Annotated in this window: 195 protein-coding genes, 3 tRNA genes, 4 pseudogenes and 1 riboswitch (1 of these 203 only partly in view); of the genes and pseudogenes, 82 read left to right on the forward strand and 120 right to left on the reverse strand. The window is 71.6% G+C overall.

Annotated features, from left to right (window positions below; all coding sequences use genetic code 11):
- Nucleotides 1-110: pseudogene (locus PUR53_RS23885) on the reverse strand (GntR family transcriptional regulator); the annotation flags it as partial.
- A gap of 111 nt (nucleotides 111-221) precedes the next feature.
- Nucleotides 222-1,166: an EamA family transporter gene (locus PUR53_RS23890; protein ID WP_329909604.1), complete on the reverse strand. Its 945-nt coding sequence runs from the start codon at nucleotides 1,164-1,166 to the stop codon at nucleotides 222-224.
- Nucleotides 1,167-1,234: 68 nt separating this feature from the next.
- Here PUR53_RS23890 and PUR53_RS23895 point away from each other — a divergent pair, with 68 nt between their 5' ends.
- The gene (locus PUR53_RS23895) at nucleotides 1,235-2,134 is read left to right on the forward strand and encodes a LysR family transcriptional regulator (RefSeq protein WP_329896245.1); all 900 of its coding nucleotides are present in this window, start codon (nucleotides 1,235-1,237) and stop codon (nucleotides 2,132-2,134) included.
- Here PUR53_RS23895 and PUR53_RS23900 read toward each other — a convergent pair.
- From PUR53_RS23900 to PUR53_RS23930, 7 genes are all read right to left on the reverse strand, one after another.
- Nucleotides 2,119-3,762: a hypothetical protein gene (locus PUR53_RS23900; protein ID WP_329909605.1), complete on the reverse strand. Its 1,644-nt coding sequence runs from the start codon at nucleotides 3,760-3,762 to the stop codon at nucleotides 2,119-2,121. The two genes, PUR53_RS23895 and PUR53_RS23900, sit on opposite strands and share 16 nt — an antisense overlap.
- Nucleotides 3,763-3,788: 26 nt before the next feature.
- The gene (locus tag PUR53_RS23905) at nucleotides 3,789-5,621 is read right to left on the reverse strand and encodes a flavin-containing monooxygenase (protein ID WP_329909606.1); all 1,833 of its coding nucleotides are present in this window, start codon (nucleotides 5,619-5,621) and stop codon (nucleotides 3,789-3,791) included.
- Between the two features lie 67 nt (nucleotides 5,622-5,688).
- Nucleotides 5,689-6,528 (reverse strand): SDR family oxidoreductase, encoded by an 840-nt coding sequence (locus PUR53_RS23910; protein WP_329909607.1) that lies wholly within the window; start codon nucleotides 6,526-6,528, stop codon nucleotides 5,689-5,691.
- Nucleotides 6,497-7,726, reverse strand: coding sequence for an NAD(P)/FAD-dependent oxidoreductase (locus tag PUR53_RS23915; protein WP_329896249.1), 1,230 nt, complete (start codon nucleotides 7,724-7,726; stop codon nucleotides 6,497-6,499). Before PUR53_RS23915 ends, PUR53_RS23910 begins: the two co-directional genes overlap by 32 nt.
- Complete coding sequence (locus PUR53_RS23920) at nucleotides 7,723-7,920, reverse strand: ferredoxin (RefSeq protein ID WP_037698895.1); 198 nt, start codon at nucleotides 7,918-7,920, stop codon at nucleotides 7,723-7,725. Before PUR53_RS23920 ends, PUR53_RS23915 begins: the two co-directional genes overlap by 4 nt.
- A gap of 34 nt (nucleotides 7,921-7,954) precedes the next feature.
- On the reverse strand, nucleotides 7,955-9,196 hold the full coding sequence (locus tag PUR53_RS23925; RefSeq protein ID WP_329909608.1) for a cytochrome P450: 1,242 nt from the start codon (nucleotides 9,194-9,196) through the stop codon (nucleotides 7,955-7,957).
- A gap of 415 nt (nucleotides 9,197-9,611) precedes the next feature.
- Nucleotides 9,612-10,343, reverse strand: a complete 732-nt coding sequence (locus PUR53_RS23930) for a response regulator transcription factor (RefSeq protein WP_329909609.1) — start codon at nucleotides 10,341-10,343, stop codon at nucleotides 9,612-9,614.
- A gap of 179 nt (nucleotides 10,344-10,522) precedes the next feature.
- Here PUR53_RS23930 and PUR53_RS23935 point away from each other — a divergent pair, with 179 nt between their 5' ends.
- The 3 genes from PUR53_RS23935 (at nucleotide 10,523) to PUR53_RS23945 (ending at nucleotide 14,156) form a co-directional block, all read left to right on the forward strand.
- Complete coding sequence (locus PUR53_RS23935; RefSeq protein WP_329909610.1) at nucleotides 10,523-11,290, forward strand: SDR family NAD(P)-dependent oxidoreductase; 768 nt, start codon at nucleotides 10,523-10,525, stop codon at nucleotides 11,288-11,290.
- Nucleotides 11,291-11,390: 100 nt separating this feature from the next.
- Nucleotides 11,391-12,434: a zinc-dependent alcohol dehydrogenase gene (locus tag PUR53_RS23940; RefSeq protein WP_329909611.1), complete on the forward strand. Its 1,044-nt coding sequence runs from the start codon at nucleotides 11,391-11,393 to the stop codon at nucleotides 12,432-12,434.
- A 249-nt stretch (nucleotides 12,435-12,683) separates the two neighbouring features.
- Nucleotides 12,684-14,156: a DUF1996 domain-containing protein gene (locus PUR53_RS23945; RefSeq protein ID WP_329896323.1), complete on the forward strand. Its 1,473-nt coding sequence runs from the start codon at nucleotides 12,684-12,686 to the stop codon at nucleotides 14,154-14,156.
- 43 nt (nucleotides 14,157-14,199) lie between these two features.
- Here PUR53_RS23945 and PUR53_RS23950 read toward each other — a convergent pair whose 3' ends face one another.
- The 4 genes from PUR53_RS23950 to PUR53_RS23965 all read right to left on the reverse strand — a co-directional run bounded on the left by PUR53_RS23950 (nucleotide 14,200) and on the right by PUR53_RS23965 (nucleotide 18,348).
- Nucleotides 14,200-14,844, reverse strand: coding sequence for a response regulator transcription factor (locus PUR53_RS23950; protein WP_329909612.1), 645 nt, complete (start codon nucleotides 14,842-14,844; stop codon nucleotides 14,200-14,202).
- A 70-nt stretch (nucleotides 14,845-14,914) separates the two neighbouring features.
- Complete coding sequence (locus PUR53_RS23955) at nucleotides 14,915-16,135, reverse strand: sensor histidine kinase (protein ID WP_329909613.1); 1,221 nt, start codon at nucleotides 16,133-16,135, stop codon at nucleotides 14,915-14,917.
- Between the two features lie 75 nt (nucleotides 16,136-16,210).
- Entirely contained in the window at nucleotides 16,211-17,662 is a 1,452-nt protein-coding gene (locus PUR53_RS23960) for a sensor histidine kinase (protein ID WP_329896256.1), read from the reverse strand.
- Entirely contained in the window at nucleotides 17,659-18,348 is a 690-nt protein-coding gene (locus PUR53_RS23965; protein WP_239759086.1) for a response regulator transcription factor, read from the reverse strand. The genes PUR53_RS23960 and PUR53_RS23965 overlap by 4 nt, the downstream gene beginning before the upstream one ends.
- Nucleotides 18,349-18,497: 149 nt before the next feature.
- Here PUR53_RS23965 and PUR53_RS23970 point away from each other — a divergent pair, with 149 nt between their 5' ends.
- From PUR53_RS23970 to PUR53_RS23995, 6 genes are all read left to right on the forward strand, one after another.
- Nucleotides 18,498-19,841, forward strand: coding sequence for a ferredoxin reductase family protein (locus PUR53_RS23970; RefSeq protein WP_329896257.1), 1,344 nt, complete (start codon nucleotides 18,498-18,500; stop codon nucleotides 19,839-19,841).
- A 26-nt stretch (nucleotides 19,842-19,867) separates the two neighbouring features.
- Entirely contained in the window at nucleotides 19,868-20,581 is a 714-nt protein-coding gene (locus PUR53_RS23975; protein WP_329909614.1) for an FMN-binding protein, read from the forward strand.
- A gap of 4 nt (nucleotides 20,582-20,585) precedes the next feature.
- Nucleotides 20,586-21,308, forward strand: a complete 723-nt coding sequence (locus tag PUR53_RS23980; protein WP_329896259.1) for an FAD:protein FMN transferase — start codon at nucleotides 20,586-20,588, stop codon at nucleotides 21,306-21,308.
- A gap of 383 nt (nucleotides 21,309-21,691) precedes the next feature.
- Entirely contained in the window at nucleotides 21,692-22,651 is a 960-nt protein-coding gene (locus PUR53_RS23985) for a GNAT family N-acetyltransferase (RefSeq protein WP_329909615.1), read from the forward strand.
- A gap of 248 nt (nucleotides 22,652-22,899) precedes the next feature.
- On the forward strand, nucleotides 22,900-28,098 hold the full coding sequence (locus PUR53_RS23990; protein WP_329909616.1) for a family 43 glycosylhydrolase: 5,199 nt from the start codon (nucleotides 22,900-22,902) through the stop codon (nucleotides 28,096-28,098).
- A gap of 323 nt (nucleotides 28,099-28,421) precedes the next feature.
- Nucleotides 28,422-29,402 carry an LLM class flavin-dependent oxidoreductase gene (locus tag PUR53_RS23995; protein WP_329909617.1) on the forward strand — a complete coding sequence of 327 codons (981 nt, stop codon included), beginning with the start codon at nucleotides 28,422-28,424 and terminating at the stop codon, nucleotides 29,400-29,402.
- On the opposite strand, the gene PUR53_RS24000 is transcribed toward PUR53_RS23995, so the two are convergent.
- The gene (locus PUR53_RS24000; RefSeq protein WP_329909618.1) at nucleotides 29,366-30,229 is read right to left on the reverse strand and encodes a lysophospholipid acyltransferase family protein; all 864 of its coding nucleotides are present in this window, start codon (nucleotides 30,227-30,229) and stop codon (nucleotides 29,366-29,368) included. The two genes, PUR53_RS23995 and PUR53_RS24000, sit on opposite strands and share 37 nt — an antisense overlap.
- 4 nt (nucleotides 30,230-30,233) lie before the next feature.
- Complete coding sequence (locus tag PUR53_RS24005; RefSeq protein WP_329896264.1) at nucleotides 30,234-31,004, reverse strand: GNAT family N-acetyltransferase; 771 nt, start codon at nucleotides 31,002-31,004, stop codon at nucleotides 30,234-30,236.
- A gap of 259 nt (nucleotides 31,005-31,263) precedes the next feature.
- On the opposite strand from PUR53_RS24005, the gene PUR53_RS24010 reads away from it, so the two are divergent.
- Nucleotides 31,264-33,330, forward strand: coding sequence for a hypothetical protein (locus PUR53_RS24010; RefSeq protein WP_329909619.1), 2,067 nt, complete (start codon nucleotides 31,264-31,266; stop codon nucleotides 33,328-33,330).
- Between the two features lie 93 nt (nucleotides 33,331-33,423).
- On the opposite strand, the gene PUR53_RS24015 is transcribed toward PUR53_RS24010, so the two are convergent.
- The 3 genes from PUR53_RS24015 to PUR53_RS24025 are packed head-to-tail and all read right to left on the reverse strand — an operon-like array spanning nucleotide 33,424 to nucleotide 36,811.
- Nucleotides 33,424-34,173 (reverse strand): succinate dehydrogenase/fumarate reductase iron-sulfur subunit, encoded by a 750-nt coding sequence (locus PUR53_RS24015; RefSeq protein ID WP_329909620.1) that lies wholly within the window; start codon nucleotides 34,171-34,173, stop codon nucleotides 33,424-33,426.
- Nucleotides 34,170-36,137: a fumarate reductase/succinate dehydrogenase flavoprotein subunit gene (locus PUR53_RS24020; RefSeq protein ID WP_329896267.1), complete on the reverse strand. Its 1,968-nt coding sequence runs from the start codon at nucleotides 36,135-36,137 to the stop codon at nucleotides 34,170-34,172. Before PUR53_RS24020 ends, PUR53_RS24015 begins: the two co-directional genes overlap by 4 nt.
- 2 nt (nucleotides 36,138-36,139) lie before the next feature.
- Complete coding sequence (locus PUR53_RS24025) at nucleotides 36,140-36,811, reverse strand: succinate dehydrogenase (RefSeq protein ID WP_329896324.1); 672 nt, start codon at nucleotides 36,809-36,811, stop codon at nucleotides 36,140-36,142.
- A 156-nt stretch (nucleotides 36,812-36,967) separates the two neighbouring features.
- On the opposite strand from PUR53_RS24025, the gene PUR53_RS24030 reads away from it, so the two are divergent.
- Nucleotides 36,968-37,852, forward strand: coding sequence for a LysR family transcriptional regulator (locus tag PUR53_RS24030; protein ID WP_329909621.1), 885 nt, complete (start codon nucleotides 36,968-36,970; stop codon nucleotides 37,850-37,852).
- A 145-nt stretch (nucleotides 37,853-37,997) separates the two neighbouring features.
- On the opposite strand, the gene PUR53_RS24035 is transcribed toward PUR53_RS24030, so the two are convergent.
- The 3 genes from PUR53_RS24035 to PUR53_RS24045 form a co-directional block, all read right to left on the reverse strand.
- Complete coding sequence (locus tag PUR53_RS24035) at nucleotides 37,998-40,142, reverse strand: putative bifunctional diguanylate cyclase/phosphodiesterase (RefSeq protein ID WP_329896269.1); 2,145 nt, start codon at nucleotides 40,140-40,142, stop codon at nucleotides 37,998-38,000.
- Nucleotides 40,139-40,951, reverse strand: a complete 813-nt coding sequence (locus PUR53_RS24040; protein ID WP_329896270.1) for an SAM-dependent methyltransferase — start codon at nucleotides 40,949-40,951, stop codon at nucleotides 40,139-40,141. Before PUR53_RS24040 ends, PUR53_RS24035 begins: the two co-directional genes overlap by 4 nt.
- 258 nt (nucleotides 40,952-41,209) lie before the next feature.
- Nucleotides 41,210-42,208: an SCO0930 family lipoprotein gene (locus PUR53_RS24045; RefSeq protein ID WP_329896271.1), complete on the reverse strand. Its 999-nt coding sequence runs from the start codon at nucleotides 42,206-42,208 to the stop codon at nucleotides 41,210-41,212.
- 273 nt (nucleotides 42,209-42,481) lie between these two features.
- Here PUR53_RS24045 and PUR53_RS24050 point away from each other — a divergent pair, with 273 nt between their 5' ends.
- The 3 genes from PUR53_RS24050 to PUR53_RS24060 all read left to right on the forward strand — a co-directional run bounded on the left by PUR53_RS24050 (nucleotide 42,482) and on the right by PUR53_RS24060 (nucleotide 44,636).
- Nucleotides 42,482-43,111, forward strand: coding sequence for a hypothetical protein (locus PUR53_RS24050; protein WP_329909622.1), 630 nt, complete (start codon nucleotides 42,482-42,484; stop codon nucleotides 43,109-43,111).
- Nucleotides 43,112-43,127: 16 nt separating this feature from the next.
- On the forward strand, nucleotides 43,128-43,892 hold the full coding sequence (locus tag PUR53_RS24055; protein ID WP_329896273.1) for a bestrophin-like domain: 765 nt from the start codon (nucleotides 43,128-43,130) through the stop codon (nucleotides 43,890-43,892).
- Nucleotides 43,893-44,117: 225 nt separating this feature from the next.
- Nucleotides 44,118-44,636 (forward strand): hypothetical protein, encoded by a 519-nt coding sequence (locus PUR53_RS24060; RefSeq protein ID WP_329896274.1) that lies wholly within the window; start codon nucleotides 44,118-44,120, stop codon nucleotides 44,634-44,636.
- A gap of 44 nt (nucleotides 44,637-44,680) precedes the next feature.
- On the opposite strand, the gene PUR53_RS24065 is transcribed toward PUR53_RS24060, so the two are convergent.
- Complete coding sequence (locus PUR53_RS24065; RefSeq protein WP_329896275.1) at nucleotides 44,681-45,172, reverse strand: hypothetical protein; 492 nt, start codon at nucleotides 45,170-45,172, stop codon at nucleotides 44,681-44,683.
- Between the two features lie 346 nt (nucleotides 45,173-45,518).
- On the opposite strand from PUR53_RS24065, the gene PUR53_RS24070 reads away from it, so the two are divergent.
- The gene (locus PUR53_RS24070) at nucleotides 45,519-46,190 is read left to right on the forward strand and encodes a class F sortase (RefSeq protein WP_329909623.1); all 672 of its coding nucleotides are present in this window, start codon (nucleotides 45,519-45,521) and stop codon (nucleotides 46,188-46,190) included.
- Between the two features lie 65 nt (nucleotides 46,191-46,255).
- Here PUR53_RS24070 and PUR53_RS24075 read toward each other — a convergent pair whose 3' ends face one another.
- Nucleotides 46,256-47,131, reverse strand: coding sequence for a polysaccharide deacetylase family protein (locus PUR53_RS24075; RefSeq protein WP_329909624.1), 876 nt, complete (start codon nucleotides 47,129-47,131; stop codon nucleotides 46,256-46,258).
- Nucleotides 47,132-47,277: 146 nt separating this feature from the next.
- Here PUR53_RS24075 and PUR53_RS24080 point away from each other — a divergent pair, with 146 nt between their 5' ends.
- From PUR53_RS24080 to PUR53_RS24095, 4 genes are all read left to right on the forward strand, one after another.
- On the forward strand, nucleotides 47,278-47,739 hold the full coding sequence (locus PUR53_RS24080; protein WP_184902326.1) for a universal stress protein: 462 nt from the start codon (nucleotides 47,278-47,280) through the stop codon (nucleotides 47,737-47,739).
- Nucleotides 47,740-47,889: 150 nt separating this feature from the next.
- Nucleotides 47,890-48,435, forward strand: coding sequence for a sigma-70 family RNA polymerase sigma factor (locus tag PUR53_RS24085; protein ID WP_329896278.1), 546 nt, complete (start codon nucleotides 47,890-47,892; stop codon nucleotides 48,433-48,435).
- A gap of 155 nt (nucleotides 48,436-48,590) precedes the next feature.
- Entirely contained in the window at nucleotides 48,591-49,106 is a 516-nt protein-coding gene (locus tag PUR53_RS24090) for a hypothetical protein (protein ID WP_319245168.1), read from the forward strand.
- A 205-nt stretch (nucleotides 49,107-49,311) separates the two neighbouring features.
- Nucleotides 49,312-49,983 carry a hypothetical protein gene (locus PUR53_RS24095; RefSeq protein WP_329896279.1) on the forward strand — a complete coding sequence of 224 codons (672 nt, stop codon included), beginning with the start codon at nucleotides 49,312-49,314 and terminating at the stop codon, nucleotides 49,981-49,983.
- 86 nt (nucleotides 49,984-50,069) lie between these two features.
- Here the strand turns inward: PUR53_RS24095 and PUR53_RS24100 are convergent, their stop codons facing one another.
- Together PUR53_RS24100 and PUR53_RS24105 are read right to left on the reverse strand one after the other, a co-directional pair.
- The gene (locus tag PUR53_RS24100) at nucleotides 50,070-50,939 is read right to left on the reverse strand and encodes an Fpg/Nei family DNA glycosylase (RefSeq protein WP_329896280.1); all 870 of its coding nucleotides are present in this window, start codon (nucleotides 50,937-50,939) and stop codon (nucleotides 50,070-50,072) included.
- A gap of 247 nt (nucleotides 50,940-51,186) precedes the next feature.
- Complete coding sequence (locus PUR53_RS24105) at nucleotides 51,187-53,271, reverse strand: SpoIIE family protein phosphatase (protein ID WP_329896281.1); 2,085 nt, start codon at nucleotides 53,269-53,271, stop codon at nucleotides 51,187-51,189.
- Between the two features lie 108 nt (nucleotides 53,272-53,379).
- Here PUR53_RS24105 and PUR53_RS24110 point away from each other — a divergent pair, with 108 nt between their 5' ends.
- Together PUR53_RS24110 and PUR53_RS24115 are read left to right on the forward strand one after the other, a co-directional pair.
- Entirely contained in the window at nucleotides 53,380-54,804 is a 1,425-nt protein-coding gene (locus PUR53_RS24110) for a lipase maturation factor family protein (protein ID WP_329909625.1), read from the forward strand.
- Between the two features lie 221 nt (nucleotides 54,805-55,025).
- Nucleotides 55,026-55,631 (forward strand): lytic polysaccharide monooxygenase auxiliary activity family 9 protein, encoded by a 606-nt coding sequence (locus tag PUR53_RS24115; RefSeq protein ID WP_329896325.1) that lies wholly within the window; start codon nucleotides 55,026-55,028, stop codon nucleotides 55,629-55,631.
- A 90-nt stretch (nucleotides 55,632-55,721) separates the two neighbouring features.
- On the opposite strand, the gene PUR53_RS24120 is transcribed toward PUR53_RS24115, so the two are convergent.
- Together PUR53_RS24120 and PUR53_RS24125 are read right to left on the reverse strand one after the other, a co-directional pair.
- A complete protein-coding gene (locus PUR53_RS24120) occupies nucleotides 55,722-56,204 on the reverse strand; it encodes a GNAT family N-acetyltransferase (RefSeq protein ID WP_329896283.1) in 483 nt (160 codons plus the stop codon).
- A gap of 48 nt (nucleotides 56,205-56,252) precedes the next feature.
- Nucleotides 56,253-56,426, reverse strand: coding sequence for a hypothetical protein (locus PUR53_RS24125; RefSeq protein ID WP_177261694.1), 174 nt, complete (start codon nucleotides 56,424-56,426; stop codon nucleotides 56,253-56,255).
- A 495-nt stretch (nucleotides 56,427-56,921) separates the two neighbouring features.
- Here PUR53_RS24125 and PUR53_RS24130 point away from each other — a divergent pair, with 495 nt between their 5' ends.
- Entirely contained in the window at nucleotides 56,922-57,419 is a 498-nt protein-coding gene (locus PUR53_RS24130; protein WP_329896284.1) for a hypothetical protein, read from the forward strand.
- On the opposite strand, the gene PUR53_RS24135 is transcribed toward PUR53_RS24130, so the two are convergent.
- The 5 genes from PUR53_RS24135 to PUR53_RS24155 all read right to left on the reverse strand — a co-directional run bounded on the left by PUR53_RS24135 (nucleotide 57,398) and on the right by PUR53_RS24155 (nucleotide 63,975).
- Nucleotides 57,398-58,891 carry an SDR family NAD(P)-dependent oxidoreductase gene (locus PUR53_RS24135; protein ID WP_329896285.1) on the reverse strand — a complete coding sequence of 498 codons (1,494 nt, stop codon included), beginning with the start codon at nucleotides 58,889-58,891 and terminating at the stop codon, nucleotides 57,398-57,400. The genes PUR53_RS24130 and PUR53_RS24135 overlap by 22 nt on opposite strands.
- Nucleotides 58,892-59,127: 236 nt before the next feature.
- On the reverse strand, nucleotides 59,128-60,474 hold the full coding sequence (locus PUR53_RS24140; RefSeq protein ID WP_329896286.1) for a wax ester/triacylglycerol synthase family O-acyltransferase: 1,347 nt from the start codon (nucleotides 60,472-60,474) through the stop codon (nucleotides 59,128-59,130).
- A gap of 178 nt (nucleotides 60,475-60,652) precedes the next feature.
- A complete protein-coding gene (glgC, locus tag PUR53_RS24145; protein WP_329896287.1) occupies nucleotides 60,653-61,873 on the reverse strand; it encodes a glucose-1-phosphate adenylyltransferase in 1,221 nt (406 codons plus the stop codon).
- A 66-nt stretch (nucleotides 61,874-61,939) separates the two neighbouring features.
- Entirely contained in the window at nucleotides 61,940-63,091 is a 1,152-nt protein-coding gene (glgA, locus tag PUR53_RS24150) for a glycogen synthase (RefSeq protein WP_329909626.1), read from the reverse strand.
- A 143-nt stretch (nucleotides 63,092-63,234) separates the two neighbouring features.
- Nucleotides 63,235-63,975: a (2Fe-2S)-binding protein gene (locus PUR53_RS24155; protein WP_329896289.1), complete on the reverse strand. Its 741-nt coding sequence runs from the start codon at nucleotides 63,973-63,975 to the stop codon at nucleotides 63,235-63,237.
- A 228-nt stretch (nucleotides 63,976-64,203) separates the two neighbouring features.
- Between PUR53_RS24155 and PUR53_RS24160 the strand changes: the two genes are divergently transcribed.
- Entirely contained in the window at nucleotides 64,204-65,331 is a 1,128-nt protein-coding gene (locus PUR53_RS24160; protein WP_329909627.1) for a DMT family transporter, read from the forward strand.
- A gap of 46 nt (nucleotides 65,332-65,377) precedes the next feature.
- On the opposite strand, the gene PUR53_RS24165 is transcribed toward PUR53_RS24160, so the two are convergent.
- A complete protein-coding gene (locus tag PUR53_RS24165) occupies nucleotides 65,378-66,505 on the reverse strand; it encodes a transglycosylase family protein (RefSeq protein WP_329909628.1) in 1,128 nt (375 codons plus the stop codon).
- A 335-nt stretch (nucleotides 66,506-66,840) separates the two neighbouring features.
- On the opposite strand from PUR53_RS24165, the gene gndA reads away from it, so the two are divergent.
- Complete coding sequence (gene gndA / locus PUR53_RS24170) at nucleotides 66,841-68,280, forward strand: NADP-dependent phosphogluconate dehydrogenase (protein ID WP_329896292.1); 1,440 nt, start codon at nucleotides 66,841-66,843, stop codon at nucleotides 68,278-68,280.
- Between the two features lie 463 nt (nucleotides 68,281-68,743).
- Here gndA and PUR53_RS24175 read toward each other — a convergent pair whose 3' ends face one another.
- A complete protein-coding gene (locus PUR53_RS24175) occupies nucleotides 68,744-69,088 on the reverse strand; it encodes a GNAT family N-acetyltransferase (RefSeq protein WP_329896293.1) in 345 nt (114 codons plus the stop codon).
- A gap of 47 nt (nucleotides 69,089-69,135) precedes the next feature.
- Nucleotides 69,136-69,555, reverse strand: coding sequence for an aspartate 1-decarboxylase (gene panD, locus PUR53_RS24180; protein ID WP_239759048.1), 420 nt, complete (start codon nucleotides 69,553-69,555; stop codon nucleotides 69,136-69,138).
- Nucleotides 69,556-70,001: 446 nt separating this feature from the next.
- On the opposite strand from panD, the gene PUR53_RS24185 reads away from it, so the two are divergent.
- On the forward strand, nucleotides 70,002-70,925 hold the full coding sequence (locus tag PUR53_RS24185; protein ID WP_329896294.1) for an LLM class F420-dependent oxidoreductase: 924 nt from the start codon (nucleotides 70,002-70,004) through the stop codon (nucleotides 70,923-70,925).
- 147 nt (nucleotides 70,926-71,072) lie between these two features.
- Entirely contained in the window at nucleotides 71,073-71,897 is an 825-nt protein-coding gene (locus PUR53_RS24190; RefSeq protein WP_329896295.1) for a DUF1684 domain-containing protein, read from the forward strand.
- A 204-nt stretch (nucleotides 71,898-72,101) separates the two neighbouring features.
- On the opposite strand, the gene PUR53_RS24195 is transcribed toward PUR53_RS24190, so the two are convergent.
- Complete coding sequence (locus PUR53_RS24195; RefSeq protein ID WP_329909629.1) at nucleotides 72,102-75,422, reverse strand: BTAD domain-containing putative transcriptional regulator; 3,321 nt, start codon at nucleotides 75,420-75,422, stop codon at nucleotides 72,102-72,104.
- Between the two features lie 197 nt (nucleotides 75,423-75,619).
- Here PUR53_RS24195 and PUR53_RS24200 point away from each other — a divergent pair, with 197 nt between their 5' ends.
- The 9 genes and pseudogenes from PUR53_RS24200 to PUR53_RS24240 all read left to right on the forward strand — a co-directional run bounded on the left by PUR53_RS24200 (nucleotide 75,620) and on the right by PUR53_RS24240 (nucleotide 82,651).
- Nucleotides 75,620-76,162 (forward strand): SDR family NAD(P)-dependent oxidoreductase, encoded by a 543-nt coding sequence (locus PUR53_RS24200; RefSeq protein WP_329896297.1) that lies wholly within the window; start codon nucleotides 75,620-75,622, stop codon nucleotides 76,160-76,162.
- Nucleotides 76,163-76,344: 182 nt separating this feature from the next.
- A complete protein-coding gene (locus tag PUR53_RS24205) occupies nucleotides 76,345-77,589 on the forward strand; it encodes an MFS transporter (RefSeq protein ID WP_329896298.1) in 1,245 nt (414 codons plus the stop codon).
- A gap of 13 nt (nucleotides 77,590-77,602) precedes the next feature.
- Nucleotides 77,603-77,850 (forward strand): annotated as a pseudogene (locus PUR53_RS24210) (hypothetical protein); the annotation flags it as partial.
- Nucleotides 77,851-78,721: 871 nt separating this feature from the next.
- Nucleotides 78,722-79,483 carry a hypothetical protein gene (locus tag PUR53_RS24215; RefSeq protein WP_329909630.1) on the forward strand — a complete coding sequence of 254 codons (762 nt, stop codon included), beginning with the start codon at nucleotides 78,722-78,724 and terminating at the stop codon, nucleotides 79,481-79,483.
- A 144-nt stretch (nucleotides 79,484-79,627) separates the two neighbouring features.
- Nucleotides 79,628-80,245, forward strand: coding sequence for a nucleotidyltransferase family protein (locus tag PUR53_RS24220; protein WP_329896315.1), 618 nt, complete (start codon nucleotides 79,628-79,630; stop codon nucleotides 80,243-80,245).
- On the forward strand, nucleotides 80,229-80,570 hold the full coding sequence (locus tag PUR53_RS24225) for a BON domain-containing protein (RefSeq protein ID WP_329896316.1): 342 nt from the start codon (nucleotides 80,229-80,231) through the stop codon (nucleotides 80,568-80,570). Before PUR53_RS24220 ends, PUR53_RS24225 begins: the two co-directional genes overlap by 17 nt.
- The gene (locus PUR53_RS24230) at nucleotides 80,567-81,322 is read left to right on the forward strand and encodes a metallophosphoesterase family protein (RefSeq protein ID WP_329896317.1); all 756 of its coding nucleotides are present in this window, start codon (nucleotides 80,567-80,569) and stop codon (nucleotides 81,320-81,322) included. The genes PUR53_RS24225 and PUR53_RS24230 overlap by 4 nt, the downstream gene beginning before the upstream one ends.
- A gap of 135 nt (nucleotides 81,323-81,457) precedes the next feature.
- A complete protein-coding gene (locus PUR53_RS24235; RefSeq protein ID WP_329909631.1) occupies nucleotides 81,458-81,877 on the forward strand; it encodes a hypothetical protein in 420 nt (139 codons plus the stop codon).
- A gap of 87 nt (nucleotides 81,878-81,964) precedes the next feature.
- Entirely contained in the window at nucleotides 81,965-82,651 is a 687-nt protein-coding gene (locus PUR53_RS24240) for a DUF6766 family protein (protein ID WP_329896319.1), read from the forward strand.
- A 22-nt stretch (nucleotides 82,652-82,673) separates the two neighbouring features.
- On the opposite strand, the gene PUR53_RS24245 is transcribed toward PUR53_RS24240, so the two are convergent.
- Nucleotides 82,674-84,572, reverse strand: a complete 1,899-nt coding sequence (locus PUR53_RS24245; RefSeq protein WP_329896326.1) for an ABC transporter ATP-binding protein — start codon at nucleotides 84,570-84,572, stop codon at nucleotides 82,674-82,676.
- A 149-nt stretch (nucleotides 84,573-84,721) separates the two neighbouring features.
- Here PUR53_RS24245 and PUR53_RS24250 point away from each other — a divergent pair, with 149 nt between their 5' ends.
- The 3 genes from PUR53_RS24250 (at nucleotide 84,722) to PUR53_RS24260 (ending at nucleotide 89,644) form a co-directional block, all read left to right on the forward strand.
- Entirely contained in the window at nucleotides 84,722-85,684 is a 963-nt protein-coding gene (locus PUR53_RS24250; RefSeq protein ID WP_329896320.1) for a lysylphosphatidylglycerol synthase transmembrane domain-containing protein, read from the forward strand.
- A gap of 268 nt (nucleotides 85,685-85,952) precedes the next feature.
- Entirely contained in the window at nucleotides 85,953-87,035 is a 1,083-nt protein-coding gene (locus PUR53_RS24255) for a mechanosensitive ion channel family protein (RefSeq protein ID WP_329896321.1), read from the forward strand.
- A gap of 389 nt (nucleotides 87,036-87,424) precedes the next feature.
- Complete coding sequence (locus PUR53_RS24260) at nucleotides 87,425-89,644, forward strand: NADP-dependent isocitrate dehydrogenase (protein ID WP_329902229.1); 2,220 nt, start codon at nucleotides 87,425-87,427, stop codon at nucleotides 89,642-89,644.
- A gap of 79 nt (nucleotides 89,645-89,723) precedes the next feature.
- Here the strand turns inward: PUR53_RS24260 and PUR53_RS24265 are convergent.
- Nucleotides 89,724-90,693: pseudogene (locus tag PUR53_RS24265) on the reverse strand (alpha/beta hydrolase).
- Nucleotides 90,694-90,968: 275 nt separating this feature from the next.
- Between PUR53_RS24265 and PUR53_RS24270 the strand changes: the two are divergent.
- Nucleotides 90,969-91,388, forward strand: a complete 420-nt coding sequence (locus PUR53_RS24270; protein ID WP_329902381.1) for a MarR family winged helix-turn-helix transcriptional regulator — start codon at nucleotides 90,969-90,971, stop codon at nucleotides 91,386-91,388.
- 21 nt (nucleotides 91,389-91,409) lie between these two features.
- On the opposite strand, the gene PUR53_RS24275 is transcribed toward PUR53_RS24270, so the two are convergent.
- Nucleotides 91,410-92,393 (reverse strand): aldo/keto reductase, encoded by a 984-nt coding sequence (locus tag PUR53_RS24275; RefSeq protein ID WP_329909632.1) that lies wholly within the window; start codon nucleotides 92,391-92,393, stop codon nucleotides 91,410-91,412.
- 149 nt (nucleotides 92,394-92,542) lie between these two features.
- Here PUR53_RS24275 and PUR53_RS24280 point away from each other — a divergent pair, with 149 nt between their 5' ends.
- Nucleotides 92,543-93,529 carry a glycoside hydrolase family 43 protein gene (locus PUR53_RS24280; RefSeq protein ID WP_329909714.1) on the forward strand — a complete coding sequence of 329 codons (987 nt, stop codon included), beginning with the start codon at nucleotides 92,543-92,545 and terminating at the stop codon, nucleotides 93,527-93,529.
- 474 nt (nucleotides 93,530-94,003) lie between these two features.
- Nucleotides 94,004-95,302 (forward strand): helix-turn-helix domain-containing protein, encoded by a 1,299-nt coding sequence (locus PUR53_RS24285; RefSeq protein ID WP_329909633.1) that lies wholly within the window; start codon nucleotides 94,004-94,006, stop codon nucleotides 95,300-95,302.
- Nucleotides 95,303-95,359: 57 nt separating this feature from the next.
- Here the strand turns inward: PUR53_RS24285 and PUR53_RS24290 are convergent.
- The 8 genes from PUR53_RS24290 to PUR53_RS24325 form a co-directional block, all read right to left on the reverse strand.
- A tRNA-Pro gene (locus PUR53_RS24290) sits at nucleotides 95,360-95,433 on the reverse strand.
- A 46-nt stretch (nucleotides 95,434-95,479) separates the two neighbouring features.
- Nucleotides 95,480-96,730, reverse strand: coding sequence for an FxsB family cyclophane-forming radical SAM/SPASM peptide maturase (locus PUR53_RS24295; RefSeq protein WP_329902233.1), 1,251 nt, complete (start codon nucleotides 96,728-96,730; stop codon nucleotides 95,480-95,482).
- Nucleotides 96,727-96,885 (reverse strand): hypothetical protein, encoded by a 159-nt coding sequence (locus PUR53_RS24300; RefSeq protein WP_329902234.1) that lies wholly within the window; start codon nucleotides 96,883-96,885, stop codon nucleotides 96,727-96,729. The genes PUR53_RS24295 and PUR53_RS24300 overlap by 4 nt, the downstream gene beginning before the upstream one ends.
- A gap of 129 nt (nucleotides 96,886-97,014) precedes the next feature.
- Nucleotides 97,015-97,182 carry an FXSXX-COOH protein gene (locus PUR53_RS24305; protein ID WP_329909634.1) on the reverse strand — a complete coding sequence of 56 codons (168 nt, stop codon included), beginning with the start codon at nucleotides 97,180-97,182 and terminating at the stop codon, nucleotides 97,015-97,017.
- Nucleotides 97,183-97,422: 240 nt separating this feature from the next.
- The gene (locus PUR53_RS24310; RefSeq protein WP_329902239.1) at nucleotides 97,423-98,334 is read right to left on the reverse strand and encodes a YceI family protein; all 912 of its coding nucleotides are present in this window, start codon (nucleotides 98,332-98,334) and stop codon (nucleotides 97,423-97,425) included.
- A 43-nt stretch (nucleotides 98,335-98,377) separates the two neighbouring features.
- Nucleotides 98,378-99,445 (reverse strand): maleylacetate reductase, encoded by a 1,068-nt coding sequence (locus tag PUR53_RS24315; RefSeq protein ID WP_329909715.1) that lies wholly within the window; start codon nucleotides 99,443-99,445, stop codon nucleotides 98,378-98,380.
- Nucleotides 99,446-99,450: 5 nt separating this feature from the next.
- The gene (locus PUR53_RS24320; RefSeq protein WP_329909635.1) at nucleotides 99,451-100,374 is read right to left on the reverse strand and encodes an intradiol ring-cleavage dioxygenase; all 924 of its coding nucleotides are present in this window, start codon (nucleotides 100,372-100,374) and stop codon (nucleotides 99,451-99,453) included.
- Between the two features lie 68 nt (nucleotides 100,375-100,442).
- Nucleotides 100,443-102,209 carry an FAD-dependent oxidoreductase gene (locus PUR53_RS24325; protein ID WP_329909636.1) on the reverse strand — a complete coding sequence of 589 codons (1,767 nt, stop codon included), beginning with the start codon at nucleotides 102,207-102,209 and terminating at the stop codon, nucleotides 100,443-100,445.
- A 153-nt stretch (nucleotides 102,210-102,362) separates the two neighbouring features.
- Between PUR53_RS24325 and PUR53_RS24330 the strand changes: the two genes are divergently transcribed.
- On the forward strand, nucleotides 102,363-104,288 hold the full coding sequence (locus PUR53_RS24330) for a helix-turn-helix domain-containing protein (protein WP_329909637.1): 1,926 nt from the start codon (nucleotides 102,363-102,365) through the stop codon (nucleotides 104,286-104,288).
- Between the two features lie 173 nt (nucleotides 104,289-104,461).
- Entirely contained in the window at nucleotides 104,462-105,313 is an 852-nt protein-coding gene (locus PUR53_RS24335) for a class II glutamine amidotransferase (RefSeq protein WP_329902243.1), read from the forward strand.
- 46 nt (nucleotides 105,314-105,359) lie between these two features.
- Here PUR53_RS24335 and PUR53_RS24340 read toward each other — a convergent pair whose 3' ends face one another.
- The 3 genes from PUR53_RS24340 to PUR53_RS24350 form a co-directional block, all read right to left on the reverse strand.
- Nucleotides 105,360-106,469 (reverse strand): hypothetical protein, encoded by a 1,110-nt coding sequence (locus PUR53_RS24340; RefSeq protein ID WP_329909638.1) that lies wholly within the window; start codon nucleotides 106,467-106,469, stop codon nucleotides 105,360-105,362.
- 2 nt (nucleotides 106,470-106,471) lie between these two features.
- Nucleotides 106,472-107,569 (reverse strand): hypothetical protein, encoded by a 1,098-nt coding sequence (locus PUR53_RS24345; RefSeq protein ID WP_329909639.1) that lies wholly within the window; start codon nucleotides 107,567-107,569, stop codon nucleotides 106,472-106,474.
- A gap of 142 nt (nucleotides 107,570-107,711) precedes the next feature.
- Nucleotides 107,712-108,374, reverse strand: a complete 663-nt coding sequence (locus PUR53_RS24350) for a class I SAM-dependent methyltransferase (RefSeq protein WP_329909640.1) — start codon at nucleotides 108,372-108,374, stop codon at nucleotides 107,712-107,714.
- Nucleotides 108,375-108,600: 226 nt separating this feature from the next.
- Here PUR53_RS24350 and PUR53_RS24355 point away from each other — a divergent pair, with 226 nt between their 5' ends.
- Nucleotides 108,601-109,467, forward strand: coding sequence for an oxygenase MpaB family protein (locus PUR53_RS24355; protein ID WP_329909641.1), 867 nt, complete (start codon nucleotides 108,601-108,603; stop codon nucleotides 109,465-109,467).
- 7 nt (nucleotides 109,468-109,474) lie between these two features.
- Nucleotides 109,475-110,335 carry a ribonuclease BN gene (locus tag PUR53_RS24360; RefSeq protein WP_329909642.1) on the forward strand — a complete coding sequence of 287 codons (861 nt, stop codon included), beginning with the start codon at nucleotides 109,475-109,477 and terminating at the stop codon, nucleotides 110,333-110,335.
- A 71-nt stretch (nucleotides 110,336-110,406) separates the two neighbouring features.
- Here the strand turns inward: PUR53_RS24360 and PUR53_RS24365 are convergent, their stop codons facing one another.
- Nucleotides 110,407-111,786, reverse strand: a complete 1,380-nt coding sequence (locus PUR53_RS24365; RefSeq protein WP_329902249.1) for a DUF5685 family protein — start codon at nucleotides 111,784-111,786, stop codon at nucleotides 110,407-110,409.
- Nucleotides 111,787-111,921: 135 nt separating this feature from the next.
- A tRNA-Pro gene (locus PUR53_RS24370) sits at nucleotides 111,922-111,995 on the reverse strand.
- Between the two features lie 99 nt (nucleotides 111,996-112,094).
- Here PUR53_RS24370 and PUR53_RS24375 point away from each other — a divergent pair.
- Nucleotides 112,095-112,613 carry a DUF309 domain-containing protein gene (locus PUR53_RS24375; protein ID WP_329902250.1) on the forward strand — a complete coding sequence of 173 codons (519 nt, stop codon included), beginning with the start codon at nucleotides 112,095-112,097 and terminating at the stop codon, nucleotides 112,611-112,613.
- A 106-nt stretch (nucleotides 112,614-112,719) separates the two neighbouring features.
- Here the strand turns inward: PUR53_RS24375 and PUR53_RS24380 are convergent, their stop codons facing one another.
- Nucleotides 112,720-113,493, reverse strand: a complete 774-nt coding sequence (locus tag PUR53_RS24380; RefSeq protein WP_329902251.1) for a sulfite exporter TauE/SafE family protein — start codon at nucleotides 113,491-113,493, stop codon at nucleotides 112,720-112,722.
- Between the two features lie 185 nt (nucleotides 113,494-113,678).
- Here PUR53_RS24380 and PUR53_RS24385 point away from each other — a divergent pair, with 185 nt between their 5' ends.
- Genes PUR53_RS24385 through PUR53_RS24395 form a run of 3 tightly spaced genes read left to right on the forward strand, consistent with a single transcriptional unit; the run spans nucleotide 113,679 to nucleotide 115,302 of the window.
- The gene (locus PUR53_RS24385) at nucleotides 113,679-114,488 is read left to right on the forward strand and encodes an alpha/beta hydrolase (RefSeq protein WP_329902252.1); all 810 of its coding nucleotides are present in this window, start codon (nucleotides 113,679-113,681) and stop codon (nucleotides 114,486-114,488) included.
- A 41-nt stretch (nucleotides 114,489-114,529) separates the two neighbouring features.
- Nucleotides 114,530-114,805, forward strand: coding sequence for a WhiB family transcriptional regulator (locus PUR53_RS24390; protein WP_319241575.1), 276 nt, complete (start codon nucleotides 114,530-114,532; stop codon nucleotides 114,803-114,805).
- A gap of 14 nt (nucleotides 114,806-114,819) precedes the next feature.
- Nucleotides 114,820-115,302, forward strand: a complete 483-nt coding sequence (locus PUR53_RS24395; RefSeq protein ID WP_329902253.1) for a Dps family protein — start codon at nucleotides 114,820-114,822, stop codon at nucleotides 115,300-115,302.
- A 145-nt stretch (nucleotides 115,303-115,447) separates the two neighbouring features.
- On the opposite strand, the gene PUR53_RS24400 is transcribed toward PUR53_RS24395, so the two are convergent.
- The 9 genes from PUR53_RS24400 to PUR53_RS24440 all read right to left on the reverse strand — a co-directional run bounded on the left by PUR53_RS24400 (nucleotide 115,448) and on the right by PUR53_RS24440 (nucleotide 126,897).
- Nucleotides 115,448-116,809 carry an amidohydrolase family protein gene (locus tag PUR53_RS24400; protein WP_329902254.1) on the reverse strand — a complete coding sequence of 454 codons (1,362 nt, stop codon included), beginning with the start codon at nucleotides 116,807-116,809 and terminating at the stop codon, nucleotides 115,448-115,450.
- Nucleotides 116,810-116,927: 118 nt separating this feature from the next.
- Nucleotides 116,928-118,307, reverse strand: a complete 1,380-nt coding sequence (locus PUR53_RS24405) for an NtaA/DmoA family FMN-dependent monooxygenase (protein WP_329909643.1) — start codon at nucleotides 118,305-118,307, stop codon at nucleotides 116,928-116,930.
- Nucleotides 118,308-118,327: 20 nt separating this feature from the next.
- Entirely contained in the window at nucleotides 118,328-119,572 is a 1,245-nt protein-coding gene (locus tag PUR53_RS24410; protein ID WP_329909644.1) for an LLM class flavin-dependent oxidoreductase, read from the reverse strand.
- A 14-nt stretch (nucleotides 119,573-119,586) separates the two neighbouring features.
- On the reverse strand, nucleotides 119,587-120,339 hold the full coding sequence (locus PUR53_RS24415; protein ID WP_329909645.1) for a GNAT family N-acetyltransferase: 753 nt from the start codon (nucleotides 120,337-120,339) through the stop codon (nucleotides 119,587-119,589).
- A 56-nt stretch (nucleotides 120,340-120,395) separates the two neighbouring features.
- Nucleotides 120,396-121,424, reverse strand: a complete 1,029-nt coding sequence (locus PUR53_RS24420) for an ABC transporter substrate-binding protein (protein ID WP_329902258.1) — start codon at nucleotides 121,422-121,424, stop codon at nucleotides 120,396-120,398.
- 100 nt (nucleotides 121,425-121,524) lie between these two features.
- A complete protein-coding gene (locus PUR53_RS24425; RefSeq protein ID WP_329902259.1) occupies nucleotides 121,525-122,331 on the reverse strand; it encodes an amino acid ABC transporter ATP-binding protein in 807 nt (268 codons plus the stop codon).
- Nucleotides 122,328-123,314, reverse strand: a complete 987-nt coding sequence (locus PUR53_RS24430; RefSeq protein ID WP_329902260.1) for an amino acid ABC transporter permease — start codon at nucleotides 123,312-123,314, stop codon at nucleotides 122,328-122,330. The genes PUR53_RS24425 and PUR53_RS24430 overlap by 4 nt, the downstream gene beginning before the upstream one ends.
- A gap of 482 nt (nucleotides 123,315-123,796) precedes the next feature.
- Nucleotides 123,797-124,711, reverse strand: coding sequence for a glutathione S-transferase C-terminal domain-containing protein (locus tag PUR53_RS24435; protein WP_329909646.1), 915 nt, complete (start codon nucleotides 124,709-124,711; stop codon nucleotides 123,797-123,799).
- A gap of 320 nt (nucleotides 124,712-125,031) precedes the next feature.
- Nucleotides 125,032-126,897: a glycoside hydrolase family 15 protein gene (locus PUR53_RS24440; protein WP_329909647.1), complete on the reverse strand. Its 1,866-nt coding sequence runs from the start codon at nucleotides 126,895-126,897 to the stop codon at nucleotides 125,032-125,034.
- A 376-nt stretch (nucleotides 126,898-127,273) separates the two neighbouring features.
- Here PUR53_RS24440 and PUR53_RS24445 point away from each other — a divergent pair, with 376 nt between their 5' ends.
- Nucleotides 127,274-127,603: a hypothetical protein gene (locus PUR53_RS24445; RefSeq protein WP_329902263.1), complete on the forward strand. Its 330-nt coding sequence runs from the start codon at nucleotides 127,274-127,276 to the stop codon at nucleotides 127,601-127,603.
- A 29-nt stretch (nucleotides 127,604-127,632) separates the two neighbouring features.
- On the forward strand, nucleotides 127,633-128,499 hold the full coding sequence (locus tag PUR53_RS24450) for an SDR family oxidoreductase (RefSeq protein ID WP_329909648.1): 867 nt from the start codon (nucleotides 127,633-127,635) through the stop codon (nucleotides 128,497-128,499).
- A 13-nt stretch (nucleotides 128,500-128,512) separates the two neighbouring features.
- Here the strand turns inward: PUR53_RS24450 and PUR53_RS24455 are convergent, their stop codons facing one another.
- The 4 genes from PUR53_RS24455 to PUR53_RS24470 form a co-directional block, all read right to left on the reverse strand.
- Nucleotides 128,513-129,463: a formylglycine-generating enzyme family protein gene (locus PUR53_RS24455; protein WP_329909649.1), complete on the reverse strand. Its 951-nt coding sequence runs from the start codon at nucleotides 129,461-129,463 to the stop codon at nucleotides 128,513-128,515.
- Nucleotides 129,464-129,651: 188 nt separating this feature from the next.
- Nucleotides 129,652-129,912: a hypothetical protein gene (locus PUR53_RS24460; protein WP_329909650.1), complete on the reverse strand. Its 261-nt coding sequence runs from the start codon at nucleotides 129,910-129,912 to the stop codon at nucleotides 129,652-129,654.
- Nucleotides 129,913-129,947: 35 nt separating this feature from the next.
- Complete coding sequence (locus PUR53_RS24465) at nucleotides 129,948-130,787, reverse strand: helix-turn-helix domain-containing protein (protein ID WP_329909716.1); 840 nt, start codon at nucleotides 130,785-130,787, stop codon at nucleotides 129,948-129,950.
- An 8-nt stretch (nucleotides 130,788-130,795) separates the two neighbouring features.
- Nucleotides 130,796-131,290: an SRPBCC family protein gene (locus PUR53_RS24470; protein ID WP_329902267.1), complete on the reverse strand. Its 495-nt coding sequence runs from the start codon at nucleotides 131,288-131,290 to the stop codon at nucleotides 130,796-130,798.
- Nucleotides 131,291-131,651: 361 nt separating this feature from the next.
- Here PUR53_RS24470 and PUR53_RS24475 point away from each other — a divergent pair, with 361 nt between their 5' ends.
- The 7 genes from PUR53_RS24475 to PUR53_RS24505 all read left to right on the forward strand — a co-directional run bounded on the left by PUR53_RS24475 (nucleotide 131,652) and on the right by PUR53_RS24505 (nucleotide 137,876).
- Complete coding sequence (locus PUR53_RS24475; RefSeq protein ID WP_329909651.1) at nucleotides 131,652-132,818, forward strand: NAD(P)/FAD-dependent oxidoreductase; 1,167 nt, start codon at nucleotides 131,652-131,654, stop codon at nucleotides 132,816-132,818.
- Nucleotides 132,815-133,114, forward strand: coding sequence for a (2Fe-2S)-binding protein (locus tag PUR53_RS24480; RefSeq protein WP_329909652.1), 300 nt, complete (start codon nucleotides 132,815-132,817; stop codon nucleotides 133,112-133,114). Before PUR53_RS24475 ends, PUR53_RS24480 begins: the two co-directional genes overlap by 4 nt.
- The gene (locus PUR53_RS24485; RefSeq protein ID WP_329909653.1) at nucleotides 133,104-134,546 is read left to right on the forward strand and encodes an FAD/NAD(P)-dependent oxidoreductase; all 1,443 of its coding nucleotides are present in this window, start codon (nucleotides 133,104-133,106) and stop codon (nucleotides 134,544-134,546) included. The genes PUR53_RS24480 and PUR53_RS24485 overlap by 11 nt, the downstream gene beginning before the upstream one ends.
- A gap of 74 nt (nucleotides 134,547-134,620) precedes the next feature.
- Complete coding sequence (locus tag PUR53_RS24490) at nucleotides 134,621-135,517, forward strand: dihydrodipicolinate synthase family protein (RefSeq protein ID WP_329902270.1); 897 nt, start codon at nucleotides 134,621-134,623, stop codon at nucleotides 135,515-135,517.
- A gap of 26 nt (nucleotides 135,518-135,543) precedes the next feature.
- Nucleotides 135,544-136,545: a proline racemase family protein gene (locus PUR53_RS24495; RefSeq protein ID WP_329909654.1), complete on the forward strand. Its 1,002-nt coding sequence runs from the start codon at nucleotides 135,544-135,546 to the stop codon at nucleotides 136,543-136,545.
- A 10-nt stretch (nucleotides 136,546-136,555) separates the two neighbouring features.
- A complete protein-coding gene (locus PUR53_RS24500) occupies nucleotides 136,556-137,239 on the forward strand; it encodes a GntR family transcriptional regulator (RefSeq protein WP_329902272.1) in 684 nt (227 codons plus the stop codon).
- 109 nt (nucleotides 137,240-137,348) lie between these two features.
- Nucleotides 137,349-137,876 (forward strand): NUDIX hydrolase family protein, encoded by a 528-nt coding sequence (locus PUR53_RS24505; protein WP_239760663.1) that lies wholly within the window; start codon nucleotides 137,349-137,351, stop codon nucleotides 137,874-137,876.
- Between the two features lie 25 nt (nucleotides 137,877-137,901).
- Here PUR53_RS24505 and PUR53_RS24510 read toward each other — a convergent pair whose 3' ends face one another.
- Nucleotides 137,902-139,362: a tetratricopeptide repeat protein gene (locus tag PUR53_RS24510; protein WP_329902273.1), complete on the reverse strand. Its 1,461-nt coding sequence runs from the start codon at nucleotides 139,360-139,362 to the stop codon at nucleotides 137,902-137,904.
- On the opposite strand from PUR53_RS24510, the gene PUR53_RS24515 reads away from it, so the two are divergent.
- Nucleotides 139,361-139,615 (forward strand): hypothetical protein, encoded by a 255-nt coding sequence (locus PUR53_RS24515; protein ID WP_329909655.1) that lies wholly within the window; start codon nucleotides 139,361-139,363, stop codon nucleotides 139,613-139,615. The genes PUR53_RS24510 and PUR53_RS24515 overlap by 2 nt on opposite strands.
- 43 nt (nucleotides 139,616-139,658) lie before the next feature.
- Nucleotides 139,659-140,498, forward strand: coding sequence for a peptidoglycan recognition protein family protein (locus tag PUR53_RS24520; protein ID WP_329909656.1), 840 nt, complete (start codon nucleotides 139,659-139,661; stop codon nucleotides 140,496-140,498).
- A 127-nt stretch (nucleotides 140,499-140,625) separates the two neighbouring features.
- Here the strand turns inward: PUR53_RS24520 and PUR53_RS24525 are convergent, their stop codons facing one another.
- Nucleotides 140,626-141,615, reverse strand: a complete 990-nt coding sequence (locus PUR53_RS24525; RefSeq protein WP_329902276.1) for an NAD(P)-dependent alcohol dehydrogenase — start codon at nucleotides 141,613-141,615, stop codon at nucleotides 140,626-140,628.
- Between the two features lie 118 nt (nucleotides 141,616-141,733).
- Nucleotides 141,734-142,384, reverse strand: coding sequence for a TetR/AcrR family transcriptional regulator C-terminal domain-containing protein (locus PUR53_RS24530; protein WP_329902277.1), 651 nt, complete (start codon nucleotides 142,382-142,384; stop codon nucleotides 141,734-141,736).
- Between the two features lie 601 nt (nucleotides 142,385-142,985).
- Between PUR53_RS24530 and PUR53_RS24535 the strand changes: the two genes are divergently transcribed.
- The 4 genes from PUR53_RS24535 to PUR53_RS24550 all read left to right on the forward strand — a co-directional run bounded on the left by PUR53_RS24535 (nucleotide 142,986) and on the right by PUR53_RS24550 (nucleotide 156,580).
- Nucleotides 142,986-152,594, forward strand: coding sequence for a non-ribosomal peptide synthetase/type I polyketide synthase (locus PUR53_RS24535; protein WP_329909657.1), 9,609 nt, complete (start codon nucleotides 142,986-142,988; stop codon nucleotides 152,592-152,594).
- Nucleotides 152,584-153,771 (forward strand): cytochrome P450, encoded by a 1,188-nt coding sequence (locus tag PUR53_RS24540; protein WP_329909658.1) that lies wholly within the window; start codon nucleotides 152,584-152,586, stop codon nucleotides 153,769-153,771. The genes PUR53_RS24535 and PUR53_RS24540 overlap by 11 nt, the downstream gene beginning before the upstream one ends.
- An 86-nt stretch (nucleotides 153,772-153,857) precedes the next feature.
- Nucleotides 153,858-155,525 carry a phytoene desaturase family protein gene (locus tag PUR53_RS24545; RefSeq protein WP_329902385.1) on the forward strand — a complete coding sequence of 556 codons (1,668 nt, stop codon included), beginning with the start codon at nucleotides 153,858-153,860 and terminating at the stop codon, nucleotides 155,523-155,525.
- Nucleotides 155,522-156,580 carry an MDR family NADP-dependent oxidoreductase gene (locus PUR53_RS24550; protein WP_329902280.1) on the forward strand — a complete coding sequence of 353 codons (1,059 nt, stop codon included), beginning with the start codon at nucleotides 155,522-155,524 and terminating at the stop codon, nucleotides 156,578-156,580. Before PUR53_RS24545 ends, PUR53_RS24550 begins: the two co-directional genes overlap by 4 nt.
- On the opposite strand, the gene PUR53_RS24555 is transcribed toward PUR53_RS24550, so the two are convergent.
- Entirely contained in the window at nucleotides 156,532-157,674 is a 1,143-nt protein-coding gene (locus PUR53_RS24555; protein ID WP_329909717.1) for a sensor histidine kinase, read from the reverse strand. The two genes, PUR53_RS24550 and PUR53_RS24555, sit on opposite strands and share 49 nt — an antisense overlap.
- A gap of 10 nt (nucleotides 157,675-157,684) precedes the next feature.
- The gene (locus PUR53_RS24560; protein WP_329902281.1) at nucleotides 157,685-158,380 is read right to left on the reverse strand and encodes a response regulator transcription factor; all 696 of its coding nucleotides are present in this window, start codon (nucleotides 158,378-158,380) and stop codon (nucleotides 157,685-157,687) included.
- Nucleotides 158,381-158,517: 137 nt separating this feature from the next.
- Here PUR53_RS24560 and PUR53_RS24565 point away from each other — a divergent pair, with 137 nt between their 5' ends.
- Entirely contained in the window at nucleotides 158,518-159,633 is a 1,116-nt protein-coding gene (locus PUR53_RS24565) for an endonuclease/exonuclease/phosphatase family protein (protein ID WP_329909659.1), read from the forward strand.
- Between the two features lie 74 nt (nucleotides 159,634-159,707).
- Here PUR53_RS24565 and PUR53_RS24570 read toward each other — a convergent pair whose 3' ends face one another.
- Both PUR53_RS24570 and PUR53_RS24575 read right to left on the reverse strand, forming a co-directional pair.
- The gene (locus tag PUR53_RS24570) at nucleotides 159,708-160,364 is read right to left on the reverse strand and encodes a hypothetical protein (protein WP_329909660.1); all 657 of its coding nucleotides are present in this window, start codon (nucleotides 160,362-160,364) and stop codon (nucleotides 159,708-159,710) included.
- Nucleotides 160,365-160,585: 221 nt separating this feature from the next.
- A tRNA-Pro gene (locus tag PUR53_RS24575) sits at nucleotides 160,586-160,659 on the reverse strand.
- A gap of 195 nt (nucleotides 160,660-160,854) precedes the next feature.
- Here PUR53_RS24575 and PUR53_RS24580 point away from each other — a divergent pair.
- A complete protein-coding gene (locus PUR53_RS24580; protein ID WP_329909661.1) occupies nucleotides 160,855-161,547 on the forward strand; it encodes a transketolase in 693 nt (230 codons plus the stop codon).
- A 48-nt stretch (nucleotides 161,548-161,595) separates the two neighbouring features.
- On the forward strand, nucleotides 161,596-162,501 hold the full coding sequence (locus PUR53_RS24585) for a transketolase family protein (RefSeq protein WP_329909662.1): 906 nt from the start codon (nucleotides 161,596-161,598) through the stop codon (nucleotides 162,499-162,501).
- A gap of 20 nt (nucleotides 162,502-162,521) precedes the next feature.
- Here PUR53_RS24585 and PUR53_RS24590 read toward each other — a convergent pair whose 3' ends face one another.
- From PUR53_RS24590 to PUR53_RS24635, 10 genes are all read right to left on the reverse strand, one after another.
- Nucleotides 162,522-162,881, reverse strand: a complete 360-nt coding sequence (locus PUR53_RS24590; protein ID WP_239758955.1) for an MmcQ/YjbR family DNA-binding protein — start codon at nucleotides 162,879-162,881, stop codon at nucleotides 162,522-162,524.
- 193 nt (nucleotides 162,882-163,074) lie between these two features.
- Complete coding sequence (locus PUR53_RS24595) at nucleotides 163,075-163,974, reverse strand: LysR family transcriptional regulator (RefSeq protein ID WP_329909663.1); 900 nt, start codon at nucleotides 163,972-163,974, stop codon at nucleotides 163,075-163,077.
- 71 nt (nucleotides 163,975-164,045) lie between these two features.
- Nucleotides 164,046-165,245: a glycine C-acetyltransferase gene (locus PUR53_RS24600; protein ID WP_329909664.1), complete on the reverse strand. Its 1,200-nt coding sequence runs from the start codon at nucleotides 165,243-165,245 to the stop codon at nucleotides 164,046-164,048.
- A 27-nt stretch (nucleotides 165,246-165,272) separates the two neighbouring features.
- A complete protein-coding gene (gene tdh, locus PUR53_RS24605; RefSeq protein WP_329902288.1) occupies nucleotides 165,273-166,301 on the reverse strand; it encodes an L-threonine 3-dehydrogenase in 1,029 nt (342 codons plus the stop codon).
- A 268-nt stretch (nucleotides 166,302-166,569) separates the two neighbouring features.
- Nucleotides 166,570-167,127, reverse strand: coding sequence for a GAF domain-containing protein (locus PUR53_RS24610; RefSeq protein ID WP_329902289.1), 558 nt, complete (start codon nucleotides 167,125-167,127; stop codon nucleotides 166,570-166,572).
- On the reverse strand, nucleotides 167,124-167,723 hold the full coding sequence (locus tag PUR53_RS24615) for a GTP-binding protein (RefSeq protein WP_329909665.1): 600 nt from the start codon (nucleotides 167,721-167,723) through the stop codon (nucleotides 167,124-167,126). Before PUR53_RS24615 ends, PUR53_RS24610 begins: the two co-directional genes overlap by 4 nt.
- Complete coding sequence (locus tag PUR53_RS24620; protein WP_239760658.1) at nucleotides 167,701-168,072, reverse strand: DUF742 domain-containing protein; 372 nt, start codon at nucleotides 168,070-168,072, stop codon at nucleotides 167,701-167,703. Before PUR53_RS24620 ends, PUR53_RS24615 begins: the two co-directional genes overlap by 23 nt.
- Nucleotides 168,073-168,074: 2 nt before the next feature.
- Nucleotides 168,075-168,506, reverse strand: coding sequence for a roadblock/LC7 domain-containing protein (locus PUR53_RS24625; RefSeq protein ID WP_329902291.1), 432 nt, complete (start codon nucleotides 168,504-168,506; stop codon nucleotides 168,075-168,077).
- 80 nt (nucleotides 168,507-168,586) lie between these two features.
- Complete coding sequence (locus PUR53_RS24630; protein WP_329909666.1) at nucleotides 168,587-170,884, reverse strand: sensor histidine kinase; 2,298 nt, start codon at nucleotides 170,882-170,884, stop codon at nucleotides 168,587-168,589.
- A 387-nt stretch (nucleotides 170,885-171,271) separates the two neighbouring features.
- A complete protein-coding gene (locus tag PUR53_RS24635; protein WP_329909667.1) occupies nucleotides 171,272-172,450 on the reverse strand; it encodes an MBL fold metallo-hydrolase in 1,179 nt (392 codons plus the stop codon).
- 132 nt (nucleotides 172,451-172,582) lie between these two features.
- On the opposite strand from PUR53_RS24635, the gene PUR53_RS24640 reads away from it, so the two are divergent.
- Nucleotides 172,583-173,764 (forward strand): Glu/Leu/Phe/Val dehydrogenase dimerization domain-containing protein, encoded by a 1,182-nt coding sequence (locus PUR53_RS24640; RefSeq protein WP_329909668.1) that lies wholly within the window; start codon nucleotides 172,583-172,585, stop codon nucleotides 173,762-173,764.
- Between the two features lie 68 nt (nucleotides 173,765-173,832).
- Nucleotides 173,833-174,453, forward strand: coding sequence for a TetR/AcrR family transcriptional regulator (locus PUR53_RS24645; protein ID WP_329902295.1), 621 nt, complete (start codon nucleotides 173,833-173,835; stop codon nucleotides 174,451-174,453).
- A gap of 117 nt (nucleotides 174,454-174,570) precedes the next feature.
- On the opposite strand, the gene PUR53_RS24650 is transcribed toward PUR53_RS24645, so the two are convergent.
- The 5 genes and pseudogenes from PUR53_RS24650 to PUR53_RS24670 all read right to left on the reverse strand — a co-directional run bounded on the left by PUR53_RS24650 (nucleotide 174,571) and on the right by PUR53_RS24670 (nucleotide 181,999).
- Nucleotides 174,571-175,356, reverse strand: a complete 786-nt coding sequence (locus PUR53_RS24650) for an SGNH/GDSL hydrolase family protein (protein ID WP_329902296.1) — start codon at nucleotides 175,354-175,356, stop codon at nucleotides 174,571-174,573.
- 144 nt (nucleotides 175,357-175,500) lie between these two features.
- Nucleotides 175,501-176,293: pseudogene (locus tag PUR53_RS24655) on the reverse strand (DUF6250 domain-containing protein).
- Nucleotides 176,294-176,340: 47 nt separating this feature from the next.
- A complete protein-coding gene (locus PUR53_RS24660; RefSeq protein WP_329909669.1) occupies nucleotides 176,341-178,212 on the reverse strand; it encodes a rhamnogalacturonan lyase family protein in 1,872 nt (623 codons plus the stop codon).
- A gap of 232 nt (nucleotides 178,213-178,444) precedes the next feature.
- Entirely contained in the window at nucleotides 178,445-179,461 is a 1,017-nt protein-coding gene (locus PUR53_RS24665) for a M23 family metallopeptidase (protein ID WP_329909670.1), read from the reverse strand.
- Between the two features lie 4 nt (nucleotides 179,462-179,465).
- A riboswitch (cyclic di-AMP (ydaO/yuaA leader) is annotated at nucleotides 179,466-179,624 on the reverse strand.
- Nucleotides 179,625-179,926: 302 nt separating this feature from the next.
- Nucleotides 179,927-181,999 (reverse strand): alpha-galactosidase, encoded by a 2,073-nt coding sequence (locus PUR53_RS24670; RefSeq protein ID WP_329909671.1) that lies wholly within the window; start codon nucleotides 181,997-181,999, stop codon nucleotides 179,927-179,929.
- 256 nt (nucleotides 182,000-182,255) lie between these two features.
- On the opposite strand from PUR53_RS24670, the gene PUR53_RS24675 reads away from it, so the two are divergent.
- Complete coding sequence (locus tag PUR53_RS24675; RefSeq protein ID WP_329902301.1) at nucleotides 182,256-183,053, forward strand: tyrosine-protein phosphatase; 798 nt, start codon at nucleotides 182,256-182,258, stop codon at nucleotides 183,051-183,053.
- 27 nt (nucleotides 183,054-183,080) lie between these two features.
- Here the strand turns inward: PUR53_RS24675 and PUR53_RS24680 are convergent, their stop codons facing one another.
- From PUR53_RS24680 to PUR53_RS24770, 20 genes are all read right to left on the reverse strand, one after another.
- Complete coding sequence (locus PUR53_RS24680) at nucleotides 183,081-183,203, reverse strand: DUF6126 family protein (protein WP_319109354.1); 123 nt, start codon at nucleotides 183,201-183,203, stop codon at nucleotides 183,081-183,083.
- Nucleotides 183,200-183,832, reverse strand: coding sequence for a helix-turn-helix domain-containing protein (locus PUR53_RS24685; RefSeq protein WP_329909672.1), 633 nt, complete (start codon nucleotides 183,830-183,832; stop codon nucleotides 183,200-183,202). Before PUR53_RS24685 ends, PUR53_RS24680 begins: the two co-directional genes overlap by 4 nt.
- A gap of 96 nt (nucleotides 183,833-183,928) precedes the next feature.
- Entirely contained in the window at nucleotides 183,929-185,338 is a 1,410-nt protein-coding gene (locus tag PUR53_RS24690) for an aspartate aminotransferase family protein (RefSeq protein WP_329902303.1), read from the reverse strand.
- Nucleotides 185,335-187,287 carry a 1-deoxy-D-xylulose-5-phosphate synthase gene (dxs, locus tag PUR53_RS24695; RefSeq protein WP_329902304.1) on the reverse strand — a complete coding sequence of 651 codons (1,953 nt, stop codon included), beginning with the start codon at nucleotides 187,285-187,287 and terminating at the stop codon, nucleotides 185,335-185,337. The genes PUR53_RS24690 and dxs overlap by 4 nt, the downstream gene beginning before the upstream one ends.
- Before the next feature lie 40 nt (nucleotides 187,288-187,327).
- Nucleotides 187,328-188,485: a flavodoxin-dependent (E)-4-hydroxy-3-methylbut-2-enyl-diphosphate synthase gene (gene ispG, locus PUR53_RS24700; protein WP_329902305.1), complete on the reverse strand. Its 1,158-nt coding sequence runs from the start codon at nucleotides 188,483-188,485 to the stop codon at nucleotides 187,328-187,330.
- Between the two features lie 4 nt (nucleotides 188,486-188,489).
- The gene (gene hpnH, locus PUR53_RS24705) at nucleotides 188,490-189,530 is read right to left on the reverse strand and encodes an adenosyl-hopene transferase HpnH (protein WP_329902306.1); all 1,041 of its coding nucleotides are present in this window, start codon (nucleotides 189,528-189,530) and stop codon (nucleotides 188,490-188,492) included.
- Nucleotides 189,531-189,535: 5 nt separating this feature from the next.
- Nucleotides 189,536-190,180, reverse strand: coding sequence for a phosphorylase family protein (locus PUR53_RS24710; protein ID WP_329902307.1), 645 nt, complete (start codon nucleotides 190,178-190,180; stop codon nucleotides 189,536-189,538).
- Nucleotides 190,180-192,174 carry a squalene--hopene cyclase gene (gene shc, locus PUR53_RS24715; protein ID WP_329909673.1) on the reverse strand — a complete coding sequence of 665 codons (1,995 nt, stop codon included), beginning with the start codon at nucleotides 192,172-192,174 and terminating at the stop codon, nucleotides 190,180-190,182. Before shc ends, PUR53_RS24710 begins: the two co-directional genes overlap by 1 nt.
- Before the next feature lie 137 nt (nucleotides 192,175-192,311).
- Nucleotides 192,312-193,364 carry a polyprenyl synthetase family protein gene (locus tag PUR53_RS24720; protein ID WP_329902387.1) on the reverse strand — a complete coding sequence of 351 codons (1,053 nt, stop codon included), beginning with the start codon at nucleotides 193,362-193,364 and terminating at the stop codon, nucleotides 192,312-192,314.
- 89 nt (nucleotides 193,365-193,453) lie between these two features.
- Nucleotides 193,454-194,881, reverse strand: coding sequence for a hydroxysqualene dehydroxylase HpnE (hpnE, locus tag PUR53_RS24725; protein WP_329909674.1), 1,428 nt, complete (start codon nucleotides 194,879-194,881; stop codon nucleotides 193,454-193,456).
- On the reverse strand, nucleotides 194,878-195,021 hold the full coding sequence (locus tag PUR53_RS48270) for a DUF6380 family protein (RefSeq protein ID WP_443080352.1): 144 nt from the start codon (nucleotides 195,019-195,021) through the stop codon (nucleotides 194,878-194,880). The genes hpnE and PUR53_RS48270 overlap by 4 nt, the downstream gene beginning before the upstream one ends.
- The gene (hpnD, locus tag PUR53_RS24730; RefSeq protein WP_329902310.1) at nucleotides 195,018-195,968 is read right to left on the reverse strand and encodes a presqualene diphosphate synthase HpnD; all 951 of its coding nucleotides are present in this window, start codon (nucleotides 195,966-195,968) and stop codon (nucleotides 195,018-195,020) included. Before hpnD ends, PUR53_RS48270 begins: the two co-directional genes overlap by 4 nt.
- On the reverse strand, nucleotides 195,965-196,867 hold the full coding sequence (gene hpnC / locus PUR53_RS24735; protein ID WP_329909675.1) for a squalene synthase HpnC: 903 nt from the start codon (nucleotides 196,865-196,867) through the stop codon (nucleotides 195,965-195,967). The genes hpnD and hpnC overlap by 4 nt, the downstream gene beginning before the upstream one ends.
- Nucleotides 196,868-197,297: 430 nt before the next feature.
- Nucleotides 197,298-198,065 (reverse strand): ABC transporter ATP-binding protein, encoded by a 768-nt coding sequence (locus PUR53_RS24740; RefSeq protein WP_329909676.1) that lies wholly within the window; start codon nucleotides 198,063-198,065, stop codon nucleotides 197,298-197,300.
- A complete protein-coding gene (locus PUR53_RS24745) occupies nucleotides 198,058-198,987 on the reverse strand; it encodes an ABC transporter permease (RefSeq protein WP_329902313.1) in 930 nt (309 codons plus the stop codon). The genes PUR53_RS24740 and PUR53_RS24745 overlap by 8 nt, the downstream gene beginning before the upstream one ends.
- 95 nt (nucleotides 198,988-199,082) lie before the next feature.
- The gene (locus tag PUR53_RS24750; protein ID WP_443078353.1) at nucleotides 199,083-199,955 is read right to left on the reverse strand and encodes a glycosyltransferase family 2 protein; all 873 of its coding nucleotides are present in this window, start codon (nucleotides 199,953-199,955) and stop codon (nucleotides 199,083-199,085) included.
- 8 nt (nucleotides 199,956-199,963) lie between these two features.
- Entirely contained in the window at nucleotides 199,964-200,692 is a 729-nt protein-coding gene (locus tag PUR53_RS24755) for a CDP-alcohol phosphatidyltransferase family protein (protein WP_413471419.1), read from the reverse strand.
- Nucleotides 200,693-200,720: 28 nt separating this feature from the next.
- The gene (locus PUR53_RS24760) at nucleotides 200,721-201,785 is read right to left on the reverse strand and encodes an iron-containing alcohol dehydrogenase family protein (RefSeq protein WP_329902315.1); all 1,065 of its coding nucleotides are present in this window, start codon (nucleotides 201,783-201,785) and stop codon (nucleotides 200,721-200,723) included.
- Nucleotides 201,773-202,525 (reverse strand): phosphocholine cytidylyltransferase family protein, encoded by a 753-nt coding sequence (locus tag PUR53_RS24765; protein ID WP_060882629.1) that lies wholly within the window; start codon nucleotides 202,523-202,525, stop codon nucleotides 201,773-201,775. Before PUR53_RS24765 ends, PUR53_RS24760 begins: the two co-directional genes overlap by 13 nt.
- A complete protein-coding gene (locus PUR53_RS24770; RefSeq protein ID WP_329902388.1) occupies nucleotides 202,522-204,327 on the reverse strand; it encodes a DUF5941 domain-containing protein in 1,806 nt (601 codons plus the stop codon). The genes PUR53_RS24765 and PUR53_RS24770 overlap by 4 nt, the downstream gene beginning before the upstream one ends.
- 401 nt (nucleotides 204,328-204,728) lie before the next feature.
- Between PUR53_RS24770 and galE the strand changes: the two genes are divergently transcribed.
- The 4 genes from galE to idi all read left to right on the forward strand — a co-directional run bounded on the left by galE (nucleotide 204,729) and on the right by idi (nucleotide 208,045).
- A complete protein-coding gene (galE, locus tag PUR53_RS24775; RefSeq protein ID WP_329902316.1) occupies nucleotides 204,729-205,700 on the forward strand; it encodes a UDP-glucose 4-epimerase GalE in 972 nt (323 codons plus the stop codon).
- A gap of 179 nt (nucleotides 205,701-205,879) precedes the next feature.
- On the forward strand, nucleotides 205,880-206,818 hold the full coding sequence (locus PUR53_RS24780) for a cation diffusion facilitator family transporter (protein WP_329909677.1): 939 nt from the start codon (nucleotides 205,880-205,882) through the stop codon (nucleotides 206,816-206,818).
- The gene (locus PUR53_RS24785) at nucleotides 206,809-207,327 is read left to right on the forward strand and encodes a GNAT family N-acetyltransferase (RefSeq protein ID WP_329902318.1); all 519 of its coding nucleotides are present in this window, start codon (nucleotides 206,809-206,811) and stop codon (nucleotides 207,325-207,327) included. The genes PUR53_RS24780 and PUR53_RS24785 overlap by 10 nt, the downstream gene beginning before the upstream one ends.
- A gap of 124 nt (nucleotides 207,328-207,451) precedes the next feature.
- Nucleotides 207,452-208,045, forward strand: a complete 594-nt coding sequence (gene idi, locus PUR53_RS24790) for an isopentenyl-diphosphate Delta-isomerase (protein ID WP_329902319.1) — start codon at nucleotides 207,452-207,454, stop codon at nucleotides 208,043-208,045.
- Between the two features lie 30 nt (nucleotides 208,046-208,075).
- On the opposite strand, the gene PUR53_RS24795 is transcribed toward idi, so the two are convergent.
- Complete coding sequence (locus tag PUR53_RS24795; protein WP_329902389.1) at nucleotides 208,076-208,591, reverse strand: ATP-binding protein; 516 nt, start codon at nucleotides 208,589-208,591, stop codon at nucleotides 208,076-208,078.
- 275 nt (nucleotides 208,592-208,866) lie between these two features.
- Between PUR53_RS24795 and PUR53_RS24800 the strand changes: the two genes are divergently transcribed.
- A complete protein-coding gene (locus PUR53_RS24800) occupies nucleotides 208,867-209,610 on the forward strand; it encodes an enoyl-CoA hydratase/isomerase family protein (RefSeq protein WP_329909678.1) in 744 nt (247 codons plus the stop codon).
- 18 nt (nucleotides 209,611-209,628) lie between these two features.
- Here PUR53_RS24800 and PUR53_RS24805 read toward each other — a convergent pair whose 3' ends face one another.
- Both PUR53_RS24805 and PUR53_RS24810 read right to left on the reverse strand, forming a co-directional pair.
- On the reverse strand, nucleotides 209,629-210,264 hold the full coding sequence (locus PUR53_RS24805) for a DJ-1/PfpI family protein (protein WP_329909679.1): 636 nt from the start codon (nucleotides 210,262-210,264) through the stop codon (nucleotides 209,629-209,631).
- 10 nt (nucleotides 210,265-210,274) lie between these two features.
- Entirely contained in the window at nucleotides 210,275-211,234 is a 960-nt protein-coding gene (locus PUR53_RS24810) for a GlxA family transcriptional regulator (RefSeq protein WP_329909680.1), read from the reverse strand.
- Nucleotides 211,235-211,357: 123 nt separating this feature from the next.
- On the opposite strand from PUR53_RS24810, the gene PUR53_RS24815 reads away from it, so the two are divergent.
- The 3 genes from PUR53_RS24815 (at nucleotide 211,358) to PUR53_RS24825 (ending at nucleotide 215,016) form a co-directional block, all read left to right on the forward strand.
- Complete coding sequence (locus PUR53_RS24815) at nucleotides 211,358-212,224, forward strand: SCO6745 family protein (protein WP_329909681.1); 867 nt, start codon at nucleotides 211,358-211,360, stop codon at nucleotides 212,222-212,224.
- An 87-nt stretch (nucleotides 212,225-212,311) separates the two neighbouring features.
- A complete protein-coding gene (locus PUR53_RS24820) occupies nucleotides 212,312-212,455 on the forward strand; it encodes an LPFR motif small protein (protein WP_169797823.1) in 144 nt (47 codons plus the stop codon).
- Nucleotides 212,456-212,625: 170 nt separating this feature from the next.
- Complete coding sequence (locus PUR53_RS24825; RefSeq protein ID WP_329909682.1) at nucleotides 212,626-215,016, forward strand: Tex family protein; 2,391 nt, start codon at nucleotides 212,626-212,628, stop codon at nucleotides 215,014-215,016.
- Between the two features lie 255 nt (nucleotides 215,017-215,271).
- Here the strand turns inward: PUR53_RS24825 and PUR53_RS24830 are convergent, their stop codons facing one another.
- Together PUR53_RS24830 and PUR53_RS24835 are read right to left on the reverse strand one after the other, a co-directional pair.
- A complete protein-coding gene (locus tag PUR53_RS24830) occupies nucleotides 215,272-216,912 on the reverse strand; it encodes an ABC-F family ATP-binding cassette domain-containing protein (RefSeq protein ID WP_329909683.1) in 1,641 nt (546 codons plus the stop codon).
- 75 nt (nucleotides 216,913-216,987) lie between these two features.
- Nucleotides 216,988-218,016, reverse strand: a complete 1,029-nt coding sequence (locus PUR53_RS24835; protein WP_329902326.1) for an oxidoreductase — start codon at nucleotides 218,014-218,016, stop codon at nucleotides 216,988-216,990.
- A 90-nt stretch (nucleotides 218,017-218,106) separates the two neighbouring features.
- Between PUR53_RS24835 and PUR53_RS24840 the strand changes: the two genes are divergently transcribed.
- Nucleotides 218,107-219,042, forward strand: a complete 936-nt coding sequence (locus PUR53_RS24840) for an FAD-dependent oxidoreductase (protein ID WP_329909718.1) — start codon at nucleotides 218,107-218,109, stop codon at nucleotides 219,040-219,042.
- Nucleotides 219,043-219,174: 132 nt separating this feature from the next.
- On the opposite strand, the gene PUR53_RS24845 is transcribed toward PUR53_RS24840, so the two are convergent.
- The 3 genes from PUR53_RS24845 to PUR53_RS24855 form a co-directional block, all read right to left on the reverse strand.
- Complete coding sequence (locus tag PUR53_RS24845) at nucleotides 219,175-220,899, reverse strand: BCCT family transporter (RefSeq protein ID WP_329902327.1); 1,725 nt, start codon at nucleotides 220,897-220,899, stop codon at nucleotides 219,175-219,177.
- A gap of 84 nt (nucleotides 220,900-220,983) precedes the next feature.
- Nucleotides 220,984-222,267, reverse strand: a complete 1,284-nt coding sequence (locus PUR53_RS24850) for a M14 family metallopeptidase (protein WP_329909684.1) — start codon at nucleotides 222,265-222,267, stop codon at nucleotides 220,984-220,986.
- Nucleotides 222,264-224,231, reverse strand: a complete 1,968-nt coding sequence (locus tag PUR53_RS24855; RefSeq protein WP_329909685.1) for a Xaa-Pro dipeptidyl-peptidase — start codon at nucleotides 224,229-224,231, stop codon at nucleotides 222,264-222,266. The genes PUR53_RS24850 and PUR53_RS24855 overlap by 4 nt, the downstream gene beginning before the upstream one ends.
- A 248-nt stretch (nucleotides 224,232-224,479) precedes the next feature.
- Between PUR53_RS24855 and PUR53_RS24860 the strand changes: the two genes are divergently transcribed.
- Entirely contained in the window at nucleotides 224,480-226,009 is a 1,530-nt protein-coding gene (locus PUR53_RS24860; protein WP_329909686.1) for a M1 family metallopeptidase, read from the forward strand.
- 96 nt (nucleotides 226,010-226,105) lie between these two features.
- On the opposite strand, the gene PUR53_RS24865 is transcribed toward PUR53_RS24860, so the two are convergent.
- Both PUR53_RS24865 and PUR53_RS24870 read right to left on the reverse strand, forming a co-directional pair.
- Nucleotides 226,106-226,582, reverse strand: coding sequence for a F0F1 ATP synthase subunit B family protein (locus PUR53_RS24865; RefSeq protein WP_329902331.1), 477 nt, complete (start codon nucleotides 226,580-226,582; stop codon nucleotides 226,106-226,108).
- A 90-nt stretch (nucleotides 226,583-226,672) separates the two neighbouring features.
- Complete coding sequence (locus tag PUR53_RS24870; RefSeq protein WP_329909687.1) at nucleotides 226,673-226,816, reverse strand: hypothetical protein; 144 nt, start codon at nucleotides 226,814-226,816, stop codon at nucleotides 226,673-226,675.
- Between the two features lie 34 nt (nucleotides 226,817-226,850).
- Between PUR53_RS24870 and PUR53_RS24875 the strand changes: the two genes are divergently transcribed.
- Nucleotides 226,851-227,480 (forward strand): MerR family transcriptional regulator, encoded by a 630-nt coding sequence (locus tag PUR53_RS24875; protein WP_443080353.1) that lies wholly within the window; start codon nucleotides 226,851-226,853, stop codon nucleotides 227,478-227,480.
- Between the two features lie 10 nt (nucleotides 227,481-227,490).
- On the opposite strand, the gene PUR53_RS24880 is transcribed toward PUR53_RS24875, so the two are convergent.
- Both PUR53_RS24880 and PUR53_RS24885 read right to left on the reverse strand, forming a co-directional pair.
- The gene (locus tag PUR53_RS24880; protein WP_329909689.1) at nucleotides 227,491-228,252 is read right to left on the reverse strand and encodes a DUF5995 family protein; all 762 of its coding nucleotides are present in this window, start codon (nucleotides 228,250-228,252) and stop codon (nucleotides 227,491-227,493) included.
- Between the two features lie 231 nt (nucleotides 228,253-228,483).
- A protein-coding gene (locus PUR53_RS24885) for a 3-hydroxyacyl-CoA dehydrogenase NAD-binding domain-containing protein (protein WP_329909690.1) crosses the window boundary here: on the reverse strand, nucleotides 228,484-228,501 show its 3' portion. The gene runs 2,157 nt beyond the window's last position; the window shows 18 of its 2,175 coding nt (coding positions 2,158-2,175); its start codon lies off the right edge, out of view — the gene reads right to left on this strand; it ends in the stop codon at nucleotides 228,484-228,486.

Genomic DNA, 228,501 nt, shown 5'->3' on the forward strand with positions numbered 1-228,501 from the left:
ACCAGCCGTTGGGCCGGTGCCATCTCGCCGTGCAGGATCGCCTGCCGCAGCTTCGCCAGCGCGAGCTGTTTGGCCTGCTCCCCGGTGCCCGGACGGGCTTCCTCCTGCATCGTGCCCTCCCTGAGTGAGTGCCTGTCGAACGTAAATCTAGGCCAACAGGATTGTCAACAATTTTGTTTTCACAGGGTTCGCCCGACTACACGGTCCGCACGGCGGGGCGCTCAGCGGCGCGGCACCAGCATGCTGAGCGCGTTCGCCGCGACGACCGCGCCGATCGCCGCCCACTCGATCCCGCCCAGGTGCTCCCCGAGCACGATCCAGCCCGCGAGCGCGGCCAGGACCGGGTTGACGCTCATGAAGAGCCCGAACACCTGGGCGGGTACACGGCGCAGGGTGAACACGTCCGCCAGGTACGGCACCGCCGAGGCCAGAACCCCTGCGGCGATCGCGTACCCGACGGCCCCGGCGGTGGGCGGGTTCCGTACGACCACGACGGCCCCGACCGGCAGGAAGGCCAGCGCGGAGAGGCCCGCGGCGGCCGCGGAGCCCTGCGCGCCGGGGATACGGCGGCCCACGGTGCGGTTGAGGAGGATGTACGACGCCCAGCAGACGGCGGCCAGGAGACCGAGACCCATGCCGAGGTAGTCGGCGGAGGGTTGCGGTCGCATCAGGGTGATGACGCCCAGGCCGGCGATCAGCGCACAGCACGCGTCCACCCGGCGGCGCGAGCCGGCCAGCGCGATGGCGAGCGGACCGAGGAACTCCAGGGTCACCGCCAGCCCCAGGCCGATGCGGTCGATGGCCGTGTAGAGCGACAGGTTCATCGTCCCGAACACCAGCGCCAGCAACACCACCGGCCACCACTGCCGCGCGGTGAAGGACCTCAACCGTGGCCGGCCGACGGCCACCAGCACGATCGCGGCGACGTACTGCCGGATCGCGACGACCCCGGCGGGCCCGAGCACCGGGAAGGCCAGCGACCCGAGCGCCGCCCCGACCTGGTTGGAGACACCGCAGCCGACCATGGTGAGGACACCGGCCCACCGCGAGCCGCCCGGCTCGGGAGGAGCGCCGGGCGCGGGAGCCGGGGCCGGGGCGGCAGGCACGGGGAGCGGGCCGGAGGGGGCGGGCGCGGAGCCGGCGGCGGAGCGTGCGGCGGTGTCCATGGGCCGATCGTGCGCCCGGCCCTCCCTTGCGCAAAATGCATCCGCTTCGGGATCCATACGCTGGAGTCATGGATGGCAGAGCAGAGAACGGTGATGACTCGGCGTCCGGCGCCGGGAAGGTGGAGCTGCGGCAGCTGCGCTGTCTCGTGGCGATCGTCGACGAGGGGACCTTCACCGACGCGGCGATCGCGCTCGACGTCTCCCAGGCGGCGGTCTCCCGCACCCTGGCGTCACTCGAACGGGCCCTGGGCGTACGGCTGTTGCGGCGGACCTCACGCGAGGTGACGCCCACGCCGACCGGGCTGCGGGTGGTGTCGCACGCGCGGCGGGTGCTCGGCGAGGTGGACGACCTGGTGCGGGAGGCGACCTCGGGGCAGGAGCGGCTGCGGATCGGGTACGCCTGGTCGGCGCTCGGCCGGCACACGCTGACGTTCCAGCGTCGCTGGCGTGCCGCGCACCCGGAGACGGACCTGCAGTTCGTACGGGCCAACTCCCCCACGGCCGGGCTGGCGGAGGGCTCGTGCGACCTCGCGGTGGTCCGGCGGGCGGTCGACGACCGCCGGTTCGACTCGGCGATCGTGGGGCTGGAGCGGCGGCTGTGCGCGATGGCGAGCGACGATCCGCTGGCCCGCCGCCGCTCGGTACGGCTCGCCGATCTCAGCGGGTACACCCTGCTGGTCGACCGCCGCACCGGCACGACCACCACCGAGCTGTGGCCGCCCGGCTCCCGTCCCGCGACCGAGCGGACGCACGACGTCGACGAATGGCTGACCACGATCGCGACGGGCCGCGCCGTCGGGGTGACCGCGGAGTCCACCGCGAACCAGTACCGGCGGCCCGGCGTCGTCTACCGGCCGGTGCGCGACGCCGAGCCGATCGCCGTCCGGCTGGCCTGGTGGCGGGACGACCCGCATCCCGCCACCCCGGCCGCCATCGAACTGCTCACCGCGCTCTACCGCACCGGCTGAGCCGCCGTCCCCTCCCCCGCCCTCGGCGTCAGCCGCAGCACGGTGCCCTCACCGTTGGCGGACAGCAGGAGGGTCCCGTCCGGGGCGGCCGCGAGGCCCGCGAAACGCCGGGCCATCCCGGGCATGACGTCCGCGAAGAGCGCCGGTTCGGTGCGGGGAACAACGCCCGGGGGCGGACCCACCGGCAGATCCTCCGCGTCGATCCGCCGCGCCCCCGTGGTGAGGGAGACCACGCTCAGCCTGCGGGGCCCCGTCTCCACCACGAAGAGGTCGTCGCCGAGGACTGCCAGACCCTGGGGTGCGCCCAGCCCGTCCATGACGACACCGGTCCCGCCGTCCGCCTCGATCCGGAGGACGGTGCCGAGCCGCTCCTCGCTGACGTAGAGACGGCCCTGCGCGTCGAAGGCCACGTCCGTGGGTTGGTCGAGGCCCTCCGCGAGCACGGTCACGGTGCCTTCTCCGTCCTCGCCGTCGCCTGGGGCCACGATCCGGCCCACGCCCGTCTCGGCGACCACGAGCCCGCCGTCCGGTGCGACCGCGATGCCGATGGGCCGGTTCAGCCCGCGCGCCCGCTCCCGGAGCGCCCCGCTCTTCGGGTCGTAGGTCTGCACCATGCCGAACTGCGAGGTGTAGTGCAGCAGTTCACCGTCGGCGGTGATGCCGTGGGCGAAGGGCAACAGAAGCGGCGTCGTCACCTCCTCGGGAGCCGGGCTCGCCAGCCGGTAGTGGTCGGCGGCGTAGACCGTGCCGCCGAGGTCGACGGTCACGCCGTAGGGGCCGTCGAGGCCACGGCGCACGATCTCGCGGGTGCGGCCGTCGGGGTGCATCTCCGTGACGCCGCCGCTGGCGTAGCTGGAGACGAACATGCGGTTCTCGGCGTCGAACGCCGCGTTGTCCAGGCCCGTCAGCCCGCTGGTGACGAGCGTGCGGCTGCCGCCGCCGTGCAGGTCGACGCGGGTGACGATGCCCTCGACGCCCCGGGAGAGGACGTGCAGGACACCGCCCCGGTCGAAGCGGACCGCGACCGGCTCGTGCACGTTCTCGGCGACCACCTCGGGCGTCCCGCCGTCCGGGGGGATCCGCCAGACCTGACCGGTGATCATGTGCGGGTAGTAGAGGTGCCCGTCGGGGCCGAGCTGCATCGCATTGCCGAGGGCGAGCCCCTCCGTGAGCACGACCGGGTCGCCGCCGTCCGGGAACAGCTCCATCAGCCTGCCGTCGGGCTTCATCTCGTTGACGAAGAGCCGGTCGCCGACACAGGTGATGCCGTTGGGGTTGGTGACGTCGTCGGAGACGAGGCGGTACTCCCCCGCCGGGCTCCGCCGCCACACCCGGCCCGGCACCAGGTCGGCTATGTACATCGAGCCGTCGGCGCCGAAGGCGAGATCGTCCGGCGACTGCACCGGACCGTCCATCGGGACGACGACCTCCACGTCCCCGGTCGCCGGGTCGACGGCGCTGATCTGTCCCGCGAGGAACTGCGCCACGTACAGCCGCCCGTCGGGGCCGAACGCGACCCCGTTGGAACCCCACAGCGGATTGGGCGGGTTGAGCCGACGCATCTGCCAACGCGCGCTGGTGGTACGGAGATCACCGGACTCGTCGTACCGGTTGGGTCGGGTGCTCATGTCGTCCACCGTCGTCTCCCCCGGCCTCACTCGGCGCCCACGAGGACATCGTCCATACCGCCGTCCACGCGCCAGCGGCACAGCAGTTCGTGGAAGGCGACCGGTCCGTCGCCGTACGACTCGCTGCGCTCCCTCGGCCGGCCCTCGTTGTTGTAGTAGCCGGGGGTGCACTCCGCCTGGAACGTGTACAGGTCGGCGGCCTTCTCTCGGATGGTGGCGACCCAGGCGTCCTGCGCCTCGGCGCTCGGCTCGACGTAGCGGGCGCGGCGCCTGCGGGCCTCGGCGACGATCTCGCCCACATGGATCGACTGCTGGTCGAGGATGTGGACGTAGTTGACGGCGCTGGCGTTCTGCATCGGGCCGAGCTGGAAGAGGTTGGGGAAGCCGTGGCTGTAGAAGCCGTGGAGGGTCTTCGGGCCGGCCGTCATCCAGGTCTCCAGCAGGCCGACGCCGTCGCGGCCGTACGCCGGGAGGCGGCCGGAGAGCAGCCCCGAGACGCCGACCTCGAAGCCGGTGGCGAAGATGACGCAGTCCACCTCGTACTCGACCCCGCCGACCACCACGGCCTTCTCGGTGATCCGCTCGACGCCATGGGTGTCGGCCGTGTCGACGAGGGTGACGTTGGGCCGGTTGAACGTCTGGAGGTACTGGTCGCTGAAGGTGGGCCGCTTGCACATGTAGCGGTACCAGGGCTTCAGCTTCTCGGCGGTCTCCGGGTCCTCGACGATCGTCGCCACGCGGTCGCGCAGCTCGTTCATCTTCTGGAAGTCGGCGATCTCGTAGGCCCGTTCACGCTCGTCCGCCGGGACGTCCGCGTACGCCTCGGTCGGGATCAGCTTCTCCTGGAGGCGGGCGCTGCTGGTCCAGGCGTCGTTCACCAGGTCCGTCCCGGCCCGGACCCCGGTGACGGTCTTCAGGAAGTTGTCCATGCGCTCGGCCTGCCAGCCGGGGGTGAGCGTCTTGGCCCACTCCGGGTCGGTGGGCCCGTTGCCGCGTACGTCGACCGTCGAGGGGGTGCGCTGGAAGACGTACAGATGGGCCGCGTCGGCCCCCAGGTGGGGGACGACCTGGATGGCGGTGGCGCCGGTGCCGATCACGGCCACCCGCTTGTCGGCAAGGCCGGTGAGGCCGCCGTTCGCGTCGCCGCCGGTGTAGTCGTAGTCCCAGCGGCTGGTGTGGAAGGTGTGGCCCTTGAAGGTCTCGATGCCGGGGATGCCCGGGAGTTTGGGCTGGCTGAGCGTGCCACTGGAGACGACCACGTACCGGGCGCGCATGCGGTCGCCCCGGTCGGTAGCGACGATCCACTCCAACTCGGTCTCGTCCCAGCGCAGTTCGGTGGCGACCGTCTGGAAGGCGGCATCCCGGTAGAGGTCGAAGTGACGGCCGATCGCCCGGGTGTGCTGCCGGATCTCCTCGCCGGGCGCGTACTTCCACTTCGGGACGTAGCCCAGTTCTTCGAGCAGCGGCAGATAGATGTACGACTCGATGTCGCAGTGGATGCCGGGGTAGCGGTTCCAGTACCAGGTGCCGCCGAAGTCGCTGCCCTTCTCGATCACCCGGATCGACTCGACGCCCGCCTGGCGCAGCCGGGCCCCGGCGAGCAGCCCGCCGAAGCCGCCGCCCACGACGATGGCCTCGACCCGGTCGGTGAGCGGCTCCCGGGTGAACTCCCCGTCGGCGTACGGATCGTCGTCGTAGTGCTCGAACTCGCCGGCGATCCGCTGGTACTGGCGGCCGCCGTCCGGACGGATCCGGCGTTCGCGTTCGGCGCGGTACCGGGCGCGGAGGGCGTCCGGGTCGAAGCCCAGCTCCTCGGGGTCGAGGGACGGGGGGCCGGACGGAGTGTGGGGGGTGGACATCGGTGTCCTCTCTGCGGTCCTCGGACATCTGTGGTTGTGCGGTGGGGCCCCCGGTGGGGCCGGGGTGTCAGGCCGTTCGGTGGTGGCGCAGCCAGGCGGCCTGGCCGCCGTCGACGAGCAGGTCCGTGCCGGTGATGTAACGCGCTTCGGGGCCGGTGAGGAATGCCACGGCGTCGGCGATCTCCGCCGGGGTGCCGGTGCGGCCCGCGCCGCTCGCCTCCAGCATCGCCAGCATGCGCGCGCCACTCGGGCCGTCGGCCTCGGCCTTCGCCATGGCGGTGGCGACGACCCCCGGGCTGACGCTGTTGATCCGGGCGCCGCGCCGACTCCAGGCGAGCGCGGCGGCCTCGACGCGCAGCTGGTTGGCCCGTTTGGACACGATGTACGCCCGCGTCGCGCTGTCCCCGACGGCTTTCACGGCACCGATGTCGAGGAGTTCCGCGGCCGGGGCCGTGGCGAGGGCGGCCTCGTCCTCGCGGCCGAGGGAGGCGACATGGCCGGCCATGCTGGAGACGCAGACCATGGCCGTGCCCGGCTCCGCCACGCCCTCGAAGGCGTCGATGACGTGGGCGGTGCCCAGCAGATTGACCCTGAGGATGGTCTCGGCGGTCGCCTGCGCGGCGGAGACTCCGGCGGTGTGCACGACGGCGGACACCCGGCCCGCACCGGCGGCCTCCGCCGCGAGCGCGTCGACGGACCCGCGGTCGGACACATCGGTCAGGACGCCCCGCGCCGCGTATCCCTCATCGCTCAACGCACCCACCACACGGTCGAGTTGACCGCGTGAGGCGTCGGCGAGCAAGACCGTGCGTCCGCTGCCGATCCGGCGTGCGACCGCCACGCCCATGCCACCCGCGCCGGTGACGACGACCACCTCACGCGACGGGCCGGACCGCTGTTCCGCCATATTCGATCTCCTCCCTTGCCGCCGGCCTCTCCGGCGGGAACGTCTCGTGCCATCCGGCGCCGGACGCGATGGCCTGTCGCCACTGCCGGATCGCCTTGGGCGGCATGCCGACCGCGAGCGCGCCGGTGACCCGGTCGTCGGCGCGGTAGACGGCGACGAAGCGGCGCTCGGCCAGGTCGCCCTCGACGACCGACACCTCGTCGTGGCCGCGCAGCCAGCCGTAGGCCTGCACCTTCATGTCGTACTGGTCGGACCAGAAGTACGGCACCGGGGCGAAGGCCCTGCGGGCGTCCGGATCTGCGGCGAGCAGATTGCGGGCGACGGCCATGCCCTGCTCGGCGGCGTTCGTACGGTGCTCGACGCGCATCGAGGTGCCGAACAGCGGGTTGTACCAGCGGGCCACGTCCCCGGCCGCGTACACGTTCTTCGCGGCCTCGCAGTACGCGTCGCAGAGCACGCCGTCACCGACGCCCAGGCCGCTGTCCGCGAGCCACTCGGTGTTGGGCAGCGAGCCGATGGCGACCAGGACCTCGTCGGCCTGGATCACCTCGCCGTCCGCGAGCCGCACCCCGTCCTCGGTCACCTCCGTGACGGTGACGCCGGTGCGCAGGTCCACCCCGTGGTCGAGATGGGCCCGGGACAGCACCGCGCCGACCTGCCCGCCGACCGCGTGCGCCAGCGGCACCGGCGCCGGTTCGAGGAGGGTGACCTCGGCGCCGAGCCGCCAGGCGACGGCGGCGGCCTCGGCGCCGAGGAACCCTGCGCCGACCACGACCAGCCGCGTCCCCGGTGTCAGCCGCTCCCGCAGGGCCAGCGCGTCGTCCAGGGTGCGCAGCACGTGCGCGCCCTCACCGGGCAGCCTGCGCGGGCGTACCCCGGTGGCGACGACCAGCGCGTCGTACGGCACGGTGTCGCCGTCGGCGAGCCGTACTCGGCGTTCCCGCAGGTCGAGGCCGGTCGCGGCGGTGCCGAGCCGCAGGTCCAGGTCGAGGCCGTCGAGGTGGTCGGGGGTGCGCAGGGTGAGCCGGTCGGGGTCCCACTCCGCCGAGAGGAGCTGCTTGGACAGCGGGGGCCGGTCGTACGGGGCGTGGGGTTCGTCGCCGACGAGGGTGAGCGTGCCGTCGTAGCCGTCGCGGCGCAGTGTCTCGGCCGCCGCCAGTCCGGCGGCCGAGGCACCCACGACCACGATCCGCCTCACCGGTCCACCAGTCGGATCGCGGCGGCGGGGCAGATCGCGACGGCCTCCCGCACCCCGTCCATCAGGTCGTCGGCGGGGTGCTCCTCCAGCAGGATCGCGACGCCGTCGTCATCACGCTGGTCGAACACCTCGGGGGAGGCCATCACGCACTGGCCGGAGGCCACGCACTTGGGTTCGTCGAGTTCCACACGCATGGGGTGCTCCTTGGTTCGCGTACTCGTGGGGGTGTCACCAGGCGACCGGCAGGCACTTCACGCCGTACGTGGTGCCGGTGTGGTTGAAGGCCAGCTGGTCGATGGGGGCGGCCGGGCGGAGGGTGGGGACGCGGCGGTAGAGCGTGCCGTAGACGACCTGGAGTTCGAGGCGGGCGAGGTTCTGGCCGAGGCACTGGTGGGGGCCGTAGCCGAAGGCGTTGTGCTGGCGGGCGGGGCGGCTCAGGTCCAGGCGCTCGGCCTCCGGGAAGGCGCTCGGGTCCCAGTTGGCCGTCTGTAGGTCGAAGACGAGGCCGTCACCCTTGCGGATGACCTGGCCGCCGATCTCGATGTCGTCCTTGGCGACCCGGCGCAGGCCCGAGTGCACGATGGAGAGGTAGCGCAGCAGCTCGTCGACGGCGCCCGCGACGACCTTCGGGTCCTCGGTGTCGCGCAGCACGGCCAGCTGGTCGGGGTGCTCGAACAGTGCGAGCGTGCCGAGGCTGATCATCGTGGCGGTGGTCTCGTGCCCGGCGATCAGCATGGCGACGCCCATGCTGACGGCCTCCTCGTGGGCCATCTCGCCGCTCTTGACCCGGCCGGCCATCTCCGACAGCACGTCGTCGCCCGGCTCGACGAGCTTCTCCCGGAACAGGGCGTCCAGGTATCCGCCCAGGTTGCGGGCGGCGGCGGACGCCTCCTCCGCCGTCAGGGCGCTGTCGAGGGCCCGGTTGCTGTTCTCCTGGAAGAACTCGTGGTCCTTGTACGGCACGCCGAGCAGGTCGGCGATGACCAACGAGGGCACCGGCAGGGCCAGCGCGGTGAGCAGGTCGGCCGGGTTGGGGCCGGCCAGCATGTCGTCGATCAGGTCGTCGACGATCTTCTGCACCGCCGGGCGCATGCCCTCGATCCGCTTCACCAGGAACGGAGCGTTGACCGAGCGCCGCAGCCGGGTGTGCTCGGGGGCGTCGGTGTTGGTGATCAGTTTGGGGGTGTGCGGGGCGATGGCCGCGCGGTGGGCGTTGACGTGGGGGAAGGCGGGCTCGTGGTCGTCGTTGCTGACCCGCGGGTCGGTGAGCAGGGTGCGCTGGTCGGCGTGGCGGGTGATCAGCCACGGGGTGCTGCCGTTCCAGATCCGCACCTTGGTGATCGGGCGGTCGCCGCGGAGTTCGGCGGCGGCCAGGGGCGGGGCGAGCGGGCAGCCCGTGGCCCTGGGCATCGGATACTCGGGGCACTGTCCGCTGGTGTCGGACGCGGCGTCGGTCAGGGTGTCGGCCATGGTCTCTCCTCGGTGGTGGGGGTTCCGGTGGGGCGGAGCGCCGGGGGATGCGTCGAGGCCTCGATGAACACATGCAAACAGAGCGGCCTGACGGCTCCCGGCCAGTTGCCTGACAGAAAGCTGACGTGATCTGGATCACATGACGGGGGAGGGTGGGGCCGTCGACCGAGGGGCCGGGGTGGGCCAGGCGGCGACCGTGGGCGGGTTTCGGCCAACCAATACGCCTTCCCTGTCGGCCTGTTGACGACCATGGGCACGTCCGGTGCGGAATCACCACGGGCACGAGGAAGGGCGGCACCGGAGGGGTCCGGCGCCGCCCTTTCGGTGGCGAGGCGGGTGTCAGGCACTGCCGCGCGGCAGGGATGTGTTTGCTTCCCTGAGTGTGCGCCGGGGTCCGCGCGCCCGGAAGGGGGGTTCAGCCGTCCTCGGAGGTGGTGCCGAGCCAGTAGCCGAAGCCGCGGCGGGTGTGGATGAGCGGCGGGGCCTCGCGGTCCACCTTGCGGCGGAGCCGGGAGACCAGCTGCTCGATGGCGTTGTCGCCGTGGAAGTCGCCCCAGACGTAGCGGCCGATCTGCTCCTTCGACAGCACCTTGTGCGCGTTGACGAGGAGGTAGCGCAGGAGGCGGTACTCCGCCGGGGTGAGGTGCAACGCCCGGCCCGCGCGCAGGGCCTGGCAGGCGGGGTCGTCCAGAACCAGGTCGCGGTAGGACAGTTCGCTGTCCCGGCGCACGGGCTTTCGGCCACGGAGCAGTACTTGGGCGCGGGCCAGGACCTCGGCGATGCGGAAGGGTTTGGTGACGTAGTCCTGTTCCCCGAGGCCGACTTCCGGCAGGAGCTTGCCCAGGGAGTCGTACTGGGTCAGGAACAGGACGGGCGGGCGGTGGGTCAGGGGGCGGCGCTCCCGGCCGAGTCCCTCCAGGTCCGGCAGCCCGAGGTCGAGCACGACCAGGTCGAACCGCTGCTCGGTGAGCCGCGCGACGGCCGCCGTGCCCGACTCCGCCGTATGGATCCGGTATCCCGCCAACTCCAGCGTGGTGGAGAGGAGTTCGGCGACGTCCGAGTCGTCGACGACGATCAGGACGTGCTGGCCCGCTCCCCTGGGGAGCGACGGTTTCTCGCCGGCACTGCCGTACCTGGTTAACGCCATTCGCGTCGGCTCTTTCCTCACGGTGCGGGTAGGACGTCGGTCGACATGGACAGCACCCTACTACTCTCGTTGCTTGACTCAAGTAAGTCTCCTGTGCTTGCCTCACTCAAGCAGGACGACGAAGCAGGCGGGCGCTCGACCCGGCGAGCGGCCCACCCCCAAGGGAAGAAGGACATCTCATGAGCAGCAACGGTCTCGACGGCCGCGGTGTCGTCGTCACGGGAGCCGGTTCCGGCATCGGCCGGGCCGCGGCCCTGAAGTTCGCCGCCGCGGGGGCGCGGGTGCTGGTGGCAGACATCGACGAGAAGGCCGCCGAGGAGGCCGTCGAGGCGATCACGGCGACCGGCGGGACCGCGCTCGCGGTCGTCGGTGACCTCAGTGACCAGGCGGTCGTGGACGAGGTCGTCGCCCGTGCCGTGGAGACCTTCGGCGGGCTGGACGTCCTGGTGAACAACGCCGGGATCATGGACCGGATGTCCGCCCTCGCCGACGTCGACGACAGCGAGTGGGAGCGGGTCATCCGGGTCAACCTGACCGCGCCGTTCCTGCTCACCCGCGCCGCCCTGCCGCACATGCTGGAGGCGGAGCGCGGTGCGATCGTCTTCACCGCGTCCGAGGCGGGGTTGCGCGGCAGCGCCGCCGGTGCCGCGTACACCGCGTCGAAGCACGGTGTGGTCGGCCTGGTGAAGAGCCTGTCGGTGATGTACCGCAAGCAGGGCATCCGGGCCAACGCGATAGCCCCCGGCCCCACGATGACCAACATCAAGGTCGACGCCGACCAGCAGGCGCACGGTCCGGCGGTCATCGGCGAGCTGATCGGCGCCACCATCGGCCGGCTCGGCACCGCCGAGGAGCAGGCCGACGCGATCGTCTTCCTCGCCTCCGACGCGGCCGCCTTCGTCAACGGCGTGGTGCTGCCGGTCGACGACGCCTGGGCCGCCGTCTGACCTCCCGGGGCCGGGCCCGACCGGCGCCGCCTCCCTCCGCACGCCCACTCGGCGGCACCCCTTCTCCACCCTGTTCTCCACCCTGAAAGTGAGTCTCCCCATGGCGACTATGAAGTCCGTCCGAACCGCCGGTGTCGGCAAGGTCGAGGTCGTCGACGTCGAGCGTCCCGTGCCCGGCCCCGCCGACGTGCTCGTACGCGTCCGCGCCTGCGGCATCTGCGGCACCGACGTCACCTTCCTGCACATGGGAGGCGTGCCGTCCCGCGCCCACCTGGGCGGCGAGCTGGTCCCGGTGGCGCTCGGGCACGAACCGGCCGGTGAGATCGTCGAGGTCGGCGCCGAGGTCACCGGTCTCGCGGTCGGCGACCGGGTGGTGGTCAACCCGCAGGACGCGCCGACCGGCATCATCGGCTGCGGCGGCGCGTACGGCGGGATGAGCGAGTACCTGCTGATCGAGAACGCCGAGGTCGGCAGGAGTGTGGCGGTCTTCCCGGACTCCGTGCCCTTCGACGTGGCCTCCCTCAACGAGCCCATGGCCGTGGCCCGGCACTGCGTCAACCGCTCGGAGGCGGGACCCGACGACAAGGTCGTGGTCTTCGGGGCCGGACCCATCGGCCTCGGCGCCGCGATCTGGCTGAAACTGCGCGGGGTGAAGCACGTGGTCGTGGCCGACGTCATCCCCTCCCGGCTGGAGAAGGCACTGGCGGTGGGCGCGGACGCCGTCGTCGACTCGGCGCGGGAGGACGTGGCCGCGCGGCTGACCGAGCTGCACGGGCAGGCCGCCAACGCGCTCGGGCAGCCCCGGCCCGGCACCGACATCTACATCGACGCGGCCGGGGTGCCTGCCGTGTTCAACACCGTGGTGGGCTCCGCCAAGTGGGGCGCGAAGCTGGTCATGGTCGCCGTGCAGAAGAAGGGCTCGGAGATCGACCTCGGCGGCATGCTCCGCAGCGAGCTGACCCTGATCGCCTCCCAGGGCTACCCCACCGAGATCTTCGAGGTCACCCCCGAGATCGTCGAGCACCACGAGCGTTTCGCCCGGCTCATCAGCCACCGGGTGCCCGCCGACGACGTCGACCGGGCCTTCGAGCTGGCGCTGACGCCGGGGGCGGCGGAGAAGGTGGTCGTGACGTTCGACGAGTAGAGCTCCACGGTCCCGGGTGATCACGGGGGCCTGTCGCCGGCTGTCGCCGGGGCAGTCCCCCGCTGCCGTCTCCGAATCCTACGGACGGCCAACTGGGTCCGGATTGGGGCCACTTGCGCGGTTCGCGCATGGAGGATGCTACGAATCTGAGGATCCGGTGAGCATTCGGTGTGCCCCGTACGTAGACGAGGACGCGCTTGACCCGTGCCGGATGTCCCGCCGGTGCCGGAGCTGTCCTTGAGAGGCATGATGAGACGCAACACGCGAAAGAGATCGAACACCGCCCGCCGACTGGTGGGCGCGGCAGCCGCAGTGGCCGTCGGTGCCGGCGGACTGGTCGCGGTCAACATCTACGCCTCGGCCGGCGAGACCGGCGCCTCGAACGGCACCGCGCAGAACCAGGTGCTCGCGGCCGGAACGTCCACCATCGACTGCCCCGACGTGGGCCAGAAGTTGACGTCGGTGCCGGCCCAGGCCAAGGCTCAGGTCGACAGGGAACTCGCCCTTCTCGACAAGCAGATCTCCGAGGCGTACCAGCGCCTCTCCACCTCGCAGAGGGCGATCCAGCAGGACCCGGGCTTCGCGCAGAACGCGATCGTGGGTCCGCTGAAGGACAAGCGGAAGGCGACGATCGACCGGATCGCCACCGCCATCGGCCGGGTGGCTGCCAAGCCGCAGGGCCTCGACGCGCTGGCGGCCTGCACGCTGCGCGCCACCGGCAACCAGCCCGCCCCCGCGCCGAGCGGCGGCAACAACCAGGGCGGTGCCAACCAGGGCGGCAACAACACCAATGCCGGAGTGGCCGGCAACGGTCCCGTCGCCGCCGACTTCGTGGACATCACCAAGGTGCGGCCCAACGTGCGCACGCCTGCCAGGTCGGCGCAGGCGTCGAAGGGCACCTTCGTCACCAAGTGCGGTGTCAACGCCAACAAGCTGTACAACAGCGACAACGTCATCGTCGCGCCCGGTGTCACCAACGGCGCCCACCACATGCACGACTACGTCGGCAACCAGGACAACGACGCCTTCTCCAGCGACCAGGACCTCGCCAAGGCGGGGACCAGCTGCCGGAACAAGGGTGACAGGTCGTCGTACTTCTGGCCGGTGCTGCGGCTCCAGGACGGCACCAAGGAGTTCGACGCCGCCCAGCAGGGCGGCGGCGCCGAGGGCAACACGGGCCGGATCCTGACGGCGAAGCAGGCCACCCTGAACTTCGTGGGCAGCCCCCGCGGCAAGGTGGTGGCGATGCCCAGGCTGCTGCGCATCATCACCGGTGACGCCAAGGCGTTCGTCAACGGCCCCGGCAACGCCAACGCCTCCTGGAGCTGCACCGGCTTCGAGAACAAGGTGCAGTTGAAGGACAAGTACCCGCTCTGCCCCGCGGGCAGCGACGTGGTGCGCACCTTCAAGTTCCAGAGCTGCTGGGACGGCAAGAACATCGACAGCGCCAACCACCGTACGCACGTGGCCTTCGCCGACGCGAACGGCAACTGCGCGGCCGGGTTCAAGGCCATCCCGCAGCTGGTGCAGCGGCTGGTGTACGACGTGGACGCGCCCAGCGTGAAGGACAACGGCAAGACCCGTCCGTTCTACTCGCTGGACAGCTTCCCCGAGCAGCAGCACAAGCCGGTCACCGACCACGGCGACTTCATCAACGTCTTCGACCAGAAGCTGATGAACAAGGCGGTGCAGTGCATCAACACCGGACGTAAGTGCAGCTGAGTCCGGTCAGCCGGGTGGGGGCGTCGTCGTTCTGACGGCGCCCCTACTTGTTGTTCAGATACGCCAGCACGGCCAGCACCCTGCGGTGTCCGGTGTCGCTGGTCGGCAGGCCGAGCTTCAGGAAGACATTGCCGATGTGCTTGCTGACGGCGCGTTCGGTGACGACGAGGGTCCGGGCGATGGTGGCGTTGTCGTGTCCCTCGGCCATCAGTGCCAGCACCTCGCGTTCGCGCGGGGTGAGCGCGTCCAGCGGTGAGTCCCTGCGGCGGGTGAGCAGTTCGGTCACCACCTCCGGGTCGAGCGCGGTGCCGCCGGCCACGACCCGGTCGAGGGCGTCCAGGAACTCGTCCACCCGGCCGACCCGGTCCTTGAGCAGATAGCCGACCCCGCCCGCTCCCCCGCCGAGCAGTTCGGCGGCGTACGACTCCTCCACGTACTGCGAGAGGACCAGCACCGGGAGGCCGGGGAGCCGCCCGCGGGCCTCCAGGGCCGCGCGCAGTCCCTCGTCGCGGAAGCCGGGCGGCATCCGGACGTCCAGGACGGCGACGTCCGGGCGGTGTTCCAGCAGGGCGGGGAGGATCTCGGGGCCGCTGCCCGCGACCGCGGCCACCTCGTGTCCGGCCGAGGTCAGCAGCAGGACGAGGCCCTCTCTGAGCAGGGCGTTGTCCTCGGCGATCACCACACGCACGGCAGTCCCACCTCAGTCGCCGACCGCCGTGTGCGCGATGTCCCCGGATCGGTCGTGGATTCCGTTTCGCTCACCATACGCAGGGCAGCTCCACCGTGATCACGGTGGGCCCGCCGACGGGGCTGGTCACGGTCATGTTCCCGTCGAGCGCGGCGACCCGCCGCCGCATCCCGAGAATCCCGGATCCGTCTGTCGTGAGGGGCGGGGCGGGCGTGGCGGGTCGGGGTGACGTGGCGGGCGGGGCGGCTGAGCCGGACGTCTCCGCTCCGCCCCGGCCGTCGTCGCGCACCCGTACGTCCACGCCCCGGACCGTACGGGTGAGGTGGACCTCGGCGTGGTCGCATCCGCTGTGCTTGGCGGCGTTGGTGAGGGCTTCGGCGACGACGAAGTACGCGGCGGCCTCCACCGCGGCGGGCGGGCGCGGACCGTCGGCGTCCTCCAACCCGCTCACCTCGACGCTCACCTCCAGTCCACTGGCGGCGGCGAGGGCCCGTACGGCGCCGGCCAGGCCCCGGTCGGTGAGGATCGGGGGGTGGATGCCGCGGACGACATGGCGGAGTTCGGTCAGCGCGGCCTCGGCCTGCTCCTGGGCGTCGAGCAGCAGTCTGCGTGCGGCCTCCGGGTCACGGTCGTACGCGCGTCGGGCGAGCCCGATCCGCATGGAGAGCGCGACGAGGCGGGCCTGGGCGCCGTCGTGCAGGTCGCGTTCGATACGGCGGAGTTCGGCTCCGTGGGCGGCGATCGCGTCGGCCCGGGTCGCCGTCAGTTCCTCCACCCGTTCGGCGAGGCGGGCCCTGGGGGACGGCCGGAGGAGGGCCTCGGACCAGTCGGCGTCCAGGTCGGCCAGACGGCTGATCAGCGGCAATACGACGGCGCTGCGGCGCAGCAGTCCGCACCACACGCCGTCGACGACCAGGCCCAGCGGCCACAGCGGCACGGCGAGGAAGAAGAGGGCGCCGTAGACGTAGTACGCGAGCATCCAGCGGGCGTCGGTACGGGTGCCGGGGTCGCGGACGGCGATCCGCAGGCGTTCGCGCAGGGTGCCCTCGATGGGCTGGTAGGCCTCGGGGATCGTCCGGCCCGTCCAGGCGGCCACCTGGTGACGTTTCGCGCCCGCGATGCGGCGGATCAGGATCACGGTCTCGGGCAGCATCCAGGCACCGACCACGGCGAGGGTGGCGACGGCGGTGATCAACAACACCGTGATGAACAGGTACATCCCGAACGCCATCGCGGCGGCGACGCCCAGTTGGACCGTCCCTCGCGCGGCCCTCCGCACCGTCGTACCCATGCGGGCCAGATTAGGCGACCTGGTGCGGTGGGGGCGGTGGGGGCGGATGTGGTGGGTGGCGGCTCCCGGGTGTCCCTAGGCTCCGGGGCCGGAGCCCGTCAGGGGCAGGTGGACCGTGAAGGTCGTGGTGCCCGGCCTGCTGGTCAGGGTGATGGTGCCGCCGTGGGCGCGGACCAGGGAGTGGGCCACGGCCAGGCCCAGGCCGCTGCCGCCCCGGTCGCGGCTGCGGGCCTTGTCGACGCGGTAGAAGCGGTCGAAGACCCGTTCCTGGTCGTCGGCCGGGATCCCGGGCCCCGAGTCGGTGATCCGCACCTCGGCCGTGCCGGACTCCACGACAACGTCCAGGGCGACCTTCGTACCGGGCGGGGTGTGCACGGCCGCGTTGGTGAGGAGGTTGTCGAGGACCTGTCGGAGGCGCAAGGGGTCCAGGCGCAGCCGGACCGGGCCGGAGCCGGTCGCCACGGTCAGCGGACGGTCGGGATGGCCGGCCCGGAAGCCGTCCGCCGCCTGGCGGGCCAGCTCCACCAGGTCGGCCTCCTCCAGCCGCAGCGGTGTGTCCACGTCCGCCGCGTCGAGGCGCGCCAGCATCAGCAGGTCGTCGAGGAGGACGCCCATCCGGGCCGCCTCGGCGCGCAGCCGGGCCAGGTGCTTGTCGCGTTCCTCGGGGCTGTGCGCGGCGGCGTACTGGAAGAGGTCGGCGTAGCCGCGTACGGACATCAGCGGGGTGCGCAGTTCGTGGGAGGCGTCGGCGACGAAGCGGCGCAGGCGCTGCTCCGCCTCGGTGCGGACGGCGAGCGCGTCGTCGATGTGCTCCAGCATCGTGTTGAAGGCGGTGCGCAGCTCCTCGACCTCGAACCCGCCGTCGCGGTTGTCGTGACGCACCGGCAGCCGCGCCGAGTCCGTCAGATCGTGCGAGGTGATGGCTCGGGCGGTGTGCGCCATGTCGCTCAGCGGTTTCAGGCCGCGCCGCAGCATGCCCCGGCCGAAGACGACGAGCGCCATCAGGGCGAGGACGAAGGTGACGACCTGGATCGTGATCAGCTGGCCGACCGTGTCCTCGATGTCGTCCATCGGCGCGGCGCTGACCAGGATCACCCCGGGCTCCACCTCGCAGGCCCGCAGCCGGTACTGGCCCTGCCCCTTGAGGTGCTCGGTGCGGGTGACCTCCGTGCCCTCGACGGTCAGCGCCTTGGCCACGAGGGTGAAGTCGTCGATGTCCTTGGGCAGGTCACCGGGGTCCTCGGGCTTGCGCAGGACCGGGGTGCCGGCCGAGGTGTCGTACACCGCGTAGTACCAGCGGTAGTACTTCTTCCCCTGGAGCGTGCCGTAGTCCGCGATGCTCTTGGACTGGGCGATCTGGGCGATCTTGAGCTGTTCGTTGAGCTGCGCGGACAGATAGTCGCGCATGTACATAGTCAGCGCGCTGCCGACGACGGCGAACACGACGAGCGCCAGGGCACCGAGGCCGAGGGCCAGCCGGGTGCCGAGGCGCATACCGCGATAGCTCTGCTTGAGGCGGGCGATCACTCGGTGGCCTGCCGCAGGACGTAGCCGAATCCGCGGACGGTGTGGATGAGTGGTTCACCGGTGTCGTCGAGCTTGCGGCGCAGCCGGCTGACGACCAGTTCGACGACGTTGGAGCGGCCGCCGAAGCCGTACTCCCAGACGTGGTCGAGGATCTGCGCCTTGGTGAGGACGGTCGGGGACTTGCGCATGAGGTAGCGCAGGACCTCGTACTCGGTGGGCGTGAGGGTGAGCAGCTTGTCGCCGCGGCGGACCTCGCGGGTGTCCTCGTCCATCGACAGGTCGGCGACCTGGAGGACGGAGCGCTGGAAGGCGGGCCCGGCGCTGCGGCGCAGCACGGTGCGCAGGCGGGCCATCAGCTCCTCCACGGCGAACGGTTTGACCAGGTAGTCGTCGCCGCCCCGGGTGAGGCCGGCGACCCGGTCGGCGACGCCGTCGCGGGCGGTCAGGAACACCACGGGGACCATCGTGCCGGACCGGCGGAGCCGGTCGAGCACGCCGAAGCCGTCCAGGCCGGGCAGCATCAGGTCCAGCACCACGATGTCGGGGCGGAACTCGGCCGCCTGCCGCAGCGCCTCCTCACCGGAGTGCGCCGTGACGGCGTCCCAGCCCTCGTAGCGGGCGACGGTCGCCACCAGGTCCGCGATCGGCGGGTCGTCGTCCACCACGAGCAGTCGCACTTTTTCCACGTGCTCATACTGCGCCACCGATCGCCGTGCGCCATAGCCGCTCACAGTCCGGCGGCCCGATCGATAAATACTTGAAAGTTGTCCGACAGCAAAACGACAGCAGTCACCGGAGAAGCTCGTATCCCCCACCCGATCAAGGAGCCCTCCCCGTGACCACTGTCCAACAACCCCCCGCGGCCGTCAGCCGCTCGGGAGCGCGTCCCAAAGTGGTCGCCCGCACCGGTCTGTACGCGGTGCTGGCGGCGAACGTCGCCGTGGTGACCTTCTTCTTCGTGCAGGCCGGCTTCGCCTCGAACGCCCTCATCGTGCTGGGCCGCCTGACCGGTCTGTACGGCGCGCTGCTGATGGCGTTCCAGTTGGTGCTGGTGGCCCGGCTGCCGTGGTTCGACCGGCGCATCGGTATGGACCGGCTGACCTCGTGGCACCGCTGGACCGGCTTCTCGGTGCTGTGGATGCTGGTCGCGCACGGGGTGTTCATCACCTTCGGCTACGCGCAGTCCTCGGACCTGGACCCGCTCAGCCAGCTCGTCGACCTCGCCGAGACCGTCGAGGGCGTGCTGCGCTCGATCGTCGCGCTCGGCATCATCGCGGTGATCGGCGTGGTCTCGGCCCGCTTCGCCCGCCGCCGGCTGGCCTACGAGACCTGGCACTTCATCCACCTGTACACGTACGTCGCGGTGGTGCTGGCCTTCACGCACCAGGTCGCGGCGGGTACGTCGTTCGCCTCGTCGGAGACCGCGACGGCGTACTGGTACGTGCTGTGGGGCGTGGCCCTGGCCTCCGTGTTCATGGGCCGGCTGGTGCTCCCGCTGTGGCGCAACTGGCGTCACCAGCTCCGCGTCACCGCGGTCGTCCCCGAGGCCGACAACGTCGTCTCCATCTACATGACCGGCCGTGACCTGGACCGGATGCCCGCGCGGGCCGGCCAGTTCTTCCTGTGGCGGTTCCTGACCAGGGACCGCTGGTGGCAGGCCAACCCGTTCTCGCTGTCGGCCGCGCCCGACGGCAGCCAGCTGCGGCTGACCGCGAAGGCGGCCGGCGAGGGCTCGGCCGCCCTGCGCCACGTCAAGGTCGGCACCCGGGTCTTCGCCGAGGGCCCGTACGGCGCCTTCACCGCGATGCACCGCACCCGGCCGGAGTCCGTGCTCATCGCCGGTGGCGTCGGTGTCACCCCGATCCGGGCGCTGCTGGAGGAGATCGAGGGGCACGCGGTGGTCATCTACCGGGTCGCCACGAAGCAGGACGCGGTCCTCTACGACGAGCTGCAGCGCCTCGCCTTCGACAAGGGCGCCGAGCTGCACCTGGTCTCCGGCCCCGTCAGCCCCGATCTGCTGGCGCCGGGCGAGCTGCTGCGGATGGTGCCGGACATCGCCGACCGGGACGTGTTCCTGTGCGGGCCGCCGCCGATGATGAAGGCGGTCCTGGGCAGCCTGCGCGAGCTGGACGTGCCCAAGCCGCAGATCCACTTCGAACGCTTCAGCCTGGCCGGCTGAGGACACAGGGACACGAGGACAACACTGTGAAGCGAGCCATACCCGCCCTGGTCCTGAGCGCCGCCGCGCTGGTGCCCGTCTGGCGCTACGCCCCCTCGACCGACACGACGTCCACGACGACGACCGCCGAGCCCGCCCCGTCGGCCTCCGCGTCCACGTCGTCGGGCGCCACCGTGGTCACGGGGCCGACGATCGACACCGAGAAGGGCCCCGTCCAGGTCCAGGCGACCTTCCAGGGCGAGAAGATCACCGCCGTGAAGTTCCTCCAGCAGCCGGACCATCCGCAGACCGAGGCGGCGGTGCCGGTGCTGATCGAGGAGACCCTGACGGCACAGAGCGCCGACATCGACACCGTCTCCGGCGCCACCATCACCAGCGACGCGTACCGGGAGTCCCTCCAGGCCGCGATCGACGAGAACGAGAAGTCGGAGGCGTCGTCGGACTCGGCTTCGGGTGACTCGGAGGCCACGAAGGAGAACGCGAGCCGGACCGTCGCGGGCCCGACCGTCGGCACCTCCAAGGGCGACGTCCAGGTCCAGGTGACCTTCGAGGGCGACGAGATCACGGCCGTGGAGATGCTGAAGCAGCCGAACCACCCGCAGACCGAGGCCGCCGTCCCGGTGCTGATCAAGGAGACCCTGACGGCACAGAGCGCCGACATCGACACCGTCTCCGGCGCCACCATCACCAGCGACGGCTACCGGGAGTCCCTCCAGGCCGCGATCGACGCGAAGGCCTGATCCGATGCGCCGCGTCGAACACATCATGGGGTTCCCGATCTCGCTGCTGATCGAGGACGAGGAGGCCACCGCCGAGGCCGCGGAGCCGGCGTTCGCGTGGCTGCGCGAGGTCGACGCGCGGTTCAGCCCGTTCCGCGCCGACAGCGAGGTGTCGCGGCTGGACCGGGGCGAGCTGGCACCGGAGGAGATCAGCCGGGACCTCGCCGAGGTGCTGGCTCTCTGCGAGGAGTACCGGGTGGCGTCGGGCGGCGCGTTCGACGTACGGCTGCCGGGGCGTGGGCTCGACCCCTGCGCCATGGTGAAGGGGTGGGCCGTGCAGCGCGCGGCGGAGCTGCTGACGGGGCTGGGCGCGAAGCGGCTGTGCCTCAACGCGGGTGGTGACGTGGCGGCGACGGGCGGGCCGTGGCGGGTGGGGGTGCGGCATCCGGAGCGGGCCGACCGGCTCTGCGCGGTTCTGTCGGTCACGGACGGCGCGGTCGCCACGTCCGCCCGTTACGAGCGCGGCGACCACATCCTCGACGGCCGCACCGGCCGACCGGCGACGGGTCTGCTCAGCCTCACGGTGGTGGCCCCGTCCCTCACCGAGGCCGACGCGACGGCGACGGCCGCGTTCGCGATGGGTGCGGAGGGTGTGGAGTGGGCCGCGTCGCGGGAGGGCTGCGAGGTCTTCGCGGTCGACGCCCGCGAACGGGTCTTCCGCACGCCGGGGTTGCCGGTGGCGGCGTAGGGGTGCGGCGTGAGGGCGCCGCATGGCTCGGGGGTGCGGTGTGAGGGCGCCTCATGGCTCGGGGGTGCGGGTCGTTCGGCGACTGCGGGTGGTACGTGGCTGATCGCGCAGTTCCCCGCGCCCCTGAAGGGGCCTGCGGCCCCCATCACCCGCCGCACCACCCCCACCGCCCCCACCACTTGCGGGCAATCGTGCCGCTGGGGCGATGGGGGCACCTCCCGCTCGAGCGAAGCCGAGAGTGGGGGAGGGTGGGCGCAGGCGGCACCCTGTCAGCGCCGGTAAGCGCCCCCACCCCCGCCCGAGCAAGGCCACCGGGCGCCCCGCTACTCCCGGCCCACCGAAATCCCGTTGCGGCCCCCGCCCCCGCCCCCGACAGTGACCCCATGACCACGACGCACCCCACCCCCCTCCCACCGGGCCTGACCGTGCGCCCGGCGACGCTCGACGACGCGGAGGCGGTGTGCGCGCTGCTCAACGAGATCGACCTGCTGGAGATCGGCCGCGCCGAGACCGAACTCGTCGAGGTGCAGGCCGATCTGAAGCATCCGGAGGCGGACCTGGAGCGCGACTCCTGGCTGCTCTTCGACGGGGACCGCCTCGTGGCGTACGGCCTGCAGTGGGACGAGTCCGGCGGCGAACGCATCGACATGGACCACTACACGCTGCCGGACCAACCGCTGGGGGCGCTGCACCTGTTCGACCTGATGGAGGCACGGGCGGCGGAGCGCGCGGCGGCCAACGGTGCCGACCGGGCCGTGGTGCACATGCACCTCAACATCACGCCCACGATGGACCTGGACGCGTTGCGCGGACGCGGCTGGCGCACGGTCCGCCGCTACAACGTCATGACCCGCCCCCTGTCCCCCGCCGAGCCCCTGCCGGCGCTCCCGCCCGGTGTCACCCTGCGTGCCTGTGCCACCGAGGAGGACCGCAGGAAGGCCTACGCCCTGCTGCAGACGGCCTTCGCCGACCACTTCGACTTCCAGCCGCGTACCTACGAGCAGTGGCTGGACGACATCGACGCCGAGAACGTCGACTGGTCGCTGGTCTGGATCGCGCACGTCGACGGCCTCGGTGACGTGGCGGCCCTGCGGTCCCGCAACGACCGTTCCGCCGCGGCCTGGATCAGCAGCATCGGTGTCCTGCGCGAGGCCCGCGGCCGCGGCCTCGGCAGCCTGCTGCTCCGCCACACCTTCGGTCACTACGCGGCCCTGGGCCGCGACCGCGTCAGCCTCGGCGTCGACACCGACAACAGCACCGGCGCCCTCGCCCTCTACGAACGGCACGGTATGAAGCGGGACTTCGCGGTCGACACGTGGGAATTGATACGCCCCGTCCGGTAGGCACCGGTACCCGAGCCCCCGTTCTCCTTCGAGGACGGGGGCTCTTCGTTCGACCTGTCGGACATTGTTCGAAACCTCTTGACGCCTCACCACACGTCGATTGACACTCTCGCAACACGACGTCACATGGCCGAAACAGCGGGACACCCGGGGCGAGGGTTCCCGCCCTTTCTCGACCCCGTTCCCCTTGTCTTCCCGTCACTCCTCGCCCCCCTTCCTCTGTCGTGCTCTCAGCAGGGATACTCCACATGACGTACATCGCACGTCTGCGCGGCCGCGCGAGACGCTGGGCGGGTCCGCTCGCCGGGCTCACCGCCGCGTCGCTGCTCCTGGGCCTCGCCGGGCCCGCCGCGCCGGCCGCCGCGGACGACGCCGACCTCACCGACGGCCTGGCCCTCTGGTACAAGCTCGACGCAGCCTCCGGCACCACGGTCACCGACGCCTCCGGCAACGGCCGCGACGGCACGGTGAACGGCACCGCCGGCTGGACGGGCAACGGCCAGGGCCTCGCCTTCAACGGTTCGGACACCTACGTCAAGGTGCCGAACGACGTCATGAAGGGCATGGACTCGATCAGCGTCTCCATGGACGTGCTGATGGACGAGTCGCAGACCGGGCCGTACTTCATCTACGGCTTCGGCAACACCACCAACGGCGCGGGCAACGGCTACCTCTTCGCCACCGGCAACTCCCTGCGCACGGCCATCGCGTCGGGCAACTGGTCGACCGAGCAGAACACCCGGCCCTCCGACTCGCACAACCTGACCCGTTCGGTGTGGAAGCAGCTCACCTACACCCAGACCGGCACCACGGGCGTGCTGTACGAGGACGGCGTGGAGGTCGGCCGCAACACCTCGGTCACCACCACCCCGGGGTCCATCGGCTCGGGCACCACGACCGCCAACTACATAGGCAAGTCGGTCTACACCAGCGACAAGCTCTTCAAGGGCAAGATCCGTGACTTCCGGGTCTACAACCGTGCCCTCGCGGGCTCCGAGGTCGAGCAGCTCTCGCTCCCCATCGCCGCGGAGGGCGTCGCCGCCGACAAGGCCGCCCTCACCCTGGGCGACACCAGCGCGGTGACCGCCGACCTGGACCTGCCGAAGACCGGCACGGCCGGCGGCTCGACCATCACCTGGGCGAGCGACAACACGGACGTGGTCTCGAACTCCGGCGCGGTGACCCGCCCCGCCGCCGGTCAGCCGGACGGCCACGCCACGCTGACGGCGACCCTGAAGAAGGGCCCCGCGAGCGCCACCAAGACCTTCGAGGTCACGGTCCTCCCCGCCTTCGACGACACGACCGCCGTCACACAGGCCGCCGAGGCACTGACCGTGCACAACCTCGACGACGCACGCGGCAACCTGACGCTCCCGACGTCCGGCGACTTCGCCACGAAGGTGTCCTGGTCCTCCGCGAACACGGCCGTCGTCACCGACGACGGGGTGGTCCACCGTCCCGCGCACGGCGACGGCGCCACCACCGTGGAGCTGACCGCGACCGTCACCAAGGGCGACGCGAAGAAGACCCGCGTCTTCACCGCGAAGGTGCCGGAACTGCCGAAGAAGGAAGCCCTCAAGGGCTATATGTTCAGCTACTTCACCGGCGAGGGCACCTCGGACGGCGAGCAGCTCTACGCGGCCCTCAGCAAGGGCAACGACCCGTTGAAGTGGCGTGAGTTGAACGACGGCAAGCCCGTCCTGACGTCCACGCTCGGTGAGAAGGGTCTGCGCGACCCGTTCATCATCCGCTCCCCCGAGGGCGACAAGTTCTACCAGATCGCCACGGACCTTCGGATCTACGGCAACGGCGACTGGGACGCCTCCCAGCGCACCGGCAGCAAGTCCATCATGGTCTGGGAGTCGACCGACCTGGTGAACTGGACGAACCAGCGCCTGGTGAAGGTCTCCCCCGACTCGGCCGGCAACACCTGGGCCCCGGAGGCGTACTACGACGAGGAGCTCGGCGAGTACGTGGTGTTCTGGGCGTCGAAGCTGTACGACAACGAGGCCCACTCCGGCGACACGTACAACCGCATGATGTACGCGACGACCCGTGACTTCTACACCTTCAGCGAGCCCAAGGTCTGGATCGACCGCGGCTACTCGGTCATCGACTCCACGGTCATCCGGCACGACGGCGAGTACTTCCGCCTCTCCAAGGACGAGCGGAACAACAGCTCCTCCACCCCCAACAGCAAGTTCATCTTCGAGGAGAAGAGCGACACGCTGCGCAACCTCTCCTGGACCGCCGTCGCCGAGGGCATCGGCAAGGGTGAGATGAGCGCGGCGGAGGGCCCGTTGGTGTTCAAGTCGAACACCGAGGAGAAGTGGTACGCGTTCCTCGACGAGTTCGGCGGGCGCGGCTACATCCCCTTCGAGACGACCGACCTGGCCTCCGGCGTGTGGACCCCGTCCACCGGCTACGACCTGCCGTCCAAGCCCCGCCACGGCACAGTGCTCCCGGTCACCCAGGCCGAGTACGACCGGCTGCTGCAGACCTACCAGCCGGACCAGATCATCACCGACGTCGAGGACGTCAAGGTCGAGACGCGCATCGGTGACGCCCCGGTCCTGCCGGCCACCGTCATCGCCGAGTCGGCGGACGGCGTGAAGCGGCCCGTCGCGGTCACCTGGGAGGCCGTGGACGCGTCGCAGTACGCGCAGGCCGGCACCTTCACGGTGAAGGGCGACATCGCCAGCGACTCGGCGATCGAGGTCACGGCGGAGGTCACGGTCTCCGCCGAGGGCCCGGACGTCCCCGCCGACCTGCTCCTGCACTACGACTTCGACGAGACCGGCGGCAGCATCGCCCGCGACTCCAGCGGCCACGGCTACCACGGCACCTACGTCCGTACGCCCGACTTCGGGACCGGCGTGGACGGCGGCTCGTTCAAGATGTCCGGCGGCAACAGCGGCTCCAGCTCGCCGTACGTCAAGATCCCGAACGGGGTCCTGAAGGACACGAACAGCGTCACCGTCTCCACGTACGTGAAGTGGAAGGGCGGCGACAACTTCCAGTGGCTGTTCGGGCTCGGCCCGGACAGCAACAAGTACCTGTTCGCCACTCCGTCCAACGGCGGCGGCAAGCTGTTCTCCGCGATCACCAAGGCCACCTGGTCCGGTGAGAAGCAGATGCTCGGCGGCTCCCAGCTCACCCCGGGCGAGTGGAAGCACCTCACCGTCACGGTGAACGGCGCGACCGAGACGGCGGTCCTCTACCTGGACGGCGCCGAGGTCGCCCGCGTCGGCGGGGTCACCGTCAAGCCGTCCGACCTGTACGACTCGGCGAAGGACCACTCCGGCTACATCGGCAAGTCGCTCTACTCCCCCGACCCGTACTTCGGCGGCGAGGTCGACGACTTCCGGATCTACAACCGGGCCCTGACGCCCGCCGAGGTCCTGGAGCTGGGCGGCAACACCACCGGGATCGCCGCGGCGACCCACCCGGCGCTCAAGACCGACGCGATCATCACCGACAAGGACAGCAAGGTCGTCCTGCCGCTGGCCCCGGGCAGTGATGTCACCGCCCTGGCACCGGAGTTCACCCTCGCCCACGGCGCGACCATCAGCCCCGCCTCCGGCACCCTGCGCGACTTCAGCAAGCCGGTCACGTACGAGGTCACGGGCTCGGACGGGGAGAAGCGCACCTGGACCGTCTCGGCGGTGGTCATGAAGAGCCCGGTCCTCCCCGGTCTCAACGCCGACCCGAACGTCGTCCGCTTCGGTGACACCTTCTACATCTACCCGACCACCGACGGCTTCGAGGGCTGGAGCGGTACGCAGTTCAAGGCGTACTCCTCCAAGGACCTGGTCAACTGGACCGACCACGGCGTCATCCTGGACCTCGGTCCGGACGTCTCCTGGGCGGACAGCAGGGCCTGGGCGCCGGCGATGGAGGAGCGGAACGGCAAGTACTACTTCTACTTCTGCGCCGACGCGAACATCGGTGTCGCGGTCTCCGACTCGCCCACCGGTCCGTTCAAGGACGCGCTCGGCAAGCCGCTGCTGAAGGCCGGCGACCACCGGGGGCAGATGATCGACCCGGCGGTCTTCACCGACGACGACGGCACCTCGTACCTCTACTGGGGCAACGGCCGGGCGTACGTGGTCCCGCTCAACGACGACATGGTCTCCTTCGACGCCTCGAAGGTCACCGACATCACCCCGAGCGGCTACAACGAGGGCACCTTCGTCATCAAGCGCAAGGGCACCTACTACTTCATGTGGTCGGAGAACGACACACGTGACGAGAACTACCGGGTCGCCTACGCCACCGGCTCCTCGCCCACCGGTCCCTGGACCAAGCAGGGCGTGATCCTGGAGAAGGACCTCTCGCTCGGTGTGAAGGGCCCCGGCCACCACTCGGTGGTCCACGTCCCGAACACCGACGACTGGTACATCGTCTACCACCGCTTCGCCATCCCCGGCGGTGACGGCACGCACCGCGAAACCACCATCGACAAGCTGGAGTTCGACGCCGACGGCCTGCTGAAGAAGGTCGTCCCGACCCTGGAGAGCATCGACCCGGTCACCATCGCCCGGGCCGGCGCGGACGCCTCCGGCAAGGAAGGCGCCAAGATCCAGCTGAACGGCACGGTCTCCGGCGCGGGCACCGCCCAGTGGACGATCGGCAACGACGTGCCCTGCGTGTTCGCCGACGCCAAGTCCGCGAAGACCACGGTCACCTGCGCCGACAACGGCACGTACACGCTCACCCTGACCGGCGGCCGCAGCTCCGACACGGCGACCGTGACCGTCACCAACGCGGCCCCGAAGATCACCTCCGCGACCGGCCCGAAGTCTCCGGTGGCGGTGGGCAAGGTCACCTCGGTCACGGCGAAGTTCACCGACCCGGGCACCCGCGACACCCACACCTGCAAGGTCGACTGGAAGGACGGCACCCAGCCCACCGCCGGCAAGATCGGCGCCGGCGTCTGCAAGGCCGAGCACACCTACCGCAAGGCCGGCATCTTCCGCCCGGTGATCACCGTCACCGACGACGACGGCGCCTCGGCGAGCAGCACGCTGCCCGAGCTGATCGTCTACGACCGGGCGGCCGGTTCCGCGACCGGAAAGGGCAGCTTCACCTCGCCGGCCGGTGCGTTCCCGGCGAGCCCGAAGCTGACCGGCACGGCGGCCTTCTCCTTCAGCGCCAAGTACGGCAAGGGTGACACCCGGCCGACCGGCAAGGCCGCGCTCGACTTCGCCAAGGCCAAGCTGAAGTTCCGCTCCACCGGCTCCGACTGGCTGGTGGTCACCGGCTCGAAGTCGGTCTACCAGGGCTCCGGCACGGTGGGCGGCAAGACCGGCTACGCGTTCCGCATCACGGCCACGGACGGACCGGACACCTTCAAGATCAAGATCTGGAAGAAGTCCTCGGGCGCGGTGGTCTACGAGAACAAGTCGGCCGCGAAGACGAAGGGGGTCGTGGTCGGCCGTAAGTAGCCCCCGAGCAACGCCGACACCTTGACCGAGCCGCGTCCGGATTTTCCGGGCGCGGCTCGGTTTTTTTGGGGGGGCTATCGGTGGATGGTCTCGCGCGGGCCGGTGGGGCTTCTCGCGCAGTTCCCCGCGCCCCTAAAAGACCAGACCCCTGCGGGCCTGAAAAACCACGGCCCCGCAGGTCTGAAAGGCGAGGGTGGCGGGCTTGAAAAGCACGGGGCGCAGCCCCTGCTTTTCAGGGGCGCGGGGAACTGCGCGAGAAGCCCCACGCACCCGCGGCCCGCGACGTACGGGAATCCCCCCACCCCCAGAACGTTGAACCCCATATGCGCCTCTCCGTCCTCGACCGCTCCCGCACCCGCGAACACCACTCCGCCCCCGAGGCCCTACGGGACACCGTCCACCTCGCCCAGGACATGGAACGGCTCGGATTCCACCGCTTCTGGGTGTCGGAACACCACGGCGTGCCGGGCGTGGCCGGCTCCGCCCCCACCGTCCTGGCCGCCGCCGTCGCCGCCGCCACCCGCACCATCCGCGTGGGCACCGGAGGGGTCATGCTCCCCAACCACCGCCCCCTGATCGTCGCGGAGCAGTTCGGCGTCCTGGAGTCCCTGTTCCCGGGCCGGATCGACATGGGCCTCGGCCGCTCCGTCGGCTTCACGGACGGCGTACGGCGGGCGCTGGGCCGGGACAAGGACGATGCCGACGACTTCGCGGGCCAGTTGGACGAGCTGCTCTCCTGGTTCCGGGGCACCTCCCCGACCGGCGTGCACGCCCGCCCGCCGGAGGGCCTGACCGTCCCCCCGTTCGTGCTCGCGATGGGCGAGGGCGCCGAGATCGCCGCGCGGGCGGGCCTGCCGATGGTGATCGGCGACCTCCGCGACCGCGAGCGGATGCGGCACGGCATCGACCGCTACCGCGCGGCCTTCCGGCCGTCCGTGTGGGCCGAGGAGCCGTACGTCGTCGTCTCCGGCACGATCGCCGTCGCCGGCACCCCGGAGGAGGCGCGCCGGATCCTGCTCCCCGAGGCATGGGCCATGGCCCACTCCCGCACGCACGGCACGTTCCCGCCGCTCGCCCCGGCGGAGGAGGTCGAGAGGCGGACGATGACGGCCAGGGAGCGCGGCTTCTACGAGGCCGGGCTGGCCGGCCAGGTGTACGGCACCGAGGAGCAGGTGGCGTACGAACTGGAGTCGCTGATCAAGGAGACGGGCGCCCAGGAGGTCCTGGTCACGACGAGCACGTACGACCGTGCGGCGCTGCTGGACTCCTACACGAGGCTCGCCCGGATCGCGGGGCTCGGCTGAGCCGACCGGCACCCGTCCAACGCTTCGGGCGCGTGTTCGACCATGGCCGCCACGTCGATCACCGCCGTCTGCGCGGCCCTCGCCAGCGCCCGTCGGTCGACGTGACCGGCCGGGCCGATGACGGGCCGTACGTCCACCTCGGCGACGACGCCGCGTGCCGTCACCACCCGCCACACGGAGGCGAGCAGCGAGTCGTCCCCGACGTAGGCGGGCGTGGTGCTCGCCCCGCCCTCGGTGAACCGGTAGCGGACGCGGACCGGCTGCACGGGCACGTCGGCGTCCAGCGCGGCCTGGAACACGGCCCGCCGGAAGCGGCCCTGGGCCCGGCCGCACCAGGTGCTCCCCTCGGGGAAGGCGACGACGGCCGCACCGCCGCGCAGGGAATCGGCGATGCGGGTGACCGTGTCCGGCAATGCCCGGATCCGGTCGCGCTCGATGAACAGCACTCCGCTCCGCGCCACGAGAGCGCCCGCCACGGGCCACCGCCGTATGTCCGCCTTGGCGAGCATCCGCGCCGGACGCACCGCGCCGAGCAGCGGTATGTCCAGCCAGGAGACGTGGTTGGCGACGAGCAGCAGCCCGCCGTCGGGCGGGGCGCTGCCGGAGATCCGTACCCGGACACCGGACGCCCGTACGACCGCCCGGCACCACAGACGTACGACCCCGGCCTGAACCCGCAGTCCGACGGTGCTCACCAGCACTCCGACGAGGACCAGGGCCACGACCGCCGCGAACCGGGCGACGGCCCGGGGCGCGGCGGCGATCGACGCCCCGGTCTCCACACAGGCCTGCGGGCTGCAGGGCGCGCTCGGCAGCCAGACGCTCATCGGGTCACGCCGCCGGTACGAGGGAGAGGAAGTGGCGCAGGTAGCGGGTGTTGATCCGGCGCATCGACAGCAGCACGTACATGTCCGCGACGCCGAAGTCCGGGTCGTGCGCGGGCTCGCCGCAGACCCAGGCGCCGAGCCGCAGATATCCGCGCAGCAGCGGCGGCAGTTCCGTACGGCCGGCCGGGGCCTCGGTCTTGGGGACCCAGGGCAGCAGCGGCCGTACCCGGAACTCCTCCGGCGCCAGGTTCCTGGCCCGCACCCGGTCCCAGGTGCCCGCGGCGAGGGCCCCGCCGTCGGCGAGCGGGATGGAGCAGCAGCCGGCCAGCCACTCGTGGCCGCCCTGGACCATGTAGCGGGCGATCCCGGCCCAGATCAGGCTGATGACCGCGCCGTCGCGGTGGTCGGGGTGCACGCAGGACCGGCCGACCTCCACCAGCGAGGGGCGGATCGCGTCGAGCGGGCCGAGGTCGAACTCGCCCTCCGAGTACAGCCGCCCGGCGACCGCGGCCCGCTCGGGCGGCAGCAGCCGGTAGGTGCCGACGACCTGTCCGGTCAGGGTGTCCCGGACGAGCAGGTGGTCGCAGTAGGCGTCGAAGGGGTCGACGTCCAGCCCCGGCTGCGGCGACGCCAGCAGGGCGCCCATCTCCCCGGCGAACACTTCGTGGCGCAGCCGCTGGGCGGCGCGGACGTCCTCCTCGCTGCGGGCCAGGGTGACGGTGTAGCGGGTGGGGGCCGTCGACTGGGGCGGGCTGTCGAGGGTGGAGGCGGTCATGTCATCTCCTGGTCACGGGCCGACTCGGCGGCGTCAGGGGCGGACCTGGGGACGTGCGGTCCGCCGCCCTAGTTCTTCCGACGCCGACTGACACCCGCGTGACCGGTTGCGAGAGCCCGGATGTGCGGAGGTTGAACGGCTCGGACCAGGTGTCCGGGGCGTCCGACTCCGTCGACGAGCGGGTGTCGCGGCGATGACCGGCGAACGGCGGTGACCGGCCCGTGACCGGGGGCAACCTTCCGGCCCGGACGACCGTCTCATGGAAGTACTGATCGACGAACGGGGTGTACGGGTGGCGGAGCTGTCGGCGGAGGCACTGGACGCGGTGCCGTGGGACCGGCTGGAGTCGGTCGATCCGAAGGTCTCGCCCGAGGAAGTGCGCCGGGTGTTGTGCCGGTTGTTCCACAAGGGGCCGGAGTCGACGGAGGACGACTGCCGGCCGCTGTTCGACAACCTGGGGTCAGAGGTGCACGGCGTCTCCTCGACCGCCACGGCCGCCCTGCCGTTCGTCGTCGCGCTCGCCGCCGATCCCCGGACGGGCGCCCGCGCGACCCTCGTGGAACTGCTCGTGGTCCTGTCCCAGGCGCCGGAGAGGACCCCGCCCGAGATGGTCGACCCGGAGTGGCCCGAGGCCTGGCGCCACGCCCACCGGGCGGTACAGCCCCTGCTCGCCGACCCCGATCCTGCGGTACGCCGGGAGGCCATCCCGCTGGCGGACGGTCCCGGTCGGCTCCTGGAGCGCTGGCGCGCCGAGCGGGACCTCTCGGTCCGGCTGACGGTGCTGTTCGAGCTGGGCCGTCTCGCGGCGGCCCCCGGTGCCGGGGCCACGACGGTCACCGAGACCCGTGCCGTCCTGGACGCGTCGTTGGAGGACCCCGACCCCGTTCTTCGGGTCGCGGCCGTGATGACCTACGCGGACCTGGACACCGAGGTGCCGGTCCGCGAACTGGATCTGCTGGTGGAGGCGCTCACCGACCGGACCGCGCGTGCGCGCTGGGGGACCGTCTGGTACGAGCGGGACTACGAGTATCCCTTCGATCGTGAGACTGTCGCGTACCGGACGGCCGATCTGTTCGACGACACCCCCGCCCAGGAGTTGAGGTTCCTGACCGGGCTGTCCTCGGCGGCGGCCCCGGGCGAGGACGCGGATCTGCTGCGGGCCGTGCTGGACCGCTGCCTCCTGCTGCTGGTCTCCCGCCGGTCCGTGGAACCCGCGGCGCTACCGCTCGCGGGCGGCGCGCTGCGTCACCCGGACCCCTCGGTACGCCTCAGGGCGGCCCACCTCCTCGGCGTCCTTGGCCCCCGGGCCATGGCGTACGCCGATCAACTGGCCGCTCTGCTCGACGACTCGGGCGTGGAGGAGTACAACGAAGGCACCGTCGGCGATCACGCCTGCTGGGCGCTGACCCGGATGGACGACCCACGGGCGCTGCCCGGCCTGGTCGACCGGCTCTGCGCGCCGTTCCACGAACTCGACGGCGGCAGCTACTCCAGTGGCCAACCCCGCCGACCCGAGATCGCGGACGTCCTGACCCCGCTCCGCGCCCACGCGGACACCCTGCTGCCGTCGATACGCGAGGAACTCCGCCGCAACCTGACCGACCCCGGCGCACCCGACGTCCTGACGACCGACTTCCTGGAGACCCTCAAAGCCTGGGAGACGGACGCGCTGCCCGCCCTGGCGGAGATCACGGCCTACGTCACCCACCCCTTCCGCTCGTACGCAGCCACCGAGGCCCTGGCAGCCATGGGTTCGGCCGCCGCCTCCGCCGCGCCCGCCCTGCGCGAACTCATGTCCCTCGAACCTCCGGACAATCACCCGTCGCTGCACTGGGTCCTCTGGCGTATCGGCGGCACCGACCCGGCCGCGGCATTGCGGGCCGTCGGCGAAACCCTGTCGGCCGAAGGCGAGGAGCACCGCAGCGGCATGGTCGGCCACCTCACCGCCTTCGGCGCCGAGGCCGTGCCGTACACAGACCGGGTGCGTCACGCCCTGACCGCCCCCCAGGGCTGGATCAGGACGGAGGCGGCGATCGCCCTGTGGTCGATCACAGGCGACCCCGGGTCCGCCCTGCCGACCCTGGAGGAGGAGATCCTGGCGTTCGCGGCCGGTGGCCAGTGGTACGGCCCGTTCGGCAATGCACTGCGCACGCTCATCCGCTTCCGCGCACTCACCCCCGCCATCGCAGCGGCCCTGCGCCTCCTCCGGGACCAGGACCACCGCCTCTCGCCGCGTGCCGACTACCGGGCGGTCCTCCAGGACGAGGAACTCCGCGCCCTGATCGACGAGGCACTGACCGTGGAACCTTGGCGGGACCGGGAATGAGCACCACCCCCGGCCCCGCCCGTCCGCACGGGTCGGCGAACGTCTAACTGGTGACCAGCGCCCGCTCCAGCGCGCCCCAGGCCACCTACGGCGCTACCGCTTCCCGGCCTTACGAGCAGCCCGCAGCCACTCCTTGTTCATCCCGGTGATGGACACCAACGGAATCCCCTTGGGACACGCGGTCGCACACTCCCCCGCCAACGTGCACCCACCGAACCCTTCCGCATCCATCTGTTCCACCATGTCCAGCACCCGCGTCTCCCGCTCGGGCGCCCCCTGCGGCAGCACGTTCAGATGGTTGATCTTGGCCGAGGTGAACAGCATCGCCGCCCCGTTGGGACAGGCGGCCACACACGCCCCGCACCCGATGCACTCCGCGTGCTCGAACGCGAAGTCCGCGTCCGGCTTGGGGACGGCCGTGGCGTGCGCCTCCGGCGCGGCCCCGGTCGGCGCGGTGATGTACCCGCCGGCCTGGATGATCCGGTCGAACGCCGACCGGTCGACGACCAGGTCCTTGATCACCGGAAACGCCGACGCCCGCCACGGCTCCACGTCGATCGTGTCGCCGTCGGAGAAGGACCGCATGTGCAGCTGGCAGGTCGTCGTCCGCTCCGGCCCGTGCGCGTCCCCGTTGATGACGAGCGAGCAGGCCCCGCAGATGCCCTCGCGGCAGTCGTGGTCGAAGGCGACCGGGTCCTCACCGCGCAGGATGAGGTCCTCGTTGAGCGTGTCGAGCATCTCCAGGAAGGACATGTCGGGCGAGATGTCGTCCACCTCGTACGTGGACATGGCGCCGTCGGCGTCGGCGGCCCGCTGCCGCCATACGCGCAGGGTGAGCTTCATGCGTAGCTCCGCTGGGTGGGGTGGACGTACTCGAAGACCAGGTCTTCCTTGTGCAGGACGGGGGCCGTGCCGGTCCCCGTGAACTCCCAGGCGGCGGCGTACGAGAACTCCTCGTCGCGGCGCTCCGCCTCGCCGTCGGCCGTCTGGGACTCCTCGCGGAAGTGACCGCCGCAGGACTCGCTCCGGTGCAGCGCGTCGAGGCACATCAGCTCGGCGAGTTCGAGGTAGTCGACGATCCGGTTGGCCTTCTCCAAGGACTGGTTGAACTCCTCGCCCGTCCCCGGGACCTTGATCCGCCGCCAGAACTCCTCACGGATCTGCGGGATGCGCTCCAGCGCTTTCCGCAGTCCGCTGTCGGTGCGGGCCATGCCGCAGAACTCCCACATCAGCTCACCGAGTTCACGGTGGAAGGAGTCGGGGGTACGGTCGCCGTCGACGGCGAGCAGCAGGTTCAGCCGGTCCTCGGTCTCGGCCAGCACCTCCTGGACGGCGGGGTGTTCGGGGCCGATGCCGTCCTGCTTCGGATGCCGGGCGAGATAGTCGTTGATGGTGGCCGGGAGCACGAAGTACCCGTCGGCGAGGCCCTGCATCAGCGCGGACGCGCCGAGCCGGTTGGCCCCGTGGTCGGAGAAGTTGGCCTCCCCGATCGCGAACAGTCCGGGGACGGTGGTCTGCAGGTCGTAGTCGACCCAGAGGCCGCCCATCGTGTAGTGCACGGCCGGGTAGATCCGCATCGGGACCTCGTACGGATCCTCGTCGGTGATCCGCTGGTACATGTCGAAGAGGTTGCCGTACTTGGCCTCGACGGCCTTGCGCCCCATCCGGGCGATGGCGTCGGCGAAGTCCAGGTAGACGCCCTGCCCGCCGGGCCCGACGCCCCGCCCCTCGTCGCAGACGTTCTTCGCGGCGCGGGAGGCGATGTCACGGGGGACGAGGTTGCCGAAGGAGGGGTAGATCCGCTCCAGGTAGTAGTCGCGCTCGTCCTCGGGGATCTGGTTCGCCGGCCGCTGGTCACCCCGCGCCTTGGGCACCCAGATGCGGCCGTCGTTGCGCAGCGACTCGCTCATCAGCGTCAGCTTGGACTGGTGGTCGCCGGTGCGCGGGATGCACGTCGGATGGATCTGGGTGAAGCACGGGTTGGCGAACAGCGCGCCCCTCCGGTGCGCCCGCCACACGGCGGTGGCGTTGGAGTTCATGGCGTTGGTCGACAGGTAGAAGACGTTCCCGTACCCGCCGCTCGCCAGCACCACGGCATCGGCGAAGTACGTGTCGATCTTCCCCGTGATCAGATCCCGGGCGACGATCCCGCGCGCCCGCCCGTCGACGACGATCACGTCGAGCATCTCGGTGCGCGGGTGCATCTCCACGTTGCCGGCCGCGATCTGCCGGCTCAGGGCCTGGTAGGCACCGAGCAGCAGCTGCTGGCCCGTCTGCCCCCGGGCGTAGAACGTCCGGGACACCTGGACGCCGCCGAAGGAGCGTGTGTCGAGCAGTCCGCCGTACTCGCGTGCGAACGGCACGCCCTGCGCCACGCACTGGTCGATGATCTCGACGGAGATCTGCGCGAGGCGATGGACGTTCGACTCGCGGGCCCGGAAGTCGCCGCCCTTGACGGTGTCGTAGAACAGCCGGTGGACCGAGTCGCCGTCGTTGCGGTAGTTCTTCGCGGCGTTGATGCCGCCCTGCGCGGCGATGGAGTGGGCGCGGCGCGGCGAGTCCTGGTAGCAGAACTGGACGACGTGGTAGCCCTGTTCGGCGAGCGTGGCGCCGGCCGAGCCGCCGGCCAGGCCGGTACCGACGACGATCACCGTGTGCTTGCGGCGGTTGGCGGGGTTGACCAGCTTGGCCTCGAAGCGGCGCTTGTCCCAGCGCTCGGCGATCGGGCCCTCGGGGGCCTTGCCGTCGACGACCGGGGCACCGGTCGCGTAGTCCACGTACGCGGAGTACTCGGAGGACGTAGTCATGGTCAGCTCACCACTCCGGTCATGACGGCGACGGGTACGGAGACGAAGCCCAGGGTCAGTACCAGGGCCAGGACGTTCGCGGTGGTCTTCAGCGCGCGGTCGCGGGTGCGGCTGCCGGCGCCGAGGGTCTGGGCGGCGCTCCAGAAGCCGTGCCGGATGTGCAGGCCGAGCGCGAGCACCGCGACGATGTAGACGACATTGCCGTACCAGGTGGAGAAGGTGTCGATCACGTTCTGGTACGGGTGTCCGGCCTGGAAGCCGTTCGGGTGGACCGTGCCGGTCGTCAGGTCGAGGATGTGCCAGACGATGAACAGGCCGAGGATGACGCCGCCCCAGCGCATGGTGCGGGTCGCGTAGCTCGCCCGGCGCTTCTTGTGGACGTACTTGGCCGGGCGGGCCTTGATGTCGCGGCGGCTGAGCTGGTAGGCGGCCGTGGCGTGGGCGACCACCGCGGCGACGAGCACCACGCGGACGATCCACAGGGCCCACTCATAGTGCAGGAAGGGCTCGCCGAGGGTGCGCAGCCAGTGCGCGTAGCCGTTGAACTCGTCCGAGCCGAAGAAGATCTTGAGGTTGCCGAGCATATGGACGACCAGGTACGCCAGCATGATCAGTCCGCTGACGGCCATCACCGTCTTCTTGCCGAGGGAGCTGTCCCACACCGAGCGCGCCAGGGACGGTTTTCGTGCCGACCGTGCCGCCCGCTCCGCCCGTTCCGTCCGCGTTGCCAGAGCCATGCCCATGACGCTAGAGCGGCCGCACCCCATCGGTCCAAGACATGAAACAGCTCGTTTCGATAGCGGGAAACTATCGTCCCGTATCGTGGAGGGATGCAGTTCCAGCAGCTCCAGTACTTCGTGGCGGTGGCCGAGACCCGGCATTTCACCCGGGCCGCGGAGCTGGTCCATGTGGCGCAGCCGTCGCTGTCGCAGCAGATCAAGGCGCTGGAGCGAGAGTTGGGGGCGGACCTCTTCCGGCGGGCGCGCGGCAACATCACGCTGACCGACGCCGGTGAGGCGCTGCTGCCGCTGGCCCGGCGCATCCTCGCCGACACGGACACCGCCCGGCACGAGGTTCAGGAGCTGGTGCAGCTGCGGCGGGGCCGGGTCCGGCTCGGCGCGACCCCGAGCCTGTGCACCGGTCTGCTGCCGGACGTGCTGCGCGCCTTCCACGACCGCTACCCGGGCATCCGCCTGCTGATCGAGGAGGGCGGCTCGCACGACCTCGTACGCCAGCTCGCGCGCGGCGCGCTGGACCTGGCCCTGGTGGTCCTCCCGCTCCCCACGCCCTCCCCCTCGCTCACCACGGTGGAACTGCTGCGCGAGGACCTGGTGGTGGTCTCCTCCCCCGACGCGCCGAAGCCCGGCAACGGCCGCCGCACCGTCCGGGTCCCCGATCTGGAGGGCGAGCGGCTCGTGATGTTCCGCCACGGCTACGACCTGCGGGAGCTCACCGTCGCCGCGTGTCGCTCCGCGGGGTTCGAGCCGGATTTCGCGGTGGAGGGCGGTGAGATGGACGCGGTCCTGGGGTTCGTGCGGGCGGGACTGGGCGTAGCCGTCGTCCCGCGTATGGTCGCCACGCGCTCCGGGCGGGGCCTGCGGGTGACCCCGCTGGCCCGGCCCGGGCTGCATCGGACGATCGCGCTGGCCCACCGCAGCGATGTGGCTCCGCCTCGGGCCGCGCGGGAGTTGCAGCGGATGTTGGTCGAGCGGTGAGCCGGGGCCTTGGCGTGGGTCCCGGTCTCGCCGTGGGTGGTGCGCGCCGGTTCGGGTCTGCGGGTGCGTCGTGGCTGGTCGCGCAGTTCCCCGCGCCCCTGACGGGCGCGCTGCACGCCCCCGGCGGTGATAAGAAACCCTTCCCTTAGCCCGTCGCGTCCACCAATGCCAGTTGATGCAGGCGGTCCGGGGGGCCCGGGCGGGCGTAGTACCAGCCCTGGGCGGTGTCGCAGCCGAGTATGCGGAGCTGTTCGGCCTGGGCGCCGGTCTCCACGCCCTCCACGGTGACCGCGAGGTCGAGGCTGTGGGCGAGGGAGACGATTCCCTCGACGATCTTCAGATCGACGGGGTCGGCCGGGAACTGCTGCATGCTCTGGGTGAAGGACCGGTCCAACTTCAGGACGCGGACGGGCAGTCGGCGCAGGTTGGCGAGGTTGGAGTAGCCGGTGCCGAAGTCGTCGAGGGCGATGTCGACGCCCATCTCCGAGAGCCTGCGCAGCGGTTTGAGCAGGTCGTCGTCGGCGCCGATCAGGGCGGACTCGGTGACTTCCAGGCAGAGGGCGTCGGGGTCGAGGCCCGCGCGCTCCAGGATGTCGACGGTGTCCTGGACCAGTCCGGGGTGGGTCAACTGGCACGGCGACAGATTGACGTTGACGCGCAGCGGCCCGGTGGCCCCCGTGCCCCCCTGGCGCTCCTGCCACTCCCTGGCCTGGCGCACCGACTGCTCCAGGACCCAGCGGCCGAGCGGCACGATCAGTCCGGTGCGCTCGGCGAGCGGGATGAACCGGTCGGGGCCGAGGACGCCGTGCTGCGGGTGCAGCCAGCGGACCAGGGCCTCCGCGCCGCGTACCGTGCCGTCGCCGAGGTGGACCAGCGGCTGGTACTCGATGAAGAACTCGCCCCGGTCCAGGGCGGCTGGCAGCGCGGTGGTGAGACCGTGCCGGGTGATGGCGCGGGCGTCGGCCTCGGCGTCGGCCATCTCGTAGCGGTTGCCGCCCGCCGACTTGGCCCGGTACATCGTGATGTCGGCGCTGCGCAGCACCTCCGCCGGGCCGCGCTCCCCCGCAGGGCCCTCGACGATGCCGATGCTGCCGCGCACGAGCAGTTCCCGGCCGTCGATGCGGACGGGGGTGACCAGCGCGTTCATGATGCGGTCGGCGAGTTCGTCGACCTCGCGCTCGGTGTCGGTGCCGGTGGTCAGCGCCACGAACTCGTCGCCGCCGAGCCGGGCGACCATCTCGCCGGGCGCGGTCGCGCAGGACTGCAGCCGGTCGGCGACCTCGACGAGCAGCCGGTCGCCGGCCGCGTGCCCGAGGCTGTCGTTGATGGTCTTGAAGCCGTCGAGGTCGAGGTAGCAGAGGCCGAAGCGCTGGCCGTCGCCCGCCGCGAGGGCCTTCTCCAGGCGCTCGAAGAACAGGGTGCGGTTGGGCAGTCCGGTGAGCGCGTCGTGGGTGGCCTCGTAACGGAGGCGGAGGTTCAGCAGCCGGCGCTCGGTGGTGTCCTCCATCAGGGCCAGCTGGTACTGGGGCCGGCCGTCGGCGTCCCGCAGCAGGGAGACCGTGAGATTGGTCCACAGGACCGTTCCGTCGGGTCGGGAGAACGCCTTTTCGGTGTGGTAGTGCTCGCGCTCTCCGCGGACCAGCTCGTCGTAGAGGCGCCAGACCTGGGGCGCGTCGTCGGGGTGTCTCCAGTCGGGGACGGGCCGCCCGCGCATGGACTGCTCGGTGACGCCGAACATCCGCAGCAGCGCGCCGTTGACCTGGAGGACGTTGCCGTCGAGATCGGCGATGCCGATGCCTATGGCGGCGCCCTCGAAGACGGCGCGGAAGCGGGCCTCGGTGGCGTGCAGCGCCCGGGCGACCGCGCCCTGGGCCTCCAGCGCCGCGCGGGCGATCGCCTCCTGCTCGGCGAGGGTGCGCTGCCGCAGTGCCTCGGCGTATCCGGCGGCCATCGCGGACTGCAGCCGGGCGGCACGGGCCCGCAGGTCGTCCTGGGGTCCGTCGCCGCCGCAGTAGAGCACCAGATAGGCGTCGACGCAGTCCAGGGTCCGGCTGAGCGCCTCGGGTTCGGTGCAGTGCGCCGCCACGAGATCGGCGCCGACGGCCCTGCCCTCCTCGGCGTCGTACGTCCTGGCGCGCAGCGCCTCGCTGAGCCTGCGGGCCAGCGGCAGGAGTTGTTCCTCGAACTCGGGCCGGGTCAGCGAGGTGGAGGTGGCGGGGAAGACCGCCCGGCTCCAGATCGTCGCGAACCTGCGGAGTCTGTCCTCCGGCCCGTCCGGCTCCGCCCTCACGCTTTGGTCCCCACGCCGGCGAACTGTGCGTAGGCGTACGGATCGTCGTCCTCGGAAGCCGTGTCGGGCCGCCACTGCGCCATCGGCACCACTCCGGGTTCCACCATGTCGTACCCCTCGAAGAACCGCGCGACCTGGTCGGACGAGCGCATGGTCAGCGGATTGCGAATGTTCCTGTACACGTCCACCACGCCCGCCGCCCGCTCCTCGGGCAGCGGGATTCCCTCGCGGCAGGCGTGCGAGACGACGAGCAGGCTGCCCGGCGCGAGCGCGTCACGCAGCTCGGCCACCGCTCCGTACGGGTCGTCCGTGTCCTCCACGAAGTGCAGTATGGCAACCAGAAGCAGTGCGACCGGCCGGTTCAGGTCGATCAGTTGCCGGACTCGGGGGCTCTCGAGGATCTCGCGGGGCTTGCGGAGGTCGGCCGCGACCACATCCGTGGCGTCGTTCCCCTCGAGAACGGCCTGGCTGTGTGCTACGGCGACGGGGTCGTGGTCGACGTACACGACCCGTGCGCCGGGGCTGGCCTCCTGGGCGACCTCGTGCACGTTTCCGAAGGTGGGGATCCCGGATCCGATGTCCAGGAACTGGGTGACGCCCGTGTCGACGGCGTACCGCACCGCACGGCGCATGAAGGCGCGGTTCGCCTGCATGATCTTGGGCAGGCCGGGCACGAATTCCATGGCCCGGCGGGCCGCCTCGCGGTCGACCTCGAAGTTGTGCGAACCGCCCAGGTAGTAGTCGTACATGCGGGCCACGGACGGCATCGAGATGTCGATGCTCCGCGGCGCCCAGGCGGGACGCTCCATCAGTGTTCTCCAACGCGTCGGGGGTGGCGTAGGCGATCCGGTGTTCGAGCTGAGGCTACTGATCGTCCGCCGACGGAGCGAGCGAAAACGGAAATTGACCGTCCGTTCAAAGCCGCTGCCGATGGCACATGCCCAACCACCGCCCCGACCATGCCTGTTCGACCCCGGGCATGCCAAGCGGTCCGCCCCCTCCGGTGCGGTGCGGAGGGGGCGGACCTGGAGCGGCCGCGCTGGTGCGGTGCGTGGGGAAGGCGCGGCCTACTTGTCGGCGCCGATCGGCTCGCCGTCACCGTTGATCGCGAACCAGGTGCCGCCGACGCCCTGGCCGTTGGTGTCGCCGGGAGCCTTGTCGTTGGCGAAGGTGTAGAGCGGGATGCAGTTGATGGTCTGCTGCTTGATGCCGTCGGGGCGGTCGAAGACCGTGTAGCCCTTCAGCAGGATGCCCTTGGTGTCGTTCTTGTCGACCGGGGCGACGACTGGCCACTTGTCGAGGCAGTCACCGACGCACTTGGTCGACATCGGCCACTGGGTGTCCTTGAGGAACCGGTAGACCGTCATGCCGTTCTTGTCGACGACGATCTCGCCGAGCTTGGGGTCGTTGCGGGTGGTCAGACCGGCCTGCTCGACCGCCTCGCCACCGGTCTCACCCGCGGGGGCTCCACCGCCGCCCTTGGTGGAGGCCTTCTTGCCGTTGGGGGCCGACGCGAACCAAGTGCCCTTGAGGCCCTGGCCCTTGATGTCGCCGGCCTTCGTGTCCTTCGCGAAGTAGTACATCGGCCAGCCGCCGACCGTCAGCTGCTTGGTGCCGTCGGGACGGCTGACCTCGCCGAGCAGGGCCTTGTCGACACCCTGGGCGGCGGTGGCGCCCGAGGCGGGCACCGGCGGCCAAGTGGTGGCGCACTCGCCCTCGCACGTCGTCTTCGGCGGCTCGAACGAGTCCTTGTCGAAGCGGTACAGGGTGCGACCGGCGCTGTCCGTGAGGACCTTGCCGTACTCGTCGCTGTTCCACACCGTCAGCTGGCCCGCGGAGGCCGCCGTGGTGGACTGGGTCTGGTCCGAGGTGCCGGACCCCGCCGCGCCGGCACCGGCCGTACCGGTCCCGGTGCCCGCGATGGTGCCCGTGCCCAGCGTCGGGGTGGAAGCGGCGCCCACGTTCTGCGAGGACGTGGACCCCTGTTCCTGACCGCACGCCGTCGTCAGCACCAGTACAGCCGCAGCTGTCGCTACGAGTGAGGCGCTCCGCCAGGAGGTCTTCATTCCAACTCCCCGTGTATCCGGTGGGTGTTGCAGCGCCCTACTGCGCCGCTTACTGGTCCTAGGTACGCGTGGGAGTGCCTGCTGTGTTCAACGCCGGAGGAATTTCTTTCCGAAGTCTGTGTCGCGGTGTGCGCCGCGGTGTGCGACACGGGCTGCGCCGGTATCGAAAAAGTGGTCAGCGCCGGGCATCCGCACTCAAACATTCGGGGCCCGTTCTTCGCTCTTTTGGAGCATTCCCTCCGTGCTCCCGCGTACGCGGGAGCGCGAGCACGGATGATCTCCGACGTGCAAGGACCCCAGCGGACCCGATCCGCTCTCGCCCTACGGCTGTCGGCCCTGCTCGCACTGACCTGGCTCCTCACCGGAACTCCGAGCGGCACGGCGGTCGCGGACGCCTGCGCGTACGCCACCGTCGGCCCGGGCGGCGGGGACCGGGTCGCCGTGGCGATCGGGAGCACCGACTCCTGCGAGCCGACCCCGTCGCCCACCCCCACGCCCACGCCGTCGTGTCCGCCGGAGCCGACGCCCACCCCGACGCCACCGCCACGGCCCGAGCCGCCGTCGCCCACGCCCACCCCCGAGCCCACTCCGGACCCCGCTCCGGATCCCCCGCCCGCCCCGAAGCCGACACCGCCCCCGCCCCCGAGGCCCGCACCGCCGCCGCCTCCGCCACCACCGCCCGTCAGGGAGGCGCCCCGGCCCGTCCCCGCCCCGACCCCCACGCCGAAGCCGAAACCCACGCCGAGCCCACGCCCGACGGTGTCGCCGACGCCGGTGAGCTACCCGCCGTACCGGGCCCCGTCCCACTCGCGGGCCAAGCGCTCCGGCCCGTCCCTCGTCTCCCTCGCCCTGCTCGTCACGGTGCCCGCGGTGTTCGCCGCCGCCGCCCTGCGTCCGCGCTGATTCCTGGAGGAACCTCTTGTCGGAATGGCTTGTTCTCACCCTCGCGATGGGGGCGGCCTGTCTGGTCGTCCTCATCGTGGCCGTAGTACGGCATCACGCCGCACCCGCGGACGAGGACCCGTCCGAGACCCCGGACGTCATCGAGTACATCACCATGATGATCGGCGTGGTGTACGCCATCGTGCTGGGCCTGGCGATCGCCGGTGTCTGGGAGGCCCGCAGCGCCGCCCAGGACCAGGTCCAGGCGGAGGCGCAGGCCCTGCACGAGATCAGTGAGCGGGTGCGGGTGTACCCGGAGGACGTGCGCGACCGGATCCGCGCGGACATCGACGCCTATGTCGGCCACGTGGTGACCACCGAGTGGAAGGTCATGGCCGAGAAGGGCGAGGTGACCGAGCGTGGCACCGAACTGTTCGACACCGTGCGCCACGAGGTCACCGACTACCAACCGGCCAGTGACTTCGAGGCGCAGGCCTATCAGCCGCTGCTGGACCAGGTCGCCGCGGCCGACGCCGCGCGCGGCAACCGCGCGGACTCCACCGGCGAGACGATGCCCGGGGTGGTGTGGTTCGGCCTGATCATCGGCGCCGTCGTGACGGTCGGCATGGTGTTCGCCCTGCAGATCCGGCGCACTGCGCGCGAGCTGATCCTCGCCGGGCTGTTCTCCGCCCTCATCGCGTTCCTGCTGTTCCTGGTCTGGGACTTCGACGCGCCCTACAGCCGGGGCCTTTCGGCCACGGCGGATCCGTTCCTCGCCCTGTTCCCGAACGCGGGCGACTGACGGTCCTCCGCGCCCGGCCCACGGCCGGGGGACCGGCGGCGCACCGCGCCCGTCCCCCGGCCGTACGCGTGCCGGTCCCCTGTGCGGAGCACACGCGTGCCCCATTCGCGCGACTGCGATCGCGCCACCCGGCGCGCCTTCTTAGCGTTTCGGTCATCGAGGTGCATCTCAGGCGCAGGCGGAAACGGTCCGCAGCAGGCTCCTCGGGGACCCGGAGGCTCCACCATGCGCGCGATACGCGTCGCCTCGGCCGTTCTGCCGGCCGTGACCGCCCTCTCCCTGGCCGCCCCCGCCGCGCACGCGGCACGGGTCAGTGATCTCACGTCGTTCGGCTTCGGTGTGACGCCCTCGGCCGTCGCCCCCGGCGGACAGGTGATCCTGCGCGTGGACGGCTGCCACCGCCGGACGACCGTCTCCTCGGGAGTCTTCGACGCCGTCACCATCCCCCGGGGCCAGTCCTCGGCGACGGCGACCGTCGACCGGGACGCCCGGCCCGGCACGGTGTACGAGGTGACGTTCCAGTGCGGCGACGAGAGCGGCCGGACGGATCTCACCATCGTCGGCGACCGGCCGACCCCGCACCCCACCCTCCACCCCTCCCGGGGCTCCCACGCCGGGGCCGGCGGCACCGTCGCGGGCTTCGACCTCTCGGACATCGGCCTCGGCGCCGCGCTGGTCGCGGGGTCGCTGGGCGTGGCCTGGCACTGGTCGCGCCGACGCCCCGAGGACGGCGGCCACTCCTGACCGCCGCCCGCGGGGCACCACACCCTGTTCCCGTCGGCCTGGGCTCAGATCTTGTTCTCTGAGCGCCGCCGCATCCAGAAGACGCCACCGCCGACGACCGCCGCCGTCACCAGTCCGCCGCCGATCGCGATGTCGGTGGTGGTGGCCCCGCTGGAGCTGCTGCCGCCGAGCCCGCCGCGCACACCGCCGATGACGGTGAAGACGCCGGTGAACGTCTTGCGCTCGCCCTCGCAGTGGGTGGTGACGCTGTACGAGCCGGGACTGGCGTCGGAGTTGACCCGTACCGTGGCCGTGGCGGTCGTACCGCCCATGGAGGCGAGGTTGGTGGTCGGGAAGGCGTTCGAGCTGATCGTGCTGCCGGCGGTCGCGCACGCGTCGCCGCCCTTGACGGTGAGGACGAGCTGCCCGCCACGGGCGATGACGTTGGGGGCGGCCGTGACCGAGCTCGGTTGGTCCCAGGCGGCGGCCGTCGGCGCGGCGACACCGACCAGGGCGGCCGCGGCGGCAGTGGCCGCCAGGACACGAGTAGTACGCATGTGATCCTCCGCGGAAGACGCCCCGGGTCCCGTCCCCGGTCGATCGGCGAGAAAGCGTCTCCCAGAAAGACCCTCAGATGCCGTGCGCGGGGCCGCATTTCGGGGCTGGTCCGTCCTGGTGAGCCCCGGGGAGGGGACACGCCGGGGATATCTCCGAATGATCGGATATCACCGCAGGTCACGGACCGTCAGAAAATTTCCTGCGGGCGGCGAACTCGGATGGCGCATAACCCCGCCGCGCCACCACCCGTTCGTACCCGCCCCCGTCGCCGTCGCGCTGCGGCGCACTTAGCGTTTGCGTACGCGCGACGCACACGGTGACGGCCGTGTCGAGAGGGGATGGCGAATGTCTGCGTCCGAACCGGCCGAGGTCGAATGGGAGGAGCGGCGCAAGAAGCGCGCTCCGTGGGGCGTGATAGCGCTTGTTCTGCTGACCGGTCTCGCTCTCATTCGCAACGGCTCGGGGGAGTTCGACGTGGGTCCGCCGCAACCCGCGTCGGCGGCGGCCGCCGACAGCCGCAGCACACCGCAGGGCACGTTCGCGCACGCCCCGGACCCGCTGCCGTACGCCATGGTCGACCGGGTGCGGATCCCGTCGATCCAGGTGGACGCGCCGGCCGTGGCGGTCGGGCTGGACGCGCAGGGCTGGGTGGACGCACCCCCGGCCCGCGACCCGAATCTGGCGGGCTGGTTCACCGGCGCGGTCTCCCCCGGGGAGAAGGGCACGGCGGTCGTCGTCGGCCATGTCGACAACGACCAGGGCCCCGCCGTGTTCTACGGGCTCGGGGCGCTGAAGAAGGGCGCCAAGGTCGAGATCCGGCGCGCGGACAGCAGGACCGCCGTGTTCGAGATCTACGGTGTCGAGGTCTTCGCGAAGAACAACTTCCCCGGCGACCGGGTCTACGGGAACAGCGGGGTCCCCGAGTTGCGGGTCATCACCTGCGGGGGTGGTTTCTCCAAGCAGAACGGCTACGACGGGAACGTCGTCGTGTTCGCCCGCCTGGTCGAGGTGCGCTGAGCGCTCCCGGCAGGCGGGCGAAAGCCCAAGGACGTGATCGGGGGCCTGAAGGACGTGATCGGGGCCTATACGTACTGCCGCTGCGGCACCGTGATGCGGTAACCGTCCTCCAGCAGCTCGGGCAGGTAGGCGCGCAGGGCCGCCACGCTCTGCGAGCGGTCGCCGCCCGCGTCGTGGGAGAGCACGACGACTCCTGGAGCCGCGCCGTCCGCCACGCGCTCGGCGATGGTGCGCGCTCCCGGCCTCCGCCAGTCGAGGGTGTCCACGGTCCAGCCGAGCGGCTCCATCCCCAGCTCGGCGCCGAACCGGAACGCGGCCCGGTTCCAGGCACCGTAGGGGGCCCGGAACCACAGCGGCGGTTCTCCGTACGCCTTCTCGATGATCTCGCTGGTGCGGGCCATCTCCGCATGGACCCTGGAGCGGGAGAGGGTGGTGAGCAGGGGGTGGGACCAGGTGTGGTTGCCGACCACATGGCCGTCGTCGGCCATCTCGCGCAGCAGGTCCTGGTGCTGGACCGCCATCTCGCCGCACACGAAGAACATCGCCCGGACGTCGTGGTCGCGGAGGATGCGCAGGATGTCCGAGGTGTAGCGGGGATCGGGGCCGTCGTCGAAGGTCAGCACCATGCTCCGGCCGCGGCCGTCCACCCGCAGGAACGGCTCGCGCCGGACGCCGGCCCGGACGAGGGTGCGGCGGCGGGTGCGCGGGCCGTACCCGGCGATGGGCTCCAGACGGTACGCGGAGGGCTCGAGCGCGGGCCGGCCCGCCGGACCGGCGACCGGGGCGGGGGCTCCGGCCGGTGCCGGGCCGGAGCCCCCGTCGCCGAGGAGCAGGGCGGCGGTGCTCGCCGTACCGGCGGCGCCGAGCAGGGCGGCCCCGCCGGTCAGCAGGCGGCGACGCGTGAACAGGCGGCGACCCGTGGGCATCTGATCCTTCGTCATGACTCATCAGTCGACCAAGGCGAGGACGGCGCACCACCACGACACCGGGGCGGCGGCATGGAATCACACGATGAGAGTAGTTTTCCGCGCGCCTGCTGACCGCTCGGCGCACGCCGGAGGACGGATGCTCGGATAGCCTCGCGACCGTGACCGATCAGCAAGCACACCGGTTCGAACGCGGCACCGACGGGCCCAAGGTCGTCCTCGTCGGACTGGACGGTTCCGACACCTCCCTGCGCGCCGTGGCCTACGCCGCCGGTCTCGCCCGCCGCCAGCACGCGCTGCTCGCCATCGTGTACGTGCAGCCGCCGCTGGCGACGAGCGCGGCGCTCGGGATGCCGGTGGCGGGAACGACCGAGGAGATCGCCGAGCAGCTGGTGGCGGAGATCCGGGAGGCCGCCGAGCAGGTGAAGGGCGTCTTCGAGGTGCGCTGGGAGTTCCACACCTTCCGCGGCGACCCGTACAGCGGCCTGGTGACGGCGGCGGACCGGCTGAAGGCGGACGCGGTCGTGGTGGGCGCCTCCCAGCAGGCCGGCCACCGTATCGTCGGCTCGGTCGCCCTGCGTCTGGTGAAGGCGGGCCGCTGGCCGGTGACGGTGGTGCCGTAGGTACGCGACGGGTGGCCAGGGCCCCGACGGCGAACCGCCCGTGGGGAGCGCCGACCGTTCGTCGCACCGTTCGTCGACAGGTTCGACCGCCCGCCGCACATCCGTGACCGCCCTCTGTCCTCGCGCAGCGCCCCGCGTTCCCATACGGCCATGACGGCCGGAACCACGATCACCCACGGGACGACCGCCGAACGCGAGCTGGCCGAGCTCCAGCGCGAACACGGCCGCCCCCTCTTCGCCCTGCTGCTGCGGCTCTCCGACGGGGACCGCCATCGCGCCGAGGACCTGGTGCAGGAGACCTTGGTGCGCGCCTGGCAACACCCCGAGGCGCTGCGCGCCGACGACTTCGACTCCGTACGCCCCTGGCTGCTCACCGTCGGGCGGCGACTCGCCATCGACGCGCGCCGGGCCCGGCAGGCCCGCCCCGCGGAGGTGGGGGACGCGGTGCTGGAGAACGCCCGAGTGATGTCCGATCACGCCGAACGGTCGGTGGCGACCCTCGATGTACGGGAAGCTGTGAAGACACTCACTCCCGAGCACCGTGAAGTACTGGTGCAGGTGTACTTCCAGGGGGCGAGTGTGGCGGAAGCCGCCGAAGCCCTCGGGATCCCTCCCGGTACGGTGAAGTCCCGCGCGTACTACGCACTGCGCGCCCTTCGCCGGGTGCTTCCGGGATACGCGGCCGACCTGCGGTGAAACCCATGGCCGAGTCAAACCTCCGTAAAGCGCCTTGCTGAGGACCCCCGTTGAGCAATCAGCTGTCTTCTATCCGTGTTCCGGATGGGGGCCGGGGCCTGGTCTCCAGGCCCGGGGTCGGGCGACGCGCACGCACCGGAGGAAGGCAGGAAGGGATGCTGCACAGAGGTCAAGAGAGCACGGACGGCGCCGGCGGCGGCGAACTGGCCGTCCCCATGGCGTGGTTCTACGCCGAGTACATCGCGGAGGAGCTGCTGCGGACGGGCGACCTGATGCCGCCGACGTCCTTCGAGTTCCGTGCGGGGCGGGACGCCCTGGCGCTGACCATCTTCCTCTCGGACGCGGGCGGTGAGCTCTCCGGCATCCGGGTCGTCACCCAGCTGGAGACCTGGCTCTCGCTGACGGCGTACGACCAGCCGTGGCAGGACTGGGTGTGCGAGCGCATGGCGGACTTCACCGCCGAGGCGCTGGAGTCGGGGGGCCCGTCCCCGGATCTGGAGCTGGCGGCCGCCGCGTGGCGCTGGCTGGAGGAGACGGAGCTGCTCGCGCCGGACCTGGACGCGGTGCCGGGCGGCGGCGCGGTGCTCGGAGAGGACGACGGCCCAAAGGTCTGGACGCCTGCGTGGCGGCTCGGTCTGCCGCTGGGGCACTTGGCGATCCACCTCTTCTAGCCGGAACGCCCCGGGTGCGGGTGTCGGCCGTCGACGCGTCCCGGCCTTGGTGAACCAACTTTTTCGGTTCCGGACCAATCCGCCCGGCGGAGGGCTCCGAATCTTTTGGTTGGCATTGTCGCGGGGCTTGAGTGATTCGCCGGTCTGGTCCGTACCGGTGGGGGCAGGAAGCAACCCCCACCGCACACCGGCCCGAGGAATTGCCATGTGGTCCCAGGATCGTCATCACGACGTCGGCGCGTACGCGCTGGGCGTGCTGGACGAGGTGGATTCGTTCCACTTCGAGGACCATGTCCGCGGCTGCCCGCAGTGCGCGGTACAGGTCACCGAGTTCCGTCCGGCTGCCCGCCAGCTGATGCTGTACCGCAACGCGACACCGCGCGCCGTGCACCCGTTCGCGGCGCCCGGCCCCCGGATGCTGGGACGGCTGCTCGACGAGGTGGCCGCGCGCCACCGGGCCAAGCGCAGGCGCTGGCTGTTCGCCCTCGCGGCCTCCGTGGTCATCGCGGTCGGCGGTCCCGCCGTGGCCGTTGTCGCAGGTCAGAGCGAGGCTCCGAAGACCGCCGTCACCACGGTCGCCGCCACCGACGCCAAGTCGGGCGTGTGGGCCGAGGTCAAGGCCGAGGAGCGGCTCTGGGGCAGCGACATCGAGCTGAAGGTCAAGGAGGCCGCCGGTGCCCACGCCTGCCGGCTCGTCGTGATCGGCAAGGACGGCTCCGAGGAGACGGCCGCCAACTGGAAGTCCCCCGAGGGCGCCGACAAGGCATCCGAGATGGTGGGGGGCACCGCCATGCAGCTCGAGGACATCGACCACTTCGAGGTACGCAGCCAGGACGGCGAGCTCCTGGTGACCATCGAGGCCCCGGCCGCGCGCTGAGCCGGTGCGAGGATTGGTCCGTACCTTCAATGGTTGCGGATCATGACCGGCCGTCGGATCCGGGCTGTTCGATCACTCGACCGGGGCTACTTGAGCAACCGTGACAGCCGTCGGTCGGCGAGGGGTTTGCCGCCCGTCTGACAGGTCGGGCAGTACTGCAGCGAGGAGTCGCTGTAGGAGACCTCCCGGACGGTGTCACCGCACACCGGGCAGGGCTCGCCGGTACGGCCGTGGACCCGGAGCCCGCTCTTCTTCTCCGCCTTCAGCCTCCCGGCCGCCAGCCCCCGGGAGCGCTCGACGGCCTCGGTGAGCGTGGTGCGCAGCGCCTCGTAGAGGTGCCGGACCTCCTCCGGCTTCAGCGACGAGGCCAGTTTGAAGGGTGACATTCTCGCGGCGTGCAAAATCTCGTCGCTGTACGCGTTCCCGATCCCCGCGATCAGGCCCTGGTCCCGCAGCGCGCCCTTGATCTGCCGCCGCTCCCCCGCGAGCAGCCCGGCGAAGCGGCTCACGTCGAAGTCGTCGGCGAGGGGGTCCGGGCCGAGCCGGGCGATGCCGGGCACCTCCGCCGGGTCCCGTACGAGGTGGACGGCGAGCCGCTTCTGCGTCCCGGCCTCGGTGAGGTCGAAACCCTCGCCGGTCTCCAGGGCGACCCGCAACGCGAGCGGGCTCTTGCCGCCGGGTTTCGGCGGGCCGTCCGGCAACCGGTCCTTCCACTGGAGCCATCCGGCTCGCGCCAGATGCGTCACGAGATGCAGTTCGCCGCCGTCCGCCGAGAGGTCGAGGAACTTCCCGTGCCGCCGTACGCCGGTGACCTCCCGGCCCTCGAGGGCGCTCAGGGGCGGGTCGTACGTCTTCAGCACGCTGATGGCCACGGGCAGCACGCGGACGACTTCATGACCGACGAGCTTGCCGACCAGGAAGTCCCGGAGAGCCTCGACTTCGGGCAATTCGGGCATACAACCAGAGTGCCATGCGGCTCCGCCGGGTGCGGGGGCGGGTGCGGGTGCGTTGTCGACCGACGGCCCGGTGGGGCTTCTCGCGCAGTTCCCCGCGCCCCTGAAAAGCAGGGGCTGCGCCCCGTGCTTTTCAGGCCCGCACAGCCGTGGTCTTCCAGGCCCGCAGGGCCTGGGCTTTTAGGGGCGCGGGGAACTGCGCGAGAAGCCCCACCGGAGCCGCACCCGCCGACGCACCCGAACCCCCGAGCTATGACGCGCCCGGCAGCATGAACTCGCACCACACACACTTCCCCCCACCCCGCGCCTCCACCCCCCACACATCCGTCAACCGGTCCACCAACAGCAACCCCCTCCCCGACACCCCCGCCTCCCCCGCCTCCCGCCGCCGCGGCAACGCGCTCGACGAATCCTCGACCTCCACCCGCAACCGCCGGTCGGACCCCGCGAGCGCCCGCAACGTCACGATCGCCGCCCCCTCCGTGTGCATCAGCGCATTGGTGATCAGCTCGTCCGCGACGAGCTCGATCTCGTCGGCCCGATCCCGCGCCCCCCAGGTCCGCACCGCCGCGCCGATCATGTGCCGTGCCTCGGTGAGCGCCTCCGGATCGCCGGGCGCCACATGCTGCTGCAGCCGCCCACCGGGCTCCGCGCTGCGGCTGCGGCGTCGCAGCAGCAGGAGGGCCACGTCGTCGTCACCGCCCCTCTCCTCCGCCACGTCGATGAGCCGGTCGGCGAGATCGTCGACGTCGTCGGGGCCAGTGGCGATCAGCGCCTTCAGCGTCCGCATACCGTCGTCGAGGTCGGCGCCGGGCTGTTCGATGAGGCCGTCGGTGCAGAGCAGCAGCGTCTGCCCGGGGAACATCTCGACGGTGGCGACGGGGTACTCCAGGCCGCCGAACTCGGCGGACAGCCCGAGCGGCAGGCCCCCTTCCACGCTGACCCGGTGGCAGGTGCCGTCGGTGTGCCGTACCAGCGGGTCGATGTGCCCGGCCCGGACGACCTGGACCACTCCGGTGGACAGGTCGGCCTCCGCGTACAGGCAGGTCGCGAAGCGGTCGGTGTCGAGCTCGTGGAGGAAGGCGGAGGCGCGGGCCATCACGGTGGCCGGGGTGTGGCCCTCGGTGGCGTAGGCCTTCAGGACGATGCGGAGCTGGCCCATGACGGCCGCCGCGTGCGTGTCATGGCCCTGGACGTCGCCGATGACCGCGCCGACGCGCCCGCCCGGCAGCGGAATGAGGTCGTACCAGTCGCCGCCGATGTCCCGGCCGAGCGAGCCCCCGAAGGACGCGGCCCGGTAGCGGACGGCGACGTCGGCGCCCGGGACGCTGGGGATGGACCGGGGCAGCATGGCCTGCTGGAGCCCCTGGGCGAGGTCCTTCTCCTGCTCGTAGAACATGGCCCGCTGGAGGCTCTGGGCGATGCTGCTGCCGAGCGCGATGAGGACGTCGCGTTCCTCGGAGCTGAAGCCGCGCCGGTCGTTGTAGAGGAGACCCATCGCCCCGATGGGGCGGGCCTGCACGATCAGCGGCAGATACGCGGCCGACGTGATCTTGAGGTCGGTGATGTGCGGCCACAGCAGCGGATAGGACTCGGCGAACTCCTCCGGTGACTCGATGAAGTGCGGGACGAGGTGCCGTACGACCTCGTTCATCGGGTACTTCACGTCGAGGCGGGTGATCCGGGTACCGGGCACATAGCTGTCCTCGGGTCCCGCGGCGACCATCCGGATGCGTCCGGCCTCCACCAGGCCCATGACCAGGCTGGTCGCGCCGAGGTGGGTGAGTCCGTCGGTGTCCTCCAGGACGTCGATGACGTCCTGCACCGTCCGGGCGTGGGCCAGGGCGGCCGTGATCACCTGGACGACGTTGGTCTGCTTGCGGCGGACCTCGTCGAGGGCGGCCTGCTCGGTGCGGGAGCGTATCTCGCTCAGCTCGCGGGTGGCGTCACGGACGATGCCGATGACGCGGTGCGGGCGGCCCGCGGCGTCGCGGCGGATGTAGCCCTGACTGTGGGTCCAGCGCAGGGTGCCGTCGCGCAGCCGGATACGGAAGTAGGCGCCGTAGTTCTCGCTGCCGTCCTTGAGCGCCTGCGAGACGAGGGTGTCGAGTCTGCGGCCCTCCATCGGCGGCACCCGCACCGACAGACTCTCGGGTTTGCCGTCGTACTCGTCCGGGCGTAGATCGAAGACCTCGTGGGCCGTGGCGTCCATGTGGAACGCACCGGCGTCGAGGTCCCAGTCGAAGGTGCCCATGAGGTTGAGCGCCAGGACGGGGTCCGGGTGGGAGAGCCAGTCGTCCGGGACGTCCGAGTCGCTCGCTCCCCGATCAACCATGGGGCCACTTTGACAGCATTTGCCTGATTATTCGAGTGGAGGGAACCACAGGGAAGTGGAGGGATCGGCATCGGACGGGACATCGTTCAGCTCACTATCGTCGGTACCGTGGACTGGTTCACCGCACCCGACCTCTGGCTGAGTCGACTGCTCTTCCAGCGGTCCCTGGCCGTGATCTATGTGGTCGCCTTTCTCGGCGCGGCCCTGCAGTTCCGCGCGCTGATCGGCGAGCGCGGCATGCTGCCGGTGCCCCGTTTCGTCGAGCGGGTGCCGTTCCGGCGGGCGCCGAGCGTGTTCCACCGCCACTACTCGGACCGTTTCTTCGCGGCGTGGGCCTGGACGGGCTGTGCCGTCTCGGTGGCGCTGGTCGCCGGGCTGGACTCCCTGGTGCCCCTCTGGGCCGGCATGCTGCTGTGGCTCGTGCCGTGGGCGATGTACCTGTCGATCGTGAACGTCGGCCAGACCTGGTACTCCTTCGGCTGGGAGTCGCTGCTCCTGGAGGTCGGTTTCCTGGCCGTCTTCCTCGGCAACGACGAGGTGGGACCCCCGGTCGTCGTGCTGTTCCTGCTGCGCTGGGTGCTCTTCCGGGTCGAGTTCGGGGCCGGGCTGATCAAGATGCGCGGCGACGAGTGCTGGCGGAGGCTCACCTGCCTCGACCACCACCACGAGACCCAGCCGATGCCAGGCCCGCTCAGCTGGTTCTTCCACCACCTCCCGAAGCCGTTCCACCGCGTGGAGGTGGCCGCCAACCACGTCACCCAGCTCGTGGTCCCCTTCCTGCTCTTCGCCCCGCAGCCGGTCGCGACGGCCGCCGCCTCGCTGATGATCGCGACACAGCTGTGGCTGGTGCTCTCCGGCAACTTCGCCTGGCTGAACTGGATCACCATCGTGCTGGCCCTGTCCGCCGTCGACTTCGGCACGACCGCACCACGGACCCCCGGCCCGCCCCTGTGGTACGCGGTCGTCGTGCTCGCCGTCGCCGCGCTGGTCCTCTGGCTCAGCTACCACCCGGTCCGCAACATGATCTCCCGCCGCCAGGTCATGAACCGCTCCTTCGACCCGCTGCACATGGTCAACACGTACGGGGCGTTCGGCAGCGTCAGCCGGGTGCGGTACGAGGTGGTGGTCGAGGGCACGGCGGACGACGTACCGCGGGAGGACTCCGAGTGGCGGGAGTACGAGTTCCGGGGCAAGCCGGGTGACCCGAGGCGCTGGCCGCGTCAGTTCGCCCCGTACCATCTGCGGCTCGACTGGCTGATGTGGTTCGCCGCGCTCTCCCCCGCGTATGCCGGCTCCTGGTTCGGCGCCCTGGTGGAACGGCTCCTGGAGAACGACCGCGACACCCTCCGTCTGCTGCGCCGCTCCCCGTTCCCCGCCGACGCCCCGCCCCGCTTCGTCCGCGCCCGCCTCTTCCGCTACCGCTACACGACCTGGCGCGAACTGCGGGAGACCGGGGCGTGCTGGGAGCGGACGTACGTACGGGAGTTCCTGCCGCCGACACGACTGACCACGTCGTCCGTGCGCAACCCCTGACCGGGCAACTTGCCCGGTCAGGCCCACGGACCTCCTGGCTCGCCGCCCGCCCCTGTAATCAACTCCGTCCGTCTCATTGACATCCAACCCAGGATATCTACCGTTGGGAGCGCTCCCATGACAGCCTCGCAACCGGAAGGAGCTCCCCCCACATGCGCACACAAAGTCCGTCGACCGGACGTTCGCGGTCGTCCCTCCACCGGCCCCTCCAGGCGCTCGTCATGCTGTTCGCCGTGGTTGTCGGCGCACTGACCTGGTCGGCCCCCGCTCAGGCCCACGGCACCATCGTCGGCCCCGCTTCCCGCGCGTACCAGTGCTGGAAGACATGGGGCAACCAGCACACGAACCCGGCCATGCAGACCGAGGACCCCATGTGCTGGCAGGCCTTCCAGGCCAACCCCGACACCATGTGGAACTGGATGAGCGCGCTCCGGGACGGCCTCGGTGGCCAGTTCCAGGCGCGGACCCCCGACGGAACGCTCTGCAGCAACAACCTCTCCAGGAACGCCAGTCTGGACAAGCCCGGGCAGTGGAGGACCACCACCGTCGGCAACAACTTCTCGGTCCATCTGTACGACCAGGCGTCGCACGGTGCCGACTACCTCAAGGTCTACGTGAGCAAGCAGGGCTTCAACCCCAAGACCCAGACCCTGGGCTGGGGCAACCTCGACTTCATCACGCAGACCGGCCGTTTCGCCCCGGCGCAGAACATCACGTTCCCCGTCCAGACCTCCGGCTACACCGGACACCACATCCTGTTCGTGATCTGGCAGGCCTCGCACCTCGACCAGGCCTACATGTGGTGCAGCGACGTGAACTTCGGCTGAGCCGGGGAGCGCCGCACACGGATCCGGCCTCGGCCGGGCGCCGGTAACCCGCCGCCCGGCCGAGCGAGTTCCCACGCGGGGCCGGTGGCGTCACAGGGCCTTGTACATGATGTGCAGCCCCACCAGGCCGTCCTTCGGGTGTTCGAAGGCGTCGGGGACCGTGCCGATCACGGTGAAGCCGAGCGAGGTCCAGAGCCGTACGGCGGGGTTGGTCTCGACGACGGCGTTGAACACCATGCCCCGGTAGCCCTGGGCGCCGGCTGCGGCGAGGACGTGTACGGCGAGGGCTCGGCCGATGCCACGGCCGCCGTGGTCGGGGTCGACCAGGAAGCCCGCGTTGGCGATGCGGGCGGCATGACCACCGTAGTTGGGGGTGAGGTAGGCGGAGCCGACGACGGTTCCGGTCTCGTCCTCGACGACGTACACGCGCTTGGCGGGGGCCATCCAGAGGGCGCGGGCGGCTTCCTCGGAGGTGTCCGGGTCCCAGGTGTAGGTCTCGCCCGCGGCGACGACGCGGTGCCAGAACGGCCAGATGCCGGGCCAGTCGTCGGCGGTGGCTTCTCTGATCTGCATGGGCGTGAGTCTGGCACGCCCATGCAGACGCGATCGCGATCCTCCCGCTCAGTCCACGCTGGGCAGGATGTGGGGCTCGGCGAGGTCGTCCTCGTAGCCCGCCAGCCGGATCGGGGCGGACCTGGCCCACACGTCCAGGCTGCCCAGCTCCTTCTTCGACCGGCCGCCGCCCTCGGTGTGTTCCTCTGGGCGTGGCTCGCGATTCGTCTTCTCTGGTGTCACCGCGCACTCCTTATGTGTCGGGTCACCCTCGGGACGTCGGCCCAGCCTGCCGCTGTGCGCCTGACGTCCGCTCGGGTCTGAGTCGATGTCAGTACGGACGCGGTGGCGCCGGATTGCCTGGATGTGAGAGCAGGCCGTGGTGACCGGCTTGTCCCGGGACGGACCGTGGGTGTGGGTGGGACCCATATAAGGCTGTCCGTCCGGTACAGAGTAACCAAATGAGCGGGCAGCCGCTCGATGGGGCTGAAAACCAGGGGTAACTGTCTTGTGTCGTTCAGCGCCCAGCGAGCCTTACCCTAGGGCAATTTGACCCATTTGTTCGGTTTCTCATCACCCGTTCGGCTCAGCAGTCGCACCCCGCACCGATCCGACGACCCATCGGATCGCCGTGCTCGGTACGTAGTTCAGGTCCTGTTGGCCGAATCGCAAGCCGACCATGATCTGCTCATGTGTCGCAACGGCATTTCTCGCGGGCGGACTCGGGAGGACCGGCGGATGGAACTGCGCAGCGTCGAGGAGCTCATGGATCTGCTGCACGCCTGCCGGGGCGGCGGCACGACGCCGGACCCCCGCCGGGACACCGCGGTCGATCCGCACGAACACGCGCTGCAGACCGCCGCGCTGCTGCGCCGGGGCCGGCCGGCCGACAAGGAGCTGCAGGTGGCGGGCCTGGTGCACACCCTCGGAGGGCTGCTCCGTCCGGGTGACGACTCCGGCCACGCCGATCTGGCCGCCGACACGGTGCGGCCGCTGCTCGGCGAGCGGGTCGCCCGGCTCGTACGCCTGCACGCCCTCGGCACCGACGACCTCGTGCGGCTGCACGCGGGCGGATGGGCGGACGCCACGCTCGTCGAGGACGTGCTGACCCTGCGGCACGCCGACGAGGCGAGCTGGATCCCCGGCATGGACGCCGGGGTCCTGGAGGACTGGCGGACGGTACTGGAGCTGGTGTCGGACCGGGCGAGGGCGACTCACCACTTGCCGGGCGCGTAGTCCTTCAGGAAGACGCCGTACAGGTCCTCGCCCTGCTCGCCGCGGACGACGGGGTCGTAGACCCGGGCCGCGCCGTCGACGAGGTCGAGCGGGGCGTGGAAGCCCTCGTCGGCGAGGCGCAGCTTGTCGAAGTGGGGGCGCTCGTCGGTGATCCAGCCGGTGTCGACGGAGGTCATGAGGATGCCGTCGGTCTGGAACATCTCCTGCGCGCTGGTCCGCGTGACCATGTTCATCGCGGCCTTGGCGGCGTTGGTGTTCGGGTGACCCGCGCCCTTGTAGCCACGGCCGAAGACGCCCTCCATCGCCGAGACGTTGACGACGTACGCGCGTCCGCTGGTCGCCTTCCGGGCGGCGTCGGCCATGACCGGGCGGAGCTTGCTGATCAGGATGAACGGCGCCGTGTAGTTGCACAGCTGGGTCTCCAGCAGCTCCACCGGGGAGATCTGCTCGATGGTCTGCACCCAGGTGTTGCTGTCGACCACGTCGGGGACGAGGCCGCCCGCGTCGATGGCGGTGCCGTCGAGGTGCCGGGCGACGCTGGCGTTGCCCGCGACCAGGGCGAGGTCGGCGACCTGCTGCGCGTCGAGGCCGCTGGTGCCGACGGGCAGCGCGGCGAGACCGTCGACGGCGCCGGAGTTGAAGGCGCCGATGACGTGGTACGGGGGCAGCTCACCGGCGGGCAGCGGGGCGCTCTCGCCGTCCACCAGGGCGGCGTAGGCGGAGGGCAGACGGCGTACGGTCTGGGTCGCGTTGTTGATGAGGATGTCGAGGGGACCGGCCTCGGCGACCTGGTCGGCGAGGGCGACGGCCTGGGCCGGGTCGCGCAGGTCGATGCCGACGACCTCCAGGCGGTGCATCCAGTCCGCCGAGTCGTCCATGGCCTTGAAGCGGCGGATGGCGTCCTTGGGGAAGCGCGTGGTGATCGTGGTGTGCGCGCCGTCGCGCAGCAGCCGCAGGGCGATGTACATGCCGATCTTGGCGCGGCCTCCGGTGAGCAGGGCGCGCTTGCCGGTGAGGTCGACGCGGACGTCGCGCTTGGCGCGGTTCACGCCGGCGCACTCGGGACAGAGCTGGTGGTAGAAGTAGTCGACTTCCACGTACCGGGTCTTGCAGGTGTAGCAGGAGCGCGGGCGCTGGAGTATCCCCGCGATCTGCCCGGCCTCGGTGACGGACGACGGCAGGATGCCCTCGGTCTCGTCGTCGATGCGCTGGGCGGAGCCGGTGGCCGTGGACTCCGTGACCGCCTTGTCGTGTGCGGTCTTGGCGGCGCGGCGTTCCTGGCGGCGGCGCTGCTTGACGGTGCGGTAGACGCCGGCGGTCGCGCGGCGCACCGCGATCGCGTCCGGGTGGTCGACCTCCAGCTTGTCGAGCTCCTCCAGCACGCTGAGGCACACGGCGAGCCGGTCCGGGTCGATGCCGGGGCCGTACGCGACCTCGTCCGTGGTCGCGGGGCCGTCCTCTGTCACCGTCATCGCGCTGCCGTTTCCCTGATCACCGCGGTCCGCCCAGCGCGTCCGCCACCGAACGCGAAATTGTACGGAGCGGGGGGTGTGGTGACCAAACTTCGGGTGCGGGTCCGGTGGGGGCTGGTCGCGCAGTTCCCCGCGCCCCTGAAAGGCCTGCGGCCCTTCCATAGGGGCGCGGGGAACTGCGCGAACGGGGTCCGGGGCGGAGCCCCGAGTCTTTGAGCGGGGGCGAGAGACGGGTGTCAGGGTTCACACGCCGCCAGCAGATCCGCCACCTCCCGGACGACCGCCCCGGACAGCCGGTCCAGGTCCGGGACGGCCTCCGCGTCGGCGACGAGCCCGTAGTGGACGCTCCCCCGGTACGTGGAGACGGCCACGGCGAGGGACTGCCCGTGCGCGAGCGGAGCGAGGGGGTAGATCTCGGCGAGCGGGCAGCCGCCGAGCCGCAGCCCGAGGCTGGGCAGCGGGACGCTGGTGACGAGGATGTCGAACCACAGGCGCGCGGCCTGACTGACCAGCGGCCCTCCGAGCCGGTGCCCCAGCGGCAGCACATGGTCGGCGAGCAGGGCCACCGCGCCCGCGCCCCGGTTCGGCCCCGCCTCCTTGTTGCGGTCCATCGCCGCCCGCACCGTGCGCAGCCGCCGCAGCGGATCCGGATCGTCGACCGGCAGTTTCATCAGGTACCCGGAGAGCCGGTTGCCCTGCGGGTGCGCCGTGCGCGGCCGGCGCTTGGAGACGGGGATCAGCGCCCGGGGCGCGACCCCTTCGCTGCCGTCCCCGCGCTCGTCCAGCCACCGCCGCAGCGCCCCCGCCACGACCGCGATGAGGACGTCGTTGACGGTGCCGCCGACGGTCTTGCGGATCCGGTGCACGTCGTCGAGGTCCACGAGCACCCCGGCGGTGCGACGGGTGCCGCTGGCCTCGGAGGTCAGCGCGGCCGGGGAACGGGCCCCGAGGCTCGCGTCGATCGTGGTGCGGGCGACGGAGGCGCCGATGTCGAGGGCGCGCCCGAGGTCGGAGAGGGTGCCTCTGACCAGGTCGGGGAGTTTGCGCACGTCACGGAGGAGATCGCGGGGCGGCTCGGCGGGGCGCGGTCGGGGCGCGGGCATGTCGATGGGGTCCATGACGGCCGCGGCGAGCGTCAGCGCCCGCAGTCCGTCGGCGAGGGCGTGGTGGAACTTGAACAGCACGGCGAAGGAGGCGCCGTCCTCCCCCGGCAGCACGTGCGCCTCCCAGGGCGGCCGGCCGCGCTCCAGCGGGCGCTCCATCAGCCGTCCGGCCACCGCGTGGAAGTCGGCGGCCGGCGCGTGCAGCCGTACGTGGTCGAAGGGCTCGAAGTCGGCGACGGGCTCCCGGGTCGCGCCGCCGAACGCCAGGGGCAGCCGGACGTCCGGGAACCACACGTCCCGGATCCGCATCCGCAGCGCCGGCACCGCGGCGGACCGCGTGGCGAGCAGCTCGGCGGCATGGGCGCCCGCGGTGGGCGAGTTCGCCGTGAAGACGCCGAGGGCGGCCAGGTGCATGGGGTGTTCGGCGGACTCGATGTTCCAGAACGCAAGGTCGAGGGGGGCGAGCAGGTCAGGAGTCAAGGGCTTGCCTCGCGTCGACGACGGGTGAGTCGGTAGTCAATCGCTGTTGGCCGATTACGGTCAAGTACGATCAAGCTACGCACAGTTAACAACAGATTAAGTCCCACCCTTAAAGAAAGGCGGGACTCATGCGACATCTGTGTGCACTGCGGTCACCCTGAAGGGCTAGACAGGCCGCCTAGGACACCTGCTGCCCCTTGCCCAACGCGATCACCCCGCCCCGGGAGACGGTGTAGAGCTCGGCGTCCTTCTCGGGGTTGACTCCGATGGTGGCACCCGGAGGCACCTGGACGTTCTTGTCGAGCACGGCGCCCCGGACGACGGCGCCCCGCCCGATGTGGACGTTGTCGTGCAGGACCGACCCCTGGACGACCGCGCCCGGGTCCACGACGACCCCTGGGGAGAGGACGGACCGCGTCACCTGGCCCCGTATCAGACAGCCCGCGCTGATGATCGACTCGCTGGCGATGCCGCCCGCGTTGAAGCGGGCCGGGGAGAGCTGGCCGGAGCTGGTGTAGATGGGCCAGCTGCGGTTGAAGAGGTTGAAGGCGGGGCGCTCGGCGATCAGGTCCATATGGGCGTCGTAGTAGGCGTCGAGGGTGCCGACGTCCCGCCAGTAGCCCTGGTCACGGGTGGTCTCGCCGGGTACGTGGTTGGCGCTGAAGTCGTACAGCTGCGCCTCGCCCCGGTCGGTGAGCTGGGGCAGGATCGAGCCGCCCATGTCGTGGACGGAGTCCTCGTCCTCCGCGTCCCGCTGGAGCGCCTCCACCAGGGCTTTGGTGGTGAAGATGTAGTTGCCCATCGAGGCGAACACGCATTCGGGGTCGTCGCTCAGGCCCGGCGGGTCGGACGGCTTCTCCAGGAAGCGTTCGACGGTCCGGCCGTCGGAGCCGGGCGTGATCACACCGAAGGACGACGACTCCGTGCGCGGCACCCGGATACCGGCCACCGTCACGCCCGCGCCGCCCTCGATGTGCTGCGTCAGCATCTGGCGGGGGTCCATGCGGTAGACGTGGTCGGCGCCGAACACGGCCACGTACTCGGGCTGTTCGTCGTGGACCAGGTTCAGGGACTGCAGGAGCGCGTCGGCGCTGCCCAGGTACCAGCGCGGGCCGAGCCGCTGCTGGGCCGGCACCGGGGTGACGTAGTTGCCCAGCAGGCTCGACATCCGCCAGGTCGTGGTGATGTGCCGGTCCAGCGAATGCGACTTGTACTGCGTGAGCACGCAGATGCGCAGGATGTCCGCGTTGACGAGATTGGAGAGAACGAAATCCACCAGGCGGTACGTGCCGCCGAAAGTCACCGCCGGTTTCGCGCGGTCGGCCGTGAGGGGCATCAGCCTCTTGCCCTCACCGCCCGCCAGTACGATTCCCAGCACCGAAGGTCCACCGCGCCGCATCCCGCCGCCCCTCTACGCCCGGTCGTGCCGAACGCTGATCCTGACTGCCCTGTGACTACCCCGTGACTACCCCTGTTTGAGGACTTCCTCGTAAAGCCGGACCGTCCGCCGGGCGACCGCGTCCCAGCCGAACTCCCGCACCGCCCGTTCCCGGCCGGCCTCGCCCATCCGGGCGGCCGCCACGGGGTCGGCGAGCAACGAGTCCAGTGCGCGCGTCAGTCCGTTCTCGAAGTCCTCGTCGGTCGACACGAGAAGGCCGGTGACTCCGTCCTCCACGACCTCCGGGATTCCGCCCACCCGCGAGGCCACCACCGCCGTACCGCAGGCCATGGCCTCCAAATTGACGATGCCGAGCGGCTCGTACACCGACGGGCAGACGAACACGGCCGCGTGGGTCAGGAGCTGGATCACGTCCGGGCGCGGCAGCATCTGCGGGATCCAGAACAGACCCTCGCGGACGCGGCTCAGCTCCGCGAAGAGGTCCCGGAACTCCTGGTCGATCTCCGGGGTGTCGGGCGCGCCCGCGCAGAGCACGACCTGCGCGGCCGGATCGATGTCCCGTACGGACCGCAGCAGATGGGGCACGCCCTTCTGCCGGGTGATGCGGCCGACGAACAGGACGTACGGGCGGCCGGGGTCGACACCGATCCGGTCGAGGACGTCCGTGCCGTGGTCCGGCCGGTAGAGCGAGGTGTCGATGCCGTTGTGCACGACGTGGAGCCGTGCCGGGTCCAGGGCGGGGTAGCAGCCGAGGATGTCGTCGCGCATGGCGCCGGAGACGGCGATCACCGCGTCGGCCGACTCGATCGCGGTGCGCTCGGCCCAGCTGGACAGGGCGTAACCGCCGCCCAGTTGCTCGGCCTTCCAGGGGCGCAGTGGCTCCAGCGAGTGGGCGGTCATCACATGGGGGATGCCGTGCAGCAGCTTGCCGAAGTGGCCGGCCAGGTTGGCGTACCAGGTGTGCGAGTGGACCAGTTCGCGGCCTTCGAGGCCGGCGGCGATGGAGAGGTCCACGGAGAAGGTACGCAGCGCGTCGTTGGCGCCGTCGAGCGCGGACCATGGCCGGTGGCGTACGACGCCGCCGCTCGCGCCCTCGCCCCAGCAGTGCACGTCCAGGTCGACCAGGGACCGCAACTCGTGGGCGAGGAACTCGACATGGACGCCCGCGCCACCGTAGACGTCGGGCGGATACTCCCGGGTCAGCAGGCCGACTCGCACCCGGAACCCCCTGTCTCATCGGCTGGTTCCCACATGGTCACCCAGAAGGGTCGGTTGGGGAAGACCACGATGTTCGCGCGGGCGCACGCCCGGGGGCGGGCATGCGCCCCCGGGCGTGGTGAGGCGCGCGGACCGCGGCGTGGTCAGGTGCGAGGACCGCGGCGGGGGCGGGTGCCGGGCGGACGGTCGAAGCAGCAGTCGCCGCACAGCCCACCTCCCGGCAGCCGGTAGTACAGGCAGCAGCTGCGGCGGCGACGGGTGACGGGGTCGAGCGTGCCGGTCAGGGCGGGGTGCGCGAACAGGTCGGTGGCGGCGGCGCGGGCCCGACCGGCCGCCTCCGTACGGCCGTTGGCTGCCGCCCAGCGGTCGATCTGGCGCACGGCACCCATCAGGGCGGAGGCCGCGTTTCCCCACAACAGACGTTCGGAGAGGCCGAGTTGAGCACGCAGGGACGCCGCCAGCGGTACGAGGTGGCCGTCCCGTACGATCTCGCCGATCCGTTCGGCGGGCAGGCCGCGCACCTCGGTCAGCCACAGCTCGTCCGGGGCGCTCGCGTCGGCGTCCCAGCGCAGGAGCCGGGGGTCGAGATCGGGGACGCGCCCGTACAGGGCGACCGACCCCAGGGCCACCGACCACAGGCGGGCGGCGAAGCCGAGGTGGGCGATGGACGCGGCCACGCGCGGCTCGGGCGCCCGCAGACTCCGCGCGACCTTCCGGACACGGAAAATTACGGGATTCGCGTAAACCTCCCGTTCCACATCGGCATCCCGTGCCGCGTAGGCCTCCGCGAGCGTGGGCGGCTCGCCGTGCACTGGTCGTCCCGTACGTAGTACGAAGAAGCCGCCGAGGGCCGAGAGGGCGGTGAGGCCGGGGTCGTGATCCACGAGGACGAGTAGTACCAGGGCCCGGGTACACCTTCGGGCGGCGGCATGCACCCCGTGTCGCCCCCCTGGGGTATGACGACGGGACCCTCGTACTCCAACGGCAGTAGGACCTATTGAGTGCTCAGGTACGACGACGCGGAGGCGTATCCGAGGCATCGTGGTCACCATGAAAGCCGAGCGTTCGCCGCGCCGGGCCGGGAGCCCCCGCACTGCGCTGAGGAGCCGCACATGAGCGCCCTCGCGTTGTCCGTCCTGCTGTCGTTCGTCTCCGCCGTGGCCTACGCGGGCGGGGCGATCGTCCAGGAGCGAGTCGCGGTGTCCTCCTCCGGCCAGTCCTACGCGCCGCTGCGCCGGCCGGTCTGGTGGGCCGCCGTGGGGCTGAACGGCCTCGGCGGGCTGCTGCACGTGGTGGCCCTCGCCTACGGCCCGCTGAGCCTGGTGCAGCCGCTGGGCGCGCTGACCATCGTCTTCGCCCTGCCCATGGCGGCGCTCTTCGTGGGCCGCAGGGCGGGCGCGACGGCCTGGCGGGGCGCGATCATGGCGACGGTGGGTCTGGCGGGCCTGCTGTCCCTGGTCGGCTCGGCCGACGCGCAGTCGCTGGACACCGCCCAGCGGGTGCTGGTGGCCGTGGTCAGCGGGGGCGCGGTGGCCGCGCTGATGGTGGCGGGCCACGCGGCGCACCGGCACCCGGCGGTCCGCAGCATCCTGCTCGCGGTCGCCTCCGGTGTCGCGTTCGGCATGTCCTCGGTCTTCACCAAGACGGTCGCCGTCGACTGGACGGACGGTGTCACGCTCTCCGACCTGCCCACCCTCGCACTCATCGGTGCCTTCGCGACAGCCGGTCTGCTGCTGTCCCAGGCCGCGTACCGGGGCGGCGGCCTGACGGCCCCGCTCGCCACGCTGACCGTGGTGAACCCGGTGGTGGCGGCCGCGGTCGGCATCACGATGTTCGGCGAGACGTTCCGCTACGGCACGACCGGCACCCTGCTCGCACTGGGCTGCGGTGTCGTCGCGGCGGGCGGCCTGATCCTGTTGACCACCGAGCGGCTCGCCGACGAGGTACGGGCGGACGGGGCCGGCGAAGACGCGACGGTCACGGCCGCCGACCGGGACTCCCTGGCCCTGGAGAAGCTGCTCGCGGGGCTTCCGCGCCAGACCGCCGGGACCGCCGGGGTGCCGGGCACCGGTGACGCGATCGGCCTGGAGCGGCGTGTGGTCGTACCGGCGCCGTTCCTGGGCAAGAGCGCGGCGAACGAGGGGGGTACCCCTCACAGCCTGCTGCCGCTGCCCTTCCAGGATGAGCTGTATGTGCCCAGGGCACTCCTCGATCGGCATCGCGACCGCGTGAAATCCTGAGCGGGAGGCCCGGACCGGACCTCCCGCACCACGTCAGGCCACCACGTCAGATCCGAACCCCTCCCGCCCGCAGATAGGCGATCGGATCGATGTCGCTGCCGAAGCCGGGCCCCGTCCGCACCTCGAAGTGCAGATGCGGGCCCGAGCTGTTGCCCGTGGAACCGGAGCGGCCTATGCGCTGTCCGGCGCTCACGTTCTGCCCGGTCTTCACGGAGATCGCCGAGAGGTGGGCGTACTGCGAGTACCGGCCGTCGGTGTGCCGGATCACCACCTGGTAGCCGAAGGAGCCGCCCCAGCCCGAGGTGACCACCTCGCCGGCGGCCACGGACTTGACCGTGCTGCCGGTCGACACGGGGAAGTCGACGCCCGTGTGGTAGCCCTTCGACCAGGAGGAGCCCGAAGCGCGGTACGGCGTGCCGAGGGAGGCGCTGACGGGGGCGACGAGGGACGCCGACTCCTGCCGCTTCTCGGACGCCTGCTGCTTCTGTTGCTTCTGTTGCTTCTTCTCCTGCTTCTTTTCTTGCTTCTTTTCTTGTTTCTTCTCCTGCTTGGCCTCTTGCTTCGGTTCCTGTTTCTGGCCCTGCTTCTGGCCGGCCGTATTCAGGCTCAGGCGCTGGCCAGGGATTATCACGTTCGGGTCGGAGCCTATGGTCGAGCGGTTGGCCGCGTAGAGCTTGCGCCAGCCGCCCCTGACGTCCTGGGAGTCGGCGATCTCGGAGAGGGTGTCGCCGCGGACCACCGTGTACCGCTCGACCTTGCCGGCCTGCGACTGAGGGGTGGTCTGGGGCTTCACGTCGTCGATCGTGAGACCCGCGCGCTGCGAACAGACGGGCCAGGCGTCGGGGCCCTGGCCGTCGAGAACCTTCTCGGCGATCGCGATCTGCTGTTCCTTGGTGGCCAGGTCCGCGCGGGCGGCGTACGCCGTGCCGCCGAAGGCCTCCCAGGTGGACTGGCTGAACTGCAGGCCGCCGTAGTAGCCGTTGCCGCTGTTGATGTTCCAGTCGTTGGTGGACTCACAGGCCGCGACCTTGTCCCAGGTCTCGACATCGGCCGCTTCCGCGACACCGGTGCCGATCAGCGGGAGCGCCATGCCCGCGCCGCCCGCCGTGACGGTGAGTGAGGCGCGGTTGATCCTGTTCGGTTGGTACCGCCGGTGCCGACCGCGTACGGCCATGGAGTATCCCCCTCGCCTATGCAGTGAGCCGCAAAAGTAAGCGCCGCGAACCGGCCAGGACAAGACGAAAATTCAGCCGCTCCCGTCCCGCGAGTGGCGGGTATGCGACCTGCTCCGGCGCATAAGTGCGCCCGTCCGGCTCGCGAGTGACCAGGGACGGCGCGCAATGCGTCGGGTTGCGCGCCCCATTGAGGCAGGTAGGGCCCTTCCTGCGTACTCAATCCCGGCAGGCCGCGCAGTGCGGACGGGGCCGGTGCACGTCAGGATGGCCGGAAGGACAATACTGGCGGGCAGGAACGGCACCACCGATATCAGGATCCATAGGAGCCAACCGTATGAGCACTTCAGCCCAGATCGGCGTCACCGGCCTCGCGGTCATGGGGAGCAACCTCGCCCGCAACTTCGCCCGCAACGGCTACACGGTCGCGGTCCACAACCGCTCCGCGGCGAAGACCCACGCGCTGATCAAGGAGCACGGGCACGAGGGCGACTTCATCGCGGCCGAGACCGCCAAGGACTTCGTCCAGGCGCTGGAGCGCCCCCGGCGCCTGGTCGTCATGGTGAAGGCGGGCGGTCCGACGGACGCGGTGATCGAGGAGTTCGCGCCGCTCCTGGAGCCCGGCGACATGATCATCGACGGTGGCAACGCGCACTTCGCCGACACCCGCCGCCGTGAGGCCGCACTGCGCGAGCAGGGCATCCACTTCGTCGGCGCGGGCATCTCCGGCGGCGAGGAGGGCGCGCTCAACGGCCCGAGCATCATGCCCGGCGGCCCGGTCGAGTCGTACGACTCCCTCGGCCCGATGCTGGAGAAGATCTCCGCGAAGGCCGCCGACGGCGCGCCCTGTGTCACGCACGTAGGTCCGGACGGCGCCGGGCACTTCGTGAAGATGGTGCACAACGGCATCGAGTACGCCGACATGCAGCTGATCGGCGAGGCGTACCAGCTGCTGCGCGACGTGGCCGGCTACACCCCCGCGCAGATCGCCGAGATCTTCCGCACCTGGAACACCGGGCGCCTCGACTCGTACCTGATCGAGATCACCGCCGAGGTGCTGGCGCACGTGGACGCGGCCACCGGCAAGCCGTTCGTGGACGTGGTCGTCGACCAGGCCGAACAGAAGGGCACCGGCCGCTGGACCGTCCAGATCGCGCTGGACCTGGGCGTTCCGGTCTCCGGCATCGCCGAGGCCGTCTTCGCGCGCTCGCTGTCGGGCCACGCCGCGCTGCGCGACGCCTCGCGTTCGCTGGCCGGTCCCAAGGCCACCCCGCTCAGCGCGGCCGAGGCGGGCGCCTTCGCCGACCGGGTCGAGCAGGCGCTGTACGCCTCCAAGATCGTGTCGTACACCCAGGGCTTCCACGAGATCGACGCCGCCCGTGACGAGTACGACTGGAACATCGACCTGGGCAAGGTCGCCTCGATCTGGCGTGGCGGCTGCATCATCCGCGCGGCCTTCCTCGACCGGATCCGCGCGGCGTACGACGCCCGCCCCGACCTGCCGAGCCTGCTCTCCGACGAGACGTTCGCCCAGGAGATCGCGGCGGCGCAGGACGACTGGCGCGAGGTGCTGGTCGCCGCGACGCGGCAGGGCGTGCCGACCCCCGGGTTCGCGGCGGCGCTGGCGTACTACGACGCGCTGCGCGCGGAGCGGTTGCCCGCGGCGCTCACGCAGGGGCAGCGGGACTTCTTCGGTGCGCACACGTACCGCCGGGTGGACCGCGAGGGGTCGTTCCACACGCTGTGGGGGCAGGGCCGCGGTGAGATCGAGGCCTGAGGGCCGCCGGAGCGAGCCCGCCTGAGGGAGTGGGAGCGCTGATCGGCTGGCGGCTGCGGGTCGTCGGTGGCTGGTCGCGCAGTTCCCCGCGCCCCTGAACCTGGTTCATGTGGCCCGGCGTGAGGAGCTCACGCCGGGCCACACTTTCTCCGTCCGCTCCGCTAGGACAGCGGGCCCGGCCTCGGTTCGCCCGGGACCGGCTCCGGGCCCGGCGGGTTGGGCACGGGGTCCGGGTCGGGGGTGGGGACGGGGTCGGGGAACGGGGGTGGTGGGAAGGGTTCCGGGCGGTCGGGGCCCGGGCCCGGGGTGGGGCCGGGCTTCACGGGGTCCGGGTCGGGGTGTGTCATCACGTCCTCCAGCCATCGGTACGTCGGCCATGGACCTGTGCCACGGGTACCCGTCACCCGCGCGGCCACTCACCCGGTCGGCCGCGCCGCCTTACCCCTCCTCGCCCGCCGGTCGCTCAGAAGCCCTCGGGGTGGGCGATCAGCCAGTCCTTCGCGGCCCGCAGCAGCTCCGGATCGGCGGCGGGGGCCTCGTCGGGGTGGCGTTCGGCCCACTTCACGACGTACGGGCACAGCGGGGCGACGACGGCGCCCTCGCGGGCCGCGATGCCGTACAGCTCGCGGGCCAGCGAGCCCGCGACGCCCTGCCCCTCGTACGCGGGCTCGACGATCGTGTGGACCGGGACGAGCGCGTCCTGCGGGGAGGCGAGGACGAAGTACTGGATGTGACCGGCCAGTTCGTCGCCGGCGAAGGCCTCCAGTCGGCCGGCCGCCCGGTCGTCGCGGATCTGTACGTCGCTCATGGGACTCCTCGCGTGCGGATCGGGGACGCCGGGCGGTCGCCCGAGCCTCAGACGGTGGCGGCCTGCGGGCTGCGCCGCTGGTCCGAACCCGGCACCGGCTCGGAGGCGTCCGAACCCAGCGCCACGATCCGGTTGCCCTGGTCCACGTGCACGACCCTGGGCCGCAGGGCGCGGGCCTCGGCGTCGGAGACCTGAGCGTAACTGATGATGATCACCAGATCACCGGGATGGACGAGGTGGGCCGCGGCCCCGTTGATCCCGATCACCCCGGAGCCCCGCTCGCCCTCGATGACGTACGTCTCCAGCCGGGCGCCGTTGGTGATGTCGACGATGTGCACGAGCTCACCCGGCAGCAGGTCGGCGGCGTCGAGCAGCTCGGCGTCGATGGTCACGGACCCGACGTAGTGCAGGTCGGCCTGGGTGACGGTGGCCCGGTGGATCTTGGACTTGAACATAGTACGCAACATGAAGATGCTCCCGGTTCGTCTGCTCCCTGCCTGCTTTGCAGGTCAAGGGCGGTGCCCGCAGAGTACAACCATTCACATACTCGGTCAGCTGTCGCCGGGTGTCTCAGGGCTCACACTGACCTTGTGCTGACGTCCGAGGCCACAGGCCCGAACAACGGCCGGTGACGCAAAGCGAGTCGCTCGACCTCCGACAAGTACGCGCCCGCCCTGCCGGCGTACTCCGTACGGCACCGGTACCGCCTCGCGGCAGAATCTCGGCCTGCGCTCGCCCCTCACCCCACCGGTCCGCACCGGACCGACCACAGGCGGGCTGAGCCCCGGGTCGGCCCTTCCCCTCATGGCTGAGTGCACATGGCTGAGTACACAGACTTGGTACACATGACTGACAAGAAGCTGTCACACACGGGCCGGAATGCGGGTTCGCCCGAAGCCCGTTCTGAACTGACATGACTCTTGGAGTAGCGCTCAACGCATCCGACGCGCCGAACCAGGTCGACGCGACCGTCCAACTGGCCCAGGAGGCCGCGGAGTTCGGTCTCACGTCGGCCTGGTTCGGGCAGACCTTCGGCGCGGACTCACCCCAGCTCGCGGCGATCGTCGGGCGGGCGGTCCCCTCACTGCAGGTCGGCACCTCCGCGATCCCCGTCTTCGGCCGCCACCCCCTGCTGGTCTCCAGCCAGGCCCAGACCGCCCAGGCCGCGACCCACGGCCGGTATCACCTCGGGCTGGCTCTGGGCACGAAACTGCTGACCGAGACGGGCTTCGGCCTGCCCTTCGACCGGCCCATCGCCCGGCTGCGCGAATTCCTCACCGCCCTACGGCAGTTGACCGAGACCGGCACGGCCGACTTCCACGGCGAGCTGCTCACCGCCACCACACCGATCCCGGCGCGGGTACCGGGTGCCGAGGGCGGTGTCCCCCTGCTCGTCGCCGCGATGGGGCCGCTGGCTCTGCGGGCCAGCGGCGAGCTGGCCGACGGGATCCTGCCCTATCTGGCGGGACCGCGCGCCCTGGCGGACCACATCGTGCCCGCCCTGACCGCCGCGGCCGAGGCCGCGGGCCGCCCCGCGCCCAGGGTCGTGGCCCTGGTGCCCGGCGTGGTCACGGACGACGTCGACGCGGTGCGGGCCAAGGCCACCGAGAACCTCGCCTTCTACGAACAGATCCCGTCCTACGCACGGGTCATCGAACTCTCCGGCGGCCGGCGGGCCGCCGACCTGGCCGTGATCGGCGACGAGAAGACAGTCGAGGCCGAGGTACGCCGCTACCGCGACGCGGGCGCCACCGAGGTCGTGTTCTCTGTTACCGAGATCGCGGGAGAAGCCGACCGCCGGCGCACCTGGCGCCTCCTCGGCGAACTGGCCGGCTGATCGGCTGGCTGGCTGGCCTGCTGGTCGGCTGGTCGGCTGGTCGGCTGAGTGCACCCGGCGCGACGCACCAACCCCCTGCATCCCTCGCACCCCATGCTTCCCTCGCACCCCCTGCCTGAAGACATCCCGGCGCAAAGGAGACTCCCCATGACCACCGAGGCCGCCACCACGGACCTCCACACCTTCACCGAGACCTGGCTGGAGTGGTACCGCGCCCACGAGGCCCGGCTCGCCGCCCCGCACGGGTTCCTGGCGGTCACCGGCCTGCACTGGCTCGACGACCGACCCCAGCGCTTCCCGGACGCGCCCGGCGCATGGCACACCGGCCCCGAAGGCGTCGTCGTAGACCTCGACGAGGGCGAGGAACTGGTCGTCGAGGGGACGCCGGTGCGCGGTGAGCACCGCTTCGGCGTGCTTCCCGAGCGCGGCGGTGTCGACGCCGTGTGGGGAGACGCCGTCATCGAGGTCGCCAAGCGCGGCGGCCAGGACATCGTGCGCCCCCGGCACCCGGACGCGCCGCTGCGCACGGCTTTCACCGGAACGCCCGCCTACGCCCCCGATCCGCGCTGGGCCGTGACGGGGCGCTACGTCCCCTTCGACACTCCGCGGCCGACCACCGTGGGCGCCGCCGTCGAGGGCCTCGAGCATGTGTACGACGCTCCGGGCCGGGTCGAGTTCGAGCTGGACGGGCGTCCGCTGTCGCTGACCGCGTTTCCCGGCCCTGGTGCCGGCCGGCTGATGGTGCTGTTCACCGACGCGACCTCCGGGGTCACCACCTATGCCGCCAACCGGTCCCTCGTCCTCGACCCGCCCACCGCCGACGGCACGGTCGTCCTGGACTTCAACCGCGCCGCGAACCTGCCGTGCGCCTACACGGACCTGGCCACCTGCCCGCTGCCCCCGGCCGAGAACCGGCTGCCGGTGGCGGTCGAGGCCGGCCAGAAGATCCCCCGCGAGCGCGGCGGTTCCTGAGCCGGACGCCGTACCCACCAGTGTTCTGCTGACCGGCAGCGGCTCCGGGCAGCCCACGTCCGGCGGCATCCTGACCTTCGCTCGCCGGCCACCGCTTCCCCGTCGGCGGGGCGTACGAAGCACTCAGCGCCGGCGCCCACTGCGTAGTGGACCCGAACGCACCCACCAACCGCTCGATCCCCGGCCTCGTACGCCCACCGGTCCTCAAGCCGGCTCGCCCATCAGTCGGTCGAGTGTCGTTCGGGCGTGGAGCACCGCCTCCTCGGCGGTCAGTCGTGCTCCACGGTCGAACGCCTCCGTGAAGGCGGACCCGCCCAGGGCGGCCCGGGCTGCCGTCGTGATGCGGTCGACGTCACCGCGTTCGGCGGGCGGCAGCGGGGCTCCCACGTCGCGCCGGGCCGCGTCCGCCGCACCGAGCAGCAGTGCCGCGCACGCGGCGGCACGTTCGTGACCGTGCAGGGCCGCCGCACCTGCGAGGCCCTCCAACGACAGGGCGAGGGCACGCGGCTCGCCGAGGGAGCGCGCGACCTCCAGGCCACGCAGATGGTGCGCGGTGGCCCGGACCACCTCGCCGCGGAGTTCGGCGAGGAAACCGAGCTCGGCCAGGAGCAGGTGGTCGCCCGCCTGGGACGACACATCCGCGTAGCCGTCACGGATGTGCAGCAGGTGTGCCTCGGCGGCGTCCAGGTCGCCGGACCGGCGTGCGCCCAGGGCGAGACCCATCTCGGAGTGGATCTCGCCGTACTTGTAGCCCTGTTCGAGGGCGATGCGGCGGGCCTGCTCGTGCAGATCGCGGGCGCGGTCCCACTCCCGGGTGAGCAAGGCGAGCCGGCCGAGTCCGGAGAGCCGCGCCGAGACCTCCGCCTCCAGACCCAGATCCCGGGCCATCCGGAGCCCTTCGTGCTGGCGGCGCGCCGCTTCCTCGTAGTCGCCCTTGATCTCGGCCAGCGCGGCCAGCGGCGAGACGGTCTGCAACTCTCCCCAGCGGTCGCCCAGTTCGCGGAAGAGATCAGCGCTGCGCAGTCCGTCACGACCGAGTCCGGCGAGGTCGCCGCGTACCAGAGCGAGCATCGCCCGCAGGCCGAGCGCGGCGGCGGTGCCCCACTGATCCCCCGTGGAGTCGGACAGGGCGAGGGCACGGTTGTTCAGCTCGTCGCCGTCGGCCGTGGCGCCCGCACTGAACAGGCCGTACGCGCACAGCCAGAGGCCGCGGGCGCGGCGTACGGGGTCGGGGACGGCGTCAGCGGTACGGACGGCGGCGGCCACCTCGCCACGGTCGCCGGTGAGGAGCGCGAACGCGGCATGCAGCAGGGTCAGTTCCGCGGGGTGACGAGGGGAACGGGCGTCCTGCGCGCGTGTGTCGAGTACGGCCCGCAGGCTGCGGCGGGCCTCGGTCAGGCGGCCGCGCAGGAGCCACCACCAGGACAGGGCGGTGGCGAGCCGCGTGGCCTCGTCCGCGTCACCCAGTGCCGCACGACGTACCGCCTCGTCGAGCGCCACGCGCAGATTGCCGGCCTCGGCGTCCAGCCGGGCGAGCCAGGGCTGCTGCCCTGCGGTGCGCAGCTGGGGCTCCGCGCGTTCGGCGAGCGCGACGCAGTGGCGCAGATGACGGTCGCGTACGGCGGTGAGGTCCTCCAATTCGTGCAGCCGTTCCCTCGCGTACACGGAGACGGACTCCAGGAGCCGGTACCGTGGCCCGGTCGGCGCGTCCACGACGGCCACCAAGGACCGGTCGACCAGCCGCGTCACAAGGTCGAGCACTTCCTCCCGGGCGACGCCCTCCCCCGCACACACCGCTTCGGCGGCTTCCAGGTCACAGCCGTCGCTGAAGGCGGCCAGACGGCGCAGAACGATCCGCTCGGGTGCGCTGAGCAGTTCCCAGCTCCAGTCGATCACTGCCCGCAGGGTCTGCTGGCGGGCCGGTGCCCCCCGCCGTCCCGAGGTCAGGACCCGGAACCGGTCCCCGAGACGGGCGGCCAGCTCCTTCACGCCCAGTGCGCGTACACGGGTCGCGGCGAGTTCGAGGGCGAGCGGAATGCCGTCGAGGCGACGGCAGATCTCCACGACGGCAGCCTGGTCGTCCGGGTCGGACGCGTCCTGGTCGAGCGGAAAGCCCGGTGCGGAGGCGGCCGCGCGCTCCAGGAACAGCCGCACGGCGTCGGCGCTCGGCAGGGGCTCCACCAGGAACACCGCCTCGCCCGTCAGGCCGAGCGGTTCCTGACTGGTGGCCAGGACGCGCACGCCGGGGGCGGTGCGCAGGAGTGCCTCGGTGAGTTCGGCGGCGGCGTCGACGACGTGCTCGCAGTTGTCCAGGACGAGCAGGGTGCGACGGTCCCGCAGGGCGGCGGCGAGACGGTGCACGGGGGAGGCGGCGCCGGTGCGGGCACCCGGTACGACGGTGGGAGCGTCGTCCCTGACACCGAGGGTGGTGGCGACGACCTGGGCGAGGTCGGCGGCGTCACCGGCGCGGAGGCCGGCGAGTTCGACGAGCCAGACGCCGTCGGAGAGTTCACCGGTGTCGGCTCCGGCCGCGGCGCCCGCCGCCACGGCCAGACGGGTCTTGCCGACGCCGCCGGGGCCGGTGAGGGTGACCAGCCGTGTGGAGGCGAGGAGTTGAGAGAGGTCGGTGAGGGCCTGGCGTCGGCCGATGAGTGCGGTGAGGGGAGCGGGCAGGTTCGAGGGGACACCCGGCACGGGCCGGTTCTCGATCGCGGTGGGCAGGCGTTCTTGCCCAGAACTCGGGGGAAGCCGGTCCTCCTTCCCCCCGCCGGGTGCCGTGGCTCCGGGTATCAGCTCCGGGTCCTGCCGTAGCAACGCTTGGTGCAGTGCGCTGAGTTCGGGACTGGGATCGACCCCCAGCTCCCCGGCCAGACGGCACCGGAGGTCCTCGTACGAAGCGAGGGCTTCGCTCTGACGTCCCGTCACATACAGGGCCCGCATCTGCAGGGCGCGTAAGCGTTCCCGCAGCGGGTGCCGGGTCACGAGGTCGGCGAGCTCTCCCGCGAGGAGCACATGGTCTCCCGCCTCCAGCCGCGCCTCCGCCTGTTCCTCCACCACGGACAGTCGCTGTTCCTCGAGGCGCTGCGCGGTTCCCCGTACGAACTCCTCGTCGGCGAAGTCCGCGTACGCGGGACCCCTCCAGAGCTCGAGGGCGTCCGTGAGCAGTGCGGCCCGGGCGCCCGGGTCCCGTACACGGCGAGCCTCGGCGACGAGTGCGCCGAACCGCACGGCGTCCACCTCGTCGGCGTCGCCGTCGAACCGCAGCCGATAGCCAGGGGGTTGCCGCACCACCCGGTCCCGGCCGAGGACCCGACGTAGTTGGGAGACCCTGGCCTGCAGAGCGCCCGCCGGTCTGCCCGGCGGCCGGTCGCCCCACAGGTCGTGGATGAGGCGGTCCGTCGCGACCGGGCCGCCGTCGTGCGCGAGCAGGTCCGCGAGCAGCGCCCGGACCTTCACCTCGGGGACCGTGACCGCCTGCCCCTCGTCGTCCCACACCACCAGTGACCCAAGCACCCCGAACCGCATGCGAGTCACTGTATATGTACCTGCATATGTCCAGGTGGCTACGGATCCTGACCCCGGTGTGCCCCAGCCCCTTCCGCTCACAGCACCGATCCGCAGCCGTTCCGAAGGTTTCCCGAAGCGTCGCCGCGCACAGTCGTTCCCGCCGGGTGGCACCGCACGCCCGGCGAGAACGGCATTGCGGGGAGGGAGCGTGACGCATGACCAAATACGCGGGCACAAGGGCCGTGGTCGTCGGTGAGACGAACGGAATCGGCCTGGCCATCGCCAAGCGCCTCGTGGAAGGCGGCGCGGAGGTCCTGCTGACCGCCCGGACTCCGCACGAGCGCGCCCTGCTGAGTGGCGAGCTGGGCTCCGCCGCCCGTGTCGTCGCACCGGCCGAGCTGGAGGACTGCCTCCGGCCCATTGCCGACGTCGATCTCCTGTTCGCAGACGCCGTGTCGACCGCACGGCTGCTGCTACCGAGCCTGAAGGACGGTGGCGCGATCGTACTCACCGCCTCCGCCCCGTCCCCGGCCTCCGTGCCCGCGTTCGCCACAGAGCTCGCCTCCCGTGGTATCCGCGTCAACGCGGTGGCCCCGGGCTGTATCGAGGCGTCCGACGGCGGCTCCGTACCCCTGCCGCCGCTGGGCCGTCTCGGCGCCGCCGAGGAGGTGGCTCGTGCCGCGCTCTTCCTGGCAACGGACGCGACCTTCACGACGGGCGCCCGGCTCCCCGTCGACGGCGGCCTCGGTCAGCGGTGATCAGGCGGCCACGGAACCCCACGGCCGGCCACGACCCGCAAGCACGCGGCACCGGAAGCACGTGACCGGTCCCCGACACGACACCCCGCGCCCAGCCCGGACACCGCACCCCGTGCGGCCAGAAGACAACACGTCTTGCGGCCGGATGACAACACGTCCCCAGAACCCCCGGAGCACACCACATGAGCACACCACCCGACACCGCGGCCGGTTCCGCCTCAGCAACCAGCGCCGCATCAGGTTCGAGCAGCGGGGGCGAGGAGCAGCAGAAGCTCCCCCTCCTCGCCCTCCTCGCCCTGGCCACCGCCGTCTTCATCACCAGCCTCACCGAGACCCTCCCCGCCGGTCTGCTGCCCGCGATGAGCGACGACCTGCACGTGAGCGAGTCGGCGACCGGGCAGACCGTCACCATCTACGCCATCGGCACCGCCCTGACCGCGATCCCGCTGACGGCGGCCACCGCGGGCTGGCGGCGCAAGCGGCTGCTGTTGACCGCCATGGGCGGCTTCGCCCTCGCCAACACCGTCACCGCGGTGTCGTCCCACTACGGTCTGACGATGGTGGCGCGGTTCGTCGCGGGTGTGGCGGCCGGTCTGGCCTGGGCACTGCTCGCCGGGTACGCGCGGCGCATGGCACCCGTTCATCTCCAGGGCAGGGCCATCGCCATCGCCATGGCGGGCATTCCCCTCGCGCTCTCGCTCGGCGTGCCCGCCGGAACCTTCCTCGGCAAGGTGACCGACTGGCGCGTGGCGTTCCTCGCGATGACCGCCCTCACCGTGGTGCTTCTGCTGTGGATCGTCGCGACCGTGCCGGACTACCCGGGCCAGGAACGCGGCGAACAGCCGAAGATGCTGCACGCCCTGCGCGTCCCGGGCGTGACCCCGGTCCTGTTCGTCACTCTCGTCTTCGTGCTGGCCCACACCATCCTGTACGCCTACATCGCCAGCTTCCTCGACGACCTGGGCATGAGTGACAACACCGACCTGGTGCTCCTGGTCTTCGGTGCCGCCTCACTGGCGAGCATCTGGATCGTCGGCGCCCAGATCCACCACCGACTGCGCGGTCTCACGATCACCAGCACCCTGCTGGTCGCCGTGGCCGCGGCGCTCCTGGCCGTCCTCGCGGATCACACCGCCCTCGTCTACGTCGCCGCCGTCCTGTGGGGCCTGGGGTGGGGCGGCGTGCCCACCCTGCTGCAGACCGCCGCAGGCGACGCGGGCGGCGATCACGCCGACGCCGCACAGGCGATGCTCGTCACGCTGTGGAACGTCGCCATGGCAGGCGGGGGGATCATCGGCGGCATCCTGCTCGACCTGATCGGCAGCGACGCCTTCCCTTGGACCGTCCTCCTGCTCCTGCTGCCGGTCCTCGCGGTCGTCTTCTCCGCACGCGGCCACGGCTTCCCCGCCAGGCGGCCCGCCGCGTAGGACGACCAAAAATCGGAGCCCCTCGATCACGCCGCGCCCGCCGCAGGGTCAGCCGCTGCTGACGAGCCTCGCCCACGCCTCCGCGCCGAGATCTTCGCCGGTACTCCCGGCGATCTCGCCGACCTGATGCTCGACTGGCGCACCGCAGGGCTCGACGGCTTCCAGCTGCGTCCCGGCCCACTGCCCGCGTACGACACCACGACTCTCCGGGGGCACCTGCGTCTGCAGCGCCCGAACAACCGCTATGCGCGGACACGCTGACACAGTGGCATCGATCTTCGTCGCTCTATCACCCGACCTTCTGTCACGCCACGACAGGAAGCTCAGGGCCGCCGGGACGCGTTGGGCCGCTACCCGGCGCCCCGCGGAGGCGCCGGCGCCGGCGCTGACGATGGCACATTGGTGAGAGCCGTCCTCACCTTCCTCGAAGGGGCGATCAGATCCTGCGTGCTGTGCGCCCGCTTGTTGGATTCCTTCAGCGGGCTCGACCCCGAGGAGGGGTGACGGAGGACGGTTGAGGGTTCTCACGCAGGGGACTTGGTTGCCGGTACGGGAGTCGGCAGTGGTGTGGCCGGGACTGCGGAAGGAGCGCCGGAGTGCGAGGGGGAGATGCAGATGAGTCGATGGGTGCCGCGATAAGAGGAGTTGGCGCCTTTTCCGCACTTTCGATCGTCGGCGGAATGTGCGCGTGCGTCGCAGGAACCATCACTGGCGACGCTGTTCCGACGGTGCTCGGCGTGATCGCGGCAGTGAGCGGAGTGGTGCTGGCGGTCTTCGCCTTCTTGGCCCGTCGCAGGACTCGTGCCTGACTCGACGGTGTCGACCGCTCACATCGCTGGACGCGAGAGAGCAGGCCGAGCGCGAGTCCGAGGAGCGCGCGGCGGCCGAGCGAGCCGTCCATGAGCGGTTGCCCGGCGTCCCTGTGCCCCTCAACGGCAAGGAGATCATCGCCCTGCTCGGCCTAGTAGGGGGTGGCGCGTTCGGGGCCACTGCCCATCCGCTGCCTTCATCCGCTGCCCCATCGGTTGCCTGTGCTCCGGGCGACCTCGTCGGTGGCGGGCCTCTGGGAGGCGCGGGAGTCGCCGGTCGCCCTCGGCACGGAGGCCAGGGGTGGCGGGGCCCGACGTACGCCATGGTCGGCTTCGGCCTGTTCACCTCGCAGTATCTGCAGCTGGTGTACGGACTGCGGCCGTGGAGCGCCGGTCTGTGGACCCTGCCGGCCGCCGGCGCGACGATGGTCGGCGCGACCCTCGCCACCGTCCTCGTGCGGAGCGTCCGGCCCGCGTACGTCATCTCCGCCGCGCTCCTGCTCGCCTCGGCGGGGTTCGGGGTCATCGCGCAGGTCGAGGCCGATTCCGAACTCCCCCTCGTCATCACGGGCGCCACGATGATGGCGGCCGGTGTGGGGGTCGTACCGACGCTCGCCGCCGACCTGATCATCGCCGCCGCGCCACCGGAGCGCGCGGGCTCGGCCTCCGGACTGTCCGAGACCTGCGCCGAGTTCGGTGGCGCTCTCGGTATCGCGGTCCTCGGCAGCATCGGTGCCGCCGTCTACCGCCGGTCCATGGACGACGACATGCCGTCGGGGATCCCCGAGACGGCGAGCGAGGTCGCGCACGAGACGCTGGGCGGTGCAGTACAGGTCGCCGCGCAGCTGCCGGCCGACGTCGCGGGGTTGCTGCTGACGGCGAGCCGGGAGGCGTTCACCGAGGGCATGCAGCTCGCCTCCTGCACGGCGGCCGGCGTGATGTTCGTCGCCGCAGGGCCGGCCGCTCTGATGCTGCGTCATCTGCGGATCGACACCCCGTCGGCCGGGGACCCGCATGCCCCGGCCCCGGGTTCGCGTTCGCGTTCGCGTTCGCAGGACCACGACGCCAAGCTCTCCACGCGCTGACCGGCGGGCTCACCGCCGAAGCCGCCTTGCGCGGGCACGGCACCGTGCCCGAGCTCCACCGCTCCGACCTGCCGCGATGACTCAGGGTGAGCTCGTGCGCCCGCACGTATGGCCATCGGCCGGGGTCGCACTATCGTGGAAGGCATGGGCGATCTCGCCGGCCCGGACGACGACGGGCTCCCTCCCGATCGGACCCAGGCCATCCTCGAAGCGGCCAAGGAGGTCGCTTCGCTGCTCAAGGCCGGTGGGCATCCCTTCGCGCTGGCGGGCGGCGTCGCGGTGTACGCCCACGGCGGCCCGGGGACGCTCCAGCACGACGTCGACTTCTGCGTGCTGCCGGAGGACATCGAGGCGGTCACCGGCACGCTGGAGGAAGCGGGGCTGACCGTGGTCGAGCCGCCCGAGGACTGGCTGCTGAAGACCCGGAGCCAGGGCCAGGAGGTCGACCTGATCTTCCGGCCGTCCCGGGCTCCGGTCAGCCGCGAACTGCTGGACCGGGCGGAGGTGCTGTCGGTCCAGTCCGTGTGGATGCCCGTGCTGGCGGCGACGGATCTGCTCGTCGGGCGTCTCCTGGCGTTCTCCGAGCACTACTGCGACTTCGGTGCCGTGCTGCCGATCGCCCGCACGCTGCGCGAGAAGATCGACTGGGGCCGGGTGCGGCAGGAGTGCGGTGCCGAGCCGATGCCGGCCGCGTTCCTCTTCCTGCTGGAGCGCCTCAACGTGATCGAGCCGGAGGAGACCGGCGATGGCGACAGGACATGACCACCCGCGGGCGGACGGCCCGGAAGAACACACCTCACAACCGTCGGCAACTGCCCCAGCACACCACGCCGCACAACCGCCGGCGCACACCGAGTACCGCATAGCCCATCTGGAGGAGCGGCTCGCCCGGAGCGTTCTGGCCGAGCTCGGGATGCGGATCGAGGCGCGCGGCGACGCCGTGCACATCACCGGCACGGCGTCCACCGCAGCCGATCGGGAGGCGATCCTGCGCCTCGCGGCGGAGGAGCTGCCGGGTGTGCCCGTGCGGGCGGACATCGCACTGGCCGACGTCACCGCGCCGGACCGTCCCGAGGAGCTGTCGTGATCCGGGTCGCGGCCGTCGGGGACATCCATCTGGGGCTGGACAGCCGAGGTCTGCTCCGCCCGGCGTTCGACACCCTGCCCGACCACGCCGACCTCCTGCTGCTCGCCGGGGACCTGACCCGGCACGGCACACCGGAGGAGGCGCGCGTCGTCGCCGACGAGGTGGCGGGGCTGCCCGTGCCGGTGGTCGCCGTCCTCGGCAACCACGACCACCACGCCGAGCGACCCGAGGACGTGACGGCCGTGCTGCGGGACGCGGGGGTGACCGTGCTGGAGGGCGAGGGCACCGTCGTCCCGGTCGACGGGGTACGGGTCGGGGTGGCCGGCACTAAGGGGTTCGGCGGCGGCTTCGCCGGGCGCAGCGGCAGCGAGTTCGGCGAACCCGAGATGAAGGCCTTCGTCCGTCACACCCGGGGGCTCGCGGACGGACTGCGCCGCGCGCTGGACGAGTTGGCGGAGGACGGCTGCGCGGTCCGTATCGCGCTCACCCACTTCTCCCCCGTACCGGACACGCTCGTCGGTGAACCGCTGGAGATCTACCCGTTCCTGGGCAGTTACCTGCTGGCCGAGGCGATGGACGAGTCGGGAGCCGATCTCGCCGTCCACGGCCACGCCCATCTGGGCACCGAGCACGGCATCACCAGCGGTGGGGTGCGGGTGCGCAATGTCGCCCAGCCGGTGATCCGGCGGGCCTTCGCCGTGTACCGGCTGCCGGTGGGCGGAGGCCGTGGCGCGGGCGGGGACGGGTCGTAGCACCGGTTGCCCCGGCCGGGGGACGACGGGCCCGGCCTGTCGCGCGGCACCGGGGCGTGGGCCGGGCGGCGGGATTACCGTCCGTCGACATGTGTGCGCCGACATGTGCGCGGACGGCCGAACGGGAGGTCCCGGATGCCCTGGCGGTGGCGGTGGGGGGTCGCGGCGGGTGCCGTCCTGCTGCTGACGACCGGCTGCGGGTCGGTCGAGGAGCGGCGTACGGCGGCCCGGGACGCGGCCGTCGACTTCGAGCGGGCGCTGGGCGCGGAGGACGGGGTCGCCCTGTGCGCGGTGCTGGCGCCGGGTGTCCGGGACGAGGTCGAGCAGTCCTCGGGGACGCCGTGCGAGGAGGCCGTCGTCGAGGAGCACGTTCCGTTCGTCGCGGCGGCGGAGGACGAGGTCGAGGGCGTCGATGTCGCCGGACGCCAGGCCCGGGTGGAGTTCTCGGCGGACACCTTGTTCCTGTCGCGGTTCTCCGACGGTTGGAAGGTCGTCGCCGCCGGGTGCACCCCGCGTCCGGAGCGGCCCTACCAGTGTCTGCTGAAGGGTGGGTGAGGACGTCGTGCGTGTCATGTTCGTCCTGTGCCTGCTGGTGATCGCGGGCGGTCTGGCCTACTGCATCACGGTGGGGGTGCTGCACCGATGACGGGATCCCTCCGGCGGTTCGCTCGGGACAACGGCCTGGGGCTCGTCTTCCTGGCACTGTTCGTCCTCGCCCTGGTCGGCCAGGCGTTCGCCGGTCACGCCGACTTCGACAACCAGCTCGCGGCGGAGGACCTCCAGCAGATCTCTCTGGGCGAGTACGTGACGTCGTCCGACTTCGCGGTCGACGTGATGGAGAACTGGCAGTCCGAGTACCTGCAGTTCTTCCTGTACGTCTTCCTGACGGTGTGGCTGGTGCAGCGCGGCTCGCCGGAGTCCAAGCACCCGGACGGCATCGGGGTCGCATCGGACGAGGAACAGCGGGTGGGGCGGCACGCCCGCCCGGACTCCCCCCGCTGGGCGGCGGCCGGCGGCCTGCGCCTCAAGGTGTACGCGAGTTCGCTGGGTTGTGTCATGGGGGCCGTGTTCGCGCTGTCGTGGCTGGCCCAGTCGATCACGGGCGTGGCGGCGTACAACGAGGAGCAGCTGCGGCAGCTCCAGGCTCCCGACAGCTGGGGCGAGTACGTGGTCTCGGCCGATTTCTGGAACCGTACGCTGCAGAACTGGCAGTCCGAGTTCCTCGCCATCGCCTCGATGGCGATCCTCTCGATCTATCTGCGCCAGCGCGGTTCCCCGGAGTCCAAGCCGGTCGGTGCCGCTCACGCGGCGACCGGCGTCGAGGGCTGAACCCCGGGGAACCGCACGGCCGTCAGACCAACGCGACCGGTGCTTGTGCCCCGGGTGCACGGTCCGTCGACCTCTCGAACTGGGTCCGGTACAGCTCCGCGTACCGTCCGCCCGCCGCGAGCAGTTCCTCGTGTCGGCCGCGCTCCACGATCCGGCCCGCCTCGACGACCAGGATCTGGTCGGCGGTGCGGACGGTCGACAGGCGGTGGGCGATGACCACGGCGGTCCTGCCCTCCAGCGCCTCGGCGAGGGCCTCCTGCACCGCGGCCTCCGAGGTGTTGTCGAGGTGGGCGGTGGCCTCGTCGAGGATGACGACGCGCTGGCGGGCCAGGAGCAGCCGGGCGATCGTCATGCGCTGGCGTTCGCCGCCGGAGAGGCGGTAGCCGCGCTCGCCGACGACGGTGTCGAGGGCGTCGGGCAGGGAGCGTACAAGGTCATCGAGGCGGGCCCGGCGCAGCACCTCCCACAGCTCCTCGTCCGTGGCCTCGGGGCGGGCGAGGAGCAGGTTGGCGCGGACGGTGTCGTGGAAGAGGTGGCCGTCCTGGGTGACCATGCCGAGGGTGCCGCGCAGCGATGCCGCGCCGAGGTCGCGTACGTCGACGCCGCCGATCCGGACCGTGCCCGAGTCCGCGTCGTAGAGCCGGGGCAGGAGTTGGGCGACGGTGGACTTGCCGGCCCCCGAGGAGCCGACGAGGGCGACGGTCTGGCCGGGTTCGGCACGGAAGGAGACGCCGTGCAGGACCTCGGTGCCGCCCCGGGTGTCGAGGGAGGCCACCTCCTCCAGTGAGGCGAGGGAGACCTTGTCGGCGGACGGGTAGCCGAAGCGGACGTCGTCGAACTCGACGGCGACCGGCCCCTCGGGGACCTCGCGGGCGTCGGGCTTCTCCTCGATGAGCGGCTTGAGGTCCAGCACTTCGAAGACGCGCTCGAAGCTCACCAGGGCGCTCATGACCTCGACGCGCGCCCCGGCCAGCGCGGTCAGGGGCGCGTACAGCCGGGTCAGCAGCAGGGCCAGGGACACGATCGCGCCGGCCTCCAGGGTGCCGCGCAGCGCGAACCAGCCGCCGAGGCCGTACACCAGGGCGAGCGCGAGGGCGGAGACGAGGGTGAGGGCGGTGATGAACGCCGACTGGGCCATCGCGGTACGGATGCCGATGTCCCGTACCCGGCGGGCACGTTCAGCGAACTCGGCGGACTCGTCGTCGGGCCGGCCGAAGAGCTTGACGAGGGTGGCGCCGGGTGCGGAGAAGCGCTCGGTCATCCGGGTGCCCATGGCCGCGTTGAGGTCGGCGGCCTCCCGCTGCAGCCGGGCCATGCGGCGGCCCATGCGCCGGGCGGGGATCACGAAGACGGGCAGCAGGACGAGGGAGAGCAGGGTGATCTGCCAGGAGAGGGTGAGCATCACGGCGAGGGTCAGCAGCAGCGTGACCAGGTTGCCGACCACTCCGGACAGGGTGTTGCTGAAGGCGCGTTGGGCGCCGATGACGTCGTTGTTGAGACGACTGACGAGCGCTCCCGTACGAGTACGTGTGAAGAACGCGACCGGCATGCGCTGCACATGATCGAAGACGGCGGTCCGCAGATCGAGGATGAGGCCCTCGCCGAGCGTCGCCGACAGGCGTCGCGCCACGAGGCCGAGCGCCGCCTCGGCGACGGCGATGACGGCGATGAGCACGGCAAGGCGGACGACGAGGTCTTCCTCGCCGCCCGAGACGATCACGTCCACGACGTTCCCCGCGAGCACCGGCGTCGCCACGGCGAGCAGCGCGGTCACGACGCTGAGGCCGACGAACCACGCGATACGGCGACGATGTGGACGGGCGAAGGCGCCGATACGCCGTAACGTCGTCCGGGCGAGGGGGCGGCTGTGCCGCTGGGCGGTCATCATGCCCTGCAGCTGGGTCCAGGCGGTGGTCTCCATACTCATGCGGAAGACGTTAGAACCTCGACCAAGCTTGAGGTCAACCGCTTTTCGGCGCACGCCGGCGCGCGGTGAAGTCCGCCACCGGTCAACCGCCGTCCCCGCGCCCGCAACCCCCTGTTGGCCGGGCGTGGGGAGCCTCTCGCGGTGTGACAGCGACACAGATCCCCCGGCCACTGACCAGGCGCGTTCCGGTACGGCGGATCCTCTGTCTGCTTCCCCTCGTGCTGGTCCTGGTGGTCGCCGTGCGGCACCGTTCCGTTCTCGCCGAGGGCTTCGCCCATCTCGCGACCGCGCGGTGGCCGTGGCTGGTCGCGGCGGTCGGCGTGACCTGTCTGACCTGGGTCGCGGCGGCCGTGACCCGGCAGGGGGCGCTCGTCGAGCGGCTGCCCGTGCGGCGGTTGCTGGCCACCCAGTTCGCGGCGGGCACGGCGAATCACCTGCTGCCGACGGGCCTCGGCGCGAGCGCGGTGAACCTGCGGTTCATGATGGTGTGCGGGGTGTCGGCGGCGCGTTCGTCGGCGGCGCTCGCGCTGTATCTGCTGGCGGAGTCCATCGCCCGCGTCGGCCTGCTACTGGCGCTGCTGGTGGCGTTCCCCCGGGCCCTGCGCCTCGGCCCGCTGCTGCCCGCCGGCTCGTCGACTCCCCTGCTGGTCGCGGCCGTCGTCGTCGTGTGCGGCGCGGTGGCCGCGGTGTTCCTGGTGCGACGGCTGCGTGCGGCCGTGTTCGGTTTCGTACGCACCGCGCTGGGCGAGGCCCGAGCGGTGCACGCGCGCCCGACGCGGGTGCTGGCGCTGTGGGGCGGCTCGCTGGCGTTCCCGGCGCTCCAGGCGGGTGTACTGGTCACCGTGGGGCTGGCGTTGGGGCTCGACATCCCCGTGACGCACATGGCGCTCGCCTATCTGGCCGCCACGGTCGCGGTCGCCCTCGTCCCGACGCCGGGCGGGCTCGGTTCGGTGGAGGCCGCGCTCGTGGTCGCGCTGGTGGCGGCCGGCGGCCCGACGGCCGTGGTGACGGCGGTGGTGCTGGCGTTCCGGGTCATCACGGTCTGGCTGCCGTTGCTGCCGGGGGCGTTGACGCTGGGTGCGCTGGTCCGGCTGAAGGTGATCTGAGGAGAAGGCCGCCCCACCGCCGAGCACATCCGGACATTCCCGGTGGCGCGGGGCCTGTCGTCGGCCGATCCACGCAGGTCCGGTGCCGATCAGCCGTACGGATACGGCAGGATGAGCGGTCGCGCCCGCTGTCGCACACGCGTCCGGGCAAGCGAGAACACGCACTCCGGATTCGAGCAGGTGGCAAGGTGACGACACATCACATACGGCCCTCGGGACACGACATACGGTTCCCCGGCCGCTCCCCGCGTCCCTCGGGAGGCGAGCGATGACCCGGACCCTCACCCTCGACGACTATCTCGTGGCCGGAATCATCCTGGCCGCGGGCCTGTTGGCCGCGTTCCTGCTGCGGCTGCTGCTGCGCTGGCTCGGCGGCCACGCGACGAAGACCCGCTGGGGCGGTGACGACGTCATCGTCGACACGCTGCGCTCGCTGGTGCCCTGGAGCGCGTTCGTCGGCGGCGCGGCGGCCGCGGCGGCGGTGCTGCCGCTGACGAAGACCGTGCAGCACAACGTGAACCAGTGTCTGACGGTGCTGTTCATCCTCGTCGCCACGGTCACGTCGGCCCGGGTGATCGCCGGTCTGGTGCGCACGCTCGCCCAGTCCCGGGCCGGGGTCGCGGGCTCGGTCACGATCTTCGTGAACATCACCCGGGTCACGGTCCTCGCGATCGGTGTCCTGGTGATCCTCCAGACGCTGGGCATCCCGATCGCCCCGCTGGTCACCGCCCTCGGCGTCGGCGGTCTCGCGGTGGCCCTGGCTCTGCAGGACACCCTCGCCAACCTCTTCGCGGGCATCCACATCCTCGCGTCCAAGACCGTCCAGCCCGGCGACTACATCAAGCTGAGCAGCGGCGAGGAGGGCTATGTCGTCGACATCAACTGGCGGCAGACGACGATCAAGTCGCTCTCCAACAACCTGGTGATCATCCCCAACGGGCAGCTCGCCGGCACCAACATGACCAACTTCAACCAGCCCGAGCAGGACATGACCCTGCTGGTGCAGGTGGGCGTCGGCTACGACAGCGATCTGGAGCATGTCGAGCGGGTCACCAACGAGGTCATCGCCGAGACGATGAAGGAGGTCGAGGGCGCGGTCCCCGACCACGAGCCCGCCGTGCGGTTCCACACCTTCGGCGACTCGCGCATCGGGATGACCGTGATCCTCGGGGTCGGCGAGTTCAGCGACCAGTACCGGATCAAGCACGAGTTCATCAAGCGCCTGCACAGGCGGTACCGCGCCGAGGGCATCAGCGTGCCGGTACCCCGGCGGGCGATCACGCTGCAGACGGGGGGCGGCAGCGTGGAGATCCCCCACCAGCGGGAGTCTTCGGTCGAGGTGGCCCCCTAGGGGTTTCCTCGCCCCCGCCGCCCCTACCCGTCCCATCCCCAGGGGCGCTGCCCCTTCGACCCCGGGGGTGCGTTGTCGGGTGCGGGTGGGTGGGGGCTTCTCGCGCAGTTCCCCGCGCCCCTGAAAGGCCTACGGCCTTTCGGCCCGAAAAGCACGGGGCGCAGCCCCTGCTTTTCAGGGGCGCGGGGAACTGCGCGACCAGCCCCCACCGGAGGGACGCCTGGGGGTCGAAGGGGCGCAGCCCCTTGTCGAGGATGGGACGGGTAGGGGCGGCGGGGGCGAAAAACACCCGTGGTGAGCCCCCGCACACACCGACCCCTGTCGAGTCCCTCCCCCACACGAGATATCTTGATGTCGAGCAATGTTGCAGACGTGGAGCGGAGCACCCGGTGACTGACTCGACCATCATCTACACGCACACTGACGAGGCGCCCGCCCTGGCGACCCACTCGTTCCTGCCCGTGATCAAGGCGTACGCCTCGCAGGCCGGTGTCTCCGTCGAGACCCGTGACATCTCGCTGGCCGGCCGCATCATCGCCGTCTTCCCGGAGTACCTGGAGGAGGGCCAGCGCATCCCCGACGCCCTCTCCGAGCTGGGCGAGCTGGCCAAGACCCCCGCGGCGAACATCATCAAGCTGCCGAACATCTCGGCGTCGATCCCGCAGCTCAAGGCCGCCGTCGCCGAGCTGCAGAGCCAGGGCTACGCGCTGCCGGACTACCCGGACGACCCGAAGTCCGACGAGGAGCGCGAGATCCGCGCCCGCTACGACAAGATCAAGGGTTCCGCGGTGAACCCGGTCCTGCGTGAGGGCAACTCGGACCGCCGCGCCCCCGCCTCGGTCAAGAACTACGCCAAGACCCACCCGCACCGCATGGGCGCCTGGTCGTCGGAGTCCAAGACGAACGTCGCGACCATGGGCGAGAACGACTTCCGCTCCACCGAGAAGTCCGCGGTGATCGCCGAGGCCGGCTCCCTCAAGATCGAGCTGGTCGGCGACGACGGCTCCACCACCGTGCTGCGCGAGTCCGTACCCGTCCTCGCGGGCGAGGTCGTCGACGCCTCCGTGATGCGCGTCGCCGCGCTGCGCGAGTTCCTGACCGCGCAGGTCGCCCGCGCCAAGGCCGAGGGCGTGCTGTTCTCCGTGCACCTCAAGGCCACGATGATGAAGGTCTCCGACCCGATCGTCTTCGGTCACGTGGTGCGCGCCTTCTTCCCGAAGACCTTCGCGAAGTACGGCGAGACGCTGGCCGCCGCCGGTCTGTCCCCGAACGACGGCCTGGGCGGCATCTACAAGGGCCTGGAGGCCCTGCCGGAGGGCGCCGAGATCAAGGCCTCCTTCGACGCCGAGCTCGCCGAGGGCCCGGCGCTGGCGATGGTCGACTCCGACAAGGGCATCACCAACCTGCACGTGCCGTCCGACGTCATCGTCGACGCCTCGATGCCGGCCATGATCCGCACCTCCGGCCACATGTGGGGCCCGGACGGCCAGGAGGCCGACACCCTCGCGGTGCTCCCGGACTCCTCGTACTCCGGTGTCTACCAGGTCGTCGTCGACGACTGCCGCGCCAACGGCGCCTACGACCCGTCGACCATGGGCTCCGTCCCGAACGTCGGCCTCATGGCGCAGAAGGCCGAGGAGTACGGCTCCCACGACAAGACCTTCGAGATCCCGACCACCGGCACGGTCCGCCTCGTCGACCAGGCCGGCAACGTGGTGCTCGAGCAGACGGTCTCCGCCGGCGACATCTTCCGCGCCTGCCAGACCAAGGACGACCCGATCCGCGACTGGGTCAAGCTGGCCGTCACCCGCGCCCGCGCCACCGGCGACCCGGCGGTGTTCTGGCTGGACGAGACCCGCGCGCACGACGCCAACCTGATCGCCAAGGTCAACGCCTACCTGCCGGAGCACGACACCGAGGGCCTGGACATCCGCATCCTCGCCCCGGTCGAGGCCACCAAGCTGTCGGTGGAGCGCATCCGCCGCGGCGAGAACACCATCTCGGTGACCGGCAACGTGCTGCGTGACTACCTCACCGACCTGTTCCCCATCCTGGAGCTGGGCACCAGCGCCAAGATGCTGTCGGTCGTCCCGCTGATGGCGGGCGGCGGCCTCTTCGAGACGGGCGCCGGCGGCTCCGCCCCGAAGCACGTCCAGCAGCTGGTCAAGGAGGACTACCTGCGCTGGGACTCGCTCGGTGAGTTCTTCGCCCTGGTGCCGTCCCTGGAGCAGTACGCGACGGTCACCGGCAACACCAAGGCCAAGGTCCTCGCCGACACCCTGGACCGCGCCACGGCGACCTTCCTCAACGAGGACAAGTCCCCCTCGCGTCGCGTCGGCGGCATCGACAACCGCGGCAGCCACTTCTACCTGTCCCTGTACTGGGCCCAGGAGTTGGCCGCCCAGACCGACGACGCCGACCTGGCGAAGGCCTTCGCCCCGCTCGCCGAGACCCTCACGACGAACGAGCAGACCATCGTCGACGAGCTGATCGCCGTCCAGGGCAAGCCGGCCGACATCGGCGGCTACTACCAGCCCGACCCGGCCAAGGCCGCCGCGGTCATGCGCCCGTCGGCCACCTGGAACGAGGCGCTGGCGAACTTCGCCTGAGTCCTCGCATCCGCATGACGCCGACCCCGGCCGGGACCACTCCCGGCCGGGGTCGGCCGCTTTCCGCCCGGCTCCACGCTCAGTCGGTGCCGAGCGCCGTGCGCAGGGTGGCGATCGCCTGCCCGATCGCGGCCTCGGCCGCGCGCGTCCCGCGCAGGGCGTCGAGCATCACGAAGTCGTGGATGATGCCCTGGTACCGGACGGCGGTGACCGCCACTCCGGCCTCGCGCAGCTTGTCCGCGTACGCCTCGCCCTCGTCGCGCAGGACGTCGGCCTCGGCGGTGATCACGAGGGCCGGCGGGAGCCCCTGGAGCTGCTCGGTGGTGGCGCGCAGCGGTGAGGCGGTGATCTCGGCGCGGTCCTTCTCGCTGGTCGTGTACTGGTCCCAGAACCACCGCATGGCGTCGCGCCGCAGGAAGTAGCCCTCGGCGAACTCCTGGTAGGAGCCGGTGTCGAAGGCCGCGTCGGTGACCGGGTAGAAGAGCACCTGCTGGACCAGCGGGACATCGCCCCGCTCCTTGGCCATCAGGGTCAGCGCGGCGGTCATGTTGCCGCCGACGGAGTCACCCGCCACGGCGATCCGGCCGGCGTCCAGACCACGGCCGGCGCCCTCGGCGACGACCCAGCGGGCCACCGGCGTAGTTCTGCTCGACGGCGACCGGGTAACGGGCCTCGGGCGAGAGGTCGTACTCGGGGAAGACGACCGCGGCCCGCGCGCCCACGGCCAGCTCACGCACCAGCCGGTCATGGGTGTGGGCGTTGCCGAACACCCAGCCCGCGCCGTGGATGTACAGGATCACCGGCAGCACGCCCTCGGCTCCCGCCGGGCGGACGAGACGGGCCCTGACCTCGCCGGTCGGCCCGCCCGGCACGGTCACCCACTCCTCGTCCACAGCCGGCTTCGCGATGTCGCCCGACTGCACCTCGTCGACGACCTTGCGGCCCTCGACCGGGCCGAGGTCGAAGAGGTACGGCGGGTTCGCGGTCGCCTCCGCGAAGGCCGCGGCGGCGGGTTCGAGGACGGGACGGCGGTGGGTGGTCTCGGTCATGACGATCTCCTCGGAGCGGGGTGCCGCGGGCGGGGGGTCCGCCGGCGTCGTTCGCCGGGTCGGCGGCACACCACGACAGTAGCGTGCGATTAAGTCGTGCACAACTAATCAGCGCACAATTTTCTATCGCCCTATCATTTGGTGCTCGACACAACTCGCGGGTAGAGTGGGAGATCGTCATGCAGAGCACGGGACCGAGGAGCGACACCGTGAGCACAGTCGGCGAGATCGTGACCGCTGCCGGGGCGGAACCGGCACCGGCACCGGGGCACACCCTGCTCCTGGACGACCAGCTCTGCTTCGCCCTGTACGCCGCCTCGCGCGCGGTCACCGCCCGCTACCGACCGCTGCTCGACGAGCTGGGCCTGACCTATCCGCAGTACCTCGTCATGCTGGTGCTCTGGGAGCAGGACTCGATCTCCGTGCGCGACCTGGGCGCGGCGCTCCAGTTGGAGTCCAGCACCCTCTCCCCGCTCCTGAAGCGCCTGGAGGCCGGCGGCCTGCTGCGCCGCGAGCGCCGTACGGACGACGAGCGCTCCGTCGCCATCCGCCTCACCGACTCCGGCGCCCGGCTGGAGGAGCGGGCCCGGACCGTCCCCGTGGACATCGGCGAGGCCATGGGGCTCTCCCCCGAACAGCACACCGTGGCCAAGCAGTTGCTGCGGATGCTGACGGCCAACGTCAGTCGGACGTGACCGGGCGCGGGTTCCCCCGCCTCAGTTCACGGCGTCGAGCCTGATCCGCTGCTCGCGCGTCAGTTCCAGCTCCACCGCGCCCAGGTTCTCCTCCAACTGCGCCACCGACGACACCCCGGCCAACGGAACGATCGGGAACCGGCTCCCCAACTGCCAGGCGAGCACGACCTGGTTGACGGTCGCGCCGGTCTCCCGCGCCACCTCGCCGAGCACCTTCGTCCGGGCGGGGGTGCCCGGGTGGTCGTAGTCCGACGGCAGGGCCTGCGGCCGTACGTAGCCGCCCTTGAGCAGCGGTGAGTAGGCGACCAGGGTGAGGCCGGGTTCGGCCTCCAGATAGCTCAGCAGTTCGGCGGTGGCCGCGCCGAGGGTGCCGTCCGGCCAGAGGTCGCCCGGAACGTCGGTCCGCGGCCGCAGATAGCTGTGGTGGTACTGGAGCACCTCGTAACCGGGCAGGCCGGCCGCGGCGGCGAGGGCCCGCGCCCGTTCCACCCGCCACACGGCGTGGTTGCTCACGCCGAGCAGCCCGACCGTGCCCTCCGCGACGAGGGCCGCGAACCCCTCGACGGTCTCCCGCGCCGACACCGTACGGTCCTCGATGTGCGCGTAGAGCAGATCGAGCCGCTCCACCCCGAGCCGTTCCCGACTGCGCTGCGCCGACTCCCTGATCACCTCGGCCGACAGGCCCTCGGCGTTGTCGACGTAGCCGGTGCCGGGCGCCAGGGGCCGGGCGCCGAGCTTGGTGGCGATGACGATCTCGTCGCCGACGCCCCGGCTGCGCCGCCACCGGCCGAGCAGTTCCTCGCTCTGCCCGCCCTGCCCGCCGTCGATCCAGAAGGCGTAGTTGTCGGAGGTGTCGATGAAGTTCCCACCCGCCTCGACATAGCGGTCGAGTATCTCGAACGACGTCTTCTCGTCCGTCCGCGAGCCGAACAGCATCGCGCCCAGCGCGAGCACACTGACCTCGCGACGGGTCCCGGGGTCACTTCCGATCGTGCGGTACCTCATGCCATTGCCTCCCGTTCCGCCCGGCTCTCGGGCCCGCACAGGAGTCTGCGACTTGAAGCGCACGCGAAGTCAACGCCCTTCGCGGCCACTATTCTTCAGCCGTGACCTCGACCGAACCGGCGCACCGTCCTGAGCTGCGGCTTCCCGACATGCCGCTGCACGATCCGTTCGTGGTCGCCGACGACAGGACCCGCACGTACCACCTCTACACGGGCAACGACCCGAGCGTCTCGGGCGTGGACGGCACCGGCACGATGGTCTACCGCAGCACCGACCTGCGGGAGTGGACCCGCCCCGTGGTGGTCTTCCGGACGGCCGACCAGCCGGGGATCTGGGCGAGCGACGGCGCGTGGGCGCCTGAGGTGCACGCGTGGGACGGCCGGTACTACCTGTTCACCACGCTGCACGACGAGAACAAGCCGCTGCCGGTGCCGCCGGCCGGCCGGTGGGGCACGCCCTTCCGGCTCCCGAACCACATGCGCGGCACGATCACCGCCGTATCCGACTCCCTGCTGGGCCCGTTCACCGTCGTGGACCCCACCCGCCCCACTCCGCCCGAGCACCTCATGACCCTCGACGGCACGCTCTACGTCGACCCGTCCGGGCAGCCCTGGATGGTGTACGCGCACGAGTGGCTGCAGACCGTCGACGGAACCATGGAGGCGATCCGGCTGGCGCCGGACCTCACCCGGACCATCGGGGACCCGGTCCTCCTCTTCAAGGCCTCCGACGCGTCCTGGCTCACCGAGCAGATCCCCGCCGGAGTGCCGCACCAGCTCGCGCCGTACATCACCGACGGCCCCCAGCTGCACCGGACGCCCGACGACTCCCTGCTGATGTTGTGGTCGACGTACGAGAAGAACGTGGCCGGCGACGACGGCACCGTCAGCGGCGGCTATGTGCAGACCTACGCGGTCTCCCGGACGGGCGACCTCACGGGGCCGTGGGACCAACGGCGGCCGCTGGTCCGGGAGGACAGCGGCCACGGCATGTTGTTCCGCACGTTCGACGGACAGCTGATGATGATCGTCCACCGCCCCTTCGAGAACGCCCGGGGCAAGCTCTACGAGATGCGGCTCTTCGGCAGCGAGTTGCGCGTGCTGCGCAGGCGTGCCGATCTCGACGGCGGCGGCTGACCGAGGCGGGCCCCGGTCACCGCGCATGCCCCTTCCCCGGCAAGGGGCATGCGCGGCCCGAAGTTCGCAGTGAACGCCCGTACAGCCCCGGCTGGGGTCAGGCGCAGGACAGGTAGTTGTAGCCGGCGAGCCGCGTGTTGCCGTAGACGTGGGCGAGCCCGCTGTACGTGCAGGCGGCCGGCTTGAAGCGCGTGCGCAAGCTCATGGGAATCCTCTCTTCCAGCCACCGTGCCGGTGCCCGGCGAGCACCACAGACTCTGGCGACTGCGAGGTCGCCCCGGCAAGGAAAACCGCAGGTCACGGGAGAGTGGGATGCCGTCCCTCGTGCTGCCTGCGCCTTTCCCGCTGCTCTGGGACGCCGGTGGGACATCGATGGGGCGTGCACCGAACGCGCACACGATGAACACAAGATGCGCACGAGGCGTAAATGGTCTAGGGTCCCGATTCCGAACGACTGATTACTAGGGGTAACCTGTGACAGCCACCGTCGATCCGGAGCGATTCGCGGCGTTCCTGCGGTCGTTGAAGGAGCGGTCGGGTCTGAGCTACGAGGCACTCGCCCAGCGCACCGGCAGCAGCAGATCGTCTCTGCACCGCTACTGCTCGGGTTCGTACGTGCCCCCGGACTACGGCCCCGTACACCGCTTCGCGCTGATCTGTGGAGCCTCCCCCACCGAGTTACGAGAGCTGCACCGGCTCTGGGCCGTGGCCGACATGAGCCGGATGACCGACGAGGCCGAAGGCGCGGGGGAAGGGAAAGCGGAAGGCAAAGCGGAAGGGAAGACCGCACCGACGGCGGACGCGGAGGCCGAGGCGGACACCGAACTGCCGGCGGCGGGAGCCGCATTGCCGGCGGAGGCGGACACCGTACTCCCGACGGCGGCTGAGGGCGTACCGCCGGCGGGGACGGAAGCCGGGCCGGCGGCGGGGACGGAAGCCGGGCCTGCGGCTGGGACCGAAGCCGCGTCGGCGGCGGTGACCGCGGACCTACCGACAGCGGTGGCGGAAGCCGGGCCCACGGCGGCCGGGACCGGGTCGGCGGTGACCCCCTGGCGTCGGCGTGCGCTGCCGATCCTCGCGGTGTGCTTTCTGCTTCTGGTGGCCGGCGGGACCTGGATGACACTGGCGACCCGTCAGCGGGCCGCCGCCGAGGACGCGGACGACGGCCGGCTTCTGTTCTCCGCCGCGTGCGCGGAGCCGGTCGGCATGGGACAGCACGACACCTGCGTCAAGGAGGTGCAGCGACTGCTCGCCAAGGCCGGCGCGGACATCTCCGTGGACGGCTCCTTCGGACCGCAGACCCTGCGCCGGGTCACCGCGTTCCAGGTGCTGCACGACCTCGATCCGGACGGCGTGGTCGGCACCGAGACGAAGCAGGCGCTCTACGATCCGAAGGCACGGATAAAGAGTTGGTCGCCGAAGAAGGTGCGACAACGCGTCCGCCAGGTGTTCGCCGAGGACCCCGACCACGCGGTGGCGATCGCCGACTGCCAGTCCTTCCTGGACCCCCTCCACATCCTGCCCAACACCAACGGCACCAGGAACTGGGGCGTCTTCCAGATCTCCGACACCCGGCTGCGCGAACTCGGCGGCACCCCGCGCGAGGCGCTGCAACCGGAGTGGAACATCCAGGCGGCCCACCGCCTCTGGAAACGCGCGGGGAACTTCGACGACTGGCCCTACTGCGAGCGCGCGTACAAGGACTCCTCAAAAAAGTCCTCAGCGAAGCCCTCAGAGGAACCCTCGGCGAAGCCCTCCGAGGAACCCTCCTGAACGGAAAAAGCCGTACCGGTTCGCACCGGTACGGCTGTCGACCTGCTGCTCAGCAAGTCGGGACGACAGGATTTGAACCTGCGACCCCTTGACCCCCAGTCAAGTGCGCTACCAAGCTGCGCCACGTCCCGTCGCGCTCGTCACGGAGTCCGTGTGAACGCGCAGGTAAACCCTACCCTACGTGCCCCTGACGTCGAGTTCGGGCAGGCCCAGCGGTGTCCCGGCGAGGTCGGCCCGGACCCGGGCCCGGATGTGGAGGATCAGGGCGGCCAGGTCGGCGCAGTACACGGACGGGTTGCGGAAGCCGCTGCCGGGGGCGTACCGGTGGGCGAAGAGTCCGCCCCCGCACACGGTGACCAGGGGGCAGCGTCCGCAGGTGGGTCCGAGTCCGGCGGCGCCGGACTGCCGCTGACGGACCAGGGGTTCGTCCAGGACGTCGTCGAAGCTGTGGCGGAAGACGTCGAGCCCCGTCTCCGGCGCCCCTTCGTAGGCGACCTTGAGGGAGTCGGACTGCTCGATGGAACCGTCGGTCTCGACGACCGCCAGTGTCGCCGGGGCCAGACCGGCGGACTCGGTGCGCATCGAACCCCCGAGGACGCCGGCCATCAGCTCCTCGAAGAGCCGGATTCCCGTCTCCCGTACGGGCGCGTCGTACCAGCGGTCGAACACGGGCCGCAGCCAGTCGGCGTAGGGGGTCGCCGCCGTGGGGGCCGGGGCGTCCCGGGCGGCCAGGGGCGGGACAGTGGGTATCCGCCCCCGCCGATCGGCGAGTCCCGGGGGCGGGGTCTCCCAGGTGCCGTGCGGCAGGAGGAGGTCGATGCGTGGAGGGTGCGAGGCCAGTAGAGCCTCGTAGGTCTCGACCGGGTCGTTGGCGAGGTCGATCGTGCACAGCAGACCCGCGTACAGGTGCCGGTACTCGGGCGTGCCGAGCCGAGCGAGGCCCTGCGCCACCCGTCCATGGCTCCCCCGGCCCTTGGGGAAGCGCCGGTGCCGGTCATGGCCGGCCCGGGTGCCGTCGAGGCTGACGCTGACGCCGACCCGGTGCCGCCGCAGCACGTCCAGGATGTCCGGGGTGAGCAGCACCCCGTTGGTCTGCACGGAGAGACGGACGGGCACCCCCGCCTCCGCGGGCCCCCGCCCGAACACCCCGAGCAGTTCCCCGAGCCGCCGGGCCCCGAGCAGCAGCGGCTCCCCACCGTGCAGCACGACGCGCACCTCGGACAGCCGATGGGCCACGGCATGCTCGACGACACGCCGCCCCACCTGCTCGGCGACGACCAGGTCCATCACCTGGGGTTTGGCCTGCCAGCTGGTGTCGGCGGAGTGGTAGACGTAGCAGTAGTCACAGTCCAGGTTGCAGCGACTGTGCACTTTGAGGATGAACTGGCGCAGGGACGCCGGAGGCGGCGGAACCGGCGGAGAGGTCACCGCATCGGCGCTTCAAAGTCGATCGACGACTCGAACTCGGCGAAGTGTGTGCTGTCCGGATCGGCGGCCTCGTGTTCCACGCGGCGCAGGACGTGCCCCAGAGCGTTGTCCGCGACGACAAGGTCGGGACCTGCGGGGGCGGTTGACGGAACCATAGGGCTGACACCGTTCTCCCGGGAACCTGAACAGATGAGGGAAGTATGCGGCGGCGGCGATCACGCCGTAACTCCGAACGGAGAATAGCAACGAACAGCCAACAAACGTCAGGAATTACCATAAACCGCTCAGAAGACGTCGGTCGTCCTCGACGAGCCGTCCCGCTCCTGGAGGTGACGCCGTAGGGCCTGGCCGAACGCCGTGTCCTTGCCGGCCTCCGCCTCCAGCAGAGCCGGCGACACTTCGCGGATGTCGACCAGCTCTGTGCTGTTGTGGCTGTTCCGAGGCGCGTCCATGCCTTGCTGCCTCCCTGAGAGCCCATGGGCGCGGAGAAGCCGCCCCGCTCGGATGTATTCCCTGTCCATGCTCTGTCAGTGCTCTTCGCACGTCCACAAGGCAGTTGGAGCCAGTTGGCCCCTGCATACATCGGCTGCGGAGGACAATGAATGGTCGGCCGGTTTCGTACGGGGATTGGGTGGATTTCGCGCCGATTTCGCGCCCTGATCCGGCTAGTCCGGCGGCGTGGGTGTGTCGTGCTACTCCGGTGGCGTGGGTGTGTCGTGGGTGCGGTACATCGCCTGGACGTCCAGTTCGAGTTGGATCGTGGGGCCGACCACCGCGATGCCTCGGGCGAGCATGGAGCGCCAGTTCAGGGTGTAGTCCTCGCGGTGGAGTTCGGACTTGGCGAGGGCGGCGCAGCGGAGTTCCTCGCCGTAGCCGCCGTTGACGGTGCCGAGGTAGGTGGTGTCGAGGGAGACGGAGCGGCTGACGCCGTGCATGGTGAGGCTGCCCTGGAGGATCCACTTGCTGCCGCCGCGGTAGGCGAAGCGCGTGCTGGTGAAGTCGATGTACGGGAAGCGTTCGACGTCGAGGAAGTCGGCGGACCGCAGGTGTGTGTCGCGGGTGTTGTTGCCGGTGTTGATGCTGGACGCGTCGATGCGTACGTGGACGCGCGACTGCGTCATGTCCCGGGCGATCGCGAGGCCGCCCTCGAAGCGTTCGAAACGGCCGTGCACATGGGCCATGCCGACGTGCTTGGCGATGAAGCGGATCGCGGTGTGGGGCGGGTCGAAGAGCCACGTCCCGGGGGGCGGGAGTTCGAGCGCGCGGGCCGTCTGGAGCCACACCCGTTCCCGGGAGACACCGGTGTCCGCGGTGACCTCGACCGTCTCGCGGTGCGGTTCCAGCCCTTCGGCCATGATCAGCATGCTGTAGGTGCCCGGCGGCAGAACGGCCGTGAAGAAACCGTACGGGTCGGTGGCGCCGCGAGCCGCGACGCGGTGGCTGCGCAGCTCCGTCACCGTCACATCGGCCGCGCCCATGGGCTGATTCACGGGGTCCAGCACCTCACGGAGGACGACACCCGCGCCGTCCGGCACCGGGAACATGGCGCCCGCGGCGCCTCCGGGGGCATTCCTGCGTCGCCGCCGGAGCAGTCCGAGGGGCATGGTGTTCACCTTTCGGTTTTCGTCATCGGTTCTCGTCGTCGGTTCAGGTCCACACCGGAGGTCGGTCGCCGGCGTGCGCCGCTCTCAGGATCTCCAGGGCGTCCGCCGTGGTGATCGGGCGCGGGTTGGCGTACGCCTGTGCCGTCACCTGGGCCGCCGCCGTCGCCAAGTCCGATTCGGCCAGGCCGAGTTCCGCCAGGGAGCGGGGGGCGCCGAGGCTGCCCGAGAGGTCCCGGAGGGCCTGTGCCGCGTTGTCGGTGGTGAGCGCTCGGGCGAGCGCCGCCATGGCCTCGGGCGCCGCCGGGGCGTTGTACGCGAGGACGTACGGGAGGACGACCGTGTGGGTCTCGGCGTGCGGCAGCCCGAAGGTGCCCCCGAGGACGTGGCACAGCTTGTGGTGCAGGCCCATCGTGGTCGCGCCGAGCGCGGTGCCGCAGAGCCATGCGCCGTAGAGCGCGCGGCCGCGCGCCTCCAGGTCCCCGGGGTCGGCCGCCACGCCGGGGAGCGCGCCGACCATGGCGCGGGCGCCCTCCTCCGCCGTCAACGACACCAGCGGCGAGGCGTCCGGCGCGTAGAGGGCCTCGGCGGCGTGGGCGACGGCATTGATACCGCTGGTCACGGAGAGGGGCACCGGGAGGGTGAGGGTGAGTTCGGGGTCGTAGACGACGCTGCGCGGCAGGACCGACGGGGCGCGGCCGGTGCGCTTGGTGCCGTGCTCGGTCAGACCCCAGACCGGGGTCATCTCGGAGCCGGAGTAGGTGGACGGCACGGCGATCAGCGGCAGTTCGGTGCGCAGCGCGATCGCCTTGCCCAGTCCGATGGCGGAGCCGCCGCCGACCGCGACACAGCCGTCCGCGTCCGTGGCCCGTGCGAGGCGCACCGCCTCGTCGGCCACCTCCACCGGTACGTGCTGGCGGGCCCCTGCGAACACTCCGGCGCACGCGGAGCCGAGCGCCTCCGCGACAGCCCGCGCGGTCTCGACGCCCCTCGGTCCGCAGACCACCAACAGGCCGCGCAGTCCGAGCCGTTCGGCCTCCCCCGGCACCGCCGTCACCGCCGCGCCGGGGCGCATCACGACCCGCGCGGGCTGCGCCTCGTACACGAACTCCATCGCTCTCACGCCCCCTCCGGGTCGCGCACGCCCGGCGCGTCCGAGGTGTTGAGCACGAGGTCGAAGCGGGCGTGGCGGAACGGGTTCGCGATGCCGAAGCGCCGTGCCAGCGACGGGTCGTCGGTCTCCGTGAAGTCCTGGACGAGGCTCTCCTTCACCGCGAACACCGCGTCCGAGTCGAGGTGCTCGCTGCCGGCGACGAAGATGTGCGTGGTGACCGGGGTGTGTCCCTCGGCCGAGACGATGAAGTGGATGTGGGCCGGGCGGTAGGGGTGCCGGGCCGTGGCCCGCAGGAGGTCGCCGACCGGGCCGTCCGTCGGGATGGGGTACGGGCTCGGCACACAGGTGCGGAACCAGAAGCGGCCCTCGGCGTCCGCCGTGAAGAGTCCACGGCCGTTGCCCGCCGGCTGGACGTCGGGCTGCTGGACGTCGTAGTAGCCCTCGGCGCTCGCCTGCCAGACGTCGAGGAGCGCGCCGGGCAGCGGGGTGCCGTCCCCGGACAGCACGCGTCCGCTGATCACGCACGGTTCGCCGCCGCCGACCAGGTCGATGTCGGCGCCGAGTTCCCGGACCGGGGACTCGGTCATGTGGAACGGGCCGAGGACCGTCGACTCGGTCGCGCCCGGGCGGTCGTCGGTGGTGTCGGTGGTGTCGGTGGTGTCGCTGTTGATCGTCTCGACGAGCATCGAGATGCCGAGGACGTCCGACAGGAGGACGAACTCCTGCCGGGTGTCCGTGCAGGCCTGCCCGGTGGCCGTGAGGAAGTTGATCGCCCGCTCCCACTCCGCCGTGGTGGGCTCGGTCTCGCGGACGAAGGCGTGGAGGTGGCGGGTGAGGGCGGCCAGCAGCTCGCGCAGGCGTGGATCGGCCGTGCCGTCGAGGCTGGCGACGACCGCCTCCGTGATGCGGGTGGTGAATTCGGTGCTCATGTCCGTGGTCATACCACTGCCCGTGTCATGGCTCGCGTCGGTAATGGTCATGTCTCGGTCCCTTCCGGTCAGCCGTGACCGAGGATCCGCCGCACCGCGTCGGTCAGCAGCCGCTCGGCCTCCTCCGGGGACGCGGCCGCCGTCGCGTGGCGGAAGGCGACGTACCCGTCCGGCCGTACGAGGAGCGCTCCCCCGTCGGCGGTCTCGCGGAGCCGTGCCCAGTCGCCGTACGGGTCCTCGTACTCCTGGCCGGGGCCGATGACGGCGGTGGCGATGGGCAGGTCCTGGGCCTCGGCGGCCCGGAGCCAGTGGGCGCCGCCGATGCCGGTGAGCAGGGTGAAGCGGCCCCGGCCGACGGTGTCGAGGGTGGAGAGGGTGCGGGTGCCGGCGGTGATCCAGGCGTGCGGGAGTTTGGCGCCGGGGCGGGACGTCGGCTGGTGGTACAGCTCGGGGTCGCGGTCGAAGCCGGGGTCCGGCGTGCCGTCGGGGACGACCGCCGCCGAACTCGTCGCGGAGTAGCGCTGGTTGAGGTCGACGCCGTGCGCGTTGAACTCGTACACCTTGAACGCGATCGCCTCCCGGAGCCGGGCCCGCTGCTTCTCGGCCGCCTCGGTGTCGTCCTTGCGGGCGGCGATGTTGGCCCACAGCTGTTCGGGGGTCTGCGGGGAGAGGCCGTCGAGCGCCTCGAAGACGGGGGCGGTCTCGCCGATGGACTTGTTGGCGCGGGTGACGATCTGCCTGCCGATCGGGGCGCGTTCGGCGGTGTAGGTGTCGAGCAGCGCGGGGGACGCGGTGCCGTCGAGGACGAGTCTGAGCTTCCAGGCCAGGTTGTAGGCGTCCTGGATGGAGGTGTTGGAGCCGAGGCCGTTGGACGGCGGGTGGCGGTGGGTGGCGTCGCCGGCGCAGAAGACCCGCCCGTTCGAGTAGGTCTCGGCGTACATCTCGTTGACGGTCCAGGCCGACGACGACTTGATGGTCACGGGTATCTCGTCGTCGCCGACCAGCCTGCGGACGATCGACTCGGCGTACTCGGTGGTCAGGTCGGGGGCGCCCGCGGTGACGTCGTAGCCCCAGACGATCAGCCACTCGTTCCAGGGGCGCACGCAGCGCACCAGGCCCGCGCCGATACCGCCGACCGTGGCGCCGGGGGCGAGCACCCAGTAGAGGGTGGACGGGCGGTGCGCGGTGTACTTCGACAGGTCGGCGTCGAAGACGATGTTGATGCTGCCGGCCACGCCCATCTGACCGCCCATCGGCAGCCCGGCGTCCTCGGCGACCTGGGAGCGGCCGCCGTCGGCGCCGATGAGGTACTTGGCGCGGATGGTGTACTCGTCGCCGCGCAGCCGGTCCTCGACGGTGACGGTGACGCCCTCGTCGTCCTGCACGAAGGACTTGTAGACGGTGCTGAAGCGCAGGTTCGTGCCGCGCGCCACGGCCGCGTCGACGAGCACCGGCTCCATGAGGTGCTGCGGCATGTCGCACATGCGGGTGGGGCTGGCGAGTTCGTGCCCGGCCTGGACGAGCGGGTCGTTGCCCCAGGAGCGGATCCGGCCGAGCTCCTCCCCCGCGAGGCTGGTGCAGAAGGTCGTGTCGCCCATCAGCCGCTGCGGGGTGGCCTTCGCGACGACCTCGTCCTCGACACCGAGGTCGCGCAGTACCTCCATGGTGCGCTGGTTGGTGATGTGCGCCCGGGGCGTGTCGGCGAGGCTCGCGTAGCGGGTGACCACGATGTTGGGGACGCCGTACGTACTCAGGGCGAGCGCGGCGGAGGCGCCCGCGGGGCCACTGCCCACGATCAGTACGTCGGTCACGACATCGGGCTCGACGGTGTGCACGGGGGACGCTCCAGGGAATGAGGACAGGCACCGACCGTTCAAGATCATGGAGGGCCGTGCGGGAGCGTGGGTGTCTCAGTATGAGACAGTGCGCGCGGTTTGCTCAGGGGGGTTGTTGCCTCTTCAACCTCGCCGGGTACGGTGAGTGGCGTCGTGACCACCGCAGAGCATCTTCCCGTCGCCCCCGCCCTGGCGTCGCTGCGCAGGGCCCGTCAGTCGTTCCTCGAAGGACGCCAACTGCCGGACGGGGTCCCGGAGGAGATCGTCGCCGCCTGGAGGCGTGCCCGGTTCTTCGGCGTACGACACGACGGCGTACGGCCTGAGGACGAGCGACCCGACCGCGTACGGCCCGAGGGCGAACTCCGCGGTGGCGTACGGCCGGACGAGTCGGACCTGTTGACTGCGGCGCGGCCGGTGCTCGAACGGCTGGCCCCCGCCGTGGGTACCGGGAGAACGGCGCTCCTGCTGACCGACGAGCGGTTGCGGGTGCTGTGGGCGGCCGGGTGCGCGCCGGGCGATCCGTGCCGCGGGGACCTCTCCGAGCAGCTGGTCGGCCACAACAGCGCGGCGCTGGCACTGCGTACCCGCCGCCGCGCCGAGGTGCACGGCCCGGAGCACTTCCTCGACCTGTGGCAGGACGTGTCCGCGGTCAGCGTGCCCGTGCTCGGGCCGGAGACCGGGCGGACGGTCGGCACGGTGACGGTCACCTCCGCGTTGTACGCCGAGTGCGCGCCGCATCCGTGGGCATCGCTCGCCGAGGCGGCCGCCGGTGCCGTGGAAGCGGAACTCCTGGCGCGGTCGCGGCCGGCCGAGCGGGTCCTGCTGGACGCGTACCTGCGGGCCGCGCGGGAGCGGGGGCGGGCGGTGGTCGCCCTCGACGGCCGCAACCGGCTGGTGAGCGAGGCCGCGGGGCGGCTGTTGTCACCGGAGGGGCTGGAGGCGTTGGAGCGGGGCGTGATCGCGCTGCTGCGGGACGTGGAGGGCCGGGCGGCGACGGTCCCGGCGGGGGAACCGGCGCCTGGTGAAGCGCTGGTGGGGACGGGCACGGCTTCGGACGTGGCAAAGACCGCGCCGGGCGAAGCCCTGGTCGAGAGCGGCACGGCCTCTGACGTGCGTGCGACGGCGTGGGGTGCGGTCCCGGTCGGGGCCGGCATGGACGCCGGCGTGTATCGGGTTCGGCTTCCGGACAGCGTTCGGTGTTCCGCGACGGTCGACCCGGTGTCGCACCGTGGCGCGGTGATCGGCGCGGTGGCCGTACTGGAGCCGCTCGGCGCCGACGCCGTCGCGCCGGTCGGGCGGGATGTCGTGGCGCTGGCCGGGCACTCGGTGCCGTGGCGGCACGCGGTCGGTCGCGCCACGGAGCTGGCCAGGTCACCGGAGCCGCTGCTGCTGGTGGGCGAACGCGGCACCGGTAAGACCGCGCTGGCCCACGAACTGGCACCCGAGCTGCTGGTCGTCGACGCGGCGGAGGGTGAACTCGGCTCTGTCGTCGAGGCGTTGAAGGAAGGACACGCCCTTCTCATCCGCCACGCCGAGCGCCTCGCGCAGGCCGACACCGCGACCCTCAACTCACTGCTGGAAACGCATCCGGGCACCCCCCTGTTGGCCACCTACACCCCCGGAGCGCCCCCGGGTCCCTGTCTCCAGCGGCTCCTGGACACCCTGGCCGCCCGCACGGTCAGCCTGCCCGCGTTGCGTGAACGCCCGGAGGACATCAGGGAGTTGCTGACGGCTCTGGCTCCGAAGCCGGCCCCCGGGCAGCCCCCGCTGACCTGGACACTGGACGCCCTGCGCGCCCTGGAACGGCATCCGTGGCCCGGCAACGTCACCGAACTGGTCCATGTCGTCCGGGCGTTGGCGGAACAGCGGCGTGCGTCGGGCCCCGTCCGCCGCGCCGAACTGCCGGACCACCTCCGCGAGGGCCCTGCCACCCGGCGGCTCAGCCCCATGGAACACGCCGAACGCTCCGCCATCCTGGAGGCCCTGCGCCGCAACGGCGGCAACAAGGCCCGCACGGCGGCCTCCCTGGGCATCGCCCGCGCCACGCTGTACCGGAAACTGCGGGGTTATCGGAGCTGAGCGTGGGCACACGGACGCGTGCGTGCAGGGACGCATGCAGGCAGAGGCGCGTGCAGGCAGAGGCGCGTGCCCGCGGGCACGGTGGGTCCCGTCGTGTGGCGATCAACGGGCGGTCGCACGACCATGGGAATGCTGGTTGCCCGTTCGACCCGCTCGGCGGAGGTGGTTGGTCGATGTGCCGGTGGCTCGCCTACTCGGGAACGCCGATCCTGCTCGACACGATTCTCTACAGGCCGACGCACTCCCTGATCGACCAGAGTCTGCACTCGCGGCTGGGCGTGGAGACCACCAACGGTGACGGGTTCGGCGTCGGTTGGTACTCGCCGGATCTGGAGACCCCGGCGGTCTTCCGCGACATCGGTCCGGCCTGGAGCAACCGCAACCTGCGGGAGATCGCCGACCACGTCCGCTCCCCGCTGTTCTTCGCCCACATCCGGGCCTCGACCGGTACGGCGGTGCAGCAGACCAACAGCCATCCGTTCCGGCACGGCCGCTGGATGTGGATGCACAACGGGGCGATCGCCGACTTCCACCTGGTCCGGCGGGATCTCTCCCTGGCCGTCGACCCGGAGCTCTTCGCCTACATCGAGGGGTCCACGGACTCCGAGCTGATGTTCCACCTGGCGCTGACCTTCGGTCTGGAGGAGGACCCTCCGGGTGCCGTCGCGCGGATGGCGGGTCTGGTGGAGCAGGTCGGGCACGAGCACGGGGTGGAGTACCCGCTGCAGATGACGGTGGCCGTCACGGACGGTCAGTCGCTGTGGGCCTTCCGTTACTCCAGCCAGAAGACGTCACGCTCGCTCTTCTACAGCACCCGGGTGGAGACGCTGCGCTCGCTCCACCCCGACCTGGCCTTCCTGCGGGAGGTCTCCGACGAGACCCGACTCATCGTCTCCGAGCCCCTCGGCGATCTGCCCGGCGCCTGGAACGAGGTCCCCGAGAGCAGCTACGGCATGGTCCGGCCCGGCGCGGACCTGCTGCGTTCCTTCACCCCGCAGCCCGTGGCGGGCAGAACTCGGGTGTGACCGGGCCCCCGGGCCCCCTGTCCCCCGTCCGGCCCCGTCTCCGCTGTCAGCCGTAGCGCAGGACGCGCGGTGCGAAGGTGCCCTCGGGGCCGTCGGCGCGGCCGACCGACCACACCGTCCCGGTGCCCGGCACCGGTGCCAGCCGCAGCAGCGAGGAGCCGCCCTCCCCCGCCACCGTCGGTTCGTCGTACCCGGTGAACGTCTGCCCGTCCCAGGCGAGGAGGTCCGGCCCGGAGACCAACGGCGGATTGCTGCCCGGCGGGCCCCACTTCTGGGACCGGGACACCGCCACCCAGCCCAGTGCGCCGGACGTGGTGGCCGTCATCGACGTGATCCCACCGAAGTCGGTGGGCATGGTCACCCGGTTCCACGTCTGTCCGTCGAAGCGGAGCAGCAGCGGCGGAATCGGCCGCCCCACGGGCCCGCCGACGAATCCGGCCGTGCCGCCCGCCCACACCTCCGTCGGCGAGACCGCCAGCACACTGCCGACGGCCGAGCGCGGGAACCCGTCCACGATCGTCTGCTGCCACGCCCGGCCGTCCCAGTGCGACACGGCCGCGCCCGAGGCGGTGGCACCGGCGGCCCAGACGTCGTCGGCCGCCAGGATGTGCAGGCCGTACACCGCTCCCGGCGGCACCGGCAGGTCGCGCCAGCCGCGTCCGTCCCAGCGCAGCAGCACCTGGGCGCCGTCCCGGGAACCGATCAGCCAGGTCTCACCGCCACCGGCGACCGCCTTGGTCAGGACGACACCGCTCGGCGGGCGGCTCTCGCGCCAGGCGGTGCCGTCGTGGCGGAGCAGCCGGGCGCCGCCCGCCGCGTCGCGGCCGACCGCCCAGACCTCGGTCGGTGAGGTCGCGGCGACGGACAGCAGCTCTCCCTGCCAGCCGATCCCGGTCAGCGTGTGGCGCTGCCAGGCGGTTCCGTCCCAGCGCAGGACCAGCGGGAAGCCCGGCGCCTCGCGGCCGACGGCGTCGGCGCCCACCGCCCACGCCCGGTCCGGCCCGAACGCCACGGCCTCGTTCAGCCCGGCCTGGGGGCGCACCTGGGCCGGGACCGGAACGTGTCGCCAGGACAGGGTGTCCGCCGTGGCCGCCGTCATGAGGACCAGGAAGGCCAGGGTGGCGGCGAGAGCGGTGACGAGAAGACGGCGTGCCATGGTCAGCCTCCCAGCCGCTCGCTCATCAGGTTCGGTTGGGAGCCGTAGATCTCGACGGTCCCGAAGGCCAGCAGCCCGGGCCCGGCCTTCGCCAGGGCCCGCGGTCTGACGACGATCGCGTTCGTACGCTCGGGGCCGTAGGAGTAGGTGGTGCGCCGCCCTTCCACCCGCGCGTACTTCGACTGGAAGGCGCGGTCGCTGCGCACGGGCAGCCACAGCGCGCCGTCCGGGCCGCGCACCATGCCCTCGGTGTAGGTGTCGCCCAGCGGTGGGTGGGTGGTGCGCCAGGTGTGCCCGTCGAAGGTCATCAGGTAGGTGGTGACCACGCCGTCGGTGTACTGGCTGCCGCCGAGGGTGACCCGGCCCGACGGTTCGAGCAGGATGGTGTGCACGTTGCTGTTCGGCGGCAGCGGCACGTTCGCGTCGCGCCACGCCGTGCCGTCCCAGCGCAGGACGGTGGTGCCGGTGGTGGTGTCCGCCCAGGCCCAGGCGTCGTCGGCGGTGCGCGCGGTGATCCCCATCAGGTACAGCACACCGTCCGGGGTGGGCTGCTCGGTCCAGCCGGAACCGTCGTGGCGCAGCACCTTCGGTCCGGTGTCGTCCTCGCCGACCACCCAGGTCGCGCCCGGTACGGCGGTGAAGTCCTGGTGGACGCGCAGGGTCTGCGGCAGCGGTACGGCACTCCACGCGCCCGCCGACCGGCGCAGGATCTCCCCCGCCCCGGCGCGTTCGTGGAGGATCCACACCTCGTCGTCGACGAACTGCACCTTGCCGAGCCGGCCCACATCGTCGGCGCCGGGGAAGGTGGTGTCACGGCCCCAGGTCGTGCCGTCCCACCGGTACAGCGTGGGCCGCGGTCCGTCGGCGGCGTGCTCGGACCCGGTCGCCCAGGCCTCGCGCGGCCCGCGGGCGGCGAGATCGGCCACGGCCACCGGTGGGGCGGCCGCCGGCACCGCCAGCGCCGACCAGCTCGGCCTTGCGGCCGGCGGCCCGCCCACGGTGGGTGACGGCGGGGTGGCGGGTGAGGCCAGGGCGGCGGGTGGCGTCCCCGCGGCGCACGTGATCACCAGGCAGACGATGACCGCACGGAGACCGTTCACGAGACCCCCCAGGACGCGGCAGCTCCAGCACGGCGGGTACGCCCGCGCCGGGTGCCGGATCGCACAAACTACTGGGGTTCGCCCCTCCGTGCACAGACCGCATCCGGCCGAACACGGGCCCCTCTGGAGGCCCGCCGTCCCGTCAGGCGGGCGCGGTCGAGTCCTTGCGGGCGAGCAGGTGGACCTCCTGGAACTGCCGTGCGTCGGTGGGCTCCGGCTCGCGCACCAGCCGGGCCACTTCGGCCAGTCCCGCCTCGCGCAACATCGCGGCGAGGTGATCGGGCGACCACCGGTAGGCGGGCGCGACGGCGTGGTCGAAGACCTGCGTGGAGTGGGCCGGGCCGTCGGTCGCCGAGAAGCCGATCAGCAGGTGGCCGCCGGGGGCCAGTACCCGGTGGAACTCGACCAGGACGGCGGGGAGTTCACGAGGTGGAGTGTGGATGACGGACCATCGGGCGAGTACGCCGTCCAGCTCGCCGTCGGGGATGTCCGACGCGGCCATCGAGCCCACGTCGAACCGCAGCCCCGGGTGGGCCTGTCGAGCCAGCTCGATCATCGCGGGAGAGGCGTCGATCCCGAACGCCGCCAGCCCCAACTCGGCCAGATGAGCGGTGACATGGCCGGGCCCGCACCCCAGGTCCGCGACCCGGCCGTCTCCGGTCGCCCTGACCATCTCGGCGAAGGCACTCAACAGCGCGCGGTCCAGGGGACGTTCACGCAGCGAGTCGTGGAACAGCTGCGCGTAGGTGGCGGCAGCGGCGTCGTAGGCCTCGCGGGTGGCGCGGAGAGCATCGTGTTCGACCATGCGCGTGACAGTAGCTCCTGGAGTACGGGCGTAACGGGCGTACGGGCGTAACGGGCGTACGTCACCGTGACCGGAGTGCCGGCGAAGGCCGAGCGGTACCGGGCGACCTTTCACCCCTGCAACCGCCTCCCCCGCTCGACACGGCCCCCGTCGACAGAACGCGCCGTTATGCCCTGTTTCGGGATGGTGTGTCGGACACTGGCAGAGGAAGAAGGGGAGGCCGAGCATGCTGACCGTAGTCCGTGACCAACTGAGCCAGGCCCTGTTCCGCCGTGTCGCTGGGCCCGACGGACCGGCGGTACGGGCCCGTATACACGACACCCCCGGACCGCGCTGGTTCGGGCCCGACCGTCCGATCCGCACGGTGCACGGTGACGCCTCGATGTTCATCGGCGGGTTGAGCGCACTGCTGCTGCAGTCCCTCCACCCGCTCGCCATGGCGGCGGTGGCCGGGCACTCCGGTTACCGCGGCGACCCGTGGGGCCGACTGCAGCGCACCAGCACTTTCCTGGCCATGACCACCTACGGCACCGCCGACGACGCCCAGCGCGCGGTCGATCGCGTCCGTGGCATCCACGAGCGGATCCGGGGGACGACGGACGAGGGGGTGCCCTACCACGCGGCCGATCCGCATCTGCTCGGCTGGGTGCACGCCGCCGAGACGGACAGCTTCCTGCGCGCCCACGAGCGCTACGGAGCCCATCCACTGGACGCCGACGGCTACGACGCCTATGTCGCCGACACCGGACGCGTCGCAGAGGCACTGGGGGTGGCCGACCCGCCGCGTGACCGCCGCGAGCTGTTCGAGCGCCTGTTCGCCTACCGGCCTGAGCTGCGGGCCACGCCCGAGGCCAGGGCCGCCGCCCGCTTCCTGCTGTTCCAGCCTCCCCTGCCCCTCGCGGTACGGCCCTTCTACGGCGCCCTGGCCGTGAACGCCGTCGCACTGCTGCCGCCCTGGGCCCGCGGCATGCTGTGGCTGCCCCGCGTGCCGGTCGTCGAGAACCTCGCCGTACGCCCCACCGGCCAGGCCGTGACGCGGACCATCCGCTGGGCGATGGCCCCGTCCCGCCCCTCCGGGAGCCCCGGGAAGTGAGGCACACGTGACCGACCCCTCCGGCTCCGGCTCCGCGCGGGAGCCGCAACCGCACCACCATCGACCGCGGGCCCGGCCGCACCACCATCGGCTGCGCGCCCGGTGGCACGCCTCGCCCTTCGGACGGCTCTGGCAGCACGGGAAGGAACTGGAACTGCTGCACCGGGCCATGGGGTTCTCCGCGTTCGGCCTCGTGACGCTGGTCCCCCTGTTGATCGTCGTGGCGGCGGCGCTCCCCATCCAGGAACGCGGCTTCGCCCTGTGGGTGATCGACGCGATGAGCCTGTCCGGGCGCCCGGCGGACGCGGTGCTCGAACTGTTCGCCACACCTCGCAGGGTGCTGAGCGCGACCAGCGTCCTCAGTGGGCTGCTCGTCGCGCTGTTCGGCGTCACCTTCGCCGCGAGTGTGCAGAACGGCTACGAGAGGATCTGGGAAGTGCCCGCCGGCCCCTGGCACCATGTGTGGCGCCGCGTCGTGTGGCTCGCCGCGCTCACGGGATACCTGCTGGCCGAGACGCGGAGCGGGGCGCTACTGCGGGACGGCGCGGCACAGTCGGCCGTGCGGATCATGCTCGTCTCGCTGTTCGGGGTGCTGTTCTTCTGGTGGGGCCAGCACTTCCTGCTGGGCGAGCGGGTGCCGTGGGGCGCCCTGCTCCCGGGCGCGGTGGCCACGTTGGCGGGCCTGGGTGGCCTGCGCTGGTTCTCGGACCAGGTGTTCTCACCACTGATCGTGAGCAACGCGATCACCTATGGGGCGGTCGGCACCGTTCTGATCATCCAGTCCTGGCTCATCGGTGTCGGCTTCGTGGTGTTCGGCGGCGCGCTGCTGGGTCGCCATGTGCACGAGACGCGGCGTCGACACGGTTGATCTGGATCATCGTCGGCCCCGCCCGCCGACCCTCCGGGCGGCCCCAGGGGCTCGCCCGAGTCGTCGGCCGTTCAGTCGCAGCAATCGCAGCAGCACTTGCACGGGTTGCAGCAGCCACCGCCACCACCGCCGCAGCCGTCACCCGAACCACCACCGGAACCGCCAGACCCGCCAGACCCGCCCGACCCACCGGACCCACCGGACCCACCGGAGGATCCGCCCGAGTTGCCGCTGCCCTGGCCTCCGAACCAGCCGTCGCCCCCGGAGCCGTTCTGGCCCGAGCCGCCGCGGTTTCCCTCACCGAACTGCCAGGGCTCCCCTTCGTCCGGGCCGGCGTCGTCGTCGCAGGTGCAGCAGCTGAGGCACAGCCCGCACCGGCCGCACAACTGGCGCCAGCGGCCACAGCGCCGGCACTCCCCTTCCCGTGGCCGACCCGACGCCATCGCGGCGGCCTCCGGGGCCACGCCCGCGAGCGCCCCGACGCCACAGGTCGCGCCTGCGGCGGTCTCCGCGGACGGCTCCGTCAGGTTCCGGCGCCCCAGCCAGGGCAGCATGCGCGGGCCCCGTGCCTGGTGGCGGCGCTGGTGGTGGCGGTGCCGCGGGTCGAAGACGCGGTCGACGGCACGCTGCAGCTCGTCGCCCAGAAGGGTCTGGGCCAACCGGCCGTCGACGAACTCGGTGTCGGACAGGGCCAGTCGGATCCCGTGAACGGCGTCGTCGCAGAGCCGGCGCACCTCGGCGCGGTCCGCGCCGGTCACGGCGATCGGGTTCCACGCGCCCGACGCCTCGTCGGCGTCGAGGTCCTCCACCGCGTCCAGCAGGTGCGCCAGGCGACCGAACAGACGGCCTGCCTCCGCCAGCGGTCCGGCGTTGCCCGGGCGGTCGGCGAGCACGGCGGTGTGGGCGAAGGCCGCGGCGGTCGCCGTCTCCGTGGGCTCCGTGACCCTCAGCAGCGAGCCGCCGGGACCGGTCGTCCGCTCGATCTCCGGCTGGCGTTCGACCGCGGCGAGCATGACCTCGGTGTCGAAGCCGAGACGTTCGCCGCCCGCGGCGCCCGCGCGGTCCCAGCCGTGGGCGACGCGGCGTGCCGCCAGCGTCACCGGACGGCGTCCCAACAGGCCGTCGCCGTCGGCCACATGGTCACGTATCTTCGCCGCCGCCAGCACCAACGAGACCGTCGCCGCCAGCCGCGCGCCCTCGCCCTGCGCCACGTTCGCCGACCGCATCCCGCGCAGCGGGCAGGGGCCGGCGTCGCGCCGCCAGTCGCCGGTGCGCTCCGACTGCGCCTCGGTCAGCACCGAGACGATCAGACCGTCGTAGTTGGTGGCCACCCGCGCGAACTGTCCGTACTCGCCGCGCAGCGCCAGGCACAGCCCACACAGGTGCGCCATCCACTCGGTGCGCATGCCCTCGCCCAGACGATGACGGCATGGCCTGATGATCCCGAACACCGAAGTTCCCCCCGTAGACACCGCTACCCGGACACCGCTGGACGGACCGGACGTCAACCACGTATGACGCCAACAATGATCAAGGGGCTGTTTCGGATAACTCCGAAACAGCCCCTGATCCGCGACTCTTTCAAGTCGGGACGACAGGATTTGAACCTGCGACCCCTTGACCCCCAGTCAAGTGCGCTACCAAGCTGCGCCACGTCCCGGTGCGCTGCCCGCGGGGAACCGCGTGATCGCGCACTGAGAACTTTACCGTACGTCGGCCACTGCCCCGCGGCCGGTGAGCGGCGAGGGACAATCGAGGCATGAGCGGGACAGCGGAGGACGGGACGGCGCCGGAGCGGGACCGGGACGAGGAGGGGCGGGCGCGGAGCGCGCGGCCCCGGGACGGGCTGGGGCGCCCGTTGCCGTACGGGGCGCCGGGGGTGGAGCGGCAGCCCGAGGGGGTGGTGCGTGACCCCGAGGAGACGGTCGTCGAGGCGCAGGCGCTGCTGGACGCGGGGAAGCCGTTCCACGCGCACGAGGTCTTCGAGGACGCCTGGAAGTCCGGGCCGGACGAGGAGCGCGCGCTGTGGCGCGGCCTCGCCCAGCTCGCGGTGGGGCTCACGCACTCGGCGCGCGGGAACGTCAAGGGCGGGGCGCGGCTGTTGCGGCGCGGGGCCGGGGCGGTGGAGGAGTGGGGCGCCGGGAGTGGTCGGCCACGACCCTACGGGGTTGATCTGGCGGGAGTGGGAGCGTGGGCGCGGCGCTTGGCCGGTGTCGTGGAGGGGGGTGGGGAGGCGGTTGACGCGGGGGCGTGGGCGCCGCGGTTGCGGGGTGACTAGAGGGGGTGCGAGCGGGGGTTCGTTGTCGGGTGCGGGTCCGGTGGGGCTTCTCGCGCAGGTCCCCGCGCCCCTGAAAAGCAGGGGCTGCGCCCCGTGCTTTTCAGGGTCAGCGGAGCAGTAGTTGTAGGCCGCCGACGATCGTCGCCGCGATCACCAGTTGTTCGAACAGTTTCTGGTTGATGCGGCTCACCGCCCACTTGCCGAGGAACGCGCCCGGAACGACGAACAGGGCGAGCGCGGCGTCCAGTAGTAGTGAGTGCGCGTCGATGAGGCCGAGGCCCACGCTGAAGGGGACCTTGGAGACGTTGACGATGAGGAAGAAGAACGCCGAGGTGCCCAGGAAGCCGAGCTTCCGGAAGCCCGCCGAGAGCAGGTACATGGACATCACGGGGCCGCCGGCGTTGGCGACCATGGTGGTGAAGCCGCCGAGGACGCCGTACGAGCGGGCCTTCGCGCGGCCGGCGCGGGTGGTGATCGCGTCGGGTTCGTCGTCCTTGTCGGCCGTGCGGCGGCGCCAGATCGTCACGGCCGACATCAGCAGCAGGATCGCGCCGATGGAGGTGCGGACGATTCCGTCGTCGGCCCAGACCAGGAACAGCGTGCCGAGGAGCACGCCCGCGCCCACCGCCGGGAAGAGCTTCCAGAGGGTGGGCCAGTGGGCGTGCCTGCGGTAGGTGAGCACCGCGAGGACGTCGCCGACGATGAGGATCGGCAGGAGTACGCCGGTCGAGGCGCGGGCGGGCAGGACGGCGGCGAAGATCGCGAGGCTGACCGTGTTGGCACCGCTCACGGCGGTCTTGGAGAAGCCGACGAGCAGGGCGGCGAAGGCGAGGGCCGCGAACTCGGCCGTGGACAGGTGCCAGAGAGTCATCGTGTTCATGCGGGGTCCGATGCTATGCGCAGCTATCGGCGGCCGACAGGACCGTCTCGCCAGTTGACCCTGCCGCCGGGGCGTCCCGTGCCCTGCCGCCGGGGCGGCGCTTTGGCCCCGGACGGCCCATGGACCATCGTTCGGTGGGCTGGCAAGATCCCCCGGGTACCTTCACCGACGTAGTTGGAGGAGTCATGGCCGACTCGCGCGAGCACAGCTTCGCCGGTACGCGGGGCGGTGTCACCGCGAGGGAATGGCCGTGCGAGGGGGCGCGGTACGTCGTGCTCCTGGTGCACGGCTACGGGGAGCACATCGGCCGGTACGAGCATGTGGCCGACGCGCTGGTGCGGCACGGCGCGGCGGTGTTCGGCCCCGATCACATGGGGCACGGCAGGTCGGCGGGCGAGCGGGTGCTGATCGAGGACTTCGAGGCCGTGGTCACCGATGTGCACGCCGTGGAGGTGCTGGCGCGGGCGGCGTACCCGGGGCTGCCGGTGGTGCTGATCGGTCACTCCATGGGCGGTCTGATCGGGGCGCGGTACGCCCAGCGGTACGGTGCGGGGCTCGCGGCGGTCGTGCTGTCCGGGCCGCTGATCGGGATCTGGGAGCCGCTGCGGGCGCTGCTCGCGCCGCCCGAGGTGCCCGAGGTGCCGCTCGATCCGAAGCTGCTCTCGCGGGACATGGCGGTCGGTGCCACGTACGCGAAGGATCCGCTGGTGTGGCACGGCCCGTTCAAGCGGCCGACGCTGGAGGCCATCGACCGCGCCCTGGAGACGATCTCGAAGGGTGGGACCCTCGGTCCGCTGCCGCTGCTGTGGCTGCACGGCGACGACGACCGGATCGTGCCGCTGCCCGGCAGCCGTACGGGGATCGAGGATCTCCGGGGCACCGAGTGGACCGAGCGCGTCTATCCGGGCGCCCGGCACGAGGTGTTCAACGAGACGAACCGGGACGAAGTACTCACGGACGTCAAGGAGTTCGTGGACGGCGTACTGGGTCGCTGAGCCCGCGTTTTCCGTCGTCCGCCCTGGGCACCCGGCCCCGCATGGAGTGGTTGCGGAGAGCGGCCTGCGTGGGAGAGGACCCCGAACTGTTCTTCCCCGTGGGCACCACAGGACCGGCGCTGGACGACGTCGCCGCCGCCAAACGCGTCTGCGGCCGCTGCCCGGTGCGCCGCGAGTGCCTCATGTGGGCGCTCGGCAACGGGCAGACGGCCGGCGTGTGGGGCGGCATGGGCGAGGAGGAACGCACCGATCTGCTCCGCAGAACCGGGAGCGCCGACGCCGCTCGGCACGAGGCACTCGCCGGAACGAAGCGATGAGGAGTGACGCGTAGATGACGATGGTGAGGAGCACGCTTCCCGAGCCCGCCCGCCGGATCGCGGGCGACGCGCTGCAGGAGAGCCTGGTGGATCTGCTGGGGCTCTCGCTGATCGGTAAGCAGGCCCACTGGAACATCGTGGGACCGAGGTTCCGCTCGATCCACCTCCAGCTCGACGAGGTGGTGTCCACGACACGGTCCTACGCCGATCAGGTCGCCGAACGCGCGGCCGCCATCGGGGTCTCCCCGGACGGCCGGCCGGAGACCGTGGCGGCACGGTTCGACCTGCAGGGGCCGAAGGAGGGCTGGCTGCGGGACACCGAGGTCGTACGGATGCTGGTCGAGGCGCTGGAGGCGGCGATCGGGCGGCTGCGGGAGCGGATCGACGCGACCGAGGAGGCCGACAAGGTCACCCAGGACCTGCTGATCTCACTGACCTACGAGTTGGAGAAGCAGCGCTGGATGTTCGAGGCCGAGAACTGGCCGCGCGAGGACTGACGGCGGCACGGCCCGCGACGTCGGCGCACCGAGCCGGTCCGGCACCGGCCACCCCCGACCTGCCTTGCCGATGACCGGACCGCCGAGGCCCCCGACCGCGCACGGCGGTCGGGGGCCTCGGCGGTCCGGCGTGTCGCACGGTTCGTCAGGTGGCGCGCTTTCCGGCCGCCACGGCCGCGAGCAGCCGGTCGCGTGACTCCTCGACCAGGCGACGGGCCCGGTCGACGTCGGCGAGCAGCCTGCCGTCGCGCTTGTGGATCACGCCGTCGACGATGACCGTCTCCACGTTGGAGACGTCCGCGCTGAGCGTCACGGCGGCGGTCGCGTCGTGCACGGGCGCCATGTTGAGGGCGGTGGCGTCGAGGGCTACGACATCGGCGCGCTTGCCCGGGGTGAGGGAGCCGGTACGGTCCTCCAGGCCGGCCACGTGGGCGCCGTTGAGCGTGGCGATCTCCAGCATCTGACGAGCCGTCAACATGCTGGCGGGGACGGGGAGGTTGGCCTGCCAGCAGTCGGCGTTGACGCGGGCGCGTTCGGCGCCGAAGGCGGCGCGGATCTGGGTGAACATGTCGCCGGGCACGGTGGTGACGACGTCGATGCTCAGGGACGGCCGCAGTCCGTGTTCGATCGCCTGTGACACCGGCGGCCAGCCGTGCCCCATCTGGGTCTCCACCTGGGCGGCGATGGAGACCGTTCCGCCGCTGTCGGCCACCATCCGCCACTCGTCCTCACCCAGGTAGCAGCAGTGGACGTAGGTCGTGTCGGGGCCGAGCAGGCCCATCTGGTGCAGTCGCCTGACCATGCCGAAGCGTCCGGCGAGGCGGCCCATGGCGACGTGCACGGTGATCGGGATGCCCAGCTCGCGGGCGAGGTCCCACTCCTGCTGGACCACGTCGTCGGTGCAGAAGCCGGGGCCCCGGGTGGCCAGGGCCATGGTGAGCAGGCCCCCGTCGGAGGCGAAGTGCTCGGCACGGATCCGGCGTACGTCGTCGCCGGGTACCGCGATCCTGCTGTCGAACCAGTAGTCGGTGAGGGAGGTGTTGGCGCTGCCGTACGCGTACTGGGCCCGGATGCCGGTCTCCTTCAGCGCCTGGATCGCGGCGTCCGGATGCTCGGGCGTGTTGTTGATGTGGGACCAGTCGACGAGGGTGGTGATGCCCGCGTTGAGGCACTCCAGGGTGCCGGCCAGGTTGCCCGCGTACACATCCTCCGGGGTGAAGACGGGCGCGAAGGTGTCGAGGACGTCGACGAAGTAGTCGTCGAGGGTGGCGTCGGGGGCGCAGCCCCGGATCGGGGCCTCCCAGGTGTGGCGGTGGGTGTCGACGAAGCCGGGGACGACGATACGGCCGGTCATGTCGAGCACCTCGGCGTCCACGTCCGCGTCGATCTCCGGCTCGACCGCCGTGATCGTGCCGTCCTCGATGAGGATGTCGCCCCGGGGCAGGTCACCGACGGCCGGATCCATGCTGACGACATGGCCCGAGCGCAGGAGCATCCGTGTGGTCATCGCCATTCCTCCCAGAGATGGGTCCGCATAAGAACTGACGGAATGTCAGTATGCGGTGACCTCACGGATGCTCCACATGACCCGGCCGACGGTGGCCGGTGGCCCGGTCGGTCGGGGGCTACGAGCGGGGCAGTGGGGCCAGGCCCAAGTGGTCGCGGAGGGTTGTGCCCTCGTAGTCCGTGCGGAAGACGCCCTGTTCCTGGAGGAGCGGGACGACCTTGTCGGCGAAGGGGTCGAGGCCGGCGGGGGTGATGTGGGGGACGAGGATGAAACCGTCGGCGGCGTCGGACTGGACGTAGTCGTTGATGGTCCGCGCGACGGTCTCGGGCGAGCCGACGAAGCTCTGGCGGTTGCCGGTCTCGATGACGAGGTCGCGGATGGACCAGCCGTTGGCGGCGGCGAGCTCCCGCCATTCCCGGGCGGTGGCGAGCGGGTCGCGGTACATCCGCACCTGGGCGCGGCCCTTGGAGATGTGCGTGTCCCCGGTGTCCGGGTCGATGTCGGGGAGGGGGCCGTCGGGGTCGTAGGAGGACAGGTCCCGGTTCCAGACGAACTCCAGGTGCTTGATGGCGGTGGCGCCGCTGACCTGGAGCCGGCGTACCTCCCTGGCGAGTTCCGCGGCCTCGGCGTCGGTGTCGCCCAGGACGAAGGTGGCCGCGGGCAGGATCAGCAGTTGGTCGTGGCGGCGGCCGTGGCGGGCGAGGCGGTTCTTGACGTCGCTGTAGAAGGCCCGCCCCGCGTCCAGGCTCGCGTACCGGCTGAAGATGGCGTCGGCGCTCGACGCGGCGAACTCGCGGCCCTCCTCCGAGTCTCCCGCCTGGAAGATCACGGGCCTGCCCTGGGGTGAGCGCGGGACGTTGAACCGGCCCTCGATGTCGAAGTGCAGGCCGGTGTGGACGAAGGCCCCGGCCTTGGCGTCCCGCAGGAAGACGCCCGACTCCTGGTCGGCGACGATCTCGTCCCCGTCCCATGAGTCGAAGAGTTCGGTGGCCGTGGCCAGGAACTCCTTGGCCCGGGAGTAGCGCTCCTCCTGCGGCAGGAATCCGCCCCGGCGGAAGTTCTCGCCGGTGAAGGCGTCCCAGGAGGTGACCACGTTCCAGGCGGCGCGCCCGTCGGAGAGGTGGTCGAGGCTCGCGAACTGGCGGGCCACCTCGTAGGGCTCGTTGAAGGTGGAGTTGATGGTGCCGGTCAGTCCGAGGCGCTCGGTGACGGCGGCGAGCGCGGCGAGGACGGTGAAGGTGTCGGGGCGTCCGACGACGTCCAAGTCGTAGATCTTTCCGCCCTGTTCGCGCAGCCGCAGGCCCTCCGCGAGGAACAGGAAGTCGAACTTGGCGCGTTCGGCGGTGCGGGCGAAGTGCGCGAAGGAGCTGAAATCGATGTGACTGCCTGCCTCGGGGTCGCTCCAGACGGTGGTGTTGTTGACGCCGGGGAAGTGGGCGGCCAGGTGGATCTGCTTCAGGGGCTTCGTGGCGTTCGTGGACTTCTGGGGCTTGCTCATGGGTGGGTCTCCCGTCCGGCTCAGGCCGTCGCGGCGGCGTAGCGGTTGGCGGGGCGGGCCAGGCCCAGCAGGCCCCGCAGGGTGTCGGCCTCGTAGCCGCGTCGGAAGGCGGCTCGGCGTTGGAGTTCGGGAACCAGAGCTCGGGTGATCGCCGGGAGGTCGTGGCCGAGCACGGCGGGGCGCAGCCGGAAGCCGGACAGCCCGGCGCTCGCCAACTCCTGCAACAGGTCCGCCAGTTGGGTCGGACTGCCGGTGAAGATCCGGGCGTCGCTCGTGTACGGCTCGCCCGCGAGCGTGTCGAGGCGTTCCCGGCGGGCCGCCGCCTCGGCCGGGTCGTCGTCGAGGAAGACCACCAGGTCGCCGAAGAGGTGCAGCGGCTCGTCGGCGCGCCCGGCGGACGCCTGCTCCGCGCGGATCTCGGCGACGATCGCGCGCGCCTGGCCGGTGTCGTGCGGGGTGACGTAGCCGATGTCGGCCTGGCGGGCCACCAGCCGGTAGGGGACGGTGTCATGGGCGAGCGCGGTCACGACGGGCTGGCCCTGCGGCGGGCGGGGTGTGATGGAGGGCCCCTTGACGCTGAAGTGGCGGCCCTCGAAGTCGATGTAGTGCAGCTTGTCGCGGTCGATGAACCGGCCGGTGGCTGTGTCCCGGATCTCGGCGTCGTCCTCCCAGCTGTCCCAGAGGCGGCGCACGACCTCGACGTGGTCGGCGGCCTCGTCGAACAGCTCGCTCACCACCTCCCGGGCGTCCGGGCTGTCGTAGGCCGCGATGCGCGGGATCGTCCGGCGGCCGAAGTGGGCCGCCTCATTGGGCCGGGCAGTGATCTGCACCCGCAGGCCGGCGCGGCCGGAGCTCACGTGGTCGAGGGTGGCGATCGCCTTGGAGATGTGGAAGGGCTCGGTGTGGGTGGCCACGACGGTCGGCACGATGCCTATGTGCCGGGTGAGGGGGGCGATCCGGGCCGCGATCAGGACGGCGTCCAGGCGGCCGCGGACCTGGTCGGTGCGTTCGTCGGGGTCGAGGAAGTGCGAGGACTGCGGGCCGAGGCCGTCCTCCAGGGTCACGAAGTCGAGCAGTCCGTGCTCGGCCTCGGCGACGAGGTCGGCCCAGTACCCGGCGGTGAACACCTCCCGGGGGCGGGCGGTCGGCTCTCGCCAGGAGGCGGGGTGCCATCCGGTGCCGTCGAGGGCGACCGCGAGGTGCAGTGCCGGAGTGGGCGCGGTGGAGGAGGACGAGGTGGAGGGGGTGGGGGCTGCTGGGGACACGGGTGGGTGCCTTCCTAGGAAGTTCGTACGGTCCTCGCGGGAGGTGTTCCCGGACTCCGGACCGTGCGGATGGGGGAGCCGCGACGCAGGGTGAAGCCGAGGGACTCGTAGAGCCGGATCGCCGGGAGGTTGTCCGCGGACGCGTGCAGGAAAGGGGTGTCGCCGCGTGCGCGGATGCCCGCGGCGACGGCGCGGACCAGCCGGGTGGCGAGGCCCCGGCCGCGGTGGTCGGGGTCGGTGCAGACCGCGCTGATCTCGGTCCAGCCGGGCGGGTGGAGCCTTTCCCCGGCCATGGCGATCAGCCGTCCGCCGTCCCGGATGCCGAGATAGGTGCCCAGTTCGACGGTCCGCTTCAGAAAGGGGCCCGGTTCGGTGCGGGCGACGAGGTCCAGGATCTCGGGGACGTCGTCGAGCCCGAGCCGCACCGCCTCGGGGGCGGGCTCGGCCCGGAGGCCGGTGTCCACCAGTTGGACACCCTGTCCGCCGCCGAGCACCTCCCAGCCGTCGGGGACCCGGTCGACCGGCTTGACGCGGACGACGGTCCCCGCGCCGACGAGCGTGTGCAGGTCGGCCCAGGCGGCGGGGTCCTCGGGGTCGGCGAGGGCGGCGAAGTCGTAGACGTCGGCGGGGTAGCGGGCGGCGCGGCCGACCCGTTCGGCGAAGGCGGCGTGCGGGCCGTCGAGGGAGGTCCAGACGGCGTTGTCGAGGACCGCTGGGTCCGGTACGAGCGGGGCTCCGCTCCCGTGGAGGTCGGTCTGGTGGGCCACGGGGGCGGAGTCCTCTCCTCAGTCGACGGCATGCGTGCCGGCGGGGTGACGGGTGGTCAGGAGTTGGTGAGCGGCAGGCCGGGCGGGTTGACCTCGGACTTCTCCACGGACTCGTTGGAGAGGTTCCAGGCCTTCAGCCACTCGGCGTACTGGCCGTTCTCGATCAGGTGGTTGATGGCCTCGGCGAGCGGCTCGGCGAGACCGCTGCCCTTCTTCGCGGTCGCGGCGATCAGGCCCTGGAGGGTCTCACCGGCGCCGGAGAACTGGCCCGCGATACGGGTCGCCTGGGGCGTGCCGGCGGTCTTGGCCGCGTGGTAGGCGAGGTTGGGGCTGGGGCCGAAGTAGGCGTCGATCTTGCCGCTGCTCAGCGCCAGGTAGATGCTGTTGCTCTCCTGGAAGTACTTGACGGTGAGGGGCTTCTTGCCCTCCTTCGCCAGCTTCGCCTTCCACTCCAGGAGGATCTTCTCCTGGTTGGTGCCGTTGCCGACGGTGACCGTCCTCCCGGCGAGGTTCTCGTAGTTCCCGTCGAAGTTCCAGGCGCTGTCCTTCTTGGTCTCGAAGGCCAGGTCGTCCTTGCGGTAGGAGGCGAACTCGTACTTCTGCTTGCGCTCCTCGGTGTCGGTGATGTTGGAGAAACCGACGTCGACCTTGCCGCTGTCGATCCCGATGAACAGGTTCTCCCAGGTCGACTGGCGTATCTCGGGTTCGAGGCCGAGCACGGCGGCCACGAGTCTGGCGAGGTCGGGCTCGGAGCCGGTGACGGTCTTCTGGTCGCTGCCGATGAAGCCGAGCGGCGGACTGCCGGACGGCAGCGTGCCCGAGCCGATCACCAGCTTGCCGCTCTTCCTGATCGCGGCGGGCAGCTTGGCGCTGATCGACTTCACCTCGGTGACCTTGATCTCGGTCTCCTCGGCGGCACCGTTGGCCAGTTGTCCCACGGTGACCGTGCCGGCGGCGTCGGTCCTGGTGGCGGCCTCGGTGTCGCCCCCGCAGGCGGTGAGCCCGGTGGCGAGGGTGGCTGCGGCGGTCGCCGCGGTGATACCGCGCAGCAGGCTGCGCCGGGAGAACCGGGTGTGCGTGGGCATCGCTGGGTGTCCTTGTCGTTTCGAGAGGGTGGTGCGGGCGGTGTGGGGGAAGTGCGGGGGGCTCGGGGTCACACGGGGTCAGGACCTTGCTGACACGGGGTCACAGGACCCTGCTGAGGAAGTCCTTGGTCCGTTCGTTCCTGGGCCTGTCCAGGACCTCTGCGGGCGGGCCCTGTTCGACGATCCGGCCGCCGTCGATGAAGACGACCCGGTCGGCGATCTCCCGGGCGAAGCCGATCTCGTGGGTGACGATCACCAGCGTGGTGCCGCTCCTCGCCAGATCCTTGATGACCTCCAGGACCTCGCCGACGAGTTCGGGGTCGAGGGCGGACGTCGGCTCGTCGAAGAGGATGACGCCGGGGCGCAGGGCGAGGGCGCGGGCGATGGCGACACGCTGCTGCTGTCCGCCCGACAACTGCCGTGGGTAGGCGGCCGCCTTGTCGGCCAGGCCGACCCGGTCCAGGAGTTCGCGGGCGAGTGCGTCGGCCTGGGTCCTGCCGAGCTTCCCGGTGGCCACCGGCGCCGCCGCCACGTTCTCCAGCACGGTCAGGTGCGGGAAGAGGTTGAAGTTCTGGAAGACGAAGCCGATCCGGGAGCGCTGGTCGAGGATCGCCCGCTCGCTCAGTTCCTTCAGCCGGTCGCCGTGCCTGCGTACGCCGATCAGTTCGCCGTTGACGCTGACATGGCCGATCTCGGGCTTCTCCAGATGGTTGATGACCCTGAGCAGCGTGGACTTGCCGGAGCCGGACGGGCCGAGGATCACGGTGACCTCGCCGGGCCGTACGGTCAGGTCGACACCGTTCAGCACGCGGTGGGCGCCGTACCACTTGTGCACGTCGTGCACCTCGACGGTGGCGGCCTCGTGGGCGGGCGTTCCCGGCGTCGTGTCGAGCGTCCCGGCGGTCATACGGCGGCCTCCTTGCGGACGCGGGCCCGGAGGTCGGTGATCCCGGCCCGCAGTTTCTGGAGCGGCGTCGGCGGCAGGGTGCGGGTGGCGCCCCGGGCGTAGTACCGCTCGACGTAGAACTGGACGACGGAGACGACGCTGGTGAGGATCAGGTACCAGACGGTGGAGACCATCAGCAGCGGCACGATGTCGCCGGGGTAGGTGGAGCCCATGGCCTGGGCGGTGCCGAAGAGGTCGAGCAGGGAGACGTAGAAGACCAGTGAGGTGCTCTTGATCAGGCCGATCAGCTGGTTGACGTAGTTCGGGGTGATCGAGCGCAGCGCCTGCGGGAAGACGATCCTGCGGAACTGGTAGCGCTTGGGCAGCCCGAGCGCGGACGCCGCCTCGTGCTGGCCCTGGTCGACGGAGAGGATGCCGCCGCGGACGACCTCGGCGGCGTAGGCGGCCTCGTTGAGGCTGAGGCCGATCACGGCGACAGCCATGTCGGTGGCGAGGCGCGACTCGTCGAAGGTGAAGAACGCCGGACCGAAGGGGACGCCCAGGCTGAGCGTCTGGTAGAGGGCGCTGAAGTTGTAGAGGAACAGCAGGACCACGATCAGCGGGATCGAGCGCAGGGCCCAGATGTAGACCCAGCTCACCGAGCGCAGGACCGGGCTGTCGGAGAGTCGGGCCAGGGCCAGGAGGATGCCGCCGAGGAGGCCCAACACCGCGCTGTAGGCGGTGACTTCGAGGGTGATGAGGAGTCCGTCGAGGATGGTCGGCCGCAGGAACCAGTAGGCGAAGCGGTCCCACTGGTAGAAGGGGTTGGAGATCAGTCCGTGGACGAACTGGGCCGCGAGGACCAGCACGACCGCGGTGGCGATCCAGCGGCCGGGTCGGCGCAGCGGCAGCACCCGCTGGGCGGCGAGCCGCGTCGACGGGGTGTCGTCGGCGGGCGGCGGTGCCTCGGTCAGGGACACGGCGGCGCCTGGGGGTTCACTCATCAAGGGCTCCGGAGGAGTGTCGAAACCCCAGGCGACGCAGGCGACTTGACTTCGGCCGTACGGCGAGCGGGCGACGCTCGCCGTGGAAAGTACGGCGAGGGCGACACGCGTCGGACGGGGGCCGGCGGGCGACATCGTCGTCCGCGGGCACCGAAGGCACACGGATGCGCACGGCACCGGGGCTGGCGGAGAGAGGGCGGACCGCTGGTGCGGTGCCTCAGGGGTTCGGGGAACCGTCAGCCTCGACGGGAGCGCGGCGCCGGGCGGGACCCGGCCGCGCGCTAACGTGCGCTACACAGTGCGCTATTGACCCGGAGCAGATCGACGGCGCGGTCGGCGCAGAGCGGCACGCAACCGTGGCGGCGCCATGCGGCGGGCCTCGGGGTCGCGTCCATGTCCGTCACCATCGTCTTCCGGCCCTGGGGGCCTCGTGCTCATCGGGTGGCCGTAAGTAACTCAGGCCCGGCGGGGCGCTGTCAACGTCAGTCCAGCACATGGGACGCCTGTCCGTCTGCCGATACGCCCTGGTCCGGGACGTGGGAGGCCCAGTCCAGGATCTGTACGGCGGCGCCGGCCGCCTCCAGGCCCCGGCAGTGCGCGTGGTGCCGGCGGGCGATGCCGTCGAGGTCGAGATGGGGGCCGAAGGCGGGATGGGCGGTCAGGCGGCGGGCGTACGCCCACAGATGCGGGTGGTCGGCGACGCGGTGCACGGCGGAGGCGTCCAGGTGCCAGCGGTGCACGGTGTCGAGCCGAACCAGGGACACCCACAACTCGACGTCCGCGACAGAGAGTTGGTTCCCGAGAACGTACTTCTGTCCGGCGAGCCGGGCGTCCAGGGAGTGGAGGGTGCGCAACAGGGAGCCGAGTGCGTCGCGGCGTTCCAGGTCGTCGGCGTCGGCCCGTCCGGCGCGCTGGGCCGCGCCGTCCATGCCCTGTTCGCAGAGGCGCGCGACGCCCTCGATCTCGGCCTCCGCACCCTCCGGGTACAGCTCGGGTCGGTCGGCGCCGAAGCGGCGGGCGAGGTCGCGCATGATGTCGGGAGCGTGGGTGCTGACGATGCGTCCGGACCAGTCGTCGCTGAGCACCGGTGCCACGGCCGCGCCGGGGTAGCGGTGGGCGCTCGCCTCGTACAGCGGGCGCAGCGCGGAGTGTTCGCCGTTCGGGCCGTCGGGGACGGCGGGCAGGAGGGTCACGGGACAGGCGTCCGTCAGCCCGAGGAGGCTGTGGACGACGGCGATGCGCAGGGCGCCCGGACAGGAGAGCGACAGATGGAGCCGGTAGCGGCGCGGCACGGCGTAGTGGCCGCTGCGCGCGTCGCAGCCGATCCGGCCCCGGAACGAGGGCAGGGGCCGCGGCGACGGGACGGCGTTCAGGGCGTGGACGGGCATGGCGGACATGTGTCTCCCCGGGGGCTCTGAGGTGTGGTGGCGCGGCGGCGCGACGACGCGAGGGAACGGTGGTGACGCGAGTACACGGGCGCGCGAGCGTGCGGCGTGCCACGCCGGCGGCTCGGATCGGCCCGGTCGGCTCGGTCAGCTCGAAGGGCTTCCGGCGCTGCAGACGCGCAGCAGATCGATGTGCAGGCGGGAGGTCAGCAGAAGGGACTGCCGGCGCGTGCGCGGCACACCAGTGACCACCGGCTCCATGCGCCCCATCATTCCCTACCTGTTCACTAGGAAATACCCCACCAGGAGTGTCGAGCCGCCCACGCCCCGCGTCAAGAGGGTGTCCGGGAATTGGTCGCGTCGTCCGAGGGGTGGACATCCTGTGCTTTCCTCGGGTCCTCGCGGCGGGCGTGCGGGGCGTGCAGATCGAGCTCGTAGGCGACCCGGATCAGCGGGACATGGGTGAACGCCTGCGGGAAGTTGCCCAGTTGGCGGCGGGCGCGGGGGTCGTACTCCTCGGCGAGCAGTCCGACGTCGTTGCGCAGCGCCAGCAGCCGTTCGTACAGGGCGCGCGCCTCGTCCTCCCGGCCGATCGCCAGCAGGGCGTCCGCGAGCCAGAAGGAGCAGGCGAGGAAGGCCCCCTCGCCGCCGGTGAGTCCGTCCGGGGAGTCGGCGGTGCCCGCCGAGTAGCGGGCCACCAGCCCGTCGGTGAGGAGTTCGCGCTGCACGGCCTCGATGGTGCCGATGATCCGCGGGTCGTCCGGCGGCAGGAAACCGGTCTGCGGGATCTGCAGCAGCGCGGCGTCCAGCTCGCGGGAGCCGTACGACTGGGTGAAGGTGTTGCGTTCCGGGTCGTAGGCCCGCTCGCAGACCTCGCGGTGGATACGGTCACGGACCGCGCGCCATCGCTCCACCGGGCCGGGACGGGAGTGCGCCTCCGCCAGCCGGACCGCCCGGTCGAAGGCGACCCAGCACATCACCTTGGAGTGCGTGTAGTGACGGGGGGCGCCGCGCATCTCCCACAACCCCTGGTCGGGCTCGGACCAGGCCCGCTCCAGGTGTTCCAGGAACACGGCCTGGAGCGAGACCAGATGCTTGCGGGGCCGCAGTCCGCAGCCGATCGCCAGATGGATGGCGTCCATCACCTCCCCGGGCACGTCGAGTTGCCGCTGCCCGGCGGCCGCGTTGCCGATCCGCACCGGGCGCGACGCCTCGTAGCCCGGCAGCCAGTCGGCCTCCCACTCGGTCAGCCGCCGCTCCCCCGCGATGCCGTACATGATCTGGACGTCCTCGGGCCGTCCCGCCACCGCCCGCTCCAGCCAGCCCCGCCAGGCGTCCGCCTCGGCCTTGAAACCGCTGCGCAGCAGGGCCTCCAGCGTCATGCCCGCGTCCCGCAGCCAGCAGAAGCGGTAGTCCCAGTTCCGGACGCCACCGATCTCCTCCGGCAGGGAGGTGGTCGGAGCGGCGACGATGCCGCCGGTCGGCTGGTACGTCAGCGCCTTGAGCGTGATCAGGGAACGGGCGACGGCGTCACGGTAGGGCCCGTCGTAGGTGAGTCTGCGCAGCCAGCGGCGCCAGTACGACTCGGTGCTGCGCAGTGCCTCGAAGGCGTCCACCTGGTGCGGTGCGGACAGATGGGAGGGGTGCCAGGTGAGTACGAAGGGGATCTGCTCGCCCGCCCGGACCGGGAACACGGCGGTGTGGGCCGTGCCGTGGGCGACCGGCCGCACGGGGGTGCGCAGCCACACCGACTCGGGCCCGGCGGTGCCCGTCAGCGCGCCGCCGCGCCGGCGCATCCAGGGCAGGACGCGGCCGTAGTCGAAGCGGAGCCGCAGGTCCATCCGCATGTCGACGGTGCCGGAGAGGCCCTCGACGATGCGTACGACGCTGGGGGCGCCGGTCTTGCGGCACGGCATGAAGTCGGTGACCAGGACCTGTCCGGCGGTCGTCTCCCACTCCGTCTCCAGGATCGCCGTGTCGTCCCGGTAGCGGCGGCGGGCGTACGGGCCGTGCTCGTCGGCGGGAGCGATGCGCCAGCGGCCGTTGTCCTCGTCGCCGAGCAGGGCGGCGAAGCAGGCGGGCGAGTCGAAGCGGGGGAGGCAGAGCCAGTCGATGCTGCCGTCCTTGCCCACGAGGGCGGCGGTGAGCAGGTCGCCGATGAGGGCGTAGTCCTCGATGCGGCTGGGCTGTCCTGGCATGGGGTCAGTGTCGGGGGACCGGGGGTGGACGGCATGCGGGGTGGGGCGTTCGAGTTCCCGCCGGGCGGACCCGTGCGCGGGAGGAATGGCGGGGGGCCACCCTGGTACTCGGCCGGGCGGGTGATGGCGGTCGTGCGGGTTACACAGGCCCTGCGGGTACGCGGGTTCTGCGGGTGAGGGGGCTTAGGGGTGGAGGGCGGGGCACGACCGAAGGTTCTTCACCTTGCGGACGGTCGCGGGCAACGCCACGGCAAGGACCGCTCCCTCGCACGGCACGAAGCTGGTGACGTCCCTGTTCCGAGTACCGCGCACCACGTACGGAGTCACAACGGCTCGACCACGACACCGGTGAACGCCCACGGAAAGGACGCGGCCCTTGAACGCCTCCACGAACGCCTCAGAGATCTCCTCGACCGAGCGGATCCGCACCCTCGCGGACATCCTCTCCGGCAGGATCACGGCACGGGAGGCCGCGCACCGCCACGACCTCCCGGTGCGGGTCGTCCGGCAGTGGTTGCGCGAGATCCCGGTGGCCGCGCCGACGAACCCGGCGGACCAAGTCGACCTGGCTTCCGGCGAAGGGACGGGGCCGGCACGAAACGACCAGGCTTCCGGTGAGGAGACGGTACCGGCGCGGACGGACCGGCAGCCGTTGCCTCGATGCCGGGTGGTCGTCGACGAGATGGTGCAGGGGCTCGGGCTCTGATCGCCTTCTCAGCCGCTACGCTCCCCGCCATGAGACTGCGGAACACCCGCCCCCTGGACATCAGTTCGGCTCATGTCATCGTCACCGGCGGGTCGAGCGGCATCGGTCTCGCCACGGCCCGGCTGCTGGCGGCGCGCGGCGCGAGGGTCTCGCTCATCGCACGGGGCGCCGAGCGCCTGGAGGCGGCGGCGGAGGAGATATCGACCGCCGGCACACCGGACCCGGCCCGCACCCGGGCCTCGGTCGCCGCGCGGGCCGCCGACGTCGCCGACCGGACCGCTCTCACCCGCGCCATCGCCGAGCTGGAGGCCGAACAGGCGCAGCCCTGCGACATCCTGATCACGTCGGCCGGGCTCGCCCGCCCCGGCCACTTCCTCGAACTGTCCGACGAAATCTTCCGGCAGATGATCGAAGTCGACTACTTCGGCACGCTCCACGCCGTACGCGCCGTCGCCCCCGGCATGGTGGAGCGCGGACGCGGCAGTGTGGTCGCCGTGTCGTCCGCCGCCGGACTGCTCGGCATCTTCGGCTACAGCGCCTACGGGCCGGCCAAGTTCGCCGTACGCGGCCTGATGGAGTCGGTGCGGGCCGAGCTGACCCCGCGTGGGGTGCATGTCGGCGTCGTGTTCCCGCCGGATGTGGACACCCCGCAGCTCGCCGAGGAGAACCGGTGGAAGCCGGAGGAGACCCGGGTCGTCGGCGGCACGATCCGACCACTCACGGCAGAGAAGGTCGCCGCGGCGATCGTGAGGGGCATCGACCGACAGCGTTTCACCATCTGCCCGGACACGGGCACCCGCGCGCTGGCCCGCTTCGGCAGCGTGCTCACCCCGCTGCTCAACCGTGAGTTCGACCGACGGGTGCGGGCGGTCCAGCGGTCGACGCCGAGCGCCTGAATTCACCGGTGGTTCAGACCGCCGCCGCGACCCGGAAGCCGATGTTCCCGGTCGCGCTGTCGGGGGTGTTGGAGGAGCGGGCGGCGACCCGGTAGCGGTTGCAGTAGGAGGCGTGGCACAGGTGGGAGCCGCCGCGCATCACCCGGGCCGGGCCGTCGGGCGGCCCCGTCGGGTCCGTGCGCGGCCCGGTGCGGTGGAAGTCGGCGCTGAACCGGTCGGCACACCACTCCCACACATTGCCGATGGTGTTGTAGAGGCCGAATCCGTTGGGCGCGAACGCGTCGACGGGAGCCGTCGAACGATGGCCGTCGGCCGCGGTGTTGTCGGTCGGAAAGGTGCCGCGCCAGATGTTGCAGGTGTGCCGACCCTCGGGGGCGAGGTCGTCACCCCACGGGTAGCGCCGCTGCTCCAGACCGCCGCGGGCCGCGTACTCCCACTCGGCCTCGGTGGGCAGCCGGGTGCCCGACCAGGCGCAGTAGGCCTGCGCGTCGTTCCACGAGACGTGAACTACCGGGTGGTCGGGGATCGCCTCGGCCGAGGAGCCGGGCCCCGCGGGCCGCCGCCAGTCGGCACCCCGGACGCCGCGCCACCACGGGGTGCCGGGGACGCTCGGGGAGACGGCGCGCAGTTCATCGGTGAGGAAGCCCTCGAAGACGAACGAGAAGTCGAAACGCTCGGACTCGGTCACATGCCCGGTCGCCTCCACGAAGGCCGCGAACCGCTCGTTGGTGACGGTCGTGGCGGCGATACGGAACGGGCTCACCTGGACCTCCCGGACCGGGCCCTCTCCGTCCGCCGGGTAACCGACCTCGTCCTCGGACCCCATCAGGAAGGTCCCGCCGGGCAACGCCAGCAACCGTTCGCGGCTCGCTCCCGCCGACCGCCGGGTTCCGGCCGGCGGTACGGCGAGCGGCACGGCCACCGGCTCCCGGCCGGGGGCGCAGCAGGGCTTGTCATGGGACATCGCACTGTCCTCGGGGACGAAGGGGAGGGTTCTCGACCGGTGGGGCGTGGAGTCGTGCGGCGTGGAGTCGTGCGGCGCGGTGGGACGTGATGCCGTCCCCTGCTGATCCTGAAGAGTAGTAGCCCGTAGCAGCAGCTGAGGATCGGCGCTGAGAATGAGAGTTGACAAGGCCTCTGACCTGCGCACTATCAGTTCGAAGGCGTCGTAGCGGTTCTTGTCGACGACCACCTCGCCCGCGACCGGAGCGAGCCGGTGGCGAGCTCGGTGAGCTGGGTGAGCTGGGTGAGCTCCATGTTGTCGATAAGCCGGAGACCGAGGGCGACCAGGCCCACCGTATGCACCGGCCAGGCCAGGTCCGGGTCCCAGCCGGACGGCTGCATGTCCTGCACGCCGCCGTTGCCCAGCACGGTGACGTCGCGCTCGCGCAGGAACGGCAGGCTGTCCATCACGTCGCGGGAGTGGTTGTCGGCCGAGCTCGTGAGCGTCAGCGGGCTTCGCTGAACCGGGACGCACGCATGAGATCGAGTTGGTCGGCGCCGCGGGTTCCCGGGGCCGCTGTGTAAGTGACGATGCGCAGGTCGGCTCCCGGCAAGGTCAGCACGTCGCAGTCCAGGGTGACGTCGCCAAGCTCGGGATGGCTGATCGTCTTCAGGTCACCCGTCAGCTGCTCCATGCCCGCCACGGCCCACAGCTCACCGAAGAGCGGCGAGGCCTTGCGCAACCCGTCCACGAGCGCGGCCAGCTCCGGGTCGGCCGGATAGCGGGCGACCGCTTCGCGCAGGTCCGCGACGATCGCCGTCTCGAACGCGTACTCTCCGGCCGCCGATGAGACGGGGTACAGGTGCCAGCGCCCCTCTCCCATGCCGAAGAGAGCGCGGGCGAGGTTGCGTTCGGCGGGCGCCAGGCCGGACGGGTCGCCGTGCAGAGCCGTCCACATGGCGTTCCACCACAGCAGGCTCCAGTCGGCGGCGAACACGCCGATCGGGAGGTCACCGAGGCGGGCGACCAGGCGGCGGACGCTCGGCGGCACGTGCGTGCCGACGGTACGGTCACGTGGGGCGAGCAGGCCGGCAGCGCGGAAGCACTGGTCGCGTTCGGCCGGGGTGAGCCGCAGCGCGCGGGCGATGGCCGAGACCACCTGCGCGGAGGGATGGGTGGCCCGGCCCTGCTCCAGGCGCAGCACGTACTCGACGGAGAGGCCGGCGAGTTCGGCGAGTTCCTCGCGGCGCAGGCCAGGGGCGCGGCGGCGGGCCGACCGGGCGTAGCCGGCATCGGCCGGGTCCAGGCGGTCGCGCCAGCCGCGCAGTAAGGCGCCGAAGCTCATATCGCTCACTACGCCATGATGCCACCGGGCGTTTCCTGCACCACGGTCACCATCCTGGTGAGTGCAGCGCGCATGTAGCGGGCCCAGAGCGGCTTGAACGGCCCAGCGACGATCCAGCGGCGGCCTGGCAGCGGCCGGAAGTCGTACGTCCACCGGATCGACGTGCCGGTCCCCTCGGGCAGGAACGACCACTCGCCGCGCACCCCGGAGACCAGCTTGGCCAACACGTTGGTGAAGCCACTCAGTTCATAGGCGAACCCGTGCCCCTCCGCGATCTCGGTAAGCCGCTCGTCGGCCTTGGAGCCGTCGGTGAACCAGGTCTGGCGCGACGTCCCCGGCCGGTTCCAGGTGCCGGTCTGGTCACGCACTTCCGCGACGCCGGGGAACGGTCCCCACGGCTTGAACACCTGGGCGAGGTCGATCGGCACGATGACCTGGTAGGTGTGCGCGGGGCTGGACGTTGTACGGGCGAAGACGGTGATCGGGACACTCGTTTTTGTCATGCCACGAGCATCGCGGCCAGCGCCGGCCGGAGGCAGACACCTGTCAGTACATACCCTCGCGGTCTCCTCGTGTTCGCCGTGTCAACGGCGCAGTGTCCGTGGTGTCGTCGCCGGAGCGCGGGACCGCGAGCGTGCCGAGGGCGAGCGGACCAGCACGGACAACTGGCGCAACGTTTCGCCGACGTGGCCACATCCCACATGGCCCTCGCCCGTTCCTTCGTCCCCCGCTTGTCCGACTGGTCCGCAGGCATCGTCAGCAGGGGGTCGACGACCTCATCCTCGGGCCGGAGCAGCAGCAGCAGCTAGCCCGCGGCGTGTAAGGAGTATTCCGCCCCACAGCGCCATGTGACATAGTACTGGCGTGACCGAGCGACTGACCTGCGACGTCGTGGTTGTCGGAGCGGGAATGCTGGGCGCGGCCTGCGCCCTGTACGCGGCCCGGGCGGGTCTGGACGTCGCCGTGGTGGACCGTGGCCCGGTGGCCGGCGGCACCACCGGGGCCGGGGAGGGCAACATCCTGGTCTCCGACAAGGAGCCCGGCCCCGAGCTCGAACTCGCCCTGCTGTCCGTCCGCTTGTGGGCGGAGCTGGCCGCCGAGCCGGGCCTGGGAACGGCGTTCGAGTACGAGCCCAAGGGTGGGGTCGTCGTGGCGTCCGCGCCGGAAGGTCTCGCCGCGCTGGAGCGGTTCGCCGCCGGGCAACGTGCCGCCGGCGTCGAGGCGATCACCGTCCCGGCCGGTCAACTCACCGCTCTGGAACCGCACTTGGCGCCCGGCCTCGCGGGCGGCATCCACTACCCCCAGGACGCCCAGGTCATGCCCACCCTGGCCGCCGCCCACCTCGTACGGGCCTCCGGGGCCCGGCTGTTCACCGGCCGGACCGTGACGGAGGTGCTGCGCACCCGGGCCGGTGCCGTACGTGGCGTACGGACCGACCGGGGCGACGTCCACGCCCCGGCGGTGGTGAACGCCGCCGGGACCTGGGGCGGTCACCTGGCCGCGCTCGCGGGAGTCGGCCTCCCGGTCCTCCCCCGGCGCGGCTTCGTGCTCGTCACGGAGCCGCTGCCGCCGATGGTGCGACACAAGGTGTACGCCGCCGACTACGTGGCCGACGTGGCCAGCGACTCGGCGGCGCTCCAGACCTCCCCCGTGGTCGAGGGCACGGCCGCAGGACCTGTGCTGATCGGCGCGAGCCGCGAACGGGTCGGCTTCGACCGGTCGTTCTCGCTTCCCGTCGTCCGGGCGCTGGCGGCGGGCGCGACCCGGTTGTTCCCGTTCCTCGAGGAGGTGCGCGCGATGCGGACGTACGTCGGCTTCCGGCCGTACATGCCGGACCATCTGCCCGCGATCGGGCCGGACCCTCGGGTGCCGGGCCTGTTCCACGCCTGCGGGCACGAGGGCGCCGGGATCGGGCTCGCCACCGGTACCGGACAGCTGATCGCCCAGGCGCTCGCCGGCGGGACGCCCGCTCTGGATCTCGCGCCGTTCCGCCCGGACCGGTTCGCGGAGTGCGAAGGGGACGCGGCATGAACCCGCTGGAGCTGGCGCGGGCGGAGCCGGGGCCCGCCTTCACCGTCACTCTCGACGGGCGTGAGCTGGAGGCGCTGCCGGGCCAGACGGTCGCGGCCACGCTCTGGGCCGCCGGGGTGACGTCCTGGCGCACCACCCGCGGTGCGGGGCGACCACGCGGGATCTTCTGCGGCATCGGTGTCTGCTTCGACTGCCTGGTCACCGTCAACGACCGCCCCAATCAACGGGCTTGTCTGGTTCCGGTCCGACCGGGCGACGCGATCCGCACCCAGGAGGGCACGGGCCATGAGAACTGAACCCGGGCCGCCCCGTCTGACGATCGTCGGCGCGGGCCCCGCGGGGCTCGCCGCCGCCCTGGCGGCGGCCCGACGAGGCGTACGGGTCACCGTGGTCGATGCCGCGCGGGCAGCGGGCGGCCAGTTCTACCGGCAGCCCTCGGCCGGGCTCGGCGCGCGGCGTCCGCAGGCCCTGCACCATCAGTGGCGCACCTGGCGGCGGCTGCGCGACGGCCTCGCACACGAGGTCGCCGCCGGACGCGTCACCCACCTCCCCGACCACCATGTGTGGTGCGTGGAGCGGCACTTGGACGGCCCCGCGCACTTCATCGTGCACGCGCTGCTCGGGCCCGACCGGGAGAAGCCCGTCGAGGTGCGCGCGGACGCCGTCCTGCTCGCGACCGGCGGCTACGAGAAGGTGCTGCCCTTCCCCGGCTGGACCCTGCCGGGCGTGGTCACCGCCGGGGGCGCGCAAGCCATGCTGAAGGGCACGCTCGCGGTGTCGGGCCGTACGGCGGTCGTCGCCGGGACCGGCCCGCTGCTGCTGCCGGTGGCGACCGGGCTCGCGGCGGCGGGCGTCAAGGTCGCCGCGCTGGTGGAGTCCGCGCACCCCGGGGCCCTGGTGCGGCGGGCCGGGGCATTGACCCGCCGGGCGGACAAGCTCGCCGAAGGGGCCTGGTACGGGGCGGAGTTGCTGCGCCACCGGGTGCGGCCCCTCGTACGCCACACCGTCGTCGAGGCGCACGGCGAGGATCGGTTGGAGGCCGTGACCGTCGCCGCGCTCGACGCGGAGGGCCGGGTCCGGGCCGGGACCGGGCGGCGTATCCCCTGCGACACGCTCGCCGTCGGGCAGGGCCTGCTGCCGCACACCGATCTCGCCGAGGCGCTCGGCTGCCGGATCGAGTCCACCGGGGCGCGCGTGTGGGTGGACGAGGAGCAGCGCACCGATGTACCGGGCGTCTGGGCGGCGGGCGAGACCACCGGGGTCGGCGGCGCGGCCCTCTCCCTGGCCGAGGGCCACATCGCCGGCCGGTCCGTCGCCGCCCGTCTGCGCGGCCGGGTGCCGGACCCGGGCGAATGGGCGGGGGCGGCCAAGTCCCGTGCGGAACTACGGCAGTTCTTCGGTGTCCTCGACGCCGTGTACGTCCCACCGGCGCACTGGACCGAGCAGGTCACGGACGACACGGTCGTCTGCCGGTGCGAGGAGGTCACCGCCGGAGCCGTCCGTGAGGCCGTCGGGGAGCTGGGCGCCGGAAACCTCCGGACCGTGAAGCTGCTCACCCGTGCCGGGATGGGCTGGTGCCAGGGCCGGATGTGCGGGCCGGCGGTCGCGGGGATCGCCGGATGCGACCAGGCCGTGGCGCGGCGGCCGTTCGCCCAGCCGGTCCCCCTCGGCGTGCTGGCGCGGGCGGGCGGGACCGGAGAGGACTCCGACACCGACGCCCCACCCTGAGCCTCGGCGCCACAGCACAGCACTCCAAACACCCCCAGTGATATGTCACACCTCATGGAGAGGGCGTCCCACACATGGCCACCACCGAGAACCGTCCCTGGCGCGGCGTCCTCGTCGCCACCGCGCTCCCCCTGCGCGATGATCTCTCCGTCGACCACGACGCGTACGCCGAGCACTGCGCCTGGCTCGTCGAGAACGGCTGTGACGGTGTCGTACCGAACGGCTCGCTCGGCGAGTACCAGGTGCTGACACCCGAGGAGCGCGCCGCGGTCGTCGAGACCGCCGTCGCCGCGATCGGTGGCGCGCGGGTGATGCCGGGGGTCGCGGCCTACGGTTCGGCCGAGTCCCGGCGCTGGGCCGAGCAGGCGCGGGACGCGGGCTGTGCGGCGGTGATGCTGCTGCCGCCGAACGCGTACCGCGCCGACGAGCGGTCCGTGCTCGCGCACTACGCCGAGGTGGCGAAGGCGGGCGTGCCGGTCGTCGCGTACAACAACCCGATCGACACCAAGGTCGACCTCGTCCCCGAACTGCTCGCCAAGCTGCACGGCGAGGGACACATCCGGGCCGTGAAGGAGTTCTCCGGTGATGTCCGCCGGGCCTACCAGCTCGCCGAACTCGCCCCGGAACTGGACCTGTTGATCGGCGCTGACGACGTCCTGCTGGAACTGGCGCTGGCGGGCGCCAAGGGCTGGGTGGCGGGCTATCCGAACGCGCTGCCCGCCGCGACGGTGGAGCTCTACCACGCGGCGGTGGACGGCGACCTCACCACCGCCAAGAACCTCTACGCGCAACTGCACCCGCTGCTGCGCTGGGACTCCAAGGTGGAGTTCGTGCAGGCGATCAAGTTGTCGATGGACATCGTGGGTCGGCACGGAGGACGCTGCCGTCCGCCGCGTGTGGACCTGCTGCCGGAGCAGGAGGCCGTGATCCGCGCGGCCACCGAGAAGGCCGTCGCGGCGGGGCTCGCGTAACCCACAGCAGAGAGGTAGGGCCGGTCATGCGCAGCAAGCTCGTCCTGCACGCCGTCGACTCGCACACCGAGGGCATGCCCACCCGGGTGATCACCGGCGGGATCGGCACGATCCCCGGCGCGACCATGAACGAACGCCGGCTGTGGTTCCGTGAACACCGCGACGACATCAAGCAGTTGCTGATGAACGAGCCGCGCGGGCACGCGGCGATGAGCGGCGCGATCCTCCAGCCGCCGAGCCGCCCCGACTGCGACTGGGGCGTGGTCTACATCGAGGTCTCCGGCTATCTGCCCATGTGCGGCCACGGCACGATCGGGGTGGCGACCGTCCTCGTGGAGACCGGCATGGTCGAGGTGGTCGAACCGGTCACCACCATCCGCCTCGACACCCCGGCGGGCCTCGTCGTGGCCGAGGTGGCGGTGGAGGACGGCGCGGCGAAGGCGGTCACCCTGCGGAACGTGCCGTCGTTCTCCGTCGGCCTCGACCGCAAGGCCACGCTCGCCGACGGCCGGACCGTGACCTACGACCTCGCCTACGGCGGCAACTTCTACGCGATCCTGCCGCTGGAGCAGTTCGGACTGCCCTTCGACCGTGACCGCAAGGACGACATTCTGCGGGCGGGCCTCGACCTGATGGAGGCCATCAACGCCGAGGGGGGACCCGTGCATCCGGAGGACCCGTCGATCCACGGCGTCCACCACGTCCACCTCTACGCCCCCGGCGCCACCGCCCGGCACTCGCGGCACGCGATGGCCATCCACCCCGGCTGGTTCGACCGCTCCCCCTGCGGCACGGGCACCAGCGCGCGCATGGCCCAGCTCCACGCGCGCGGTGAACTCCCGCTGCACACCAAGTTCGTGAACGAGTCCTTCATCGGCACCCACTTCACCGGCAGACTGCTCGGCGAGACCGAGGTGGCCGGTGTCCCGGCCGTGCTCCCCAGCTTCACCGGCCGCGCCTGGATCACCGGCACCGCCCAGTACCTGCTCGACCCGTCCGACCCGTTCCCTTCCGGGTTCGTCCTCTAGGAGTGGCCCGATGGCCCTGTCAGCCCCTGCCGCCGGCCCCGCCCTGCCCGTGCTCGGCGGCAAGAAGAGCAGCTACCGCGAGCGGGTCGCCGACGCGTTGCGGGCCGCGCTGATCGCCGGTGAGCTGCGGCCGGGCGAGGTGTACTCCGCGCCCGCGCTCGCCGGCCGCTTCGGTGTCTCGGCGACGCCGGTGCGCGAGGCCATGCTGGATCTGGCCAAGGAGGGACTGGTCGACACCGTGCCCAACAAGGGGTTCCGGGTCACCGCCGTCACCGAGCGGCAGCTCGACGAGTACACCCATGTCCGCTCGCTCATCGAGATCCCGACCACGGTCGGCCTGGCCCGGTCCGCCGACCCGGTCTCCCTGGAGGCGCTGCGGCCCGCCGCCCGGGAGATCGTCGCCGCCGCGGCCGCCGGTGACCTCATCGCGTACGTCGAGGCCGACACCCGCTTCCATCTCGGTCTGCTCGCCCTCGCGGGCAATACGCACCTCGTGGAGGTCGTCGGTGACCTGCGCAAACGCGCCCGTCTCTACGGTCTGACCGCGCTCGTCGAGTCGGGCCGGCTGCTGGCCTCGGCACAGGAGCACCTGGAACTCCTGGACGCGCTGCTCGCTCGCGACGAGGAGGCCGTACGCGCGGTGATGACCCGCCACCTCGGTCATGTGCGCGGAATGTGGGCCGCGCACGACTGATCGTCCACGCCGCGCATGCGGACGGAGCGACGGGGGCATCTCTGACAGGTGTGATCGGAGCGACGCGCGCTCCGCCTGACGTTGAAAGTATGATCGGCCAATGTCTGACATGACCGAAACCACGCCCGGCTGGCTGCCGTCCGACGAGCTCGAGTCGGCGCGCGCCCGGATGCCGATCCTGTACGTCGAGGCGGTGCCCGTGCGCGTCGACGACAGCGGCGAAGTCACCAGCATCGGGCTGCTGCTGCGCATCGGCCCGGACGGGACGGTCAGCCGCAATCTGGTCTCCGGCCGCGTGATGCACCACGAGCGGGTGCGCGACGCGCTTCTGCGGCACCTGGAGAAGGACCTCGGGCCGGTGGCGCTGCCCCGCGTCCCGTCCGCGCTCCAGCCGTTCACCGTCGCGGAGTACTTCCCGACCCAGGGCATCACCCCGTTCCACGACCCGCGTCAGCACGCGGTGTCCCTCGCCTACATCGTCCCCGTGGCCGGCGACTGCCGTCCCCGCCAGGACGCGCTCGACCTGGTGTGGTTCAGCCCCCAGGAGGCGGCGTCGGCCTCCGTGCAGAGCGAGATGCCGGGCGGCCAGGGAGTCCTGCTGAAGCAGGCCCTGGCGCATGTGGGCTGTCTGTCCTAGCGCGGCGGAACGGAGCCGGCCGGGCTCAGGCTTTCCGGGCGAGGTACCTGTCGTGCGCGTTCCCGCTGAGCCTCGCCGCCGCGGGGGCCGCCAGCTCGGTCGCCGTGGCGCGGGCCACGGCCGCGCGGCCCGCTTCCCCGAGGGCGTCGGCGAGGCGGGCCTGCCCGAGCCAGTTGTAGGGGCTGTGGGGGCTCAGACCGGCGCGTTCGCCGAGCAGGCGACGGGCCAGGTCGTCCCGGCGTGCGCGGAGGGCCGCCTCCAGCAGGGTCCGCTGGACCGCGTCCCGCTGGGCGTGGCTGCCACCGAAGGTGTGCAGCCGGCGGCGGATCGGCCACAGCAGGTCCACCACCGTCGCGTAGTCCGCACGGGCGAACGCCACCAGCGCCTCGCACACGGGCAGCCCGATCTCGGCGGTCATCACGCGGTTGGTGTGGGGCCGCCCGCCTGCCCGGGCCGCCCGCAGCCAGCGCCGCCGGTCGGCGACGAACTCGTCCGCCGTCTCCAGCCGCCCCGCTCCCGCGAAGGCCATGACGGCGTGCACGTCGTTGAAGGCGTAGAACGGCGGGTCCGCGCGTGCGGCCCACGCGTCGGCCAGGGCCCGCCAACGGGCCTCCTGTTCCGAGCCGTCCAGGAGGAACCGCCACAACAGTGAGGCGGCGTCGAGGAGTTCCATGACGAACCCGGACGACTCCTCGTGGTGCAGTACGGCGTCGTAGATCCGCAGGGCCGTGGCGGTGTCGCCCGCCTCCAGCGCGTAGAGGGCGTAGTGCCACCAGCTGTGCACGGTCAGCAGGCTGCCGCTCGCCCAGTCGTCGAGGCGCGCGTCGAGGAAGTCGAGCCCCTCGGCGAACCGGCCCTGCATCTCGTGCACATGGACGACGGCGTGGATGGCCCAGATGTCACCGGGGTTCCGCTCGACGGCGGCGCGGGCCACCTCCTGGGCCCGGTCGTAGTGACCCGACTCCTCCAGGCCGAACGCGTACATGCCCAGCAGCGGCCCCCGGTGGGGATCGTCCGCGTCCCACGCCGGCAGGGCTCCGCCGATGCGGTCCCGCAGCCGTGTGGCGTCCCCGGTGAAGAAGTCGAGCTGATGGCCCACCGCCAGGGCGAGCGGATCACGAGGGCACTCCACGACCAGATCCTCCAAAATCCGGCCGGCCCGCCCCAGATCGCCGCCGAGCCAGGCCTCCGCCGCCGCCAGGTGCATGCGCTCCCGCCGGGGCAGCGCCGCGTGGTCCAGCCCTGCGCTGAAGGCCAGGAATCCACGGCCCGCCTCCTCGGCGTCCCGCGACTCGGTACCCAGCACCCCCAGATACGCCGCGAACGCCTGGGCCAGCGGCGACCGCGGACACGCGGCCACGGCGTCCGCGACGGCGGTCGGGAACTCCGGCCGGAAGAACAACAGCCCCTCCACGGCCCGGTCCAGGTGCGCCGCTCCCTCGGCGGTGCACTCGTACAGGCCGTTGCCGTACCGGTCGGTCACCATGGCAGCTCATCTCCGGCGCGTGTCGGGTGTCGTCGGTCGGCCCCCGGGCGTCGGCCATGACGCCGCGGACCGGCCCGAGTCCCATCCAACCGACCGCCGCACCGCCGAGTCCACCGATCACCCCCGACGCGCCCCTCCGCTCACCACCGCGCGCAGCAGCCACGTCCTGCGCGCCGACGCCTCCCTCGCCGATCGGGGTCCGGTACGTTTCCAGCAGTGCGCCGACCTCGACGACGGGGCCACGGACCGGTGACCTGGCCCCCTGCTCTGTTCTGCTCCGCTCCGGAAGGACAGCCATGCATCCGAGACACTCGACTCCGTCCGACGCCTCCGGCTCCTCCAACTCCTCAAGCTTTTCAAGCTCCTCCGACTCCCCTGACTCCATCGGCGCATTACGCAGGCGCACCCTGCTGGGGGCCCTCGGCGCCGTCGCCGTGACCGGAGCCCTCTCCCACCCGGCCACGGCCGCCGGCTCCGCGACCACCGGCTCCGCCCGGTCTGCCACGTCCGCGTCCGCCGCCTACGTCCTGCGGTCCCGGCAGGCCTGGGGTGCGGACGAGAGCCTGCGCTTCGGTCCGGACGGCAGGGAGACCTGGCCTGCCGACTACCACCCGGTGCAGACCCTGTCCGTGCACCACACCGGCAGCGCGAACGGCGAGGCGGACCCCGCGGCCCGGGTCCGCACGATCTACCGCGACCAGACGGTCGGCCAGGGCTGGGGCGACATCGGCTACCACTATCTGATCGACGCGGCCGGACTGGTCTACGAGGGACGCTGGTCCGGCAGCGACGGGGACCCCGCACACGACGCGGCGGGACGGCTGGTCACCGCCGCTCACATCGTCACGTACAACACGGGGAACGTCGGGATCGCCCTGTTGGGTACGTTCACCACCAGCGCGCCCACGTCCGCCGCGCGCGGCGCGCTCGTCCAACTGCTGGCGGAACTCGCCACACGGCACGCCATCGACCCCCTTCAGGAGAACGTGGCCTACGTCAACCCGGTCAACGGCGCCGTCTGGAACGGCCCCGCCATCTCCGGCCACCGCGACTGGGCGGCCACCGCCTGTCCCGGCGGCGTACTGCACTCCCAACTACCGGCGATCCGCGCGGACGTGGCGGCCCTGACGGGGTGACGCGGCCGGCCTGCTCGCACGACCGCGTCGGCTCGACCGGGGACACGGCGGCCGCGCCCCGCACGCCACCGGTACGCCGTCGGTACGCCACCGGCGCAACGGCCCCGGACAGCGGTCGAAGAGACGCTCACCGCACGGTGATCACCGCCTTTCCCCGGGCGTGGCCCCGCTCCACGTGGCGTACCCCCTCGGCCGTGTCCGCCAGGGGGTAGGTCCGGTCGACGACCGGGGTGAGTGCGCCGGTCCCGATGAGCGTGGTGACGGCGAGCAGGTCGTCGTGGGTCGGTCCGGACGGGGGCGAGGGCAGGATGGGGCGGAGCCGCTGACGGGTGAACAGGTCGGCCGCGCCCAGTCGCGCCATGGAGCCCATCGCCCCGAACACCCGGCCGGGCGAGCCACCGCCGTTGGCCACCAGGGCCCCCGCCGGCGTGAGCGCCCGGCGCAGTCGCCCCAGCGGGTGGTTGCCCACGTTGTCCAGGATCACGTCGTACCGCGTGGGCCCGCCGGTGAAGTCCTCGCGGGCGTAGTCGACGGCGTGCGCGGCGCCCAGTGAGCGCACGAGATCGACGTTGCGCGCGCTGCACACGCCGGTCACCTCGGCCCCCAGGGCCACGGCGATCTGTACGGCAAAGGTGCCGACGCCCCCGCCCGCCCCATTGACCAGCACCCGCTGCCCGGACCGCACCCGCCCGACGGTCCGGATGCCGCGCAGGGCGGTCACCGCTCCCAACGGCACGGCCGCGGCCTGCTCGAACGTGAGGTGCGCCGGCTTGCGCACCAGCAGATCCGCGGTGGTGCACGCGAATTCGGCGAAGGAGCCCGGGCAGAAGCCCATGACCTCGTCACCGGGCCGGAGCCCCCGCACCGCGGCGCCGACCGCCTCGACCTCGCCCGCCGCGTCGATCCCGGCCACCCGGGCCTTCGGCCGGGTCAGCCCCACGACCCCCGACAGCCGCGCCACGTACGGGTCGCCGCGCATCATGTGCCAGTCGTACGGGTTGAGCGCGGCGGCGCGGATCCGTACCAGCACTTCGTCGGCTCCGATCTCCGGGCGGTCGATGTCCGCCAGCCGCAGGATGTCCGGCGGCCCGAACCGCTCCTGAACGATCGCCTTCATCGGTCTCCCCCTTGCCTCACGACGGCCGGGTGCACCTGGTGTACGGCGTACACCCCCTCGAAGGCAAGCTAGGTGTACGCCGTACACCCGTCAAGGGGTTCAGGCGATCGTCGACGGATCAGGGCGCGCCGAGGAGCCTCTCCAGGCCGTCCAGTGTCAGGTCCAGGGCGAACTCGAACTCGAACTGGTCGTCGCAGCCGGAGCCCACGACCGAATCACGGTCGTGGGCGACCGCCATGGCCAGTGCGGTGATGTGGGGGTAGCGCGCGGCCATCTCCTCGGGCGACAGGGCGTCCGGGTCGGGCTCACGGCCGGAGGAGTCCTCGAACAGTTCCTGGGAGAAGCCCAGCAGACGGCTTCCCATGACATGCATCGCGTGATGCGTCAGGTCGAGCGAGAAGCCCCCGGCCCGGAAGATCCCGATCATCGAGTCCAGGTACTCCATGACCACGGGCGTCGGGGTGGTCCGTGACTTGATGCGCGACTCGATGACCTCGGGGGCCCACGGGTGGCGCAGGAGCATACGCCGGGCCGAGAGGACCCGTCCGCGGACGGCGGCCTTCCAGCCGACGCCGACGACCGGGGGGTCGATCTCGCCGACGAGGACGTCGATCATGCCGTCCAGCAACTCGTTCTTGTTCGCCACGTGCTTGTAGAGCGCCATGGGCACGACGCCGAGCGCCTGCGCGATCTTGCGCATGCTCAGCGCGTCGACTCCGCCCTCGTCGGCCAGGGCGACGGCGGTATCCAGAACACGCCCTCTGCTCAAGGGTGTTCGCGGCTGCCCGGCGGGACCCGCCTGCGTACTCGTCTCCACGATCCCCTCTCGTACGGGCGAGGTCGCCACCCGAAGCGGGCCGGCCGGCCGCCCGTCGCCGACGGTACAGCGTGCCGCGATGCCGCCCGAAGTCGCACCGGAACGCACCCCACATGACATCAGCGGATGATCGCACCAGTGGATCCGGTGGCCGAATCTGCTCACTCTCCGGCGGGATTACCACCGACGCTTATCGGACGACTTCACCCATTTCCGATTCCTTCCGAGAACCTCTCGCATCGAGCGGTGAACACCCTTAGTATCTGAATGAACACTGTCGGTGACTGTTCGGCGGCGGTCGCAGGGGGGGGCGGCATGCGCGGGCAGTGATCGAGGACGCCGGTCCCGTCGTGACCGCACCTCACTTCCAGCCCTCGCGCACAGCCGCACACTCCGACAGCTCCCACCGACCCGGACCACTGTGCCCTCGCTCTTCCGCTTCGGCTGCCCCGGCTCCGCCCGCACGGATCCGGGAGCGCGGCCACCGTCCCCATGCCCGTGCGACTGAGCCACCCGAGCCGCACGCGCGACGCAGCGTCTCAAGGACTCGCCCATGACGGACTCATGCATCGGTACCTTCTCGGAACCCTCGGGCTCCTCGGACCCTTCGCTCCCCCCTCTCCCCCGCTCTCGCCCACCGCACCCGGCCTCCTCACCCACGGGCCCTCCGCTCGCCGACGCCGTCGACACCGCGCGCGAGAAGATCGCGATCATCGGAATCGGCTGCCGGCTGCCCGGCGGGGCGTGCGACCACCGGGCGTTCTGGCAGAACCTGGTCGACGGCAAGGACTGCATCACGGCCACCCCGCCCAGCCGTTACGACGTGGCCACCCTGAGCAGCCGGGACCGGGGCAAGCCCGGCCGGCTGGTCGGCGGCCGGGGCGGATACATCGACGGCTTCGACGAGTTCGACCCGGCCTTCTTCGGCATCAGCGGCCGCGAGGCCGACCACATGGACCCGCAGCAGCGGAAACTGCTGGAGGTGTCCTGGGAGGCGCTGGAGGACGGCGGGCAGAAACCGGCCGAGCTGGCGGGCCGTGAAGTCGGCGTCTACATCGGCGCGTTCACCCTGGACTACAAGATCGTCCAGTTCTCCGACCTCTCCTTCGAGACCCTGGCCCCGCACACCGCCACCGGCACGATGATGACGATGGTGTCGAACCGCATCTCGCACTGCTTCGACTTCCGCGGCCCCAGCGTCTCCCTCGACACCGCCTGCTCCTCCTCCCTGGTCGCCGTCCACCTGGCCGCGCAGGGCCTGCTGCGCGGCGAGACCGACCTCGCGCTGGCCGGCGGCACCCTGCTGCACATCGCGCCGCAGTACACGATCGCCGAGACCAAGGGCGGTTTCCTCTCCCCACGGGGGCGCTCCCGCACCTTCGACGCGGCCGCCGACGGCTACGTGCGCGCCGAGGGCGTCGCGGTCGTCGCCCTCAAGCGGCTCTCCGACGCCGTCCGGGACGGCGACCCGATCCACGCCGTCGTCATCGGCAGCGGCGTCAACCAGGACGGCCGCACCAACGGCATCACCGTGCCCAACCCGGACGCCCAGGTCGCCCTGATCGAACGGGTCTGCGCCCAGGCCGGGATCGTCCCCGGCGACCTCCAGTACGTCGAGGCGCACGGCACCTCCACCCCGGTCGGCGACCCGATCGAGGCGAACGCGCTGGCCCGTGCCCTGGCGGTCGGGCGGCGGGCCGGGGACAAGTGCTACGTCGGCTCGGTCAAGACCAACATCGGGCACACCGAGTCGGCGGCGGGTCTGGCCGGGCTGATCAAGTCGGCGCTGGCGCTGAAACACCGGCTGATCCCACCGCACATCAACCTGGAGCGGCTCAACCCCGCGATAGACGCGGCCACGCTCCCGTACGAGATCCCCACCGAGCCCACACCCTGGCCCGCGCACCAGGGACCGGCCAGGGCCGGGGTCAACTCCTTCGGCTTCGGCGGCACCAACGCGCACGTCCTGCTGGAGGCGGCGCCCGCCAGGGAGCCGGAGGCGGAGTCGCACCCGCGGTCACGGCAGCACTCGCAGGGCTCGCTGGAGTCCCGGTGCGCCGAAGAGCCCGTCTGGACCGTGCTTCCGCTCAGTGCCCGGGAAGCCGCCGCTCTGCCGGAGTTGGCCGCCGGCATCCAGGCCGAGCTGGCCGGGGTGCGGGGCGGTACCCCGGCCCGGCCTGCCGACCTCGGCCACACCCTGGCCCATCGCCGCCAGCACCACGGCGCCCGGCTCTCGGTCGTCTACGACTCCCGCGACACCGCCGCCCGCACCTCGCTGGACGAAGCGTTCACCGCGTACCTGCGGGGAGAACCACACCCCCGCGTCCTGACCGACCACCGCCTGGAACCCGGACACCGGCGGCTGTGCTGGGTCTTCACCGGCATGGGCCCGCAGTGGTGGGCGATGGGCCGCCGGATCTTCGCCACCGAGCCGGTCTACCGTGAGGCCGTCGAGCGGTGCGCCGAGCACATCGGCGAGCTGACCGGCTGGTCGCTGACCCGGGAACTCGCCGCCGACGAGGCGGACTCCCGGATGGCCGAGACCTGGCTCGCCCAGCCCGCCAACTTCGCCGTCCAGGTCGGGCTGGCCGCGCTCTGGCGCAGTCGCGGGGTGCGGCCGGACGCGGTCGTCGGACACTCGACCGGTGAGGTCGCCGCCTTCCACGAGGCCGGTGTCTACGACCTGGCCGACGCGGTCAAGGTGGTCGTCCACCGCAGCCGCCTCCAGCAACGGCTGGCCGGTACCGGCGGCATGCTGGCCGTCGCGCTCACCGAGGCCGAGGCCCGCCGGAGGCTGTGCCCCTACGGCGACACGGTGTCGGTGGCCGCGGTCAACAGCCCCGGCTCGCTCACCCTCGCCGGGGACACGGCGGCTCTCGCCGAGCTGGCCGCCACGCTCACCGCCGAGCAGGTCTTCACCCGCCCGCTGTCCGTGGAAGTGCCGTACCACAGCGCCAAGATGGAGCTGATCAAGGGCGAGCTGCTGGAGTCGCTCGCCGATCTCAAGGCCCGTCCGGCCGTGGTGCCGCTGTATCTCACGGGCCGCGAGGGCACCGCCCACGGCACCGAACTGGACGCCGGCTACTGGTGGCACAACGTCCGGGACACCGTCCGCTTCCGCCAGGCGGTCGAACGGCTCACCGACGACGGCTACCGCCTCTTCGTGGAGATCGGCCCGCACCCGGTGCTCGGCCGGTCGATCGTCGAGACGGTCGAGACGCGGGCCGCCGGGACGGCAGGTGACGCTCGAGGCGGGGATACGACGTCCCCCGAGGTGCGCACACTGCCCTCGATCCGGCGTCACGAAGACGAACAGGGCACGTTCACCGCGTCGTTGGCCGCCCTGCACAACCTCGGGGTCGAGATCGACTGGTCGGTGCTGCAGCCGACCGGGCGCGTGGTCCCGCTGCCGCGTCACCCGTTCCGCCGGGACCGGCACTGGGTCGAGCCCCGACCCGTCGCCCAGGTCAGGCGGGGCCGGCTGGACCACCCGCTGCTCGGTCGTCGGCTGCCCGGCGCCGAACCGGCCTGGGAGGCCCGGCTGGACGCCGAGGCACTGCCGTATCTGGAGGACCACCGGATCCAGGGCACCGTGGTCTTCCCCGCCGCCGGGTTCCTGGAGATGGCCGTCCAGGCGGTGCGAACACTGACCGGCGGCACCGACGCCGCCCTCGCGGATGTCGAGCTGCGCAAGGCGCTCTTTCTGCCCGACGGCGAGAGTCGCGCCGTCCACCTCACCCTCTCCACCGAGCAGGGCGGCTTCACCGTGGCCACCCCCGCCGGGGACGGGACGGAGCGGGCCGTGCATGTCGTCGGCACGGTCCGGCCCGGACAACGCCGTCGCCTCGTACGGACGTTGGACGCCGCGGCGATCCGTGGGCGGGCCGTTCGCCGACTGACGGGGCCGGACTGCTACGCGGAACTGGCCGCGCTCGGTTACCACTACGGCCCGGCGTTCCAGGGCATCGAGGAGGTCTGGGTCGGCCCAGGCGAGGCGCTGGCCCGGGTCCGCCCGACGGCGGCGGCCGTGGGCCGGGGCACGGACCATCAGGTGCACCCGGTGGTGATGGACGCCTTCTTCCAGACCCTGCTGACACCCCAGCTGTCGACGACGGCGCAGGTCGGCGCGGGCATCCGGCTGCCGGTCGCCATCGAGGAGGTCCGGCTGGACGCGGTCGGCGACCGGTCGCTCTGGGTGCACGCGACCGTCGTCCGGGACACCGGCACCGAACTCCTCGGCGACCTCGCGGTGTACGACGAGGAGGGCGTGTCGCTCGGCGGGATCACCGGCTTCCGGGCCGCCGACGTCGAGCAGGCCGCCACCGCCGTCGGACCGGCGACCATCGACGGCTGGCTCGCCGAGCCGGTCTGGACGGAGCTGCCGGACGCCCCCGTGACCACCGACGGCGCCGAGTCGGCCGCCGGGGACCAGGGCAACTGGCTGCTGTTGGCCGACCGCCGGGGCGTCGCCGCCGCGCTGGCCGAGCGGATCGCCGCCCGTGGGGGCAGTTGTGCGCTGGTCGTGCCGGGCAGCGGCTACCGGCCCGCCGAGGACGGTCGCCCGGCCACCGTCGAGCCCGGCTCCCCCTACGACCTCGCCCGGCTCCTGGCCGACCGACGCGCCCACGGCCTGCCCGACCCCACCACCGTCGTCCACCTCTGGAACCTCGACCACCCGACCCTGACACCCACCGCCCACCCCCAGACCGACGCCCGCCCCGCCCACCCGGACACCGGCCCCCTGGAGAGCCCCAGCACCGTCGCCTACAGTCTCGTCCCTCTCGCCGCCCTCCTGTCGGCCGAACTGCCCGGCTGTCGGCTGCACATCGTCACCCGGTCCGCGCAGGCCACGATCGTCGGCGAGCACGTCGAACCACTGGGCGCCCCCGCCTGGGGCATCGGCCGGGTGCTGCGGCACCAGGAACTGCCGGGGCACCCCGGAAAGCTGGTCGACCTCGGGCCGGACGGGGAGGCCGGAGCCGAGGCGACCGCGCTGCTGCGCGAGTTCGCGGTCGCCGACGAGGCCGAGATCGCGCTACGCCCCGGCCGCAGGCTCAGCTGCCGGCTGCGCCCCGCCGAGGGACTGAGCCTGCCCCTGCCGCCCAGCCTCCGCCCGGACGCCGCGTATCTGGTGACCGGTGCCTTCGGTGCGCTCGGCAGGCTGCTCTGCCGCACCCTCGTACGGCGCGGCGCCCGTCGGCTGATCCTGGTCGGCCGGGGCCCCCTGCCGCCGCGTGAGCGGTGGCGCGACCTCGACCCGGACGGGCCGCAGGCACAGCGCGTCGCCTTCCTGCGCGAGTTGGAGGCGCTCGGTGCCGAACCGGTCCCGGTGACACTGGACATCACCGACGAGTCCGCGCTGGCCGCCTGGCTGGCCGACCACCGGCGCCTCGATCGGCCGCCGATCCGGGGGGTCTTCCATCTGGCCGGGCAGGTCCGCGACACCCTGGTGGCCGACCTCGACCGGGAGACGTTCGACGCGGTGTACGAGCCCAAGGTGCTCGGCGCCCTGGCCCTGCACCGGCAGCTGGCCGGCGAACCGCTCGACCACTTCGTGCTGTTCGCCTCGATCGCCTCGCTGCTGACCACCGCCGGACAGACCAACTACGCCGCGGGGAACGCCTTCCTGGACGCGCTGGCCCACCACCGCCGGGCGCTCGGTCTGCCCGCGCTGAGCCTCGACTGGGGCCCCTGGGCCACCGGCATGATCGAGGAGCTCGGGCTGATCGACCACTACCGGAACAGCCGGGGCATGAGCTCGTTGGCCCCGCGCACCGGAATGGCCGTGCTGGAACGCGTACTCGGGCAGGACCGGGCCCAGTTGCTGGTCGCCACCGTGGTGGACTGGCCGGTCTTCCTCGCCTGGTACCCGGCCCCGCCACCGCTGGTCGCCGAACTGGCGGCCGCCGCCCGGGAGTCCGCGCCCGCGACCGAGCGGACCGGCCCGTTGGAGGAGCTGCGGGCGGCCGGTGAGGCGGAGCGCCCCGCGCTGCTCACCGAGTGGTTCACCGCGCTGGTCGCCGGGGTGCTCCGGGTACCCGCCGAGCAGATCGCGGCGGACAGCGGGCTCGGCGGCCTCGGCCTGGACTCACTCCTCGCGATGGAGCTGCGGGCCCGCCTCTCCACCGAACTCGGCGCCACCCTCCCGTTGGTGGCGCTGCTCAGCGACGCACCCGTGGCCGAGCTGGTCGCCCAACTGCACGCCGTGCTGGTCGAGTTGCTCGACGAGGAGCCAGCCGGCGCGGACAGCGCCGGCATCGAGCGGTACGAGGACGAGACGGCGTATCCGCTGACGCAGAACCAGAAGGCGCTCTGGTTCCTCAAGCAGCTCGACCCGGACGGCTTCGCCTACAACATCGGCGGTGCGGTCGAGGTCCGGGTGGAGCTGGAACCCGAGCTGATGGCGGTCGCCTTCCGGACCCTGGTCGAGCGGCACCCCGGTCTCCGTGCGAACTTCGTGCTCGACGGCGGCCGGGCGGTGCAGCGGATCTCCGCCTCGGTCGAGCCCGACTTCGGGGTCCTCGACGTCGAGCACCTGGACTGGGACGAGATCCACGCGATGATCGTCCGCGAGTACCGCCGGCCGTACGACCTGGAGCGCGACCCGCTGGTGCGGTTCCGGCTGTTCCGGCGCGGCCCGGCCCGGTGGGTCATCATGAAAGCGGTCCACCACATCGTGTCGGACGCCATCTCCACCTTCACCTTCATCGAGGAACTCCTCGCGGTCTACGAGGGGTTGCGGCGGGGCAGGGCGCCCGAGCTGCCGCCGGTCGCCGCGCGCTACCTGGACTTCCTCAACCATCAGACCGAGTTCCTGGCCGGCCGCGAGGCGTCGCGGATGCTCGACTACTGGCGCGCGCACCTGCCGGCCGAGGTCCCGACCCTCAACCTGCCCGTCGACAAGCCGCGCCCGGCGGTGCAGACCCACAACGGCGCCTCCGAGTTCTTCGTCCTGGACGAGGAACTCAGCGCCCGCGTGCACGCCCTGGCCCGCGAGCACAACGTCACCGTCTTCATGGTGCTGCTCAGCGCCTACTACCTGCTGCTGCACGCCTACTCGGGGCAGGACGACATCATCGTCGGCAGTCCGGTGACCGGCCGCACGGACGAGAGGTTCGCCGGCGTCTACGGCTACTTCGTCAATCCGCTGCCGCTGCACGTGTCGCTGGCCGGTGAGCCGACCGTGGCCGAGTTGCTGGAGCGGGTGCGCACCACCGTGCTGGGCGGGCTGGATCACCAGGAGTACCCGTTCGTGCTGCTGGTGGAGAAGCTGGGGCTGCAGCACGACCCGAGCCGCTCGGCGGTGTTCCAGGCGATGTTCATCCTGCTCCACCACAAGGTCGCCACCGAGAAGTACGGCTACCGCCTGGAGTACATCGAACTCCCCGAGGAGGAAGGGCAGTTCGACATCACCCTGTCCGCGTACGAGGACGAGGCGGAACACCGGTTCCACTGTGTCCTGAAGTACAACACCGACCTGTTCGAACCGGAGACGATGACCCGGCTGGCCGGGCACTACGTCAACCTGCTGGAGGGGCTGACCAGGGCCGTCCCGGAGCGCGCGGCGACCGGGCTGGAGCTGCTCGGCCGCGAGGAACGGGCGCTGGTCCTCGGCAGCTGGAGCGGGGCGGGCCGCCGGGTGCCGTACGGGGCTCCGGTGCACGAGCTGATCCTGCGCGCGGCGGCGGCCGACCCCGAGGCGCTCGCGGTGGTGATGCCGGACGGCTCGAGTGGGACCGTCCGCCTCGCCTACGGCGCACTGGCCGAGCGCTCGGCGCGGGCCGCTGCCCGGCTGCGGGCACTGGGCGCCGGGCCCGGCACCGTGGTGGCCCTCTGCATGGGGAAGTCGCCCGAGCTGATCGTCGCCCTGCTCGCCGCGCTCCGCACCGGCGCCGCCTATCTGCCCCTCGACCCGGCCGACCCGCCCGACCGGCTGTCCCACCTGGTCCGCAACGCCGGAGCCGAACTCGTCGTCGGCGACGACCGGGACCGGCTCGGAGCACTGCCGGCCCGGTTGGTGACCGTGGCCGAACTCCACGCGTCCCCTTCCCCCACGAGCACGGACGAGGCGGACGAGTTCGCCGACGTCCCGGCGGGTCCGGACGACCCGGCCTACGTCATCCACACCTCCGGTTCCTCCGGCCGGCCCAAGGCCGTGCGGGTCTCCCACGGCAACCTGGCCTCGGCGTACCAGGCCTGGCGGGCGGAGTACCGGCTCGACACGGAGGCGCGGGTCCACCTGCAGATGGCGGCCCCCTCCTTCGACGTCTTCACCGGTGACGTCGTACGCGCCCTCTGCTCGGGCGGCTGCCTGGTGCTGGTCGGCCGGGACGTCCTGTTCGACACCGCGCGGCTGCACGAGGTGATGCGCGCCGAGCGGGTGGACACGGCGGAGTTCGTCCCGGCGGTGGTTCGCCTCCTGGTCGAGCACTGCGAACGCTCCGGCCTGCGGCTGGACTTCATGCGGCTGCTGGTGGTCGGCTCGGACCTCTGGAAGGTCGAGGAGTACCAGCGGCTGCGCGCGCTGTGCGGGCCGGGAACCAGGCTCGTCAACTCCTACGGGCTCACCGAAGCCACCGTCGACAGCGCGTACTTCGAGGGTCCGGTGGAGGGGCTGGAGCCCGGCGGGACGGTCCCGATCGGACGGCCGTTCCCCAACAGCGCCTGCTATCTGCTCGATCGGCACGGCCGTCCCGTACCGCCCGGTGTGACCGGCGAATTGTGGATCGGAGGCTCCGGGGTCGCACTCGGCTATGCGGGCGACGAGGAACGGACCGCCCGCCGGTTCACCACCCTGCCGCTGGGCGGCGCCGACGGCACCGAGCCCGTCCGGCTCTACCGCACGGGCGACCTGGCCCGCTGGGACACGGACGGCTGTCTGCATCTGCTCGGCCGGGCCGACGCTCAGATCAAGGTGCGCGGACACCGGATCGAGCCGGGCGAGATCGAGAGCCGGCTCGCCGAGTGGCCCGAGTTGAAGAACGCGGTGGTCACCGTCCGTGCCGATCGCAGCGGCGAGAAGGTGCTCTGCGCCTACTGCGTGCCGGCCCCCGGCCGGACCCTCGACCGGCGCGCGCTCCGTCGCCGCCTGGCCGGCACCCTGCCGACCTTCATGATCCCGACCCACATCACCGAACTGCCCGCGCTGCCCCTCACCGCCAACGGCAAGGTGGACCTGGCCGCGCTGCCCGCCCCGGCGGCCCAGGCGGAGGACCGGGACGCCGAACCACCCACCACCCTCTACGAGATCCGGATGGCCGCGCACTGGCAGGCGCTGCTGGGCATCGAGAAACCCGGTCTGCAGCACGACTTCTTCGAGTCGGGCGGCTCCTCGATCAAGTTGATCGAGCTGATCCACGGCCTGCAGAGCGAGTTCAACATCGCCGTCCCGGTCAGCCGGCTGTTCGAGGTCACCACCCTGCACGGGATGGCGCGGACCGTCGAGCACATCATCACGGGCCGGATCGAGGGCGGTCGGCCCTACCTCTGGTTCAACAGGGAGCAGCCGAGCACCCTCTTCTGCTTCCCGCCGGCCGGCGGCCACGGTCTGGTGTACCGGCAGTTCGCGGCGCACCTGCCGCAGTACCGGCTGGTCGCGTTCAACTACGTGACGGGGGACGACAAGGTCGACCGGTACGCGGACCTCGTGGAGTCGCTCCATCCGGAGGGGCCCTGCGCCCTGCTGGGCTACTCGCTCGGCGGCAACCTCGCCTTCGAGACGGCCAAGGAACTGGAGCGGCGCGGGCGGACGGTGACCCATGTGGTGATCGTGGACTCGCACCGGATCACGGAACCCTTCGACCTCGCCGACGAGCACATCGAGGTGTTCGAGCGCGAGCTCGCGGAACATCTGCGGCGGCACACCGGTTCGGCCGTGGTCGCCGAGGAGACCCGCGCACACGCCCGTGACTATCTGCGGTTCTGCGGCCGTACGCCCAACCTCGGGGCGGTCGCCGCCACGATCGGCGTGATCTCCGACGCCGAGAAGGCGGCGCTGCACGAGGCAGGGCACGACGGTGCCTGGCACGGCAGTTCGACCACCCGGACGACCGTCGTCCAGGGCCTCGGCACCCACGCCGAGATGCTCGACCACGAGTTCGTCGCCCACAACGCCGGGCTCGCCCGGTCGATCCTCGACGCGGGAGCAACCCATGCGCCCTGAGACCGCCCTGCCCTACCCCTTCGAACCCCGTGGCCTCGAACTCCACCCCGCCTACGCCGAGTTGCGCGCCCGGCCGCTGGCCAGGATCAGGATGCCGTACGGCGACGGTGCCTGGCTGGTCACCCGGTACGAGGACGTACGGACGGTGCTGGCCGACCCCCGGTTCAGCCTGGCCGCGGCGATGGGCCGGGACCAGCCCCGGATGCGTCCGGTGGCCCGTACCGGCGCCGGTCTGTTCTCCACCGAGCCGCCCGAGCACACCCGGCTCCGGTCGCTGGTGGCCCGGGAGTTCGGCGCCCGCCGGATCGAGCGGCTGCGGGCCCGGGCCGTCGAGCTGGCCGACGAACTGCTCGACGGGATCGTCGCAGCGGGCCAACCGGCCGATCTGGTCGAGGACTTCGCGATCCCGATGCCGACCACCATCATCTGCCAGGTGCTCGGCCTGCCCGCCGAGGACCACCGGATGCTCTGGGCCTGGGCCGAGACCGTGCTCTCCGCCGTCACGCCCGGCGAGGTGCTCGCCACCGAGGGCCAGGCGTTCATGGACTACATGACGGATGTGCTGGAGCTGCGGAGCCGCGAGCCCGGCGACGACCTGCTGACCACGCTGGTGCGGGCCTGCCGGGAGCGGAAGCTGATCGCCGAGGAGGAGTTGCTCTCCATCGCCTGCGACCTGCTGATCGCAGGCTTCGTCTCCACGACCAACCAGATCGGCAACTTCTTCCATCAACTCCTCTTCAATCCACCGGAGTTGGCCCGGCTGCGGGAGCGGCCGGAGCTGATTCCCAGGGCGGTCGAGGAGCTGATGCGGTACGTGCCGCTGCTCACCGGCTTCAGCCTGCCCCGGTACGCGACCGCCGATGTCGAGCTGGGCGGGGTCACCGTCCGCGCCGGCGAGGCGGTGATGATCGCCACGGCGGCCGCCAACCGCGATCCGGAGGTATTCCCGGAGCCGGAGCGCCTCGTCCTGGACCGCCCGGCCAATCCGCACATCGGCTTCGGCCACGGCGTGCACTACTGCGTCGGCGCCCACCTGGCCCGGCTGGAGCTCCAGGTAGCGATCGAACGGGTCCTGGCCCGGCTCCCCGGCCTGCGGCCGGCCGTCCCCGAGCACGCCCTGCGCTGGAAGGAGGACGCGATGGTGAACGGCCTCCAGTCACTTCCGGTCGCCTGGTGAGCGGGCGCCCGGACCACCACCCGTACGACCGGCCAGGACCACGAGAGACGGGAAGGGCGAGGCAATTGGCACGCCGACGCGAAACCATGATCATCATCGGCGGGGGTCTCGGCGGTCTGTCCACCGGGTGCTACGCCCGGATGAACGGCTACCGGACCCGGATCTTCGAGATGCACGAGATCCCCGGCGGCTCGTGCACCGGCTGGGAGCGCAGCGACTTCACCTTCGACTGGTGCGTCAGCTGGCTGCTCGGCAACGGACCGGGCAACGAGATGTACCAGATCTGGCTCGAACTGGGCGCGCTCCAGGGCAAGGAGATGCGGCACTTCGACGTGTTCAACATCGTCCGGGGCCGGGACGGCCGGGCGGTGCGGTTCTACTCCGACCCCGACCGGCTGGAGGCCCACCTCCTCGCCCTCTCGCCGAGGGACAGCGCGCCGATCCGTGAGTTCTGCGCGGGCGTCCGGACCTTCCGCAAGGCGCTCGCGGTCTACCCGTTCCTCAAACCCGTCGGGCTGATGAGCCGCAGGGAACGATGGCGGATGATGGCCTCGTTCGCCCCGTACTTCGCCACCATCCGCAGGTCGATCACCGTACTGATGACCGACTACGCGCAGCGGTTCCGCGATCCGCTGCTGCGCGAGGCGTTCAACTTCATCCTCTACGAGAAGCATCCGGCTTTCCCGGTGCTGCCGTTCTACTTCCAGCTGGCCTCGCACGCCAACCGGGCGGCCGGGGTGCCCGAGGGAGGCTCGCTGGGTCTCGCCCGGTCGGTCGAGGAGCGCTATCGGGGGCTCGGCGGCGAGATCACCTACAACGCCAAGGTCGAGGAGATCCTGGTGGAGCGGGACCGCGCGGTCGGCGTACGGCTCAGCGACGGCCGGGAGCATCGCGCGGACATCGTGGTCTCGGCGGCCGACGGTCACACCACGGTGATGAAGCTGCTCAAGGGCCAGTACCTGAACGACACCTACCGCAGGCTCTACACCTCGCTCATCGACCAGCCCGGCCAGCTCTCCCCCGGCTACGTCTCCCTGTTCCTGGGGTTGCGCAGGCCGTTCCCGGAGGGCGACCCCTGCACCACCTACCTGCTGACGGAGCGTCAGGCGAGCGAGCTGACCGGGATCCGCTGCCCGTCCATGAACGTGCAGTTCCGCACCCGGCACTACCCGGAGCTGGCACCGCGCGAGTCCACCGTGGTCTTCGCGACGTACTTCTCGGACATCGCGCCCTGGCGGGCGCTGCACCGGGGCCCGGAGCAGTCCTCCCGGGTACGGCGCGGTCAGGAGCTGCACACGCTGCCGGTCAGGCACGGCAAGGAGTATCTGACCGCCAAACGCCGGGTCCGGGCCGGCATCGTCTCCTTCCTCGACGAGCGATTCCCCGGCTTCGCGGACGCGGTGGCCGTCGCCGACGTCTCGACCCCGCTCACCCAGGTCCGCTACACCGGCGTCTACGACGGCACCTTCCCCGGCTGGAACCCGTTCGTGGAGGGCGCGGAGACCCTGGAGGGCGAGATCAGGCGGAGCGGCCCGGTGCTGCCGGGGCTGTCGAACTTCTACCTCTCCGGGGTCTGGGCGACGATCGGCGGCCTGATCCGCGCGGCGGCGGCCGGGCGGCACGTCATGCAGTTCGTCTGCCGGGACGACGGCCTGGACTTCACCGCCGAGATCGACCGGAGCGCGCCACCGCCGACCCACCTGGTCATTCCCGTGGAAGACGCGGCGGCCGTCGAGACAGGAGCCCGGACATGAGGATCGAGAAGTGGGTCGTCCGTGAGCACCTGGGCGGGGTGCCCGACGTCGACCGGATCTACGAGAAGGTGGTCGAGGAGGTCGAGATCGCCCTCCGCCCGGACGAGATGCTGCTGCGCACCCGGTACGTCTCGGTCGACCCGTACCAGAACGGGCTCGCGCTGGAGACGCCGCTCGGCCACCACATGGGCGGGGACTCGATCATGGAGGTGCTGGAGGCGGGTCCGGAGGCCCGGTTCCGGGTGGGCGACCTTGTGCAGGGCTTCGGCGGCTGGCGCAGCCACGTCGTCCACGACGGTGCCGAGGAGGTGTGGCGCACCGGTGTCTTCCCGATGGTCCTCCCGGCCTATCGCCGGCTCGACCCGGACGCGTACGACGAACTGCTGCCCCTGTCCACCGCGCTCGGCGTCATGGGCGCGCCCGGGATGACCGCCTGGGGCACGTTCACCAGGTTCCTGGCCGTGCGCCCCGGCGACACCGTGGTGATCAGCGGGGCGTCCGGCTCGGTCGGCTCCCTGGTGGGCCAGTTGGCGGCACGAGCGGGAGCCGGGCGGGTGGTGGGCACGACCTCCTCCCCGGGCAAGGCCGCGTACCTGCGCGAGCTCGGGTTCGACGAGGTGGTGCTCTACGACCGGGCCGACGACGCGGAGAAGGTGCGGCAGGCGCTGCTGCTCGCCGCCCCCGACGGGGTCGACCGCTACTTCGACAACCTCGGCGGGACGATCACCGACGCCGTGTTCACCATGCTCACCGTGGACAGCCGGGTGGCCGTCTGCTGGCAGTGGGCCACCACGGTGAACGGCGAACTGACCGGACCGCGGCTGCTGCCGTACATCATGTTCCCGCGCACCACGATCCGGGGGATCTTCGCCCAGGAGTGGTTCACGGAACCGCTGTTGTCAGCCATGCACCGGGAGCTGGGCGGCCTGGTCCGCGGCGGTGCGATCCGCTGTCACCAGACCGTCCACCACGGCTTCGACGCCATCCCGCACGCGTACCGGACCCTCTACCTGGACCGGGAGGGAACCCGGGGCAAGGTCCTGGTCGAACTCTGACGGACCGAGGCCGCGGGCAGTTCCACGGTGACGCGGATCCCGCCGGTGGGGCGCGGCGCGACGGTGAGGGTGCCGTCGTGTGCGTGGGCGATGGTCTTGACGATGGCCAGCCCGAGGCCGACGCCGGCGTGGTCGGTGTGGACGCGTTCGGTGCCGCGCCGGAACGGTTCGGCGAGGGTCGAGGCCAGCTCGGCGGTCAGCTTCTCGCCGGTGTTCTCGACGGTGAGCACCACGGCTTCCGGGTGGGCGCCGGCCCGCACGCCGGTGTCCACCCGCACCGCGCCCTGTTCGGGCAGGTTGTGGACGATCGCGTTGTGCACGAGGTTCGTGGTCAGCTGCAGCAGGAGCGTCGGTGATCCGCTGGTGGGCGCGAGGTCACCCCCGGTCTCGATGGTGACGCCGTGCTTCTCCGCGAGGGGGAGGAGGGTCTCGGTGGCTTCTTCGGCCAGGAGGGACAGGTCGACGCGCTCTCGGGTGAAGGACCGCTGCTCGGCGCGGCTGACCAGGAGCAGTGCCTCGGTGAGGTCGATGGCTCGGGCGTTGACGGTGTGCAGGCGTTCGATGAGTTCGCCGGTGTCGTGGTCCGGATCGGCGCGGGCCACGTCGAGGAGTGCCTTCGAGATCGCCAGGGGGGTGCGCAGCTCGTGGGAGGCGTTGGCCGCGAACCTCCGCTGTTCGGCGACGTGCGCCTCGAGCCCGGCGAGCATCGCGTCGAAGGCGTCGGCGAGTTCACGGAACTCGTCCTCGCGGCCCGGCAGCCGGATCCGGTGGGAGAGCGATCCGTCGGTGGCCATGCGGGTGGCGTGGGTGATGCGGGTCAGGGGCGCGAGCATACGGCCGGCGAGGACCCACCCGCCCAGGAGCCCGAGGAGCAGCAGGAACACCAGGACCGCGGCCGCCTTCGGGGCGAAGACGTCCAGGAGGGCGGACCGGACGGGAAAGACGCCGTGCCCGGGCTTGTCGTCGGGGGTGATGAGCATCGCCCGGTCGGGGACGTACCGCAGCAGGAACACCCACACCGCCGCGAGCAGCAGGACACCGGCCAGCATCAGGAACCCGGCGTAACTGAGGGTGAGTCGGACGCGGACGCTCAGCCCTGGGGCCCTATCCACGCCCGTCTCCCTCGCGTCGGGCCTCCGGTCGGGTGTCGACGCGGTAGCCGACGCCGGGCACGGTGGCGATGATCCAGGGTTCGCCGAGCCGCTTGCGCAGGGCCGAGACGGTGATGCGCACGGCGTTGGTGAACGGGTCGGCGTTCTCGTCCCAGGCGCGTTCCAGGAGTTCCTCGGCGCTGACCACACCGCCTTCGGCGGCGACGAGGACGTCGAGGACGGCGAACTGTTTCCTGGTCAGCGCGATGTGGCGGCCGTCACGGTAGACCTCTCTGCGGAAAGCGTCCAGGCGCAGCCCCGCGATCTCCCGCACGGGCGGCCTGCTGTGGGCGCGCCTGCGGTCGAGTGCTCGCAGACGGAGCGCGAGTTCGCGGAGTTCGAACGGCTTCGTGAGGTAGTCGTCGGCGCCGAGTGCGAACCCGGAGACCTTGTCGTCGAGCCGGTCGGCCGCGGTGAGCATGAGGATGGGCATGCCGCTGCCGGAGGCGACGACGCGTTCGGCGATCTCGTCGCCGGACGGTCCGGGGACGTCGCGGTCGAGGACGGCGATGTCGTAGGTGTGGACGCTCAGCAGTTCCAGAGCGGTGTGGCCGTCGCCCGCGATGTCGGCCGCGATCGCCTCCAGACGCAGACCGTCGCGAATGGCCTCCGCCAGGTACGGTTCGTCCTCCACCACCAAGACACGCATGCAACCGAGGCTACGGCCAGGCGCATATCGTCGGCGTATCGAGAACGGCACATCGCCGGCGTATCGAGAACCGCGTATCGCCGGCGTATCGAGAACCGCATACGCGCCCGCAACACCGCGCCGCCTTGACTGGCCGCATGACTCGAACAGTGACCGGTGGTGAGCGGGAACGGGCGACGGCGCGGGTGGGCACGGCGGAGACCGGGCGAGGTGAGGCCGGCCGCCCGGACACCCCCTCCGCCTGGCGGGCGAACCTCCGCCGGGCGACCCGCTTCGGCTCCCGGCCCGAGCACTGGAAGCGCGGCCCGGTCCTCACGGCACTCGCGCTGCTGCTGGGCCTGGTCATGCTGCTGCACGCGGAGATCCCGAACCGGATCGGGAACGTCGGCAGCCTGGTGGAGACCCTCCTGCCGTGGTTCGGCCTGTTCGTCCCGGTGCTGCTGGCCGCGTCGCTCCGGCGCCGCTCGGCCTCGGCGCTGGTCGCGCTGCTGCTGCCGGTCACGGTGTGGCTGAACCTGTTCGGCGGGCTGCTCGGCGACAGGTCCCGGCCGGGCGGCGACCTCACCGTGGTCAGCCACAACGTCGGCGCCGACAACCCCGACCCGGTCGGCACCGCCCGCGCCCTGGCCGCCTCCGGCGCGCAGGTGCTGGCCCTGGAGGAGCTGACCCACGAGGCCAGGGGCACGTACGAGAAGGAGCTGGCGAAGGCGTACCCGCACCACACCGTGCTGGGGACGGTCGGTCTGTGGAGCAAGCTGCCCCTGTCGGACACCCGGCCGGTCGACATCGCGCAGGATGTCGGGCCGCTGGCGGACACCAAACCCTTCGACGTCAAGCTGGCCTACAACCGGGCGCTGCGCACCACGGTGGCCACGGACCGGGGGCCGCTCGCCGTGTACGTCGCCCACCTGGGATCCGTACGGCTGAACCCCAGGGCGGGCTTCTGGACGGAGTCACGGGACAGGAACGCGCGGGCGCTCGGCGAGGCCGTCGCCGCCGAGCGGATCGAACGGGTGGTGCTGCTCGGCGACCTGAACGGCACGACGGACGACCGCGCCTTCGACAAGATCACCTCACGGCTGCACTCGGCGCACACCGAGGCCGGGAACGGCTTCGGCTTCACCTGGCCTGCGACCTTCCCGGTGGCCCGGATCGACCAGATCCTCCTGCGCGGCGTACACCCCCGGAGCGCCTGGCTCCTCCCGCCCACCGCCAGCGACCACCTGCCGGTGGCGGCCACGATCAGCTGGTGAAGTGGCCGCCACGATCAGCTGGTGAACGAGGAACGCGACCGTACGGACCCGGCCCGCAACCGGGTCCGCGGGTCCTAGAAGTGCCGCAGGCGCAGTTGGAACTGGCAGCCGCCGGCGCGGCCGTCGGCGTCGATCTTCACCGTGACCGGGGTGCCGACGAAGCCCGAGCGGTACTGCCCGGCGGGCAGAGCGTCCGGGCACTGGCCCGCGTCGCCGTCGGGGTAGAACTGGACGTCGAGGACGATGTTGCCCGTCACGGTGAAGGTGAGGTCGCACCAGCCCGGCCGACCGTCGGTGTCGAGCCTGACCGCCTGCCCGAACACCTGGATCGGCAGGATCGGCATCGCGTAGGTGCCCTGGTAGTTGCCGCACTGGCCGGCGTCACCGCCGCTGCTGGGCCGCAGGGAGTAGCTGACGGAGGCGCCCGCCAGAGTCCTGTCCGGGTCGTAGACGCCGAACGCCAACTGGCAGCCGCCGGCGCGGCTGTCGGTGTCGAAGCGGATGGCCTGCGTCCAGTCCGGCGAGGCGGTCCACTGCTCGCCCGTCCTCCCACCGCACTGGCCCGCGTCGCCGTCGGCGTTGAACTGGATGCCGAGCTGCGGGGCGGCGGCGCGCGGGGCCTCTTCCGTCGCGTACGCCGCCGTACCGGACAGGCCTGCGACCATGAACGCGCCGGCGGCAAGGGCACCGGCCAGTGATCTCAGACGTCCGGCCATGCGTAATCCGCTCATACGACAGTCTCCTCGACCTTCGTGGGCGCGACGGCTGGTCCCACCGCGCCGCTGTCGTGTACCGACCGGCCGGCACCCCCGGCCGGCCCAGACCGCAGTATCAGGGGCCGACACCCTGGCCGCATCGCCATGAACACGCCAAACCCCGTCGCACTCCAAGAATGACCGAAGGCCGGTTTCGGATGCCTCCGAAACCGGCCCTGATCTGCGACTGTCTCCAGTCGGGACGACAGGATTTGAACCTGCGACCCCTTGACCCCCAGTCAAGTGCGCTACCAAGCTGCGCCACGTCCCGATGCCCGTCTGACCTGGGGTTTCCCCTGGCTGAACGTGCACGGAAACAATACCGCACTCGGGCCGGTGGTCGCGCACGCGTTTCTCGGCGCGAGGGCCGAGGAGGGGGACGCGAGGGTCGAGGAGGGGCGCCCGAGGGGGCCCTCCGACGTCACCGCTTGACCTGAAGTTCGGTCGAGGTTGCAGGCTCTTCCGCATGACGACGACGACGTACGGGTGCACGGACCTGCCCGAGCTGATGGAGCTGATGACGGGCGCGGAGAAGCACGGACCGGCGGCCACCTCGACGCTGGACGTGCTGTGGGTGCTCTACGACCGGGTGCTGCGGGTGGAGCCGGAGCGGCTGGAGGACCCCGAGCGGGACCGATTCCTGCTGTCGAAGGGCCACGGGCCGATGGCGTACTACGCGGTCCTCGCGGCGAAGGGCTTCCTGCCGGTCGAGTGGCTGCCCGGCTTCGGCTCGTACGACTCGCCGCTCGGCCACCACCCGGACCGGGTACTGGTGCCGGGCGCGGAGATCGGCAGCGGCTCGCTCGGGCACGGCCTGCCGATCGCGGTCGGGACGGCGCTCGGGCTGCGGGCCCAGGGCCGGGTCGACCCGGCGGTGTGGGTGCTGGTCGGGGACGCGGAGCTGGACGAGGGCAGCAACCACGAGGCGATCGCGTACGCCGGTCCCGCCGGGCTCGACCGGCTGCACACCGTCGTGATCGACAACTCCTCCGCCAGCCACGCACGGCCGGGCGGGATCGCCGCGCGGTTCGAGGTGGCGGGCTGGTCCGCCGAGACCGTGGACGGACGCGACCACGACGCGCTGCACGCCGCCTTCACCGCGCCGCACCCGGGACGGCCCCGGGTCGTGGTGGCCCGGGTCGAGCCGAAGAACGCCTGAACCCCGCCCCCGGAAACCACGCAACCACCCTGAAAGGACGAGGACTTCATGGACACCATGCGTGACCGTTTCGCGCCCGTCGTCACCGGCATGCTCGACGAGGATCCCCGGATCGCGGTGGTCCTCGCCGAGATCGGCCGGGACGGCTTCGTGGAAGCTACGCGCCGCCATCCGGACCGGGTGATCAACATCGGCATCCGGGAGCAACTGCTGATCGGCGCGGGTGCGGGCCTGGCGCTGGCCGGGATGCGGCCCGTGCTGCACACCTTCGCGAGCTTCCTCGTCGAACGGCCCTTCGAGCAGGTGAAGCTGGATCTGGGGCATCAGGACGTGGGCGCGGTGCTGGTCAGCGCCGCCGCGTCCTACGACTGGCCCGCGGGCGGCTTCACCCACATGGCACCCGGCGACGTGGCCGTCCTGGACACGCTCGACGGGTGGACGGTGCACGTGCCGGGGCATCCCGACGAGGCCGAGACGCTGCTCCGGCACGCGGTCGGCGCGGGCGAGGGCAAGGACGACAAGGTGTACGTACGGCTGTCCGCGCACTCCAACGAGCAGGCACTCCCGGTGGACGGAGAGCGGTTCCTCACCGTGCGGGAGGGGCGCCGCGGGGTCGTCGTCGCCGTCGGGCCCCTGCTCGACGCCGTCCTCTCGGCCACGGAGGGGCTCGATGCGACCGTGCTGTACGCATCGACCGTGCGCCCGTTCGACTCGGCCGCGTTGCGCCGGGCCACCGGCTCGGCCGGCACGGACGTGGTCCTCGTCGAGCCCTACCTGGCGGGCACGTCGACGGCTGCCGCCAACGACGCACTCTCCGATGTGCCGCACCGGGTGCTCGGGCTGGGCGTGGGGCGGCGCGAGCTGCGGCGCTACGGACAGTTGGAGGAGCACGTGGCCGCGCACGGGTTGGACGCGGCCTCGCTGCGGGAACGGATCACGGGGTTCCTGCGGTAGCGGTACACCCGGGGGGCGTCTCAGTCGGCGGCCGGGAGCCCCAACTCGGGGTAGGCGTCGAGGAGTTTGGTCGGTGCCGCCTGGCGCCACGAGTCGGCGAGGACGTCGCGCAGCTCGGCCTCGTCCTCCAGGGCGGACAGCCGCACCCGCACCCAGGCGAACCCCGCCTCGTGGTCGGCGATCCAGAACTTGCCGGGCTCGGCGAGGACCAGTTCGTCGCGCTCCACCTTGGGGCAGCGCACGGCCATGGACGTCTCGTCCTCCGGCAGCGTCGCGAACATCTTCCCCGCCACCCGGAAGGTGGGCATGCTCCAGGCGACCTTCTCCGTACTGTCAGGCAGGGACAGGGCCACACGTCGTACGTCTTCTGCGTCGGGCATGCAACGCACGGTAGCGCTGACCACTGACAACCACCGCCGAGAGGTGACACCGGTACCGACACCGGTACCGACAACCTCGGCGCCGGAGTCGGCGGAACCGGCGCCGGGGCACGCCCCGCGCCTCAGCCGGCCATCTCAGCCGACCATCTCAGTCGGTCACCTCAGTCGGTCACCTCAGCCGGACGCGTACTTCTCACCCCGCCGCCTCCCCCAGCGCCTCCAGCACCTGTCGGATCAGCGGATGCCCCTCCGCGCCACGGCGTACGGCGGCGAAGACGCGGCGCGTGGGGGCCACTCCGTCGACGGGGCGTACGACGACGCCCGTGAGGTCCGTGCCGCGCAGCGCCGAGCGGGGTACCAGGGCGACGCCCGCGTCGGCGGCGGCGAGGGCGACCACGGCGCGGAAGTCGTCGGAGGAGTGTTCGAGGCGTGGTTGGAAGCCGGCGTTCTCGCAGGCCAGGACGACGACGTCATGACAGGGGTTGCCGGGATAGGGGCCGATCCAGGGGTCCTTGGCCAGTTCGGCGAGCGGTACCTCGGCCGCGTCGGCGAGGCGGTGGCTGACGGGCACGACCGCGTCGAACGGCTCGGCGTACAGCGCGACATGGGTGAGCCGGGGGTCGTCGGCGGCCGGCGCGCCCCGGTATTCGACGGCCACGGCGATGTCGACCTGCCGGTCCAGCACCATCGGCAGGCTCGCGTCGCCCTCGGCGTCCTGGACGCGGAGGCGGATGCCGGGCGCGGACACGGCGAGGCGGGCCAGCGCGGGTGCCACGACCTGGGCGATCCCGGTGGCGAAGGAGGCGACCGTGACGGTGCCGGCCTCGCCCGAGCTGTACGCGGCCAGTTCCGCCGCCGCCTGTTCCAGCTGGGCGAGGACCGCGTGGGTGTGGCCGAGCAGGATCTCGCCGGCCGGGGTCAGCCGTACGCCCTTCGCGCCCCGCTCGACCAGACGGTGGCCCGTCTCCTGTTCCAGGGCGGTGAGCTGCTGGGACACGGCGGAGGGGGTGAGGTACAGCGCGGCGGCAGCCGCCGTCACCGTGCGGTGGTCGGCCACCGCACGAAGGATGTGGAGCCGCCGCGCTTCGATCATGGGATCGATTCTCTCAAATGCCCGCTTTCCCCCTGAACCGGTCCGCCCGGACGACCGCCCCGGGCTCCGGCTCAGGCCTCCAGCTCGGCCCGTGCCGCCACGAACGCGTCCACCGCCCGGTGCACGTCCGCCGTCGAGTGCGCGGCGGAGAGCTGGACGCGGATGCGGGCCCGGCCCTGCGGGACGACCGGGTAGGAGAAGCCGATCACATAGACGCCGCGTTCCAGGAGCAGCTCGGCCAGGCGGCCCGCCTTCGCCGCGTCGCCGATCATGACCGGGGCGATGGGGTGGTCGCCGGGGAGGAGGTCGAAGCCCTCCTCGGTCATGCGGCGGCGGAACAGCGCCGTGTTCTCGGCGAGGCGGACGCGCAGATCGTCGGCCGACTCCAGCAGGTCGAGCACCTTCAGGGAGGCCGCCGCGATCACCGGGGCGAGGGTGTTGGAGAAGAGGTACGGGCGGGAGCGCTGGCGCAGCAGGGCGACGATCTCGGCGCGGGCGGCGACGTAGCCGCCGGAGGCACCGCCGAGTGCCTTGCCGAGGGTGCCGGTGATGATGTCGACGCGGTCCATGACGCCGTGCAGCTCGGGGGTGCCGCGGCCGCCGGGGCCAGTGAAGCCGACGGCGTGGGAGTCGTCGACCATGACCATGGCGTCGTGGCGGTCGGCGAGGTCGCAGATCTCGCGGAGGGGCGCCACATAGCCGTCCATGGAGAAGACGCCGTCGGTGACGATCAGCTTGCGGCGGGCGCCGCCCTCGGCGGCCTCCTTCAACTGCCGTTCCAGGTCGGCGAGATCGCGGTTGGCGTAGCGGAAGCGGCGGGCCTTGGAGAGCCGGATGCCGTCGATGATCGAGGCGTGGTTGAGGGCGTCGGAGATCACCGCGTCCTCGGGACCGAGCAGGGTCTCGAAGACACCGCCGTTGGCGTCGAAGCACGAGGAGTAGAGGATCGTGTCCTCCTGGCCGAGGAACGCCGACAGCCGCGCCTCCAGTTGCTTGTGCACCTCCTGCGTACCGCAGATGAAGCGGACGGAGGCCATGCCGTAGCCCCAGCGGTCGAGGGCCTCGTGGGCGGCGGCGATCACCTCGGGGTGGTCGGCGAGGCCGAGGTAGTTGTTGGCGCAGAAGTTGAGGACCTCACCGGGCCGGCCGCCGGCGGTGACCGCGACGGTCGCCGACTGCGGACTGCCGATGACCCGCTCCGGCTTGTGCAGCCCGGCGGCACGGATCTCGTCGAGGGTGGTGCGCAGATCGTCGCGCACGGAGTCGAACATCGGGAACTCCTAGGAGAGGCAGGTGGGTTACGCGGCCCAGTCGAGGATGACCTTGCCGCCGTTGCCGCTCGCCGCGTCCGCGAACGCCGCCTCGTGGTCGCGGTAGCCGTAGCGGCCGGTGATGACGGGGGCGAGGTCGAGGCCGCCCTCCAGGAGCACCGTCATCGCGTACCAGGTCTCGAACATCTCGCGGCCGTAGATCCCCTTGATGGTGATCATGGACGTGACGACGCGGGACCAGTCGACGGCGAATTCCTCGGACGGCAGGCCGAGCATGGCGATCCGGCCGCCGTGGGTCATGTTGGCGATCATGTCGCGCATCGCGGCGGGGTTGCCGGACATCTCCAGGCCTATGTCGAAGCCCTCGCGCAGGCCGAGAGTCCGCTGCCCGTCGGCGATGGTCGACTCCCGCACGTCGAGCGCGAGACTGACGCCGATCTTGCGGGCGAGTTCCAGCCGGTCCTCGCTGACGTCGGTGACCACGACGTGCCGGGCGCCGGCGTGCCGGGCGACGGCGGCGGCCATCAGACCGATGGGGCCGGCCCCGGTGATCAGGACGTCCTCGCCGACCAGCGGGAAGGACAGCGCGGTGTGGACGGCGTTGCCGAACGGGTCGAAGATCGCGGCCACGTCGAGGTCGACGGGGACCCGGTGCACCCAGACGTTGGTCGCGGGCAGGGCCACGTACTCGGCGAAGGCACCGTCGCGGCCGACGCCGAGGCCGACGGTGGCCCGGCACAGGTGGCGGCGGCCGGCGAGGCAGTTGCGGCACTTGCCGCACACGAGGTGGCCCTCGCCGCTGACCCGGTCGCCGACCGCGATGTCGGTGACGGCACGGCCGGTCTCCACGACCTCGCCGACGAACTCGTGGCCGGCCACGAGCGGGGTGCGGATGGTCTGCCGGGCCCAGCCGTCCCAGGCCCGGATGTGCAGGTCGGTACCGCAGATCCCGGTCCGCAGGACCTTGATCAGTACGTCGCCGGGGCCGATCTCGGGCTCCGGGACGTCGACGAGCCACAGCCCGGGCTCCGCCTTCTCCTTGACCAGCGCCTTCACGCTACGGCTCCTGTGGGGTGCGCCCCCGGCTCAGGACATGACGAACGGACCCGTACCGGGGAGAGGGGTGGGATCGCCGATCAATCTGCCGCACCTCGGCGCCCCGGGTCCATCGAGGTTTTCTTAACCTCCGCCGCAGCTTTCCTTCACACCCGCACCCACACCCGCGCCCACAAACGCACCGCGCCCGGCGCCAGGAAGCACGATCCGGATCTCCGACGGGTGGCCTCCCCTCGGCGATCCGCCATGAAGTGCCCTCCCTCGGGCGTCACGGGAACGCCTCCCGTCCTCCGATGCGGGCGGCGAGTTCCGCGGCCATCGACTTGATGGTCTCCAGGCCCGCCCTGCCCCAGGGACGCGGCTGTACGTCCATGACGCAGACCGTGCCGAGGGCGATGCCCGTGCGGTCGAGGAGGGGCGCGCCGAGGTAGGAACGGATGCCGTGGTCGTCGACGACGGGGTTGCCGGCGAACTTCGGGTACTCGCGCACGTCTTCGAGGACGAGCCCTTTGCGGCGGACCACCACGTACGGGCAGAACCCGTGGTCACGGGCGAGGCGGCGATCGACGCCGAGCAGCGTGGTGTCGGCCGTGGGCTGTGCCGACACATGCAGTCCGGCGAAGAACTGCCGTTCCTCGTCGATGAAGTTGACCGTCGCGTACGGCACCGCGGCGACCTCCGCGAGCCGGTCCGCGAAGGCGTCGAAGGCGGGTTCGGCGTACTCGCCGAGCCCCAGCGACCGCAGCCGCGCCACGCGTTCGGGGGCGTCCCGGTCCTCGGGGGTGAGCAGCAGCCGGCCGACCGGACGCGGCGGGTCGTACGTCACGTGTGGGCTCCGTGGCTCGGCAGCTGGGCCGGGGTGTGGGCAAGGAGGTGCCGTACGAGGGTGAGCAGGGTCTGCACGCCCGAGCTGGAGATACGGGCGTCGCAGCAGACGACGGGGATGTCCGGGTCGAGGTCGAGGGCCGCACGCACCTCATCGGCGTCGTAGCGGTAGGAGCCGTCGAACTCGTTGATGGCGACGATGAAGCCGAGGCCGCGCTGCTCGAAGAAGTCGACGGCGGCGAAACAGTCCTCCAGGCGGCGCGTGTCGGCGAGGATGACCGCGCCGAGGGCGCCTTCGGAGAGTTCGTCCCACATGAACCAGAACCGCTGCTGTCCGGGGGTGCCGAACAGGTAGAGCAGATGGCGCGGGTCGAGGGTGATACGGCCGAAGTCCATCGCGACGGTCGTCTCGACCTTGTTCTCGATGCCGTCGAGATTGTCGGTGGCGGCGCTCACGGTGGTGAGCAGTTCCTCCGTGCTCAGCGGCGCGATCTCGCTCACCGCGCCGACGAAGGTCGTCTTGCCGACCCCGAACCCTCCCGCCACCAGGATCTTGAGTGCGGTGGGGAAGGGGTCAGAGCTGTCGTCGTAGTCCATCGAGCACTGCCTCCAGAAGAGACCGGTCTGTCGGGTTGTGGTGGAAAACCGGGGGCTTGGTGGTGAGGGCTCCGCAGTCGACGAGGTCGGACAGCAGCACCTTGGTGACCGTTGCCGGCAACTTGAGGTGTGCGGCGATCTCGGCGACCGAGACGGGTGCCCGGCACAGGTCGAGTGCGGTCGCGTGCTCGGGGCCCAGATAGCCGAGGGGGGTCGCCCCGGTGGCCATCACCTGTGAGAGGAGATCGAGCGCGGTGGTCGGCCGGGTCCGGCCGTTGATGACGGTGTAGGGGCGCACCAGGCGCCCGGCGGCGTCGTCGTACAGGGGTCCGTCGCCGGCCGCGGGCACGGTCAAGGCCTCATCGCGGAGGGTTCGACGGCTTGCCGGGGCTGGGTGACCAGGTACGGGCGGACGCTCTTGACCAGCATCGCCATCTCGTAGCCGAGGACGGCGGCGTCGGCCTCGCGCCCGGCGAGCACGGCGAGGCAGGTGCCGGAGCCGGCGGTGGAGACGAACAGCAGGGTCGAGGCGAGTTCGACGACGACCTGGCGGACGTCGCCGCCGTCGCCGAAGCGGACGCCCGCGCTGCGTCCCAGGGAGTACAGGCCGGAGGCCAGGGCGGCCATGTGGTCGGCGCTGTCCGGGTCGAGGCCGTGTACCGACTTCACCAGCCCGTCGCAGGAGAGCAGCACCGCGCTCGTGGTGTGCGGTACGCGCTGGACGAGGCCGCTCATCAGCCAGTCGAGGTCGGATACATGGCCGGTCGGCGCTTCGCTCGCCATGGTGGATCGACTCCTTGGGGTGCGTTGGTCTGCGGGAGCGCAGGGGGTGGGGGCCTTGGTGGGGGTGGGGAGGGGCGTGGTCATCCGGCCGGTGTGCTCCCGTCCTGCCGGGGCGTGAGGTCGTGGGCCGCGTCGAGGGCCGACGGGGGTACGGCTATGGGGGCGCCGCCCCTGGGGTGTCCGCCCAGGGGTTGTGCGGCGTCCTTGTGGGGTGCGTCCATGTGGGCCAGCTCCATGTGGAGTGCGTCGGCGCCGTCGGCGCCGCTGTGGGGTGCCGGGCGCGGGTAGCCCGTGTGCGGGCCCGTGCGCGGCTGTCCCGTGTCGATGCGGGACGCGGCGTCGGGGGCGGGGGGCGCGAAGTCGGCCGGGGAAGCGAGATCCGCGGAGGACGGGCGGTCCGCGCGGGACCCGAAGTCAGCCGTGGACCTGAGCTCCGCGCGGGACGTGAAGTCCGCCGGGGACGCGAGGTCCGCGCGGGGTGTGAGGTCCGTCGGGGCCGTGTCCAGGGTGGAGGTGTCCCAGTCGGAGCTCTCCATCTGGCGTGCCTCGGCGAGTCCGATGCCGCGCTGGAAGGCGGCCATCAGCCCGGGGTCGTGCCCGACGTAGTGGTCGGGGTCCTGGCGGGGCGTGGGCGCGGGGCCGCCGCGGAGCTGGGGCACGATGTGCTGCTGGGCGCGGCGGCGGGGCAGCTGCGGCTTGCCCATGGTGCCGCGGACGGCGCCGCCGACCCGGGGGGTCGGGGGTGTCCCGGCGTTGTCCGCGACGGTCCGCCGGTCGTCGGGGCGGATGCCGGGCACGGCCTCGGCCGGGTTGGGCCGCTCCTCCCGGGCGCCGCGCACCGGCAGGGGACTCGGGCCGGTGCCGCCCCTGCCCGAGCCCTGCTGGCCGCTGCCCCGGCCGGGACCCTGCTGCCGGGGCACGGTGGCGCGCGGGGAGTTCGGGGTGCCGCGGTGGCCGGGCTCGGGGCGCGTGGGCTGCGCGGGGGCCGGACGGCCGGGCCGGTCGTCCGGGTGCGCGGCGCGGGCGGATCCGCCGGTGGTCGGGCGGTCGGTGGAACCGGGCGCGGACGCCCTCGGGGGCGTGGCGGTCGGCGTGTGGTGCGGCCCGGCGGCCCGGCGTGCGCCGGTGTGCTGCTCGGGGACGGCGTGGGTCTGCGGCAGGTCGCCGGGCTCGCCGCCGAGGAGGCCCTGGGGGACGACGAACGCGGCCTGGACCCCGCCGTAGATGTTGCTCTGGAGACGGACCTGGATGCCGTGGCGGCGGGCCAGTTGAGAGACGACGAAGAGGCCGATGCGGCCGTCCTGGAGGAGGCTGGCGACGTTGACCTGGTCGGGGTCGGCGAGCAGGGCGTTCATCTTGTTCTGCTCGGTGACGGGCATGCCGAGGCCGCGGTCCTCGACCTCGACGGCGAGCCCGGAGGTGACGAGGTTGGCGCGGAGCAGGACCTGGGTGTGCGGGGCGGAGAACACCGTGGCGTTCTCGACGAGTTCGGCGAGGAGGTGGATGACGTCGGCGACGGCGTGTCCGCGCAGGGTGCCGTCGACCGGGGGCACCAGCTTGACCCGGGAGTACTGCTCGACCTCGGCGATCGCGGAGCGCAGCACCTCGGTCATGGAGACGGGGTTGCTCCACTGGCGGCGGGAGACGGCGCCGCCGAGCACGGCGAGGTTCTCGGCGTGGCGGCGGATGCGGGTGGCGAGGTGGTCGACGTGGAAGAGGCCCTTGAGCAGGTCCGGGTCCTCGATCTCGTTCTCCAGGTCGTCGAGGATCGAGATCTCGCGCTGGACGAGGGACTGGAGTCGGCGGGCCAGGTTGACGAAGACTTCGAGCTTCTGTTCGCTGCCGGCGTGGCTGGAGAGCTGGGAGGCCTGGACGACGGCGGTGACGGCGCTGTCGTGGGCGCGGGCGAGGTCGGCGGCGAGCGGCTCGAAGTCGTCTGCGCCGGCGGTGGTTCTGACACGGGGCCCGCGCGCGGGCGGCTGGTCTCCGCGCCGGAGCGCGTCGACCAGGGAGCGCAGGTCGTCCTCGCTCTTGCTGCTGGCCTGACGCAGGCTGCCCAGCCGTTCGCGCACGGACTTGGCGGTGCGCCCGGCGGCCACGGCACCGATCGCGATGCCGGCGAGGGCCACGGCGGCGGCTCCGGCGAGGACGGCCCACAGGGTGAGGCTGGGCCGGGCGCCGCCGGCGCGGAAGGTGAAGAGGACGGCCGCGCAGGCGCTGAGGGCGACCGCGGTGGGGGGCAGGACCGCGAGGCGCACCAGCTGTGGCCGTATGTGGATCTCGGGCAGCGAGGGGACGGCGGCGCGGGCGGCCGATCGCCCGTGCCGCCCGCCCTCACGGCGGTCTGCGCGGGCGGCCGGTGCGCGAAGGTGAGACATCAGCGTCCTCGTACTGGTCCGTCTGGGGTGTGGGGGGTGCCGCGTCTGGGCGACTTGGGCGTGCGCCATCGCGTGTCGGTCGCGAGAGTCGAAGAATTCGGCACAGCGTCGCCCGACGGCAACTCACAGTAGTCGCCAACGCGTCATGTGCGGTGCGCAGTTGACAAAGACTGCCGTAATGCTTCCCGCTCTGGTATGAGGCTTCGTGCGACAGTCCGATAATTCTTCGGACGCTTGTTCTTAACGGATTCCTTTTGCGCCCGAATTTCGATCAGAGTTGCGCAGAACGGGTCGGAAAAAGACGTCGAGGGCCGGGGAGCACTGCGCTCCCCGGCCCTCGACGTCCATCGAAAAATCACCCTGTCGGGAGAATTCCCGACCGGATTCTCAGCCTTCCGCCACCAGGTCCAGCCGCTCCCCCACCGGGGGCCAGGCGGCCCAGCCGCCGACCGGCTGCTGCGAGACCGCGCGCCACCACGGATCCACCGGCGGGGTGTTCTTCGGCTCGAACGGCTCCCCCGGCCGCGGCGCGGCCATCGTGACCCCCGCACCGTGAGTGGCCCACATCATGCGCTCGCCCGGCTCCGCCCAGGCGTGCATCGCCAGGTTGAACGTCGCCCAGTGGATCGGCATCATCACCCCGCCGGGCTCGCCGCCCTGGAGGTCGAGGTGGGTCTGCAGCCCCTCGTCGGGCGTCATGTGGATGTCGGGCCAGAACTCCGAATAGGCACCCACCTGGATCATGGTGAGGTCGAACGGGCCGTGCGCGGCGCCGATGTCCTTGAACCCCTTGAAGTACCCCGTGTCGCCGCTGTGGTAGATCCGGTGCTCGTCACCGGCGACGACCCAGGAGGCCCAGAGCGTGTGCTGGGTGTTGCGCAGGCCCCGGCCGCAGAAGTGCCGGGCGGGGGTCGCGGTCAGGGTGAGGCCGCCGACCTTGGTGGCCTCGTGCCAGTCCAGCTCGCGGATCCGGTCCGCGGAGACACCCCAGTGCTCCAGATGGGCGCCGACGCCGAGGGGCACCGCGAAGAGCGTGTCCGTGCTCGCCAGCTCCTTGATCGAGGGCATGTCGAGGTGGTCGTAGTGGTCGTGCGAGATGACGACGACGTCGACCGGACCGAGCGCGGCCAGCGGCAGCGGCACGGGATGCAGCCGCTTGGGCCCGGCGAAGGCGAACGGGGAGCAGCGCTCGCCCCAGACCGGGTCGAAGAGCACCCGGTGGCCGTCGATCTCGGCGAGCACACTGGAATGTCCCATCCAGGTGGTCCGCAGCCCGCTCGCCGGGGGCCGGGCCAGGTCGGCGAGGGTCGTGGAGTGCACGGGGATCAGGCCCGCCGGGGCCCGCCGGACCCGCTCGTCCTTGCGGAAGTAGCTCTTCGCCATCTCCACGGCGGCGCCCCCGGAGGGGCGGACCTGGGCGCCCTCGGGGTTCACGAAGACCCCGTTCGCGAAATGCGGGGATCTGCGGATCCGCTCCAATCGGGCACCGCTCGGATCCGCGCCGAAGGCGGCGGGCCGCGCTGCGCGCAGCGCCGAGCTCAGAGAACGGGATCCGGAACCGGACACGGCACCTCCAGGTGGATTCGCTCAGGCATCCCATTATGGTCCGCCCCTCCGACAACGCCGGGTCCGACTGCCCCCCGCGCGATGCAATACTGACCAACTATTCAGTAGATCCTTTTGTTCCCAGGGAGCCCTATGACCTTCGCCCCTTTCATGTCGCTCACCTGGACCGACCACCTCACGGGCCGCCGGGGCTTTCTCGTCGTGGACCGGCTGGTGCGCGGCGTCTGCAGCGGCGGCCTGCGGATGCGTCCCGGCTGCACGCTGGACGAGGTCGCCGGGCTCGCGCGCGGCATGACCATGAAGGAGGCCCTGCACTACGCCCCCGAGGGGCGGTACGTCCCGCTCGGCGGCGCCAAGGGCGGCATCGACTGCGACCCCCGGGCCCCGGAGGCTTACGGCGTCCTGGTGCGCTACCTGCGTGCGATGCGCCCGTACATCGAGAGCTTCTGGACCACCGGCGAGGACCTCGGTCTCGCCCAGGACCTGGTGGACCGCGCGGCCGCCGAGGCGGGCCTGGTGTCGACGATCCAGGCGGTCTACCCCCTCCTGGACGACGAGGGATCGGCCCGCCGACGCCTCGCGGACGCCTTCGCCGTCGAGGTGGACGGCATCGGCCTCGACGAACTGGTCGGCGGCTGCGGTGTCGCCGAGTCCGTGCTCACCGCCCTGGACCGGGCCGGTACGCCGTACGCCGGGACCCGGGTCGCCGTGCAGGGTCTGGGCACCATGGGCGGCGCCACCGCCCGCTTCCTCGCCCGCGCCGGCCTCACGGTCGTCGCCGTCGCCGACATCAAGGGCACCGTCACCAACCCGGCGGGGCTGGACGTCGAGGCCCTGCTCGCCGCGCGCGACGCGCACGGCACGATCGACCGCGCCGCGCTGCGGCCCACCGACCACGAGAGTCCTGCCGACGCCTGGCTGGCCACCGAGGCGGACGTACTCGTCCCCGCGGCCGTCTCCTACGCGATCGACACCACCAACCACCGCCTCGTCACCGCCCGGCTGATCGTCGAGGCGGCCAACATGCCGGTGCTCCCGGAGGCCGAGGAAATGCTCACCTCGCGGGGCGTGACCGTCCTGCCGGACGTCGTCGTCAACTCCGGCACGAACGCCTGGTGGTGGTGGACCCTGTTCGGTGACATCGGCCCCACCGCCGACGAGGCGTTCACCCACACCCGCCGCTCCATGCGCGCCCTCGTCGACCTGATGCTCACCCGGGCCGCGACCGACGGCACCACGCCCCGCGCCGCCGCGCACGCCATCGCCGCCGACCGCCTCCCGACGATCACGGACCGCTTCGGCTGGCACCGCTGACGGGCCGGCCCGCCGCCGGGTGGCTCGAAGCCTGCGGCGCCCTGCGGGGGCCTGGGTAGGGTTGCCGGGTGGGCAGGGTGCGGTTGAGCGTGGCCGAGCGGCGGGCGGAGCTGCTCCGGGCCGCCATCGAGCAGATCGAGGAGCGGGGCGTCGCGGCGGTACGGATCGCCGACGTGGCCGCCGTCCTCGGTGTGAGCAACGCCTTGGTGCTCTACCACTTCTCCACCAAGGAGCGGCTGGTGGCCGAGGCCTTCCGCCATGCCGCCGAGGACGACCTGGCCCATCTCCGCAAGCTCCTGGGCCGCCGCACCACGGCCCTGCGCCGTCTCCGGTCGGCCGTCCGCTGGTACGCCCCCACCGGCCAGGCCAAGGGCTGGCGCCTGTGGATCGAGGGCTGGGCCGTGTCCCTCCGCGACCCCGCCCTGCGTGAGGTCACCCGCGATCTGGACCGGCAGTGGAAGGCCGCCCTCACCGAGGTCATCGAAGCCGGCGTGGCCGCCGGGGAGTTCCACTGCGCGGACCCCACGGCGACGGCCCTGCGCCTCACCGCCCTCCTGGACGGCCTGGCCGTGCAGCTCACGGCCTACGACGGAGCCGTCTCCCGTACCCGCGCCCAGGAGTGGGCCGACCGGGCTCTGGCCCATGAACTGGGCCTGGACCCCGCCTCATTGACGACGGCAACTCGCTGAAAACAGCGGTTCCCCGCGCCCGAAAGGCGCGCGGGGAACCGCGCGAGCAACCACGACATACGGAACGCCGCCCACGGAGCGGCGTTCCCACGGCGAGAAGGCGCCCTTTCTCCGCCCTCAGGCCACGGTCTCGATACGCAGCCTGATGTCGTCCGGCGACAGTTGCCCCTTCGCCGACACATGGTCCCCGGAGGACTCCCCCCGCAGCCGCCGCCCGATCCACGGCACCAGGTACTCCCGCGCCCACTGGATGTTGTCCCGCCGCATCTCCAGCGTCCCGCGCGGCGGCAACGGCGGCCACGGCTGGTCGGGATCGGCCGGAACGTCGACCCCCAGCACCTGCCCGGCCCGCAGCGCGACCCGCGTGTGCCCCTCCGGGGACAGATGGAGCCGGTCCAGGTCCCAGGCACGCCGGTCCTGCACCGTCTTCAGCGACCACAGGTCCAGTACGGGACAGCCGTACCGGTCGGCGATGGCCCGCACATGCAGGTTGTATGTGGCGATCTTGCCCCGCAGGTGCTTCAGCACCGGCACGTCACGGGTGTCGAACCCGGTGGTCACCATGACCGTGCCGACGGCCGAGGTGAGCCGGACCACCGCCCGCTCGAACCGCTCCGCGACCTCGTCGGGATCGGTGCCCGGCCGGATGATGTCGTTGCCGCCCGCGCAGAAGGAGATCAGATCGGGGGCGAGCTCCAGCGCCCTCGGTACCTGGTCCTCCACGATCTGGTCGAGGAGCTTCCCCCGCACGGCCAGGTTGGTGTACTCGAAGTCGCCCTCGGGCAACCGGTCCGCGAGAAGTACCGCGAACCGGTCGGCCCAGCCGACGAACCGCCCGTCGGGCCCGGGGTCGCCGACGCCCTCGGTGAAGCTGTCCCCCAGCGCCACGTACGACCCGATCATTGCTCTGCTGCCATTCGAATCGTCTGCCACATCGGCACATGATTCACCTTCGCCTGTGACCTACGCGACCGTAATAAGGGCTTGACGGGCGGTGAGATAGACCACGTGTCAAGTGTTGGTCAACCCGGAATACACCAGGTCGGTTCAGTGGAGACCCCACACACGGAAGTCCTCGATCCGGAAGTGGCTCCAGGTGGTCCGGAAGGCGAAATGCCCACCCGTGTACGGCTCGGGGTCGCGGTAGTCGAACACGAGCCGCCCGTTGTTCCACCACTGGACCTTCGACCCGTCCGAGACGACGCGCACACGATGCGGCTCGTTCGCGACGAGCAACGGCTCGGTGTAGTCGTAGATCAGCGGCCGCACCCCCGCCTCCCCCACGTAGCGCCGCAGCCGCGTCGTCGTATTGGTGTTGGCCCCGTATCCGACGTAGTACGTCTTCAGGTGGTCGTACTCGGCGAGCGCGCCCCCGCGCGGGGTGGCGAAGAGGTCGTCGGGCGAGCGCACGTCGACGGCGTTCCAGATTCAGGTGGTCGTACTCGGCGAGCGCGCCCCCGCGCGGGGTGGCGAAGAGGTCGTCGGGCGAGCGCACGTCGACGGCGTTCCAGAAGTTGTTCAGGTCGGACACCCGGTCGTTGACCCCGCCCGCGGAGACCGGCGTGGCCGTGTACTCGACGACGTACGGCCCTTCCAGCCGACGCCTGAACCAGAGGGTGGCCCCGGCCGGTACGTCGACCTCCAGCACACCGCGCGAGGCCGTGACCGTGCCGCCCCGCTCCAACTCCACGGCCCACTGCCGGAGTCCGCGGCGGAAGCCGTCGGCGGCGATCAGCCGGCCGCGGCGTCGGGACGTGGCGGCGGACGCGCTCCCGGCCGGGGCGACGGCCGCGAGGGCGGCACCGGCGGCGAGCGCTCCGAAAGCTCTACGGGTGGTCATACGACGCTCCTTCTGTCCTTCTCTCGATGGGTGGCGTTCGGGGAGGTTCAACGGGACCGGACCGCGATCGCGGGCCTCGGCACCCGGCGGGTCTCGGTGCCGAGGTAGTAGTCCGTGTACGTCGACTGGAGGTAGCCCCGGACGGTCCATCCCAGCCGGTACGCGGGGTTGTGGGCGAGCGTGTAGAGACGGGTTCCGGTCGGCTCGGTGGTGGTGTGGAGGCGGAGGGCGGTGTGGTCGGCGGTCTCGGCGAGGATCTCCTCGCGCCAGTCGCCGAGGATGTCGCCGTAGAAGGGGGTCGCGTTGCGCGCTCCGGAGACGACGCCGGCCGGATCGAAGATCCTCGTACTGGTCTCGGTCGCCGGGTCCCAGTCGGAGACGTGGGTGAAGTCCAGCAGCTCCGAGCCCTTGTCGCCGTCCCACCAGATACGGAAGTTGACGCTGGGCGTGGTCGTGGCGATCTTGCCGTCCCGGACGTTGCGGACGCCGGCCCCGGGAGCCGTGACGTCGGCGGTGGACGTCCAGTACTCGTAGCCGCGATGGCCCGGGTCGATGTCGCCGGTGCTGCCCCGGCCGACGTCGATGTCGGTGTCGTTCTCCCAGTCGGCCGGGTGTTGCCCGGTCACCAGGCGCTCGCCGGTGTCGGCGTCGTAGTAGTACCAGGGGAAGTTCGGGACGACGCCGAGCTCCGCCTGCTGGATGGCGAATCCCTCCAGTCCGGGGCGGCCGGGGTCGAGGTCGGCGATGTGGAAGCGGTCACCGTGGCCGGCACCGTCGACGACGTACCGGAGGGTGCCGTCGCCGTTCAGCACGTAGTTGCCGTCGGCGATCTCGTCCTTGCCGTCGCGGTCGACGTCGACGGTGCGGATCTGGTGGAAGCTGGTCGCGCCGCTGTCGGCGGGCACCACGTACTTCCAGCGGCGGGTCAGATCCGTGCCGTCGAAGTCCCAGGTCTGGAAGAGGACGCGGAAGGCGCCGCGCCGGGCGCCGACGCGGGTGACGAGCTTGGTGACGAGGCTCGGGTGGACCCCGTCGAGGTAGGCGATGCCGAAGTGACCGCCGGACGGGCCGTCGGCGGCGAAGTCGTCGGGCACGGGCTGCCGGTCGCGCTCGGTGCCGGTCGCGCCGTCGACGACGGAGACGAACTGCCGGGCGGGCGAGTCGGCGGTGACCTGCGCGCCGTCCGCGAAGGTCGTGCCGGCGGCCGTGTGCGTCAGCACCTCGGCGCGGCCGTCGCCGTCCAGGTCGAACACGGTCACGTTGTCGTCGTTGCGGTAGCCGCCGATCGGCGTGGATCCGCTGATCGCGGCGGGCGCCGGGTCGTTGGCGCCGTTCCCGCCGACCTGGGTGTACGAGCCGGGTCCGAGGTCGACGCGCCACAGCCGCTCGCCGGTCAGCGTGTACGCCTCCAGCAGGTCGGGCCGGTCCCTGGTCTGCGAGAGCCGGCTCACCACCAGCTCGTACCGCCCGTCCCCGTCGAGGTCGCCGGGCCAGGCGTGCTGCACGGTGTAGCCCTCCGCCGCGGCGAGCGGGATCTCGGCGTGCCCCTGACCGAGTACCAGCCCCGAACTCGGCTTTCCCTCCCGCCCGTCGACGACGGCCCGCACGCTGTACGCGCCCGTGCCGGGGCTGGTGTCCCGGTAGGTCGTCGAGCGGGTGATCGGCGCCCGGTTCAGCCGCCTGCCGCCCTTGTAGACGTTGAAGCCGATCGCGTCGCCGTGGCGCGCGTACTCCGTGCCGAGCAGCCGCCAGCTGAGGAAGGTCCCGCCGTCGGACGGTATGGCGACCAGACCCCGGTCCAGGTTCTCCACGACTCGGCGTGGTCTCTCCGCGGCATGGCCGCCGGGTGCGGAGAAGAGACCGGCGAACAGGGCGGCGGCGGTCAGGAAGACGGTTCTTCGACGTCGGGCAGTACGCACCGACACTCCTTCACAGAGACAGAAAGCGCTTACGCGGATCACTGTCCCCTCCCCTCGCGGCACTGTCGAGGTTTCGATCGGCCATGCCACACGACCGCAACACGGTGATCATGAAACGCCGAAGGCCGGCCCCTGATCACAGGGACCGGCCTTCGGCATTCGGGCGCCGGGTGCAGGTGACGTCAGCCGCCGGGGGGCGGTGCCGTCAGCCGCCGGGGCTCGAAGGGTGTCGTCAGACGCCGACGCCCTTCGAGCGGAGGTAGGCCAGCGGGTCGATGTCCGCGCCGTAGTTGGGGCTGGTGCGGATCTCGAAGTGGAGGTGCGGTCCGGTGACGTTGCCGGTCGCGCCCGAGAGGCCGATCTGCTGGCCGCCGCTCACGGACTGACCCGCGGAGACGGAGATCGAGGACAGGTGGGCGTACTGGGCGTAGTAGCCGTCGGCGAGCTTGATGACGACCTGGTTGCCGTACGCGCCGCCCCAGCCGGCGGAGACGACGGTGCCCGCGCCCACGGCCTTGAGGCTGGTCCCGGTCGGGGCCACGAAGTCGACGCCCGTGTGGTAGCCGCTGGACCACATGCTGCCGGCGGTCTTGTACGCGGTACCGACGGTCCCGCTCAGGATGGGCCGGCTGAAGCCGGAGGCGTTGGACGACGAGGACTGGCCGCTCGCCGTGGAGGTCGACACCTTGGTGTCCTTCGACTCCTGCTTCGCGGAACCGGAGGGCTTCGACGGCTGGGACGGCGCGGCCGACTCGGCGGGCTTCGAGGACTGCGACAGCTGCGGCTTGGACGAGGAGCGCGACGTCTCGCTCGACGCGGCCCGCTCACCTATCGACAGCTTCAGCCCCGGGTGGATGAGCGAGGGGTCGGAGCCGATCGCCTCCCGGTTGTCCGAGTACAGCTGCTTCCAGCCGCCCTCGACGTCCTGTTCGTCCGCGATCTTCGCGAGGTAGTCGCCGACCTTCACCGAGTAGGTCTTGGTCGCCGCCTTCTTGGTGGCGGTCTTCTCCGCCTGCGCGGCCTTCTCGGCCTGCTCGATCCGCGCGCCGACCTCGGCCGCGGCCTTCTCGGCGGCGATCGTCGTCGGCTTCTCGGAGACACCGGAGACGGTGGCGCTCGGGGTCGCGGCGTGGGCGCCGGCGGCTCCGATCAGCGGCAGCGCGAGCGCCGCGCCACCGGTGCCGGCGGCGGCGATCGAGCGGGTGAAGCGCTGGGGCTTCGGACGGCGGTGCTTACCCTTCGCGGGCATGACGAATTCCTCTCCGGCGCCTGCGAGGTGAGCTGTCGGGTGCGGACTGGAGATGTCCGGCCGTGTTTGCGCACGGCTTTACCCCTAGCCGTTCCGGAGACCGGAACAGGCGGTGATTCCTGTGGGTCCCCCGCTCCTGCCGTGGATCGGGTCGGTACGCGGCTCCGGTCGGCGGCAGGATTGGGCGTCCGTCCGGATTGACGCCGAACGTAAGCGACTTGTGCCCACAGAGACAACCATTGGGACTTCCTGTGCGTCTTCCGCACTGATCCTTACATCAATTCACCATCACGCTCCGTAATAGACCGGTCTAGGGCGCATTCCAACCTCCCTGGAAATCCGCACGAATTACGTGGACATGACGGCAACGGAATGTCACGAATATGACGCTGCTCACGCGCCTACGGCCCAGTAGGCTTTATTCCAGGTCTTGTTGGATTTACAGCTCTATTTCGGACAGAAGGCTCAAGTGCGGCGGAGTCGGATAATCGTCGCATCGAAGTCGCCGCGCAGCCCGGTCGGCAATCCGTGATGCGCCAGCACGGCACCCCGGTGCATTTCGCCCGTTTCGCGGCACTCGTAGGTCCCCGTCGGGTCCAGCCCGCGCAGTCGCAGCGGGGCGAGCGGCTCGCCGTAGTGCTGGGCCTGGAGCCAGGCGAGGACGACGACCTCGTCACCGTGGACGTACTGCACGGCGCTCAGCCCGCCCGTCGGCGGCCGCAGCCGGTACAGGTCGCCGCGCTGCACGACCGGCCGGATCTCCTTGTACAGCTCCACCCACTCCCGGGCCTCGGCCAGCTCCTCCTCGCTCCACTCGGTGAGGTCGCCGCCCACGCCGAGCACACCCGCCATGGCGCTGACGAACCGGAACCGCAGCGAGCTGACCCGCCCGTTGAGCTGGTTGTTCGGGCTGTCGGTGACCCAGGCGGCCATGGCCCGCGCCGGGTGGATCTGGCTGAAGCCGTGCTGGATGGCGAGCCGGTCGAGCGGGTCGGTGTTGTCGGAGGTCCACACCTGGTCCGTCCGCGCCATGACCCCGAGGTCGATCCGGCCGCCGCCGCCCGAGCACGACTCGAACGCGACCCCCGGGTGCGCGGCCCTGAGCCGGTCCAGCAGGGCGTAGAAGGCGTGCACGTGCTCGACCCACAGCTTCTGCGGATAGGGCTCACCGGGCCAGCCCGCGTCCGTGAAGCAGCGGTTGAAGTCCCACTTCACATAGTCGATCGGCGCGCTGGACAGGAGCGTGTCGAGCCGCTCCCAGAGGTATTCCTGGACGTCCTCACGCGCGAGATTGAGCACGAGCTGATTGCGCAGTTCCGTCCGCTTTCGACCCGGTTGGAACTGGGCCCATTCAGGGTGCGCCCGGTACAGCTCACTGTCCGGATTGACCATTTCCGGCTCGACCCAGATGCCGAACTGCATCCCGAGCGAGTGCACACGCTCGGCGAGCGGCCGCAGCCCCTTCGGGAAGCGGTCCGGATTGGGCGTCCAGTCGCCGAGGCCGGCCCGGTCGCTGGTGCGCGCCCCGAACCAGCCGTCGTCCACCACGAACAGCTCGACCCCGATGGCGGCCGCCCGGCGCGCGAGGGCCTCCTGCTGTTCCTCGGAGATGTCGAACTCGGTTGCCTCCCAGGAGTTGAAGAGCACCGGCCGGTCCTGGTCCGCGTCCGGGATGACATACGTCCGCTGGTAGGCGTGCCAGGCGCGACTCGCCCCGCCGAAGCCGCCGTCGCTCCACAGGCCGGCGAAGACGGGTGTGGTGAAGGTCCCGCCCGTCTCCAGCCGCAGCAGTCCGGACTCGTCGTATCCGGCGCCGCCGGTGATCTGCACACGCGCGTCCGGGAGTTGGGCCACCGCGATCCGCCAGGAACCCGACCAGCCGAGGGCACAGCCGTAGACCTCGCCGCGCTCCTCGGTGGCGTCGGTGTCGAGGGCGACCCAGGGCAGGTGCTGGTGCCCGGTGTGGCCGCGGCGGCTGCCGATGACCTTCTCGCCGTAGGTGAGGTCGGCGCGCACGAGCCGGGACTCCGCCGCCCACCGCCCGTGCAGCTGGGAGAGGCGCCAGGTCTCCTCCGCGCGCGGCAGCGTCCAGGTCGCCGAGTCGGCCCGCAGCAGCTCCACCGTCGGCCCCTCGTTGGCGAGGGTCACCCAGCGCTCGACCACGTCGTCGCGCATCCGGTAGTGCAGGGTGATCCCGAGTCCGTCGTCGGTGAACCGCAGCCGCAGCTCGTCGCCGTCGGCCTCGTACGCCTGGAAGGTCCACTCGGTGCCCCGCCGCTCGTCCGTGCGCACGGCCAGGGCCGGACGGGTGAAGCGGGGTCCGCCCTCGACGGGGTACTCCTCGTGTCCGTCGACCGGAGCCTCGAACGGCCAGTACGGCAGCTGCTGCCGTGCCGCCAGTTCCTCGGCGTCCGCGAGGGCGATCCGGGGACCCCAGTGCAGGTGCAGCAGCTCGTCGTTCTCGGTGAGCCGCAGGGCATAGCTGCTCCTGGGCCCGGTGAGAAGCCAGGTCCGGCCGTCTGCGCCGATTTCCAACATCAAGCCCCCACAGATTCGAACAGGTGCGATCGGGCTTCAACATCATCGCAGGTCGCCGCAGGCGCTCGACGGCGCCTGTGGACAACCTCCGCCGCGTCCGCCGAGCGGCCTGTGGACAACCGTTCCGGGCTCCCGTACCCGGCGGTGGACAACTCATTGGCGTACGCACGCATGTCGTATCGTCGAGGGCGCGCCTCGATGTCGAGTGCGTGCCCGTCGGCGCTCGGCGCGGACGGGCGGATGGGAGGGAGCCCCAGTGACGCAGCAGATCCCGTCGACCGAGCCCGAGCTGACCGGGGTGCGTAATTTCCGCGATGTGGGGGGTCTGCCGACCGTGGACGGCCGCCGGGTGCGTCACGGGGTGCTGTTCCGCAGCGGTCACCTGGCGCACGCGACCGACGAGGACGCCGCGTTCCTCGCCTCCCTGGGCCTGCACACGATCTTCGACTTCCGTAACGCGGCCGACCACAAGCTGGAGGGCCCGGACGTCGAGCTGCCCGGCGTCCTCAATGTGAACCTGCCGCTGAGCGACCCGGCGGACGGCGCCGAGTTCTGGAAGCTGGTCCGCGACGGCGACCTGGACCAGCTGCGCGCGCTGCTGGACGACGGCAAGGGGGCCGGCCGGATGATCGCCTCCTACCGCCGGATCATCAAGGACCGCACGGCCGAGCACTCCCGGGTGCTGCACGCCCTGGCCGAGGACAGTGTGCCCGCGCTGATGCACTGCGCGGCGGGCAAGGACCGTGCGGGCCTCTCCGTCGCCATCACCCTGCTCACCCTGGGTGTGGAGCGCGAGGCCATCGTCGCCGACTACCTGGAGTCGAACGCCAAGCACCGCCGCTACAAGGTGCACCGCAGCAGCCGCGCGGCGAACGCCTACTCCCCGGAGGTCATGGAGCTGCTGAGCCCGCTCTTCGACGCCCGCGCCGAGTACCTGCAGGCGGCCTTCGACACCATCGAGCAGACCTGGGGGGATGTGGACACCTACCTGGAGCAGGGCCTGAAGATCACCCCTGAAACCCGGGAGCACCTGCGCGAGCGCCTGCTGGACTAGGCAGGGCGGCCCGTCCCGGCCCCGTGGTCACTGGTTGGCGCCCACCTCGAACAGCAGATAGATGAAGGCCGCGAAGACGTGGCCGACCGCGATGTAGATGATGAGCCGCACCCACAGGGCGCGGGGGAACTTGTCTTCCAGGTCGGTCATGGAGTCTCTCCGGGGCTGGTCGGCCCGAGGCACAGCGTGGCCGTCGGGCTCTGCAGAAGGGTGTGGACGAACAGGAGGTCGGCGCCGTCGGGGTCGGCGGCGGCGATGCGGTGCGGGGTCAGCGAGTCGAAGTGCGCGCTGACCCCGGGTGCCAGCAGATGCGCGGTGTCCCCGAGGCGCAGCCGCAGCCGCCCCTTGAGGACGTAGAGCCACTCCTCGCCGGGATGCACCCGCACCATGTCGCCCTGCGAGCCGTGCGGCACATGGACGCGCAGCGCTTGCATCCCGCGCCCGGACGCACCCGCCTGCCAGTACGTCCAGCCACCGGCCCGGGTGGGCTCCATGTCGGGCGCTCGCAGCACGGCGTCCCGTTCGGCGACGGTCTCGCCCAGCAGTTCGGAGACGGTCGTACCGTAGACGCGGGCCAGCGCGAGCAGCATCGGCAGCGAGGGCTGGCGCTGTCCGGTCTCCAGCCGGGAGAGATGGGCGGGCGACAGTCCGGCGGCGCGGGCGGCCACCTCCAGGGTGAGGGCGGCCCTGCGGCGCAGGCCCCGCAGCTGCGGGGCGACGGCGGGCAGTTCCGTGTCGACCGGGGGCTCGGGAGGGTGCGTACCCTCGGAGGGGCTCATGCCCTCCATTCAGCCGGAGCTTTGCCTCTGCGGCAAATTTCTTGCCTCAGAGGCAAAAGCCGATCGAGAGCCGCACCCTCAGCCCCCGGCCCGGGATCAGCGGCCCGCGACCGCCTGCTTCACCAGTGTCTTCCCGAAGTCCCACATCAGTCCGCCCCCGCTGTGCGCGTCGTCCATCACCTCGGTGAAGGCCGCGACGAACCGGTCCACCTCGCGTTCCCCGATGATCAGCGGCGGGATCAGCTTGATCACCTCCAGGTGGTCGCCGGAGACCTGGGTGAGGATGCGGTGGCGCCGCAGCAGCGGGACGACGACCATCTGGGCGAAGAGTCCCTTGCGGGCCGCCTGGAGCATGGTCCAGCGGCTGCGCAGCGCCAGCGACCTGGGCCTGCCGAACTCGATGCCGATCATCAGGCCCCGGCCGCGTACGTCGCTCAGCAGTTCGTACCTCTCGACGAGCGCCGTGAGCCGGCTCTTCAGCAGCTCCCCCGTGGCCCGGGCATGGGCCACGATCTGCTCGTTCTCCATGACCGAGAGGACGGCGAGCCCGGCGGCCATGGCCTGGGCGTTGGAGCCGAAGCTCGCCGAGTGGACGAGGACCCGGTCCATCGACGAGTAGACCTTCTTGAAGATCCAATCCTTGCCTAGGGTCGCGCCGACCGGGACATAACCGCCGGAGAGCGCCTTGGCCACGCAGACGAGGTCCGGTTCGACGCCGTCCTCGTGCTGGTAGGCGTAGAAGTCCCCGGTGCGGCCGAGCCCGGTCTGCACCTCGTCGACGATCAGCAGCGCCCCGTGCCGGTGCAGCAGCTCCTGCGCGGCGAGCAGATAGCCGGGCGGGGCCTCGTGCACGCCCTTGCCCTGGATGGGTTCGACGACGAGGGCGGCGACGTCCCCCTTCTTCACCTCCTTGGCCAGCGCGTCGAGATCACCGAGCGGTACGGCCGTGTCGGGGAGCAGCGGCGCGAAGCCGTCCCGGAAGCCGTCCTCGCCGTTCACGGAGAGCGAGCCGGTGGTGAGTCCGTGGAAGGCGTGGTCGCAGTAGAGGACGCGGGGTCTGCCCGTGGCGTATCGGGCGAACTTCAGCGCGGTCTCGACGGCCTCCGTGCCGCTGTTGCCGAAGAACACCCGGTCCAGGTGCGGGCTGTGGGTGAGCAGTCGCTCGGCGAGCAGGCCGGGCAACGGCGGGCAGTCGAAGCGGGTCAGGTCGGCGAGCCCCGCGTCGAGCACGTCGTGCAGGGCCTTGCGGACCACGGGGTGGTGGCGGCCGAGCCCCATCACCCCGAACCCGGCGAGCATGTCCAGGTGGTCGGCGCCGTCCGCGTCCCAGAAGTACGCGCCCTCGGCCCGCTCGTAGACCTTGTCGAAGCCGATGGTGTGCAGCATGCGCGGGAGCTGGTGGTTGAGGTACCGGGCGTGCAGTTCGTAGCGCTCGGCGCCGCGCTCGGCGAGGAGTGCGCCGAGGTCGAACTCCTCGGTGCCCGCCGCTGGTTCCAGGGTGGTCATTCCGGTTTCTCCTTGGCGGGCTCGGCCTCCGACAGGTCCCCCCTGGCGAACGCGTCCCGGGCGGCGAGCGACGCGCTGATCCGCCCGGCGATCTCGACCGGCGTCAGCCCTATGTCCGCCAGCACCTCCGCGCGTTTGGCGTGGGCGAGGAACTGCTCCGGGATGCCGAACCGCCGTACGGGGACATCGACCTCGGCGTCTCCCAGGGCGAGGGCGACGGCCGAACCGACGCCGGCGGCCCGGCTGTTGTCCTCCACGACCGCCACCAGCCGGTGTTCGTCGGCGAGCCACGGCAGTGCCGGATCGACCGGCTTGACCCAGCGGGGGTCGACGACGGTGCAGCCTATGCCCCGGGTCCGGAGCAGCTCGGCGGTCCGCAGGCACACCGTCGCCATCACGCCGACGGCGACGAGCAGCACCTGCGGTCGGTCCGAGGTCGTCGCCGTCGCGACGGACGGGGAGCGGTACAGCACGTCCATGCCGCCCACCCGCTCCAGCGACGGGATCTCGGGCCCCACCGACTCCTTCGGGAACCGGAGCAGGGTGGGGGCGTCGTCCACGGCGACCGCTTCCCGCAGCTGCGCGCGCAGTTGGGCGGCGTCGCGGGGCGCGGCGATCCGCAGCCCCGGCACGACCTGGAGGACGGACAGGTCCCACATGCCGTTGTGCGAGGCGCCGTCGACGCCCGTCACCCCGGCCCGGTCCAGGACGAAGGTGACGCCGCACCGGTGCAGGGCCACGTCCATCAGCAGTTGGTCGAAGGCCCGGTTGAGGAAGGTCGCGTAGACCGCCACGACCGGATGGAGCCCGCCCGTCGCCAGTCCGGCGGCCGAGACCGCCGCGTGCTGCTCGGCGATCCCGACGTCCCACACCCGGTCGGGGAACTTCTCCGCGAACCTGCCGAGCCCGACCGGGTGCAGCATGGCCGCCGTGATCGCGACGACGTCCTCGCGCTCGTCCCCGATCCGCACGATCTCGTCACCGAAGACCGACGTCCAGGACGGTCCGCCGGCGGGGGTGAGCGGCTCGCAGGTCAGCGGGTCCATCACGCCGACAGTGTGGAAGTGGTCCTCCTCGTTGGCGAGGGCGGGCTCATAGCCACGGCCCTTCTGGGTCAGGCAGTGCACCAGGACGGGGCCGTGGAACCGCTTGGCGCGGCGCAGCGCCGACTCGACGGCCTTGGTGTCGTGCCCGTCGATCGGTCCCACGTACTTCAGGCCCAGGTCCTCGAACATGCCCTGCGGCGCGAAGGCGTCCTTGAAGCCCTTCTTCGCCCCGTGCAGGGCCTCGTAGACCTCCTTGCCGACGACCGGGGTGCGCAGCAGCACGTCCTTGCCCCAGGCGAGGAACTGCTCGTAGCCGTCGGTGGTCCGCAGGGTCGCGAGGTGGTTGGCGAGGCCGCCGATCGTCGGTGAGTAGGAGCGTTCGTTGTCGTTGACGACGATGATCAGCGGCCGGTCCTTGGCGGCGGCGATGTTGTTGAGCGCCTCCCAGGCCATGCCGCCGGTCAGCGCGCCGTCGCCGATGACCGCGACCACATGGCCCTGTTCCCCCCGCACCTCGCGGGCCTTGGCGAGGCCGTCCGCCCAGCCGAGGGCCGTGGAGGCGTGGCTGTTCTCGACGATGTCGTGCTCGGACTCCTCGCGCGAGGGATAGCCGGACAGGCCGCCCTTGCCGCGCAGCTTGGAGAAGTCCTGACGACCCGTCAGCAGCTTGTGCACATAGCTCTGGTGACCGGTGTCCCAGACGATGCGGTCCACGGGTGAGTCGAAGACCCGGTGGAGTGCGACGGAGAGCTCCACCACCCCCAGGTTGGGCCCCAGGTGACCACCGGTCCTGGCGACCGCGTGCACCAGGAACTCCCGGATCTCTGCCGCCAGTTCACCGAGTTCCGCCTCGGTCAGCGCCTTCAGGTCGCGCGGTTGCCGGATGTTCTCCAGAATCGTCACGTCGGGCCCCCTCTCGATCCGTGCTCTTCAGCCCGTGTCGTCAACTCACGGTGACCGCCGGTTCGCCCGACGCGACGCCGTCCTTCTCCATCTGCTCGGCGATCTTCATCGCCTCGTCGATGAGGGTCTCCACGATCTTCGACTCGGGCACGGTCCTGATGACCTCGCCCTTCACGAAGATCTGCCCCTTCCCGTTGCCGGAGGCGACCCCCAGGTCCGCCTCCCGCGCCTCCCCGGGCCCGTTGACGACGCAGCCCATGACCGCGACCCGCAACGGGACCTCCATGCCTTCCAGCCCGGCGGTGACCTCGTCCGCCAGCCGGTACACATCGACCTGCGCCCGTCCGCACGACGGGCACGAGACGATCTCCAGCCGCCGCTGCCGCAGGTTCAGCGACTCGAGGATCTGGATACCGACCTTGATCTCCTCGACCGGCGGGGCGCTCAGCGAGACCCGGATCGTGTCGCCGATCCCCTCGCTGAGCAGCGCCCCGAAGGCGACGGCGGACTTGATCGTGCCCTGGAACGCCGGGCCGGCCTCGGTGACGCCCAGGTGCAGCGGGTAGTCGCACTGGGCGGCGAGCTGCCGGTACGCCTCGATCATCACGACGGGGTCGTTGTGCTTGACCGAGATCTTGATGTCCCGGAAGTCGTGCTCCTCGAACAGCGACGCCTCCCACAGCGCGGACTCCACCAGCGCCTCGGGCGTCGCCTTCCCGTACTTCTGCAGCAGCCGCCGGTCCAGCGAGCCGGCGTTGACCCCGATCCGGATGGGGGTGTCGTGGTCCTTCGCCGCCCGCGCGATCTCCTTGACCTTGTCGTCGAACTGCTTGATGTTGCCGGGGTTCACCCGTACCGCCGCGCAGCCGGCCTCGATCGCCGCGAAGACGTACTTGGGCTGGAAGTGGATGTCCGCGATCACGGGGATCTGCGACTTGCGGGCGATGGTGGCGAGGGCGTCCGCGTCGTCCTGCGTGGGACAGGCGACCCGGACGATCTGGCAGCCGGACGCGGTGAGTTCCGCGATCTGCTGCAGGGTGGCGCCGACGTCCGACGTACGAGTCGTCGTCATCGACTGCACCGACACCGGAGCCCCGCCCCCCACGGCCACCGGGCCGACCTGGATCCGCCGCGAGGTGCGGCGTTCCGCGATCGGCCGGGCGGGCAGCTCGGGGAGGCCCAGCGACACGGCGGTCATCACATCACCCCTGGTTCCCGTGGTTCGCCTGGTTCCCGGAGACCGTCTCGCGCAGGGCGCGCAGGGACTCCTTCAGCGACCCCATGGTGGCGAGGACGGCGGTCGGCTCGTACCCGCAGTGCGCCATGCAGTTGGCACAGCGCGGGTCCTTGCCCCGGCCGTACGCGTCCCAGTCGGTGTCCTCGATCAGCTCCCGGTACGTCGTGACGTACCCGTCGCTCATCAGGTAGCAGGGCCGCTGCCAGCCGAAGAGCGAGTAGTTGGGGATCGCCCAGGCCGTGCACGGGAAGTCGACCCTGCCCTCCAGGAAGTCGAGGAACAGGGGCGAGTGGTTGAGCCGCCAGCGCCGCCGGTTGCCGCCGGAGAAGGCCTTCTTGAACAGTTCGCGGGTCTGCTCGACGCCGAGGAAGTGCTCCTGGTCCGGCGCCTTCTCGTAGGCATAGGCGGGCGAGATCATCATCTCGTCGACCTGGAGGTCGTCATTGAGGAAGTTGAGGACCTCGATGATGGTCTGCGGGGTGTCGGTGTTGAAGAAGGTCGAGTTGGTGGTCACCCGGAAGCCGCGCTTCTTGGCCTCCTTGATGGCGGCCACGGCCTCGTCGAACACCCCCTCCTTCGCCACCGACTCGTCGTGCCGCTCCCGCAGCCCGTCGATGTGCACCGCGAAGGCGAAGTACGGCGAGGGCTTGAACTTGTCCATCTTCTTGCGCAGCAGCATGGCGTTGGTGCACAGGAAGACGTACTTCCGCCGTGCCACCAACTGCCGCACGATCTCGTCGATCTGCGGGTGCATCAGGGGCTCGCCGCCGGCGATGGACACCATCGGCGCACCGGACTCCAGGACGGCGCCCACGGCCTGCGCCACCGGCATGCGCTGCTTCAGCACGCCCGCCGGATGCTGGATCTTGCCGCAGCCCTCACACTTCAGATTGCAGGCGTAGAGCGGTTCCAGCTCGACGATCAGCGGGAACTTGTCGCGCTTGCGGAGCTTCTGTTCGGCGAGATACGTCGCCACCTTGATGGACTGGCGGAGCGGCATGGCCATCTGGCTCACCTCCGGGGGAGCAGCAGGGAACGGTGCCATTCGTAGTAAGCGGGAAGGACGGCACGAAGGACGCGGAAAGCTGATATTCCACCGCGCACCGTGCCGATCCGGACCAGTTCATGTTCTGGAGCGTCCACGACCACCCGGACGGCCGCAACAGGGCGTGCGCCCGCTCTCACGGCGTGGTGGAGCGTGACCGCGGATTCCATGTCGACGGCGATCGCGCCGGTCGCGAACAGGTCCGACCGCTCCTGACCGCGTACGACGTGGTCGGATCCGGTGAGCGGCCCGGTGTGGATCGTGCGCCCGGGTACGGCCCTCGCCAGCTCCTTGACCAGCAGTTCGGTCCCCACGCAGGGCGTGACGGCGCCGTCGGCGCCCCGGGTCTCCTCGGCGACGACCAGGTCGCCGGGGTGCGTGCCCGGGGCGAGTCCGGCGCAGAACCCGGTGGCCAGGACCGCCGCGTCGCGCAGCTCCGGGCCCGCGAGCAGCCGGGTGACGGACCGCTCGGCGGCCCTCGGACCCATGCCGGTGCGTACGACGGTGACCGGGCCCCCGGCGCCGCCCCGGTCGCCGCTGCGCAGGGCGAGCTGCTCGATGCCGAGCGCGCAGGCGATCAGCAGCGGGGCCGGGGCGGCGGGCGTGTCCATCAGCGCCCCTGGGCTTTCAGGACGGCCGGTTCGCCGTGGACGTACCGGCCGAGCGCGGTGAGCGGGAAGACCTGCCGGTAGAGGTGGTAGTTGATGGAGAAGTCCCAGGGGAAGCCGGTGCCGGTGAAGTACGGCTCGTCCCACGAGCCGTCCTCCCGCTGGGTCCGGGCCAGCCACTCGACACCGCGTTCGGTGGACTTGGCGTCCCGCTCCCCCGCCGCCAGCAGCGCGAGGAGCGCCCACGCGGTCTGGGAGGCGGTGGAGGCGCCCTTGCCGCCCCACTCGGCGGGGTCGGGATAGGAACGCAGGTCCTCTCCCCAGCCGCCGTCGTCGTTCTGCACGGTCTCCAGCCAGGCCACGGCCCGGCGGATCGCGGGGTGCGCGGCGGGCAGCCCGGCCGTCACCAGCGCGGGGACCACCGAACCCGTGCCGTACACGTAGTTGACGCCCCAGCGCCCGAACCACGCGCCGCTGGGCTCCTGTTCGGCGAGCAGCCACTCGATGGCGCGCCGGGTGCGTGGGTCGTGGGACAGGCCCTCGACCGCGAGCATCTCCACCACGTGCGCGGTGACATCGGCGGACGGCGGGTCGATGACCTCGCCGAAGTCGCAGAACGGCAGCCGGTTGGGGAAGGGGCTGGTGTTGTCGACGTCGAAGGCACCCCACGCCCCGTTCCTCGACTGCATGCCGACGGTCCAGCGCACCCCTCGCCGGACGGCCTTCTCCACGCGCTCCGGGTCGTGGTGGGCCACCCGGCGCAGCGCGAGGACGACCTCGGCGGTGTCGTCGATGTCGGGGTAGTTGTCGTTGTGGAACTCGAACGCCCACCCTCCGGGCGGGAGTTGGGGCCGCTTCACCGCCCAGTCGCCGGGGCGGACGATCTCCTCGCCGAGCATCCAGTCGGCGGCCTTGACGAGTTGGGGGTGGTCGGCGGGCAGACCCGCGTCGGCGAGCGCGATGGTGGCGAGGCAGGTGTCCCACACCGGCGACTGGCAGGCCTCGATCATCCGGGCCCCGTCCTCGCGCCACACGGCGAACCGGTCGAGCGACTCCAACCCGGCCCGCATCACGGGGTGCTGGAGGTCGTAGCCGAGCAGGTGCAGCGCGATGAGCGAGTACACGGCCGGCGGCTGGATGCCGCCCCAGCAGCCGTCGTTCTCCTGCCGCTCGATGATCCAGCGGGCGGCGCTGTTCATCGCGGCCTTGCGCAGCCGCTTCAGCGCCACCTTGTGGTAGCCGTGCAGGACCCTGTCGATCCTCTGGAAGGCGCCCTCCCAACTGCCCAGCGGGTCCAGGGGTCTGGGCGGGTTCGGACGTCCGGGGTCGGTGTGCAGCTCGTCCAGCGGGAACGGCGCGGGCCGCACCGGACGCTTCGCCGAGACCACCGTCAGCGGCACGATCGTCTGCCGGGCCCAGCATCCGAAGTCGTAGATGTTGAGCGGCATCCACTTCGGGAACCAGACGATCTCCGGTGGCATCTCCGGCAGATCGTCCCACTTCCACCAGCCGAACAGCGCCAGCCAGATACGGGTGAAGACCCGGGCGGCCGCGATTCCGCCCCGCTCCCGGATCCAGGCGGACGCCCGCGCCATGTGTGGGGCGCCGGGGGCGTCCCCGGCCAGTCGCAGCGCGACGTACGCCTCGACGGTGGCGGACAGGTCGGGCGGGCCGCCGTAGAAGGTGGCCCAGGTGCCGTCCGGGCGCTGCTCGCCCCTGATGAACAGGGCGGCTGCCTGGGTCGTCTTCTCGTCGCGGATGCCCAGGAACTGACGGAGCAGCAGGTCCTCGGCGTCCATGGTGACGTTGGTCTCCAGGTCGCCCTTCCACCAGCCCTGGGCGTCCTGCCGGGAGAGGAGGAAGTCGGTGGCGCGCCGTACGGCGTGCGCGGCGGCATCCTGGCCCCCGGCCGCCTGCGAGGTGTCGTGGTCGGTGTCGCTGGCCGAGGGGGCGCGGGGCGGCAGGGCCCCGGTGCTTCCGTCGGTCGTCGCTGTCATGGCTTCCCCTTCGTGCAGTGGACGGATCTCTCTGCGGTGGGTCAGCCGTCGGCCGGTGCGTGTCCGGTGACGGGCACCGGCCGGCGACTACGCGAGGGCTATTCGACCGATGACGGTCGGCTCCTGGGGGATGGCGGTCATCTCTTCCGTACGACGACGAAGTCCGCGAGCGCCGCGAACTCCTCCCGGACCCGCTCGGGCATCCGGATCGAGTCCAGTGCCTCGATGGCGATCGTGTGCTGGCGGCGGGCCTCCTCGACGGCCCACTCGCGGCCGCCCGCCTCCTCGATGAGGGCGGCGCGCGCGGCGAACTCCTCCTCGGAGAAGTTCTCGAAGTCGCTGGCCTTGGCGTCGGCGGCGAGGAGTTCGCCCAGTTGTTCGGAGGCCGGGCCGCCGGCCGCGAGCGCGGCCACGACGGGCAGGGACTTCTTGCGCTGGCGCAGATCGCTCCAGGTCTGCTTGCCGGTGGAGACCGGGTCGCCCCAGATGCCCAGCAGGTCGTCCACGGCCTGGAAGGCGAGGCCGAGGTGGTAGCCGTACTTCTCCAGCGTGTCGGCGGTGCGGTCGTCGGCGCCGCCGAGGACGGCACCGATGGAGCAGGCGCAGGCGAGCAGGGCGCCGGTCTTGTTGCCCTCCATCTCCAGGCACTCCTCGACGGTGACCCGTTCGCGGTGCTCGTAGGAGATGTCCTGGGCCTGTCCGTCGATGAGCGCACGGGTCGCCGCGGTGACGCGGCGGGTGGCGCGGGCCGCCTCGGCGGTGCCCAGTTCGAGGAGGATCTCGTTGGCGAGGACCATCAGGGCGTCGCCGACGAGGATGGCCTGGGCGGGGCCGTGCACCTTCCACACGGTGTCGCGGTGGCGGCGCTGTTCGTCGCCGTCCATCAGGTCGTCGTGCAGCAGCGAGAAGTTGTGCACCAGCTCCACCGCGACCGCGCCGGGGATACCGACCTCGGGTGCGGCGCCGGTGACCTCGGCGGACATGACGGCGAGCGCGGGGCGCACGGCCTTGCCGCCGTCCCCGTCCGCCGGGTTGCCGTGGGCGTCGATCCAACCGAAGTGGTAGGCGGCGACGGTGTCCATGGGGGGCGCCAGCCGGTCGACGGCCGCCCGCAGCACGGGGGTGGCCAGGGTCCGCCCGCGCTCCAGGAGCGCGGTCACGTCCACCGCGGTCCTCGCGGCGGCCGTCACGGCCGGGGGCACAGTGGGCACAGTCTCTCCAGATGTCGATGTGTTCGTGGTACCGAGAGTGCGGGATCCGGTCAGGTGCGCTTCGAGCGTCACGCCGCCTCCTCAAAGCGGAAGAGGTGTTCGCGGGGGCGGCCCAGCGCGGCGAGGGCGGCGTCCGCCGCGCCGATGCCGCTGCGGACCGCACTCTCCATGGTCGCGGGCCACCCGGTGGCGGTCCACGCTCCGGCCAGGTACAGGCCGGGTGCCTTGGTGCGGGCGCCGGGCCTGAGGCGCCCGACGCCGGGGGTGGGAGCGAACGTCGCGGTGCGCTCCCGGGTCACGAAGAAGTCCTTCACCTCGGCGCCGCGCGCGCCGGGCAACAGCCTTTCCAGCTCGGGCAGATACCGCTCGCGCAGGACGTTGACCGGTGCGTCGATCTCGCTCCGCGCGGCCGACTGCGACAGCGCCAGGTACTGGCCGTCGCGCAGGCCCGAGGCCTCGGTCCGGTCGAAGACCCACTGGACGGATGTGCCGAGCGCCGCGAAGAAGGGCTTGCCGAGCACCTTCCGGTCGTACACGACATGGACGTTGAGGATCGGCGCGGTGCCGATCTCCAGCAGCCGTCCGGGCTCGTCGAGGGCCCCCTCGGGCAGCAGGTCGTGCGTCTCGCGCTGGGGCACGGCGAGCACGACCGCGTCCGCGTCGAGGGTCTCACCGGGCACCTCGACCCGCCAACTCCCGTTCCCGGTACGGGAGACGGAGGTGGCGCGGGCGCGGAGCACGGTACGGACGCCCGCCGAGTCGAGCGCCTTGCGGGCCTGCCGGTCGTGCAGTTCACCGAGCGGGACCCGGGCCCAGCCGATGTCGGCGGCGCCCGGCTCGGACAGCAGTCCCGTCTTGAACACCATCGCGGCGAGCGCGAGGGAGGCGTCGCCGGCCACGGCGTTGAGGGTGGCGACCCCCACGAGGTCCCACAGCGCCTCGACGGCCCGCGCCGACTGCCCGTGTGCGGCCAGCCAGCCGCCGAAGTCCCGTTCGTCCAGCGCGGGATCGTCGAGGTCGAGCGCCTTGAGCGCCAGCGCGGCCCGCCCCACCTTCGCGCGCTCGGCGAGCGAGAGGTGGGTGTACGTGGCGAGGCTGCGCCCCAGGTGCAACGGTACGGGCAGCGCGTCGCGCCGCAGTCTGCCGAGCCGCCTGCCCGGCCGCCCCCCGGCGTCGAGGACCGGCACGTCGAGACGATCCTGCAGGGGCGCGAGCGCGGTCGCGTCGACCCGGTCGAGGAACCAGCGGTAGGCGGTGCAGCACCGCAGGTACACATGCTGTCCGTTGTCGACGGTCAGGTCGCCCCGCTGGAAGGAGAAGGCGAGACCGCCGAGCCGGGGCCGCCCTTCCAGGAGGGTGACCTGTACGCCCGCGTCGGCGAGCGAGAGCGCGGCGGTGATGCCCGCGAGCCCTCCGCCGACGACCACGGCGGTGCTCCGGGGCCGGCCCTCGCGGTCCGCGTCCCTCGGTTCCTCGGACTGTGCGCCGTCGGTCATCGTGCACCCTCCCCTGCCGGCCCGCCGGGGTGCCGGAGCGGTGCGCGGCGGGCCGTCGCAACCTGGGACGCGCTGTCGGCGCGGAGGGTTGCGTACCACTTTTCGCCGATGGGTTCGCCTTGGGCCGTATTGTCCCTCACACGCGCCTCCTGACGGTACGGCGTGACACATGGCGGGCGTCCAGACCGGAGAGGCCGCGCACGGCGACGTACGCCTTCTCCCGGCCGGGCAGCGAGACGCGCCCGCGCAGCACGGCCTCCGGCTCGCGCTCGATGCGGTCGAGCAACCGACGGTAGATGCCGGCCATGGCGGCGACACAGGCCCCGCTGCGGCGGTCGAGCATCGGCAGCAGCCGGTACCCCTCGGCGAAGAGGGCGCGGGCCCGGCGCACCTCGAAGTGCACCAGACCCGCGAAGTCGGAGTCGGCGGGTGGCAGCGGCCCGGCGAACCCCGCCGAGCAGCCGAACTTCGCGAGGTCGTCGGCGGGCAGATAGATGCGCCCGCCCTCCGCATCCTCACGAACATCCCTGAGGATGTTGGTCAGTTGGAGTGCGAGTCCGAGGGTGTCGGCGTACTCCGGCGCGCGTTCCGCACCGCGCGCCCCGGGTTCCGTACCGAAGACACCGAGCGAGAGCCGGCCGATGGCTCCGGCGACACAGCGGCAGTAGACCTTCAGGTCGTCCCAGGTCTCGTAGTGCTCGCCGTGCACGTCCATGAGGACGCCGTCGATGAGTTCGTCGAGGGCGTCGAGCGGGATCGGGAAGGCCGCCGCCGCGTGGGCGAGGGCGACCGCGACGGGGTCGGTGTCGTCCTCGTCGACCGAGCCGCCCCTGACCCGGGTCAGCAGCGCTCTGGTCTCCTCCAGGCGGGCCGCCTTGACCTCGATCGCGAGGGCGCCGTCACCGATGTCGTCGACCCGCCGGGAGAGCGCGTACAGCGCGGACATCGCGCGGCGCTTGGGCGTCGGCAGCAGCCTGATGCCGTAGGCGAAGTTGCGGGCCTGCTGTCCGGTGACGGCCTCGCAGTAGCTGTAGGCGGCGAGTACCGGCGCGGACACGTGTGGTTCCGACTCCACGGTCCGGATCACCCCTCTCCTCGCAGGGTCCCGCCCACCTCGCGCAGCAGCCGGAGCTTGCCGGGCTTGGGCGGGCCGGGAAGTACGTCGAATTCGGCGGCGGCGATCGCGTGGACGGCCGCTCTTCCGCCCGCCACGAACCCCGCGAGGAGCAGCCGCAGCCTGCCGTGGACGCTGCCGACGAGGGGGGCGCCCTCGCCGAGGAGGGCTCTGGCGCGTTCCGCCTCGTACGCGACGAGGGCGCGTACCGACGCGCCCGCGGTGGGCGCGGCGAGGTCCGCCTCCTGGACGTGGAAGCGCTTCAGGTCCGCGGCGGGCAGATAGACCCGGTCGCGGCGCAGGTCCTCGGCGACGTCCTGGAGATGTTCGACGATCTGCAGCGCGGTGCAGATCGCGTCCGAGTGCCGGACCCGCTCGGGGGTGGTCGCGCCGGTGACGGCGAGGACCAGGTGGCCGACGGGGTTGGCGGACAGCGCGCAGTAGGCGAGCAGGTCGTCGTAGGTCTCGTACCGCTTGACCAGCTGGTCCTGGCGGTTGGCGGCGATCAGCGCGAGGAACGGCTCGGGGGTGAGGGAGTGGCGGCGGACGGTGTGCCGCAGCCTGCGCAGCAGGGGGTGGTTCGGGGTGCCCTCGAAGACCTTGCCGAGGTCGGTCTCGAAGGCGTCCAGGAGGAGCAGCCGGTCGTCGGCGTCCTGCGGGGCGAGGCCCAGGAGGCGGGCGTCGGCGCCGCCGGGGGCGAGGTCGCCGTCGCCGATGTCGTCGACGAGGCGGGCGAAGCCGTAGACGGCCATGAGGTCGTCGCGCCAGGCCCTGGGCAGGAAGAACGGGGCGACGGGAAAGTTCTCTGCCCCGGCCTTGTCGAGGGTGTCGCGCTCCGGGTTCGCGGTGCGCGCCGTCCCGGTTACGGTCACCGCTCGTCACCCGGCGCGGGAACGGCAGAAGCGTGGTTGCGCTGGGGAGTCTCCGTAGCCATGGCCGTCACATCTCCCGTTCTACACTGCCGACCCAATACCCACTATTTCGGACACGCCGCCCAGTGGGCGGCGTCTGCGGCTGATGCCGGGTGTCGCGCATTATGGCCCCACTTGCCGCGATTCGGCACCGGTACAGCTTACGTTGTACAACGCACCATGCTCCGTGGGGGTGTCCTGCACATCACAAGAAAGCACCGATTGCCCTCAAGATTCCTATGGGCGGCCGGAGTTGACGCTTCCTTGCCGAAGTTGGCGATTCCTTTGCGGATGCCGTCCCCGGTGTGCCGGACGAGCGCCTCGCCCCGGTATCCCTCGCAGACGCCGGGCCCCGCCGGAGCAGTTCCGGCGGGGCCCGGGTCGCACGGGACTACTTGCCCGTGAACTTCTCGTATTCCTTGAGCACCTCGTCGGTCGGGCCGTCCATGCGGAGTTCGCCGCGTTCCAGCCACAGGACGCGGTCGCAGGTGTCGCGGATGGACTTGTTGTTGTGGCTGACCAGGAAGACCGTGCCGGCCTCCTTGCGCAGCTCGCGGATGCGCGCCTCGGAGCGCTTCTGAAAGGCGCGGTCACCGGTGGCGAGGGCCTCATCGATCATCAGCACGTCGTGGTCCTTGGCCGCCGCGATGGAGAAGCGCAGGCGGGCCGCCATGCCGGAGGAGTAGGTGCGCATCGGCAGGGTGATGAAGTCGCCCTTCTCGTTGATGCCGGAGAAGTCGACGATCCCCTGGTAGCGCTCCTTGATCTGGTCCCGCGTCATGCCCATCGCGAGGCCGCCCAATATGACGTTGCGCTCGCCCGTGAGGTCGTTCATCAGGGCGGCGTTGACGCCGAGCAGCGAGGGCTGGCCGTCGGTGTAGACCTTGCCCTTCTCCGCCGGCAGCAGACCGGCGATCGCCCGCAGCAGGGTGGACTTGCCGGAGCCGTTGGAGCCGATCAGACCGATGGCCTCGCCCCGGTAGGCGACGAAGGAGACGCCCTTGACGGCGTGCACCTTGCGGACGCCCCGCTCCTCGCCGCGCTTGAGGATGCGGCTGAGGGCGGCGGTCGCGCTGCCCTTGCCGGTCTTGGCGCCGTTGACCCGGTAGACGATGTGCAACTCGTCCGCGATGACGGTGGGGATGAGTGACTCAGCCACGGCCGTACCTCTCCTCCGCCTTCCAGAAGTACACGAAGCCGCCGAGCGCGACCAGCACCGCCCACCCGCCGGCGACCGCCCACACGTGCGGGGGCAGGTTCTCGGAGCCGTAGCCGTCGATCAGCGCGAAGCGCATCAGGTCCATGTAGATCGCGGCCGGGTTCCACTGCAGGACGTCGGCGATCCACTTGGGGTGGTCGGCGAGCATGACCGGGATGGAGAACATGACGCCGGAGGCGTACATCCAGGTCCGCATCACGAACGGCATCAGCTGCGCGAGGTCCGGGGTCTTCGCACCCATGCGGGCCATGATCAGCGCGAGGCCGGTGTTGAACAGGAACTGCAGCACCAGCACCGGGACGATCAACAGCCAGGACAGGCGCGGATAGCTGCCGAAGCCGACGGCGACACAGAACAGCACGATCATCGAGAACAGCAGCTGCTGGAGCTGCTGGAGCGCGAAGGAGATGGGCAGCGAGGCGCGCGGGAAGTGCAGGGCACGCACGAGGCCCAGGTTGCCGGAGATCGCGCGGACGCCGGCCATCACCGAGCTCTGCGTGAAGGTGAACACGAACACACCCGTGACCAGGAACGGGATGTAGACCTCGCGCGACATGCCCCGGTCGGCGTTGAGGATCAGGCCGAAGATCAGGAAGTACACCAGCGCGTTGAGCAGCGGGGTGGCCACCTGCCACAGCTGGCCGAGCTTGGCCTGGCTGTACTGCGCGGTGAGCTTCGCCTGGGAGAAGGCGAGGATGAAGTGGCGCCGCCCCCACATCTGGCGGACGTACTCCACGAGTCCGGGCCGGGCGCCGCTCACGGCGAGCCCGTACTTGGCGGCCAGTTCCGTCGCGGAGAGCCCGTCGTCGGGCGACGGACGGTCGCTCACCACAACCCTGCCGTCATGCGTTGTCTCACTCACAAATGGAAACTTTCGTCCTCAAAGTGCGCAGCCTGGTCGGGCCGAGGCGGAAACCTGGACCGGGTACGGCCGAATGCTCTCAGATTTCGAGCTTGTCAGATGACGGGAGGTCGGCCCAGCCGGGTCAGCCGCCACACCGTACGCCACTTCATGGGCCGGCGGGGACCGCAGGTGCTCGTCCAGCCCTCCTTGAAGCCGCCGAACCAGGCTTTCAGCGCCGGTCCGGAGGGCTTGCGGAGCAGCGTCAACAGCAGCCAGACGCCCAGGTAGACCGGTACGAGCGGGGCCGGGAGGTTGCGGCGGGCGAGCCAGACGCGGTTGCGCGCGACCATGCGGTGGTAGACCGCGTGCCGGGAGGGCGCGGTCGTGGGGTGGTACAGCACCATGTCGGACCGGTAGTCGATCATCCAGCCCGCGTCGAGGGCCCGCCATGCCAGGTCGGTTTCCTCGTGCGCGTAGAAGAATTCGTCCGGGAGACCGCCGACTTCGGCGAAGACCTGGGTGCGTACGGCGTTGGCGCCGCCGAGGAAGGTGGTGACCCGGGAGGAGCGCATCGGGTCGGAGGCCCGCAGCCGGGGCACGTGCCGGCGCTGTGTCTCGCCGTTGTCGGGGTCGGCGATACGGAAGCTGACTATGCCGAGCTTCGGGTCGGCCTCGAAGGCCTGCCGGCAGAGTTCGGCGGTGTCGTGGTGGGCGAGCAGGCCGTCGTCGTCGAGGAAGAGCAGGACGTCGACGTCCCGGCCGCTGGGGCCGAACGCCTCTATGCCTATGTTGCGGCCGCCGGGGATGCCGAGGTTCTCGGGCAGCTCGACCGTCCGGACGCCCTCGGGGACGTCCGGGACGGGCGAGCCGTTGCCGACGACGACCGCCTCGACCCGGTCGCCCTCCTGCTTGGCGACCGAGTCGAGGAGGGCGCGGAGCTCGTCGGGGCGGTTGCCCATGGTGATGATCACCGCGCCGACCTTCATGCCGCCGCTCACTTCAGCCTGCTGGAGACGAGGATCGACACCAGGTGCAGCAGGGTCTGGAGCAGCGCGATACCGGCCAGGACGGCGACGCCCACCCGGGAGAAGAAGAGGTCGCCCCGGATCTGGTCCACGACCGCGAGGGCCAGGATCAGCAGGGAGGCCTCGACACCGAGGATCAGCCGGTGGAACTTCAGGGCGGCGGCGGCCTTGCGGGCCAGCGCCATGCCGGAGGAGCGCGGCTCGGCGGCCGACTCCTGGACCGGCGGCTTGCCGGTCTGGTGCCGGGCGACCCCGACGAGGTCCGTCTCGGCCTTGATCAGGATCGCGCCGAGCGCGGCCAGTGTGCCGAGGAAGGCCCACAGCCAGTCGATCCGGCCGGTGCCCCACAGGTCGGCGGCGCGCAGCCCGAAGCCGACGAGGACGGCGGCGTCGCACAGGTAGGCGCCGACCCGGTCGACGTAGACGCCGGTCATCGAGTACTGCTTGCGCCAGCGGGCGAGCTCGCCGTCGACGCAGTCGAACAGCAGGTACAGCTGGACCATCAGCACACCGAGGACGGCGCCCGGGATGCCCGGCACCAGCAGGGCCGGGGCGGCGAGGACGCCGAAGACGGTCATCAGGTAGGTCAGCTGGTTGGGCGTGACCCGGGTGTTCACCAGGTGCCGGTCTATCCGCAGCGAGATCTCGCGCATGTAGAGCCGGCCGGCCCAGTGCTCACCGCTCCGTCGGTCCTTCACACCCGGGGGGTGAACGACCGGGCGGAGCTCAGCTACTGATGGCTTTGGCATAGTCGGCGTAGGCGTCCTTGATCTGTTCGGTGCTCAGTTCGAGGTGTTCCAGGATGGTGTAGCGGCCCGGCCGGGTCTGCGGGGCGAACTCCACGACCTGGACGAACTCGTCCACGGTGAAGCCGATCTCGTCCGGGAGGACGGGCAGGCCGTGGTGGCGGAGGACCTCGGACATCAGCCCCGCCATGTCGTGGTTGCCGCGCAGGAACGTGGCGAACGCGCCGCCGAGACCGCACTGTTCGCCGTGCAGGGCGTTGCGCTTGGGGAAGCTGAGGTCGAAGGCGTGGCTGATCTCGTGGCAGGCGCCCGAGGCGGGACGGCTGTCGCCGGCCACGGACATGGAGATCCCGCACAGGACGAGCGACTCGGAGAGCGTGGTCAGGAACTCGTCGTCGCCGACCCCGCCGGGGTGGCGCAGGACGGCCTCGGCGGCCTGGCGGGCCATGGCGGCGGCCAGTCCGTCGACCTTCTCGCCGGTCTCGCGGCTGGACAGCTCCCAGTCGGCCACGGCGGAGATCTTGCAGATCACATCGCCGATGCCGGCCCGCACGAAGCGCACCGGGGCCTCACGGATGACGTCCAGGTCGATGACGATGCCGATCGGGTTCGGCACACCGTAGGAGCCGCGGCCCGCGTCGTTGTCGAGGGTGGCGACAGGGGAGCACAGGCCGTCGTTGGCGAGGTTGGTGGCGACGGCGACCAGCGGCAGGCCCACCCGGGCGGCCGCGTACTTGGCGCAGTCGATGACCTTGCCGCCGCCGAGCCCGACCACGGCGTCGTAGTGACCGCCCTTCTTGATCGAGTCGGCGAGCCGTACCGCGCCGTCGATGGTGCCGTCCGCGTCGCAGAACCAGTCCGCCTCCGGAAACGCGGGGGCGAACCGGTCGCGCAGCGCCGCGCCGGAGCCGGCGCTGATCGCGAAGGCCAGCCGGCCCGACGGCGCGATGCGCTGGTCGGACAGGATCGCCGCCAGATCATCGAGCGCGCCGGGACGGATGTCCACGACGACCGGCGAGGGGATGAGCCTCGTCAGTACTGGCACGCGATCTCACGTCCCTTGGCGAGGTCGTCGTGGTTGTCGATCTCGACCCACTTGACGTCGCCGATGGGGGCCACGTCGATACGGAAGCCGCGGTTCACGAGCTCCTGGTAGCCGTGCTCGTAGAACTGCTGCGGGTCCGTCTCGAAGACCGTCTTCAGGGCGTCGGCCAGCTCGTCGGCGGCCTCGCCCTCGATGAGGGTGACGCCGATGTACTCGCCCGTCGCCTCGGCGGGGTCCATCAACTTGGTGATCTTGGTCATGCCGCCCTCGGGGCCGACGACGACCTTCATCTCCTCGTCGGCGAGGGACTTCACCGTGTCGAGGGCGAGGATGATCTTCTTGCCGTCGCCGCGGGCGGCGAGCAGGGTCTTCTCGACGGAGACCGGGTGCACGGTGTCGCCGTTGGCGAGGATCACCGAGTGCTTGATGGCGTCACGGCCGCACCACAGGGAGTAGGCGTTGTTCCACTCCTCGGCCTTGTCGTTGTCGATGAGGGTGATCTTGACGCCGTACTTCTGCTCCAGCGCCTCGCGGCGCTCGTAGACGGCCTCCTTGCGGTACCCGACGATGATCGCGACCTCGGTCAGGCCGATCTCGGCGAAGTTGCCGAGGGTGAGGTCGAGAACCGTGAGGCTCTCCTCGTCGCCTTCGGGGCCGACCGGCACCAGAGCCTTGGGGAGGGTGTCGGTGTAGGGGCGAAGACGCCGTCCGGCGCCGGCCGCCAGCACGAGGCCGATCATGCGGGTTCTCCTTCATCGTGTACGGCGGGTGCGCCTGTTTTATGGGCGGTCACCCAGAAGCGGATGCTCTCGAGGAGCACCAGCAGGGCCACGGCCACGGCGAGAGCCGTGAGCGCGACTGTGAACTCTGTGGGCGCGAGCAGCGCGGCCAGGACGGTGACCAGCAGGGTCCTGCCTTCGTGCCCGCCGATCGCCCGCACCAGCCACCGCGGCGGCGCGCCGGCGTCCCCGCGGATGCGGTACACCGTGTCGTAGTGATGGTAGGCGACAGCCCCCACCAGCCCGAAAGCCGCAGGAAGGGCTCCGTTCACCTCGGCTTTGGCCGCCAGCAGGAGGACGGTGCCGTATTCGGCGGCGCGGAAGAGGGGCGGGATCAGCCAGTCGAGGGGGCCCTTGAGGGAGCGCTCGACGGCTTCGGCCGACAGCCCGACGTACAGCGCGGCCAGGGCGACGACCTGCCAGGCAGGGCCCCAGACCCAGGCGGCGGTCACCACGGCCACGGCTCCGAAGGCCGCGCTGAGCAGTGCCGTCTTGCGCGGCGGGCCCGGCAGGAGCCGCGCCAGCGCTTCGGCCAGCGGGCCGGTGTCCGCGAGGTCCGCGAGTGCCCGCGCCGCTCGGTCCGTGCGCTGCGCCTTGCGGGTCAGCGAGCGCAGCACGCGGCCCGCCGTGGTGTAGGTCGCGGCGAAGGCGCAGCCGATGAGCAGCGCGTAGAAGGTGATGCGGGGTGTGGTGACCGCCGTGAGGACCGCGATCATCGCCCAGCGCTCGCCGATCGGCAGGACGATCATGCGGCGGATCCAGACCGTCCAGCCGACGCTGTCGAGCTTGCCGGAGAGGGCGGCGGTGGGGCTGGTGTTGCCGGTGGCGTCGTGGTTCGCCTCGTTGAAGGAGAAGTCCACGACATGGCGGCAGGTCTGCAGGACCATCGCGCCGAGGGCGAGTGCCCATACGTCGTCACCGCCACGCGCGGCGCCGAGGGCGAGGCCCGCGTAGTAGGCGTACTCCTTGGCGCGGTCGAAGGTGGCGTCGAGCCAGGCGCCGAGCGTCGAGTACTGCAGCGAGTAGCGGGCCAGCTGGCCGTCGGTGCAGTCGAGGACGAAGGAGAAGAGCAGGAGGAGGCCGGCCGCGACGAACCCGCCGCGTGTGCCGGTGGCCGCGCAGCCGGCCGCGATCAGGGCGGTGATCAGCGAAGCCGTGGTGACCTGGTTCGGGGTCAGGCCCCGGCGGGCGCACCAGCGGGCGATGTAGCGGGAGTAGGGGCTGATGAAGTACGTGGTGAAGAAGCCGTCGCGGGACTTCACCGCCGTGCGCAGCCGTACGGCCTCGTCGTCGACGGCGGCGACCGCCTGGCGGGCCTCGTTGCGGGCCTGCGGGTCGGCGGGGACGGCGGCGACCAGGATGCCGAGCTCGGGCCGGTACAGGCTGACGCCGTCGGCGTCGAGGGCGGCGACGACGCGGTCGGCGACGCTGTCGACGGCGACGGCCGTGGTGCCGCCCGCGGCCGCGCTCTCACGGGCCAGCGCCCGGGTCAGCGCCTGACGGGCGGCGGGCCGCACGGTCACGGCGCCCGGGAGGGCGGCGGCCTCGAAGCGGGGGTCGGTGAGTCCCAGCCGCAGCGCGTGCACATGGCCCACGAAACGGGCGTCGACGATCGCGACCCGCTGGTCCGCGGGCACCGTCGCCAGGAGCGTCTCGGTGTCACCGGCGTCGGAGGCGGTCCGCACGTCGAAGCCGAGCGACCGCAGATCGCCCTCCAGCGACGATCCGGGGACCGGCTGACCGGTGAGGATGGCGGTCGACAGACGAACTCACTCCCTGGGTGCCGACGCGACCGCGTCGGACGTGTACGTGGTGGAGGCGCCCCGGCCCGCTGCGACCCGGCGGCGTGTCGGCAGAGGTTATCGGATGAAGAGAAGCGGGCGTTCACCGCCCGTTCACGCCCGGATCAGTTCGGCCTGCTCAAGCCGTCGGCCCTCCGCCGCGATCATCATCGGGGATATGGGGGTTACGCCACAAACTCCGGTGCGGATATCGGTAGATAGGGGATGAAGATATGGTCCGACTCCTCGACGAGGGCCCGGGTCCGCGGCCCTTCAGGGGCGCGGGGGACTGCGCGAGCAACCACCGACAACCCTTCACCCGCCAACCCTGCACACCCCCTACGGCGAATGGGCACACCACACCCCCCGCATAAGGTGACCGCATGACATGGCTGATCACAGGCGGGGCGGGCTACATCGGCGCACACGTGGCGAAGGTCATGACCGAGGCCGGCGAACGGATCGTCGCACTCGACGACCTCTCCGCGGGGGTCCGCGGCCGCCTCCCCGAGGACATCCCCCTGATCCACGGCTCCGCCCTCGACGGCGACCTCCTCAAGCGCGTGCTCGCCGAGCACGCCGTGACCGGCGTCGTCCATCTCGCGGCCCGCAAGCAGGTGGGCGAGTCCGTCGCCCAGCCCACCCGGTACTACCAGGAGAACGTCGGCGGTCTCGCCACGCTGCTGGAGGCGGCGGCCGCCGCCGGGGTCGAGCGCTTCCTCTTCTCCTCCTCCGCCGCCGTCTACGGCAACCCGGACGTGGCCCTCATCACGGAGGACACCCCGTGCGCCCCGATGAGCCCGTACGGCGAGACCAAGCTGGCCGGGGAGTGGCTGGTCCGGGCGGCCGGTCAGGCCCACGGCATCGCCACCGTGTGTCTGCGCTACTTCAACGTGGCCGGCGCCGCCGAACCCGCCCTGGCCGACACCGGCATCTTCAACGTCGTCCCGATGGTCTTCGACCGCCTCACCCGTGACGAGGCCCCGAGGATCTTCGGCGACGACTACCCGACCCCGGACGGCACCTGCGTCCGGGACTACATCCACGTCGCCGATCTCGCCGACGCGCACCTCGCGGCGGCCCGGCGCCTCACCGCCGGGGACGTCTCGGGCGACCTGACCGTGAACATCGGCCGGGGCGAGGGCGTTTCGGTCCGCGAACTCGTCGACCTCATCGGCGAGGTGACCGGGGACCGCCGTCCCGCGCTCGTCGAGCCCCGCCGCCCCGGGGACGCCCCGCGCGCGGTCGCCTCGGCCGAGCGGGCCCGGCGCGAGCTCGGCTGGACGGCCCGGCGCGGGGTACGCGAGATGGTCGAGTCGGCCTGGGCGGGCTGGCGGCTGCATCGCGGTCTCTGACCTTTTCCGGCCTTTCCCGACCACCGTCCCGATCATGCAACGCTCTGACCTGCGTATCGTTTCCGCAGGTCAGAGCACATGACAACGGTGTTCAGTGCCGCATTGCCGGATACCCCCCACCCGTAGTTCACTGTGATCCGGAGCCGAACACACGGACGCATTCGAGAGGCGGGCACCCCATGGGGGCTGGGCACGATCACGGGCACGCGCACCACGCGCCGACCACCGGTACGGCGGCAGCGGCGTACCGCGGGCGGCTGCGGATCGCGCTGTCGATCACGCTCACCGTCATGGTGGTCGAGATCGTCGGCGGCGTGCTCGCCGATTCGCTGGCGCTCATCGCCGACGCGGCGCACATGGCGACGGACGCGGTGGGCCTCGGCATGGCGCTCCTCGCGATCCACTTCGCGAACCGCCCGCCGAGCGGCAACCGCACCTTCGGCTACGCCCGCGCCGAGATACTCGCGGCGCTCGCCAACTGTCTGCTGCTGCTCGGTGTCGGCGGCTATGTGCTGTACGAGGCGATCCAGCGGTTCATCACACCGGTCGGGACCCAGGGCGGACTGACCGTCGTCTTCGGCGCGGTCGGTCTGGTCGCGAACATGATCTCGCTGTCCCTGCTGATGCGGGGCCAGAAGGAGAGCCTGAACGTCCGGGGCGCCTTCCTGGAGGTGGCCGCGGACGCGCTCGGGTCGCTGGCGGTGATCATCTCCGCGACGGTCATCCTGCTCACCGGCTGGCAGGCCGCCGACCCGATCGCCTCGCTCGCCATCGGCGTGATGATCATCCCGCGTACGGTGAAGCTGCTGCGCGAGACCCTCGACGTCCTGCTGGAGGCGGCGCCCAAGAACGTCGACATGGCCGAGGTACGGGCTCACATCCTGGCGCTGCCCGGCGTGGAGGACGTGCACGATCTGCACGCCTGGACCATCACCTCCGGCATGCCGGTGCTCTCCGCCCATGTGGTGGTCAGCTCGGGGACGCTGGACTCCATCGGCCACGAGAAGGTACTGCACGACCTCCAGGGCTGCATCGGCGACCACTTCGACGTCGAGCACTGCACCTTCCAGCTGGAGCCGGGCGGCCACGCGGAACACGAGGCGAAACTGTGCCACTGACCACCGACTGGACCACACGACCGGAGACGTCCGCCGACCGCGAGGGGGTGTACGCCGTCAACGCCGCCGCCTTCGAGACCGACGCGGAGGCCAGGCTGGTCGACGCGCTGCGCGAGGACCCCGGTGCGTGGCTGCCGGACCTGTCGTACGTCGCCGAGGCCCCGGACGGCACGATCGCGGCGTACGCGCTGATCACCCGCTGCCATGTCGACGAGACGCCCGCGCTGGCGCTGGCCCCCGTCGCGGTGCTGCCGGACCACCAGCGGCAGGGGGCGGGAGCGGCCGTCGTACGTGCCGTGCTGGAGGCGGCACGCGCGCGCCGGGAGCGGCTCGTCCTCGTCCTCGGGCATCCCGAGTACTACCCGCGGTTCGGCTTCGTACGTGCGTCCGAGTACGGCATCCGGCCGGGGTTCGAGGTGCCGGACGAGGCGATGATGGCGCTGGTCCTCGACGGTTCGGCGGCGGTGGCGTCCGGCACGATCAGGTATCCGACCGCTTTCGGGGTCTGATCCACGGGCCCAGGTGTCTTCGGCGGGGGTGCGCGGGTAGGACATGCGGGTCGACCGCGAAGTGCCGGGTGCGCCGGTTTCGTGCGGCAGACTTGAGGCTCGAAGAACGAGGCGAAGGATGGGCATGCCGATCACACCTGCCACCGCGATGCACAGTCCCGAGAACGGCACCACGGAAGCGATCCTGCTGGAGCTGGTCGACGAGGACGGCACCACGATCGGCACCGCGGAGAAGCTGGCCGCTCATCAACCGCCCGGTCAGCTGCACCGGGCGTTCTCCGTCTTCCTCTTCGACGAGCGCGGGCGGCTGCTGCTGCAGCAGCGGGCCCTCGGCAAGTACCACTCCCCCGGTGTGTGGTCGAACACCTGCTGCGGCCACCCCTACCCGGGCGAGTCCCCGTTCGCGGCGGCCGCGCGGCGCACCCACGAGGAGCTGGGGGTCTCCCCGGCGCTGCTCGGCGAGGCGGGCACGGTTCGCTACAACCACCCGGACCCGGAGTCCGGCCTGGTGGAGCAGGAGTTCAACCACCTGTTCGTCGGGCTGCTGCAGTCCCCCCTCCGGCCGGATCCCGAGGAGGTCGGGGACACCGCGTTCGTCACCCCGGCCGAGCTGGCGGAGCGGCACGCCAAGGCCCCCTTCTCGGCCTGGTTCATGACGGTCCTGGACGCGGCGCGGCCGGCGGTCAGGGAGCTGACGGGGCCAGCCGCGGGCTGGTGACCGGGGCCTTCGGCCCGGCGCCGGCGCCCCTCACCCCTGGATCAGATGTGCGGGTTTGAGCGGCACGGCGACCCAGACCACCTTGCCGCCGCTCGCGGTGTGCTCCACGTCGCAGACCCCGCCCGCCTCCAGCGTGATCTCCCGCACCAGGAGCAGACCACGGCCGCCCAGCCGGCCGTGGTCGGTCTCCAGGGCGGTAGGGCGGTAGGGGTGGTTGTCCTCCACCGAGACCCGCACCCACTCGGCTCCGACGGCGACCTCGACGGCGAGCGTGGGCGACAGGAGCGCCGCGTGTTTCACGGCGTTCGTCACCAGCTCGGAGACGATCAGCAGAAGTCCTTGGACGAGGTCGTCCGAGATCGGCACGCCCTGCCGGGCGAGCAGGTCACGGACGGCGCGCCGCGCCTGCGGCACCGAGGCGTCGACGGCGGCAGCGGTGAACCGCCAGACCCCTTCGTAGGGCAGTGGCTCCGGCGGCCTCGGGTCGTCGGGGCCGTGCCCGCCAACGTCAGGGCGTGGGTCGCTCCCGCGCCCTTGGTCGTCCATGGTCCGGTCGCCACCCTTGCGCTCGATTGTCACCACATGTCGAGTGTTGGTAACTCGACGCCGCGCGCGGAGAACTGAACAGAAGTCAGCGTGTATCGACGACTTCTAAATCATTCGTGAGCGAGTAGGTCGGGCGCATGGCCGTGTCTTTTCGAGCCGCGTCGCTTTCGGAACTATTCGGGTTGTACGGGTTTGACGCCGGTCTCGCCCGAATCCTCCCTCGGGCCCTCACTCTCCGTGCACCGCGCGGAGGGCGAGTGGTTAGCATCCGGGGCATGGAGCCTCAGCTGCTGGACACCGTCGCCGACGGGATCGCGACCGTCGTCATCCACCACCCCGCCAAGCGCAACGCCATGACGGCCGGGATGTGGCGGGCGCTGCCGCCGCTGCTGGACCGGCTGGCCGCCGACTCCGGGGTGCGGGCCATGGTGCTCACCGGGGAGGGCGGGACGTTCTGCGCGGGGGCCGACATCTCCACGCTGCGGGGGTCCCCCGACGAGGCCCAGACGCTGGCGGGCCGCGCCGAGGAGGCCCTCGCCGCCTTTCCGAAGCCGACCTTGGCGGCGATCCGGGGGCACTGCGTGGGCGGCGGCGCCCAACTGGCGGCGGCCTGCGATCTGCGGTTCGCGCAGGAGGGGGCGCTGTTCGGGATCACCCCGGCGAAACTGGGACTCGTCTATCCCGCCTCCTCCACCCGGAGGTTGGTGGCGCTGGTCGGGCCGAGCACCGCCAAGTACCTCCTGTTCTCAGGCGAGTTGATCGACGCGGAGCGGGCGCTGCGCACCGGGCTGGTGGACGAGGTACTGCCCGACGGTGAACTCGCCGAGCGCGTCGCGGAGTTCACCCGGGTGCTGGTCTCGCGCTCGCGGCTGACCCAGGCGGCGGCCAAGGAGTTCGCGAACGGCCGCACCGACCGCGACGCCCACTGGGCCGAGCAGGCACGCGGCAGCGGCGACACCGCGGAGGGCGTCGCCGCGTTCCTGGAGCGCCGGGCGCCCCGCTTCACCTGGTCGGTGTGAGGACGGGGCCGACGGCGGTCACATCAGGGCGAAGCGGCTGTTGGTGCGGAACTCCTCCACGAGGTGGGCCGGCGCCTTGTGCGGGGCGCCCGCGTCGTAGGGCGGCTGCGGGTCGTACTCGGTCATCAGCTGTACGGCCATGGCATGCTCGTCGCCCGCGATCCTGCCCACCAGGGTCAGGCCCATGTCGATGCCGGACGACACCCCGGCCGCGGTGACGTACTTGCCGTCGAACACCACCCGCTCCCCGGTCGGCTCGGCGCCGTACTGCTTCAGGAAGTCCAGCGCCAGCCAGTGCGAGGTGGCCCGGCGGCCTTCGAGGAGCCCGGCGCCGGCCAGGATCAGGGAGCCGGTGCACACGGAGGTCGTCCAGGTGCTCGTGCGGTCGGCCGTGCGCAGCCAGTCGAAGAGGGTCTCGTTCTCCATCTGGGCGAACTGGCCGGGGCCGCCCGGCACCACGACGACGTCGGGACTCGGGACCTCGGCGAGCGTCTTGTCCGCGACGAGCGCGAGCGCGCCGGTGTCGGAGCGGACGGGGCCCGCCTCCTCGGCGACGAAGACGAGTTCGGCGTCGGGGAGACGGCCCAGGATCTCGTAGGGGCCCACCGCGTCGAGGGCGGTGAAGCGGTCGAAGAGGACGATGGCGATCTGCATGGGTTCCCTTTCAGTGGGCGGGCGAGGCGGCCGGGCGGAAGCGGCGGCGGTACTCGGCCGGGGAGGTGGCGAGGGCCTTCACGAAGGCGCGGCGCATGGCCTCGGCGGTGCCGTAGCCGCAGGTGCGGGAGATCTCCTCCACTCCGTCGGAGGTGTCCTCCAGGAGTCGGCGGGCGTGTTCGAGGCGGACGCGGTCGACGTAGCGCCCCGGGGTCATGCCCGTCTCGGTGCGGAAGGCGCGGGCGAAGTGGCGGGGCGAGAGGCGGGCGCGGGCGGCCAGGTGTTCGACGCTCAGGTCGTCGCCGGGGTGCTCGGTGATCCATCGCTGGACGTCGCGGAGCGGTTCCCGTTGCGCGGTCTGGGCCGCGAGCTGGGCGCTGAACTGGGCCTGGTTGCCCGGGCGGCGCAGGAAGACGACGAGATGACGGGCGATGGTGAGGGCGGCCTCGCGGCCGATGTCCTCCTCGACGAGCGCGAGGGCGAGGTCGATGCCGGAGGTGACGCCGGCGGAGGTGGCGACATGGCCGTCGCGGATGTAGATGGGGTCGGGGTCGACCTCGATCGCCGGGTGGTGGCGGGCCAGGGTCTCGCAGTACGCCCAGTGGGTGGTCGCCCGGCGGCCGTCCAGGAAGCCCGCCTCGGCCAGCAGGATGGCGCCGGTGCAGACCGAGACGAGGCGCTCAGCGCGCGGACCGTGCTCGCGCAGCCAGTCGACGACCTCGGGGGCCGGGTTCCGCGTGCCCCGGCCGCCCGGGACGAGCAGGGTGTGCGGGGCGGGGGCGGCGGCGAGGGTGTGGTCCGGGACGAGCGTGAGGCCGCTGGAGGTGCGTACGGGTGTGCCGTCCAGGGAGGCCGTGCTGATGCGGTAGGTCCCCGGTGTGTGCTGTTCCGCACCGGCGAAGACCTCCAGCGGGCCGGTGACGTCGAGGCTCTGCACGCCGTCGAAGAGGAGGAACAGGACTGTTCGCATGCCTTCGATTCTTGGGCGGCCGGGTCATGACCGCAATGACGGGTACCCCACCTTTCCTGCCATCACGGGAGTCGGGCAGGACCGCCCTCCACCCGCGTACCAACCAGTCGGTAACCTGCTGGTATGACCTCATCCCTGCCGGAGCGCGCCGGGCGGCGCTGCCACAGCCTCCTCAATGCGTTCCACTCCGCGCACTACTTCTCGCCGGACCTCGGGCGGGAGCTGGCCGCCGTGGGGATCGAGGACCCGAAGGCGGCGTACTTCGCCGTACGGGCCGCCGCGCTGGGCGGCGTCGGAGCCGGCGTGGTGACCGCGACGTTCTTCAACTTCCGTCACGAGCTGGTGGCGGAGCACGTGCCCGCCGTATGGGACACCGCGTCGCCGTCCGTGGTGCTGGCGGCCCGTGAGCGGGCCGTCGACGCCACGCTGCGACGACTCCTCGGCGAGGAGCTGATCGCCTCCGAGGAGATCACCGAGGCGGCGGAACTGGCGCTGCGCGCCACGGAAGCATGCGTGCGGACCGCGCGCCCCCTGTACGCCGCGCACGCCGATCTCCCCGTACCCGAGCGCCCCCATCTCGCGCTCTGGCACGCGGCCACTCTGCTGCGCGAGCACCGGGGCGACGGCCATCTCGCCGTGCTCCTCGACGCCGGTCTCGACCCGGTCGAGGCGCTGGCCAGCCACGCCGCGACCGGGAAGGGCATGTCCCCGAAGTGGGCCACCGCCACGCGCGGCTGGACGCGGGACGACTGGGGCGCCGCGTGCGCCCGGCTCCGGGAGCGCGGGCTGCTCGACACCGAGGGCGGGCTGACGGAGGCGGGCGTGGCCCTCCGCAGGGAGATCGAGGACGCGACGGACCGACTGGACCTGGCCCCGTACGAGCGTCTGGGCGCGGCCGGGGTGCAGCGGCTCACCGAGCTGATGACCGGCCTGGTGACGACGATGCTCGGCGCGGGGGCGTTCCCGGCGGGGATGATCGCCAAGAGCTGACGCACGGATGCCACAGGCATGAACGGTGCCGGGCGCGGTACCCGAGCGTTCCTGGCCCAGCCAGCCGGGAGACGAAAGGGGAGTTACGTGTTCCGTGCGATCGCAGACGTGTTGCGGCAGATCGGTGGAGCCATCGCGACGGTGGTCACGCTGCCGTTCCGGGCCGTGGCCCGGCTCTTCGGAGGCGCGTCGAGTTCGACGCGCCGCACCGGGCGGGCCCGCCGGGCCTGAGGAAGGCCGGGCCCGAGGACGGGCCGGGCCGTGAGTCATGGGAGCCGGACGCGTGGTCGCGTCCGGCTCCCCCGCTGTCCGGCCCGCGCGTTTGCGTCCCCGAGCCCCCGGTGTCCGTGCCACCTGCCACAATTGCCGCGCAACCTCAGTGGAGAAGGCGGTACGGGAACGTGACGACACCCGGGTCCATCGAAGTACGGTCCATCGAAGGCAGGATCGCCGAGGAGCTCGGCGTACGGGAGCGGCAGGTCAAGGCCGCGGTGGAGCTGCTCGACGGCGGTTCGACCGTGCCCTTCATCGCCCGCTACCGCAAGGAAGCGACCGAGATGCTCGACGACGCGCAGCTGCGCACGCTCGAGGAGCGGCTGCGCTATCTGCGGGAGCTGGAGGAACGGCGGACCGCGATCCTGGACTCGGTGCGCGAGCAGGGCAAGTTGACGCCCGAGGTCGAGGAGCGGATCCGCGGCGCCGAGACCAAGGCCCGCCTGGAGGACATCTACCTCCCCTTCAAGCCGAAGCGGCGCACCAAGGCGCAGATCGCCCGCGAGGCCGGTCTCGAACCGCTGGCCGACGGCCTGCTCGGCGATCCGGGCGTCGAGCCGCTGGCCGCCGCCGCGGCGTTCGTGGACGCCGACAAGGGCGTCGCCGACCCGCAGGCCGCCCTGGACGGCGCGCGGGCGATCCTCACCGAGCGGTTCTCCGAGGACGCCGACCTGATCGGCGAGCTGCGCGAGCGCATGTGGGTACGGGGCCGGCTCGCCGCCAAGGTCAAGGAGGGCAAGGAGGAGGCGGGCGCCAAGTTCGCCGACTACTTCGACTTCGCGGAGCCGTTCACCGAGCTGCCCTCCCACCGCATCCTGGCGATGCTGCGCGGCGAGAAGGAGGACGTCCTCGATCTCGTCCTGGAGCCGGAGGAGCCCTCCGAGCAGCCCGGCCCCTCCTCGTACGAGGGGATCGTCGCGCATCGCTTCCAGATCGCCGACCGCGGCTGGCCGGCCGACAAGTGGCTGACGGACACGGTCCGTTGGGCGTGGCGGACCCGCATCCTCGTCCACCTCGGCATCGACCTGCGGCTGCGGCTGCGCACGGCCGCCGAGGACGAGGCGGTGAACGTGTTCGCGGCGAACCTGCGCGACCTGCTCCTCGCCGCCCCGGCCGGGACCCGCGCGACGCTGGGCCTGGACCCCGGCTTCCGCACGGGTGTGAAGGTCGCCGTGGTGGACGGCACCGGCAAGGTCGTCGCCACCGACGTCATCTACCCGCACGTCCCGGCCAACAAGTGGGACGAGGCCATCGCCAAGCTGGCGCGCCTGGCCAAGGAGCACGCGGTCGAGCTGATCGCGATCGGCAACGGCACGGCGTCCCGGGAGACCGACAAGCTCGCCGGTGAACTGATCACCAGGCACCCGGAGTTGAAGCTCACCAAGGTGATGGTGTCGGAGGCGGGCGCGTCGGTGTACTCGGCGTCGGCGTTCGCCTCGCAGGAGCTGCCCGGGATGGACGTCTCACTGCGGGGCGCCGTCTCCATCGCGCGCCGTCTGCAGGACCCGCTGGCCGAGCTGGTCAAGATCGACCCCAAGTCGATCGGTGTCGGTCAGTACCAGCACGACCTGTCCGAGGTGAAGCTGTCGCGTTCGCTGGACGCGGTGGTCGAGGACTGTGTGAACGGCGTGGGCGTGGACGTGAACACGGCCTCCGCGCCGCTGCTGGCCCGGGTCTCCGGCATCTCCTCCGGGCTCGCCGAGAACATCGTGGCCCACCGCGACGCCAACGGCCCCTTCAGCTCGCGCTCCGAGCTGAAGGGCGTGGCGCGGCTCGGCCCCAAGGCGTACGAGCAGTGCGCGGGCTTCCTGCGGATCCGGGGCGGCTCCGACCCGCTGGACGCGTCCAGCGTGCACCCCGAGGCGTACCCCGTCGTACGGCGGATGGTGAAGACCTCCGGGCAGGAGGTGGCGGCGCTCATCGGCAACACCGGGGTGCTGCGGTCGCTCAGGCCCGGGGACTTCGTGGACGAGACGTTCGGTCTGCCGACGGTGTCGGACATTCTGAGGGAGCTGGAGAAGCCGGGGCGGGATCCTCGGCCCGCCTTCAAGACGGCCACCTTCAAGGAGGGCGTCGAGAAGATCTCCGATCTGGAGTCCGGGATGGTCCTGGAGGGGGTCGTGACGAACGTCGCGGCGTTCGGGGCGTTCATCGACATCGGTGTCCACCAGGACGGGCTGGCGCATGTCTCCGCGCTGTCCAGGACGTTCGTGAAGGATCCGCGTGACGTGGTCAAGCCCGGGGACATCGTGAAGGTGAAGGTGCTCGACGTCGACATTCCGCGGAAGCGGATCTCGTTGACGCTGCGGTTGGACGATGAGGCGGCGCCGAAGGGGGCCGGTGGGGCGTCCGGGGGTGGGGCTCGGCCTCAGCGGGGTTCCCGTGGGGGGCAGGCGCCTCGGCAGCAGGGGCGTGGGGGTGGGGGACGGCAAGGGGGGGCGTCCGCGCCGGCTCCTTCGAACAGTGCGATGGCGGATGCGTTGCGGCGGGCGGGGTTGGTGGACAAGAAGCGGGGCTGAGTGGTGCGGCGGGGGTTTCTTCGCCCCCGCCGCCCCTACCCGTCCCATCCCCAGGGGCTGCGCCCCTTCGACCCCCGAGCGTCCGTTCGGTGGGGGCTGGTCGCGCAGTTCCCCGCGCCCCTGAAAAGCAGGGGCTGCGCCCCGTGCTTTTCAGGGCCGTCGCCGGTCGCCTTTCAGGGCCGCGGGGGCCTGGTCTTTCAGGGGCGCGGGGAACTGCGCGAGAAGCCCCACTCAGCCGCAGCCGGGAACGCGCCGTCAGCTCTCGGTCACCTTGCCCGCCTCCACGGTCAATCGGCGGGTCACCCGCACCGCGTCCAGCATGCGGCGGTCGTGGGTCACCAGGAGCAGCGTGCCCTCGTATGTGTCGAGGGCGGCTTCGAGTTGCTCGATCGCCGGGAGGTCCAGGTGGTTCGTGGGCTCGTCGAGGATCAGGAGGTTGACTCCTCGGCCCTGGAGCAGCGCGAGCGCCGCGCGGGTGCGTTCGCCCGGGGAGAGGGTGATCGCCGGGCGTAGGACGTGGGCCGCCTTGAGGCCGAACTTGGCGAGCAGGGTGCGGACCTCGGCGGGCTCGGTGTCGGGGACGGCCGCGCAGAAGGCGTCGAGGAGGGACTCGGGGCCGTGGAAGAGGGCACGGGCCTGGTCGACCTCGCCGACCAGGACACCGGAGCCCAGGCCGGCGTGGCCCGAGTCCAGGGGGACCCGGCCGAGCAGCGCGCCCAGGAGCGTCGACTTGCCCGCGCCGTTCGCCCCGGTGATGGCGATACGGTCCGCCCAGTCGATCTGCAGTGAGACCGGGCCGAAGGCGAAGTCGCCGCGCCGCACCTCCGCGTCGCGCATCGTGGCGACCACGGCACCGGAGCGCGGGCCCGCCGCGATCTCCATGCGCAGTTCCCACTCCTTGCGCGGCTCGTCCACCACGTCGAGCCGTTCGATCATGCGCTGGGTCTGCCGGGCCTTGGCGGCCTGCTTCTCGCTCGCCTCGCTGCGGAACTTGCGGCCGATCTTGTCGTTGTCGTTGCCCGCCTTGCGCCGCGCGTTCTTGACGCCCTTGTCCATCCAGGAGCGCTGCGTCTGGGCGCGGTCCTGGAGGGCGGCCTTCTTGTCGGCGTACTCGTCGTAGTCGTCGCGGGCGTGGCGGCGGGCCGTCTCGCGTTCCTCCAGGTAGGCCTCGTAGCCACCGCCGTAGAGGTTGATCTGGTTCTGGGCGAGGTCGAGTTCGAGGACCTTGGTGACCGTGCGGGTGAGGAACTCGCGGTCGTGGCTGACGACGACCGTGCCCGCGCGCAGGCCGGAGACGAAGCGTTCGAGTCGTTCCAGGCCGTCCAGGTCGAGGTCGTTGGTGGGCTCGTCGAGGAGGAAGACGTCGTAGCGGGAGAGGAGCAGCGAGGCGAGTCCGGCGCGGGCGGCCTGGCCGCCGGAGAGGCTGGTCATCGGCTGGTCCAGGTCGACGCCGAGACCGAGGGTGTCGGCGACCTCCTCCGCCCGCTCGTCGAGGTCGGCGCCGCCGAGGTCGAGCCAGCGCTCCAGGCTCACCGAGTACGCGTCGTCGGCCCCCGGCGCGCCCTCCACCAGCGCCTGGGTGGCCTCGTCCATGACCCGCTGGGCCTCGGCCACGCCCGTGCGCCGGGCCAGGAACTCCCGTACGGTCTCGCCCTCCCGTCGCTCCGGTTCCTGCGGCAGGTGCCCCACGGTCGCCGTGGGCGGGGACAGCCGCAGCTCGCCCTCCTCCGGCGGGAGCAGTCCGGCGAGCAGGCGCAGCAGCGTGGACTTGCCGGCGCCGTTGGCGCCGACCAGCCCGATCACGTCACCGGGGGCGACGACGAGGTCCAGCCCGGAGAAGAGCGGGCGGTCGCCGTGTCCGGCGGCGAGGTTCTTGACGACGAGGGTGGCGGTCACAGGGGGTGATTTTACGGCCCCCGTCACAGCCTCGGGGCTCCGCCCCGGACGCCGTCCGTTCGGTTCCCCGCGCCCCTACAGGGCCATCGGTTCCACCAGCACCGTTCCCGTCGTGCGGGCCACGATGAACGATTCTCCCTTCACCGCCTTCGGGTCCAGGCCGATGCGGTGCCGGCCGGCCGGGAGGATGCCGTCGAAGAAGCGGTAGGTGTGGGGGCGGTAGAGACGGTCGAGGCGGTAGGCGGTCAGTTCCACCCGGCAGGTGGAGGTGATCTCGATGCCGGCCTGTCCACCGGCGGCGACGAGACGAGTGAGGCGGCGCTGTTCGGTCGGACTGCGGTCGAGGGCGTGTTCGATCTGGGCGACGAGGAGCGGGATGATCGGGGCGAGGCCGTCGACGTAGGCGACCTGGACCCCCGCGCGGTCGAAGGCCAGCCGCACGGCGTCGCGGTCCGCCTCGCCGACGCCCCGTCCGAAGACCACGGCACCGTAGGCGCGCAGTTCCTCCGGGGGCACGCCGGTGGCGTCCTGCGCTATGTCGGCGCCGATGCCGATGGCGCGCAGGGCGGCGGCGAGTCTGGCGAGCACGGCGACGCGGGCGCCGATGAGGAGGACCCTGCGCCGGGCCGACGGCTCGGCGCCCGACTCACGCAACAGGGACCGCAGGGCGCTGCGGTACTCGGAGCCGTGGAAGCGGAAGGGGCCGATTCCGGTGTAGCCGTTGCGCTTGAGGTCGGCCTCCTCCTCGGTCTGCCAGGCGAAGTCCCGCCACACGAAGTCCTCGCCGTCCCGCTCTATCACCGCGGTCACCGCTCCGCAGGCGAGGTCGGCGCATTCGGGGCAGCCGTAGATGACGTAACGGCCGCTCGTCAGGGGTGCTTCGGCCTCCAGGAGCAGACTGCGCACCTGGGCGGTGAAGATCGAGGGCGGGACGTCGGAGGCGAGGGGGGAGACGGCGTCGAGGTCGGAGAGCTGGAACAACAGCGGGCGTCCGTCGACGATGAAGTCCACGAAGTCCCGGTGCACTTGGTAATCACCGTTGGCGAGGACGCCACCGGCTCGCATCGCCGGTGCCAGGCCGAAGGTCGCGTATTCGGCGGACATGGTGTGAGTATCCCCACAAAGCCAGACTTGTGAGCACGGCATGACATATTCCGTTAACGTCCCTGCGTGGCCAAGGAATCGAACAGCGATATGAGCGACGTGATCGTGGTCGGTGGCGGAGTCGTCGGTCTCACCACCGCCGTCGTTCTGGCGGAGAGCGGCCGACGGGTTCGGGTGTGGGCGCGGGAGCCCGGGGAGCGCGCGACGTCCGGCGTCGCGGGCGGACTGTGGTGGCCCTACCGGATCGAGCCGGAGGAACTGGTCGGCGCGTGGGCGCTCGACACCCTCGCGGTGTACGAGGAGTTGGCGGCCCGGCCGGACGAGACAGGCGTACGTGTGGTCGAGGGCGTACATGGCGGGACGTCGCTGGACACGCTCGGCGCGTGGGCCTCGCGCGTGGCCGGGCTGCGCGTGGCGACGGCCGGGGAGTACCCGGGTGCCGGGCTGTGGGCGCGGCTGCCGCTGATCGACATGCCGGTCCATCTGCGGTGGCTGCGCGAGCGGTTCGTCGCGGCGGGCGGTGCGGTGGAGCAGCGCACGGTGACCGATCTCGCGGGGGTCGAGGCGCCCGTGATCGTCAACTGCACGGGGCTGGGCGCCCGGGAGCTGGTGCCGGATCCTTCCGTGCGGCCGGTGCGGGGGCAGTTGGTCGTGGTGGAGAACCCCGGGGTGACCACCTGGCTCACCTCGGTTGACCACTCCGGTTCCAAAAGCACGTACTTCATGCCGCAGCCGGGCGGGCTGATCCTCGGCGGTACGGCGGAGGAGGACGCCTGGTCCCTGGCGCCGGACCCGGTGATCGCGGAGGAGATCGTGCGGCGGTGCGCGGCGCTGCGGCCCGAGATCGCGGGAGCCCGGATCATCGAGCACCGCGTCGGGCTGCGGCCCGCGCGCCCGGCGGTCCGTCTGGAACGCGAACTCCTGCCGGGCGGACGGGCGTTGGTGCACAACTACGGGCACGGCGGGGCCGGGGTCACCGTGGCGTGGGGATGCGCGAGGGAGGCCGCACGGCTCGCGGCCGTCTGAGCACAGGGCCGCGGGCCGTGGGACCGGTCGCGCGGTGCGGGGCGTCCGATCGGCCGCGCCGTGCCCCGCGTCCGGCCGGCCGCGCGGTTCCCCGCGCCCCGATGGGCGCGGCACACCGGCCCCTTCGCGTGCCTACTCGGAGCGATGACCGATCGGGTCCCCCTCGATCTCCGTGCCCTGGCCCGGGCCGACCCGGATCTCGAACTCGCCGTCGTAGCGCTTGTGGCCCTCGATGACGGCCAGTTCGACCGCTTCGGAGGCCATCTCCTCGCGGACCATCACGGGGTCCCGGCGCAGGTCGCGCATCATCGCCACACACATGCCGATCATCACCAGGACGAACGGCGCGGCGGCCAGGATCGTCAGGTTCTGCAGTCCGGTCAGGGCGTCGCCCTGACCACTGCCGACGAGGAGCATGATCGCGGCGACCGCCCCGGTGACGATGCCCCAGAACACGACGACGAAGCGGCCGGGTTCGAGGGCGCCCCGCTGGGAGAGCGTGCCCATGACGATGGACGCGGCGTCGGCGCCGGAGACGAAGAAGATGCCGACGAGGATCATCACGAGCAGGCTGGAGACCGTGGCGAGGGGGAACTCGTGCAGGACGGCGAAGAGCTGGCCCTCCGGTGTGGCCTCCTCGCCGAGCCGGCCCTGCTCCTGGAGCTTCATCGCCGTGCCGCCGAAGACCGCGAACCAGACGAGGCTGACCGTGCTGGGCACGAGGATGACACCGCCGACGAACTGGCGGATGGTGCGGCCGCGGCTGATGCGGGCGATGAACATGCCGACGAAGGGCGTCCAGGAGATCCACCACGCCCAGTAGAAGACGGTCCAGCTGCCGAGCCAGTCGGCCACACCCTCGCCGCCGGACGCCTCGGTGCGGCCCGCGAGCTGGGGCAGGTCGCCCAGGTAGGAGAAGACCGAGGTGGGCAGCAGGTCGAGGACGAGGATCGTCGGACCCGCGACGAACACGAAGATCACGAGCAGCAGGGCCAGCACCATGTTGGTGTTGGACAGCCACTGGATGCCCTTCTCCACTCCGGAGACGGCGGACGCGACGAAGGCCAGGGTCAGGACGGCGATGATGGCGACGAGCAGCCCGGTGCCCACCTTGTCCATCCAGCCCAGTTCGCGGAAACCCGAGCCGATCTGGAGGGCGCCGAGGCCCAGGGAGGCCGCCGAGCCGAAGATCGTGGCGATGATCGCCAGGATGTCGATGGCGCGGCCGACGGTGCCGCCCGCGTGCTTCTCGCCGATCAGCGGGGTGAAGACGGCGCTGATGGTCTGGCGGCGCTGCTTGCGGAAGGTGCTGTAGGCGATGCCGAGGCCGACCACCGCGTAGATCGCCCAGGGGTGCAGCGTCCAGTGGAAGAGGGTGGTCGCCATGGCCGTTTCCATGCGTTCCCCGGAGCCCTCGGGACCCGTGCCCGGCGGGGGCGTGGTGTAGTGGGCGAGGGGCTCACTGACGCCGTAGAACATCAGGCCGATGCCCATGCCGGCGCTGAACATCATGGCGACCCAGGAGACCGTGCGGAACTCGGGTTTCTCGCCCTCGACGCCGAGGTGGATACGGCCGTAGCGGCTGACCGCGAGCCACAGGGCGAAGACGACGAAGCCGGAGGCGGCCAGCATGAACGCCCAGCCACCGTTGTGGAGCAGGCCGTTCAGCATCTTGTCGGAGGCGGTTTCGAGCGCGTCGGTCCAGATGGCGCCCCAGAGCACGAAGGCCAAGGTCAGCGCCGCCGTCACACCGAACACGACGCGGTCCGTCCGGGGCCGCCCGCCGCCGGGGAGACCCGCCTCCGAACCCGGAAGCGCGCCTCCCCCGTGGTGGGTGGTGCGATGATCGTGCGTCACAGGTGGAACCTTTCAGCGAGTGGCTGGAACTGACCTTCTCCTGCCCAGGAACCCCTACCACATGTGACCTCGATCCTTACTCGTTCAACAGGCGGTGTCGGGCACCCCCACCGTCAGGCGGTACGGCGCCCGCTCGTCGAACAGCAGCGGGACCAGCGCGCGCAGCGGCTGGCGCAGCGGTACGAGGACGCCGTCCCCGTCGCCGTCACCGTTGCTTTCCGGCCGCACGCGGACGCCGTGCAGCGCCAGCTCGTCCGCGAACTCCTCGTACTGCTGTGCGGTGAGCCGGTAGCCGCAGGGCGGGTCCTGGATCACCTCGGCGGGTTCGGCGGGGTCGTTGTCGGCGCCGCCGACGTAGACCGGGCCGGTGTCGCGGAGGCCGGCGAGACGGGCCGCGCCGGTGACCCGGTCGACCTGTCGGCCGCGTTCGGCGGCGAAGCCGAACAGGCCACGCAACGCCGCGAGCTGGGAGTTCACCCGGCGCAGGTTGTTGGCCGGCTCCGGGGTGTCGGCCGTCAGGGGTTCCACCCGGCTCTCGATCAGCAGCCCGACCGAGTGCTTGATTCCGGACATGTTGCGCAGGATGCGTTCCTGGCCGTCACCGGCGACCTGGCGGATCGGATCGCCGGTGACCGGGTCGGTCCAGATGCCGTAGGTGCCGGTCGAGTGGCCGGCGGCCTCGGCGGCTGGGCGTACGTGGTCGAGGGAGAGCCCCCGTGCCTCGCGGTGGACGGCCGGGTCGGTGTTGAGGTTGCGCGGCCAGAGGTCGAAGAGGTCCTTGTCGTAGTACTGCGGGGTGGCGCCGTATTCGTGCAGGTCGTAGACGATGTCGGGCTTGCGGTCGCGCAGGACGGCGGCGAGGGCCCGCGCCTCGGCGGTCCGCAGGGCGAGGTGGTCGCGGTTGATGTCGACGCCGTCGCCGTTGCCCCGGGTGTCGGCGGCCCGGCCGTCGGGGTTGGCGGTGGGGACGACGAGCACGGTGGTCGATCTCAGCAGCCGTTCGGTCCGCGCGTCCCTGGCGAAGGCGAGGTCGCGCACGGTGGTGAGGCAGGCGTCGCGGCCGGAGGGCTCGTCGCCGTGCTGACTGCAGATGAGCAGGACCGTGCGCGAGGTGGGGCGGGTGCCGATCCGGACGAGTTGGAGCGGGCGCCCCTGCTCGGTGGTGCCGACCCGGGTCGTCGACACCCGGTCGCTCGCCCGGTCGACGGCGGCCAGGAACGCCTGCTCCTCGGGCTGGCTGGTCCAGCGGGCGCCGCCCGACCGCTCGAATCCCGTGCGCGGCGGCGGGGTGTCCGTCGCGTGCGCGGGCGTCGACAGCAGGGGCACCGTGAGCGCCGTGGCGATCAGCGCCGCGGTGCGGGCCCTCATGCGCCACCGCCCGGCACGCGGGCGGCCCGGCCCGGGTCGCGTACGCCGTCGAGGACCGAGGTCTCCGGGCGTGCGGTGGCGCCCGAGGTCGCCTTCTCGAAGGCCGCGCTGCCGCCGACCAGGGGGACCTGCGCGGAGGTGCGCCTGAGGTCGATGGTCAGGGTGGGGGTGCTCGACGGCGGGTCGATGAGGTCCTCGTCGGTGCCCGCGATGATCAGCGCGAGGCGGTGCCCCGCCGGGACGACGTGATCGCTCGCGTGCAGGTCGAGGGTGATCGTGTACGGGGTGCCGGGGGTGAGCGGGGCTCCCGTCGCGGAGGAGTGGTTGCCGAGGTCGGCCCAGCCGCGACTGAAGATCGTGTAGTCGACGTCCGCGGTCCTGGCCTTCGTCTCCCTGAAGCAGGAACTGTCACCGGCGGTGCTCGGGCCCCAGCAGGTGCGCTCGGTGAGGGTGGTGATGCCCTCGCCGGTGGCGGAGTAGTCGCGGATGGTGTCCGGGCCGAGGTCCACGAGGACCGCCGAGAGATGGGCGGTGGACGTGGTGGGTGTGGCCGTGACGGTCACCCTGGAGGAGCCGGACAGGCGCAGGTCCTTGGTGAGGGGCGCGGTGACGAAGCCCGCCTTCTCGGGGGTGGACCGGTCGATGTGGGCGGCCCAGTCGGTCTCGTTCAGCGCGGGGTCGTCGGTGAAGGTCTCGGTGCCGGACCGTTTGCGCAGGCCGAGGGTGCCGACGCCGGGCTCGTCGCCCTCGGCCGGACGGAGGGTCGTGGCCTTGGTGGCGCGCGGCGGCCAGACCCTGGACGTCTCCCACTGGTCCGGGTGGCGTTCGATGTCGGCCATCGGCTCGTCGTCGATGCCGTTGTCGTAGCCGAGGAGTTCATGGTCGAACCAGCGGTGCAGGGTGTCGACCCAGGCGGCGCGGCGGAAGTCGAAGGGGTCGACGTGGCCGACCTCGGAGAGCCAGATCTTGCGCTCGACGCCGTGCTTGGCGAGCGCGTCCCACCACTGGCCGAAGTGCTTGGGGCGGACGTTGAGGTCCTGCTGACCGTGGACGACGAAGACGCTGGCGTCGATCTTCCGGACGTCCTTGGCGTAGTCGCGTTCCGTCCACAGCGGGGTCCAGTCGCCGGTGCGCGGGGCGCCGTCGACGAGTTCCCGCTGGACGTGGCCGCACTTGGCGCGGGCGTCGGGGCTCTCCACGTAGTCGGACAGCCACTCGGGGCCCGAGTTGTAGAGGGGGGCGCCCTTGGCGAAGTAGTAGTCGTACCAGGAGGAGATCGCGCCGATCGGGACGATGGTCTCCAGGCCCTCGACGCCGGTGGCGGCGACGCCGTTGGCGATCGTGCCGTCGTAGCTCTTGCCGATCATGCCGGTCCTGCCGTTGGTCCAGCCGGCGGCCTTCGCCTTCGTCGCGCCCGTGCGGGTGGTGTACGCCTTGCCTCGGCCGTTGAGCCAGTCGACGACCGCCTTGGCCGACTGGATGTCGGAGCGGCCGCCGACGTCGACACAGCCGTCGGAGCGGTTTGTTCCGGCGAGGTCGACGGCGACGAAGGCGTAGCCGCGGGGCACGAAGTAGTTGTCGTAGAACAGCGGCATCTGGACGACGTTCCCGTTCGCGTCGTACGTCTTGCGTTGTCCCTCGTTGCCGCGTCCACAGCAGGAGTAGTAGGGGCTGGCGTCCATGATCACGGGGATCCTGCGGCCTCGCAGAGCGGGTTCACTCGGGCGGACGATGTCGACGGCGACCCGGTCCGGCTTCCCGTCGCGGTCGCCGTCGAGCCCGGTGTCCACCCAGACGGATTCGCGGACGGCGTCGTCGTACGAGTAGATCGGCTCGCTCTTCCGGGGGGCCGGGGTGCCGGCGGCCGCCGGGGTGAGGAACGTGGCGGTGAGGGCGGCGGCCACGGCCGCCGTCGCGAGCGTTCTCCAGGTCGTGAGGTGTGTGCGTCGCACAGGTATCGGCATGCGCGGACGGTACTGCGGTCAACTCCCGTGCGACAGAGGGACTGTTGGGAACTCGTGGGACTTCGGCCACGGTGTGGCCGGAAAGGAGCGTGGGACGGGGTCGCTCATGACGGCCGAATGGCGATCGTGTGACAGGGGCGGCCATGGACACGGCCGGGCTCGCAGGGACTGAATAGGCTCCGAACAGCTTTCGCGCGGCGGCGTTCCCCACCGACGCGCATGCGCTCCCCCACGACTTGGAGTGATTCGTGCACCGCAGACTCATCGCACCGGGCGCGCTCGTGGCCTCCCTGCTGCTGGCGATCCCGGCGTCGGCGGCGGACCACGCGCCCGGCGCGCCGGGGATCGGCGATCCCTACTACCCGGCCTACGGCAACGGCGGATACGACGTCTCCCACTACGACCTGCGACTGAAGTACCAGCCGGCGACGGACAGGCTCGAGGGCACGGCGACGCTGCTGGCGAAAACCACCGAGGACCTGTCCCGCTTCAATCTGGACTTCCTGCTCGATGTGAGCGAGGTCCGGGTCAACGGGGCCAAGGCGTCCTTCGCCTCCTCCGGTGAGCACGAGCTGGAGATCACGCCGAGGAACCCGCTGCCCAAGGGCACGGAGATCACCGTCGTGGTGCGCTACAGCGGGGTGCCGTCGTCGAAGCAGGCCTACGGCTTCACTAGCTGGCTCCGCACGCCCGACGGCGGGGTCGCGGCGGGCGAGCCCGAGGCGGCCTGGTGGTGGTTCCCCAGCAACGACCACCCGCTCGACAAGGCCACGTACGACGTGTCCCTGCTGGTCCCGGACGGCTCGCAGGCCCTCTCCAACGGCACGCTCCAGTCGACGAGTTCACGCGCCGGCTGGACCCGCTGGAACTGGCGCTCCGACAAGCCGCAGGCCACCTACCTCGCGACCCTCGCGGTGGGGAAGTTCGACGTCACGAGCGGGCGGACCGAGAACGGCATCCCGATCGTCAACGCGTACAGCAAGGACATCGGGGCCGGCTACGGGGCGGCGCGCGCCAGCATCGAACGCACGGGCGAGGTGGCGGACTGGCTGACCGAGTACTTCGGGCCGTATCCGTACAACGCGCTGGGTGGGTACGTCCCCAACACCCCCCAGGTCGGGTACGCGCTGGAGACGCAGACCCGGCCGTTCTACAGCCCGCGGCAGTTCGCGAACGGGTCGAACGTGTCCGTCGTCGTCCATGAGCTGGCCCACCAGTGGTACGGCGACCTCGTCTCCGTCGCCGGGTGGAAGGACATCTGGATCAACGAGGGCTTCGCGCGGTACGCGCAGTGGCTGTGGTCCGAACACGAGAACGAGGGCACGGCGCAGGAGCTCGCGGACCACGTGTACGCGTCGCATCCGGCCGACGACCCGTTCTGGACGGTGAAGCCGGGTGACCCCGGGCCGGAGAACCAGTTCCATCTCGCCGTGTACGACCGGGGTGCGCTGGCACTTCAGGCGCTGCGCAACGAGGTCGGGGACGAGGCGTTCTTCGAGGTCCTGAAGGGGTGGCCGGCGAAGTACGCGCACGGGAACGCGACGGTGGGCGACTTCGTCGCGTACGCCGAGGAGGTGGCCGGGCAGTCACTGGACGGCTTGTTCGACACGTGGCTGTACCAGCCGGTGAAGCCGGGGGCGGCGGCCGCCGACGAGGTGGGGGTGGCTGCGGCCGGGGGTGCTCGTAAGGCGCCGAAGTCTTGGAAGAAGATCGCGGCGACGAACTCCGTTCATGAGCATGAGCGGGGGCACGGACAGGGGCACGGACAGGGGCACTAGGAGCTCGGGGGGTACGGCCGGGGCGTGGCTGCGGGTTCGTCGTGGTTTCTCGCGCAGTTCCCCGCGCCCCTGGAGGGTGGGCTTCGCCCCCCCTCCTCAAGGGCGCTGGTGGGCCCTTGCCTCGATCGGTTCTCCGATGATTCTGCTCGCCAGGTTCGAGGCCAGTTCGGATACCTGGACGCGGAGTTCGGCCTCGGCCGTGGCGCGGTCCTCGGTCAGGCGGGCGTGGCCCTGGGCCAGGAGGGCGGTGTGCTCGCGGCGGCCGTCGGCGCGGGCCTCGGCGATCAGGGCTGTGCCCTCCTCGACGGCGCGCTGACGGATACGGGCGGCCTCGTGCCGGGCTTCGGCCAGAGCCGCCGCGACCTCCTCCCGCTTGATCCGGGCCTGCTCCCGCAGCGCTTCGGCCTCCGCCTCGGTGCCCTTCGTCGCGGCTTCCCGTTCGTCCAGGACGTGCTGGATCCGGGGCACGAACCGGACGAAGAAGAGGAACACGAGCGCGAACAGCACGGCCGCGACGACGAGTTCACCGACGACGGGGTTCAGCGGGCCGATGTCCATCGGGAGAAGATCCATACCGATGCCCTACCCGTTCGCAGGAGTGCGGTACCGCGCGCCCCGGGTTCAGTCCCCGTAGTCGTACACCGTCACCGCTATCCCGCGGTGTCAGAGGACTGCTGGGACAGCGATACTGCTGTGCATGACGACCGACATCGGGGAGAGCTCCGGGTCCGGGTCCGGGTCCGGGTCCGGGTCCGGGTCCGGGTCCGGGTCCGGGTCCGGGTCCGGGTCCGAGGAGATCGTGCTCACCGTCGATGAGCTGGCCGCGCGGGCGGGGGTCACGGTGCGTACGGTCCGCTTCTACGGCACCCGGGGCCTGCTGCCGCCGCCGGAGATCGGGCCCCGCCGGGTCGGGCACTACGGTCGGGACCATCTCGCACGGCTCGCGCTGATCGAGGAGTTGCAGCGGCAGGGCATGACCCTGGCGGCCATCGAGGGGTACCTGCGCCGGCTGCCGCCGGACCTCACCCCGCACGAACTCGCGCTCCAGCGCGCGGTGGTGGCCTCCTGGGCGCCGGACGCGGTGGCGACGGTCACGCGGGAGGAGCTCGACCGGCGCGCGGGGCGGCCCCTGGACGAGGAGGACGTGGAACGGCTCGTGGCGATGGGCGTCGTCGAACGGGACGGTGACGGTCTCCGGGTGGACCCGGGGCTGCTGCGGCTGGGCGTGGAGCTGCTCGGCGTGCCCCTGTCGGAGGAGTCGATCCGCGCCGCGCGGACCGTACTGATCGAGCACTCGCGCGCGGCGGCCCAGGCTTTGTCACGCGTGTTCCGCGACGCGGTGGCGGAACGCGATCCGCAGGCCGTGAAGTCCCTGTCGGCCCATATGCAACCCCTCGTGGTGCAGGCTCTGTTGACGACCTTTCAGCGATCTCTGAAGGACGAGCTGAGCCAGTGGACGGCGGAGTCCTGAACCACGGGCATCACCGCACGGCGCGGTCCAGATGGGTAATGACGGCGGGCACGTCGTCGCTCTCGGTGCTCCGGATCAGCTGCAGGGCCGGACGGACGACGCCGCCGGGGCGGGCGATCAACCGGGCGAGGACGGCGGCCCGGATGTCGAGCCGTTCGATGGTCGCCGCGCGTTCCTCCTCGTCCTGACCGGCGAGCAGCACCGCGTTGAACCAGGCCTCCTCCCTCGACCGCCGCACGCTGAAGTCGAGGATCCGCTCGTCGGTGCGGGCTCCGACCTGGTCCAGCAGCGACATCAGGGGCGACAGCGCGCCGAGCGAGTCCTGCACGGCGAGCACGACCCGCCCGAGGATGTCGTTGATCAGCAGGAAGTCGCGCCGCAGGGCGTGGATGTCCTCGCCCGGGCTGGTCCGCGCCGCGGCGACGGCCAGGTCCAGGTTGATGTGCGCGTTCACGCCGAGGAGCAGGTGCTGGACGATGACGGTGTCGGCGTCGTCCAGCAGCCCGAACGTCTCGCGCCAGCAGCGCGGCCCGCCCCGGTCACGGCGCCAGGCGTCGTACGCCTCGAAGTAGCGGTTGCCGAAGAGTGTGTCGAAGCGGTCCATCCGGGCACCGTCGTCGAACAACCCCTCGTGAATGGCCCTGCGGACCTCGACGGTCACTTGACGGTACAGCGCCGCGAAGTACCCCACCCGGTCACCACCACGCCGCGCCTCCCGCACGACCCCGGCGAGCCCGTCCACAACCTCGTCGATGTTCCCGGCCACCACCATGCCCAACTCCCTCCCACGACCCCATGGTTGGACCACACTCGACCAAAAGCGAGCGCCCCGCCAGAGGAACGGAGAGAACCGCGCCCCGCCAGGGGCGCGGGGAACTGCGCGAGAAGCCCCACCCGCCCGCAGCCGAAGAACGCACCGAGGGGGGTGGAAGGGGCGCAGCCCCTGGGGATGGGACGGGTAGGGGCGGCGGGGACGAGAGAACCCCCAGCCACCCCCACAACCTCACACGTCCCCGAACCG

This window comes from Streptomyces sp. SP18BB07 (genome assembly GCF_036322545.1).
Classification (GTDB): Bacteria; Actinomycetota; Actinomycetes; order Streptomycetales; family Streptomycetaceae; genus Streptomyces; species Streptomyces deccanensis.

Bases quoted from the DNA above. Each gene is read 5' to 3' on its own strand.
- PUR53_RS24765 (WP_060882629.1), bottom strand. From the start codon at position 202,525: ATGATCGGCCTCGTGCTGGCGGCCGGCGCCGGACGGCGTCTTCGCCCC.
- PUR53_RS24580 (WP_329909661.1), top strand. From the start codon at position 160,855: ATGACGACGACGACGTACGGGTGCACGGACCTGCCCGAGCTGATGGAG.
- PUR53_RS24470 (WP_329902267.1), bottom strand. From the start codon at position 131,290: ATGACAAAAACGAGTGTCCCGATCACCGTCTTCGCCCGTACAACGTCC.
- PUR53_RS24560 (WP_329902281.1), bottom strand. From the start codon at position 158,380: ATGCGTGTCTTGGTGGTGGAGGACGAACCGTACCTGGCGGAGGCCATT.
- PUR53_RS23935 (WP_329909610.1), top strand. From the start codon at position 10,523: ATGAGCAGCAACGGTCTCGACGGCCGCGGTGTCGTCGTCACGGGAGCC.
- PUR53_RS24340 (WP_329909638.1), bottom strand. From the start codon at position 106,469: ATGGCACGCCGTCTTCTCGTCACCGCTCTCGCCGCCACCCTGGCCTTC.
- PUR53_RS24255 (WP_329896321.1), top strand. From the start codon at position 85,953: ATGACCCGGACCCTCACCCTCGACGACTATCTCGTGGCCGGAATCATC.
- PUR53_RS24005 (WP_329896264.1), bottom strand. From the start codon at position 31,004: ATGACCGCCTCCACCCTCGACAGCCCGCCCCAGTCGACGGCCCCCACC.
- glgC (WP_329896287.1), bottom strand. From the start codon at position 61,873: ATGCGGCGCGGTGGACCTTCGGTGCTGGGAATCGTACTGGCGGGCGGT.
- PUR53_RS23900 (WP_329909605.1), bottom strand. From the start codon at position 3,762: ATGAGCACCCGACCCAACCGGTACGACGAGTCCGGTGATCTCCGTACC.
- PUR53_RS24220 (WP_329896315.1), top strand. From the start codon at position 79,628: ATGGGCGATCTCGCCGGCCCGGACGACGACGGGCTCCCTCCCGATCGG.
- PUR53_RS24350 (WP_329909640.1), bottom strand. From the start codon at position 108,374: ATGGTCGAACACGATGCTCTCCGCGCCACCCGCGAGGCCTACGACGCC.
- PUR53_RS24495 (WP_329909654.1), top strand. From the start codon at position 135,544: ATGCGCAGCAAGCTCGTCCTGCACGCCGTCGACTCGCACACCGAGGGC.
- PUR53_RS24015 (WP_329909620.1), bottom strand. From the start codon at position 34,173: ATGAAGCTCACCCTGCGCGTATGGCGGCAGCGGGCCGCCGACGCCGAC.
- PUR53_RS24590 (WP_239758955.1), bottom strand. From the start codon at position 162,881: ATGCCCGACGCAGAAGACGTACGACGTGTGGCCCTGTCCCTGCCTGAC.
- PUR53_RS24275 (WP_329909632.1), bottom strand. From the start codon at position 92,393: ATGAGGTACCGCACGATCGGAAGTGACCCCGGGACCCGTCGCGAGGTC.
- PUR53_RS24650 (WP_329902296.1), bottom strand. From the start codon at position 175,356: ATGATCGGGTCGTACGTGGCGCTGGGGGACAGCTTCACCGAGGGCGTC.
- PUR53_RS24190 (WP_329896295.1), top strand. From the start codon at position 71,073: ATGACCACCGAGGCCGCCACCACGGACCTCCACACCTTCACCGAGACC.
- PUR53_RS24280 (WP_329909714.1), top strand. From the start codon at position 92,543: ATGCCGCTGCACGATCCGTTCGTGGTCGCCGACGACAGGACCCGCACG.
- ispG (WP_329902305.1), bottom strand. From the start codon at position 188,485: ATGACCGCCGTGTCGCTGGGCCTCCCCGAGCTGCCCGCCCGGCCGATC.
- PUR53_RS24300 (WP_329902234.1), bottom strand. From the start codon at position 96,885: ATGGTTCCGTCAACCGCCCCCGCAGGTCCCGACCTTGTCGTCGCGGAC.
- PUR53_RS24680 (WP_319109354.1), bottom strand. From the start codon at position 183,203: ATGACCGACCTGGAAGACAAGTTCCCCCGCGCCCTGTGGGTGCGGCTC.
- PUR53_RS24165 (WP_329909628.1), bottom strand. From the start codon at position 66,505: ATGGCCGTACGCGGTCGGCACCGGCGGTACCAACCGAACAGGATCAAC.
- shc (WP_329909673.1), bottom strand. From the start codon at position 192,174: ATGACAGCGACGACCGACGGAAGCACCGGGGCCCTGCCGCCCCGCGCC.
- PUR53_RS24070 (WP_329909623.1), top strand. From the start codon at position 45,519: ATGTCTGCGTCCGAACCGGCCGAGGTCGAATGGGAGGAGCGGCGCAAG.
- PUR53_RS24105 (WP_329896281.1), bottom strand. From the start codon at position 53,271: ATGGTTGATCGGGGAGCGAGCGACTCGGACGTCCCGGACGACTGGCTC.
- PUR53_RS24840 (WP_329909718.1), top strand. From the start codon at position 218,107: ATGAGCGACGTGATCGTGGTCGGTGGCGGAGTCGTCGGTCTCACCACC.
- PUR53_RS23905 (WP_329909606.1), bottom strand. From the start codon at position 5,621: ATGTCCACCCCCCACACTCCGTCCGGCCCCCCGTCCCTCGACCCCGAG.
- PUR53_RS24455 (WP_329909649.1), bottom strand. From the start codon at position 129,463: ATGTCCCATGACAAGCCCTGCTGCGCCCCCGGCCGGGAGCCGGTGGCC.
- hpnE (WP_329909674.1), bottom strand. From the start codon at position 194,881: ATGACCGACGGCGCACAGTCCGAGGAACCGAGGGACGCGGACCGCGAG.
- PUR53_RS24850 (WP_329909684.1), bottom strand. From the start codon at position 222,267: ATGAGGGCCCGCACCGCGGCGCTGATCGCCACGGCGCTCACGGTGCCC.
- PUR53_RS23940 (WP_329909611.1), top strand. From the start codon at position 11,391: ATGGCGACTATGAAGTCCGTCCGAACCGCCGGTGTCGGCAAGGTCGAG.
- PUR53_RS24040 (WP_329896270.1), bottom strand. From the start codon at position 40,951: ATGGAGCGTCCCGCCTGGGCGCCGCGGAGCATCGACATCTCGATGCCG.
- PUR53_RS24130 (WP_329896284.1), top strand. From the start codon at position 56,922: ATGGAACTGCGCAGCGTCGAGGAGCTCATGGATCTGCTGCACGCCTGC.
- PUR53_RS24595 (WP_329909663.1), bottom strand. From the start codon at position 163,974: ATGATCGAAGCGCGGCGGCTCCACATCCTTCGTGCGGTGGCCGACCAC.
- PUR53_RS24400 (WP_329902254.1), bottom strand. From the start codon at position 116,809: ATGACCACACGGATGCTCCTGCGCTCGGGCCATGTCGTCAGCATGGAT.
- PUR53_RS24435 (WP_329909646.1), bottom strand. From the start codon at position 124,711: ATGTCCGCCATGCCCGTCCACGCCCTGAACGCCGTCCCGTCGCCGCGG.
- PUR53_RS23955 (WP_329909613.1), bottom strand. From the start codon at position 16,135: ATGGGTACGACGGTGCGGAGGGCCGCGCGAGGGACGGTCCAACTGGGC.
- PUR53_RS24065 (WP_329896275.1), bottom strand. From the start codon at position 45,172: ATGCGTACTACTCGTGTCCTGGCGGCCACTGCCGCCGCGGCCGCCCTG.
- PUR53_RS24585 (WP_329909662.1), top strand. From the start codon at position 161,596: ATGGACACCATGCGTGACCGTTTCGCGCCCGTCGTCACCGGCATGCTC.
- PUR53_RS24160 (WP_329909627.1), top strand. From the start codon at position 64,204: ATGAGCGCCCTCGCGTTGTCCGTCCTGCTGTCGTTCGTCTCCGCCGTG.
- idi (WP_329902319.1), top strand. From the start codon at position 207,452: ATGCCGATCACACCTGCCACCGCGATGCACAGTCCCGAGAACGGCACC.
- PUR53_RS24500 (WP_329902272.1), top strand. From the start codon at position 136,556: ATGGCCCTGTCAGCCCCTGCCGCCGGCCCCGCCCTGCCCGTGCTCGGC.
- PUR53_RS24810 (WP_329909680.1), bottom strand. From the start codon at position 211,234: ATGCGAACAGTCCTGTTCCTCCTCTTCGACGGCGTGCAGAGCCTCGAC.
- PUR53_RS24335 (WP_329902243.1), top strand. From the start codon at position 104,462: ATGTGCCGGTGGCTCGCCTACTCGGGAACGCCGATCCTGCTCGACACG.
- PUR53_RS24030 (WP_329909621.1), top strand. From the start codon at position 36,968: ATGCAGTTCCAGCAGCTCCAGTACTTCGTGGCGGTGGCCGAGACCCGG.
- PUR53_RS24780 (WP_329909677.1), top strand. From the start codon at position 205,880: ATGGGGGCTGGGCACGATCACGGGCACGCGCACCACGCGCCGACCACC.
- PUR53_RS23925 (WP_329909608.1), bottom strand. From the start codon at position 9,196: ATGGCCGACACCCTGACCGACGCCGCGTCCGACACCAGCGGACAGTGC.
- PUR53_RS24485 (WP_329909653.1), top strand. From the start codon at position 133,104: ATGAGAACTGAACCCGGGCCGCCCCGTCTGACGATCGTCGGCGCGGGC.
- PUR53_RS24440 (WP_329909647.1), bottom strand. From the start codon at position 126,897: ATGCCAGGACAGCCCAGCCGCATCGAGGACTACGCCCTCATCGGCGAC.
- PUR53_RS24115 (WP_329896325.1), top strand. From the start codon at position 55,026: ATGCTGTTCGCCGTGGTTGTCGGCGCACTGACCTGGTCGGCCCCCGCT.
- PUR53_RS24135 (WP_329896285.1), bottom strand. From the start codon at position 58,891: ATGACGGTGACAGAGGACGGCCCCGCGACCACGGACGAGGTCGCGTAC.
- PUR53_RS24185 (WP_329896294.1), top strand. From the start codon at position 70,002: ATGACTCTTGGAGTAGCGCTCAACGCATCCGACGCGCCGAACCAGGTC.
- panD (WP_239759048.1), bottom strand. From the start codon at position 69,555: ATGTTGCGTACTATGTTCAAGTCCAAGATCCACCGGGCCACCGTCACC.
- PUR53_RS24490 (WP_329902270.1), top strand. From the start codon at position 134,621: ATGGCCACCACCGAGAACCGTCCCTGGCGCGGCGTCCTCGTCGCCACC.
- PUR53_RS24535 (WP_329909657.1), top strand. From the start codon at position 142,986: ATGACGGACTCATGCATCGGTACCTTCTCGGAACCCTCGGGCTCCTCG.
- PUR53_RS24375 (WP_329902250.1), top strand. From the start codon at position 112,095: ATGAGCGGGACAGCGGAGGACGGGACGGCGCCGGAGCGGGACCGGGAC.
- PUR53_RS24815 (WP_329909681.1), top strand. From the start codon at position 211,358: ATGACCTCATCCCTGCCGGAGCGCGCCGGGCGGCGCTGCCACAGCCTC.
- PUR53_RS24200 (WP_329896297.1), top strand. From the start codon at position 75,620: ATGACCAAATACGCGGGCACAAGGGCCGTGGTCGTCGGTGAGACGAAC.
- PUR53_RS24520 (WP_329909656.1), top strand. From the start codon at position 139,659: ATGCATCCGAGACACTCGACTCCGTCCGACGCCTCCGGCTCCTCCAAC.
- PUR53_RS24430 (WP_329902260.1), bottom strand. From the start codon at position 123,314: ATGAGTGAACCCCCAGGCGCCGCCGTGTCCCTGACCGAGGCACCGCCG.
- PUR53_RS23980 (WP_329896259.1), top strand. From the start codon at position 20,586: ATGCGCCGCGTCGAACACATCATGGGGTTCCCGATCTCGCTGCTGATC.
- PUR53_RS24800 (WP_329909678.1), top strand. From the start codon at position 208,867: ATGGAGCCTCAGCTGCTGGACACCGTCGCCGACGGGATCGCGACCGTC.
- PUR53_RS24245 (WP_329896326.1), bottom strand. From the start codon at position 84,572: ATGGAGACCACCGCCTGGACCCAGCTGCAGGGCATGATGACCGCCCAG.
- PUR53_RS24480 (WP_329909652.1), top strand. From the start codon at position 132,815: ATGAACCCGCTGGAGCTGGCGCGGGCGGAGCCGGGGCCCGCCTTCACC.
- gndA (WP_329896292.1), top strand. From the start codon at position 66,841: ATGAGCACTTCAGCCCAGATCGGCGTCACCGGCCTCGCGGTCATGGGG.
- PUR53_RS24880 (WP_329909689.1), bottom strand. From the start codon at position 228,252: ATGGTGGTGGCCGGGAACATCGACGAGGTTGTGGACGGGCTCGCCGGG.
- PUR53_RS24225 (WP_329896316.1), top strand. From the start codon at position 80,229: ATGGCGACAGGACATGACCACCCGCGGGCGGACGGCCCGGAAGAACAC.
- PUR53_RS24450 (WP_329909648.1), top strand. From the start codon at position 127,633: ATGAGACTGCGGAACACCCGCCCCCTGGACATCAGTTCGGCTCATGTC.
- PUR53_RS24805 (WP_329909679.1), bottom strand. From the start codon at position 210,264: ATGCAGATCGCCATCGTCCTCTTCGACCGCTTCACCGCCCTCGACGCG.
- PUR53_RS24395 (WP_329902253.1), top strand. From the start codon at position 114,820: ATGACGATGGTGAGGAGCACGCTTCCCGAGCCCGCCCGCCGGATCGCG.
- PUR53_RS24600 (WP_329909664.1), bottom strand. From the start codon at position 165,245: ATGTTCGACTCCGTGCGCGACGATCTGCGCACCACCCTCGACGAGATC.
- PUR53_RS24710 (WP_329902307.1), bottom strand. From the start codon at position 190,180: ATGGACACGCCCGCCGCCCCGGCCCCGCTGCTGATCGCCTGCGCGCTC.
- PUR53_RS24120 (WP_329896283.1), bottom strand. From the start codon at position 56,204: ATGCAGATCAGAGAAGCCACCGCCGACGACTGGCCCGGCATCTGGCCG.
- PUR53_RS24540 (WP_329909658.1), top strand. From the start codon at position 152,584: ATGCGCCCTGAGACCGCCCTGCCCTACCCCTTCGAACCCCGTGGCCTC.
- PUR53_RS24750 (WP_443078353.1), bottom strand. From the start codon at position 199,955: ATGAAGGTCGGCGCGGTGATCATCACCATGGGCAACCGCCCCGACGAG.
- PUR53_RS24045 (WP_329896271.1), bottom strand. From the start codon at position 42,208: ATGAAGACCTCCTGGCGGAGCGCCTCACTCGTAGCGACAGCTGCGGCT.
- PUR53_RS24665 (WP_329909670.1), bottom strand. From the start codon at position 179,461: ATGCCCGCGAAGGGTAAGCACCGCCGTCCGAAGCCCCAGCGCTTCACC.
- PUR53_RS24425 (WP_329902259.1), bottom strand. From the start codon at position 122,331: ATGACCGCCGGGACGCTCGACACGACGCCGGGAACGCCCGCCCACGAG.
- PUR53_RS24000 (WP_329909618.1), bottom strand. From the start codon at position 30,229: ATGAGCGTCTGGCTGCCGAGCGCGCCCTGCAGCCCGCAGGCCTGTGTG.
- PUR53_RS24175 (WP_329896293.1), bottom strand. From the start codon at position 69,088: ATGAGCGACGTACAGATCCGCGACGACCGGGCGGCCGGCCGACTGGAG.
- PUR53_RS24795 (WP_329902389.1), bottom strand. From the start codon at position 208,591: ATGGACGACCAAGGGCGCGGGAGCGACCCACGCCCTGACGTTGGCGGG.
- PUR53_RS24355 (WP_329909641.1), top strand. From the start codon at position 108,601: ATGCTGACCGTAGTCCGTGACCAACTGAGCCAGGCCCTGTTCCGCCGT.
- PUR53_RS24615 (WP_329909665.1), bottom strand. From the start codon at position 167,723: ATGGACTACGACGACAGCTCTGACCCCTTCCCCACCGCACTCAAGATC.
- PUR53_RS23910 (WP_329909607.1), bottom strand. From the start codon at position 6,528: ATGGCGGAACAGCGGTCCGGCCCGTCGCGTGAGGTGGTCGTCGTCACC.
- PUR53_RS24315 (WP_329909715.1), bottom strand. From the start codon at position 99,445: ATGGAGTTCGTGTACGAGGCGCAGCCCGCGCGGGTCGTGATGCGCCCC.
- PUR53_RS24625 (WP_329902291.1), bottom strand. From the start codon at position 168,506: ATGGCGAGCGAAGCGCCGACCGGCCATGTATCCGACCTCGACTGGCTG.
- galE (WP_329902316.1), top strand. From the start codon at position 204,729: ATGACATGGCTGATCACAGGCGGGGCGGGCTACATCGGCGCACACGTG.
- PUR53_RS24050 (WP_329909622.1), top strand. From the start codon at position 42,482: ATGATCTCCGACGTGCAAGGACCCCAGCGGACCCGATCCGCTCTCGCC.
- PUR53_RS23985 (WP_329909615.1), top strand. From the start codon at position 21,692: ATGACCACGACGCACCCCACCCCCCTCCCACCGGGCCTGACCGTGCGC.
- PUR53_RS24075 (WP_329909624.1), bottom strand. From the start codon at position 47,131: ATGACGAAGGATCAGATGCCCACGGGTCGCCGCCTGTTCACGCGTCGC.
- PUR53_RS24515 (WP_329909655.1), top strand. From the start codon at position 139,361: ATGGCAGCTCATCTCCGGCGCGTGTCGGGTGTCGTCGGTCGGCCCCCG.
- PUR53_RS24405 (WP_329909643.1), bottom strand. From the start codon at position 118,307: ATGAGCAAGCCCCAGAAGTCCACGAACGCCACGAAGCCCCTGAAGCAG.
- PUR53_RS24090 (WP_319245168.1), top strand. From the start codon at position 48,591: ATGCTGCACAGAGGTCAAGAGAGCACGGACGGCGCCGGCGGCGGCGAA.
- PUR53_RS23990 (WP_329909616.1), top strand. From the start codon at position 22,900: ATGACGTACATCGCACGTCTGCGCGGCCGCGCGAGACGCTGGGCGGGT.
- PUR53_RS24195 (WP_329909629.1), bottom strand. From the start codon at position 75,422: ATGCGGTTCGGGGTGCTTGGGTCACTGGTGGTGTGGGACGACGAGGGG.
- PUR53_RS24685 (WP_329909672.1), bottom strand. From the start codon at position 183,832: ATGAGCCCCTCCGAGGGTACGCACCCTCCCGAGCCCCCGGTCGACACG.
- PUR53_RS24865 (WP_329902331.1), bottom strand. From the start codon at position 226,582: ATGGATCTTCTCCCGATGGACATCGGCCCGCTGAACCCCGTCGTCGGT.
- PUR53_RS23920 (WP_037698895.1), bottom strand. From the start codon at position 7,920: ATGCGTGTGGAACTCGACGAACCCAAGTGCGTGGCCTCCGGCCAGTGC.
- PUR53_RS23890 (WP_329909604.1), bottom strand. From the start codon at position 1,166: ATGGACACCGCCGCACGCTCCGCCGCCGGCTCCGCGCCCGCCCCCTCC.
- PUR53_RS24545 (WP_329902385.1), top strand. From the start codon at position 153,858: ATGATCATCATCGGCGGGGGTCTCGGCGGTCTGTCCACCGGGTGCTAC.
- PUR53_RS24630 (WP_329909666.1), bottom strand. From the start codon at position 170,884: ATGTCTCACCTTCGCGCACCGGCCGCCCGCGCAGACCGCCGTGAGGGC.
- PUR53_RS24385 (WP_329902252.1), top strand. From the start codon at position 113,679: ATGGCCGACTCGCGCGAGCACAGCTTCGCCGGTACGCGGGGCGGTGTC.
- PUR53_RS24510 (WP_329902273.1), bottom strand. From the start codon at position 139,362: ATGGTGACCGACCGGTACGGCAACGGCCTGTACGAGTGCACCGCCGAG.
- PUR53_RS24240 (WP_329896319.1), top strand. From the start codon at position 81,965: ATGACGGGATCCCTCCGGCGGTTCGCTCGGGACAACGGCCTGGGGCTC.
- PUR53_RS24305 (WP_329909634.1), bottom strand. From the start codon at position 97,182: ATGGACGCGCCTCGGAACAGCCACAACAGCACAGAGCTGGTCGACATC.
- PUR53_RS24390 (WP_319241575.1), top strand. From the start codon at position 114,530: ATGGAGTGGTTGCGGAGAGCGGCCTGCGTGGGAGAGGACCCCGAACTG.
- PUR53_RS23945 (WP_329896323.1), top strand. From the start codon at position 12,684: ATGAGACGCAACACGCGAAAGAGATCGAACACCGCCCGCCGACTGGTG.
- PUR53_RS24380 (WP_329902251.1), bottom strand. From the start codon at position 113,493: ATGAACACGATGACTCTCTGGCACCTGTCCACGGCCGAGTTCGCGGCC.
- PUR53_RS24525 (WP_329902276.1), bottom strand. From the start codon at position 141,615: ATGAAGGCGATCGTTCAGGAGCGGTTCGGGCCGCCGGACATCCTGCGG.
- PUR53_RS24060 (WP_329896274.1), top strand. From the start codon at position 44,118: ATGCGCGCGATACGCGTCGCCTCGGCCGTTCTGCCGGCCGTGACCGCC.
- PUR53_RS24505 (WP_239760663.1), top strand. From the start codon at position 137,349: ATGACCGAAACCACGCCCGGCTGGCTGCCGTCCGACGAGCTCGAGTCG.
- PUR53_RS24085 (WP_329896278.1), top strand. From the start codon at position 47,890: ATGACGGCCGGAACCACGATCACCCACGGGACGACCGCCGAACGCGAG.
- PUR53_RS23895 (WP_329896245.1), top strand. From the start codon at position 1,235: ATGGATGGCAGAGCAGAGAACGGTGATGACTCGGCGTCCGGCGCCGGG.
- PUR53_RS24565 (WP_329909659.1), top strand. From the start codon at position 158,518: ATGACTCGAACAGTGACCGGTGGTGAGCGGGAACGGGCGACGGCGCGG.
- PUR53_RS24095 (WP_329896279.1), top strand. From the start codon at position 49,312: ATGTGGTCCCAGGATCGTCATCACGACGTCGGCGCGTACGCGCTGGGC.
- PUR53_RS23930 (WP_329909609.1), bottom strand. From the start codon at position 10,343: ATGGCGTTAACCAGGTACGGCAGTGCCGGCGAGAAACCGTCGCTCCCC.
- PUR53_RS24855 (WP_329909685.1), bottom strand. From the start codon at position 224,231: ATGCCGATACCTGTGCGACGCACACACCTCACGACCTGGAGAACGCTC.
- PUR53_RS24100 (WP_329896280.1), bottom strand. From the start codon at position 50,939: ATGCCCGAATTGCCCGAAGTCGAGGCTCTCCGGGACTTCCTGGTCGGC.
- PUR53_RS24020 (WP_329896267.1), bottom strand. From the start codon at position 36,137: ATGACTACGTCCTCCGAGTACTCCGCGTACGTGGACTACGCGACCGGT.
- PUR53_RS24465 (WP_329909716.1), bottom strand. From the start codon at position 130,787: ATGAGCTTCGGCGCCTTACTGCGCGGCTGGCGCGACCGCCTGGACCCG.
- PUR53_RS24835 (WP_329902326.1), bottom strand. From the start codon at position 218,016: ATGTCCGCCGAATACGCGACCTTCGGCCTGGCACCGGCGATGCGAGCC.
- PUR53_RS24570 (WP_329909660.1), bottom strand. From the start codon at position 160,364: ATGAGCGGATTACGCATGGCCGGACGTCTGAGATCACTGGCCGGTGCC.
- PUR53_RS24010 (WP_329909619.1), top strand. From the start codon at position 31,264: ATGGAAGTACTGATCGACGAACGGGGTGTACGGGTGGCGGAGCTGTCG.
- PUR53_RS24640 (WP_329909668.1), top strand. From the start codon at position 172,583: ATGACCTTCGCCCCTTTCATGTCGCTCACCTGGACCGACCACCTCACG.
- PUR53_RS23995 (WP_329909617.1), top strand. From the start codon at position 28,422: ATGCGCCTCTCCGTCCTCGACCGCTCCCGCACCCGCGAACACCACTCC.
- PUR53_RS24690 (WP_329902303.1), bottom strand. From the start codon at position 185,338: ATGACCACCCTGGAACCAGCGGCGGGCACCGAGGAGTTCGACCTCGGC.
- hpnH (WP_329902306.1), bottom strand. From the start codon at position 189,530: ATGGCCATGCCGCTCCGCCAGTCCATCAAGGTGGCGACGTATCTCGCC.
- PUR53_RS24550 (WP_329902280.1), top strand. From the start codon at position 155,522: ATGAGGATCGAGAAGTGGGTCGTCCGTGAGCACCTGGGCGGGGTGCCC.
- PUR53_RS24320 (WP_329909635.1), bottom strand. From the start codon at position 100,374: ATGAGCACCGAATTCACCACCCGCATCACGGAGGCGGTCGTCGCCAGC.
- PUR53_RS24205 (WP_329896298.1), top strand. From the start codon at position 76,345: ATGAGCACACCACCCGACACCGCGGCCGGTTCCGCCTCAGCAACCAGC.
- PUR53_RS24310 (WP_329902239.1), bottom strand. From the start codon at position 98,334: ATGCCCCTCGGACTGCTCCGGCGGCGACGCAGGAATGCCCCCGGAGGC.
- PUR53_RS24235 (WP_329909631.1), top strand. From the start codon at position 81,458: ATGCCCTGGCGGTGGCGGTGGGGGGTCGCGGCGGGTGCCGTCCTGCTG.
- PUR53_RS24215 (WP_329909630.1), top strand. From the start codon at position 78,722: ATGGTCGGCTTCGGCCTGTTCACCTCGCAGTATCTGCAGCTGGTGTAC.
- PUR53_RS24670 (WP_329909671.1), bottom strand. From the start codon at position 181,999: ATGTTGGAAATCGGCGCAGACGGCCGGACCTGGCTTCTCACCGGGCCC.
- PUR53_RS24420 (WP_329902258.1), bottom strand. From the start codon at position 121,424: ATGCCCACGCACACCCGGTTCTCCCGGCGCAGCCTGCTGCGCGGTATC.